The organism is Amycolatopsis dendrobii (assembly GCF_014145675.1).
Classification (GTDB): Bacteria; Actinomycetota; Actinomycetes; order Mycobacteriales; family Pseudonocardiaceae; genus Amycolatopsis; species Amycolatopsis dendrobii.
The window spans coordinates 285,087-508,224 of sequence record NZ_JACGZW010000003.1; the positions used below are offsets into that span (position 1 = coordinate 285,087).

The window sequence follows — 223,138 nt, forward strand, 5'->3', positions numbered from 1 at the left end:
CGCCGCGTTCCTCCTTCCACCAGGAGACCGTCGCCTTGTCCGGGATCCGCCGTTCGACCTCGCGGCCGAGCGCGATCACCGCGTGCCGCACCGCGATGAAGTCCCATTCCGGGCGGATCCGCACGAGGACGTGCACGCCGCGGCCGCCGGAGGTCTTCGGGTAGCCGGCGAGCCCGGCGTCGGCGAGCACCTCGCGGACGACGCCGGCGACCTCGACCGCGTCGGCGAATCCGGCGCGCTCCGGCGGGTCGACGTCGATCCGCAGTTCGTCCGGATGGTCCAGGTCCGGGCGGCGGACCGGCCACGGGTGGAAGTCGAAGGTGCCGAGGTTGGCCGCCCAGGCGAACACCGCGGGTTCGGTCGGGCAGACCTCGTCGGCGGTGCGGCCGGACGGGAAGGTGATCCGCGCGGTCTCGAGCCAGTCCGGCGCGCCCTTGGGCACGCGCTTGGCGTAGAACCATTCGCCGGTGACGCCGTCGACGTAGCGTTTCAGCGTGGTCGGCCGCTCGCCGATCGCGCGCAGCAACGGGTCGGCCACGGCGAGGTAGTACTCGACCACCTGCCGCTTGGTGATGCCGCGTTCGGGGAAATAGACCTTGTCCGGGCTCGACACCCGGACGGTGCGCTCCCCCACCTGGTACTCGACCGGATCGCCGTTTTTGGCCATGCGGCCACCGTAGCCGCGAGTGCCGTACCGTGGCGGGGTGTCCGGGAGAACCAAGCTGATCGCCGCCCTGGTCGTGCTAGCTCTTCTCGGCGCCGCCGCGCTGTGGCTGCCGATCCCGGGACCGGCGCAGTTGCGTGCCTGGGCCGCGGCGACCGGATCGATGACTCCGCTGGTGCTCCTCGTGGCGTACTCGTTGCTCACCGTCGCGCCGATCCCGCGCACAGTGTTCAACCTGGCCGCCGGTTTGCTCGTCGGCAGCGTCGCGGGGGTGGTCATCGCCTTGGCGGCCACCACGATCGCCGCCGGACTGGCGTACGGGCTGGCCCGGCTGCTCGGCCGCGACTTGATCCTGCGGCACCTGCACCGCGCGCCGGTGCGGGCCGTCAACGACCGGCTCTCCGACGGTGGCGTGCTCGCCATCACCTCGCTGCGGTTGATCCCGGTCGTCCCGTTTTCGGCGATGAACTACCTGTGCGGCGTTTCGTCCGTGAAACTCGTTCCGTACCTTGCCGGAACGGCGCTCGGGAGCGTCCCCGGAACTATCGCGGTGGTCGTTTTCGCGGACGCGCTGACCGGCGACACGCCGCCCGCTTTGCTGGCTTGCTACGCGGTCTTCGCCGCGCTCGGCGCGGCAGGATTGGTGCGGGTGCTGCGGAAGCGCGTCCCAGCCGCCGAGCCGGAGGCGCCTGTGCCGTCGGCACCGGCTGGCTGACGGCGGGCAGGTACTTCCGACCGCTACACTCGTTCGGGTGCGCGAGGGGTATCCGCGCTGCGCACGACCACGATCACGGGACTTTCGTCAGGAGCGGGCGTCATCGACACCGGGCAGCTGATCGCGGGGCACTACCGCCTCGTCGAGCACATTGGTAGCGGTGCCATGGGCGTGGTGTGGCGTGCCGTGGACGTGCGCCTGGAGCGGTCGGTGGCGATCAAGCAGATCCTGCCGCAGCCGGGCGTCTCCGAGGCCGAACGCGACAACATGCGCCAGCGCGCGATGCGCGAGGCGAAGAACGCGGCCCGGTTCCAGCACCCCAACGCGATCGTCGTGTTCGACGTCGCCGAGCACGGCGGCGACCCGTGCCTGGTGATGGAGTACCTCAACGGCCCGAGCCTGTCCGCGGTGCTCTCCGAACAGGGCACCCTGCCAGTCGGCCAGGTCGCGCGGATCGGCGAGCAGGTCGCCGCGGCGCTCGTGGCCGCGCACCGCGCCGGGATCGTGCACCGGGACGTCAAGCCAGGCAACATCCTCATCGACGAAACCGGTACCGCGAAGATCACCGACTTCGGCATCTCCCGTGCGGCCGGCGACATGACACTCACCCAGACCGGCCTCATCGGCGGCACCCCGGCGTACCTCGCCCCCGAACTGGCCCGCGGTGCCGACCCGGTGCCCAGCTCGGACGTCTTCGCCCTCGGCGCGACGCTATACCAGGCGATCGAGGGACAGACCCCGTACGGCAACACCACGAACCAGCTCGCCCTGCTCTACGCGGCGGCGAACGGCCAGGTCAACCCGCCGACGCAGGCCGGTCCGGCGACCGCGTTGCTGATGAGCCTGCTGCGCAGCGAAGCTTCCGAGCGGCCGAGCATGGCCGAGGCGCGGGAGCGGCTGGCCGCGTTGGCGACTGGGGAGCCGGCTGCGCCGCAGCAGTTGCTTTCGGGGAATCGCGGTCCGGGGAGCAACGGGTCTCGTCCGCCGTGGGCGCGTACGGCTGCTCCGGCGGCGGCTGCTGCTGCGGCGCCGAAGGCTCCGTCGAACCCGCCTCGGACGCCGACTGCGGCATTCATGCCGATGGGCGCGCCTTCGCGTCCTGCTCCCCCGGCGAACACGCCGCCGCGTCCGCAGCCCGCGGTGCGGCCGACGCCTACTGCCGCAGCGCCGAATTATTCCGGTGCTGGGTCGGGGGATCGGGTTTCGCCTGCTGCGGCGCGGAAGAAGAAGATGGCGTTCCTCGCTGGCGGGGCCGTGGCGGTTGTCGCGGTGGCGTTGGTGGTGTTTTTGGTTTTGAGCAGCAGCCGGGACAAGGGCGGGCCTTCGTCGAACGCGCAGACGCCGGGCGGCCAGTCGGCTGCGAGCCAGACCGCTCCGCCCAGCAGTGCGCCCAGTAGCTCCGCCAGCCCTGCGGGTCTCGGCAAAACCCCGTCGGAAGGCAAGATCACCGACTACGGTGCGGCCGGCCACTTTCTCACCGACAGCTATTATCCGGACCCCGGCCAAGGCTGGAACTTGCTGACGCCCGCGGCGCAAGCAGTGTACGGCTCTCAAGAGGCTTACGCGGCCTATTGGGCGGACGACAGCCACAAGGTTCAGGGGTACCGGAGCGCTCGCGCTCTGGGCTCCCCCAACCCCGACGGCTCGCTGGATCTGACGATGGAACTCAACGGCGTTCGCCGTCCCTACCACATCGTGATCCTTGGCGGGCAGATGCGCATCGACAGCAACACAAAGGTTGATGCTCCGGCCTCGGGCACCTAGCGAGTTCCTTCGCGCAGTGACACTCGCCGCAGAGGTGGGTCCGGCAGGCCGAATAGCCTACCGTTGAGGCATGGCCGAGAACGGAGCTCTGCCGCCGGGCTGGAATCCTCGGTTCCACGAGGATCTGGTCGGGCTGGATCCGTACGACCCGGAGGCCCGTGCGTTCGCCGCCCATCTCGACCGGATGGAGCGCACCGGGCCGACTTTCACCGTCGAGGCGTGCCTGGACCAGGTCGCCGACTTCGCCGATTCCAGCACCCGCACCGGCGGGCTCCGCTACTGGGTGTCCGCGCTGGTCGTGGTGCTGATCGTGCTCGGGCTGCTGGTCACCGCCTGGGACATCGCGCTGCACACGGTCGCTTTTCTCTCCAGGTAACGTGGGAAGGGTGAAAGGTATGAAACCCGTCGTCGGCACCACTCCGCGCGTGGTGAAGTCCGACCAGGAATGGCGGGAGCAGCTTGCCCCCGAGGAGTACGCGGTGCTCCGGCAAGCCGGCACCGAACGGCCGTTCACCGGCGAGTACACCGACACCAAGACCACCGGCGTGTACGAGTGCCGGGCTTGCGGCGCGGAGCTGTTCCGCAGCGACACGAAGTTCGAAAGCCACTGCGGCTGGCCGTCGTTCTACGACCCGGCGGACTCCGACGCGGTGCTGCTGCGCGAGGACCGCACCATGGGCATGCGGCGCATCGAGGTGCTGTGCGCCTCGTGCCACAGCCACCTCGGGCACGTGTTCGAGGGCGAGGGCTACGCGACCCCGACCGACCAGCGGTACTGCATCAACTCGATTTCCCTGAAGCTCGTCGAGGACGCCGGCGACTGACGCCGAGGTCCGCTGAAACCGCCCTTCCCGTCTCCGGGGAGGGCGGTTTTTCGTCCGGCGGCAACCCCGCGCAGGCGGGTAACGTGGTTTGTTCATCCGGAGGGGGACCGTGATGGACTGGACGATCGAACGCGCGATGCCGGCCGCGCTGATCCTGGTGCTGGCGCTGGCCTGCTGGTGGCTCGGACGGCGGACCGCCGCCCGGCTGAACCGGGGCAGGCATCCTGAGACCCGGCTGACGTCCGCGGCGCAGGTCGCGTTGCTGACCAACGGACCGATCCGCGTCGCCGAAACGACGGTCGCCTCGATGCTGGAACGGGAACAGTTGCGCGCGGACTCCGTGGGGCGGCTGTACCGCACGCCGACCGCACCGTCGGACGCGCTGAGCAGGGAAGCTGCCGAGCTGACCGGCACGGGAGTCGGGGTCGCGACGGTGCTGCGCGGGCTCGTCGAGGGCGACACGGTCCGCGAGCTGATCGACGACCTCACCAAACGCGGTTTGCTGGTTGACGGCCAGGCGCTGCGGAGAGCATGGAAGTGGACCGCGATCGAGGAAGCGGTGCTGGCGGCAGCCGGCGTGGCGGCGTTCGTCGGCGGGCTGAACGGCTATGTGCTGATTTCGGTTCTGCTGCCCGCGTGGTTCGCGTTCGCCGCGCTGTCCCGTCGCCGGGCGGCCCGGCGGATCCGGCCGACCGACGCCGGCCGCACCGCAGCCGAAGCGGCGTGGCCGGACCAGAGCCTGATCAGCGGCCTGACCGGGAGCGTCGCGGTCGGCGGGCTGTCGAATCATCCGGATCGCGAACTGCGGATCGCTCTGCTCCGCGGGCTCCCGGCGACCAGGCGGACGGGGGTGGCCATCGCGGGAGCGGCGGGCGGGTTCGCCGGACCGGCGGGGTACTGGGCCGCCGGGACGGGCTGCGGATCTGGCTGCGGAGGCGGAGCGGGCTGCGGCTCCGGATGCGGCGGGTCGGGGTGTGGATCCGGTTGCGGAGGCGGTTGCGGCGGCGGATGCGGCGGCGGGAACAGCTGAGCCGGGAACGAACCGGACATCACGTGCGTCAGTTCTGCCGACAGCCTCCGGCGACCGGCCGGTTAGGGTTCCGGCAACGCTGATACGAGGGGGAAGCCGTGGACGAACCGTGGGGCATTTCCGGCCCGCAATTCCTGCTGATCTTCGGTCTGGCGCTGGCCGTCGTCCTGCTGGTGCAGATCAGCTGGCCGTCGATCGCGCGGTCCCGGCGACGGAGCGCGCCCGCGACCGTCGAGGCGCCGCTGCAGCCGGACGTCTACCAGCTCGCGTACCTGGCCGGCGGCTCGGACCGCACGGTGGACACCGCGATCGCGACGCTGCTGGAACAGGAGCTGCTGCGGGTGAGCAGCAAGGGCAAGCTGAGCGCGATCGGCAAGCGACCGGCTCGCAAGAGGCTGGAACGCGCGGTGCACGACGCCGCACAGGGCGGAACGGCGACTGTCGCCATGGTGCGCAAGTCGCCGATGGTCCAGCCGGAGGTGGAGAAGATCCGCCAGGACCTCGAACGACGCGGACTGCTCGTCGCCGGCGACGGGCTGGACGGCTTTCGCGCCGGCATCGTGGCCGGGTACGCCGCGTTGCTGCTGATCGGCATCGTCCGCGCGGTCAACGGCGCGCAGCTCGACCGGCCGATCGGCGGGCTGATCGGGCTGCTCGTCGTGGCCGGGACCCTGACGCTGATCGCTTACGGGGTCCGCAAGGGCTCGCAGACCTCGCGCCCGACCGACGCGGGCCACGCGATCGTGGTGCGTGCCCGCGAAGACGCGAAAGCTGCCGAGGAACGGCCTGAGGAGTTCGCTGCGACGAACCGAAGCGGCAACGGAACGTTGCTCGTCGGTGCGGCGGCAGTGGTCGCGCTCGGCGGTATCGCGCTGTACCCGGACGAGGAAATGAGCACGGCTTTGATCAGCGGCGGCAGCAGCTGGACCGGGGGTGGCGGGTCGAGCGGCGGGTCGTCCTGCAGCAGCGGTGGTTCCTCGTGCAGCAGCGGGTCTTCGTGCGGCGGAGGCAGCAGTTGCGGCGGTGGAGGCGGCTGCGGCGGGTAGCCGCGGCGAGGCGCACGGCCCGCCCGCGGGCCGAGGAGGGAGACGTCGTGCACGAGCCGTGGGGGATCTCAGGCCCGCAGTTCCTGGCGATCTACGGATCTGCGCTGGCCTTGACGCTGGTGGTGCAACTGGGCTGGCCGCTGCTGCGCAAGGCGCCTGCGGACGTGCACCGTCCGCTCGACGTCTATCAGCTCGCTTACCTCGCGGGCGGTCACCACCGCACCGTCGATACGGCGATCGCGGCGCTGCTGGAGCGTGGGCTGCTGCGGGTCGACAGCCGGGGCCAGCTCACCGCCGTCTCCAGAACGCCGACCGAACCGGTTGAGCAGGCTGTCCACGCGGCCGTGCGCAATCGGACCCAGACAGCCGCGACGCTGCGCGCTAAGGAGACATGTTCCGTACCGGTACGGAACATCAGGAACGAACTGCGCGAGCGCGGCCTGGTCACCTTCGCCTCCGCCGGCTTCGCTACGGGAGTTGTTCTGGTCTACGCCGCCCTGTTCGTGGTCGGTCTGGTGCGCTCGGCGAACGGCTCCGCGCTGCATCGGCCGACTGCGGGGTTGAACGTGCTGCTGGCGGTCACGGCGATTCTTACGGTCCTGGCGGTGACCAGCCGAAAGCGGCCGAAGGCCCGTCTGACCAAGGCCGGCCGCGGGATGGTCGTCGCGGTGCGGACGGATCCGGCGGCACAGCGGGCACAGTCCGGTGCGCTGCTGGTCGGCGCTGCTTCGCTGGTCGCGCTGGGCGGGTTCGCACAGTACCCGGACCATGCGACAAGCTTGGCGTTGAGGAGCGGCGCGGGAACGTCGTCCGGCGGCGGCTCGTCGTGCGGTGGTGGCGGTGGATGCGGAGGCGGAGGTGGATGCGGTGGCTGACCGGCTGGGAATCGGCATCGGCTGGCGACCGGAACTCGACCTGTCGATCGCGCGGCTGCCGGGTGTCGACTGGGTCGAGGTGGTCGCGGAGAACCTGCACGCCCCGCACCTGCCGGAAAGCCTGCTGGCGCTGAAGGATCGCGGGATGCCGGTGCTGCCGCACGCGGTGTCGCTGTCGCTGGGCGGGGCCGAGCCGCTGGACACCGCGCGCGTGGAGCATCTGGCCGAACTGGCGCGGGCCCTCGACGCGCCGCTGGCCAGCGACCACGTGTGCTTCGTCCGCGCGGGCGGGCTCGACTCCGGGCACCTGATGCCGCTGCCGCGCTCGCGCGAGGCGCTGGACGTGCTGGTGGACAACGTCCGGCTCGCACAGTCCATTGTGGACGTACCGTTGGCGCTGGAGAACATCGCCGCGCTGCTGGAATGGCCGGAAAACGAGCTGAGCGAGGAACAATTCCTCACCGAGCTGACCGAACGGACCGGCTGTCTGCTGATCGTCGACGTCGCGAACCTGTACGCCAACGCGCGCAACGTGGGCACCGATCCGGCGGCGTTCCTGGACGGGATTCCGTGGGAACGGCTCGCGTACGTGCACATGGCGGGCGGTGTCGAACGCGACGGGGTTTATCACGACACGCACGCGCATCCGGTGCTGCCGGAGGTGCTGGAGTTGCTCGCCGAACTGCGCCGGCGCACGGATCCGCCGGGCGTTCTCTTGGAGCGCGACGACGACTACCCCACCGATTCCGAACTCGCTGCCGAACTGGTCGCACTGCGGACCGCGGTGACGCTGTGAGCCGGGAAGAACTGGCAGCTCGGCAAGCTGCGCTGCTGGACAGCCTGTTGACCGGGGCCGAGGCACCGTCCGGCTTCGATGCCTCGCGGTTGCGCATCGAGGCGGACGTCCTGCTCGCCAAGCGACGGCGACTGGTCGCATACCTGCGGCCGGACCTGCCTGAGGCGCTGGGCCCGCGGTATCGGCCGCTTTTCGACACGTACGCGGCGGAGCGGCCCAAGACGACTTCGATCCGGGCGCGCGAGTATGCCGACGCCTTCGCGGAGTGGCTCATCGCCCGCGGTGACCTGCCTAAACCTCGGCGCAGGTGGTTTCGGCGCTGAGCCCGTCCGGTTTTTGTCGGTGGTGCTGACTACGCTGACGACATGTCTGGTTACGGCGGTGTTATCCGATCTCTGCCGAGCCGGGAGGGAGGAAACCTGTCGTGAACGGATTCTGGGCCGCGTTGAGCCCGATGCTGCTCGTCTACGTGGCCACCGCCGCGGGTTTGGCGAGCATTTTGGCCACCGGCAAGGACAAGCTGGCCACCCAGGCGTCCGCGCCGGAGCCGGCCGCCGTGCCGCGCGATGTCTACGACGTCGCATACCTGGCTGGCGGGCGTCCTCGGCTGGTCGAGGCTGCGATCGCGACGCTGCTCGCGCGCGGCCAGCTGCGAGTCGGGTCGCTGGGCGAGATCGTCGCCGCGGGCCCGCCACCTGCGTCGCCGCCGCTTGAGCAGGCTGTGCACCAGGCGGCCGGACGCGGTCGCCTCGCATCGTGGGTCGCGCGTTCGTCGGTGCTCAAGCCGGTGATCCGGACGCTCGAAACCGATCTCGTGCAACGGCGGCTGGTCAGCCGGCGCAGGCCATTGACCGGTCTCGGGTACACGTTGACGGCGGTCGCCCTGGTCGTGCTGGCGGCCGGGGTGGGACGGCTGGTCTACGACGTGGGCGAGTCTCATCTGAACGCCATGGTGCTGCTTGTCTTCGGCGAGGTCGTATTGACGCTGTGGCTCTGTCTCGTCGGCAGTCAGCGGATCACCAAGACGTTCGCCGAGCGGAAGGTCAGTTCGCTGCCGCCGACGACTGCGGGTGCGACGGTCCTCGCGCGGGCCCAACAGCAGGCTGGCGCGGGTGGTAGTGCGGGACCTGCCGAGCTGGTCGCGTTGGGCGGTCTGGCGGCTTATCCGGACAAGCGGGTGACGGGAGGGCTTATGCCGATTTAGCCGCGAGCTGGCGCTGCTCACGGGACTGTGGCGGCATCCGCGCGAGGTCCGATGCGGCGCACCCGTACTGGCAGTGCCCACGCGAAACCGACACGGCACCCGCGAGACCGACCGCGCTCGCCTCAACGGCGAGTCCGCCTCGAGACCGACGCGGCGCTCCTCAGCTGACCGCATCCACCGGACGGGCGCAGCGGCAGCCACGCAACCGGCGCGGCCACCGACGAAGCTGACGACGCTGAGACCGGCAGCACCTACGAGACCGGCTGAGGCACGACCGGCGACCACACTGCCGTGTCCGCGCCGGGCCGGTGCGACGGGTGGTCCCAGTGCGGCGGCGCGCCCGGCAGTTCTCCGGCCATCCGCACCCGGGTCATCCGGCCGAAGTCGCTGTCGACCGTCTCCAGTACGTCCGCGTAGTCCGCTTCGGACGGTTTCGGGTCCTTGCGGCCCAAGGAATCGAGCCACCGTCCGGTGCCGGCCAGGGACAAGCGGGCGTGCCAGGTGCCACCGTCGGTGGCGGTGCGGCGGATGGCCGTCATGATGGCGGCGGCGGTCAGCCAGCCGGTGGCGTGGTCGAGGGCTTGCGCGGGCAGCGGTGCCGGAGCGTCGGTGGCGTACTCCTCGGCGATGCCCGACGACATCTGCACGAGGCTGTCGAAGCCGCGGCGACGGGCCCACGGGCCGGTCCAGCCGTACGCGGACACGTCGGCGGTCACGAGGCCGGGGCGCAGTTCGGCGAGCTCGTCCGGGCCGAAGCCGATTCGGGCGAGTGCGCCGGGGCGGAAGGTCTGGAGGAGGACGTCCGCGCGGGCGATGAGCTTCTTCAGCTTCGCGCGGCCGCCTTCGGTGTCGAGCGCGACGAACGCGGAACGCTTGCCCTGGCCGGTGTCCATGGTCAGGACCGGGATCCGCGGCAGGTGCGCGGCGCCGACGTGCAGCACGTTCGCGCCGTGTGCGGCCAGCACGCGGCCTGCGACGGGTCCGGCGAGCACGTGCGTCAGTTCCAGCACGCGGACGCCGCCCATCGGGCGGTCCGAGTCGAACAGGGTGCGCTTCGGCGCGTCCCCGATGCGGTTCAGCTCGACCAGCGGCAGTTCCGCGACAGCCTGGCCCTGCGGGTGCGCCAGCCAGTCCTCGCGCGAGCGCATCAACGCCGCCGCGCCGCCCGCGGTCACCACGGCGGATTCGACCTCTGCCGTGGTCTTCCCGGCCACGGCCTTGGTCACCGCTTCGCGGGTCGCCGGGACGCCGAGCGCCCAGCAGACCGCTGCCTCGTGCCGTGAGGTGTTGCAGTGCAGCTTGATCCAGCCGTCGGCGGCGCGGTAGTCGCCCGCGATGCGGCCCCACGGGCTCGGTCCGGGCTCGCCGTCGATGCGCAGCAGGTGCTCGCTGCGGAACGCGGCGGCGGCGTGGCGGGTGTCGACCGACACCGTGCCCGGGTCGATGCCGCGCAGCCGCAGCAATTCACCGGCGGACAAGGTGGCCGCGGCGATGCTCGCGCTTGCCATGGCGGGGACCCGGAAGTGCCCGGGCAGCACGGATTCGTCGCCGGTCAAGGACACGGCGGGCAGCGGTTCCCCGGCGAGCGACTGCCAGGCTCCGGCGAGTACGTCCTGCACCGGCGGTTACGGCAGAGCCGCGACGAGCTCGGCGGGCGGCACCTTCGTTCCGGTGTAGAACGGGATCTCGACGCGCACGTGGCGACGCGCCTCGGTGTTGCGCAAGTGGCGCATCAGGTCGACGATCCGGTGCAGTTCGTCGGCCTCGAAGGCGAGGATCCACTCGTAGTCGCCGAGCGCGAACGACGCGACGGTGTTGGCGCGCACGTCCGGGTAGTCCCGCGCCTCCTTGCCGTGGTCCGCCAGCATCTTGCGGCGTTCCTCGTCGGGCAGCAAGTACCAGTCGTAGGACCGGACGAACGGGTACACGCAGATGTACTTCCGCGCCTCCTCGCCGGCCAGGAACGCGGGCACGTGGCTCTTGTTGAACTCGGCGGGCCGGTGCAGCGCGGTCTGGCTCCAGACCGGCGTGGACGCGCGGCCGAGCGGCGTGCGCCGGAACCCGGTGTAGGCGGCCTGGACCTGCTCGATCTCCTCGGCGTGCCACCAGATCATGTAGTCCGCGTCAGCCCTGAGGCCCGACACGTCGTAGACGCCCCGGACGACGACGCCCTTGGCCTCGAGCCCGTCGAGGTACTCGGCCGTCTCGCGGCCCGCGGCGCCGCGGTCCTCCCCCAACTTCCCCGGTTCGATCCGGAAGACCGACCACGTGGTGTAGCGGATCGTGTCGTTGAGTTCGTGGTAATTCAGCCGCGCCATGACTCCATCCTGGCACTTCCGGTCCGGCGATCGCCATGGGGCTCCGTCACACGAAGAGCTGCTCCGCGATCCGGCGGGCAGCGGCATCGGCCGTGGCCACGCACGCCGGCAGGCCGACGCCGTGCAGCGTGGCGCCCGCCACGGCAAGGCCCGGGACATCCGCCACTGCCGTCTCGATCCGCGTCACCCGCTCCAGGTGCCCGGTGCCGTACTGCGGGAGGCCGCCGCCCCAGCGGGTCACCAGCGTGTCAATCGGCTTCGCGGTGACGCCGGCGAGGCGAGCCAGGTCCGCGCGGACCGCCTCGACCAGGGAATCGTCGTCGCCGTTCAACGCGCCGGGCTCGCCGAACCGGCCCACCGAACCGCGCACCAGCACCGGTCCGGCGTCGCCGAGGTGAGCCCACTTGTTCGACGAAAACGTGAACGCCTTGGCCGCGTACGGCACGCCTTCCGCGTCCCGCTCCCCCGCGCCGATGAGGATTCCGGACGCGTCAGGCAGCTCCGTGCCGGGCGGGAACGCGAACGCGACGACCGCCATCGACGCCAGTTCGACCTCGCCGAACGCGGTCGAAGCCGCCGGGGCTACGCCGTCGAGCAGTTTCCGGGCGGCCGGTGCGGGCACTGCGAGCAGCACCGCGTCCGCGTCCACCGGGCTGTCGGCAGGCGCGTGCGCTGGCGCGGCAGCACCGAATTCGAGACGCCAGCCGGACGGCGTCCGCGTCAGCGCGCGGACCGTTGACGAAGTGCGCAGCTCAGCGCCGGAAAGCTCCAGCAACCGGTCGAGCAAGCCCCGCAAGCCGCCGGTGAGACTGCCGAAAACCGGTGCGGTGCCCGGCGTTTGCGTTTTCGGCAGCAGCGACGACGCGGCCTCGGTGAGCGAACCCGCTCCGCCCTCGATCGCGTTGGCCAGGCCGGGCATCGTCGCGCGGAGGCCGAGACCGTCGGCACCGCCCGCGTAAACGCCGCCCAGCAACGGGTCGACCAGCCGGTCCACCAGTTCGTCGCCGAAGCGCGTGCGCAGCAGCGGCCCGAGCGGCACATCGCCTTCGCCCAGGTCGACCGGGCCGAGCGAACGTTCTTTCTCGACCGCGCTGCGGCCGTCTTCGGACAGCACGCCCGCGACCGAGTCCGCGGACGCCGGGACTCCCATCACGGTGCCGGGCGGCAGGCTCTGCACCGAACCGCCGGCGTGGATTTTGGCGCGCGCCTTCGTCGGATGCACCAGGCGATCGGCGAGGCCGACCTCCTCCACCAGCGAAACCACCTCGGGCCGCCGGGCGAGGAACGCTTCGGCCCCGACGTCGTAGCTGACTCCGCCGACCTCCGCCGTGCGCAGCTTCCCGCCGATCGAGGCCGTGCTCTCGAAGACGGTGATCGTGACCCGGTCGCCGAGCAGCCGGCGCACCCGGTACGCCGCGGCCAGCCCGGAGATCCCGCCGCCGACGACCGCGACGTGTTTCACAGCGAGTGCACCAGGTCGACGACCCGCTTCAGCACCTCCGGGTCGACGCCCGGCAGCACGCCGTGGCCGAGGTTGAAGACGTGCCCGCGAGCGGCGCGGCCCTCTTCGACGATCCGGCGCACCTCGGCCTCCAGGACCGGCCACGACGCGTACAGCAACGCCGGGTCGAGGTTGCCCTGCACCGACACGTTGCCGCCGAGCCGGTGGACCGCGACGTCGAGCGGGATCCGCCAGTCGACGCCGACCACGTCCGCGCCCGCCTCGCGCATCGCGCCGAGCAGCTCGCCGGTGCCGACGCCGAAATGGATCCGCGGCACGCCGTACTCCCCGGCCACGGCCAGCACCCGGGTCGAATGCGGCAGCACGAACTCGCGGTAGTCGCGCTCGGACAGCGCACCGGCCCACGAGTCGAACAACTGCACCGCGTCGACGCCCGCCTCGAGCTGGGCGCGCAGGAACGTGGCGGCGATGTCGGCGAGGCGCGCGGCGAGGTCGTGCCAGACCTCGGGCTGCGAGTGCATCAAGGCCTTGGTGTGCTCGTGGTTGCGGCTCGGGCCGCCCTCGATCAGGTAGCTGGCCAGCGTGAACGGCGCGCCGGCGAACCCGATCAGCGGGGTTTCGCCGAGCCGCTCCACCAGCAGCCGGACGCCCTCGGCGACCTTCCCGACCTGCTCCGGTTCGAGCTTCGGCAGAGCGCGCACGGCGTCCGCGTCGCGCACCGGCGAGGCCACGACCGGGCCGGTGCCGGGGACGATGTCGATGTCGACGCCCGCCGCCTTGAGCGGGACCACGATGTCGCTGAACAGGATCGCCGCGTCGACGCCCAGCCTGCGGACCGGCTGCATCGTGATCTCGGCGAGCATCTCCGGGTCGAAGCACGCGTCGAGCATCGGCACGCCCTCGCGCAGCGCGCGGTACTCCGGCAGCGAGCGGCCTGCCTGGCGCATGAACCACACGGGAACGTGCGCGGGCCGCTCCCCGCGCGCGGCGGCGAGGAAAGCCGAGCCGGGCAGAGCGCGACGGGGCGAAACGGACGGGGCGCCGACGGGCGCGGACGAAACCTGAGGCACGAACCCCATGGTCCCACGCGGGCCCGGCAGTCCCGGGCCGCCCCGTGCCCAACGAGCCACAACCCGGTTTTCGCGGCAGCGGCATTCCCACGGCCCGCTTCGGATTCGGTGCCCTCCACCGGATCGCAGTGCCGCATTCGTTGCGTGTCGCGTCGGCCGCGGCGTTCGTTGCCTCCGGCGCACCCGGCACGGCGTTGGCTCGCCGAGTCCCGTCATGCACCCGAAGCGGCGTCGGGCGCACAGGACGGAAGAAGAAGAAGGCGAGGCGTGACTGGACGGACGGCGGGGCAGAACTGCGGCGGTCATCGAGGCGAGAGCAAGGCGGAGTGGGCAACGAGACAGCGGGGCAAAGCGGAGTGTGCAGTGAGGCCGGCTGGGCAAGACCGGGCGGACAGCGGGGCTGCGGCGCGACGACGGAGTGGACAGCGACCCGGCACGACAAGGCGGCAGGCGAGGCGCGACGGTTCTCCCCGGGCTCGCCACTCAGAGGCCTAGAGCGGCTGCCCAGGGCCACGCCGCCATCGCCTCGCGCAGCGCGCCCGAACGCACGGAGTCTCGTGAGTGTTTATGCCGGTTAGAACCGGCATAAACACTCACGAAGGGAGCGGAGCCGAGTGCCCCGCGGAGCAAGCGTGCGGCGCAGTGGAGCGCGTGGGGCATTGGCCAGCCGAGCCGTCCCGCGGGTCGCGGGTGGGTCTCGCTCGGCGCGCCTGCGTCCGCAACCGGGTGTTGCCGCCCTACAGTCGGAGCGTGACCGCGATGACGCCAGTGCCCGAGCTCTTCCGCGAAGCCGTCGCGGCGCTGCAAGCCGTCCGGCCGCGCCCGGAGATCCGGCTGGAGACGATGCGTGCGCCGCAGCGGCTCGCGCCGTGGTCCTATGCGTTGAGCTGCGAGGTCTCCGGCCCCGCGGACGTGCTCGCGTCCGGCAGGCTGGTGCTGCTGCACGACCCGGACGGCCAGGAGGGCTGGGACGGCGTGCTGCGGCTGGTCATGTACGTCCGCGCCGAACTCGACCGCGAGCTGGCCACGGATCCGTTCCTTCCCGCGGTCGGCTGGTCGTGGCTCACCGACGCGCTGGAGGCCTCCGGGGCGTCGTGGAAGGCGCTCGGCGGCACCGTCACCGAGACGTCCTCGGCCCGGTTCGGCGACATCTCCGGTCCCGCCCGCACGGACGACCTCGAACTGCGGGCGTCCTGGACCCCGACCGACGCCGCGCTCGGGCCGCACGGGCTGGCGTTCTGCCAGGTGATGGCGAGCGTCGTGGGGCTGCCTCCGGTGGGCGTCACGCTGTTCGAGCAGCGGCAGAGCTCCTGATTTCCTAAGTTCACCCGGTCGGGCAGCGTCTTCGCGGCGCTTGCACGCGCACGAACGCGCCTTCCCGGGCGGATCCGGGCCCTCGCGGCGCTCCGCGGGGATCTTCGGCGGGGCGTCCGGGCGTCCGCGGCCGACCGTCCATCGTGGACTGCAGGCGGCACTGCTCCGGATGCCGCACGTTCGTGGCCGGGCGTGATCACAGGCAGTGAACCCCCGGTAACCAGCTTCGACGCGGTCGCGGACCCCTTCCCGGCGCTTCCGGCGAGGCGCGGGCGAGCGGGCAGGATGCGCGGCAAAACGTGAAAGAAAATGATCTTGCCCCGGCCGGGGCGCATTTCCGGGCCCGGACCGTCGGGACGGCAGCCCGGCTCCGCAAGCACCCGCAGGTGCACGGGCCATCTGCACGCCCGTTTCGTTGCCGGTAACTCAGGTGCATCGCAGCCCGGTCGCCAGTCGTTAACAAGACTCCGATCGTTAGTCCGATCGTGTTACAACGACCTCGCTGAGTGACGAACTGTTTCGGATAGATACCCATTCGATCCCCCCGCAACGGCGTCCGGACGGCTACAGTGCCTGGGACGACACCACTTTCGGTCTAAAGCTGGCGCGGCTGAACGGCCGAAGGTCCCGGTGCCGGTCGGGGGGCACGACCGACTCCAGGGAGGTAGTGACGTGGCTACCGTCGGCTTATCTCAGGCCGTCCGATCCACGCCAGCCGGCGCCTTGCCGGCGAGCATGGTTCCGCACCCGCGGGAAGAGCTTTTTTCCGTGTTGGTGGTCGATGACCACCCGCTGTTGAGGGAGGCAATCGCAGCACGACTCGCACAAATGGGTGCGGGCACCGTCCACGAAGCCGCCACGGTGGCCGAGGCGAGGGCGCGAGCACAGGCCACCGGCCCGTGCGACCTGGCGATCCTCGATCTCGGACTGCCGGACGGCAGCGGCATCGAGCTGGTTACGGAACTCCGTAGCCACGGCTGGCCGCGCGTGGTGGTCCTGGCATCCTCCGACGACCCGTACGCGGTGCGCTCCGCGTTCCAGGCCGGAGCTCAGGCGTACCTGCTGAAGTCGGCGTCGCCGGTGGTGGTCACCGACGGCGTGCGCCGGGTTCTCGAAGGCGGCGTTTACGCCGACCCGAGCGTGGCCCCGGTCCTGGCGACCGGCACGCGAGTGGCGGGCACCGACAACACCCCGCGCGAGCTGTCGGCTCGCGAGGTGGAGGTGCTCCAGCTCGTCGCGGACGGGCAGTCGAACAAGGAGATCGGGGAGGAGCTTTCCCTCTCCGCGCTCACCGTCAAATCCCACCTGTCCCGCATCGGGCGCAAGCTCGGCACGGGCGACCGGGCGCAGATGGTCGCGCTGGCGATGCGAGCCGGCGTGATCCGCTGACGACGACGAACCACGTCCCTGCGGGGCGGGCGGACCAGGCGCGGTCCACCCGTCCCGTAGGGTCGTCGGACATGGGAACTGCACAGGCGGACGGAGCGCGGACCGGAGACGAGACCACCGAGAACTCCGGGGCCTCCCGAACGCCGGTGCTGCTCAGGGAACCGGCGGAAGGCACCCCTCCGGTCGTGGCCGATCCCGACGCGCTCGCCGAGGCGTGCGCGCGGCTCGCCGCGGGCACGGGTGCCGTCGCCGTCGACACCGAGCGGGCTTCGGGCTACCGCTACTGGCCGAAGGCCTATCTCGTCCAGCTGCGCCGCGAAGGCTCCGGCACGGTGCTGATCGATCCGATCGCGCTCGCCGACGACCTCGCCCCGCTGCGGGACGTCCTCAACGACACCGAATGGGTGCTGCACGCCGCGTCCCAGGATCTGCCGTGCCTGGCGGAACTGGACCTGCGGCCGCGATCGCTGTTCGACACCGAACTGGCCGGGCGGCTGGCCGGGTACGAACGCGTCGCGCTGGGCACGCTGGTAGAGCTGCTGCTCGGGTACACGCTCGAGAAGGGGCACAGCGCCGCGGACTGGTCGAAGCGTCCGCTGCCGATCGACTGGCTCAACTACGCCGCGCTCGACGTCGAACTGCTCAACGAACTGCGCGCGAAACTCGAGACCGAACTGGCCGCTCAGGGCAAGCTGGAGTGGGCGCAGCAGGAGTTCGAGGCGGTGCGCACCGCTCCCCCGCCCGCGCCGCGGGCCGAACCGTGGCGCCGGACGTCCGGGGTGCACAAGATCCGCAGCCCGCGCGGCCTCGCCGCGGTGCGGGAGATGTGGCAGGCCCGCGACGAACTGGCCCGCAAACGCGACCGCGCGCCGAGCCGGATCCTGCCTGACAGCGCGATCGTCAACGCGGTGACGTCGGACCCGAAGACAGTCGAGGAGTTGCAGGCGCTGCCGGTGTTCAGCGGACGCGTGCAGCGCAAATACACGGCCAGCTGGCTGCGGCACCTCCAGGCGGCCAAGGCGTTGCCGGCGAGCGAGCTGCCGAGCCCGAGCCAGCCGTCCGACGGTCCGCCGCCGGTGAACCGCTGGGCCGACAAGGACCCCGACGCCGCCGCCCGGCTCGCCGCCGCGCGTGCCGCTTTGGCCGCGATCGCGGAGGACCGCAAGCTGCCGGTGGAGAACCTCCTGCTGCCGGATTTGGTCCGGCGCACCTGCTGGCGTCCCCCGGCCGACCTCGCGGAGGACTCGGTCGCGGACGCGCTGCGGGCGGGCGGGGCGCGGCCGTGGCAGGTGGAGCTGACCGCGGCGGCGCTGAGCAAGGCGTTGCACAGCACGGCTTCCTGACCCGGGCCGGTGGTTCAGACCTCTAGCTGAGGTTGAGACCCCGTCACAAACGGCGGCGTGCCGGTCGGCGGTATCCGAGCGACCGCGCCACGCCGGTGGCTGTGGTGACCACCGCGGGCACCAGATGGGCCACCGAGGTCGTCTCCCGGCGGCCCACGACCGCGACCGCCGCGGTAACGCGGGAGGAAGCGTCTCGGATCGGGGCGGCGACGGCGACCGCGTCGTCGGCGAGCTGGCGGTCGGCGACGCAGTAGCCGGTGCGGGCGATGTCGGCGAGTTCGGCGCGCAGGGTCTCCGGGTCGGTCGTGGTGTGCGTTGTTTCCGCCGGGATCGGGCTGGTCAGCGCGGATTCGCGGGTATCCGCGGCGGCGTGCGCGAGCAGGACGCGGCCGGTGGCGGTGGTGGTCGCGGGAAGGCGGCTGCCGGTCGTGGTCAGGATGCCGACCGAGCGGTGTCCGGCCAGCCTGGCCAGGAACACGACGTCGGTTCCGTCCAGCACGGACAGGTGCACGTTTTCGCCGGTCGCGTCGAACAGGTCGCCGAGGTACGGCAGCGCGATTTCGCGGATCGACGCCCTGGCCAGCGACAGCGAGCCCAGCTCCCACAGTTTCAGGCCGAGGTGATAGCCGCCGTGTTCGTCGCGGGCCAGCGCTCCCCATTCGGCCAGTTCGCCGACCAGGCGGTGCGCCGTGCTCAACGGCAGGCGCGCGGACTGGGCGATTTCGGTCAGGGAAAGGACCGGCGTCCGCGGGCTGAAGCAGTCCAGCACCGACAGCAGCCGCGCCGCCGCGGTGGGTCTGGCTTCCATGTGGCGGAAGTCTGATTGAGGCCGGGCCGCGACGCAAGCGACACTGCGGGCGTGGGTCGGCCAAACGAGGAACGCACCGAGTCGGTTTTGATCACCGGGGCGGGATCGGGTCTCGGGCTGGGAGCGGGATTGACGCTCGCCGCGCGGGGACACCGGGTGTTCGCCACCGTCGAACGGGACGACCAGATCGAGCCGGTCCGGACGGCGTTCGCCGAACGCGGGCTCGCCGCGGAGGTCTCCCGGCTTGATCTGCTCGACCCGGCTGATCGCGAGGCAGCGGCGGCGCTCGACGCGTCGGTTCTGCTCAACAATGCCGGATTCGGCGCGGAAGGACCGCTTCTGCGTACGGATTCCGCAGTGGTCCGGAAGACGTTCGAGGTCAACGTCTTCGGCACGCTGGAGCTGACGCGGCTGGTCTCCGACCGGCTCGTCGCCGCCGGGCGGGGCGGACGGATCGTGTTCGTGACGTCGGTGGCCGGGCTGTTCGTCGCTCCCGGCGCGGGCCCGTACGGGGCGAGCAAGTCCGCCCTCGAAGCCATGGCACAGGCGGTGCGCCAGGAACTGCGGCCGCACGGCATCGAAGTCCGGGTCGTCGAGCCCGGGCCGTTTTCCACGGGGTTCAACGAAAAACTCGTCGAGAACGCACCTGCCTCGGACCACGACTTTTCGGATTTCCTCGCCATGCAGCGCGATCCGGAGCCGGCGATCGAGACCATCGCGCGGGTGGCGGTCGAATCCGGGCCGTACCGGACGATCGTGCCGGGCGAGTTCGGCCGGATCGTGCGCGAACAGCAAGATCGGCTGTGGGCCGAGACCGACCTCGTCGACCCGTGAGAAAGTGCGGTCGGCGCGAGAAGAACACCAGTACGAGACAGGAGCACATGACAGTGAAGATCGCGGTTCTCGGGGGCGGGCACGGTTCCTGGGCCACGGTGGCGGAACTCGCCGAGCACGGCCACGAAGTGCGCTGGTGGCGGCGGAACGCCGAGGCGCTGGAAGCGGTGCGCGCGACCGGAGCGGTGGGCGTCCGGGACTACCGGGGTTCCCGATCGGTGCCGGTGGGCGACGGCGCCGGGGAGATCAACCCGGTGACGGACCTCGCCGAGGCGGTGCGCGACGCGGCTCTGGTCGTGCTCCCGCTGCCGTCGACCACGCACGACGACCTGGCTCCCCGGCTCGCCCCGCTGCTGGCCGAGGGCCAGGTGGTGTTCCTGCCGCCGGGCACGTTCGGTTCGATGGTGTTCGCCAAGGCCGTCGCGGCGGCGGGCGGGAGCTCGGAGATCGCGTTCGCCGAAGCCGGGACGCTGCCGTATCTCGCCCGCCGGCACGGGGACGCGGAAGTGGTGATCAGCGGGTACGCGACCCGGCTGCCGACCGGGGTTTTCCCGCTGCGGCTGGCGGAAAGCGCGTTCAAGACGCTGCGCGAGGCGTACCCGAGCGTCGAGGACGCGGGCGACGGGCTCAGCGGTGCCCTGATGAACGCGGGTCCGATCATCCACCCGCCGCTGATCACGATGAACGCCGGTCCGCTGGAGCATTTCGCCGCCTGGGACATCCACAACGAGGGCACACAGCCGTCGATCCGGAGCGTCACCGACGCGCTGGACGCCGAGCGGGTCGCGCTGCGCGAAGCGTTCGGCTACGGCGCGCCGCACTTCCCGCTGGCCGACCACTACGCCACCGACGGCGAAGAATGGATGTACGGCCGCTCGGCGCACGAAAGGCTCACCGACAGCGGCGACTGGCGCGAGAAGATCGACCTCCACACGCATCGCTACATGGTGGAAGACACCCGGCTCGGGCTGTCGCTGCTGGTGTCCGCGGGCCGGTTCGCCGGGGTGCCGACGCCGGTCGCGGAAGGATTGCTGGCGTTGGGTTCCGCCATCACCGGCCGCGATTTCTACGCCGAGGGCCGGACCTTCGAGAACCTCGGCCTGGCGGATCTCGACCGCGCCGGGCTGACCAAGCTGCTGCAGGACGGAGTCCAGTCGTGATCGCCATCGTCGGCGCCGGGCGGATGGGCGAGGGCATCGCGCTGGCCTTCCTCGCGGCGGGACATCCGGTGCTGCTCGCGGACGTCAAGGACCGCACCGAGGAAGAACGCCAGCTCCGGCGCGACGAGGTGCGCAAGCGCCTCGCCGACCGGCTGCGCGCGATGTTCGGCCACGCGGACGCGCTGGAAAGCCTGACGCTGGGCGACCGTTCGGCGAAGGAGCTCGCGGACGCGACCGTGGTGTTCGAGGCCGTGCCGGAGGTCATGGACGTCAAGCGCGAGGTGTTCGGCTGGCTCGGCTCGCAGGTGCCGGAGTCGGCGGTGCTGGCCTCGACGACGTCGACCTTCCTGGTCACGCAGATCGCGGAGCTCGCCGACCGGCCGGAGCGGGTCGTCAACGCGCACTGGCTCAACCCGGCCGAGCTGATGCCGCTGGTCGAGGTCAGCCGGAGCGACGCCACCGACCCGGCCGCGGTCGACCGGCTCGTGGAACTGCTGCGCGAAATCGGCAAGGTGCCGGTGGTGTGCGGGCCTGCCGCCGGCTACATCGTGCCGCGGCTGCAGGCGCTGCTCATGAACGAGGCGGCGCGGATGGTCGAGGAAGGCGTGGCCGGACCCGCCGAGATCGACCTCGCGGTCCGCGCCGGGCTCGGGCCGCGGTTTTCGGTGCTGGGCCCGCTGGAATTCATCGACTGGGGCGGCGGCGACATCCTGTACTACGCCTCGCGCTACCTGACCGGCGAACTCGGCGAGCGGTTCCGGGCGCCCGCGATCGTCGAGGAGAACATGACCGGGCAGCGGCGCGGTCTCCAGGACGGGGCCGGGTTCTACCGCTTCGACACGGCCGGGGTCCCGGACTACCGGGCGGCGCGGATGCGGGAGTTCGAGGACATTTTCCGGTTGCGGGAACCGCATTTGCGAGACGGGACGCCGGTTCCGGAGCGTCCACAGGAGTGACTTTCGGTTGGCGGCCGCGGGTTCAGGCCCGCGGCCGTCAGCACTCCGCGAGCCATCCGGTTGCCTGGGCGACGCGTGGATGGGCTTCGCCGAGGACTGCTTTGAGCCCGGCTGCCACGGATTCCAGCTCTGCCGCCGCACCCGCTCGGTCGCCTCGCCGGGTGGCGGCCCGGGCCAGCGTCGCGCGGAGGCCGAGCACCATCGGATGTCCCGCCGGCCAGGCACCAGCGGCCAGCACCGCCCGCGCCGACTGCTCGGCTTCGGCCAGATTTCCGCTCTCCACGCAGGCTCGCGCGAGCACGCTGCGGATGGTCAGCGCGCCTCGGCCCCGCGCTTGGCCCAGAGCCTGGCGGAGCAGGTCGGCTGCCTCGGGCGCTTGCGCGGCCAACAGAAGAACGGCGGCCAAGGACTCCCCCTGCGCTGGCCGCTTCTCGAACAGCTCGCGCATCGGAGCGATCGCCGCCTCCGGATCTCCGATTTCGGCTCGCACCACCAAAAGGAGCCCGCGGAGCGCGTCTCGTTGCTCGTCGGTCTCGCAGAACGCGTCCTCGGCTGACAGCAGTTGTTCGGCCGTCTCGTAGCGGGCGAGCGCGCGCAGCATGATGACCTTCCGGCGTCGTCCGGCTCTCGTCAGGGCGTGCGCCGGGCCGAGTTCGGCGGCGCAGTAGTCGACGTGCGCGTCCAGCACCGCGAGCGCGTCCTCGTACTGCGCTGCCACGCCATAGGCTTCCGCGAGGAGCAGCCGGGTCTTGAACGTCCCTGGCTGGCGCGCGCCCCAGGTTTCCTCGAACGCCTCCGCGGTGCGTTCCAGCAGCGGGATCGCCTCCGCCGGACGGCCTTGCGACATCTGGCAATACGCCAGATTCGCCCACGCGGCAAGGGTGTTCGGCTCGCGGGGGCCGAATTCGTCCGTCAACGCGGGCACGAGATCCGTGTAGTGCCGCTCCCCCGCCGCCCAGGTCTCGTTCTTGAGCAGCAACTGACCCAGCAGGAGCCGCCGACGCAGGTTCGGCACGCTCTTCGGGTTACGCGCCTTCGCGAGGGCGGCCTGCAGTGCGGCGACCTCGTCGGCCGGTTCTCGCTTCGTGCGGAAGAGTCCCACCGGGACAGTCTGCCTGCCCCGGAGATTCAGTCCTTCTTCAGCCACCCGGCGACTTCGACGACATCGGGATGCTTCGGACCAAACGCCTCCGTCAACCCCGCCGCAACGGCAGTCAGCTCCCGATCCGCTTCCTCATCCCGGCCGCGTTCCCGGGCCGCCCGCGCCAATGTCGCCCGGGCACCGAGCTTCAGCGGGTGTCCGTCCGGCAGACCGTCGGCCGCCGCGATTTCTCCGGCCAGGGTCTCCGCCGCGTCGAGCTGGCCGCTTTCCAAGTACGCGCGGGCCAATTCCCCGGCCGGGCCCCACTGTTGCGCCGCCGGTTGCGCGGACAGCACGGCGCGGTACAGCTCCGCCGCTTCCGCGGGTTCCCCGGCGCGCAGCAGCACCGCGGCGAGCACCTCCATGAATTCCGGCGTGCGGTACTGCTCGGCGAGTTCCCTCACCTTGTGCCGGACGATCTTCGCGTCACCGGCTTCGGCGCGGATCAGCAAGCCGACCGCGCGGGCGCTATCGCGTTCGTAGTCGTCTCGCGGTTTACGGGACAGGCCGGAGTTCAACGAGCGAGCCTCGTCGTATCGGCCGAGTGTCCGCAGCACGCTCACCTTCCGGCGCGCGCCCGCGATGGTCAGCTCGTGGTACTCGCCGAACTTGGCCACGCACGCGTTCAGGTGCCTGCTGAGCACGTCCAGCGCCTCCTCGTACTCCCCGGAGAGCGAATACATCTCCGACAGCACCAGCTGTGCCTGCAGGGTGGCCGGGTCGTCGGGGCTGACGGCCTCGTAGATGTCCACTGTGGACTCCATCAGGTGCACCGCGTCCTCGATCTGGCCCAGCGCGGCCTTCGCGGTCGCCAGGTTCAGCCACGCGCCGAGCGTGCCAGGGTGCTGTTCGCCCTCGACCCGAACCTGGGCGTCGGCGAGTTCGGTGTAGTGCTCCGCCGCCGCGGGCCAGTCGCCGGTTTCCACCAGGAGGATGCCGATCCGGTGGCGCATCGCGAGGCTTTCCGGGGAATCCGAATCCGCGGCTTTCGCCAGTTTCTTGCGCAGCCGCGCCATTTCGGTCGCCGGGTTCGCCCGGAAAAGCGCCATTGCCGTCCCCCGTCCGGTTGGTGCGTTCCCGCCAGTGTGCCGCATGCCACAAGACCCCGGGAGTGTGCCGTCCCCCACTCGACCGGGCCACTGCACTGGTTACCCACCGGTAACAAGGGCTAGGGTGCGGGGCAGGAACACTCTCGACTTCAGGAGCATTCGTGGCCGCACCAGCAACGCCGCCGCTCGCGCCCACCGCGCGAGGGGTGCGCAATGTCGTCTTCGTCGAAGGGGTACGCACGCCCTTCGGCAAGGCGGGCGACAAGGGCATGTACGCCGGGACCCGGGCGGACGACCTCGTCGTCAACGCCATCCGCGAGCTGCTGCGGCGGCATCCGGAGCTGCCGCCCGAGCGCGTGGACGAGGTGGCGATCGCCGCGACGACGCAGATCGGCGACCAGGGCCTGACCATCGGCCGCACCGCCGCGCTGCTCGCCGGGCTGCCGAAGTCCGTGCCGGGCTTCGCGATCGACCGGATGTGCGCGGGCGCGATGACCGCGGTGACCACCACCGCGAGCGGCATCGGCTTCGGCGCGTACGACATCGCCATCGCCGGCGGCGTCGAGCACATGGGACGGCATCCGATGGGCGAGGGCGTCGACCCGAACCCGCGGATCGTCGCGGACAAGCTGGTCGACCCGACCGCGCTCGTAATGGGCCAGACCGCGGAGAACCTGCACGACCGGTTCCCGGAGATCACCAAGGAGCGCACGGACGCGTTCGCCGCGCGCAGCCAGGAGCGCTACGCCGAGGCCGTGAAGACCGGCAAGATCGGGCCGGAGCTGGTTCCGGTGGCGACCAAGTCGAAGGAACTCGGCTGGGGTCTCGCGACCGAGGACGAGCCGCCGCGCCCGGGCACGACCGTCGAGCAGCTGGCGAAGCTGAAGACGCCGTTCCGCCCGCACGGCCGGATCACCGCGGGCAACGCGGCCGGTCTGAACGACGGCGCGACCGCCGCGATCCTCGCCGACGAAGACACCGCGCGCGAGCTCGGCCTGCCGATCGGGATGCGGCTGGTCGGCTACTCGTTCGCGGGCGTCGAGCCGGAAGTGATGGGCATCGGCCCGGTGCCGGCCACCGAGAAGCTGTTCAAGCGCACCGGCCTGTCCATCGACGACATCGGGCTGTTCGAGATCAACGAGGCGTTCGCGGTGCAGGTGCTCGCCTTCCTCGACCACTTCGGCATCGCCGACGACGACCCGCGGGTCAACCAGTGGGGCGGCGCGATCGCGTGCGGCCACCCGCTGGCCTCGTCCGGCGTGCGGCTGATGACGCAGCTGGCGCGCCAGTTCGCCGAGCGCCCCGACGTGCGCTACGGCCTCACCACGATGTGCATCGGCATCGGCATGGGCGGCACCGTGATCTGGGAAAACCCGGCCTACAACGGCTTCGAGGGCTCTGAGGGGGCGAAGTAATGACTTTCACCGCTGAAGAGGCGAAGGCCGCGTTCCCGGACGAGGTCGTGACGAACGCGGTCACCAACCTGGTCAAGGTTCCCGGGCTGGACAAGCCGGTCGCACTGATCACTTTGGACAACGGCCACGACCACACCCGGCCGAACACCTTCGGCCCGCAGGGTCTCGTCGCGCTGAACGCCGCGCTGGACGAGGCGTTCGCCGCCGAGCCCGCCGCGATCGCGGTCACCGGCAAGCCGTTCATTTTCGCGGTCGGCGCGGACCTTTCCGGCGTCGAGGCGGTGTCGGACCCGAAGCTGGCGCGGGAGATCGCGCAGACCGGGCACGACGTGTTCCGCCGGCTCACCGAGTCGAAGATCCCGACGTTCGGGTTCGTCAATGGCGCGGTGATGGGCGGCGGGCTCGAACTCGCGCTGTCCTGCCACTACCGGACGCTGTCGGAGAACACCGCGGCCATCGCGTTCCCCGAGGTGTTCCTCGGGCTGTTCCCGGGCTGGGGCGGCACGCAGCTGCTGCCGAACCTGATCGGCCCGGACGCCGCCGTCACCGTGATCATCGAGAACGCGCTGGCGCAGAACAAGATGCTGAACGTGCGCAAGGCCGCCGAACTCGGCATCGTCGACGAGGTCTTCGGCTCCGCGGACTACCTGGAGCAGTCGCTGCTGTGGCTGGCGAAGGTGGTCAACGGCGAGATCACCCCGGCTCGCCGGGAAATCGACCGCGGTGCGGAGTGGGACGCGGCCATCGCGCGTGCCAAGTCTATTGTGGACGGTCGCACGCACGGTGCGTCGCCGGGCGCGACCAAGGCCGTCGAACTGCTGGAGCTGGCGCGGGAGAACGATCTCGACCGCGGTTACGCGGCGGAGACCGACGGGCTCGCCGAGTTGCTGATGTCGGACGTGCTGCGCGCCGGGCTGTACTCGTTCAACCTGGTCAACAAGCGGGCGAAGCGGCCGGCCGGCGCGCCGGACAAGTCGTTGGCGCGCAAGGTGAACAAGGTCGGCATCGTCGGCGCGGGCCTGATGGCCAGCCAGCTGGCGCTGCTGTTCGTGCGCAGGCTCAAGGTGCCGGTGGTGCTCACCGACGTCGACCAGGCGCGCATCGACAAGGGCGTGGGCTACGTCCACGAGGAGATCGACAAGCTGCTGGCCAAGAAGCGCGTGTCTCCGGACGGCGCGAACCGGCTTAAGGCACTCGTCACCGGCTCGCTCGACAAGGCCGCGTTCGCCGACGCGGACTTCGTGATCGAGGCCGTTTTCGAAGAGCTGGGCGTGAAGCAGCAGGTGTTCGCCGAGCTGGAGCAGCACGTCTCCCCCGAGGCGATCCTGGCCACGAACACCTCGTCGCTGTCGATCACCGCGATGGCGTCGAAGCTGCAGCACCCCGAGCGCGTGGTCGGCTTCCACTTCTTCAACCCGGTGGCCGTGCTGCCGCTTTTGGAGATCGTGCGCGGCGAGAAGACCGACGACGCGGCGCTGGCGACCGCGTTCTCGGTCGGCAAGCAGCTGAAGAAGTCGAGCGTGCTGGTGAAGGACGCGACGGCGTTCGTCGTGAACCGGCTGCTGCTGCGCTTCCTCGGCGAGGTGCTGGTGGCCGTGGACGAGGGCACGCCGTTCGACGTGGCCGACTCCGCGCTGGAGCCGCTCGGCCTGCCGATGTCGCCGCTGAACCTGATGCAGCTCGTCGGCCCGGCCATCGCGCTGCACGTCGGCGAGACGCTGCACGGCTCGTTCCCGGACCGCTTCACCGTGAGCGAGAACCTGGACAAGTTCGTGAAGGCGGGCAAGAAGGGCGTCTGGACCTGGGACGCGACCGGCACGCCGTCGGTCGACCCGGAGGTCGCCGAACTGTGGACGCAGGGCGACCAGCCGTCGACTGCCGAGCAGGTCCGCGACCGCGCGCTGAACGCGATCGCCGAAGAGGTCCGGATCATGCTCGACGAGGGCGTGGTCGCGGAGGCCCAGGACATCGATCTGTGCCTGATCCTCGGCGCCGGCTGGCCGTTCTGGCTCGGCGGGATCACGCCGTACCTGGACCGGGCGGGCGTCTCGGAGCGGGTCAACGGCAAGCCGTTCCTGTCCCAGGGCGTGGCTTCGGTTCCGGCGTAACGCCTTGGCGGAGCCGCCCTGGTCCGCAGGGCGGCTCCGCCGTGAACCCGGACACACCGAGCACTTCGTGACCTTCCGGGCACCAGCCGTTCACCGCTGCCCCATAGCGTCCTGCCGAATCGTTCGAGCAGGTCAGGAGCAGGATGAACAGCACGAACCCGGGCGGCGTCGGCCGTCGCGGATTCTTCAAGCGCGCGGGGCTGGCGGGCGCTGTCGCGGCCGGAGTCCCGGTGCTGGCCCCGGGCCAGGCCGACGCCGCGGGCCTCGATCTGGGGCTCGACCTCGGGATCGATCTCGACTGGCTGTTCGGCCGCCGCTACCAGTGGGTCGTCGGCGATCACCACACGCACAGCCAGTACTCGTACGACGCGATGTACACGATCGACCGGATCGCCTCCGGAGCGCGCGAACACGGCGCGAAGTGGATTGTCTTCACCGATCACGGGCACGCGACGCACGAGAAGTCGTCGGTGGAGCCGACCAGCCACGATGTGCTCGCCGCGCAGCGGAGGCATCCGGATCTGCTGCTGTGGCAAGGCATGGAGTGGAACGTGCCGGGCGCGGAGCACGCGACGCTGTTCTTCCAGGCCGGCCGCGACCAGGCCACCGTGCTGCGCGAGTTCGAGCGCGGTTTCGACTGGCGGCTGACCGGTTCCGAGTCCTCCAGCCCGGAGCACGAAGCGTTGGCGCTCAAGGGTTTGCGGTGGCTCGCCGAGCAGGAACGCAAGCGCCGGATCCACGCGCCGGTCGTGCTGATCAACCACCCGCTGCGCAACGGGCGCGTGTCGCCGCACGAACTGCGCAATTACCGCGACACCGCACCCGGAATCGTGATCGGCATGGAAGGCGCGCCCGGCGCGCAGGCCGACGGATTCCCCAAGCCGCAAGGCAATGGCGGCGCGCGCGGCGGCTACGCCAACAACCCCGGCGCGGACTCGTGGCCCGGTTTCCCGGCCGAGGCGTACCGCACGTTCGGCGGCTGGGACTGGACCACCGCGAAGGTCGGCGGGCTCTGGGATTCCCTGCTGGCCGAAGGTAAACCGTGGTGGATCACCACGAACTCCGATTCGCACTACAACCGCGGCGACCAGCTGGTGCGCCCGTCGGTGCCGGACGGCTGGTACGAGCAGACCGGCAAGTACCCGGACCCGGTCGACAGCGGGGTCCCGCAATTGTCCGCGCCGTACGCGGATTTCTACCCCGGCGAGTTCAGCCGCACCGTGGTCGGCGTGCGCCGGCCGGGCTTCGAGGGCGTGCTGGAGGGTCTGCGCGCGGGCCGGATTTGGCTGTCTCACGGCGGTTTGGTGCAGCAGCTGGAAGTCGGCGTGTTCGGCGGCGGCGACTGCGCGACCTTCGGCGGACGGCTGCGCGTGCGGCGTGGTTCGACGGTGACGGTCGTGGTGTCCGCGGTGACCGCGTACCGGCCGAACGGATCGGGTTCGGTGCCGCGCCTCGGTCGGCTGGACCTGATCTCCGGTCCGGTCACCGGCCCGGCGGCGGATCGCGACACGATGGCTGCGCCGGGTACGCGCGTGGTCGAGTCGTTCACGCCTTCGCGCGGCTACGCGGGACGGCGGGTGACGTTCAAGCACACGTTCCGCAACGTGCGGGAGCCGTTCTACGTCCGGGTGCGCGGGACGGACGGGAAGCGGCACGTCGCAGGCGGGATCGAGCCGGCGATGGACGTGATCGGGCAGGCTGATCCGTATGAGGACCTGTGGCTGTACGGGAATCCTACGTTTGTGGCCGTCCGGTAGGTCGTGAGTGGCAATCCCGGTTCTAACCGGGATTGCCACTCACGACAGCTCACGCTCCCTCCCCTCGCGAGTGCCCAGCAACGTCGTCCCGCCCCCGCCGCGAGCACAAGGCTGGTCGCGATCGCCGGGGCGAAGCCCGCCCACAGCGTCGAAGCGCCTTGGTAGCACAGGGAAGCCCCGGTGAACCGCACGCGCGCATCCCGCGCTGCGGCTGGAAATCGCCGAAGGCCCGTCCGACGAACTGCAGCAGCAACTGGCCGACGGCGACATCGACGCGTGCCTGCTGTATTCCGCCCATCTGCGCCGCGGGCTGGACCACGTACGCATCGCCCCGGTCCGGCTGCGCTTGATGCTGCCCGCGAACCACCGCCTCGCCGACCGCGACGAGATCGCCCTCGCGGAACTCAGCGACGAGCCGGCCATCCTGACTTCCCTGCGCCCCGCACGCGATCTGGCCGAAAACCTGATGCGGCACGCGGGCGTCGAACCGGTCGCCGGCTGGAGCATGGCCAACGTCGAGACCATCCGGGCCATGGTCGCGCGCGGGCTGGGCTATTCGGTGCTGGTGGGCAGGCCGCACGGCGACCGGACTTACGACGGGCTGCCGCTGATCTACCGGCGGATCGCGGACGAGCTGCCGGAGAACGCGGTGGTGCTCGCTTGCGTCCGGGGCGGGCAGACCACGGCGGCGCTGAAGGCACTCACGGATTTTTGCGTCCGCGAGTTCGGTGAGGCGGGGCGTCCGGTCCAATGAGGACTGTCGGCGGCCCGCGTCAGACGTCGATAACGGTGAGCAGCCGGTCGAGCCCGACGTAGTCCTTGGGATTCCTGGTGAGCAACGGGATCCGCTGCACTGCCGCCGTCGCCGCGATCTGCAAATCCATCCGGCGGGGACGCGGATCCCGGCCGAACCGGCGGACCAGCGCGGCGGCCGTGCCGTACATCTTGGCCTCGTTGACGGCGAACGGCAGCACCACGAACTGTTCGAGGGCGGTGTGGTAGCGCTCGACCCGTTCCCCGAGCCGGATGGGATCGTCGGTGGCGAGGCCGTAAGCCAGCTCCGCGATGGTCACCGAACTGACTGCGGGCACTGCGGACGCGTACGAGCCCAAGTCCAGCCGTTCGAGGTCGATGACCACAGAGGTGTCAAGCAGGACGCGAGCCGGGACGGTCACTGGTCTTCGCCTGGCTCACCCAGGCGGTCGGCGCCGAAGACAGCGTCATCGGCGTCCCGCTCGCGCCGCCATTCGGCGCTGTCCATCGGCGGCAGCCCGCGGAAAGCTTCCTGGATTTCGCCGAGCGTCCGGTTCCGCGGCGGTTCTTCCGGTGCTCGGTGCGGCACCAGGTCGGCGACAGGTTTTCCGTTGCGAGTCACGGTGAACATCTCGCCCGCCGCGACGCGGCGCATGATCTCCGCGTTGTCGTTGCGCAGTTCCCGCTGTCCGATACTGTGCCCCATGAAGACTAATGTAGCACCTTCCTTGAAAAGGTGCTACGGGGTCGCTACGCGGTGGGCAGCCGCACCGTCACCGCCAGCCCGCCGCCGACCACCGGCTCCGCCGACACCGTCCCGCCGTGCGCCTGCACCGCCGCCCGCACGATCGAAAGCCCCAGTCCCGCACCGGAACGCGCCGTCCGGGCCACCCCGGCGCGGCGGAACGGCTGGAACAGTTCCGGCACCGCCGCCGGGTCCAGCAGCCCGCCCGACGAACGCACCCGCAACGTCGACCAGTGCGCGCCCGGCTCCGTCGTCACCTCGATCCAGCCTCCGTCGACGTTGTGCCGCACCGCGTTTTCGACCAGGTTTCCCGCGATCCGTTCCAGCAGAGCGGGATCCCCGATCGCCGGGGACGGCTGCATCGCGAAATCCGCGCGCAGGCCGCGTTGTTCAGCCTCGCCGCGGACCGCGGACCAAGCCCGTTCCACGAGCACGGTCAGGTCGACCAGTTCCCGCGTCACGAGACCGGCTCCGTCGGTGCGCGCCAGCAGCAGCAACGAATTCACCAGCTGCCCTGCCCGGTTCGTCGCGTCCAGCACGACCCCGGCCATCCGGCGGAATTCGGCCTCGTCGGCGTGTTCGTCGGACAGCGTCACGTCCAATTCCGTGCGGATCACCGACAGCGGGGTGCGCAATTCATGGCTCGCGTTGGCCACGAAATGCCGCTGCGAGTCGAACGCGTCCTGCAGCCGGTCGAGCATGTCGTCGAACGTCTTGGCCAGCTCGGCCAGTTCGTCGCGCGAGCGGATCTCGCCGATGCGCTCCCCCATCGACTCGATCGACAGCCGTCGCGCGGTCCCGGTGATCTCGCGCAGCGGACGCAGCACGCGGGAGGTGAACGTCCAGGCCAGGATCGCCGCCGCGGCCACCACGAAGCAGAAGGCCAGCGAGCCGAAGATCAGCACCCGGGTGACCGCGTGGGTGCGCAGGTGCTGCGCGAGCGTGGACGCGTCCACGTCGATGCCGTCGACCCGCACGATGGTGCCCGGCGGCATGTGCGGCACGGCGTCGACCGCGTCGCCGACGAGCGTCCACGCCAGCCACAGCAGCAGCAACCCCGCCGCGGCGACCAGGACGGTCGCCAGGACGGTGACGCGCACCCGCAGGCTGCGGGCGCCGGGAAGCTTCACTCGGAACCGGCGACCGACACCCGGTAGCCCGAGCCGACCACGGTCTCGATGATGCCCGGTTCGCCGAGCTTCTTGCGCAAGGTCATCACGGTGACCCGGACCGTCGTGGTGAACGGGTCGGCGTTCTCGTCCCACACCCGTTCGAGCAGTTCCTCGCTGCTCACCACCGAACCCCCGGCGGACAGCAGCACCTCGAGCACGCCGAACTCCTTGCGGGTCAGCTCGACCGGCCCGCTCGCGCGCCGGACGGTGCGCTTCGCCGGATCCAGCTCGACGTCGCCCGCGGTGAGCAGCGGCGGCGCGGCGGGCGTCGCGCGGCGGCCCAGTGCCCGCACGCGCGCGACCAGCTCCGGGAAGGCGAACGGCTTGGCGAGATAGTCGTCCGCGCCCAGCGACAGCCCGTCCACCCGGTCGGACACCGAACTGCTCGCGGTCAGCATCAGCACGCGCGTCAGCTCGCCGGACGTCACGATCTCGCGGCACAGGTCGTCGCCGGACATCCCGGGCAGGTCGCGGTCGAGCAGCACCACGTCGTACCGCGTGACGGACGACTTCTCGTGCCCGTCGTCGCCCGTGAGCGCGATGTCGACGGCCATGCCCTCCCGCCGCAGCCCGCGGGCGATCGCGTCGGCCAACGGCTCTTCGTCTTCGACTACCAGAACTCGCACCAGACCACAATCCCATAGTTTCCTGAGAGCACCTGAGAAGCCTGAGTGGACACTCGCGTTCAGCCCCACCGCAACGCGAACCACAGTCGCATCCGCGTTTCCGGATCGGCCAGCTCCGTCCCCAGCGCCCGTTCCGCCTGCCCGATCCGGTGCCGCACGCTGTTGCGGTGCACGCCGAGTTCGGCGGCGGTCCGGTCCCAGCTGCCGTGGTGCGCCAGCCACGTCCGCAGGGTCGGCACCAGCTCGCGGCCGTGCGCGCGGTCCAGTTCCCGCAGCGGGGCCAGCAGGCGTTCGGCGAACGCGCCTGCCGCGGCGGGCGGGATCAGGTCGTCGAAGCCGAGCGGGTCGGCGCTGGCGGCCAGCGGACGAGCCAGTGCGCGGGCGCGGGCGAGCAGCAGTTCGGTTTCCGCGACGGCGGCGGGCAGGCCGGCGGCGGGGTGCGGCGGGCTGGCCACCGCGAGCCAGCCGTGTTCCAGGAGACCGTCCAGGTCGGTGGGCTCGCTTGCGATGGCGTAGAACCGGGGGCCGGGCAGGACCTGGACCAGCGGGGTGTCGAGCCGGGCGCGCAGCCAGTCCGGCCGCCGGGCCAGCGCGTCCGGACCCCGTCGGCGGGCGACTCCGGCGACGAGCCGGGCCTGGTCGCTGCCGACGACTCCGGCGAGCGCGTCCGCACCGGGGCCGCCGAGCAGCAACGCGGTCGCCGCGGCGCCGAGTTCCGCACTGTCCGATCCGGCGCGGCCGACGAGTCCCAGCAGCGCCGCGCCGACGGCCAGGATCGCCCGGTCCCCGCTGTCGAACCGTTGCGCGCGGCCGGCCACGACCAGGTGCGCGGCGGTCGCCTGCGGATAGACCGGTTGCGCGACAACGTGGGTGCCGTCCGGCAATTCGGTGGAGGCGATGCGGATTCCGGAGCGAGCGCGCAAGGTCGCGAGCAGTTCCTTCACCGGCGACGGCAACGGCTGCGGCGCGTCGTAGCCCGCGGCGAGTACGTCCCCGGCACCGACCATCGCGACCCATCCGCGCAAGCGTCCGGCGAGCGCGGCGACCAACTCCCCCAAGCCGCCGCCCGCGGCTCGCGTCAGCGCTTCGCGACCTTCCGCCAGTCGCCGTTCTTCGTGTCGTCCCGCTTCGGCGAGCGCGACGGCGACGGCGCGGTTGATCGCCAGGAACGGCGTCGCGGGTGGCACGACCAGCAGCGGCAGGCCGTGCTCCACGCAGGCGTCGCGCAGCGAGGACGGCAGGGTTTCCGAGACTGTCGGGGTGAGGCCGAAGCCGAGTGCGGTGACGCCCGCGTCGCGCAGTCCCCGGACGTACCGGTCGGCGTCCTTCGGCAGGTTCACGCCCGCGGTCAGCACGAGTTCGGCACCCACCAGGTACGGCGCGGGGTCGGCCAGTTCGCTCACGTGCGCCCACCGCACCGGCCGGTCCAGGGCGCCTGGACGCAACGTTTCGGGCACCACATCGAGCGCCAGCTCCGGGTTGCCCGCGACGGTGCGTAGTGGGACTGTCACCTCTGCGGGCAACAGCACGTCCTGCTGGGTCATTTCAACCAATCTTCGGCGAAGTCCTGGATACATCGTCCCATGCCGCCGCGGGGTCGCCCGACCCTACGGTGTCCCGCAAGAACCCACCCCGTTTCAAGGAGGACCCGTGGGCGGCGACTATGCGGTGATCGCGCTGTACATCGCGGGCATGATCGGGGTCGGCTGGATCGGCCTCCGGCTGGCCAAGACGAAATCCGACTACCTGGTCGCCGGACGGCGGCTCGGCTGGTTCATGTACTCCGGCACGATGTCGGCCGTCGTGCTCGGCGGCGCGTCGACCGTCGGCGGCGTGAAACTCGGCTACACCTACGGCATCTCCGGCGCGTGGCTGGTGATCACGATCGGCGTCGGCATCCTGGTGCTGCACGCGGTTTTCGCGCGGCGGCTGGTGAAACTGCGCGTCTACACCGTCGGCGAGATGCTCGACCTGCGCTACGGCGGCCGCGCCAGCGCGGTGTCCGGCGTGGTGATGTGGGGCTACACGCTGATGCTCACGGTCACCTCGACACTGGCGTTCGCGTCGATCTTCAAGGTGCTGTTCTCGATCCCGAGCTGGGCCGGGATCGCGATCGGCGGGTCGATCGTGGTGCTGTACTCGGTGCTCGGCGGCATGTGGTCGATCACGCTGACCGACATCGCGCAGTTCGTGATCAAAACGATCGGCATCCTGTTCGTGCTGCTCCCGGTCGCGCTCGTCTCGGCGGGCGGCTTCAGCGGGATGGCCGAGAAACTGGACGCGTCGTACTTCGAGTTCACCTCGATCGGCGGCGAGACGATCCTGACTTACTTCCTGATCTACACGTTCGGGTTGCTGATCGGGCAGGACATCTGGCAGCGCGTGTTCACCGCGCGCACCCCGCGCGTCGCGACCGGCGGCGGCGTCATCTCCGGCGTGTACTGCCTCGTCTACGGCATCGCGGGCGCGCTGATCGGTACGGCGGCGAAGGTGCTGTACCCGGACCTCGGCAGCGCGCAGGACGCCTTTGCCACCATCGCCGAACGGCTGCTGCCCACCGGCGTACGCGGTCTCGTGCTCGCTGCGGCGCTCTCGGCGCTGATGTCGACTTCGAGCGGCGCGCTCATCGCGTGCGCCACCACGACGACTTCGGACCTGTTCCGCAAGATCGGCCTTAAGAGTGGCGAGGTCTTGCGTAACCGAGTGACGACACTTGTGCTGGGCATCGTGGCCATCGGTATCGCAATGCTCGTGGACGACGTCGTCAACGCGCTCACCATCGCGTACGACATCCTCGTCGGCGGCCTGCTCGTCACGATCGTCGGCGCGTTGTTCTGGAAGCGTGGTACTCGCGAAGGCGCGTACGCGTCGATGGTGGCTGGCACGGTGTCCGTCATCGCCTTCATGATCATCGACGGGGTCGCGGCCAACAGTCCGATTTATTGGGGGCTCGGCGTCAGCCTGGTCGTGTACGTCGGTGTCAGTCTCGCGACACCGCGTACGCCGGACAGCATTCTTTCCGTGTGGACACAACGTCTTCATGGTTCCGAAGCCGCTGAAGATCTCAGCGCATCCGAAACCCGACAGGAGTTGACCCAGTGAGTGAACAGCGTCCGGTCGGCCCGCTCGACTCGTCGCAGATCCCGCGTTTCGCCGGCTTCGCGACCTTCGCGCGGCTGCCGCGGATCGACGAAGTGCCGAGCGCCGACGTAGCCGTGGTCGGCGTGCCGTTCGACTCCGGCGTGTCCTACCGTCCCGGCGCGCGGTTCGGTCCTTCGGCGCTTCGCGAGGCGAGCCGCCTGCTGCGGCCGTACCACCCAGGTCTGGACGTTTCGCCGTTCGCGGAGAAGCAGGTCGTCGACGCTGGCGACATAGCGGTCAACCCGTTCCACATCGGTGAAGCGATCGAAAAGCTGCAGCAGGAAGCCGAAACGCTCACTGCGGGCGAGACGAAGCTAGTGACTGTCGGCGGTGACCACACCATCGCGCTCCCGCTGCTGCGCGCGGCGGCGAAGAAGCACGGCCCCGTTGCGCTGCTTCACTTCGACGCTCACCTCGACACCTGGGACACCTACTTCGGCGAGCCGTACACGCACGGCACGCCGTTCCGTCGCGCAGTCGAAGAAGGCATCCTCGACACCAGCGCCGTGTCGCACGTGGGCACGCGCGGCCCGCTGTACGGCAAGCGCGACCTCGAAGAAGACCGTCGCCTTGGCTTCGGCATCGTCACCTCCGGCGACGTACTGCGCCGCGGCATCGACGAGACCGTGGACGCGCTTCGCCAGCGCATCGGCGACCGTCCGCTGTACGTGTCCGTGGACATCGACGTGCTCGACCCCGCGCACGCGCCCGGCACCGGCACGCCCGAGGCGGGCGGTATGACCAGCCGCGAACTGCTGGAGATCCTGCGCGGTCTGCGCGGGCTCAACCTGGTCGGCGCGGACGTCGTGGAATTGGCCCCGGCCTACGACCACGCCGAGATCACCGCCGTCGCCGCATCGCACGTCGCCTACGACCTGGTCAGCCTGCTGGCGCTGGGACGCAGCGCATGACCCGGATCGGCGGCGACGTTGTCGTAGAGACGCTGCGGGCGCTCGGCGCGGACACCGTGTTCGGCCTGCCCGGACAGCACGCGCTTGGCCTGTTCGAGGCTCTGCGCCGCGCTGAAGACCTGCGCGTGGTCAGCTCGCGAGTGGAGAACAATCTCGCCTTCGCCGCGGACGGCCACGCGCGCGCCCGGCTCGCCGCCGATCCGCACGGCCCGGTGCCGGTCACGCCGATGATCGTGTCGACCGGCCCCGGTGCGTTGCTCACGCTTGCGTCGCTGCAGGAATCGCGCGCGGCATCGGTGCCGGTGCTCGGCATCTCGAGCCAGGTCCCGGTCGCCGGGCTCGGCGGCGGACGCCATGGTTACCTGCACGAACTCACCGACCAGCAGGCCAGCTTCCGCGACATCGTGAAGTCGGTGCACGTGGTCCGGTCGATCAGTCAGATCCCGACCGCGCTGCGCGAGGCGTGGGAATCCGCCGCGACCGCGCCGTACGGGCCGGTGTGGGTGGAAATCCCGCAGGACGTGCTGCTCGCCCCGGCGAACCTGCCGCGGCTGACGTCGGTGACCGCGGCTCCGGCGCCGCTCGAACCGTTGCCGGAGCTGGTGGCCGAGGCCGCGAAACTCCTCGACGAAGCGAAGAATCCGGTGATCCTCGCCGGCGGCGGCGCGCTGCGTTCCGGAGCGCACGACGAACTGCGCCAGCTCGCCGAAACCCTGCGCGCGCCGGTGGTGTCGACGTTCGGCGGCAAGGGCGTTTTCGCCTGGGACCACGAGCTGTCCGCGCAATCGTGGATGGAAGACTGGCACACCACGGAATTCCTCTCCGCCGCCGACGTCCTGCTGGTGCTCGGCTCCGGGCTGGGCGAACTGTCCAGCAACTACCGCGAGTTCGCGCCGCGCGGCCAGGTCGTGCAGGTGGAAGCGGATCTCGGAAAACTGGAGTCGAACTACCCCGCGCTCGCGCTGCACGCCGACGTCCGGCACACCCTCCGCGCGTTGCTGGATCAGCTCACGCCGCGTACTGCGGACGGACGAGCCGAAGCGGCGGTGAAGGACCTGCTCGCGCGCGTTGAGTCCAGGTTGGACAGTCAGCCGCTCGCGCTTGAACGGAAGCTGCTCGAGGACATCCGCGCCGCGCTTCCCGAAGACACGCAGACCTTCTGGGACATGACGATCGCGGCCTACTGGGCGTGGTCGGTGTGGAATCCCGACGGAGCGCCGATCCACACCGCGCAGGGTGCGGGCGGCCTCGGCTACGGCCTTCCCGGCGCGCTCGGCGCTGCCGCGGCCGGTGTGCGATCGCTGGCCGTGTCCGGCGACGGCGGCGCGATGTACGGGCTGGCCGAACTGGCCACCGCCGTGCAGCACCAGCTCGACGTGACCTGGCTGGTCGTCGACGACGGCGGCTACGGCATCCTGCGCGAATACCTCACCGGCGCGTTCGGCCAGAGCACCGCGACCGAACTGCCGCGGCCGGATTTCGTCGCGCTGGCCGAATCGTTCGGCATCCCCGCCCGAAAGACCGCTGCGGACACTGTCCGCGCCGATCTCGCCGACGCGCTGCGCACCCCCGGCCCGTCGGTCGTCGTGCTTCCCGCACTGCTGAAGATGTTCGCCCCAACCCACTTGGAGCACTCATGACCTACGTCCGCAACTTCGTCGGCGGCGCTTTGGTCGACACGCCCGACACCGAGGCGACCCTCGAACTGACGAACCCGGCCACCGGCAAGGTTTTCGGCACCAGCGTCGTTTCCCGGCGGAACGAAATCGATCTCGCGATGGAGTCGGCGGCGCGCGCGTTCCAGTCGTGGCGGCGCAGCACTCCCGCGCAGCGCCAGGAAGCCCTGCTCAAGATCGCCGGCGCGCTGGAAGCCCGCGCGGAAGAGTTCGCCGCCGCCGAGGTCCGCGAGACCGGCAAGGTCCGTGCGGTCATGCTGGACGAGGAAATCCCGGAATGCGTGAGCACACTGCGGTTCTTCGCCGGTGCCGCGCGGCAGCTCGAAGGCACCGGCGCGGGCGAATACCTGGCCGGGCACACGTCGGTGATCCGCCGCGAGCCGATCGGCGTGTGCGCGCAGATCGCGCCGTGGAACTACCCGCTGATGATGGCCGTCTGGAAGATCGGCCCGGCGCTCGCCGCGGGCAACACCGTGGTGCTCAAGCCGGCGGAAACCACGCCGTCCACCGCGGTGCTGCTGGCCGAAATCGCGGCGGAATCCCTGCCGCCGGGCGTGTTCAACGTCGTGTGCGGCGACCGGGAAACCGGCCGTGCGCTGGTCCGGCACCCGCACACCGACCTGGTGTCCATCACCGGCTCGACGCGCGCCGGCATCGACGTGGCGACCGTCGCCGCGGCCGATCTCAAGCGCACCCACCTGGAACTGGGCGGCAACGCTCCCCTGCTGGTCTTCCCGGACACCGACCTCGCCGACACCGCCGAGCGGATCGCCGACGCCGCGTTCTACAACGCCGGACAGGACTGCACCGCGGGCAGCCGCGTGCTGGTGCACGAGAGCGTCCACGACGAGTTCGTTGCCGCACTGACGAAAACGGCCGCCACGCGTCGTCCGGACGTCGACTACGGCCCGCTCAACAGCCGCGCCCAGCTCGACCGCGTGCTCGGCCTGCTGGAGCGGCTGCCGTCGCACGCCCGCGTCGAAACCGGCGGCACCGCGACCGGACCGGGCTTCCAGCTCGCGCCGACCGTCGTGTCCGGCCTCCGGCAGGACGACGAACTGGTCCAGGAGGAAGTCTTCGCGCCGGTCATCACCGTCCAGTCGTTCGCCGACGAGACGGAAGCGCTGGAGCTGGCCAACGGCGTCCCCTACGGCCTGGCTTCTTCGGTCTGGACGAACGACGTCGCCCGCGTCGCCCGGGTGTCGCGCGACCTCGATTTCGGCTGCGTGTGGGTGAACACGCACGGCCCGCTGACCGCCGAGATGCCGCACGGCGGGTTCGGCCACTCCGGGCACGGCAAGGACCTCTCGGCGTACTCGTTCGCCGAGTACACCCGCGTCAAGCACGTGATGACGAGGTTCGAGTGATGAGCGGCAAAGTCACCGAGGTCGAACAGCACGGCATCGCGCCGATCCCGCCCGCCGAGCAGACGTCCCGGCCGCGCGACCTGTTCCGGCTCGCGTTCGGCGGGGCCAACACGTTCGCCACGATCATCTTGGGCACGCTGCCGATCGCGTACGGGCTGAGCTTCTGGGCCGCGCTCGCCGCGACCGTGGTGGGCGTGGTGCTCGGCGCGCTCGTGCTGTCCCCGATGGCCCTGTTCGGCCCGGTCACCCGGACCAACAACGCGGTTTCGTCCGGCGCGCACTTCGGCGTGGTCGGCCGGTGCGTCGGCTCGTTCCTGTCGCTGCTCACCGCGATCACCTTCTTCGCGATCTCGGTGTGGGTGAGCGGTGACGCGGTAGCCGGTGCGGCACAGCGGCTTTTCGGCATCGACGGCGGCCCCGTGCTGCGCGCGGTCGCGTACGGCGTGATCGCGATCGCCGTACTCGTCGTGTGCATCTACGGCTACCGCTTCATGCTGTTGGTCAACCGCGTCGCGGTAACCCTGGGCACGCTCATCATGCTGGTCGGGATCTTCGCCTACGGGGGCTCGTTCGACCCGTCCTTCACTGGCAGCGGCGACTTCGCGCTCGGCACGTTCTGGCCGACGTGGATTCTCGCCGTGCTGACGGTGATGGCGAACCCGATCTCGTTCGGCGCGTTCCTCGGCGACTGGTCGCGTTACATCCCCGCCACCCACTCGCGCCGCTCGCTGCTGGCCGCGCCGTTCCTCGCGCAACTGGCGACGCTGCTGCCGTTCGGCTTCGGCATCGCGACCGCGACCCTGGTCGCCGACCCGGCCGACTACGTCACCGGCCTGACCGCGATTTCCCCGCTCTGGTACGCGATCCCGCTGATCGCGGTCGCGCTGATCGGCGGATTGTCCACCGGCACCACCGCGCTGTACGGCACCGGCCTGGACTTCAGCTCGATCTTCCCGCGCCTGTCCCGCGTTCGGGCGACGCTGCTGATCGGGACGCTGAGCGTGCTGTTCATCTTCGTCGGCAATTTCGTGCTCGACATGGCGTCCAGCATCAACGCGTTCGCGACGCTGATCGTGTTGTGCACGTCGCCGTGGATGGTGATCATGATGATCGGCTACGTGCAGCGCCGCGGCTATTACGACCCGGCTGACCTGCAAGTGTTCAACGAGGGCCGCACCGGCGGACGGTACTGGTTCCACCGGGGCGTCAACTGGCGCGCGATGGCGGCCTGGATCCCGGCCACCGGACTGGGCCTGCTGTGCGCGAACACGCCGATGATCACCGGACCGCTGGCGGGCATCGCGGGCGGCGTGGACATCAGCCTGGTGGTGACGCTGTGCACGGCCGCGGTGGCGTATCCGGTGCTGGTGAAGGTGTTCCCGGAGCCTCGGGAGGTGTTCGGGCCTTCGCCGGCTGTCGCTGCGGAAGCGGTGGCTGCCGAAGCGTGAGCGGCGGGCGGCTCCACTGTGCGGACAGGATCGCGTCCGCCAACGCCGCGGCCGGACCGCGTGCCGTTCCCCGGCGGCTCAGCACGAACGTCACCGAGCCCGGATCGGGCATCCCCGCGATCGGGACCAGCCCGTCCGGGACAACGGATTCCGCGAACAGGCCGATGCCGAGCCCGGCTTCGAGCGCGACTCGCAGGCCGTTGAGCCGCTCGCTGACACAGCCGATCCGCCACTGCACACCGTTGCGGCGCAAGGCGTTCAACGCGCGTGCCCGGGTGACGCTCGGCTCCGGGTAACGCACTAGCGGCACTGGCTCGCCCGGGACCAGGTCCAGCCCGGGCGCGCCCACCCACACGAGCGGGTCGCGCCGCAAACCCTGTCCGGAATCGCGCTTGGCGAGCACCAGGTCGAGGTCTCCGTCGGCGAGCCGGGAATGCAGCACCTCGCTCAGCTCGACCGACAGTTCGAGGTCGATCCCCGGATGCGCGCCGCGAAACCGGCCGAGCACGTCCGCGGCGTGGCCGAGCAGGAAGTCCTCGCACACTCCGAACCGGACCCGCCCGCGCGGGCCCGGCCGGGAGAAATAGCGCAGTGCGCGGTCCTGCTGAGCAAGAATGCCGCGAGCGAAACCGGTCATCGTCTCGCCGTCGCCGGTGAGCCGCACGCTGTGCGTATCTCGTTCGAACAACACGCAACTGAGCGCCGTTTCGAGGCGGCGGACGTGCTGGCTCACCGTCGACTGCCCGAGCTCCAGCCTGCGGGCGGCTTCGGAGAACCCGCCCGCCTCGGCCACAGCGAGAAAAGTGCGCAGCAGCACCGGATCGATCACTGCCCCGGAGTACCACTCTCGGTATGCGACCGTGTACCAGGTGTGGCCACTGCCACTACCGCCGGCGCGTGATCACCACCGGCTTAAGATCCTTCGGCTCTCGCGCGGCAACGAGTTCAGCGTGCCGACGATGCCGATGTCGTCGTTCTGCTCCCCGGTGCTGGTGTTGAACATGACGAGCACGTCCAGGCCTTCGGCGCTGCTGGAATTCGCGAAATAGTGAAAGAACCCTTGCGGCGCGAAGACGAGTTCTCCTGCTCCCGCTCTGAAAACCGCATTCTGGTAGCTACCGTCCTCGGGTGTGCCGAGAATGCTCCAGTCCGCCTTGCCTGAAATGATATAGTTCAGCTCCTATGCGGACGGATGCCAATGCGGTTCGCGCACGCCACCGGGGTCGAGATGGACCAAATACACCGACCCTTGCTGACCAGCCAAGACCGGAAAGTTCTTCTCATGCGCCCCCCGTAAAGTCCCGCCGTCATGGACCGCGGGCGCGGATGCGGCGAGCGGGAAGACATACGTCGGGTTCACTGGTTTCCCAGTGCTCGCCCGCGCCGTTCCAGCCGCCCCGAGCGCAGTCGCCGCAGCGATTCCCGCACCCGCCCCGAGCGCACCGCGCCTGCTGATTTCCGACATTCTTTCCGCCTTTCCCGGAACTGAGCAATCCGCCGTCCCTGATTATTCCGGGAACGCGGAGAACGGAAAGGTCCCAGCGCGGATCACTGCTATCGCGCGCAGCGATGAGCAAACCTGGTACGCACGCGGACCTTCTGTGGGAAGATCCCGGAACCCCTTGTCCTGGAGGCGATTCGTGACGTTCGCAGTCGGCATCTTCGACCTGTTCAGCTTCGCCGTGCCCGGAGCGGTCCAACTGTCGCTGCTGGTCTACGTACTCGACCGCCTGGGCGTAGTACACGTCGCGGCACTGACGTCCGCACCGGGCGCGCTTCTGGTGGCCGGTGCCGTGGTGGCCAGTTATCTGCTCGGGCACCTCTTCCACCCGCTGGCCGCGCAGTTGGAGCGACTCCGTCCCCGCCGGGACGCGGAGGACGCGCGGCAGGAGTTCATCGCCGGGGTCCCGCAGGCGCGCGACCGCCCTTACGTCCAAGCCAACCCGGTGCTGCTCGTCGCCGCGGCTGAACTGCACGACAAGGACGCTGCGGGAGAAATCGTCCGGATGCGCGCGCAGTCGGTGATGCTGCGCAACATCGCCTTCGCCTTCACGCTGGCCGTCGTCGTGGCACTCGGCCAGACCGCGACCGGGCCGCATCGGGTGGTCGCCGCCGGGGCCGCCGCTCTCTCGTTGCTCGGCGCGGCCGGAGCGCTGGGCAGCAGCCGGAAGGTCTGGCACATGTCGCGGCTGAAGGCGCTGGAGATCTGCTACTGGATTCCGGACATCGACCAGACTTTCGCTGCCGAGGATCCAGCGGAGGGTTAGCGGCACCCGGGCGAGCGGCCTCGCCGAGACAGCGAAACGGCGGGTTCCCGCTCCGGGAACCCGCCGTCCAAGTGGTCAGGCGCGAGGTTTCTCCTGCCCGCCCCGATCATGGGCGCGGCCTCGCCCCGCAGCCGGATTCACTTCGGCACCCAGCCAACGGGAAGCCCGCTCCGCGACAGCCGAGACTCTTCCCGCGTCGCTCAAGCGCGCGGCTTCTCCCCCGCGGTCTCCTCCACATCGACACCCAGCCGGCCCGAAGCCCACTCCGTGATCCGCCGCGCCACGTCCTGGGCAGTCAGGCCGATCCGGTCCAGCACTTCGGCCCGGGTGCCGTGGTCGTGGAACGCCTGCGGCACCGCGAGGTCGCGCAGCGGGACGTCGCATTCGGCGTCGCGCAGCACCGCCGCCAGCGCTGAGCCGAAACCGCCGTGCCGTCCGCTGTCCTCGACCGTCACTACGAGTTTGTGCTGTTCCGCCAGCGCGACCAGCTCCGCGGGCACCGGAACCACCCAGCGCGGGTCCGCGACCGTCACGCCGATGCCCTGGTCCGCCAAGCGGTCCGCGGCCTCCAGCGCCAGCTGCGCGAACGGACCCACCGCGACCAGCAGCACGTCCGTCGAACCCGACGGGCGGCGCAGCAGGTCGACCGTGCCGATCCGCTCCACCGCGGGCACGTCCGGGCCGACGCTGCCCTTCGAGAACCGCAGCGCGGTCGGTCCGTCCTGCACCGCGACCGCCTCGCGCAGTTCCTCGCGCAGGGTGCCCGGGTCGCGCGGCGCGGCCACGCGCATGCCCGGCACCATGCCCAGCAGCGACAGGTCCCACATGCCGTGGTGGCTCGGGCCGTCGGGGCCGGTGATGCCCGCGCGGTCCAGCACGAACGTTACCGGCTGGCGGTGCAGCGCGACATCCATCAGCACCTGGTCGAACGCCCGGTTCAGGAACGTCGAGTACAGCGCGACGACCGGATGGCAGCCGCCCATCGCGAGCCCGGCCGCGGACGTCACCGCGTGCTGTTCGGCGATGCCGACGTCGAACCAGCGGTCCGGGAAGCGCTCGGAGAACTTTTCCAGCCCGGTCGAGCGCAGCATCGCGGCGGTGATCGCCACGACGTCCTGGCGCTCCTCTCCGATCTTCGCCAGCTCGTCGCCGAACACGCCGGTCCAGCTGGGGCCCTTCACCGGCGGCAGTCCGGTCTCCGGGTCGATCGGGTCGGTCTGGTGCATCTGGTCGGCCTGGTGGTTCACCGCGGGCGCGTAGCCGTGGCCCTTCTCGGTGACCACGTGCACGATCACTGAGCCGCCGAACGCCCGCGCGCTCTGGAACGCCTTCTCCAGCGCGACCAGGTCGTGGCCGTCGACCGGGCCGAGGTACTTCAAGCCGAGGTCGGAGAACATCACCTGCGGGCTCAGCGCGTCCTTGATGCCCGCCTTGGCCGCGTGCAGCGCGGCGTAGATCGGCTTGCCCACGACCGGGGTGCTGCGCAGCAGTTCGCGACCGCCGTCCAGGAGCCGCTCGTAGCCCGGCTGCAGCCGCAGCGACGCCAGGTGATCGGCCATGCCGCCGATGGTCGGCGAGTACGACCGGCCGTTGTCGTTGACCACGATCACGACCGGACGGTCCTTGCGCCCGGCGATGTTGTTGAGCGCCTCCCAGCACATGCCGCCGGTGAGCGCACCGTCGCCGACCACCGCGATCGCGTGCCTGCGCGGGCCCCCGGACAGCTCGAACGCCTTCGCCATGCCGTCCACATAGGACAGTGCGGTGGACGCGTGGCTGTTCTCGACCAGGTCGTGCTCGCTCTCGCCGCGGCACGGGTACCCGGTGGGGCCGCCCTGCTGGCGCAGCAGGTCGAAGTCGACGTGCCGCCCGGTGACGATCTTGTGCACGTACGCCTGGTGCCCGACGTCCCACACGATCGCGTCGCGCGGCGAATCGAACACCCGGTGCAGCGCCAGCGTCAGCTCGACGACGCCCAGGTTGGGACCGAGGTGCCCGCCGCTGCGGCGGACCTTGTCCACGAGGAAGTCCCTGATCTCGGCCGCCAGCTCCCCGAGGTCCTCGACGCTCATGCGCTTCAGGTCCGCCGGTCCGTGCACCGAGTCCAGCATGGTCACCGCTCCACCCCGTCCGTTTCTTCCTCCGCCGGTTCCGGCCAGTCTACGGACGGCCGCCACCTCGGTCCGGCCGCCCGCGTCCCGGATCACAGCTCCGGCGGAAACGCAACTCCACGAGCGGGGAAGATCACGAGGCCGGTCAGTCAAGTCGCGGTCACCCCGCGTGGCCGTGATAATCCCGGACGGACCCCGAGCTCGAGAGGACCCCATGGCGGACTTGTACATCGGCGGCGAATGGGTGGACGCGCGTGCGGGAGGGCGGCGCGAGATCCGCTGCCCCGCGGACGGCAGCCTGGTCGCCGAGGTCGCCGAAGCGACCGCGGAGGACACCGAGGCCGCCATCGCCGCGGCTCGCCGGGCGTTCGACACCGGACCCTGGCCCGCCACCCCGGCGGGCGAGCGCGGAAACCTGCTGCTGCGCGCGGCCGACCTGCTCGACCGCGACGCCGAGGAATTCGCCCGCGCCGAATCGCTCGACACCGGCAAACGCCTGGTGGAGAGCCGCTACGACATGAGCGACATCGCGGCTTGCCTGCGCTATTTCGGCAAGCTGGCGGGCAACGACGCGGGCCGGGTCGTGGACACCGGCAGCGCGGACTCGTTCAGCCGGATCGTGCACGAGCCGGTCGGCGTCTGCGGCCTCATCACCCCGTGGAACTACCCGCTGCTGCAGACGGCGTGGAAGATCGCCCCAGCCCTGGCTGCGGGCAATACGTTCGTGCTCAAGCCGAGCGAACTGACCCCGCACACCTCGATCCTGTTCATGCGGCTGCTCGCCGAGGCCGGACTGCCCGGCGGCGTCGCGAACCTCGTGCTCGGCGCGGGTCCGTCGGCCGGTGCGCCGCTGTCGGAGCACCCGGACGTCGACCTCGTGTCGTTCACCGGCGGGCTGGCCACCGGACGGGTGATCGCGGCGAACGCCGCGGCGACGGTGAAGAAGGTCGCGCTCGAACTCGGGGGCAAGAACCCGAACGTCGTGTTCGCCGACGCGGACTTCGAAACCGCTGTCGACTACGCGCTGACCGCGGTGTTCTTGCACTCCGGGCAGGTCTGCTCGGCCGGCGCGCGGCTCATCGTCCAGCGGGAATGGCACGACGAGTTCGTGGACGAACTGGTGCGGCGCGCGGAGCGGATCCGCCTCGGCGGGCCGTTCGACGAGAACGCCGAGACCGGGCCGCTCATCTCCGCCGCGCACCGCGAGAAGGTGGAGCGCTACGTCGCCACCGCCATCGAGGAGGGCGCGGTCCTGCGCACCGGCGGGAAGCGTCCGGACGACCCGGCGCTGCAGGACGGCTTCTACTACCTGCCGACGATCCTCGACAACGTTCAGCAGGGCAGCACCGCAGTCGTCGAGGAGTCCTTCGGCCCAGTCCTGACCGTGGAGACATTCACCGACGAGGACGACGCCGTCCGCATCGCCAACGACACCCACTACGGCCTGGCCGGCGGCGTGTTCACCCAGGACGCCGCCCGCGCCCAGCGCGTGGCGAACCGGCTCCGGCACGGGACGGTGTGGATCAACGACTACCACCCGTACCTCCCGCAGGCCGAATGGGGCGGCTACAAGCAGTCCGGTTTCGGCCGCGAGCTCGGCCCGACCGGACTGGCCGAATACACCGAGGTCAAGCACATCCACCAGAACCTGAAGCCCGGCCCCCAGCACTGGTTCTCCGGCTGATCCCCTCTCCCCACCGAAAGGAATTCGTGCCCTTGAGCGACACCGGCGATCGCGAACTCGGCGAATTCGGCTACACCAACCAGCTCAAGAGAACGCTCGGCAGTTTCCACACCTTCGCTGCCGGGATCAGCTACATCTCGGTGCTGACCGGGGTGTTCCAGCTCTCCTACCTCGGCCTTTCCGAGGGCGGCCCGGCCTACTGGTGGTCCTGGCCCGCGGTGTTCATCGGGCAGCTGATGGTGGCGCTCTGCTTCGCCGAACTGGCCGCGCAGTACCCGGTCGCCGGGTCGGTCTACAACTGGGCGAAGAAGCTCAGCAACCCGCACATCGCGTGGATGGCCGGCTGGATGATGCTGCTGGCCTCGATCGTCTCGATCTCCGCGACCGCGCTCGCCTACCAGCGGACGCTGCCGCAGATCACGTCGTTCTTCCAGTTCATCGGCGACGGCACGGGCACCAGCGACGCGGCCAACGGCGTGCTGCTGGCCAGCGTGCTGATCGTGTTCACCACGCTGGTGAACGCTTTCGGCGTGAAGCTGATGGCGCGGATCAACAGCGCGGGCGTGTTCGTGGAGCTGCTGTTCGCGGTGCTGCTGGTGGTGTTCCTCGCCTTCCATTTCGTACGCGGCCCGTCGGTGGTGACCGAGACGAACGGCACCGAGGCCGGGCATTCGTCGGGTTACCTCGGCGCGTTCCTGATCGCCGGGATCGCCTCGTCGTACGTCATGTACGGCTTCGACACCGCCGCGTCGCTCGGCGAGGAATCGCTGAACCCGCACCGCAACGCGCCGAAGGCGATTCTGCGCGCGCTGGTCGCCTCCTTCGTGCTGGGCGGGCTGATCATCCTGTTCGCGCTCATGGCGGTCGGCAACATCAACGCGCCGGAACTCGGCACGGTCGGCCTGCAGTACGTGCTCACCGACGCGCTCGGCCCGGCGATCGGACGAGTGTTCCTGTTCGTCGTATTCATCGCGATCACCGTGTGCGTGCTGGCCGTGCACACCGCAGCGATCCGGATCGCGTTCGCGATGGCCCGGGACAACGCGCTGCCCGGCGGCCGGAAGCTGGCGCGGGTCAACAAGACCACCGGCACCCCGGTGCTGCCCGCGATCGTGATCGGCGTGCTCGCGATCGCGCTGCTGGTGCTGAACATCAACTCCACGCAGATCTTCTCGGCCGTGACCAGCCTCGCGATCATCCTGATCTACCTGTCCTACCTCCTCGTGACTGTGCCCATGCTGATCCGCCGGCTGCGCGGGCGCTGGCCGCGCGAGGGCACCCCGGCCGGCCGGTTCTCCCTCGGCCGCTGGGGTCTCCCGGTGAACGTGCTCGCGGTGCTGTGGGGCGGTGCGATGACGATCAACCTGGCCTGGCCCCGCAACGAGATCTACAACGCTTCCCCGCCCTTCCACTGGTATCTGAAGTGGATTTCGGTGCTGTTCGTCGGCGTCTTCGCGGCCGGCGGCTTCGCCTATTACTGGTTCGTGCAACGGCACAAGGTCGGGGTGCTGGCGGACCACGCCGCCGCCCCCGCGCCCGACGAGGAGGTTTCCCGGTGAGCGCAAGCGAGTTCGACTACGTGGTGGTCGGCGGCGGAACGGCCGGATCGGTGGTGGCCGCCCGGCTGTCCGAGGACCCGGACGTGACCGTCTGCCTCCTCGAGGCCGGACCGTCCGACACGGACGTGCCGGAGGTGCTGGAGCTGACCCGCTGGATGGGCCTGCTGGAGTCCGGATACGACTGGGACTACCTGGTGGAACCGCAGGAGGCGGGCAACTCCTACCTGCGCCAGGCCCGCGCGAAGGTGCTCGGCGGCTGCTCGTCGCACAACTCGTGCATCGCGTTCTGGGCCCCGGCCGAGGACCTCGACGAATGGTCCTCGATGGGCCTGCCGGGCTGGTCGGCCGCGGACGTTTTCCCGCTGTACCAACGGTTGGAGACCAACGACGGCCCCGGCGACCACCACGGCCGCTCCGGCCCGGTCACCATCCGGTCGGTCCCGCCGCACGACCCCGCGGGCGCGGCGCTGCTGTCCGCGTGCGCCCAGGCGGGCATCCCGACGACGGAGTTCAACTCCGGCAAGACCGTCACCCACGGCGCGAACTGGTTCCAGATCAACGCCCGCGAGGACGGCACCCGGTCTTCGGCGTCGGTGTCGTACTTGCACCCGATCATGGGCAAGCGGCCGAACCTGGAGATCCGCACCGGAGCCCGCGCGAAACGGCTGCTGTTCGACGGCCTCCGCTGCACCGGCGTCGAGGTGCTGGACGCGGACCTCATCCACCACAGCACGATCACCGCGCGCCGCGAGGTCGTGGTCAGCTCCGGCGCGATCGACACGCCGAAACTGCTGATGCTGTCCGGCATCGGGCCCGCCGAGCACCTGCGCGAGGTCGGCGTCGAGGTGCTCGTGGACTCGCCGGGCGTCGGCTCGAACCTCGAGGACCACCCCGAGGGCCTGGTGATGTGGGACGCCCTGCAGCCGATGGTCACCGAATCCACGCAGTGGTGGGAAATCGGCATCTTCACCATGACCGAGGAGGGCCTGGACCGCCCGGACCTGATGTTCCACTACGGTTCGGTGCCCTTCGACATGAACACCGTCCGGCACGGCTACCCGACGACGGAGAACGGCTTCTGCCTCACGCCCAACGTGACGCGCAGCCGATCGCGGGGCACCGTGCGGTTGCGCACGCGCGACTTCCGCGACAAGCCCCGCGTCGACCCGCGGTACTTCACCGACGAGTACGACATGCGCGTGATGACCTACGGCGTGAAACTCGCCCGCGAGATCGCCGCCCAGCCCGCGCTCGACGAATGGGCGGGCGTGGAACTCGCGCCGGGCCGCGACTGCAAGACCGACGACGAGATCGCCGACTACCTGCGCAAAACGCACAACACCGTGTACCACCCGGCCTGCACGGCCCGGATGGGCGCGGACGGCGACCCCGAGGCGGTGCTGGACGAGCGGCTGCGCGTCCGCGGCGTCGCGGGCCTGCGGGTGGCCGACGCTTCGGTGATGCCGTTCCTCGTCACGGTGAACCCGTGCATCACGACGATGGCGATCGGCGAGAAGTGCGCGGACATGCTCAAGGAAGACCGGGGCTGACCTCGCGGCGGGTGGTTGTGTCCTGGTGGGGCACAACCACCCGCTAATCGGCCTTGTACCAACCGATGCCGGTTCGATCGCGTGCTGCGCCGGCGAGATGGGCAGACTGGGCACATGTCTGGTCTGACCGCCGAACTCGTGGTTGATGGTCGCGCACCGCAGACCCCTGCCCTTGCCCCGAACGGGCAACTGCTCTGCTACGTCCTCGCTCCCCTCAGCCGGACCGGTGACCACCTCGACACCGAACTCTGGCTCGTCGGCACCGACGGCACCGCCGCGTCCCGCCAGGCAACCTCCGACACCGCAACGGAATCCCGCCCTCGATGGTCCGAGGACTCGGGCACGCTGTTTTTCCTCTCCGACCGAGCCGACCGCGGCACCTCGCAGGTGCACCGGCTCGTCCTCGCTGACGGCGCGGCGGGCGCGGTGACCGACTGGCGCTCCGGCATCGTCGACTACCTGCCGCTCGCTGACCCCAACCTGGTCGCTCTGCTCGCCTGGGACGAACCCACCGAACACGACGCGAGCCGCGCCCGGGACCGTGACGACGCGATTGTCGTCGGCGAGCGGGAACCGCGTGCCCGGTTGCGTCTGCTCGACCTGCGCACCGGCCTGGTCACCACTCCAGAGGTGTTCGGCGACCGGCACGTCGTGGAATTGCGGCAACGGCCCGGCGGCGGTCCGCTCGCCGTGCTCACCCAGGCCAGCAGCGACAACGACTACGCCAGCCGCGTTCGCACTCCGGTGCTCCTCTTGCACGGCGCCGAGGACACCAACGTTCCGCTCGGCCAATCCGTGTGCTTCCACCGGGCGCTGCGCCATTTCGGCGTCGAGCACGAGTTCGTGATCTACCCGAGGGAGGGGCACTCGATCCGGGAACGCCATCACCAACTCGACGTCCTGTTCCGGGCCCGTGGGTGGTTCGACCGCTGGCTCCGGTTCTGACCGTGGACGCGAGAGATGGTGCTGACAACCGGTTCCCGACCGAGCGCCGGTCCGCCGTCTCGCCAGCAGCACACCCGCCAGTGACAGAATTCCGCGCACCATCATGTCCGCCCCTCGCTCCGTCCTCCGACCCGCTGCCGGAGAACCGCGCACCTTCCGCGATGCACATCCGGTCAGTCGCCGCGGAGCGCGCTGAGGTTCTCGCGTGACCGAATCGTGACCGTCAACGAGAAGGCTCCCATCCGGCCGAAGCAGCAGAATCCGTTGCGGCACAAGCAATCGGAAGCAGCGATACCGACGTAGACTTTCTTCCGTGGCAGGCAATCGGGTGCTCGCGTGGGCCGGAGCGATCGCCGCGGTGGGCGGTGGCGTCGGGCTTGCCCTGCCGACCGCGCATTATCTTCCGTCGCATCTGCCGCTGGGCGGCACGGAACCCGATCTGGATCTCGGCCTTCGGCTGGCCTGTGCCGGAGCCTTGGCGCTCGCCTTCGCGCTGGCGATCCTGACTCTCCGCCGACGCCAAGCCGAGCCGCTGGCCTTCACCGCCCTGACCGGCATCGCGGTAGCGGGAATCCTCCTGCGCTACCTCGTGATCACGCTCCCCGGCGCGAACCGGCTCGCCCCCTCCGCCGACGTTCAGCCCGCGGCAGGAGCATGGGTGCTGCTGACCGCGGGCCTCGTCTTGGCCGCGACGGGACTGATCGCGGCGGCAAATGCCCAACGGGGGCGATAAGAGTCACTGGAGCAGCGCGACGCACTCCACGTGATGCGTCATCGGGAACGCGTCGAAAGCCCGCAGATCCGTCAGCGAATACCCGTGCTCCGAGAAGAACTGCACGTCCCGCGCCAACGCCGCCGGGTCGCAAGCCACGTAGACGATCCGGTCCGGCTCACCGGCCGCGATCGCGTTGACGACTGCTCGGCCGGCTCCCTTGCGCGGCGGGTCGAGGACCACGACGTCGACCGGCGCCGGGGCGTCTTCGATGAGGTGTTCCACGCGTCCGGAACGCCAGCTGACCTGCGGCAGGTCGGCGAGGTTGCGCTCGCCGTCGGAGACCGCGCGCCGGCCGGATTCGATGGCCAGCACCTGGCCGTCCGGGCCGACCTGATCGGCGAGCACCGAGGCGAACAGGCCGACCCCGGCGTACAGGTCCCAGGCGACCCCGCCGCGCGGTGCGTCCGCCCATTCCCGCACGAGTTCCGCCAGCGTGTCCGCCGCGCGCGGGTGGACCTGCCAGAAGCCGTGCGCGTCGAGCCGCCAGTCGCGTCCGGCGGCGTGCTGGATCGCCATGCCGCCGGACAGTTGCTTGCCTTGCGTACGCCCGCGCACGGTGGCGAGTTCGCGCAGGTGGAGGTGGTTCTCGCCGTCGCTGGCGACTTCCAGTTCGGTACCCGGCCGCCAGCGCTTGCTCAGCGCGGTGCCGAGCGAGCCGGGCACCGCGATCGGGCAGTCGTCGATCGGGATGACGCGGTGGCTGTGGTGCGCCCGCAAGCCCGCCCGGCCGTCGCGTCCGGCGACGAGCCGCACCCGGCTGCGCCAGCCGAGCGGGCCGCCTTCGAGCGGTTCGACAACCACGTCACGGGTGATCCCGGCGAGCCGTTGCAGCTGTTCGGCCACCACCGCGGCCTTCAGTTCCCGCTGGTAGGCCGGTTCGGCGTGCTGCCAGTCGCAGCCTCCGCAACCGCCAGGGGCGGCGAGCGGGCACGGCGGCGTCACGCGGTGCTCCGACCCGCTGAGCACCTCGATCGCGTCGGCGCGGCAGAACGAGCCGCCCTTGTCCTCGGTCACTTCGGCCCGCACGCGTTCGCCGGGCAGCGCGTGCCGCACGAACAGCACTCGTCCGTCCACACGCGACACACAATGTCCGCCGTGCGCGACTGGGCCGACTTCCAGTTCCAGGATCCGGCCTAGCCAGCTCTCGGTCATTCTGATGATTCCTTAGTCGCAGGAGCGGGCTTCGGGGCGTCCGCGGGACGAGGGGTCGTGGGCGTGAAACCGCGGCGGACGTCGCCGGCGGACGGGCGGGCCTTGCGCAGCCGCGCGACCGCCTTCTGCGACGACTCCAGCTGCCACGGCACGCTCGCCACGACCACACCCGGCTGGAACAGCAGCCTTCCCTTGAGCCGCAACGCACTCTGGTTGTGCAGCACCTGCTCCCACCAGTGCCCCACGACGTACTCCGGAATGAACACGGTGACGACGTCTCGCGGATTGGCGCCGCGGACCCGCTTCACGTAGTCCAGCACCGGCTTCGTGATTTCCCGGTACGGCGATTCGACGACCTTCAGCGGCACCTTGAACTTGTGCGCTTCCCATTCGTGCGTGAGCGCGCGGGTGTCGGCGTCGTCCACGTTGACCGTGACCGCCTCGAGCACGTCCGGGCGCATCGCCTTCGCGTAGGCCAGCGCGCGCAGCGTCGGCCGGTGCAGTTTGGACACCAGCACGATCGCGTGGTTGCGCGAGGGCAGCACGGTCGGCGCGTCGCCCATGTCCTTGAGCTCCTCGGCCACCCGGTCGTAGTGCTTCCGGATCGCGGTCATCAACGCGAAAATCGCCACCATCGCGGCGATCGCGATCCACGCGCCGAGCAGGAACTTGGTGATCAGCACGATCACCAGCACGGTGCCGGTCATGGTGAGGCCGATCGCGTTCACCGTCTGCGAACGGCGCATCCGCCGCCGCGCCGCCGCGTCGGTTTCCTTGTCCAGCAACCGGTTCCAGTGCCGGATCATGCCCGCCTGGCTCACCGTGAACGACACGAACACGCCCACGATGTACAGCTGGATCAGCCGGGTGACCTCGGCGTCGAACGCGATGATCAGCACCAGCGCGAAAACCGCGAGGAACAGGATGCCGTTGGAGAAGGCCAGCCGGTCGCCGCGCGTGTGCAGCTGCCGCGGCAGGTAGCGGTCCTGGGCGAGAATCGAGCCGAGCACCGGGAAGCCGTTGAAGGCGGTGTTCGCGGCCAGCAGCAGGATGATGCCGGTGGAGAACGAGATGTAGTAGAACGCGGGCGGGAAGCTCTCGAACACCGCGTGCGCGATCTGCGCGACGATCGTCTTCTGCTCGTAGCCCGCGGGCGCGCCGGCCAGCTGCCGCGCCGGGTCCTCGGCGAAGTTCACCTTCGTCACGATCGCGAGCGTGATGATGCCGACCAGCATCGTCACCGCCAGCACGCCCATCAGCAGCAGCGTGGTCGCCGCGTTCTTCGACTTCGGCTTGCGGAACGCGGGCACGCCGTTGCTGATCGCCTCGACCCCGGTCAGCGCGGCGGCGCCGGACGAGAACGACCGCAGGATCAGGAACACGAACGCGATGCCCGCCCAGTTGCCTTCCTCGTGCAGCGTGAAGCCCGCGCTCTCGGCGCGCATCTCGGTGCCGGTGACGGCCTGGAACAGCCCCCAGACGACCATGATCAGGATGCCCGCGATGAAGCCGTACGTGGGAATGGCGAACGCTTTGCCGGATTCGCGCACTCCGCGCAGGTTCAGCGCGGTCAGCACGGCCACGATCACGACCGAGGCGAGCACTTTGTGGTTGGCCACCCACGGAATCGCCGAACCGATGTTCGCGACACCGGACGAAGTGGACACCGCGACGGTCAGCACGTAGTCGACCAGCAGCGCGCTCGCCACCGTCAGGCCGAACTTCCCGCCGAGGTTGGTCGTCGCGACCTCGTAGTCGCCGCCGCCGCTCGGGTACGCGTGGACGTTCTGCCGGTAGGACGCCACGACGACGAGCATGACCAGCGCGACCGCGACCCCGATCCACGGCGCGAAGGCGTACGCGGACAGGCCCGCGACGCTCAGCGTCAGGAAGATCTCCTCCGGCGCGTAGGCCACGCTGGACAGCGCGTCGGAGGCGAAAATGGGCAGCGCGATGCGCTTGGGCAACAAGGTGTGGGCGAGACGGTCACTTCGGAACGGACGTCCTAGGACCAGCCGCTTCAGCACGGTCGGGAACTTCGACACCACGAGAGCCTAACTGGCAGGGGCAAGGTAGGTTCGGCGCTGGTGTCCGAGGGTACCCACCGACGGGTCATCCGCACCCTGCGAGGAGGCTAAGCGTGCACGTGGTGATCATGGGATGCGGCCGCGTCGGCGCGTCTCTGGCCGCGGCGCTGGAGCGGCTCGGCCACGACGTGGCCGTCATCGACAAGAACCAGCAGGCGTTCCGCAGGCTGGGCAGCGACTTCCACGGCCAGCAGGTCGTCGGGGCGGGTTTCGACCGCCGGGTGCTCGTCGAGGCCGGGATCGAGCGCGCGGGCGCTTTCGCGGCCGTGTCGAGCGGCGACAATTCCAACATCATCTCCGCGCGGGTCGCGCGCGAGAACTTCGGCGTCGAGCACGTGGTCGCGCGCATCTACGACCACAAGCGCGCCGCGGTGTACGAACGGCTGGGCATCCCGACCGTCGCGACCGTGCCGTGGACGACCGACCGGTTCCTGCGCACCCTGCTGCCCGACGGCGTCGCCTCCGCGTGGCGCGATCCGTCCGGCAACGTCGCGCTGCTGCAACTGCCGCTGCACGAGGGCTGGGTCGGCCGCAGCGTGCGCGAGCTGCAGGAGACCACCGGCGCGCGGGTGGCGTTCATGATGCGGTTCGGCACCGCGGTGCTGCCGGACGCGAAGACCGTCGTGCAGGCCGACGACGACGTGTGGGTGGCGGCGCGTTCGGGCACCGTCGGAGACGTGACGAGCCTGGCCGCTCGCGCCCCCGAGGAGGAGAACTGATGCGGGTCGCGATCGCGGGCGCGGGAGCCGTCGGGCAGTCCATCGCCGCCGAGCTCATCGACGGCAACCACCAGGTGATGCTGATCGAGCGCGACGCCGACCAGTTCGAGCCGGAATCCGTTCCGCAGGCCGACTGGGTGCTGGGCGACGCGTGCGAGGTGTCGATCCTCGAGGAGTCCGGCATCGAACGCTGCGACGTCGTGATCGCGGCGAGCGGCGACGACAAGGCGAACCTCGTGGTGTCGCTGCTGGCGAAGACGGAGTTCGCCGTGCGGCGCGTGGTGGCGCGGGTGAACAACCCGGCCAACGAATGGCTGTTCACCGACGCGTGGGGCGTCGACGTGGCCGTGTCGACCCCGCGGATGCTCGCCGCGATGGTCGAGGAAGCGGTGAGCGTCGGCGATCTGGTGCGGCTCATGACATTCCGGCAGGGGCAGGCGAACCTGGTGGAACTCACCCTGCCGGAGGAGACGCCGCTCGCGGGCAAGCCGGTGAGCGAACTGGCGCTGCCGCGCGACGCGGCGCTGGTGACGATCCTGCGCGGCGACCGGGTGATCGTGCCGCAGCCGGAGGACCCGCTGGAGGCGGGCGACGAACTGCTGTTCGTCGCGACCTCGGACGTCGAACCGGAGATCCGGACGGCGCTGGGCTACTGAGACACGCAAAAGGGGCGGGCTCGTCGCGGGCCCGCCCCTTTTTCGTGCGTCGGATCAGGTCTCGGGAGTCGGCGCCTGCGCGTACTTCTCCCGCAGGCGCGCCTCCACCTGCGCGTCGGTCTCCGGCTCGGGTTCTTCCTCGGCGAGCGCCTTCAGCCGCTTGTCGGAGCGGCGCACCGCCCAGACGACCACCAGCAGCCCGATCGCGTACAGCGGGTAGCCCATCGCGATCTTGGCGAACGCGAGCCAGCCGGTCTGGTTTCCGTCGTAGAGCCAGCGCTGCACCACGAACCGGGCGGCGAAGATGACGGCCATCGCGAGCGTCGCGACGTCGTAGCCGTAGCGGGACGGCTTGTCCTTGCGCCAGGCGGTGCCGTTGCCGTTGAGCGCGTTCCACACGACGCCCGCCAGCGGCCAGCGCACCACCACCGAGATCACGAACACGGCGCAGTAGGCGAGGCTCGCCCAGATGCCGAAGAGGAAGAACCCCTTCGCGGACCCAGTGCGGAACGCGATGAACGCCGCGATCGCGACGCCGAAGAACCCCGAGATGGCCGGCTGCAGCGGCTCCTTGCGCACGACGCGCAGGACGGTGATCGCCACCGCGCTGCCGATCGAGCCCCAGATCGCCGCGGTGAGCCCGAAGAACGCGTTCAGCAGGACGAAGACGATGACCGGCACCGAGGAATAGAACAGGCCGGAAACCCCGCCCATCTGCTCCATCAGCGTCGGCTGCCGCTCTTCGTCGCCCCCGTTTCCGGGCGCGTCCTTCTCGTCGCGGGGAGCAGCGGGTTCAGTCACGAGCGTTGATCACCCTACCGGGCTCTGGAGTTCGTAATACGGGTTGTAGAGCACCTTCTGCCCGTCCCGTTCGGCCATCCGGCCGCGAACCTTGACGGTACGGCCGGGCTCGATGCCGGGAATCCGGCGCCTGCCCAGCCAGATTAGCGTCACGCCCTGCGTGCCGTCGAACAGCTCCGCCTGCAGCGAGGCGGGCCCGTCGGTCGGCGACAGCTCGACGCTGCGCAGCCTGCCGAGCACCGTCACCTCTTCGCCGGACCGGCAGTCACAGGCGCGCTGCGCGCCTTCGGCACCCGACCTCTCGGACATCTCGTCGGCGTCGAGGTCCTCGACGTCGCTGGTCAGCTTGCGAACCAACCGGCTGAAGTAGCCGCCGTCCTTGGCGGACATGGTGTGCTCCTGTGCTCCGGGGCCCCCGACTTCGTTCGGCCCGTGCGTGTTCCAGCGTAGCTGCGGTCCCAGTCAGGGAAACGGGTTTGGGGCAAGATCGCAACGTGACGTCCGCAATCCGTCTCCCGGCCGCCGTCCTGCTGCCCGGCACCGGCTCCGACGAGGTCTTCGTGCGCTCGGTGTTCGGGGGGCCGCTCGCCGCGCTGGGGGTGCCGTTGATCACGCCCGCACCGGTTGCCGGAGCGAGCCTCGCCGAGGAGTTTTTGGCCGGACTGGACCGTCTCGCTGACCGGTACGGGACTTTGCTGGTGGGCGGGATTTCGTTCGGGGCGCATCTCGCCGCGGAGTGGGCGGTGGCGAATCCGGGGCGTTGCGAGGGGCTGCTGGCGGCGCTCCCGGCTTGGAACGGGGAATCCGGGTCAGCACCCGCGGCGGCGGCTGCGACGGTCACGGCGGATCTGGTGGCTGATGCGGGGGTGGAGGGGGCGCTGGCTTCCGCGGCGGCGGGAAGTCCGGGGTGGCTCGGGGAAGAGCTGGGGCGGGCTTGGCGGCGGCAGGGGGACGGGCTGGAGGCCGGGTTGCGGGCGGCGGCGGGGAGGCCAGCGCCGGCATTGGCGGAATTGCGGGGGGTAAAGGTTCCGGCCGGAGTGGGCGGATGCGCGGATGATCCCGTTCATCCCGCTTCGGTCGCCCGGGAGTGGGCTCGGACGCTGCCCAGGGGGAGGTACGGGGAGACGTCGCTCGATGCGGTCGGGCGGGATCGGGAGGCGTTGGGGAGGGCGACTGTTCTGGCGTTTTTGCGGGCGTTGTGAGGACGCGTCGAGAAGGCCCTCGCGGAATAGTGTCCGCGAGGGCCTTCTGGAGAGCGAAAACGGTCAGCCTTGCTGTTCCGCGATGTGCTGGGCGACTGCGTCGGGGAGCGTGATGGGGAGCGGGGTGCGCACCGGCATCGGGGAGTTGCCCCGGTCCACGACGGTGCGGCGCACGATCGCTCGCAGGACTTCGGGAGCCTGCGAGGCAGTGGACTGCGGGCCGGCGATCACGCCGCGCAGCATCCAGCGCGGGCCGTCCACTCCGACGAAGCGCAGGGCTACGTCGCCGACGATCGCGGACAGTTCCATGCCCCATTCGCCGCGGCCCACGTTGACCTTCGCGCCGTCCGCGCGGAGCTGGTCGGCGAGCTCGTTGCTCACCTCGCGCCACAGGCCGCCGGATTTCGGGGCCGCGTAGGCGCTGACGGTGATTTGCCCGACTTCGGTCACGACGTGCACCGCGCGCACGCCGCCTTCCTCCGGGTCCATTTCGACCTGCACCTGCGAACCGTCGGGCACCGGCACGCGCACCGAGCCCAGGTCGATGCGCGGGATGCCGTCTTCTTCGGCTTCGGCGGCATCGAACGGGCCGTCGGTTGTCTCCGACAGCTGGTCCTCGGGTTCGAGCGCGTCGTCGGCGCCGTCAGCTTCGGCGTTTTCGCCGCGCTGGGAAGCGACGCCTCCGGTCTCGTCGTCGCTCGACCGGCGCTTGCGTCCGAAAATCCCCACTATCGTTCCGTTCCTTCCCCGGTGCCCGCGCCGGTGTCTCCGGCGCCGGGTGCCAGTGTGGCGTGCCCGCCGGTCGAGCCGTAACCTCCCGCGCCGCGTTCGGTCGTCTCGAGTTCGGCGACCTCGACGAACTCCGCGTGCTCCACCCGCTGGACCACCAGCTGCGCGATCCGGTCGCCGCGCGCCAGCACGATCTTCTCGCGCGGGTCGTGGTTGACGAGGCAGACTTTGATCTCGCCGCGATAGCCCGAGTCGATCGTGCCGGGAGTGTTGACCACCGACAATCCGACGCGCGCCGCGAGCCCCGAGCGAGGATGCACGAACCCGGCGTACCCGGCGGGCAGCGCGATCGCGACCCCGGTGCCGACGACCCCGCGCTCGCCGGGTCCGAGCACGATATCCGAGGTGGTGACGAGATCGGCCCCGGCGTCGCCGGGCCGGGCATAGGCGGGCGGCGGGACTTCGGGGTCGAGCCGCTGAAGGAGGACCTGAACGCTGGACACGGGCGGCGAGACTACCCTTGATGCGTGGCTGACCGCGTGAACACCGCCGCGACGGGCGTCGTCGCACATTCCGAACGGCTCTACCTGCCGTGGTGGGGCTGGCCCCTGCCGATGGCCGGGGCGATCCTGCTGGGCGTCGAGGTCCACCTGGGCTACCCGTCCATCCCGATGTGGATCCCGCTGGCGATCGCCGTGCCGGTCATGGCGGCGCTGCTGCTCTCGATGGGCCGGGCGAAAGTCAAGATCACCGCGGGCGACGACCCCGAACTCTGGCTAGGCGACGCCCACCTGCCGCTGCGCTACGTAGGCGACATCACCGTCGTGGAAAAAGACGCCAAACGCCACGCCCTGGGCCGCGACGGCGACCCGGCAGCCTTCGTCCTGCACCGAGGCTGGGTAGGCCCCGCGGTCCGCATCACCCTGACCGACCCAGCAGACCCCACCCCGTACTGGCTCTTCAGCACCCGCAAACCAAGCCGGGTAGTCGAACTGCTCCGCGGCGCCTGACCCGCCCGCCCGCTGAAGCCCGTGAGGGGCTCCTTCACGGACTTGGATTCCCTCAAGGAGCCCTTCCCGGACCACCGCCCGCCCACCGGATGCGCCCCAATGCCACATTGGGTGCGTCCCACGCACCGAACGCCACATTGGGTGCGTCTGACGCACCCAATGCCACATTGGGGCGCTAGCCCCACTCGCCAAACCGCAGCCGGTGCACCCAACGAGCGAGGCACCCACACCGCCCCCGCACCCCGATACGAAGCCGCCCTGCGGTTCGGGGGTGCTTGTCAAGGCATCTTTCCCGCCTTGACAAGCACCCCCGAACCGTCAGCACCATGAAAATTCGGGGTGCCCCACGCAACCCAAGACCGGGCCGATGTCGCCGCCAGGCGACGAGCCGAACCACCCCAAACACGAGTAAGGGGGCCGACCACCAAGGCCGACCCCCGTCGCTTACCCAGTCTTCCCAAGACCGCGAAAACGCTGTCCCCGTGAATCTCCCCTAGATCTCCCCGAGAAAATCCCCAGGTCAGGCGCAGTCGCGGCAGATCAGCCGGCCGCCGTTGTCCTCGGCGAGCCTGCTCCGGTGGTGCACCAGGAAGCACACCGAGCAGGTGAACTCGTCCGCCTGCTTCGGCACGACCTTCACGGTCATGTCTTCCCCGGAGAGCCCGGAAAGGTCCGCGCCGGGAAGTTCGAAGTTCTCCGCGGTCGCGTCCTCGTCGACGTCGACGACGCCGGACTGGTTCTCGTTCCGCCGGGCCTTCAGCTCCTCCAACGAGTCTTCGGCCAGCTCGTCGGCTTCGCTGCGGCGCGGAGCGTCGTAGTCGGTAGCCATGGTGTCCCTCACCCCTGCGATTCAGCGTGTCGTCCTGCACCGGTTCCGGAGGCGCCCGATACCGGTCGTGCCGCTGGTCAACGTTCCAGCGCCCCTGTTTGTGCCCGGCCCGCGAGTGACCCAGGTCTCAACCTGGTTGACCTCGTTCTGCGGCCGGAGCCCGGGAAGGGTAGCTCACCGCCGGGCGCGCCTCGCACCGAGTCGGACATTGCCGTCCCAGCGTCACCCGGGAGGGGGAACGCGCAGGTGAGACGCCTGTCCTCCGTTCGGGTTGCCCCGCCGTCGCAAACATCACCTCGCGGCCGAGTCCGCTTGCCCGCGCGGAGCCGTCCGTGGTGCGATCGCCACGGAGGGGCATTACGCGGAATGGGTGAAGGTGACCCGCGACACCGCGCGCCGCGAACAGCGCCTAGGCTCACCGGCTACCACGCCGGTGCGTACGCTGGCGGTTACCGCGAGGCGCGGCGGGGCGACCGCGGCCGGTTCTGCGAGGGGAAGGGACGGGGCAGGTGGCGTCGGGGAACGGGTCGGGGAACCGTGGTGCGCGGCCTTATCGCAAGCACCGTCCGCTGCCCGCGTTGATAGTGATCGGCGTGCTCGCGCTCGGCGCGGTGTTCGTCTGGGTCAACGCCGTGGTCGGCCGCGGCGACATCGACGAGGCGGTGCGCTGCACCCCGGAGCCCAAGGCGCCGCCGGGAATCACCTACACGTCGGTCCCGCACAACGGTCTGGACGACCGCTCGCCGATGCCCCCGGACAAGGTCGCGCTGAAGGTGCTCAACGCCAGCAGCACGCGCGGGCAGGGCAGCATCGCGACCAACGCGCTGCGCGACCTCGGCTTCACCGCGATCGGCGATCCCGGCAACGACCCGGCGTACCCGAAAGGCGACGCGCGTTGCCGCGGCCAGATCCGGTACGGCGACAACGGCGCCGCCGCGGCCCGCACCGTCAGCCTGGTGATCCCCTGCGCGGAGCTGGTCCACGACACCCGCAAGGACGCCAGCGTCGACCTGGCCACCGGGAAGCTTTTCACCGACGTCCAGCCGCGCCCCGAGGCGGTCAAGATCCTCAAGCAGCTCACCGCCTGGTCGCAGGCGCACCAGGGCGGCGGCAGCAGCGAGCAGTCCGCCAGCCCCGGCGCGCCGGTGATCGACCAGACGCTCCTGGCCTCGGCGCGCTCCGTCACCTGCTGACTCCCTCGTGAGTGCTGATCACGGTTAGAACCGTGATCAGCACTCACGACCAGTTCACACCTCTGCCGCGCCGCCCGCGGCCAACGCCGCGCGCAGCTCAGCCGCGATGCCCGGCGACACCGCGAACGTCGCGTCCTCCCCCAGGTCCGCCGCTTCGCCCGGCAGCAGCACGGTCGCGCCCGCTTCCTGCGCGATCAGCGCTCCGGCCGCCCAGTCCCAGCGGTGCAAGCCGTGCTCGAAGAATCCGTCCAGCCACCCGGCCGCGACAGCGCACAGGTCCAGCGAGGCCGCGCCCCGGCGGCGGATGTCGCGCACCTGCCCGACCAGATCCGCGGTCAGCTTGCCCTGCCGGACCCGGCGGTCCTGCGCGTAGGAGAACCCCATCCCGACGAGCGCCAGGTCCAGCCGGTCCGCCGCGGACACCGACAGCCGGTCGCCGTCGAGCCACGCACCGCCGCCGCGGACGGCCGTCCAGCGCCGGCCGCTCACCGGCTCCACGACCGCTCCCGCGACCGAAACCCCGTCGATCTGCGCCGCGATCGACACCGCGAAGGTCGGCAGGCCGTAGAGGAAGTTGACGGTCCCGTCGATCGGATCGACCACCCAGGTGACCCCGCCGGCAGCGTCGCCGACCGCGCCGCCGCCTTCCTCGCCCAGCACCGGTTCCCCGGGCCGGATCCGCTCCAGCCGGGCGCGGACCAGTTCCTCCGACTCCCGGTCCACCGCGGTCACCACGTCGGTCTCCGCCGACTTCGTGTCCACGGCGACCTCGCCGCCGGACCGCATCCGCACCCACGCCGTCCGGACCAGGTGCGCGGCCTCGACCGCGACCTGTTCGGCGGTGTTTTTCAGGTCGTTCAGCATCGCCTCGTCAACTCCCACGCCCGCCATGTCACCACATCCGGTTAAAGTCTCCGCAGCAGACTTCTGAATCGTGCGAGAAGGGACCACGTCAGTGACGGCGACCCGAGGTTTCGGAATCGACATCGGCGGCAGCGGGATCAAAGGCGCGCTGGTCGATTTGGAACAGGGACAGCTCATCGGGGACCGGCACCGGATCGAAACGCCGCAGCCGTCGACGCCGGACGCGGTGGCGGACGTCGTCGCCGAAATCGTCCGGGCGGCGGAGTGGGACGGCCCGGTCGGCGTGACGCTTCCGGCGGTGGTCAAGAGGGGCACCGCGCACACCGCGGCCAACATCGACCACAAGTGGATCGGCACCGACGCCGAGGCGCTCTTCGCGAAGCGGCTCGGCAAGAGCGTCGGCGAGGTCACGATGCTCAACGACGCCGACGCCGCGGGCCTCGCCGAGATCCGCTTCGGCGACGCGGCCGCGCGCACCGGCGTGACCGCGCTACTCACCTTCGGCACCGGCATCGGCAGCGCGCTGTTCCACGACGGCAAGCTCGTGCCCAACACCGAATTCGGCCATCTGGAGGTCGACGGCCACGACGCGGAGAAACGCGCCGCCGCTTCGGTGAAGGACAACGAGGGCCTGTCGTATCCGCAGTGGGCCAAGCGGGTGCACCGGTACCTCTCGGTGCTGGAGAACCTGATCTGGCCGGACCTGTTCATCGTCGGCGGCGGCGTCAGCAAGAAGGCCGAGAAGTGGGTGCCGCTGCTGGACATCCGCACGCCGGTGGCCGTCGCGTCGCTGCAGAACAACGCGGGCATCGTCGGGGCCGCCGCGGCCGCCGCGGAGGGCGCCGGGCACTGAGCGAGGAGTCCGCGCCGGGTCTCGGAGCGGTCACCGCGAGGCGCCGGGAAGGGGGCCGGAGGGTGATCGCTTCGCGACGCAGTGGGCCGACGTCGTTACAATGGAACACGGCGCAGGAGCTGCGGAGGTAAAACCGCAGGCCGAGGCGTGTTCCCCGAATGTGAGGCAGCTGAGGTGGCGACATCTCGGCTCGTCATGATCGACCGCTGCGAAAGGGCGTAAGTGGCAGCCGCAAGAACCGCAACCCGAGGCGGGACGAAGACAGCGACCGAAGCCGGCGAGCCGGCCGACGAGGCAGCCACCGGAGCGGCGAAGTCCCCGGCGCGCAAGACCGCCGCGAAGCCGGCGGGCGCGAAGAAGACTCCGGCCAAGAAGGCTCCGGCGAAGAAGGCCGCCGCGAAGGGTCCGAAGACCGACGACGGCGATCCCGACGGCCCGGTCGACCTCGACGAGGCCGAACTCGACAGCCCGGATCTGTCCGATCTCGAAGAGGTCGAGGTCGACGTCGTCGACGAGACGGTCAACGACGAGACCGACGACGACGATGACGACGACTCCGAGGACGAGGCCGAAGCGACCGAGGGGGCCGCGGGAGCCGCGACGTCCACCGCCGCCCGCCGCCGCGCGAGTGCCGCCGAGAAGGGCGGCAAGTCCTCGGACAACCCGGACTTCGTGTGGGACGAGGAGGAGTCCGAGGCGCTGCGCCAGGCGCGCAAGGACGCCGAGCTCACCGCGTCGGCCGACTCGGTCCGCGCCTACCTCAAGCAGATCGGCAAGGTCGCGCTGCTGAACGCCGAGGAGGAGGTGGAGCTCGCCAAGCGGATCGAGGCCGGGCTCTACGCCGCCGAGCGCGTGCGCACCGCCGAGGAGGAGGGCGAGAAGCTCGTCACCCAGATGCGCCGCGACCTCAAGTGGATCGTGCGCGACGGCGAGCGGGCCAAGAACCACCTGCTGGAGGCGAACCTCCGGCTCGTCGTGTCGCTGGCCAAGCGCTACACCGGCCGCGGCATGGCGTTCCTGGACCTGATCCAGGAGGGCAACCTCGGCCTGATCCGCGCGGTGGAGAAGTTCGACTACACCAAGGGCTACAAGTTCTCCACGTACGCCACGTGGTGGATCCGCCAGGCGATCACCCGCGCGATGGCCGACCAGGCGCGCACCATCCGCATCCCGGTGCACATGGTCGAGGTCATCAACAAGCTCGGCCGCATACAGCGCGAACTCCTCCAGGACCTCGGCCGCGAGCCGACGCCCGAGGAGCTCGCCAAGGAAATGGACATCTCGCCGGAGAAGGTCCTGGAGATCCAGCAGTACGCGCGCGAGCCGATCTCGCTGGACCAGACCATCGGCGACGAGGGCGATTCGCAGCTCGGCGACTTCATCGAAGACTCCGAAGCGGTCGTCGCGGTCGACGCGGTGTCGTTCACGCTGCTGCAGGACCAGCTCCAGTCGGTGCTGCAGACGCTGTCCGAGCGCGAGGCGGGCGTGGTCCGGCTGCGCTTCGGCCTCACCGACGGCCAGCCGCGCACCCTCGACGAGATCGGCCAGGTCTACGGGGTCACGCGCGAGCGGATCCGGCAGATCGAGTCGAAGACGATGTCGAAGCTGCGCCACCCGTCGCGCTCGCAGGTGCTGCGCGACTACCTGGACTGAGCTTCTCCGGTTCCGGCGAGAAACCCCGCCCCGCACTACGCGGCGGCGGGGTTTCTGCGTTTACCGACAACGCCGCGCGGCATCGCCCCGGCATTTCCGCGAAATCCTTCCTTCGCTGACCACAGTGGACCCAGGACAAGTCCCGAAAACCCGGAGACACCGGGTCCCGATGCGAATTACGCTGCGGCGCAAGAGTAATCCGCGCGTGAATCCCGGCGAGTGAACGTGCACCCGAACGTGCACCGCCGGAGCCGCGGGCTTTGCACGCGTGTCCGTTTCCTGTTCACAACCGTTCACCCGGAACCCCGGAACCGTTCCGGAATACTCATCGCCGGTGCACAGTCGCGCACCCACCGCGACACTGGGACCCGGGCAAGAGGCTAAAGTTGGTTGTTCTCCGCAGATGCGCGGAAATCGTGATTGTTTGGTTGCCTGAAAACGAAGATCGCAACGAGTGATCGCCATTAAGCTGCGCCCACAACGAGCGTCAGTATTGGAAGGCAGCACCGCCCAGTGTTTTCGACGAAAACTCAATCGCGAGCGAGCCAGGGATGCCCGGCGGCGCGGAGCGGATCCTCCGGCCCCGGTGAAGCGAGGCAACTGTGATCGGGTTCCTCCTCCGCAGACTCGTCAACTACATCGCCCTGTGCCTCGTCGCGACCTTCGCGGCGTTCTCCTTGGCGTCGCTGTCGTTCAGCCCGCTGGACGCGCTCAAGCTGCGCAATCCGCCGGCTCCGCAGGCGACCATCGACGCCAAGGCCGCCGAACTGCACCTGGACCAGGCGATCCCGCACCGGTTCTTCACCTGGCTGGGCGGCGTGTTCCAGGGCGACTTCGGCCGCACGGTCGCCGATCAGGCGATCACCGACGAACTGTTCCGCCGCGCGGGCGTGAGCCTGCGGCTGTTCCTGCTCGGGATCACGATCGGCATCATCATCGGCGTGCTGGTCGGCGTGATCAGCGCGATCCGCCAGTACAAGATCAGCGACTACATCGCCACCACGTTCTCCTTCGTGGTGCTGTCGACGCCGGTGTTCGTGATCGCCACCATCCTCAAGGCGGGCGCGCAGTCGGTCAACGACAACCTGCTCGACGGCTACCAGTTCTTCATCGTGCAGGGCGAGGGCGGCGCGGTCGACGGCGGTTTCGGCGACGTCCTGCTCGACCGGCTGCAGCACATCATCGTGCCGACCCTGGCGATCGTGCTGACCCAGGTCGCCTACTACAGCCGCTACCAGCGTTCGGCGATGCTCGACGTGCTCGGCTCGGACTTCCTGCGCACCGCGCAGGCCAAGGGCCTCACCCGCAGGCGCGCGCTGTTCAAGCACGGCCTGCGCACCGCGCTGATCCCGATGGCGACGCTGTTCGCGTTCGGCTTCGGCCTGCTCATCACCGGCGGCGTCTTCACCGAGAAGATCTTCGGCTGGTACGGCATGGGCGACTGGCTGGTGACCGGCATCCAGAAGCAGGACACCAACATCGTCACCACCGTGACCCTGTTCATCGCGATCTGCGTGCTGCTCGCCGGCTGGCTCGCGGACGTGCTCTACGCCGCGCTCGACCCGAGGGTGAGGATCTGATGGCCGCCCCATTGAACGAGGCCGACCTCGCCGACTCGGCTGTCGCCGCCACCGAAACGGAAACCGAGCAGCAGACCGGGAAGTCCTCCAGTCGCGGCAGGCTCGTCGCCCGCCGGTTCTTCCGCAACAAACTCGCGCTGGTCGGGCTCGTCGTCATCCTGCTGTTCTACGTGCTGGCGTTCACCTACAGCTGGTATTCGCCGTGGGGCTACGACGAACTCGACCCGGCCGCGACGCTGATGCCGCCGGACGGCACGCACTGGTTCGGCACCAACCAGATCGGCGGCGACATGTTCGCGCAGACCATGCGCGGACTGCAGAAGTCGCTCACCATCGGCCTGCTGGCCGCGCTGTTCTCCACCGGCGTGGCCTCGATCGTCGGCTCCGCGGCGGGCTACTTCGGCGGCTGGACCGACCGGGTGTCCATGTGGGTCGTCGACCTGCTGCTGATCCTGCCGCCGTTCCTGATCATCTCGATCCTGTCGCCCGCTTTCCGCGGCAAGACCTGGCTGATCCTGGTCGGCCTGATCGCGCTGTTCCAGTGGATGATCACCGCGCGCATCGTCCGCGGCATGACGCTGACGCTGCGCGAGCGCGAGTTCGTGAAGGCCGCCAAGTTCATGGGCCAGTCCCCGTGGCGGATCATCTTCAAGCACATCGTGCCGAACATGGCTTCGCTGCTGATCATCGACGCGACGATCAACGTCGGCGTCGCGATCATCATGGAGACGTCGCTGTCGTTCTTCGGCTTCGGAGTGCAGGCGCCGGACGTTTCGCTGGGCACGCTGATCTCGGCGGGCTCCGACGCGGTCCGCACGTTCCCGTGGCTGTTCTACATCCCGGCCGGCTTCCTGGTGTTCACCGTGCTCGCGGTGAACTTCGTCGGCGACGGCCTGCGCGACGCGCTCGACCCGTCGTCCAGCCGTTCGCGGCGCAAGGAACGCAAGCGGATCGAAGAAAAGACCAAGTCGAGCGCCTCGACGCAACCTGTGGGAGCAGAAGCATGAGCGCCGCACTCGAATTGAGCGCGGAAACGGGCAAGCCCACCGGCACCGTGCTCGAGGTCTCCGACCTCGAAGTGTCCTTCCCGTCCGAGTCCGGCCGCGTGCACGCGGTGCGCGGCCTGAACTACCAGGTCGCGGCCGGCGAGGTGCTCGGCATCGTCGGCGAGTCCGGTTCGGGCAAGTCGGTGTCGTCGCTCGCGGTGATGGGGCTGCTGCCCCCGCAGGCGCGGGTGTCGGGCTCGATCCGGTTCCAGGACAGCGAATTGATCGGCAAGTCCGACGTCGAGCTGTCGAAGATCCGCGGCAAGAAGATCTCGATGGTCTTCCAGGACCCGCTGTCCGCGCTGACCCCGGTGTACACCGTCGGGGCGCAGATCGCCGAAGCGCTGCTGGTGCACGGCAAGGGCACGATCACCAAGCAGCAGGCGAACAACCGCGCGGTCGAGCTGCTCGACCTGGTCGGCATCCCGAACGCGGCGGCGCGGGCGAAGGCGTTCCCGCACGAGTTCTCCGGCGGCATGCGCCAGCGCGCGGTGATCGCCATCGCGATCGCCAACGACCCGGACCTGATCATCGCCGACGAGCCGACCACCGCGCTCGACGTGACGGTGCAGGCGCAGGTGCTGGAGGTGCTCAAGACCGCGCAGGAGGTCACCGGCGCCGGCATCGTGATCATCACGCACGACCTCGGCGTGGTCGCCGGGTTCGCCGACCGGCTGATGGTGATGTACGCCGGGCGCGCGGTCGAACAGGGTCCGGTCGAGACGATCTACGCCCAGCCGCGGATGCCGTACACGCTGGGCCTGCTCGGTTCGATCCCCCGCGTCGACGCGCGGGAGAAGCAGCCGCTGGTGCCGATCGAGGGCCAGCCGCCGTCGCTGGTGAACCTGCCGCAGGGCTGCCCGTTCGCGCCGCGCTGCCCGCTGGCGATCGACGCATGCCGCACGGCCGAGCCGGAACTGTTCACGATCACGCCGGGCAACCCGAACGCGCCGGTCGACACGACGCACCGGGCCGCCTGCATCCGCACCGAAGAACTCGCCCGTCCCGAAGCGGACGCCGCCGAGGTCTACGGCGCGGAGGTGATCGAGGAGGCCGCGGTCGCGTCCCTGCCGCGCACCCAGCGCTCGACCGTGCTGGACGTGCAGGACCTGCAGAAGCACTACGCGGTCAGCAAGGGCACCGTCTTCAAGCGCAAGGTCGGCGTCGTGCGCGCGGTCGACGGGATCACCTTCGACATCGTCGAGGGCGAAACCCTCGGCCTGGTCGGCGAATCCGGCTGCGGCAAGTCGACCACGCTGATGGAGATCCTCGAACTGGCGGCCCCGTCGCACGGTTCGGTCGCGGTGCTCGGCAAGGACGTGGCGAAGCTCGCGGGCAAGGACCGCAAGTCGATCCGCCGCGACCTCCAGGTGGTCTTCCAGGACCCGATGGCCGCGCTCGACCCCCGGCTGCCGATCGGCGACATCATCGCCGAGCCGATGGTGACGCACGGGTTCTCGAAGGAGCGCATCGACCAGCGGGTGCCGGAACTGCTCGGGCTGGTCGGGCTGCGCCCCGAGCACGCCGACCGGTACCCGGCGGAGTTCTCCGGCGGGCAGCGCCAGCGCATCGGCATCGCGCGGGCGCTCGCGCTGGAGCCGAAGCTGATCGTGCTCGACGAGCCGGTGTCCGCGCTCGACGTGTCGATCCAGGCCGGCGTGATCAACCTGCTGGACGAACTGAAGGCCAAGCTGGGCCTGTCGTACCTGTTCGTGGCGCACGACCTGTCGGTGGTCCGGCACATCGCCGACCGCGTGGCCGTGATGTACCTCGGCAAGATCGTGGAGATCGGCGACGTCCGCACGGTGTTCGAGGCGCCGCAGCACCCGTACACGCAGGCGCTGCTGTCCGCGATCCCGATCCCGGACCCGGCCAAGGAACGCGAGCGCGGCCGGATCATCCTCACCGGCGACCTGCCCAGCCCGGCGAATCCGCCGTCGGGCTGCCGGTTCCGCACCCGGTGTTTCGTCTTCTCCCAACTGTCCGAAGAGGACAAGCGCAAGTGCGTCGACGTCGAGCCCCCGCGCGAATCCCGCGCCGAGGACCACGACGTCGCGTGCCACTATGCCAGAACCCGCGAAGTTGTGTAGCCACAATCCGTTGGCACACCAGAAGAAGGAAGGTAAACACATGCGACGGAGAATGGCCGCAATCGTGGCCCCCGTTGCCGCTCTGGGGCTCCTGCTCGCCGCTTGCGGCGGAGGCAGCGGCGGCGGCGACAAGGGTTTGCAGGACGCAGGCACCACGGGCGTCAAGACGTCGGACATCAACGAGCAGCCGATGGACAAGCTGAAGGACGGCGGCGACTTCAAGTGGCCGGTCGACCAGCTGCCGGACAACTGGAACTACTACCAGGTCGACGGCACCGTCCTGGACGGCGCGAACATGTTCGGCGCGATCCTGCCCTACCCGTTCCCGCAGAACGCGGACGCGACGGTCGGTCTGGACAAGAACTACCTGACCTCGGCCGAGATCGTCAGCCAGGACCCGCAGGTCATCGAGTACAAGATCAACCCGAAGGCCAAGTGGAGCAACGGGCGCCAGTTCTCCTGGGAGGACTTCGCCGCGATGGCGAAGGTCCTGAACGGCAAGGACACCGCCTACCAGGTCTCCAGCACCACCGGCTACGAGGACATCGCCAAGGTCGAGAAGGGCACTGACGACCTCGACGTCAAGGTCACCTTCGCGAAGAAGTTCGCGGAGTGGAAGTCGCTGTTCTCGCCGCTGTACCCGAAGGAGGCGATGGCCGACGCCAACACCTTCAACAAGGGCTGGGCGCAGAAGGCGCTGATCACCGCGGGTCCGTTCAAGATCAAGAACGTCGACTACACCGCCAAGACCGCGGTGTTCGAGCGCGACCCGAACTGGTGGGGCGACAAGCCGAAGCTGGACACCGTGACCTACAAGGTCGTGGACCGTCCCGCGCTGGCGGACGCGTTCGCCAACGGGCAGATCGACTTCTACAACCTGAACAACGACATCAACGCTTTCAAGCGGGCGCAGGCGGACCCGAACGCGGTCGTGCGCCAGTCGACCTACCCCGACTACACGCACATGACGCTGAACGGCGCGCCGTCCTCGATCCTTTCGGACAAGGACCTGCGGCTGGCGGTCATGCGCGGCGTCGACACGGTGACCATCTCGAAGTCGATCCTCGGCCAGATGCAGAAGGACACCACGCCGATCGGCAACCACCTGTACCTCAAGGGTTCGAAGACCTATGAGGACAACAGCGGCCCGTACAAGTTCGACCAGAACGCGGCCAAGGCCGAACTGGACAAGCTGGGCTGGAAGCAGTCCGGCGACCTGCGCGCCAAGGACGGCAAGCAGCTGAAGCTGCGCCTGGTCATCCCGTCGGGGACCCCGATCAGCCAGCAGACCGGCCAGATCCTGCAGTCGCAGCTGAAGGCGATCGGCGTGGGCATCGACATCGTCGCGGTCCCGTCGGCCGAGTTCTTCAAGAACTACGTGAACGTCGGCAACTTCGACCTCACGCTGTTCCGCTGGATCTCGAACTCGTTCCCGATCGGCGGCAGCAAGGGCATCTACTACCTCGACCCGAAGAACATCAACCAGAACTACGGGCACATCGGCAGCGACAAGCTGAACCAGCTGCTGGACACCGCCGCGCAGGAACTGGACGACACGAAGCGGGCCGCGGACATCAACGCCGCGGACAAGGAGATCTGGGCGCTGGGCCACCAGCTTCCGATCTTCCAGTCGACCGGAGCCTTCGCCGTCCGCAAGACGCTCGGCAACTTCGGTTCGCCTGGCTACGCGAACAACCCGTACGACTACACCAAGATCGGGTTCGTGAAGTAATCCTCCCCCAGCGGGAAACGAAGGAGCGGCGCGGACTCCCCGCGCCGCTCCTTCCTTTTTGGACAGTTAAGGTGATCCTTGTGCGGAAGTTCCTGCGATTGCGGCCGGTGCGGCACATCCTGGCGACGAGTGCGGTGGTGTTCGTCGCGTGCGCCGCGGTGTTCGTGGTGCAACTGCTGGAGTTCAACAGCACCCGGCCGCGGCTGCAGGGGCTGACCGTGAACGCGACTGGCATCGTCTCCCGGGTCGACGACGCCACCGTCACGGTGCGGTTCCCGGTGCCGAACCAGCCGGAAGCGAGCGCGGCGGTCGAACTGGACACCACTCCCCCGCCGCTGGGCACGAAGGTGCCGGTGCGCTACGACCCGTCAGCCCCTTCGCGCGCGGTCACGACCGGCGCTTCGGCTTTGGTGACCGCCGATCGCGCCTCGACGTACGCGACGGTCACGGTGGTCGCAGTGCTCGCGATGCTTGCGGTGAACGGATTCCTGTTCTTCACGCGCTTCGTGCAGCCGTCCCGGCGCAAGGCGGTCGCTTCGGTGCCGATGCGCCGGGTGAAGGTGCAACGCGGCTTGCTGACGCGGTCGTGGCTGGAGACCGACACCGCGACGCCGCGGTGGATCCCGGTGTACTTCTCGCCGACGTTGATCGGCTTGCCGTCGCCCTCGCGGGTCGAGGTGCTGGGTGACCTGCGCACAGACCGTCACGTCGCCGTGCGCCTCGACGGCGAGGTGCTGTACCCGGCGGGCGCGGTGCGCACTGGCGAACCTCGCGGCCGCCGGCTGGACAACCCTTCCGAGCCGGACGAGGAACGCGCGCTCGCCGCGGCCACGCCGGTACGGCTTGCTCGGCAGTTCCGCGCTGACCTGCCGGTGCTGGCGGTTGCCCCGGTCGTGGGGGCGTTCTGGGCGCTGGTCGACGGCAGCGGATTCGCGGGCTGGCTGACGGTCAGCGTGCTGATCGCCGCGTTCGGCTTCTGGTGGGCCGCTCTGCGCGGCTCCGACCCCTCACTCTGACCAGCCCCGCCCCGGCTCGCGAGGACTTCCGCGCTCAGGACTCCAGTTCGGCCAGGATCGAGGCCAGATCGGCGTACGTCTCCTCTACCTGCCGCTCCTTGAGCCGCTGCCGTTCCAGCCGCACCGCGCCGAGGTGCCGGGCCTCGTAGTACAACGCGCGCCGACGCGCCGACGGGGACTCGTCGGGCCGTCCGTAGGTCTCCCAGAACCAATCCCGTCTCGAACCCGTTTTCACCGAGGCCATGCGGATCGTCCAGTCCGCCGCCGGGTCGCCCCACCAGCTTCGGTCGTGGTCGAATACTCCGACGATCTCGAGTTCCGGCGTCAGCATGACGTTCACATGCCACAGATCCCCGTGCGTCAGGCGCGGTTCGGTGATCTCGTCGAGCAGCGCGGCGTCGCGCTTCACCCAAGCGGCCATCGCGCGCAAGTCAGACCCGTCGAGGCCGAAGCCTTCGACGTCTGCCGCATTGTCCTCGAAATACGCGATGAGCGCTTCGCTCCAGGTCGCGAAATGCGGACCGGCCACGACGCCGAAACCGGGGCCGCGCACGTCGTGGATCGCGCGGGTGATTTCTCCGAGCTGGCGGAAGTACGGCGCCCGTTCCTCCGGCGTATGCGCGGAAAGGATGTCCGGGCCGGGCGCTCCGGGGAGAACCGCCTGCAGGACGTAATCCCGGCCGATGACCTGGTGCGTGAAGTCGGCGGCGATCGTGCGCGGCATCAGCGGCGCGATCGGGGCGAAGTACGGCGCGGCAAGGTATTCGTTGCGCATGAACTGGTGCTCGATCCGGTTTTGCCGCGCCGGTTCCGGGGCGACGCGCAGGATCGCCGGGCCGTCGGCCAGCTCCACCCGGTAGGTGTTGTTGTAGCCGCCCCAGCCGATTTCGACGGCGGACCGCACACTGCTGCCGAGCGCGCGGCGGCACAGCGATTCGATCTGCTCGGCGGTGAGGGGTTGCTGGAACGCGTCCGAGGGCCGGTCCTGAGGCTGGAAGTCCACCCGGGCATCCTGCCACCCCGTTCAGGACAGCACGAATCCTTTACGGCTCAGCGAATCCTCGATCCGCAGCCGTTCGAGATCCCGGTCGGCTCCCTCGCGCAAGCCGTCGAGCCGGTGTTCGACGTCGAGCTCGCGGCAGGCGGTGACGAGCAGTGCGTCGTACGCCTGCCGGGTGCCGATCCGACGCGCGGCGGGCGTACCAGCGGGAAGCCGCGCGAGCGTCCGGCGTACCCGGCGCAGGTCGGCGGCCACCTGCTCTACCGGCGGTTCGGACGGCACTGGAGCGGCGCGTCGCCGACGAAGCCAGCGGCAGAGCGCGGGAAGGCGGAGGGCAGCCCAGAACAACGCCGAGGGCGCCACGCTGACCACGGCGAACAGCAGAACCGGACCGGCCGCCACCCCGCCGAGTTTAGCCGCGCCGGCGGTTGCGCGCCCGGTTCGCGAACAGCACCGCGACACCCGCCCCGAGCAGGACGATGCTGGCGATCACGTGCAGCCGCGGCGGCAGCACGTGCAACTGGACGAACCAGCTCGGGTGCTCCGCCCCGGCGAGCCGGTTGATCAGCCCGCCCGCGCCCTGCACCACCAGGAGAATGCCGAGCAGCTCGATCACGACCGCGCCCTTCCTTTCCGCGAGGAAGACCCGATCTGGTGCCACAACGGCCCGACGAGGAACCAGATGCCGACGACCTTGGCCAGCAGCGACATCCAGCCCCACAACGGCTCGGTCCGGCTCGCGTCGCCGATGAAAAGGATCGCGAGCAACAGCAGTGCGGTGCTGATCGCACAGGCCAGCACGCACTTGCCCCATTCGAGCCATTCCTTGCGCACTTTCGCACGACCGGACAATTTCTCCGGCGGCGGTCCGCCGGCGAAGCGGTGCGCGAACCGGATGTCGGCCCACTCCACCATCGACGGTCCGAACACCACCGAGAAGCCCAGGTACACCGCGGCCAGCCCGTGCGTCAGGTTCGGCTTCGCGCCGTTGGTCAGGTCGATCACCGTGATCACCAGCAGCACCAGGTCGACCACGGGCACCAGCGCGAGCAGCACGGTGCTGGCCTTCTGCTTGCGCAGCGCGTACCGGGTCAGCAGCCCGGCCGCGATGAAGACCCAGAACCCGATCTCGCACGCCACGATGGCGGCGGTCATCGGGCTGTTCAGAATCTCGTCCATGGCCTCACTGTCGCGGGCGCGGACGTCCGCGCGCGTCAGCGGTCGGCACGATCGGGGGGTCATCATTTCGTAGGACGACCGGGCCGCCGCGGTGTGCTGTCATGGTCGGGTGCGCTTGCGAGACCTGCGCTCGGCCCTCCCCCGGCCGCGCGAACTGCCGCTGTGGCAGCAGAACGGCCTCGTCGCGCTCGCGGTGTTCGCCGGCGGCGCGATGCTGTACCTCATCGACGTCCACCGGCTGCAGGGCAACAGCGACCCGTACCCGATCTGGGTCCGGTTCGCCGAGCTCGGCGCGATGTGCCTCGCCCTGTTCCTGCGCCGGACAGTGCCGTGGGGGCTGCTGATCGCGACCGGCATCGTCGGGTTTGACGTCGTGGTGGACCTGTCGTTGCCGATCGCCGTCGCGTACACGGATTTCCTCTACACCGCGGTGCTGCACGGCTCCCGCCGCACCGCCCGGGTGCTGGTCGGATTGACCGCCGCCGCCACGCTCGCGGTGCTGTTCGTCTTCGTGGCCATCGCGGGCTGGCGAGCGGCTGCGTTCGGGGTGTTCGGCATGCTGTCGTTCCTTCTGGTCCCAGTGTGGTGGGGCGCGAATGTGCGCCAGCAGAGCGACATCGCGGCGACCGAACGGGCCAACGCCGAGCAGCTCGCGACGATCGCTGCGCTGGACCGAAAGGCGGCCGTAGCGGCCGAGCGCGCGCGGATGGCTCGCGACCTGCACGACGTCGTCGCCGGGCATTTGTCGGCTATCGCCATCCAGTCGGAGGCGGCGCTGTCCATGGCAGACGATCCGAAGACCGCGCAGACCGTGCTCGTCGCGGTTCGGGAGAACAGCGTGCACGCGCTGGAAGAAATGCGCGCGATGATCGGCCTGCTGCGTTCGGAGTCCACCGACGACGAGGTGACCGCTCCGGCGAGGCTGGCCGAACTGTCCAGGCTGGTGGAATCTGCCCGAGCGGCGGGCATGACGGTGACCGTGGATTCCACTGTGAACGAAGAACTCGCGCTGCCGACGGCCGTCGACCTCACCGCGTACCGGATCGCGCAGGAAGCGCTCACCAACGCGGTCAAACACGCGCCGGGCAGCCAGACGACAGTGCGGCTGCGAGTGGCCGACGGCACGCTGACCGTCGAAATCGGCAACGAACTGCTCGGCGCGCCTTCCCCGTCCGGCAGCGGCGGGCACGGTTTGCTGAGCATGCGCGAGCGCGCCCACGCTGTCGGCGGCACCCTGCGAGCGGGTCCGTCCGGACCGCGCTGGCTCGTCCACGCCGAACTTCCCCTCGCCGGAGAGCCCTCATGACCATCCGTGTCCTCGTCGCCGACGACCACGGCGCCATCCGCGCCGGGCTCGCGCTCATCCTCGGCAACGCCGAGGGCATCGAGGTGGTCGGCGAAGCCGCCGACGGCGAGGTCGCGCTGCGCCAGGCCCGCGCGCTGCGGCCGGACGTCGTCCTGATGGACGTCCGGATGCCCGGCACCGACGGGATCACCGCCACCCGCAGGCTGATCGCCGAAGGGCTCGCCGAGGTCCTCGTCCTCACCACCTTCGACCTCGACGAATACGTGCACGCCGCACTGCGCGCCGGGGCCGCCGGGTTCCTGCTGAAGTCGGTGGAGGCGCCGCGGCTGATCGAGGCCGTCCGGCTGGTCGCGGCGGGCGAGGGCGTGCTCGCCCCGCAGGTCACGAAGCGGCTGATCGCCGCCTTCGCCAGCACCCCGGCCGGCCCGTCGCCCGCGCCGAGCGGGCTCGCGGACCTCACCGAACGCGAACGCGAGGTGCTGGGCTGTCTCGGCGCCGGGCTTTCGAACGCCGAAATCGGCTCCCGGCTGTACATCGGCGAGGCGACGGTGAAAACGCACGTTTCCCGGGTGCTCGCCAAGCTCGGCCTGCGGTCCCGGGTGCAGGCCGCGATCCTCGCGCAAGACCACGGTATTGAGCCACCCGGTTAGCCGATCTGCGCATCCGGGCGCGACCTTCTAACGTTCCCCCATGGGTGAGCGGAGAACTCTCGACGTCGACGAAGTCCTCAAGCGACAGGAATCCGGCGAGCTGAAGCGGCGGCTCAGGGGGCGCGACCTGATCGGGTTCGGCGTCGGCATCATCATCGGCACCGGGATCTTCACCCTCGCCGGGGTCGAGGCGAAGACGCACGCCGGCCCGTCGGTGACGCTCTCGTTCGTGATCGGCGCGGTGGTCGCCGGCCTCGCCGCGCTCTGCTACGCCGAACTGGCCTCCAGCGTGCCGACCGCGGGCAGCGCCTACACCTACGCCTTCGCCACCCTCGGCGAGGTCTTCGCCTGGATCATCGGCTGGGACCTGCTGCTGGAGTTCGCGCTCGGCGCGGCCGTGGTGTCGCGCAGCTGGTCCGGCTACCTCGCGAACCTGCTCGGGCTGTCGCCGGACTGGTTCGGCGAGTCCGCGACGGTCAACGTCGGCGCGGTGCTGATCATCGCGGTGCTGACGGTCGTGGCCGTCGTCGGCATCAAGGAGTCCGCGTGGCTCACGAACGTGCTGGTGCTCGTCAAGGTCGCGGTCTGCGTGCTCATCCTCGCCGTCGGCGTGTTCTTCGTGAAGGGTTCGAACCTCACCCCGTTCATCCCGCCCGCGCAGCCGCCGTCGAGCAGCGCGAACGCGTTGCACCAGCCGGTGGTCCAGGCCGCGCTCGGGCTCGAGCAGTCGGTGTACGGCATCGCCGGCATGGTCACCGCCGCGGCGGTCGTGTTCTTCGCCTACACCGGCTTCGAAGCGCTCGCCAACCTCGGCGAAGAGACCATCAACCCGCGCAAGGACCTCCGCGTCGGCATCCTCGGCGCGCTGGCGGTCTGCGCGGTGCTCTACATCGGGGTCTCGATCGTGCTCACCGGCATGGTCCACTACACCGACATCGACTCCGGCGCGCCGCTCGCGGACGCGTTCGACCGGGTCGGCCAGCACTGGGTCGGCGCGCTGATCTCGCTGGGCGCGGTCACCGGGCTGACGTCGGTGATGATGGTCGAACTGGTCACGATCGGCCGGATCGGCTTCGCGATGGGCCGCGACGGCCTGCTGCCCAAGGCAATCGGCACGGCGCACCCGCGCTGGGGCACGCCGCACCGGATGACCATCGGCGGGGCCGCGCTGATCGCCGTGCTGGCGGCGTTCGTGCCGATCTCGGCGCTGGCCGACATGGTCAGCATCGGCGCGCTGTCGGCGATGATCATCGTCGCGGTCGCGGTGCCGGTGCTGCGCAAACGCCGTCCGGACCTGAAGCGCCCGTTCACCGTGCCGTTCTCGCCGGTGGTGCCGATCGTCGCCGCGGTAGCGTGCTTCTACCTGATGCTGAACCTCGACGTGATGACCTGGATCCGGTTCGCCGCGTGGCTCGTGCTCGGCCTGCTGATCTACTTCTTCTACGGCCGCAAGCACTCCCGCTTCGCGAAGTAGGTTCAGGCCACTGCCAGGTGCACGCGGCGGTGCCGCGGATTCTCGACCTCGTCGAGCAGCGCCACGGCGAAATCGGCGTACGAGATCTTGCGGGCGAGGTCGCCGTGCCCGCCGATTTCGTAGCGGCCGGTGCGCTCGCCTTCGTGGTCGAAGTCGCCGACTGGGCTGACGTACACCCAGTCCAGCCCGGCGCCCTCGATGCGCAACACCTCGAGCCCCGCCGCGTGCGCCAGGCAGAACGGCCGGAACTCGGCCGGAATAGAGTCCAGCACCGAGGTTCCGTCGGCGGCGGGCAGCAGCGCGGACAGCCCGACCGCGACGAGCCTGGCCTGCGACAAACCGGTGACGAGAGCGTGTGCGGCGTCGGTGAAGAACGCGTGCGGGTCGGTGCCCTCGCCGTAGACCGCGGCCGCGTTGATGACCGCGTCCTGCCCAGCGACGAGGGCAGCGACGTCGGCCGCGTCGGTGACATCGCCAGCGACGACATCTGCCAGGTCGGGATAGCGCGCGGGATCGCGGACCACCGCGGTGACTTCGTGCCCGCGCCGCCGTGCCTCCGCGACCGCCTGCCGTCCGGCCCGGCCGCCCGCCCCGAAAACAACGATCTTGCTCATCGTGGGAATACCTCCTGGAGTGTCGATGCTCTGGAAGGTAGCCAGGGGGCCGGTTCCCTCCGGGATACTTGAGAGGAGACCGTGATGACCGTTCGCCGGCCCTTGCCTCCGGACCTGTTCGAGGAGCTGTGCCCGTCCGCGCTGGTGCCGTTCCGGTTCGGGGACAAATGGTCCGCGTTGGTGATCCGCTGCCTGGAGGACGGGCCGCGGCGGTTCTCCGAGTTGCGCGTGCCGCTGCGTCGCGTTACGCCGAAGGTGCTGACCCAGACGTTGCGCGGCCTCGAACGCTCCGGTCTGGTGTCCCGCACCGCGCACGCCGATCCCGCGTCAGGCGTGGAGTACGCGCTGACGCCGCTTGGCCAAAGCCTGCTGGAACCGATGCGGGCGGTGTACGGCTGGGTTGCCGAGCATTGGGAGGAACTGCTGGACGCGCAGGAGCGGTACGACGGTTAGCCGTTGCGGCACAGGCGGTTTGCCAGTTCTCCTGGCAGCGGATACACCCGTTCCGCGGGCAGCAGCCGTTGTGCTTGCGCGGTGCGCCCGTCCTTGACCAGAGCCGCGGCCTTGCGGACCTGCGGCGTGCGGTCCTCGATGCCGACGATCCATTCGTCGGCGAAGGCCCGGATCAGTTCGCGGCCGACGCCGACCTGGATGCTGTAGTGATTCAGCGCCGCTCCGCGCCACGACCGTTCCGGATCCCATTGGACGTGCACCGCGGCCTCGGCCACCGCTGCCGGATCCGAAGTCGTGAGCGCCGCCCGGGACAGCGCCTCCTCCCACCCGGCCCGGGTGATCCGCACCGCGAGAACACGTTCCTGACCGGGCTTGCGCGCCCAGTTGCTGCGATGCATGAGCCACCGGAACGACGGCTTGATCCACGTCATCCGGTGAAACGAAAACGGCGCGACGAACCGGCCCGCCCGCAATGCCGCGTCGGCGATGGCCGTCCGGTAGGCCTGGTAGACCACGATCGTGTCCGTGTCGAAGTCCGCGCGGATCTCGTAAGGGGCCGTCATGACGCGAAGGCTGCCATCCGCCCGGCCGGTCTCGCGAACTGTTTTCCCGGCCTACTGCGTGCGCAGCCCGGCATAGGAAACCGCCTGCGCCAGCACCTCCGCGTGCCGGGCGTCCGCCACCAGCAGCACCGATTCCAGCGCCGCCGCGATCCATTCCACCGGCTGGTCGTGCACGCCTTCGTCGCCCAGTTCGCGGTAAGTGTCCACAACGGACAGCAGCGTCCCTTCCGCACCCAGCCGTACTCCGGCGATCAGCACGTGATGCGGTGCGGGCGGCCGCCATCGGTTTGTCCACAGTGGAGGGATGCCGGTGTCGAGATAGTCCAGCAACGCGCGTTCCGGCGTGTCCGGCGAGCCCAGCTCCGCCGGGTCGACCCGCGCCAGCACCGCCACGCGCGGCAGTTCCCACAAGCCCAGCAGCAGATCCGAAACCGTCGAAGCGCTCCACTCCCCCAGCGCCGGAACCACCGCCAGCTTCTCCTCCGACAACGTCCGGACAGCTGAGGCCAAACCCTCCAGCGAAGTGCCCGCAGCAGTTTCGTCGAACGGTACCGGAAGCCGGAAGTCGTTGCGGGACAGCGCACCCGCCGGACGGCTGGTCGACGTGCGCACGGTCCCCGCCGCGATCGCGACCTCGTCCTGGTCCGGTACCGCGATGTCCGCCGCGCGCAGCGTCACGAGTCCGGTGAAGGCCGCCGCCAAACCGTCCTTCTGCGGGAGTTCCGCTCGGGCTTCGGCGACCAGGCGCGCGCCGCCGGGAAGCCAGTGGACGTCGGAAAGCCCCGTGTTCAGTACCGCCACAGATGCGCCGCCACGATCTCCTCGGGCGCCCGCTCGGCGGCCCACGCCGCGTCCGAGGCGCGCACCGCGCGGAACGCGCCGAGCAGCTCGTCCCCCAGCGCCCCGGACACGCGCGGATTCGCCAGCAGCGCGGTGTCCTGTTCGGACGGACTCGCCGGCAGCGGCAGCACGCCCGCGGTGTTCCGTTCCCCTTCGCTCCAGCCGCCCGGGTCCTCCGCGATCGGCTCCGGCAGCACCGCCGAATCCTCGATCCCGGCCATTCCCGCGGCGAGCACGACGGCCAGCGCGAGATACGGGTTGGCCGACGCGTCCGACGTCTTCAGCTCGACATTCGCGTGCTCCGCCCCGAGCAGCGCCGTGCCCGGGACGTACCGCAGCGGCGCCTCGCGGTTCTCCACGCCCCAGAACGCATACGCGCCAGCGAAAAACCCCGGCCGCAACCGCATCGTCGAAGGCACGCTCGGTGCGGTGATCGCCGTCAGCGCGGGCAGATCCCGCAGCAGCCCGCCGAGGTACGCCGCGCCTTCGCCGCCCGGCACGCCGTCGCCTGCCAAGAGGTTGCGGCCCTTGCGGCGGACCGAAGTGTGCAAGTGCCAGCCGTTTCCCGCGGCTCCGAGGCCGATCATCGGCGCGAAACTCGCCACCAGCCCGTGTGCGTGCGCGGCCGCGTGGATGGTCTGGCGCGCCAGCAGCTGATCGTCCGCCGCGGATACCGGGTCCGTCGCCGCGAGCGACAATTCCAGCTGTGCCACGCCGTATTCCGCGTGCAGCTGGCCGATCTGCAAGCCGTTCGCGGCGAAATCGTGCAGCAGCGCGGCGATGAAGTCGTCCAGGCCGATCAGCGCGTGCGGACTGTAGGCGGGGCCGCGGTGTCCCGGCGCGGACACGACGTCCTCGCTGCCTGCTGGTGCGACGGCAAACTCCAGCTCGTACCCGGCCCGGAATTCGAGACCACGCTGCGCCGCCTCGGCGACCTGCCGCTCCAGCACGGAACGCTGGCAGTACGGCCACGGCGAACCGTCCGCGGCGAGCTGCCGCACCGGCGCCCAGGCGAGCGCGGGCTGCCCGGCGAGCCGGCGGAGGCGTTCCACGACCGGCACGAGCCGGATGTCGCCGGAGGGCGTGCCGAGACCGGAATGGGCGTAGGTGATGGCGTCGTGGCTGTCGAAGACCGCGAACAGCGAGGTCGCGCCGACGCCGCGGACCGCCGCGTCCGCCAGCCCGCCGACCGGGACCACGCGCGAACGCGGGATGCCGTTGTTGTCCGCCCAGGCCAGGTGGACGCCACCGACCCCCGCCGCGGCCAGGTCCTTCGCCGCCGCCGACGCCGCCTTGGTCATGGCAACCTCCTCGGGCTCGGGATCAGTATCGCGGGCCGGGGCCGCCCGGGCCATCCGCGAGTGTTCACCCGGGCGGCTCAGTGACCGGCCCGGCGTCGTCCCGGCTGCGCAACGCCACCCCGGCGACGACGGCGAGCGTCCCGATCGCTTCGGCGACGCTCGGCACCTGCGCGAGCACGAGGAACCCGACGACCCCCGCCGTCACCGGCAGCAATGCCAGCAGCACCGCGAACCGAGCCTGCCCGAGGCGGCGCAGGACCACTTGGTCGAGCGCGTACGGCACAACGGTCGACAGCACGCCGACGCCGATCCCGAGCAGCAGCATGCGTGGCGAACCCCACACTTCGCCGGTGCCCAGCGCGAGCGGCGACAGCACGACCGTCGCCACCACGAACCCGACCGCCAGCGAATCCAGCCCGTCCCCGCCGATCGCGACCCGCTTGCCGAGCACGATGTACCCCGCCCACGCAGCCGCCGCGGCCAGCGCGAACACGACGCCGAGCGGACTGCCCGCGATCCGTACGTCCGCGATCGCGACCACCCCGAGCGCGACCAGGACCAGCGCGATCAAATCGCGCCGGGTCCGTGACCCAATCGCCGCCACGACCACCGGACCGGCGAACTCCAGCGCGACCACCGTGCCCAGCGGCAGCCGCGCGATGGCCTCGTAAAAGACCACGTTCATCCCGGCGGTGACGACCCCGAAAGCGCCCGCGAGCAGCAGCCTTTTCCCTCGCCAGGCGGCTTTCGGCGGCCGCCGCCACAGCACCAGCACGACGGCCGCCCCGAGACAGCGCAGCCACGCGACCCCAGACGGCGTGGCGTGCCCGAAGAGGTCGACCGCGATGGCCGCACCGGCATACATCGAAATTCCGCTGAGAACGAACAAGACCGGTGCCGGAATCGCGTTCACGCGTTTCCAGGAGAGTGCAATGCCCACTCCCGCATGGTGCCTGACCACGGAAAACGCCCCGCGCCGGGTGGTCTGGTCCTACGGGGTGGGACGCCGCTGCGGCAACCGGGCTAATTCGGCGTGACGCACCTCCCACCGGCGCGGGAACACTTGCGGGCCGCCAAACGTCTGCAAGAGTGGAAGCACGAACACCGCGGAGCCGGAAGCGATCCCCGCCGAAGGCATCGAGACCGAAGTGGGCGTAGCTGGATCGAGGCACCGGGCGACCGGTGCCGGGACGGAGGGAGACCCCCATGACAACACCGACGCTCACCCGCCCCGAATTGACCGCAGCCGACCGATGCGACCGGTGCGGAGCAGCAGCTCAGGTACGCGCTGTCCTCAGCTCCGGAGGCGAGCTGCTCTTCTGCGGGCACCACGCCCGCGAGCACGAGGCCAAGCTCAAGGAACTGGCCGCGGAGATCCAGAAGTAAGTTCGCTCACCGACAGATTCGCTCCCCGGAGGCGGCAGGCGCAGGCGCGCTTGCCGCCTCCGGTGTTTTCCGGGGTGACGCCCGGTTTCGGCTGGCGGTTTTGTGCCGCCCCGGCACCTTCCAGTTCTTGCCCTCTTGCCGTACAGGACTGGCCCCGTGGGTGTGCTCGGACTCGCGCTGGCCTCCGACACCGTCAGCCCACGACCTCCGCCACGCTCCGCCGTCCGAGCGAACAAGCCGCTTTCCCCGAAAGCTCTCAACGCGCACCAGCGCATCCAACGATCGAGGCACCCAGCCCCTCCCCCGCACCCCGATACGAAGCCGAACCGTCAGCACAATGGGCTAACGGGGTGCCCCACGCAACCGCCAGGCGACGAGCCGAAGACGAAACGCCCAGCTCACACCGTGTCCAACACCACCTCGAAAGCCACCTCAGCCGCCCCCAGCAGCTTCACGTCCGCGCCCAGCGCCGAACTCACGATCCGGGTCCCCCCGGCAGCCCGGGAAACCAGGCTCCGCCCCCGGACCTCCTCGGCGACCGCTCGCATCACCGACTCCGGCAGCACCGTCAGCAAATCCCCCAGCACCACCAGCTCCGGCCCGAGCAGGTTGACCACGTTGACCAACCCCAGCGTGAGCCACTCCGCGTACTCCGCCAGCCGGGAAGCGGCCGCGTCGGCATCCAGCCCCAGTTCGCGCAGCTCGACGAGAATCACTCCGCGAGGCGTGTCCTCCGGCAATCCCAAAGCCCGGCACAGCGCCGCCTCGCCGATCTCGGTCTCCCAGCATCCGCGGCTGCCGCAGTAGCAAGCCCGCCCGCCAGGCCGGATCGCCATGTGGCCGATCTCGCCGACATACCCGGCGCCGCCGCGCAGCGAAGAACCCTGCGAAATCACCCCGCCGCCGACGCCGACGTCCGCGGACACGTACACCGAATCCGAAGATCCCCGGGCCGCCCCGCGCAGATGCTCGGCAACGGCCCCTAGCTCGGCGTCGTTGGCTACCAGCACCGGAATCCGCAGGACCGCCGACAAGCGGTCCCCGAGCGCCACATCGGTCCACCGCAGGTTGGGCGCCTCGTGCACCAAGCCGTCGGCCCGCCGCACCACCCCGGGCACCGACACGCCGGCCGCCACCGGCTCCACGCCGAGGTCGCCGGCCAGCACCCGCGTCGACTCGATCACGTGGGTGATCACCTCGTCCGCGGTCCGCGTCCGGGCATGCAGGTTCCAGCTGTTGCGCCCGAGTATCTGCCCGCCGAGCCCGACCAGCGCGATCGCGACGTGTTCGACTTGCAGGTCGACCGCGAGGACGACGGCGGCGTGCGGCTGCGGCAGGACCAGGAGCGAGGGGCGGCCCGCCCCTCGCCCTGGCCTCGGCACTTTTTCCTCGACCACGCCTGCCTCGGCGAGGCCGTCGACGAGGGTCTTGATGGTGCTCCGGTTGAGCCCCAGCTCGGTGGCCAGCGCCGCCCGCGTACTGGGCCCGCCGACGTGCAGCAGGCGCAACAGGGTCGTGCGGTTGTGCCGGCGCACCTCGTCCGGGCGGGCGACGGGCGGGCTGCTCACCGGGTCATCTTCCCATCAGCCCTCAGCGGGCCGATGCCTCAGCCCGCCGTCGCGACAACGCGTCCACCGAAGCGGCCAGCAGCAGCACCAGGCCGGTGATGATGTTGACCACCGCGGCCTTCTGCTGAAGCAGGCCCAGACCGTTGTTCACGATCGCCAGCACCGCGCCGCCGATCACCGCGTCCATGATCCGGCCCTTGCCGCCGAACAGCGAGGTGCCGCCGATGACCGCCGCGCCGACCGCGAACAGCAGCGTGTTCAAGCCGCCGGACTGGCCGCTGACCGAACCGACCTTCGACGAGTACACGATCGCGCCGATCGCCGCGAACGACGAGCTGATGACGAACACGCTGGTGCGCAGCTTCGGCACGTTGATGCCGGCCCGGCGCGCGGCTTCCTTGTTGCCGCCCACCGCGTACAGGTGCCTGCCGTACTTGGTGCGGTTGAGCACGTAGGTGCCCGCCACCAGCAGGACCAGGACGATCGGCACCACGTACGGCACGCCCGCGATCACGACGAGGTCGTTGGACGCCCGGTTGATGGTGAGCAGGTAAGTCGCGACCGCGGCGACGACCGCGATGGCGCCGACCTTCGCCAGCACGATCGGCGTCGGCTGCACGACGAGCCCGCGCTTCAGCCGCGAGAAGTGCTGTCCGAGCGCGAGCACCGCGTAGCCGCCCGCCGCGACGACGAACAGGATCCAGCTGCCCGCCACCGAAAGGTTGCCGTTGGCGACCGCGTTGAGCGTGTCGCTCGTGCTGATCGGCAGCGTGCCGCCCTCGCCGACGAACTGCAGGATCACGCCCTGCCACACGATGAACAGCGCCAGCGTGACGACGAAGGACGGCATCCCGATCTTCGACACGAGAAAACCGGTGATGCAGCCGATCGCGGTGCCGGTGCAGACCGCGATGAGCATTTCGACCCACGCGTTGACCGGCGCGCCGACCAGGATCACCACGATGCCGACCAGCGAAACCGCCGCCCCGGCCCAGATCTTCTGCAGCAGCGCCAGCACCACCGCGAGCACGAGCACCGCGATGAACGTGATGAAGACGCCGGTTCCCATGGAGCCCAGCAGGTTTCCGTTGTGGACGTAATGCAGCGCCATCAGCGACGCGCAGACGCCGGACGCGGTGCCCGCGGACAGGTCGATCTCGCCCAGCAGCAGCACGAAAACGATGCCCATCGCGATGATGGTCTGGCCCGCGCCCTGCTCCAGCAGGTTGGCGATGTTCTGCAGGGTGAAGAAGTCGCCCGACAGCGCGCTGAACAGGACGGCGAGCACGATCACGCCGAGCACGGCGGGGATCGAGCCGAGCTGCCCGTCCTTCATCCGCGCGAAGTAGTCCTTGATCGCTTCGCCGGTGGACAGCGAGGTGGTGTCGATGCCGAAGTCGGCGATCGCCCCGGAGGGCGCGTCCGGAGTCTGCGGCTTCTCGGAAGTTTCGGTCATGGCGGGTTCTTTCTCGCTCACAGCGCGACAGCTTCGGGACGGGCCAGGCCGAGATCGCCCGATCGGCCCGCGGTGATGAGTTCGACGACCTGGCTGTGCGTGACGTCGCTGGTCTGGACATCCGCGACCAGCCGGCCGAGGTAGAGCACCGCGATCCGGTCCGCGACCTCGAACACGTCGGCCATGTTGTGGCTGATCAGCACCACGCCGAGGCCCTGTTCGGCCAGCCTGCGCACCAGGTCGAGGACCTGCTTGGTCTGCGCGACGCCGAGCGCGGCGGTCGGCTCGTCGAGGATGACGACTTTGCTGTTCCACAGCACCGATTTCGCGATCGCGACGGTCTGGCGCTGCCCGCCGGACAGCGAGGAAACCGGCGTGCGGACGGATTTCACCGTGCGCACGCCCAGCGACGCCAGCGTTTCGCGCGCGGCCTTCTCCATGCTGGCCTCGTCGAGCAGCCAGCTGCTGCCGCGTTCGCGGCCGAGGAACATGTTCTGCACGATGTCGAGGTTGTCGGCGAGCGCGAGGTCCTGGTACACGACCTCGATGCCGAGCCCGGCGGCGTCCTTCGGGCCGCGGATGTGCGCGTCCGCGCCGTTGAACCGCACCGCTCCGGTGTCGTACGGGTGAATGCCCGCGATGCATTTGACCAAAGTGGACTTGCCGGCCCCGTTGTCGCCGACGAGCGCGGTCACTTCGCCCGCCCGCACGGCGAAGTCCACGTCGTGCAGGACGTGGACCGGGCCGAAGCTCTTGTTCAGGCCGGTGATGTCGAGAATGGGCTCGCTCATGGGAATCGCTTGTCTCTCGCGTGGGTGCCGGGCCGGAACGCGTGTCGGGGGAACGCGTCCCGGCCCGGCTGCTCTTGGCGGGGAGTTACTGCGGCGTCAGGAGATGCCGTTTTCGGTGCACTTGGCGGCGAGGTCGCCGGTGCAGATGTCGGACGCCTTGACGTAGCCCTGCTGGACGACGGTCTTGATGTCCTTGATCGTGATCAGCTGCGGCTGCAGCAGCACCGACTTCAGGTCGCGGTTGTTCTTCGGGTCGTGCAGCTTGCCAGTGGCGATCGCGTCCGCGGCGGCCTTGTCGTTCTTGGCCAGCGCGGCGGCCAGCTTCGCGGTGTTCTCGGCCTCTTCCTTGATCGGCTTGAAGATCGTCAGCGTCTGGTCGCCGCGCAGGATCGCCTGCAGCCCGGCCGCGGTCGCGTCCTGGCCGGTGACCGGGACCTTGCCGTTGAGGCCGTTCTTCTTCAGCACGGTGATCACCGCGCCCGCCAGCTCGTCGTTCGCCGCGACGACGCCGTCGACCTTGCCGCCGACCCGGGTGAAGATCTGTTCGAACGTCGTGCCGCCGACCTGGGCGTCCCAGTTGTCGATGGGCTGCTTCTGCACGAGGTTCAGCGCCTTGGAGGCGTACAGCGGCTTGAGGACCTTGTCGTGGCCGTTGGCGAACAGGGTCGCGTTGTTGTCCGTCGGCGCGCCCTCGATCTGGACGACGTTGGCTCCCGGCTTGCTCTTCAGCGCGTCCGCGAGGCCCTGTGCCTGGATCTCGCCGACCTTCTCGTTGTCGAACGAGACGTAGTAGTCGGCCGAACCGCCGAGGCTCGGGCGGTCGTAGTCGATGACCGGGATGCCCGCGTTCTTGGCCTTGGCCTCGATCGCCGCGCCGACCGCGGGGTCGGACGGGGCGATGATCAGCACCTTGACGCCGGAGCTGATGAAGCCGTCGGCGAGGGTGGAGAACTTCTGGTTGTCGCCCTGGGCGTTCTGGATGTCGGCGCTGAAGCCCTGCGCGGAGAGCGCGGCCTGCAGCATCGGCTTGTCGAAGGCTTCCCAGCGGGCCGAGGTGGCGGTCTCCGGCAGGATCACGCCGACCTTGCCGTTGGCGCCGCCGCCGGCCGGGGCGGAGGCGGAGCTCTTGCTGTCCCCCGAGTTGCCGGAGCCCGCGCTGTTGGCGCCGCACGCCGAGAGCGCCAGGCCGGCGCTCACCGTCGCGGCGAGGAGGGTAAGGGTTCTGGTGCGCATCCTCGTTCCTTCTCCGATCATGCTCGCGGGGTGATCGGGAGGGGTCCCCGTGCACCGTCGCAGATATGTTGTGGCCGACAACATATGCCGCGGAGCGGCTCTGCGGAAGATGGCGGGATCGAGTAACCGACACCAAATGGACACAGTTCGGCAACACGGCCCTCATCTGGCGGCTCGGCTGACGGAGTGACCTCGGCCACGCACCGAGCGTAACGAGAACTTGTCCGGTCTTGTCCGGTCGGAGGCGTGACGGTGCCCGTTCAGGCGCCCGGATCGAACCGGACGAACCGTTCTACCAGGAGAAGGGGCGCACGACCGCGTCGTGCGCCCCGGTGCTCGGCTGGAAGGACTACCAGGAGCGCAGCGTGACGATCCGCTCTTCGAGCTGCTCCACCGTCGCCATCGCGGTGGGCGGGCCGCCGCACTGGCGGCGCAGTTCGTTGTGGATCGCGCCGTGGGGTTTCTTCGTGCGGTGGTGGTACACGCCGACCAGCGCGTTGAGCTCCTTGCGCAGCGCGCCGAGCCGTTCGCTCACCGACTGCGACCGGACCGGCGGCGCGGCCGGTTCCTCGGTCTTCGGCTTGCGCCGCTTCTCGTCGGAGATCTGCTCTTCCTGCCGCTTGCGCAGCAGCGCGCGGACCTGGTCCGGCTCCAGCAGGCCGGGAAGGCCGAGGTACTCCTGCTCCTCGTCGGAACCGGAGAAGACCGCGGTGCCGAACGAGTTGCCGTCGTAGATGACCTGGTCGAGTTCGGCCGAGGCGTGCAGCGAGGTGAACGCCTTCTCCTCCTCGCCCGGTTCGTCCTCGGTGCGGTTGGCCTGGGCGAGCAGTTCGTCGTCCCAGCCTTCCTTCTCCCGGTGCGGTTTGCCGAGCACGTGGTCGCGCTGCGCTTCCAGCTCGCTGGCCAGCTCCAGCAGCACCGGCACGCTCGGCAGGAAGATGCTCGCCGTCTCGCCCTTTTTCCGGGCCCGCACGTAGCGGCCGATGGCCTGTGCGAAGAACAGCGGGGTGGACGCGCTGGTGGCGTACACGCCGACGGCCAGCCGCGGCACGTCGACGCCTTCGGACACCATCCGGACCGCGACGATCCAGCGTTCCTTGGTCTCGGAGAACTCCTTGATCCGCCCGGACGCCTTCGGGTCGTCCGACAGCACCAGCGTCGGCGTCTCGCCGCAGATCCGCTCCAGGATCTTGGCGTAGGCACGCGCGGTTTCCTGGTCGGTGGCGATCACCAGGCCGCCCGCGTCCGGGATGCCTTGCCGCACCTGGCTGAGCCGCGTGTCGGCGGCTTGCAGCACCGCCGGGATCCACTCGCCCGCCGGGTCGAGCGCCGTGCGCCAGGCGCGCGCGTTCTGCTCCGCGGTGAGCGGTTCGCCCAGCCGCGCGGTGAACTCCTCGCCCGCGCTGGTGCGCCACGACGCCTCGCCGGAGTAGGCGAGGAAGACGACCGGCCGGACCACGCCGTCGGCGAGCGCGTCGGAGTAGCCGTAGGAGTGGTCGGCCTTGCTGCGCTGGAAGCCGCCCGCGTCCGGTTCGTAGGTGACGAACGGGATCGGCGAGTCGTCGCTGCGGAACGGGGTCCCGGTGAGCGCGAGCCTGCGCACCGCGGGCGTGAACGCCTCGCTGGTCGCGTCGCCCCAGGACTTCGCGTCGCCCGCGTGGTGGATCTCGTCGAGGATCACCAGGGTCTTGCGGTTCTCCGTGCGCACCCGGTGCAGCGTGGGATGCGCGGCGACCTGCGCGTAGGTGACCGCGACGCCGCGGTAGTCCGACGACGTGACGCCGGTGGTGTTGCGGAAGTTCGAGTCGATCGGGATGCCCGCCGCCGCGGCCGAGGCCGCCCACTGGTGCTTCAGGTGCTCGGTCGGGGTGACGATCGTGACCGCCTCGACGGTGCGGTCCGAAAGCAGTTCGGCGGCGATCCGGAGGCCGAACACCGTCTTGCCCGCGCCCGGCGTCGCGACCGCGAGGAAGTCCTTCGGCCTGCTCGACAGGTACTTCGTGAGCGCTCGGCGCTGCCAGGCGCGCAGCGGACGCGCGGTGCTGTCCTTCTCCGCGGGCGGCGCCCCGAGGACCGGCTGGGTCGTCTCGGACAAAACTCGGTTCACCCCCTCCTCGGACCGCTCGGCGCGGCCGTGACGTGCGAAAACCCCCACTGTGGCACCGGCTTCGCCGCCGGGCGCCGCGATGAGGGCACGTCGGCCAGCTTACCTTCCGAGTCCCCGGGCGCCCGCCACCGCCACGGGTGGTGTCCTCCGACACGCCCCCTCTCGGCGGGGGTGACGAGCCAAAACCGCGCGCATGGACCATGCTGGGACACACCATGGGCGAGGTGACACCGGACGCCGGCGCGGCAGAGCCGAACGGCGAGGCAGTGCCGAAGAAGAGCGTGCCGGAGAAGACCGTGCGCAGGGGGCCGTGGCGGCTCCTCACCCGCACGCTCGCGAAAGCGTGGGACGGCAACATCTTCTCCGAGGCCGCCGAGGCGGCGTTCTGGCAGACGCTGTCGCTCCCGCCGCTGCTGCTCGGGCTGCTGGGCAGCGTCGGCTTCATCGGCGAGTGGTTCGGCCAGAACGTGGTCACCGCGGTGCACGACCGGATCATCACCTTCAGCCACACCATCTTCAGCGCCAACGCGGTGCAGGAGATCATCGAACCGACGGTGAACAGCATCCTCACCGTCGGCAAGGGCGAGATCGTGTCCGTGGGCTTCGTGATCTCGCTGTGGGCGGGTTCGTCGGCGATGTCGTCGTTCGTCGACGCGATCACCGTCGCGCACGACCAGTACGGCGTCCGCAACGAGGTGTGGCAGCGGATTTTCGCGCTGCTGCTGTACCTGTGCGCGCTGATCGGGCTCGTGATCGGGCTGCCGCTGCTGGCGATCGGGCCGGACCTGCTGCCGGAGTTCTTCCCGGTCGACTGGCGGCCGACAGTCTCGTCCTGGGTCGGCACGCTCTACTACCCGGTGCTGGGCGTGATGATCGCGCTCGCGCTGACGACGCTGTACAAGCTCGCGCTGCCGCGCCGGCTGCCCTGGCACCGCGGGCTGCCGGGCGCGATGCTGGCCGGCGTGGTCTTCCTGGTGTCGAGCATCGGGCTGCGGATCTACCTGAACTGGATCACCAAGACCGGCTACACCTACGGCGCGCTGGCCGCGCCGATCGCGTTCCTGCTGCTGATGTTCTTCATCGGCCTCGCGGTGGTCGGCGGCGCGTATTTCAACAGCGCGATCCAGGAGCTGTGGCCCGCGAAGGCGACCCGGCGGCAGCGGCGCAAGTGGCGGCGGCTGGAGATGGAACGCGCGAACGAGCGGATGCGGGCCGAGGAGGGCCGCCGGCTGTGGGACCGCACGACGATGCCGTTGCGGCGGCCGAAACGGCACCCCGGAAACGAAACCGACGACTCCGAGACTGGCCACGACGAGCCGGACCGCACCGAATCGGAGACCGTGCAACTCGCCAGACCCGAGCGCGCCACCGGTTCGGAGCCGTCCGCCGAATCTCGTCCGCGCCGTCCGCGGCAGGGCTGACTCAACCCTGGCGGAACCGCCACGTCTTGCTGTCGAAGGCGATGCAGACGCTCGGCGACATCACGACCACCCGCAGCGTGCCGCCGTCGCGCTCGTCGTAGTCGATGCCCTCGACCTCGAAGTTGCCGCCGCAGCCGCTTTCCAGCGGGAGCTGGCCGAGCGACGTGACGTGCCCGGTGACGTCGGAACCGGAGACCGAACCGGAGAGATCGACCTGCAGCAGGGGTTTGGTGGTGCCGAAGAGGCTGCCGTCCGGGTCGTCCGAGGAGCACATCAGCCGGGTCGCGGAGACGAAATCGCAGCCCTGGACGTCGCGCACCGGGTGGTCGAGCCGGATCGCCGAGGCGTACGGCAGGTTCTGGCCGGGATCGGTGGCCGCGGCGCCGGGCATCGGGTAGACGAGCAGACGGTCCATCGTGCCCCATTCGCCGGACACGAGCCAGCGCGCGTCGGGCGACACCGCGGCGAACGAATTGTTGTTGGCCTCCCACGATTCCAGCGCGTGCTGGTAGTCGGCGCGGGAGCCGTCCGGGGCCTCGACGCGGAAGAGCTTCGCGCCGCGGTCGTCGCGCTGGTAGGGCTCGACGTACCAGCCCTTCGCCGACCCCGGGTCGCCGATGTGGTTCCAGCCCTTCGCCGCGAGACCCGGGTCGACCGTGCCGATGCCGGTGTAGCGGATGCTGGTTCCGGACGAGCGCTCGACGGTGGCGAGGCCCTGGCTCTCGTCGAGCGGACGGGCGCGGTCGGAGCCGACGGTGGTCCATCCGGTCACCGCGTCCGCGGCGCCCGCCGCGACTGCGCTGACGGCGGACAGCAGGACGACGAGGGAAAGCACGATCCCGGTTGCGCGCATGCGGGGACACTCCTGCGGGGAGGCGACTGGCCGGATTGCAGGTCTACCAGTTCCTCCCCGGGTGCACAGCCACCGAGTGAAGGATTTTCACCTTTGTTCCCGCGCACCGGGACGCGGGGGAAACCTCAGTCGTCGCCGCCCGGACGGAGGCCCTCGTAGATCTTCTTGCACTTGGGGCAGACCGGGGACCCCGGCTTGGGCGATTTCGTGACCGGGAAGACCTCGCCGCAGAGCGCCACGACGTGCGTGCCCATGACCGCGCTCTCGGCGATCTTGTTCTTGCGCACGTAGTGGAACATCTTCGGCGAGTCGTCGTCGGTCGACTCGGTGCTGTCGGTCTCCGGCTTGGTCAGCGTTTCGGTGCTCACCCCACCATCATGCCTCAGCGCCGCGCCCGCGGTAATGCCCGGCTAGGCTCGCCTGACCTGCCAAGGGACCCCTCAGGAGCCCGGATGCCGCACGAGTCCGCACCCCGCTGGCACAACGCGCTGACCCGCCTCGGCGGCGACCACCACGTCGGCCGCGACGCCTGGGCCGACCTCGAAACGCGTTACACCGAACCGCACCGCCGCTACCACGACCTCGCCCACGCCACCACCGTCGCGCACGACGCGGAGCAGCTAGCGGCCGACCTGCCCTTCCACGAACGCGCTGTCGTCGTACTCGCCGCGTGGGCACACGACGTGGTCTACGACGCCGTACCCGGCGAAGACGAACAACGCAGCGCGGAGTGGCTTCGCCGCTGGCTCACGCGCGCAGGGATTGCCGATGCGCACATTGACCAGGCCGAAGCCCTCGTCCTCGCCACCGCCTCCCACGAAGCACCCGAAGACGACTTCGCCGCAGCAGCCCTCCTCGACGCCGACCTAGCCATCCTCGGCGCACCTCCCGACACGTACGCCGCGTACGTGGACAACGTGCGTCAGGAGTACGCGCGCTACCCCGACGACGCCTGGGCGACCGGCCGCGCCGCAGTACTGGAAAGCCTCCTCACGCGGCCCGCGCTGTACCTCACCGAAAGCGCCCGCTCACGCTGGGAAGCCGCAGCGCGGCAGAATTTGCGGGCTGAGCTGACCCGATGCCGCAGCGTGCGCGGCGATCACAGATGATGTCCGTTCGTGACCACCCAGACCACTCCCCTGTTCGTCCACGAGGAAGTCGCCTCGGCGTTGCGTGACGGTCACCCCGTCGTCGCGCTCGAGAGCACGATCCTTTCGCACGGCCTCCCGTACGGACGGAACCTCGACGTCGGCCGCCGCATCGAGCAAACCGTGCGAGACGGCGGCGCTGTGCCGGCCACTATCGCCGTGCTCGACGGGCGGCCGGTCATCGGCCTCTCTCCCGCCGAACTGGAGCGCGTCTGCGCCCCCGACGCCGGCTTGGACAAGCTGTCCCTGCGCGACCTGGGCCCCGCGGTCGGCCTCGGCCGCTCCGGCGCCACCACCGTCGCGGGCACCTCGGCGCTCGCCGCGGCAGCCGGGATCGGCGTCTTCGCCACCGGCGGCCTCGGCGGCGTGCACCTGGGCGCGGCACAGAGCTGGGACGTCTCGGCAGACCTCGGAGTCCTGGCCAAGGTGCCGACCGTGGTCGTGTGCTCCGGCGTGAAGTCCGTCCTGGACATCCCCGCCACTCTGGAAGTGCTGGAAACGAACTCGGTGCCCGTCCTCGGCTACCGCACCGACGACTTCCCCGCGTTCTATCTCCGCTCGTCCGGCCACCCCGTCGGCTGGCGGGTGGACGACCCGAAGCAAGCCGCCGCGGTCGTCTCCGCCCACCGCCGCTACGCGAACTCCGGCGTCCTGCTGACAAACCCGATCCCCGAAGAGTCCGAAATGGACCGTGCCCTGCACGACCGGCTGTTGCGGGAAGGCCTGGCAAAACTGGCCGACGCCGACGTCCACGGCGCGGACGTGACTCCGGTGCTGCTGGAGCACTTCCACACCGCCAGCGAAGGCGTCAGCATCGACGCGAACGAGGCTTTGGTGCTGTCCAACGCCAAACTCGCCACCGAAGTAGCGGTGGCCCTGTCGTGACCGGAATCGTAGTAGTCGGCGACGCGGGCTTAGATGTCGTCGCCCGGCACGACCAACCTCTCCCCCACGGCGGCGACGCCCGAGCCGCGATCCGCTTCACCGGCGGCGGCGCCGGAGCGAACACCGCGCTGTGGCTGCGCTCGCTAGGCGCGGAAACCACCCTGATCGCCCGCATCGGCGACGACTCGGGCGGCCGCCTGATCCGCGCCGAACTGGAAGCCGCGGGCGTCCGCTGCGCCTTCGCGACCGATCCCGAAGCCCCCACTTGCTGCGTAGTCGTCCTCGTTGACGGCGAAGGCCAACGCAGCATGCTCGCCGACCGAGGCGCGAACAAACGCTTCGCCCCCGAAGACGTCACCCCCGAGGCCCTGGCCGGCTCCACCCACCTGCACCTGTCCGGCTATGTCTTGCTGGACCCGTCCTCGCGCCCCGCAGGCCTGGCCGCCCTGGACGCTGCCAAGAAAGCGGGTCTGACCACCTCCGTGGACCCCCAAGCAGCCGCCCACATCCACGACCCAGCGGCCTTCCTGGACGACGTACGCGGCACCGACCTGCTCATGCCGAACACCGAAGAGCTGGTCGCCCTGACCGGCTCCGCAGACCCGTCCTCCGCGACCGAACTGCTGACCACCGTCGGCGCAGTAGTAGTGACCGCCGGGCTGGACGGCGCGAGCTGGATCGACGCAACCGGCGTCTCCTCAGTCCCCGCAGTAGAAACGACCTGCGTCGACTCCACCGGCGCAGGCGACGCCTTCGACGCGGGCGTCCTCACCACCTGGCTAGCCGGAAAGTCCACAGTGGACGTCCTGCGCACCGGCACCGAACTAGGCGCACGAGCAGTAAGCCGCATCGGCCCCCAACCCTGAGACACCGGACGTGAGGGACTCCCTCACGTCCTCAAACCGCAGCCGGTACACCCAACGATCGAGGCACCCAGCCCTCCCCCCGCACCCCGATACGAAGCCTCACTGCGGTTCGGGGGTGCTTGTCAAGGCATCTTACTCGTGCAGCACTCGACTAGCCGGAAGTAGATCAAGCATTACCGCAGGTCAGAGGTCCGTAAACGGATCTTGAACGACTCGCGGAGATCGACGCTCGGGGACGTTGTTCCCACGTCGGCTTGATCCACATCCGGCCGTCGAGCTAGCGTCCCCAGCCGGGACGCCGCGCGTGCGCACACGAGAAGGCAGCCCGCACGATGACGACCGCTACCGCGACGAAGAAGAAAACCGCTTCCGCCACGCCCCGGCTCGCCAAGGCTGAAAAGCTCCCCTCTGGCCGCTGGCGCGCCTACGTCTGGGACTCGCATCGCCAAGCGAAGGTCTGGGCGACCAACCCGGACGACGGCACCGAGGTTTTCCAAGAGCAGTGGATGGCAGAGGCCGCTCAGATCACTCTCTACCGCCGCATGGATGCCGTATACGAGGAACTCGGCGACCCCCAGGACCGGAAGGGGTTCCTCCATCCGTTCCCCGAGGTCGCCCGGGAGTGGCTTGTTCACCGGGAGAAGCAGCCCGGCAAGCGCGGCTCGAAAGAACGCGGCGGCACCTACCAGTCCCGCAATGCCCGCAAGAGCGCGGTGAACGTCCTGTCCAAGGCGTTCGCGAAGTACGACATCCGGCAGGTCAATCAGGAGAAGTTCTTGGAGTACCTCGATCAGGAGGAGGAGCGAGGCATGTCGTCCTCCACGATCGAGGGCCGCGTGGTGTACATGCGGCAGATCCAGAGATTTGCCCAGGTGAGGGGTTACATCGAAGACGACTGCACCGACGGAATCGCGGTCGCGGTCGAGCGGCGGCGGGAGCCCCGCATCCTCACCGACCAGGAGCTTTGCCTCCTGAGCAACTACGTGCCGTACTGGTTCTTCCCGGCCGTCCTGCTCGCCTACGACTGCGGCCTCCGGGCCGCCGAGGTCGCGGGCCTCCGCTGGAAGCGCATCGACCTCGACGCGAAGATTCCGCAGGTCACCGTCCGGGACGTCATGGAGCCCGACAAGACGTTGCGGTCCTACCCCAAGGGAAAGATCACTCAGACGGTCTCCCTCACGCCTCGGTGCGTCGAGGCGTTCCGCGTCCTCCAGCAGTGGCGGCCGGACGACACCCCGGACGATTTCGTCTTCCGGAACCTCAACGGCACCCTCCTGTCGCCCATCGACCCGGGCGAAATCATGCGCGAGGTCTGGGACCTCGTCGGGCTGGCCGGCGAGCGGGCGAAATTCCACGATCTCCGGCACGCGTGCGCGACGAACCTCGCCGAGGCCGATGCTCCGCTGGAGGTGATCATGCGGCGGATGCGGCACAAGTCGCCCGCGGTGACCATGAAGTACATCCGCAAGTCGCTGGAGCGGGAAGCGGAGTGGGCCGCCCGGGTACAGGAGGCGGCCAACGCCGAGATCATCGACCTGTACAACGAGCGGGCGCGGAGGCGGCAACCGGCGGCGGAGGCTGCGGCACCGACCGCCCTCGCCGATGGCTCCGTGATCGTGTCCGCGGCGCAGTGGAACGCGATGGTCGCCATGCTCCAGACCGTGACCGGCTCGGCCGCCATGCCGGAGCTTGCTGCCGCGAGCTAGACGCGATGAGAGGCCGGTACGGGGTCCGGGTACCGGCCTCTCGTGGAGCGTGTCATTGCCTGGCTCCGGGCAGTCGCGGACCTGCCCAGAGGGTTAGCTGCGGCCCCCCGCCGCCCATCAGCCAGTCCCAGTGGCGGGCCAGCTGTTCGTGACCGTTTCCAGGTCTGCCGCGTCGAGCGTCTTCCCGGGCTCGAACAAGCCGCTGGGGCCGAACATCTCGTTCAGCACCTCGGCTTTGGCCGAGTCGAGCACGACGCCCGGCTTGAGCAGCACCACGAGGGCACCGTCTGCGGTGCAGTCCTCCGTCACGTACAGCCACGCCCGTTGGTCCGAGCCTCCTATCTCCAGGTGGTACGCCACATCAGGTCACTCCCTCTTCGCCCGCCAGCGTGCGGCCGGCTCCACGGGGAGCCGCTCAGCGCGTGCGACGTCGCGCCGGGCGGCTTCCTAAATGGACACTCGCCACCAATATCACACAAATGAAAATACTTCGCGGTCTCAGCGCCGCGAACCGAAGTGAGCGATTCGCAACGCCGCGTGTTCCATCTCCCTGATCTGCGCGGGCGTCATGGAGGCGATGAGGCTGAGCACGCGGTACATGTTCTCGTCGCACGCGTCCGGATGTAGATCTGCCATAAACGCGAAGTGCACGGCGGCGCGCGGGAGGCCCAGCGCCGTGGCGATGCCCGCGATCACTTCCCCCTTGGGGATCGAACGCCATGCCGGATTCGCACGGAACACCCGGTGAATGAGGTCGGGAGTGACCCCTTTTTCCTTCGCGACCCCAGCCAGGAAGCCGTGCGGCCAGGGACCGGGGAATCTGGCGAAGAAGAGCCCGCGCACGTGGTCGAGCCCGTTCCCGGCACCGGGCTCAGGGGGCGACGGCTCCGCATCGGGCGCGGGCTTCGTCGATGTGCTGTCCATGGTGGTCGCCCTCCCACTCGGACAGCCGGGGTCGTTACCATCCCCGACTGCGCTTCGGGTACCGCTACACGGGTACACCAAGCTATTCCTCTTCGCAGCGCGCCGCCCGGCCCCCTCCAGCATCGCTCCGTACTGGCCCGTGCAGATACGTCTCGATCGAGTGTATCCGCCGATCACTGAGCGCACCCTGTGCGTCGCAGTTTGACCAGCATTCGTCGTCCTATATCGCACTTTCGGAATCTTTTTCGGAAACACTTGAGCTTCGGCGTGTCGCGGGGGCAAGGTCGGTCGTGCACCACCCGAAGCGCAAGTTGCGACGGAACTCCCGCCACAGCGCACGCGCGGTCCACATCGACCGTCCACTTGCGACCTAACGCAATCCTTCAAACGCAAATGCAGAGGAGGCCACGTGTTGGCAACCGCCGACGACACCGGCGTCCCCGACGTGAACGACGCGAAGATCGAGGCGCGAAGCGCGGAGATTTTCGAGGACTTGATGACCGTCCCCGAGACGGCGGCAGTGCTGAAGGTCAACCGGGCCACCGTTTTCCGGCTGATGAAGGTCGGCGACCTTCCCCGGGTGCGGTTCCTCAAGCGCACTTACGTGCCCGTGCCCGAGCTGATCAAGCTCCGCGACGCCGAGATCGAAAGGGCGCGCAAGGAGGCCGCAGCGCTGGCGCGCAAGAAGACGCCCCGTCCCCGTCGGGCGAGTTAGTCCGCACGGCCGGACGACGTCCCCCGTCGCCCGGCCGCACTAGATCACCACAAGGAATCGTTGTGATGAACCAGATCCAGTGTTTCATTCGACCGAAACGCCACCGCAGGCTCCCCGGGGAAGCGCTCAACCGATGCGTGGAATACCTGTGGGCGCAGGAACATCCGGGCGCAGACCCGTGGCCGATCAAAGATCTCGGCCTGAGGAACTACACACCGCGCCATGCCCGGCAGCCCCAGCGCAAACGGGTGTACCTGTGACCGCTGGGGGCCGGATCAGTCAGGCGGCACGCCGCAGACTGCGCGCCGCGGGCAAGATCCGAACGAAATTCGCAGACGCCAGCTACACCGAGATCGGGCAGTACGCACTCGTCATGGCCGGAGCGGCATTCCTGCTGTTGCTCGTCAACATGGTCGCACTCGCCATGCTGCTGATTCGGTAGGAGGGGACGAAATGACGGCCACAATGACATTTCCCGCCATCGATCTGACCGGCGTCACCGCACGGCCATTGGTCGAGACCCTCAAGAAGGACCCGGAAACCCCGACGTTCAACGCGATTCTCCGCCGAAAACGCCGCGCTGTTTCCCAGCTCCGCAACATGCGGTGGCCGGGCGAGACCATGGAGCCCGATCTCTCCGCGGACGAAGAGCCAGCACCGCCCGAGCCGGCAGGGGAACCTGACTCCGCGCCGACTCCGGACGGGGCGAACGAGAGCGCGCCGGAACCGCCCGGCCAGGAGTAAAGCCCGTGATCCGCACCCATTCGTGCCCCGGCGGGTGTGGGACTCAAGTGCCACGGCACCGATTCGCGTGCCGTGCCTGCTGGTATCGGCTGCCCGCGGCCTACCGGGACGCAATTCGGCGCAATCACCGACGCAAGACCACGGCTCACGCCGCTGCGATGCACGACGCCCACGCTTGGTACGAGGACAACCCGTTGCCATGCAACGAACAACGCTAGAAGGGACACCACCCATGCCCATCACGGAATTCAGCGCCCCGCCCCGGCTCGCCGTGGGCAGCCATCCGGCAAGCCGTCTCTACCTGTGTGCGATGAACGTCATCTCGTGGGAGCACGGCGACCGCCCGATCTCGGACACTCCGCGGTGCAGTCCGCTCCCGCTGGCCCGCACGGTGCAGATGGTCAATGACCACTTCTGCACGCACACCAGCGAGGAAACCGATCCTGGCACCGGCGAACACGTCCGAGTCCTGTGTCCGCGATGCTCGGTGAGGGTGCTGCGGCTGGCCCACCGAACCGTCGGCGCACCCCAGCTCGACCTGCGCCAGGGATGGTCCTGGACCGTCGAACTGCTGAAGCATGCCCTGTCCGACGGCATCGACCCGGACCACGTCCGGACCATCCGCGACGCAATCGCAATCGCCTCGGCACACGCCGAGGGGCACCCGCCGCCGATGCCGTTCGCGGCCCCGGTCAGCTCCGCAGCAGCGCCCATGACCAGCCTGGCCGCGACCATCGTGCACAACGTGCGAGCCGCCGCGCGCCCGCCATTCATGCCGCAGAAGCCGCCCGCTGCCATGTGGAACGGACTGGCGATCAAGAAGTTCGAGCCGGGCGCAACGCTGGACGATTTCGCAGCGGCTGCGGAATTCCTGTATGCCGCGCACCACAAGCCGGCGCTCCCCACCGGGGCCGTCCCGGAGAGCGCGGGTGCGTCCTTCGTCGCCGGACACGCCGGCCTGGCGGCCCCGCGGCAGATGCTCGGCCGGGCGCACGAGGCCATCGAATTGTGGAATCGCATCGCCGCCCCGGAAGCCGCTCGGCCGACAGAGCGCGTGGCGGCATGACGCTTCAGGCCGAGCGAGCCGCCGCCTACCGGCAGCTGTTCCTCGACTTCCCCGGCCTTCCTGACCCGATCAGCGCAGAGATCCGCCCCGGCGACGGGATCGGCATCCGCCTGCATCACGCCCGGCTGGAGGAAGTGGTGAGCATCGCGGAAAGGTTCGGGACGCAGGTGGAGTTCCTGGAGCGCACCGCGTTCGTCCGAGTGTCCACTGTGTACATCGCTTGCGGAGAACCGATGATCGCCTGGACGCAGCTCAACATCGTGGAGGCGCACCACCTCCTCCGCGACTGGGGCATCGACATCGAATTCGTCCCGGGCAATAGCCTCCGCCCGGCTGTCGCAGTCCCGGCCGCGCACGCAGCCGCCATGGTGAAAGTCGGCTCCTAGACCGGAGGCGGGGCGCGGACACCCCGACACCCCGCGTCCCGCCTCCACCTTCACGCGAACACCCGGAAGGAGGCCGATGGCCACGATCACACTGTCCGGCACCTTGCCGGGTGCCAGTCACAACGGACTCGGCGCTCTCACCGACGCCATCCTGAACGGAAACCCGGACGGCCACATGATCGTGGCGGCCGTGTCGCTGAGCAAAACCGTCAGCCACTCCGGCGGGCGGATCACGCTGACCGTCGCCATCGACGACATCGAAGCCTGCCTGCTCGGCACACCCGGATGGGACGTCGCGCGCGGGCTCCTCGACCAGCGAAGAGAAGACCGGACCGGAGAGACGGCTCTCCCGTTCGAGAAGACAGAGTGAAACTCTATCCCGCTCACGGAATCCCGTGCGGAATATGCGGATTCCCCGCTCAGGCATGGGCGCTGGGCGTCAATGCCAACTCGGCCAATTGCCGGTGCATACCGGTCCATCACAACCCGCAGGCAGGGATAACCAACGCAGCTACAGGAATCAACCCGAGCGCTCGCGGTCAAGTACGCCGTCCTGAAGGCGCTCAAAGCACGCATCAACGACCTGGAAACGGAGATCCGCGAGGAATTCCTGACCTTCCTCGACACCGGGGACAGCAAAGCGGCGACCTTGGACGACGGCACGCGCCTGGGCAAGGTCACCAAGGTCCGCGGCCGGACAAACCCTTGCGTCCAGAACGGAGCTGAGTTCCTGGCGTGGGTGGAGAAGAACCACCCCAGCGAGATTCTCCGCGACGTCCGCCCGGCGTTCCAGCACAAGATCCTGGAATCCGCCAAGCGACACGGTGAAGCCGTCGACCCCGCAACCGGCGAGATCGTTCCCGGGATCGGGTTCACCGAGGGAAACCCCTACATCTCTTTCCGTCCCGAACGAGGCTCGACCGTGATCATCGCCGAGCGCTGGCACGAGATCGCCGGCCCGTCCCTCCTGGACGGTGCCGAATGAACAACCCCGTCACGACAGAGCAAACCTCCACGGTCGTTCGAGCACTCGCCGACGTCATGGCCCAGGTCCGTTCCGTCTCCAAGGGAGACTGGAACGACCAGCAACGCTTCAACTTCCGCGGCATCGACGCAGTCATGAACGCGGTCGGTCCCGCGCTGCGCGATTGCGGGGTCGCGATCGTCCCCTTCGGCGTCGAAGTGCGCTATCGGGACATCACGTCCGCGCACGGCAAGCCCATGCGGGAGTGCACGGTCCTGGTGACCTACCGCGTCTACGGACCCGGCGGGGACCACCTCGACATCCAAGCCCCCGGCGAGTCCCTCGACGTCGGAGACAAAGGCACCGCCAAAGCCATGTCCGTGGCCATGCGGACCGCGCTCATCCAGGCCCTGTGCCTGCCGACGAGCGAACGGGACCCCGACCACGACAGCTACGAACGCGGCGAGGCGAAGTCGGGAACGGTCCTCGACCAGATCCGCGCCTACGCCACCGAGCAGGGCTTCGACCTGCACGCCGTCATGACCGACTTCCAGACCCGCATGGGCGAGGAAATCCAGGCCGCATCGGACCACCACCTGCGGATCTACCTCGACGATCTCAAGAAGTTCGGACTCTCGCACGAGCCGGAGAGGGACCCGGCATGACCGTGCTCACCCAGACGCAGGAGGCCGTCCTGCATTTCATTCGGGCGCACGTCAAGAACATCGGCTACCCGCCCACCGTTCGCGAGATCGCTGACGGGGTGCGTCTGCGGTCGGTGTCGTCCGTGCACCACCACCTCCGGACGTTGGAAGACCTCGGGTTCATCCGCCGGGACCACGGCCGTCCCCGGGGGCTGGTGATCCTCTCGGCGGAGGAGCCGTGACGGAACCGTTGGGACACCTCGGGACCGTCTCCCGTGCCTACCAGATCAAGGCCGGCGAGTTCGAGTCCGTTGCGATCGCGGCGGCGAAAGCCGAGGCGGCACACAAGGTCGCCCGAGCAAAAGCGATTCTCCGCGCACAGGCGGACGGCGAACGCGTCTCCCACGCCACCGCCGAAACCACAGCCGAGGCAGACGACGAAGTGGCAGCGCTCTACCTCGAACGCCTTGTCACCGCGGCGAAAGCGGACGCCCACAAAGAACAGCTCAAACAACTGCGCGAGCAGAACGCCAACGGCCGAACCATGGTCACCAGCGCCCGGGAGATCGACCGGATGCACGCCGAAGGCCGCGCAGAACTCTAGGCGAGAAAAGGAACAAGCATGCCTGACCCTCGGAACTGGCGTCTCGGTACGCCGTACCGCATCCACGGCTACGCCGAATCGCCCGGCTCCTTCGACGACGAGCCGATCTTCACTGCGATGAACCGCGTCATCGCCGAACAGATCATCGAAGACCACCGAGGAGCCCTTGCCGCGCGCCGCGAAGCCGAAGCGCTCGCCGAAAAGCTCAGGCGCGCCGACAAGGACAACGCATACCTCAGGAGCCAGCTCGACGCGGCGAAGGCCGACACCGCGAAGCTTCGAGCGGAAGCCCTCAGCGCCGTGGGCACGGCGCGCCGTGCCCACGCCGTCCTGGACGACTTGCTGAGGGGGCACGTGCGGCGACTGGCCGACAGCACGGACAGCGAGTCCGCCTGCGAATGAAGCCGGGCCTCGCGCGCAAGAAGCTCCTGAACCGCTCAGGGGGCCGGTGCGAAGTGTGCGGGCTGCGTCCCGCCCGCGAGGCGCAGCACCGCAAGAACCGTTCCCAGGGCGGCACGTGGGATCTGTCCAATCTCCTGCACGTCTGCGGCCACGGCAACCGCGACGGCTGTCACGGGCTCATTCACCAGAACCCGGAAACGGCCTATGCCAACGGCTGGAGCGTCCGCCAGCCCCGCAATCCCGCGGAGATGCCGGCGTGGCTGACCACCGAGCACGGCCGCATCTACGTGTGGCTCCACGACGACGGCACCGCTAGCCCGGTCGCGCTGCCGGAACTGGTCTACGGGGCGCTGAAAGCGGAGCGCATCTACGAAAGGGGCGCAGTATGACGGCCACGGTGCCGGGTTCCCTGCCGGACCACGTGAAGATCCACCCGGCGGCGGAGATCTTCCCCATGATGGCCGCGGACCGGCTCGCCGAACTTGTCCAGGACATCAAGGAAAACGGGCTTCTCGAATCGCTGACGACCGATCAGGACGGCGCGCTGATCGACGGTCGCAACAGATACCTCGCATGCGCGGAAGCGGGCGTGGAACCCCGCTATGCCACCTACAAGGGTGACCCGTGGCGCTACGTGATCTCGGCGAACCTCCACCGGCGGCACCTCACCGACACCCAGCGCGCCATGGTCGCGGGCAGGCTCGCATCCCGTCTACCGGGCCGTCCCTCGGAAAAGGCGTCATATGACGCAATTACCGAGACGAGCCCGACCCGGCGGGACGCGGCCGACCTGCTCCAGGTCTCCCCGGTCGCCGTCCAACGCGCCCGCCGGGTCCAGGCCAAAGGCAGCGAAGCCCTCAACCGGATGACCGAGGAGGGCCGGGTTCCGCTGTACACGGCGGTGCGCGTCGCCGACCTCGACGCGGACGAACAGGAAACGTTCGTGAAGCGGATCGACCGGGGCATCGCGCCGAGCCAAGCCGTCCCGACCAAGACGCCGCCGGTCGAGACATCCGCGCCGTCCGAGACGCCCGCCAAGCGCCGCCCCCGGCCGAAAGACGCTCGCGTCATCGCGGCGGACGCGCTCGACCGCATCGCCGTCGACATGGCCGGATTCGACGTCGCCCTCAAACAGGTCGAGGCGGTCGACCCGCATTCCACCGTCGAGGAGCGCGCCGCCTGGGTGCGCTCCATGACGAAAGGAATCCAGGCCCTCACCCGGGTTCGCAAGCTCATCAAGGAAACCCTCGACAGCTGAAAGGACATGCAGCCATGCCCACGCCGAAACCCGAACCCAACCAGCCCGTGCTGAAGCAGCTGCGCGCCGATCACCTCGGCGTCGACCCGCAGGTTCAGCGCAGCCTCGACCCGAACCGGGTCCGCAAGATCGCCGACAAGCTCAAGCGCGATGCGCTCGGCACGATCATCGTGTCCCTCCGCGACGACGGCACCTATCACATCGTGGACGGGCAGCACCGCGCCGCAGCCATGAAGCAGTGCGGCCTCGGCGATGAAATGATGGACTGCAAGGTGTTCTCCGGGCTCTCGCTCAGCGAAGAGGCGGAGCTTTTCCGGCTGTACAACGACACCCGGCAGATGCGACCCGTGATCAAATTCCGGGTCCGCGTCATCGAAGGCGACGAGACCGCGGTTCTCCTGCACTCCATTCTGGACGACTACGGCTGGAAGGTGACAGGTGCGTCCGGCAACGGATTCTTCCTCGCCGTGAACGCTCTGGAGAAGATCTACGACGGCGCCGGGCGGTGGGACGGCGGCCAGGCCGCAGCCTGCGACACCTTGATCAACGTCCTCACCACCGCCTGGGGCCACAACAAAGACGGCGTCCGCGCCGAACTGGTCGAGGGCATCGGGCTCGTGATCCTCCAGTACGGCGAGACTCTCGACTTCCGCAAGCTCTGCGTCGAACTCGGACGGCACGACGGCGGACCGGTCGGGGTCATCGGCGATGCACGCCAACTGAAGAAGCTGCGCTCCTGCCGCGTCGGCGACGCCATGGCCGAAGTCGTCGTCAGCATGGTCAACAAGGGCCGCAAGACCCGGAAAATCCCGGACTGGCGGCTCGTGGCCGCCTGACCCGCCGCCTCCGCACCACCTCTGCTCAGCCGCGACGCGGAAAGGAATGGCATCTCCATGTCGTGGGTGCGCCTGGACGACCAGTTCCCGATCCACAGGAAGGTGGACAGCTTGTCGGACCCAGCGTTCCGACTGCACGTGTCAGCGATCTGCTGGTGCGCACGCAACCTCACCGACGGTTGGGTGCCCGAAGCAGACCTCGACGCGGCAGCACCGCGAACGATGAAGCGTCCCGGCCGGTTCGTCGCCGAACTCGTGAGACGGGGTGTGTGGTCCACAGCCGCCGACGGATGGACGATCCACGACTACCTCGACTACCAGCCCAGCAAGGCCCGGGTCGAGGAAGACCGCAAGAAGAACGCGGAGCGGCAACGACGGTTCGCGTACCGCAAGAAGACGCGCGACCAGCAGAAGGGCCAAGCCCCTAACGCCGTTAGTAACGCGTTATCAACGCCGTTAGAGGACAAACCTAACGCCGTTGCTGACGGCGTTACTAACGCTACCCCGTCCCGTCCCGCCCCGAAGGGAGATAACTCCCTTCGGTCGTCATCTCCCTCTCCGCGCGGAGACCCGGACTTCGAGGCGTTCTACGCCGCGTACCCGAAACGCGTCGCCCGCAAAGCGGCCGAAGCCGCCTGGGCGAAGGCGATGAAGGACGGCGCGGACGCGGCCATGGTCATCGCCGGAGCGAAGCGGTACGCGGGCGAGCGGCACGACGAAAACCCGCGCTACACGAAGAACCCCGCGACCTGGCTCAACCAGGGCTGCTGGCTGGACGAGCCGCAAGTCCGGCAGCGGGAGCGAACCGTGACCGAGAACGACGAACGCATCGCGCAGTTCCTGCGAGGCTCGCCTGTCGCTAGAGGGCCGGAGCCGCCCCGCAGGGAATTGCCGCCAGGAGAAGCGCCATGACCCCGCACCCACCGACCGAGAGCGAGATACGCCAACTGCTGGCCATCGCCATGGCCTACGACCACCGCAAGCCGGGCGACGCCCAGGTGATGGCGTGGCACGAGGCGAGCCGCCGGGCGCTCTGGACGTTCGACGAGGCGCGCGAAGCGATCCTGAATCATTTCGCCACCTCGACCGCATACCTGATGCCCGGCCACGTCACGAGCCGCATCCGGGAGGCGCGCAGCCAGCCGCCGCCCCGCGCCGCGCTGCCCTCCCCACCGGCCAATCCGGCGAGCCCGGAGCGCATTCGCGTGATCGTCCGCGACCTCGCCGCCCGCCTGGGCTGGGTCGCCCGGCGACCGTCCCCACAGGAACAAGCGGCGCTGGCGTACGCGTGCCCGTACTGCCACGCCGCCGTCGGCCGCCGGTGCACGCGCCAGCTCGCGCGCGGGCACCGCCGCGGCCAGTACGTGGAGATCCGCGATCTCCATCCCTCGCGGGTCGAACTGGCCCGCGCCGACCAGGAAGGACAGCAATGACGAAAATTAAGGACGCCACCGACATCGTGAAGCTCCTCAACGCGGTGCTGATGGGGGTCAGCATCGGATTGACCGTCGCCAAGAGCATCCGCGAGACCTTCCGGGAGATGGCCGACGACCCGGACTTCCGCGCCAAGGTCGCCGCCGCCCGCGCCGCAAAGGCCAACTAAGTGGCGGGCGAAACGGAAATCACCGTCGTGGGAAACCTGACCGCGGAGCCGGAACTGAGGTTCACGCCCTCCGGCTCCGCCGTCGCGAACTTCACCATCGCCTCCACCCCGCGCACCCTCGACCGCCAGTCCGGCACGTGGAAGGACGGCGAGCCGCTGTTCCTGCGCTGCTCGTTGTGGAACCAGCAGGCCGAGAACCTGGCCGAGAGCCTCGTCCGGGGCTCGCGCGTCGTGGCGCGCGGCACGCTCCGCCAACGGTCGTACGAGAAGGACGGGGACAAGCGCACGGTCGTGGAGATGACCGTCAACGAGATCGGACCGTCGTTGCGCTACGCCACGGTGAAAGTGCAGAAAGCCGCGCGCTCGGGCGCGCAGGACGACGCCTGGACGACCCCAGCCGGCGATCCACCGTTCTAAATAGGACAGTCGATGACAAAGACAACTCCCGGCGGCGCGGAAGCCCGCGCGCTCGCCGACATCGAGCGGCACACCGAGGCAATTGCGGAACACCTGCGCAGCCTGAACGGCGGTCTGGTCGCCGCGACCCGCGCGCTCGTCAGCATCGGCGACGCGCTCAGGGACAGCAACGTCGCCCGCGACAGGTGGGCGCGCGCCGTCGTGCACGTGCTGGAAGACGCGAAAGGGGCGGGCGGTGCGGACACGAACAGCGGCTGAGATCGGCAGGTCCAACCGCAACCGCGGAGCCCAGGCCGAACGCGACCTCGCCAAATTCCTGCGCGCCTGGTGGCCGCGTGCCGAACGCGCCGTCGTCACCGGGTGGAAGACCAGTGACCGGGCCTCGGAGGACTGCGGCGACATCCGCGGCACGCCGGGGCTGGTGTGGCAGTGCAAGGCCGTCGCCGACATGAGCGACGCGGGCATCGAAGCGGCCCTTGTGGACACCGAGACGCAGGCGGTGGCGGCCGGAGCCGACTACGGCATCCTCGTGCACCGCCGCCCCGGCAAATCGGACCCGGCCCGATGGTGGGCGTACCTGCCCATCGGCGACCTCGGCCAGCTCGCCACCCGCGACCTCGGCAGCCCGCTGCGCCGCAGCTCGGTCGTCATCCCCGTCCGGCTCCAACTCCAGCACCTGGTGCCGCTGCTCCTCCGCGCCGGATACGGCACCCCCACATACGCGGAATCGGCGTGAGGGGATGCGCCTTGCCGATCGGCTTCGCCGCAGCCATGATCGGGTTGTTCCTCTGGACACTCGACCCTCAGGTGATGTGGATGGTGCTCGGATTCACCGTGACCATTCTGTGCTGGGTGCGATCGAATGCGACTGACGACGATGCGAACTAGCCGAAAATAGCAGAGGCCCCCGTGGTAGCCGGGGGCCTCTCGACAGGAACGCAGCCATAGACGTCCGTCCGGTGCCGACGTTACGCGACAACCGGGGAAGGGCGAAATGGAGCATCGATGCTACCGCGGCGAATTCTGCGCCGACCACGAAAAAGTCGATGGCCGCAGGGTCGGGAAGCACATCAATCCGGCCAGCGGACTGTGCGACACCTGCGCCCGTCAGGTTGAGCGCGCCATCGCCGAACTCCCCGCCGACTACGCCGCGCTCAACCTCATCCTGGGGAAGGGGTCGACCGTCGGCGGGGAGCCCGTGCGCATGACGCGGGAACTGCCGATCCCCCTGCGCCCGCACGTCGAAGCACTTCAGCGGGACATGGTCACGGAGACCGGGTTGTGGGCGGGCAGCGTCGCCGCCGTCCTCAACCACGAATGGCGGCTCGCCGGCCGCGTCCGGCCCGGCTGGTATCTGGACCGCTCCTGCAAACTCCTCGCCGGAGCGCAGTCCGTGTTTCTCGCGTTGCGCGACGAAAAGCACGTGCGCTGGGAGTACGGCCGCCGCGTCCTCGTGACCCGGGACGGGTTGGACGGCGCGCTGGAAATGCTCCGGCTCCGGCACAAGGCGCGCCTCTACTTGGGACAGACGCGGCTCGTGCACAAGCTCCCCGTGCCGTGCCCCCGGTGCGAGGCCATGGCGCTCGAACGGGAGGACGGGTCCGAGCTGATCGAGTGCAGCGAATGCGCTCGCCGTTACACGTGGTCGGAGTATGAAACCCTCTGCCTCGCCCTCGTCGATCGCAAGACGGTGACTGCCGTATGACCACCAACCGACATCGCACGTGGCCGTGGCCAGCGGATACGACGCTCGACCGCGCCCGCCGCGTCGCCCAGATCTACCGCCAGGCGCTACGCGCGGCAGATACCGAGGAGTGCCGCCGCGTGGATGCCCAGATGTCCGTAGCCGGCCAGGCGTGGGTTCTTCCCGCCGCGAGCACCCACGATCCGATGGACCTGGTCACCGTCGAAAAGGCGGCCGAGGAGATGCGTGTTGCCCGGCGGACCATCTACTCGTGGCGTGAGAAGGGCCTTCCAGTCATCGAAACGCCGGACGGCCCGCGGTATCGCGTCGCCGACCTGCGCGAGTACGTGACCGCTCAGCGCCGACGCAGGGCACGGAACGGCCACGTGTAACTCAGCGCACTGGGTCACCTCAGCCCTATGCGTGACAACCCGTGCTCCTCCCGGCCCCATGCCGCCACCTGGTAGAAACCTGACAGCGGTGCGCCGGTGTCAGGTTCTCATAGCCCAGATGAAGGTCTGGTGCTCCGGTTCGCTGGTACGTGCGAGTGAAAGATCAACAGCTGGCAGACAAGTCTCAGCCTGGTACTTGCGCGATGCAGTCGCATCTGGTTAGCCTCTGACACGTATGAGCGGCTCTGTGGCCGTTAATGCAACACTCAGGGGAGGGTGTAAATTATGAGGGGATTTTGCAGTATAACTTTTACGGATTACTCTAATCCAAATTTTCGGATCGAATAATAGGCGATCCCTCTCATTTTGCAGCCCCTTCTTGCAAGTTCTTATTTTTTACATACGGGCATCTTTGAACCTTTGCCCAATTGGCAGAACTTGCTTCATGCCGACCATGGGAAAACTGGTCAAAAATAACATTCAGGGAGATTGCGATGCGTTCCAGCAATGGAAAACTGATGCGGCGGGCCGGCGTGGTTCTGGCTGCGTCGATTACGACGTCATTGCTCGCAGTTGGCGTAGCTAGCGCAGACACGCAACCAGTGAGTTGCACAAACCACAACACACAGGCGGTGCTCTCAACACCTGACGGATATCTTTGCTTCGATGGAACTGGGCGCTCGTGGACCGGACGAATTGCTCGCGTGCTTGCGGTCTCCTCAGGCAACTATACCGTTGTTCTCTCTTACGACAACGGTGGTGGAGACCCGTTCACCCTCGGCCCGCACCAGCAGAGCAATCAAGTCGCCAACGCGCCCATCGTTGACGTGCAGCTTTTCTAGAGATTTGCGGATGCGCAGATAATCTACTCGCCCATGTCCGACGCCAGAAGGCAGCACAATGAAATGACCACGATATTTCGCAGGGCGCTGTCTTTCTGACGCATTACGCGACTCAATCAAACCAGTCAAGGTGATCAATTAAATTGAGAGCAATTCAGGGTATATTTCGCGCAGCGATAGGATCGGTCCTCCTGATAGGAGGGCTAACTGCGATGGGTGGCTCCGCCGACGCTTCCAGTGCGAGAGCAGCAGGCCCACTCGATCAATCTGGTTGCAATTACAATGTGTGCATCGGGGTCAACGGGAATGGAAACCACGTCCTTGTTGCACAAGTACGACCAGTGGACGACTACCATAACCCAATTACTCACGTAGCGATCGATCTCCGATACCCCGACGGTCGGGCTATTAGGCACGTCTTCGAGGGCCATTCAGCAGAAGATTACTTCGGAGTCGACCTTCCCGGCGCCTCCCAGCTTTGCGGGCAAATGTACAATAATGGTGTGGACATCGGCGGATATCCCTGCGTTTCGTTCCCGCTGTAGCTCAACAACGACACCCAAAAAGCCCGTTGAAGATGGGGCTCCACGGATTGCGCGCACCGTGGAGCCCCGTCGGCTGTCGAACGGAATTCGAGCAGGCGCACAGGTGCGGCCGATCTTCAGGAAGATCGCCGTCACCCGATCCGCGGAAGCGCAAGGCCGCCAGGCTTGAACGGCCGTTGCTAGTGATAGCGCATACACAGCCAGGCGGGACGTCGCGCGGCAGAGTGAAGTGGTTACCCAGAGTTGCAGATGCTTACGCCTCGCTCGACAGTTTCTCGTAGAGCCAAAGTTCCGCTGCATCGATCAGACTGGCCTCACATCGACCAGGCGTTAAACTCTGTCGTCCTCACTCTCGGCAGATAGGAGCTGAGCATGGCCGACGAAGACTCTGGCCGGTTCCGCGTGGTCGTCGAACTGGATGGAGACCAGATCTCGGTGACGCTTCATGCGAGCAAGGCATGGAAAGAACGCTTCCAAGTGGCATCTCCGGAGTCGCGCCGAAATTTTGCCGAAGGAGCCCGTGACGCAGCTTACAAAGCTCTGACAGATACCTTGCACGGTCTGTCGTTCAGCGGGGACACCTCCAAGGTCAGGACGATTCGTTCCTAATGCCTAAGACTCCGGCCGCCGACTGTAACCCAAATGACGCCTAACCGGCGGAACGCCTTGTCCACTGAGGCCGCCGCACCGAGCGCGAGCCACGTCGGGCCGCGCCACGTCCAGCGCAGGTCGCGCGGCAGCCGCCAGATGCGCTTGGAGATCTCTACGGGCTCGCCAACTGCGGGCTTGGCGGCGCGCGCGAAGGCGAGCGTGATCTTCGTGATTGCCCTCGACGAATAGGACGCAAGCGTCCATCGCGGTCAGCGCACGCGACAGCGCTGAAAGATAGTCCTGCCCGCTCTCTCCCGAGTCGATTCCGAAGTCGTCCACATCAACAATGACGCGCGGCATCTCGTCGGGCAACAGCTCCAGCAGGCGACTGGCCCACGCCCACGCTCCAGCGGGTGTTCCTGTGCCGGTCGCCGCGAACACGTTACGTTTCGCGGCCATGTCAGCCAGGTTCATGGCGTGTTCCGTTTCGGTGTGAGGGGTGGCACCCGGTCGCCCCCTACGGGACCGGGTGCCACCCGGGGCAGCCGGGTGCGGCGCGTCACCCGGCGGGTTTCTCCGCCCGCCATCGAGCCAGGAGGCTCTCGCCCGCCGACGTCAGCGTCATGCGGTAAAGCCGCTCGCGTTCGGGCAGGACAGTGCGTTCCGACGTCCACAGCGGCGCGACTTCCGGCAACGTCAGCCAGGTGTCGGCGGCGACGCCGACGCCTGCGGGCATCCACCGGCGACGGCCGTTCACCTCCGAGAGAACCGTGAAGTACTCCCGTCGCGCGATCGCCTCCAGCCATCTCAGGCGGGCTTTGGTCATGTGAAGCGGGTCCTGGACACGGCCAGGCATGGACGGCCTCCGATAGCAAATGAATTGCGTCGCATTGCGACGAAGAATGACGGAAACCGCTTCCGTGGCACAGGAAATCGGGAGCCGGGCAATGCGCGGGCGTGTGCACGATGGTACGGTTTCGCCCAGACGCCCCCTGCGCAAAATCGCGCAGGGCACTCCCTGTTCAGTCTCCCCCGAGGTGTTGCGCCGACGCCCCCGCGCCGGTCGGCGAAAAGCCTCTTTCTGCTCAGCCCACCGCCGAGAGTTCGCGGGACCGCCCGGCCCCGGACAGCGTGGCTTTCACCCGGTCAAGCTCGTGCCGCAGCAAGAATTCACGAGCTTCTGCGCGCGTCACCCGGAACCCTCGAACGTTGTAGTCGGGGTTGTCGTAGCGCACCTCCGGGTCAAGTTCCTCGAACTTCATCAGTCTCGGGCTCACGTAGAACAATTGGCGCACGTAGTATCCGCACCCGTTGTGGCAATGGAACTTCACGCAGTGGGTAGCCCGAGCATGGCCCCTGAGCTGCTCCAGGAAACCGCCGGTTCGTAGCTTTCGGCGGCGCACTGAAGGCTTGTCGACGTCATGACCCCAGCCCCGGCAGAAAAGCCACTCGAACGGGATGCTGGCCAAGTACTCGTCCTTGTCGGTCGCCGAGTTAGTCATGATTCTCCGTTCCTGTGCTGAGAAAGCGGGCGCGGCGTCGACATGAGACAGACGATCGCCGTCCTGGGGATTGAACTGATTTCGGTCGAGAGGTGCCGTACGGAGCCCGACGAGGGCACCGAGGCCGACCACGGAGCGGCGGGAGATCAGTTCGCCCGCCGCGTCCCACGTGGTCAGTGCTGCCGGGCGAAGAGCCCGGCGGAGTCACCGGCCGGACAGCTCCACCGTGCCGACCGACCCTCGCGGAACGGGTGCGGAAATCCGCCCGACCGCGACTATGTACCGCTCTTTCTCCGGCACACCGGAGACGACGAACCGCCCGACGCATCCGCCTGGCGTCGTGGTGACGTACATGCTCGCCGACCCGCCGAGCCCCGTCCCGTCCTCATCGGACACCGCCGGTGCCGGACGGTTCGCCAGCTCCGCGCACGAGGCCCAGACATGGCCGGACATCGTCACCGTGTCCGGCCGCAGCAACGCGCCTCCCAGACACCACCCGAGCACGGCCAGTGCCGCGAGGTACAGCACGGCCCTCTTCACGGCTCGCCTACACCTCGATGCCGCGGTCCCGGAGGAGTTTCCCCGGGTCGGCTCCGGACAGCTCGGCCAGCTGCTCCACCAGCACTTCGACAACGCGCTCCAACTGGGTGACGCGCTGCTTCAGCAGGCCGCCGTCCGCGGGCCTCGCTGACACGGGCGGCAGCGAGAAGGCCGGCGTTTCCTTCGGCGTGCGCGGCGAGGAAACGGCGAGCGGCGAGGTGGTCTTCGCGTACATCTTCGTCGCCGTCCGCTGCGCCGTCGGCTTCCTCGGCTTCGGCTTCGACTTGGGACCGGATGCGGCATTTTCCCAGTACTCCGGGTCGACGTCTTCCGCGTAGTACTGGTCGACGAGGCTGCCTTGCGGCAGCTCCAGGGCTGTTTCCAGCTCCGGAATCCGAGCCGGAGGCTTCGACGCCTCCGGCAGCCAGTACACCGTGTTCCGCGCAGTGCCGATGCTGACCTCCCAGCTGTCGGCCAGCTTCTTGTAGGTGAGCCCCATCTGCCCCATGCGCTCGCGCAGTTTCCGGCCCATGAACTGGATCCGCTCCGCGCTCGGGTATTCGGTCTCCACGACTGAGGCCGTCATGAACTCTCCATTTCTTTCGGAATATTGTTGCTGTGCGACAAGGCGCAGGCGGCGTCATCGCCCCGCGCCCCCGTCGCGCCGACCCCCCGCGCCAGTCGCGGAAAGTCGCCCGGTGTTGAAACTCGACTCGCAACGCGACGTTAGAACTTGATCTCGGAAATTTCTACCGAAATCGGCTGCGCCATTCCGGTGATTCCATCGGTTACCCTGCGTGATTTACCCAGCCCTGTAGCGGTCTCCCGAGCGGGCTACCCCATCTGGAGGTTGACAGCTCACTCCTCCTGCTTGGCGTCGGTCTGCGCGGAAATTATGCGGCTGACCTGCACGGCGGTCCGGTCGAACATCTTTCCGAGTTGCGTGTGGTTGTACTTCTCGGCAAGATGCGCGATCTTTTCGTCCCTCAAACGGCGTATCGCCGACCGCTGGTCTTCCGCCAGGGCCAATGCGTATTTCAGCTGCTCGACCTGCTTGTCGGCCGCAGCCAGCAGGGCGACCAGCGGATCGTGCTCGATCTCGACGACGAGCGGACCCCGATCTTCGGGGTTGATCGAGGTCACCAGCGGCGGCCCTGCCGCGATTGCCTGGGAGCACTGGCGCATGAGGACTCGTGCCGAGTTCCGCAGCCCGCGCGAGGACTCGCCCGCATCCGACGGGTTCATGATCCGATCGGCCGCGTCGCGCAGCGTCTCCAATTCGTCGGACGTGAGCGCGGCCGCGAGCACCGACCCGTCACTCTGCCGCTTGAGCGAGTGCAGGTGCCGGTACAGCGTCACCGCAGGCTCCTCGCCCTCCCGGTACGGCTCCAGCGCCGCGGCACCCTCTTCGCTCTCCATGAGCCAGTCCAGGATGCCCTGGTTGATGCGTACTGCCTTGCTTGCCAACCGTCTTTCTCCTTCTCTCGCCCGTCGCGGACGGGTGTGCCAGGGCTGGGGAGTTCCCTCAGCCGGCTGGGTGGTGGCTTCTGGGCCGCCCGGCCGCCGTCACTGGACATCCCAGTGCGCGAGATGCTCGCGAACCTGCTCCAGCTTCTCGCCGTTGCCGCCGACCGCGCTCACGAGCTGCTCCAGCAGCAGAGCCTGACGGCGGCTCTCCCGGAGCATCCGAACCCTCCATCTGACCTCGCTGGCGCAGTCCTCGACTTCGCGCAAGGTGAGTTCGGGGTAGTGCTTGTCGGGATGTTTGATCTCCATGGTTCTCCTTACGGTGGTCGGCTCCGGTGCCGACCAAACGTTACGGCTTTCGCCGATGCCACCGCTTGGTGTCGGCCATGTAGCCACGCACCCGGCCGACTCCCGATGAGTCGGCCGCGAGCGAGGTCACACAGTCCCGTCAGCGAAGCGGGCGGCAAAGTCTTCCGCGTGCCACGCTTCCCGCATGGGCGGAAGGGCTTCCGCGACGCTCGACAGGAGCGCCTGGTCGAGCAGCTCCCGCGCACGGTCCTCGTTGCCCTTGGTGAGCTTCAGGAGGATCTCCACCACTGCCTGAGTCACGGCCGCGGCGCGGTCGGCGTCCAGACGCAGCGTGGAAACGAGAGGTTCAGCGGCTTCGACAGCGTGCCGCCGCTCGGCCGTGACTGTGCGCCGTGCATAGGCAGTCGCCGAACCGGGAGCGGCGAGATAGTCCAGAACCGGCAACCCCATCCGCCACGCGGCGTCAGCCATGTCGACCGGTGGCGGTTCGGTGCGGCCTTGCTCGGCCCATCCCTCGTAAAGGTCGAACTCCCAGAAGAACGGGACGTCGTCGACGTCGCGCCCGACCACTTGAACCCCGATCGTCCGGTGGTCGGCGCGAAACACGCGAGTGGCACCGCGCGGGCGCGCGAGGTACTCGGGCGAGTCCGGGTTGCAGGTGCGCAGGAGCTTGGACATCTGTTCATCGGTGTATTCGTTCCAGACCTGTCCCGTGTCGGGGTCGCGTCTGATCCACTTTCCAGGCATGAGCGGGTTCCTCCTTTGTGTTGGCTCGTGTAGCCACGCCTCGCGGCCGACTTAGCAGGTTCGGCAGCGAGCGAAGACGCGCGAGCGTCCGGGCGCTTGAGCAGCGGTGTGCTAGCCGACGAACTCCGCGTTGCCCGCAGGATCGACGGCGATCAGCCCGGCTTTGAGCAGCCGCTCGTATCCGGCTGCCGCGGTCGGGTTCGCAAGCAGCCAAGCCCGGGTGCGTTGGCCGCGCGGGTAGTGGTGGCCGAGGTACTCCCAGCGACCGGCTGTGTGCCTGAGATTCCCGGACGCCTTGAGGTTCATCAGCAACAGGAAGTCCCGTGCGCGGTTCGCTTCGTCGGTCATGCGGTTTCCACGACCACGGTCACTGCGGTGTCGGCGGGGCCGGTCACTGAGGCGGTGCCGTCCCGGTGCAGTGTGACCACGATGGGCCGGTCGCTGTCGAGGATCTCCTCCGCGCACTTCGAGTGAAGCGCGTACGGCGCTTCCTCCACGGTTTCGCTGGGATAGCGGGCGATGACCGCGACGCTGTTCCTGGGGAACACCCCCTCGCAGTGCCAGCAGTCGAAGACCTCATAGTCGTGCGGATTGCCGGTCGTCACGACGAGCAGCGGACCGATTTCCATCTTCGGCTCGACCGTCGTCGGCGGCGGCGAGGGCGCGGACGCCGTGCGACGCACGATGTCGCCTGCGGAGCGTTGCCATGCGCGCGGAAGCGGCGCACCGGTCGAGAGTGCTGCGTCCAGGGCCTCGATCGACTCGCGGAGCCCCGAGAGTAAACGTTTTGGCGCACCGTCAGCCTCGGCGAGCAGGCCGCGCAGGCGGGTCAGCAATTCGTCGGTGGTGTGCCGAAGCTGTTCCATCATTCTTCCTTTCGACAAGGGCGTTCGATGAACGCCTCGGTGTACTCAGTTCCGCTCACCGCGGCCGATATCGGGGTGTAACAGCCCCAGCAGACGTTCGCGACCAAGCCTGTGGTGAACTCCAGTCGCAACGTGGCGGGCTCCATGCATGGGATGCCTGCGTCGTTCGTGGTCTCGCACAGCGGATTGGCCGGGTCTTCCACGTACAGATATTCGGGATCGTCTTCTAAGCGACGGTCGTTGGTGAACGACCGCAGCCACGCCTGCACGGTGACGCCGGGGCGGTCGTCCACCCATTTCCGAGTTCCGGCCCTGGTGCTGTCCCAGAAGTAGGCTGCGGAGAAACTCCGGTAACCGGTAACCACAACTCCCCAGGGTGCTCGCACGATGGGGTCGGTGAAGTCGATGTGCTTCTCCACGCACCGCGGATGGAAGGCCACCACCGTGAACGGGTCAGTTTCACGTGCGGCGTAGACGATCTCCGTCCCCGGCCGGAACGTGCCGTGCTCGGCTCGGGCGTGCGGCTTCCATTGCCAATCGGCGCACCAGCACATCAGCCCGCGCGCTCCCACAGCCTCAACGACCGCGACGACCTTCAGGCCGTCGCCGATGTCATCCCCGACGGACCACGTGGGATCTTCAACCGAAGCCGCGTCAGTCATCTGTCTTGCTCTCCGGTGTCCGGAGTTTCAACCGGACAGTCACGGTGCCAGTCTGACCAACGTCGCTCCCTGGACCTGTCACGCTGGCTGTACCGTCCGGATGGACGGTGACTACCAACGGAACACAGCGCTTGCGGTATTGCTCGGCGCAGCGTTCGTGGAACCCGCGAAGGTCCGCCGGGTCGTCGTCTGGTCCGCCGTAACGGACGACCGGGCCAGTTTGTCCGTCAAGGAATGCCTTTCCGCATTCCCAGCAGTGATAGACGTCGTGGTCTTCCAAGTCGCCGAACGCCACAACGATGCTGTCGCCCAAGGTGTCGCCGGGCACCAGACTCGCGATGTCCGGACCGAGCGGCGGACAGATGACAGGGCACACAGTCTCAGTGATCATTGAGATTCCCTACTTCCTTTCTTCTGGTTGACCGTGCGGTCACGGCGTGCGCGCGTCCGAATCGGGACGCGCGCCACCGATGTCACGCACGGGCTAGTCGGTAGCCCCGGGGCTCCACTCCCAGACGGGGACATCAACGACGTAGTATTTAGCGCTGTCAGCTCGGGCCAGCCAGCCTCCGCGGAACCGCCAGACGGTCAGTTGGGTCCGGTCTCCGGTCGGTCGCAGGGTGCTGAGATCCGTTGCGATGGTCGCGGGGCCGCCCGAGCACGACACCACGGTTTCCGTTCGGTGGGTGCTCGCGTTGAACGTGATCGATGCGTGGCCGTCGTCGGGGTACTTGCCGACCATTCCGCCGATGACGGCGATGTCGCCGACCGACACCATGTTGCCCGCCCATGGCCACGGTGCCGCGAGCCGGACAGCGTCGCCCGGCATGGGCCGGTCCTTCTTCTCGGCGTAGACCGGTTCGAGTCTTACGCGAACCTGGTTTTGCGCGAGGTCTGCTGTCGTGATCTCGAACGCGTCGCCGTTGTCGCCGGTGAGCTTGAGCGGCCACTCCGAATAGAGCGTGTACAGCTTCTCAGCGACGGTGGCGTGGGTGTCGACACCGTCTCGGGTGACGATGACTCGGTCGCCCTTGTCGAACGAAACCATCAGGGAACGTGCCCGGAACTCGTTGCGGTCCATCGTATTCCTCTCTCGTTTGGCCGTGCGGTCACGGCGCGCACACGTCCGAAACAGGACGTGTGCCGCCGATGTCACGCGCGGGCTAGAAATCCCCGGTGATCTCCCTGCGGTGCTGCTCGCGGGCGTCGTCCAGCCACTCCTCACCGAAGCCGCACATATCCGCGAGGTGCATCAGGTCCACCACAACGGAGATTGCTGCTTGCTCTCCGCTGATGACGTCCGAGCCGTTGTGCTCGAACAGGAGCAGCCTCACCGCACGCCCGGCGCGGATTCTGTTGTCTCGCAACATGCCCTCTGGCTCGGGGTCGTTGGTGATCCGGCCGTCGCCGATGAGTTCTTCCGGATCGAGCCCAAGCCAGGTTTGGTCTCCTCCGGACTGCTGAAGACGTCCGGGCTCTCGTTGTGTGTCCATGCTTTTTCCTTCGTGTTGGCCGTGTTGCCATGGCGTCTGGCCGTCCGATGTGGACGGCCAGCGCCAAGCGCGGCACGGACGGGCGTTACCGCGGGGGGCTCAGCTCGTACCAGAGGTTTCCGTGCACCTGGATGACGTACTTGTCTTCGGCCTCCTGGGTGAGGCGCGCGAAGCTGTACTCCGCGAGCGCTCCCCACGCCACGGCGGGCGCGCACTCCTTCGCCACGAAGCCGTTGCCCAGGCTGTACACGTGGCATGTCGTTGCGCGTTGCGCGATATCTGCAATCTTGCGTTTGTGGTTCCTCGGGATGGTCGGCACCGTTCCTCGTTCCTCTCGTCAGTAGCCGAGCGCGGCAAACACACTTCTCAACAGGTATTTCCCATCTCTCTAAAGCGTCCAGTCCCGTCGCCGGGTATCGCGCACGGCTAGAGCGTCTTCCAGGTGCCCTCCTCGTCCTTGTACTGGATGGTCACCGCGCCACAGTCCGGCAGGGACAAGTCATGGAGCGGACCGAATTCGGCGTCGACGTCCACGTCCGGCACCCCGGTGCCAAGGAAGTCCGGCATCTCCGTCACCGGCACGTCAAGCCAGTCGAGGTATCGCCCTGAATGGCACACCCGGTTGTCGTCAGCGTGACCCTCGAAGTCGACGTCATAGAGCGTGCGCCACTCCCGTCCCTGGCCCGACCTCAGCAGCTCCAAGAGTTTCGCGGGCGCATTGGACGGCCCAGCTGCGCCATTACGGCTGTATTCGGTGTCTTCCAGAAGCGGTGCCGTATCGGGGTTCTCCGCGTCCAGGTCCTGGCGGTACGTGTGGTCGACGATCCAGGCGTATCCGGCGGTCATGTTCGATCCCTTCGTGTTGAGTTAGACCGTGTGGCCACGCCCGCATCCGTCCACCGTCGGACGGATGCGAACGCGGGCACGCGGTCAGCGCGCGAAGCGTTCGAGCACCTTTGACCAGTCGACGGCGTCATACCCGAGCTTGCGGAGGTCCCGCGCGAGGCTCTGAGTCCAGTAACCCGCCCACGGTGCCGGGCTATCGAACGTCTTTCGCGCAAACTCTTGTAATGCCTCGGGGCCGCGTGCGGCTGCGGCGAATGCGGCCGATGGGTGTTCGCCCCACAGGCACCCCGTGATGGCGTCAGTGACGTTCAGCTCCGCGAGGCGTGCCGCTTCGCGCGCCTCCCAGTCGTGGCACAGCGTGAACGACCACGCTTCAGCTTCCGTCGCGAACGAGCCCAAGGAACCGCCGTCGAACGCGGCGGCAAAGGACCCGTCGGCATCCGGAGTGACCGTGTACGCCTCGTTTGGCGTCACCCGGTCGTCATTCATCGTCGGGCGCATCGGTCTCGGCGACAGGTAGTCGCATGCTCCCGACCTGCTCACCGAGTACTCGTGTTCACCGTCTTTCGCATAGGACACGCGCACTTTGCGGTAGCCGTAGCGATCCTCCTTGCCGATGGCCACGACTGTGCCGTTGCACAGCGCCGGACCCGCGACCATGCCGCACACGGCCTGCTGAATCGTGTACGAGAATGCGTTAGCCACTGCTGTACGTCCTTCCGATTCTATGGTTTCTCCGTTGACCGTGCGGTCACCGCGCGAGAACGTCCGTTGCGGACGTTCTCCACGGGGAAGGCACGGGGCTACCAGGTGCCGGTGTCGTAGCAAACGGCGTGCAACGGCATGTCCTGGTATTCGCAATAGCCGCCGTGATCGCTTGCGCAATTTGAGTAGCACCCGTTGGCACGCATGATTTCTTCCGTGATCCACTCGGGCTGCGGTTCCCGATGCGGGTTGCTGTCCTGGAGGTTCGCCGGACACGTCCACACGGGACCGTCCGGCTCGGCGGAGTACAGGACCATTTTGTGGCAGCTGGGGCAGTGACCGGCGAAGTCTCCGGGTTCGATGTCGATGCCGAATTCCGCAGGACAAGTCGTCATGAGCGCGCTAGACAAGGTTCGCCCCGTCCGGGTCGGAGACATACGTGTCAACGTCCCGCCACAGAATGGTGACCCGTGTGACGTCCGCGGGGAGGACGTCCGTCCACCGGCTAGACGACTCCGCGCGGTACAGGGTCGCCACGTAATCTCCGGCTTCCGTGAAGATGTCCACCCGATCGGCATCCGGTTCGCCGTATGCGGGAGAACCACCGTCAACGTCGGCCCACCACTGCATAACCACCACGGTCGCCTCCGGCAGGTGTTCGCCGTGATCACGTGTGAACACTTCGGCGTAGTCGGCGTGAAGGATGTCGCCTTCACAGTCGCGGTAGACCGGGTGCCCGCAAGTGCGGCACTTGCCGATCACCTCATGATTGCCGGTGCACGTCGGGCACGGGGGCCAATTCCTGTCCTTCAAAGCTCTCTCCTCTCTCGTTTGACCGTGCGGTCACGGCCGCCACCGTCCGCAGTGGACGGTGACTACCGATGGCGTACGGGCGTCAAGCGTTATCCGGACTTGCCCATGACGGTTGGTGTTCCTCCGCCAAACCGTCGAACTCCCAAGTCCCACGGACGTAGTACTTCCCGCCCTTGAGGTAGCGGTGTTTTCGCGGCGTCACTGCATTGGGTCTCGCGGAGAATTCCTTGCCGCGCTTGTATCCCGGCCGGTCAGCGGATGCGGTCACCAACACCTCACCGGCGGGCGTGTAGCCCGTGACCTTGCCCGGTACCCAACCGTTCAGGAAGACATCCACGTAGACCGGCGTACCGACCTCCGCGACGGTGTGCATGCTCGACCAATTCGGCTTGCCCATAGCGTTTCCCCTTCTCTCGTCTGACCTAGCGGTCACGGCGAACGCGCAAATCCGCTGCGCGCCACCGAAACTGCTAGGGGTGAATCAGTCGGAGAATCTCCCGGATGTCCTCCGCCACCCATGCGTGGGTGTGGGGCATTCCGACTGTGTAGTCCTGCCCGCGCGTCACCTCGACGCCGTCGGCGTCGGACAGGAAGTAGCGCCAGGTGCCCGTGTACTTCCGGCCGACCGTTCCGCCGCCCAGCTTCTCAACCTGAACCGTGGACCCGTCCGAAGCTGTGTAGGTGAACTCCGGTTCAAAGTCCCGCAAGTCTGTGTAACTCATCGGTTTCCGCCCCTTCTCTCGTCCGGCCTAGCGGCCGTGGCGCACGCGCGGGAAACCCGCGCGCCACCAAAGCGGCTAGGTCAGTAGCGCGAACGCGACGGCTGGGCGGCGTAGTAGTCGTACCAAAAGAGGCCACGACCACGGTCGTACCAAGCTTCGCTTTTGTAATGCCCGTAACGGTTTTCCAGCTCGTTAAGCGGCACGTCCGCGTGATGTTCCACGATGTACGCGGCTATGGCGGCGGCCTGGAACCATGCCAATCCCAGCCGGTAGCCCAGATCGCGCAACGCCTTGAACTTTTCCGCCCCGTAGACATTGGCAGGCTGGTACGTCCGGCCGTTCATCATGGTTTCCGCGATCGGAACGTCAGCGGTGATTGTTGTGCGCGTCATGATCGTTCCCCTTCTCTCAATCCACAACGGACACGGCGAGAGCACGGGAAAACCCGTGCTCCACCGTCTCGATTGCGGATACGGCGCACTAGCCCCTACACCTGACGATTCAGCGGACGGCCCGCGAGACGGACGCGCACACAACCGGTGCGCGCTCGGGTCAACGTCTCGCCAGAATGGCCGATGATCTAGCAGTGAATCGGGTACGTAGGACGTTCGCGCCGGGTGCCTGCCGGGCGTGCTCTGTCACAGCACGCCCCGACACCAGCGGGACAGTTTGCCCCGTGAGGGACGGATGTCCAGCCGTTCCGCCGTCGCGTTCCCTGCTCAGGTGCGTGCCTCTTAACGCACGCGTATGCGAGTCCAGCTGACTTCCCCCAGCTGCCCGGTTCCCTAAGCGTCGCCACCGCACGGGCATAGAGAAGGTGGTCCCGTGCGGCCGATATCTTCCGGCGGAGCTATTTACGCATGATCTGCGGACTCACCGCGCCATGCTTTGCCGTGCCCGCTACCGGGTCACGTCGGCTATCGAGTCAGGCCATACACCCTCACGGGTTGGTACCTCTTCGGTTCCGTGGATCAGCCCTCTTAGCAACAGCGCTCACTGATTTTCACGCGCGCTGGGGAACGGAATTCCAACGGTGGTCCGTTGGCTCAAGCTCTCCCGCCTTCGCACTACTTGTCATGCGCCGTCGCTCGATAACCGCTCTGTACTTATCCGCCGCCGGGAGGTTCGGACTCACCGGCCACGGGGTTGTGGCGTCCGGTGCTTCGGCGGGGGTCTGGGGATTGCCGGGGGCTGACTTCCGTCAGCCGGTCCGGGGCTCCCGGTCGGCCCGGGGTGAAGCGCCGTACGCCTACATCGTCGCCATAACGATCCAACGCGTTTCACAAACACGTTGGGTCGTTATCTACCCGTTACCATTGCATCAGGAAAGTGCAGGTCAGCGGCTTTGGCTTGGGAAGGATCGGACCGTAACGCGCGGCTGCCCGCCGACTGGGCAAGCCGCATCGTGCCCCACGTGATGCGCACGCACGACCGTCGCTGCCACGTCTGCGGGGGCACCGGCGCGGATGCCGTCGACCACATACGACCGGGCGACGACCACTCGCTAGCGAACCTGGCGCCCATCCACCAGGACACGCCCCCCTACTGCCACCGCAGCAAGTCCAGCCGGGAAGGCGTCGAGGCACGCGCGGCCCGACGGCAGGCACGGCTACGCCCGGCCGAACCGCACCCCCTCGACCACCGGAAGGGATAGAGCGCCATGCGCGTCACCTACACGCACCGCCTAGGGCAGAACAGCAAGGGCACCACGCGCGAACTCACCGACACAGAAGCCGCATGGCTCATCGAACGCGGACACGCACGGCCCGCCGACACGGCCACGGACACACCAGCCGCCGACACGGCACCCGACGACACCCCCGCCCCGGACGCGGCCACCCTCGCCGAACTCAAGGCGCGCGCCGAAGCATGCGGCCTGCCCACCTACGGCACCAAAGCCCAGCTAGCCGACCGCATCGCCGAACACCAGGGCGCGTGACCGACCACAACCGTCCACACCCGACAGAAAGATCCCCGGTCAATCACCAACAGATCTCACTGTCCACACACCACAGTGCACAAAGGACACACCCTCTGACCAGTGCAAACAGGTGGGGGACCCCTCCCCGCCAGCGCAAACGCGGACCGGTCGGCAATGCATCTGACCGGCTTCCTGGGTTTTCGACCAACATAGGGAACCCTAAGAACAGCTGGCCGACGCTGTGCCCGCCCGGAAACGGGATCAGATGACGCTGTTTTCCGCGCCGCGGCCGGCTGCCGTGATCGAGGTACGATGCCCTCGTGGTAGGCGATCGAGAGCAGTCAGCGCACGAGGGGCTGGACGGCCCTGCCCTGCGGGATGCGCTGTTCGCGGAGAAGGATGTGCAGCCGATCGGGTCGGTGGACGGCTGGGCACGCGAGGGCGTCTTCGAGTCCGACGAGGAGCTGCGCGAGTTCCGGGACTGGGTAGCCGCAGAGCGGAAGGCGAACCTGGCCTAGCTCACTGGTCGACCTCGACTTCGGGAACACCAGCTCGTCGGCCGGGTTGTCCGCGGCCCAGTCGTAGAGGTGCTTGGCGTCGTTCATGCACAGGTCCAGCCAGCGAGGGACGTCCCCGTCGGCGGTCACCAGGAACGCCGCGGCTGCCGGAGACCCGCAGAGCAGGCACGGGTGGACCTTGTCCTCGCGGCGATGCTGGATCAGCTGGCCGGCATCTCCGGCAGGTGCTTCCGGCAGGACAGAGGCATCCGTTCCGAGGTGGCAGAGGAAGGCGTCGATGTCCATAGCCTCATCCTCCCGAAGCCGTCAACCGTCTAGTTGATCCTTTCCGGGGCCGATACGCTTGGCTGACCAGAGCGTCACCACGTTCCCACCCGACAGGACGACGTGCATGTCTTCCCTTCCCCTGCCCGGCGCTAAAGAAGCCGAGCTGATGGCCAAGGTTGGCACCGGTGTTGTGCAGGGCATCCGGAAAGCGAGCCAACTCCCGCCTTGGCCGGACGCGCGCGATGCGCTCCTCGATCTGCATGCCATCCTGCGCGAATGGTGCGACGCCGCCGAGGAAGCACGCAGTTACGCTCAAAGTCTCGCGCGTGCACGAGAGGCCCGGAACTCCGGGGACCCGATGCTGGCGGTTCACGAAAGAGTCGGGAACCTCGCCGAGGCACGTCTTGGAGCAGTTGGCTTCGCTGAAGTTGTGTTTCGTGACACTACGGCCGTCCTCAGAGGTCCCGTTTCCGCCTGGCTGAAGCTGCGTCGTTCTCGCAAGCGGCGCGCCGAACGACGGGGACTACGCATGCTCATGAGCGTGTACTGCCCATCGTTGCTCGACCAGTTCGAGCAGGCCGTAGCCGCGCGATACCAATGGATTCGCGAGCATCGAAAGAACTTCGACCGCTGGTTTGACGACTCTCGCAGCGATGTCGAGGTCAATCAAATACTGAGCGAAATGGACGCAACCAGGACAGCGCTGCTCGAAGCAGCAAACCAGCTCCGCGAGTTCATCACCGCCAACTACCCGCTGCCCGGCGCGACCACAGCACACTGAGTCCGGGAGTTTCCGGTCTGTCCCGCCAGCCATCTGCCGAGCGCTGACCTTCCCGCGGCGGAGAAATACAAGGCCGAAACGATCAATCGATCCTGTAGAAGTCAGTCAAAGCCATGACGACGCGCAACTCTGCCAACATTTTGCGAACGGCGAGCGTCCTCGTATCGGTGGGACCTAACGTCCTCACATAATCGGTTACCAAGTGCTCGAATTCGCTGGCCGTCTGAACCAAGTCCTCTTTCGCGTGGTGGTGCGGGCCAGCCAGGTTGGCTCGAAGTGCTAAGTCAACTACGTCGACGGCCGTACCTTCGGTCGAAGCCCTCTCACCAATCAAACGTGCATATTCCGCCATCGCATTGCTGTCGGCCATTGCGAGGGCTCGGGCAAACTTAAACTCACCGGTCGCTCCTGATGGCGGTTTCCGCGTGCCCTCCGGCTCCGGCTTGACTTTCTGCTCTCGACCTGCCTCGGCGGCTGAGGCGGACGGGTCGCTGTCGGCATCGTCATCAGGAAGCTCAAGGACGTCACCTGCGGTCATACTCGCAATCCTCACTACGACGACAGGGGACCGTCGGCCGAGGTTTTTGTCCGTTACGAGACGCAGTTGAGCTGCGGCGATCTCTTCCTCAGTGACGCGGTGCAGTCGGCTCATGGCCGCTCGCCTCCTTCCGCATCGCGAACCAGTCTATCGAGCGCATCGTGGGTGAACACGTCGAGCAACTGGTTGTCGTCGTGCGTGGCCAACTCGGAGCGCGCAAGCTTGGTCATCAGCTTGAGACCGGCTACTCGCTTCCGGGACGAGTCGTCCAGTGCGAGGTCGGCCGCCCAGGTGAACCGCCGCCACCACTCCTCGCGACGTGCCGCATCTTCGCGTTGCTTCGTCGCCCGATCGTTCGCACGGACACCCATCCGCGCTCCCACGAAGGCACCCGTGACGGTGAGCAGCCCGAGGGCAATGGTCACCACCAGCTGCGACCCTGACATCGCCCTCCCTCAACCCTGGGTGTGCAGGGCGACGAGCCTACCGAGCCGCGAAGCGGCGCTCTGCGCGCCGCGCCTGTGCTGTCCAGGCGCTCTCGCCGGCAGGCGGCGGCGAACCGCAGGACCGCGTCGAATTCGTCAACCCGGGTTGACTCTCCCGCCGGTGGGCGAAGGTGACTTTTCGCAGGTCAGCACGTTGACCTCTCAGCAGCGAACACCAGCTCGACCACCGCGCACCCTCCCGATAGCCCGGTGGGGTCCGCGGCGTTCCGAGCCGCCTCCGGTTCAGGCGTCGTTCGGGTCGACGTACAACTCGACCGTGACCTTGTGCTTCCCCTGGGCCGGGTCCAGTTCCACGCCTGCGCGAGCGCGAGGACCAGGGAAGAGCCCTTCCGCGCGGAGCGCATCCTTCACGCGATTGAGCAGCCGGTTAGCCGCGGCCTCGTCGTCGCCGGCCGACTGCCGTGGAGGCAGCTCCGGAATCTCGTCGTCCTCAATACGGATGAGCCGCCAACCATCGTCCAGGTCCCGCGTCTTCTCCTCCGCGTGAGTCGTGCACAGCTTGCGCCGCTTGTCTTTCGACCCGTCCTCGTACACGCAGTCGTACCAGTAGACGAGGCCGCCGCATTTTCCCGCGTGGCTGAAGGCCCAGTCGCATATCAAGTCCATTCGTCCAGCGTAGTCGCGATTTGTCGCGACCAGTGACCATCAGCGGCCGATTCGACCGTTCGGAACACGCCTGAGATCCGAGGAGGTTCGCGCCATGGCCGCACCCGACCATCACCCCGGCGACGGCGAGCACCTCAAGGAGTACTGGGCCTACGGCAAGGGTGCCGCCAAGATCCGCTGGAACACCCCCGGCGACTTCAACCGGTGCGTACACCACCTGGGCAAGTACGTGGCCGACCCGCAGGGAATGTGCAACGTCCTGCACCGCATGGCCACCGGCGCTCCGCCGGGCCACGCCCCCGGCGACAAGGCGTGAAGACCTCCACGAGCTCATCTCCGCGCAGCGGCACCCGTTGCGCAGCAACGAAAGGCACCGCAATGGGCCAGCGAGGACCGGTCGGCAAGCGCACCGACGAAATCATGGGCCACAAGACGAAAGCCGAACTCGCCGAACGCGAACAGGTCGCCGTCCCTGCCGAACAGGTCCCCGTCCCCGATGCGGACCCGACCTGGCATCCGATCGCCCGCGAGTGGTTCGAGAGCCTCGGCGAATCCGGCCAGAGCCAATTCTTCGAGCCGTCCGACTGGGCCACCGCGCGATACGTCGCCGAAGCGATGCACCAGCACCTCCAGCGCGGTGCCTCGATGGGAGCCCAGATGTTTGCCGCGGTCATGTCGGCCGCGTCCGAGTTGCTTTCCACCGAGGGATCTCGCCGCCGGCTCCGACTCGAACTCCAGCGGGCTCAGCCCACGCAGCAGGACAACGCCGGAGTCACCGCCATCAACGAATACAAGCGAAGGATCACCGGATGACCAACATCCCCACCGTGAACCGGTTCGTCCTGTACACCCTCACTGCCCTGGACGCGGATACCGTCAACCGTCGCCGCGCCGACGCCGAGAAGCAGCGCATCGAGATCGGCGATTACCACGATGGCGTCGTTGTCCACGTCGGAAACACCGCGGAGGCCGGCCAGACGTTCCCGATGCTCATCGTCCGTGTGTGGGGCGACGCCGAAGACTCCGCGGTCAACGGACAGGTGTTCCTCGACGGGAACGACACCCTGTGGAAGACGTCAGTGCAAGCCGGCGAGGGCGCAGGCGCGTGGGTATGGCCGGTGCGCCGATGATCACGGCGAAGATCGCATGCACGCAGAAGCTCGACAACGGCGGCGAAGGAGAGGACCGGGCGACCGCGGTCACGTTCACGCTCACCGAGGACAACGAGAACACCGGAGTCGTCTCCGCCGTGGTCACCATGACCGTCACGGGCGAGGCGGGAGATCAGCTGGCCTACCGCCCGTACACCCTTCAGATCGTCGAGAGCGAATGATCGCCGCGCAGCTGACCTGCTCCCAGAAGCTGGACGACAGGGGCGAGGGTCAAGACCGGTTCGTCACCCTCGTGTTCACGACCGAGTACATCCTCGGCTACCACGACGATCTCGCCACCGAGATACCCGCCGCTTCCCTCTCCATCACGGTCAAGGGCTCGGCCGCAGACCTGTTCGAGATAGGCCAGCCCTACGACGTGAACATCACCGAGGAGGAAGAATGACGACGCGGTTCGTCCTGGAACGGACCGACGACGTCACCGGCATCACCGGGACCGGGATCGTTGCGGACGGAGTGGTCTGGCCGGGAGGCAAGGTCACGATCGTTTGGCGAGGCCCGCATTCCAGCATCGTGATCTGGCCGGACCTGGAGACCGCACTCGCCGTCCACGGCCACGACGGTGCGACGAAGGCCGTATTCATCGATTGATCCTCCGCTCAGGAAAGAGAGGAGGTGATGCCCGATGACCACCCTTGAAACCCCCACGTACACACCCGTCCGGATCGGACCGACCTGGCAGCGCGACAAGACCGGCCGGTTCGTCCTCCCCGAACGGACGCTCGGCTGGCAGATCCTCGGCTGGACTGCCGATTGGCTCCAGCATGGCGACGGCCGCCCTTGGCGCTACACCAACGAACAAGCCCGGCTCACGCTCTGGTGGTACGCGATCGACCACAACGGACGGTTCGTCTACCGCGATGGCGTCGTCCAACGACTCAAGGGCTGGGGCAGACCGGCAAGGACCCTCTCTTGGCGACCTGGTCGGCGGTCGAATTCGTTGGGCCGTGCAGGTTTTCGCATTTTGACGAAGATGGTGACCCGGTTGCGAAGCAGCATCCCGAGGCGTGGGTCCAAATCGCCGCGGTCAGCAAGGACCAGACGCGCAACACGATGACTTTGTTCCCGCAGATTTTCACCAAGCGGGCGCTTCAGCGGTACCGGATCGATCTCGGCAAGGAGATCATCTACGCCGACCACGGCCGCGCGCGCATCGAAGCGGTCACCTCCTCGCCCCGCGCTCTCGAAGGCGGCCGGCCGACGAGCGTCGTCAAGAACGAGACGCACCACTGGCTTCTCAGCAACGAGGGCCACGAGATGGACAGCGTCATCGACCGGAACGCGACGAAGAGCAATGACGGCAGCACGCGGCCGATCGCGATCACCAACGCGTACGAGCCGTCCGAAGACAGCGTGGCCCAACGGGCTCGGGAAGCGTACGAGGAAGCGCAAGTTCTCGGGATTCCGCACGGGATCATGTACGACTCGCTGGAAGCGCCGCCCGAAGCGCCGCTTTCGATCGAGGCAGCCCCAGCCGTCATCGAAGCCGTGCGAGGGGATTCGCACTGGCTCTCAACGGATCGCATCGTCGCGGCCATCGCCGACCGCCGTAACCCGCCGAGTCGCTCGCGGCGCTTCTGGTACAACCAGATCGTCGCCGCGGAAGACGCGTGGATCGATCTGAAGGACTTCGATCTCTGCCAGGCTGGGGACGAGGTTCTGCCGCTTGCGCCCGGTGATGAAGTCGTTCTCTTCGCCGACATGTCCAAATCGGACGATGCCACCGGGATCGTCGCGTGTCGCCTGTCCGATGGGCTGGTCGGGGTGGTCGGGATGTGGCAGCGCCCGCCCGGCAGCCGCGGTGACGGGTGGCTCGCGCCGCGCGAATCCGTGGACCAGGCCGTGGCCGCTGCGTTCGAGACCTACCGCATTGTCGCGTTCTTCGGCGACCCCAGCCACACCCTGGACGACGAGACCCAGGAACGCTACTGGGACGCCATGTTCGACGAATGGCACCGGCGGTACGGCGCTCAGCTCGAACTGTGGGCCGAAGGCGGCCAGCGGCAGGGACACGCCGTGATGTGGGACATGACCAGTCCACAACGGACCGCCCAGTTCACCGCCGCCGCCGAACGCTGCGCCCTGGAGATCGGCGAACACACCCTTCTCCACGAGGGAGACGGCCGCCTGCGTGCGCACGCCCGCAACGCGAAGCGCTACCCGAACCGCTACGGCGTCTCCTTGTGGAAGGGGCACCGCGAGTCCAAGAAGAAGATCGACCTCGCCGTCTGCATGGTCGGTGCCCGCATGGTGCGCCGCCTGGTGCTCAACAATCCCAGCCGCCGCAGGAAGCGGTCAGGGCGCGTCTGGTGACGACGCGTTCTCCGCTTCGGATCGCGGCTCGTCCGGGCAGTCATCCGAGTTCGCTAGGTCGCGCTCGACCTCGTTGTGCCGCTGCTCCAGCTTTCGGAGTGTGCGGAAGTACGACCAGGGCCGGTAGGGACTCAATGTCAGCACGGTGTAGGTCGAAACGAACTCCTCGATCAGCGCGCTCCATAGTTGCTCAATCCGCGGACCCATCCCCAGCTTTTCCGGTCGCGGTTCTTTCATGGTCTCCATCTTGTGGAGCCCGCTGGACTCGTACATCTCCGCGAGGACCGTCAGCACCTGCACCTTCCCGGGGCTGCCGAGCACGTACTTGCTCGCGAGCTTGCGCTGTCGCTTGGTGAGCAGGTACTCGAACTTGAGAAGGCTCGGGTACAGCTCGGAAATGTCGTCGCGGGTGCTTTCCAGCGCTGCCTTTCCCAGGTGGAACCCGATCCCTGTCTGCGCCAGCATCGCTATCCGGCTGGCCTCGTTCGTCAGGGCGAACAGCTTCGCCATCAGCTTCCGGCGTTCTCGGTTCCCTTCGACAATCCGATCCTTGCGGGCTTCCAACTGCGGTTTCGCCAGGTACTCGATGACCATCGTTACGAATGCCGCAGTGATCGCGCTGACCAGCGCTGTTTGGGCTTGAACCACCGCGTGATCTTACTGCCGACCCGCCGCGAGCACCGGCCTTTTGCATCCACCGCCGAGTTCCTGAAGGGGGCGCGATGCTGAGCCGAACGACCGTCGTGGAACTCGTCAAGGACCAGATGTTTCCCGGCTGGCTCGACGAGCGCGAGCGGCTCGACCGGATCGACCGCTGGTACCGGTGGACCCAGGACGACATCAAGCTGCCCCGGCGGGCCACGCCCGAGCTGCGTGCGCTCGCCGAGATGAGCAAGATTCCGTGGCTCGGTCTTGTTGTGACCTCGGTCAGCCAGTGCATGTACGTGGACGGCTACCGGTCCCCGCTCGATGCGTCCCGTCCGGACGGCGAGGTCTCTCCGGCGTGGAAGACGTGGCACTCCAACGGTTTCGACCAGCGCCAGGTTGCCGTGCACCGCGCCGCGCTGGCCTACGGGTACTCCTACGTCCGCGTTCTGCCCGGCGAGGACCACGAGGGCAAGCGTTCGGTGATGCGCGGTGTCTCGCCGCGGAAATGCTATGCGCTGTACCAGGACCCGGCGGACGACGACTGGCCGATGTACGTCATCCAGGTGGCGAAGGCCGACAAGGGCGGCTACCTGATCTCCCTCTTTGACGAGGAAGACGTCCATTACGTCAGCATGGACAGCTCCACGTCCAAGCCGGAATGGGTCTCCGCGGAAACCCACGGAGCGGGAGTGACTCCGTTCGTCCGCTATTCCAACATGCTCGACCTCGAAGGCCGGTCCGCCGGCGAGGTGGAGCCGTTCATCCCGGCAGCGGCCCGCGTCAACAAGACCAGCTTCGACCGGTTGGTGACGCAGCACTTCAGTTCGTGGAAGGTTCGCACTGTCTCGGGCATGGCGCAGCCGGACACCGAAGAGGAAGCCAACCGCAAGAAGCTCCAGTTGCGGCAGGAAGACCTCCTCGTCGCCGAAGACCCGGACACCCGGTTCGGGACGCTGGACGAGTCGCCGCTGACGGGCTTCATCGATTCGTGGCGGTCCGATGTGGAGGCTCTCGCCGCGGTCACGCAGACTCCGACGCACACGCTCACCGGGCAGCTGGTCAACCTCTCCGCCGAGGCGCTGGCCGCGGCTCGCGCCGGGCTGACGCAGAAAGTCGCGGAGCGGCAGAAGAGCTTCGGGCGCAGCCACGGGCAGACCCTCCGTCTCTCCGCCCTCCTTGAAGGCCATGAGGACGAAGCCCATGACGTGCTCGCCCGCGTCACCTGGCAGGACATGGAAGTCCGCTCCATCGCCCAGGCAGTGGACGCTTGGGGCAAGGCGGCCACGATGCTCCAGGTCCCCGTGCAGGCCCTGTGGCAGCGGCTGCCCGGCGTCGAGAAATCCGACGTGGACGAATGGGAGCGCATGGCCGAACAGGCTGACCCGGTCGCGCGCATGACGAAAACACTGGCAGACCAGGCGAATCCGGTTGAGTGAGCCATGGCGGAGACCGTTGCCGGCGTTCGGCTGACCCAGCGCTACCGCAGGAAGCAGCTCGCCCTGCGGGCGGAGTTTCTTCAGCAGCTGCACGAGGCATGGCCGCTGCTCGACCCGTTGCGCCTCGACGCCACGGCGCGGGCCTGGCTGAATCTCATGACCGATCTCGTCCTGGCGTACCGGGCCAAGTCCGTGGCGCTCTCGCTGGACTACTACGACAAGTTCCGCAAGGCGGAGACGGACCACGGCAGCTTCCACGCCAGCTACCTGCGCGACGTCGTGATCCCCAATCTGGAGCAGATTCGCGCGTCGCTCATCGCCACCGGCCCGGCGAAAATCAAGCACGACACGATGGCAGGCGAGCACGACCTCGACGCCATCGCGCGTAACGCGATGGTGGAGGTGGCCGGCGCGGGCACGCGGCTGGTCGTCGGCGGAGGCAGGGACGCCATCGACGAGGCCGTGCACGCCGACAAGCAAGCCGTCGGGTTCGCGCGCGTCCTCGGCCCGAAACCCTGCTACTGGTGCGCGATGCTCGCCTCGCGCGGACCCGTCTACCGCTCCGCCGAAGTCGCGATCCGCACTACCACGCGCAGCAAGCGCGGCCCCGGCGAGAAATACCACGACCACTGCATGTGCCAGGTCGAGCCGTTGTTCCGGCATCTGCCCAAGGACGAGTGGCCAGAACCCATGCGCGACCTCAACGCGCTGTGGGCGAAGGCCAAAGAAGACACCAGCGGCCGGAAGACGATCAACGTCTTCCGTTCCCTGTTTGAAGCCCGGGGATCGGGCGAGATCCCCGCACAGCGCACGCCGCGCTGACCCCCATCCACCCCGGCCGCCCGTCGCAACGACGCGCGGCCAGCCCGCAATGGGAGGACGTCCCGAATGGACGACGACAACGGCACCGCCAACCCCGACGAGCAGCCGGACGAGCAGACCGACAGCAACCGGGACGGCAAGCCGGAGCACGCCGAGCAGGAGCCCGACAAGGACGGTGACGCCGAGAAGCTCGGCGACGCCGGAAAGCGAGCCTTGGACGCGATGAAGCGGGAGCGCAACGCGGCCCGCAAGGACCGGCAGCAGCTGCTCGACAAGCTCAAGGAATACGAAGACCGCGATAAGTCCGAGTCCCAGCGCCTCCAGGAGGCTGCTGACGAGGCCAAGACGCGCGCCGCACGGGCCGAGTCGAACGCCGCGAAGTTGCAGATGGCTCTCGACCGCGCCCCCGAGGGCGCGAGCCTCGCGCACATCAAGGCCGTGGCCAAGCGGATCTCCGGCGAGACCGAAGAAGAGCTTGAGGCCGACTGCGACGAACTGTTCGGGCTGTTCGCCCCGCACCAGGAATCCATCAAGAAAGAACCGCCAGGGAAGCCGCGGGAACGGCTGTCCGGAGGCGGCGATCCCGACGACGAGCCGGAGGAAATGGACCCGCGCAAGCTCGCGGACTCCATCGGCCGCCATTGATCTCGAATCGCACGATCGCAACGCACGGAGAGCCGCGCGGGCCGCTGGCGGTCCATGACCCGAGGAGGTCAACGTGGCTAACACGTTTCTCAAGGCGAACAAGATCGCCGCGGCAGCGCTCGGACTCTTGCAGCGGGAGATTGTTCTCCCGGCGCTGGTCTGGCGCGACGCAGCCGGCGATTTCGCCCAGGCCGCCGGGGACACTATTTCGATCCGTGTCCCGGCGCGCACTACCGCCCGGTCGCGCACTCTGCGCGGCGCTCGCCCGACCACGAGCGAGGGTGCGGGCATCATCACCATGGACGAGCTGACCGAGACCAAGATCGATGTCACGCTCGACGAGGATCTGTACTCGGCGATTCCGATCACCGATGAGGAACTGACGCTCGACATCACGAACTTCGGGCAGCAGATCCTCGCGCCTCAGGTGCGTGCGGTCGCCGAAGGCTTGGAAAACAAGCTCGCGGCGGAAATGACCGGCGCGACCTACGCGACCACGCTCACCCTCGACACCGCCGACCCGTACAAGACGCTCGTGGACGCCCGGGTCGCGCTCAACAAGAGCAACGTTCCCATGAGCGAACGCACGTGCGTCGTCGGCGCGGACCTGGAAGGCATTTTCCTGAAGTCCGAGCATCTTTCGATGGCGGACAAGTCCGGTTCGGACAGCGCGCTGCGTGACGCCGTGATCGGCCGCGTCGCGGGCTTCGGCAACATCTACGTCAGCAACGCGCTGCCGCCGAACGTCGGTTTTTGTTTCCACCGAACGGCTTACGTTCTGTCAATGCGGGCTCCGGCGATCCCGGACGGAGCGAGCTACGGACGGAGCCAGGCGTACCAGGGTCTCGCAATGCGGTGGCTGAGGGACTATGACTTCAGGAACGTTCAGGACCGGTCCCTTGTGGACACTTACGCGGGGACGAACATCGTCGCCGACGGCCCGGACGGTCCCGACGCCGACAGCGACCCGGACTTCGTGCGCGCAATCAAGATCACCGCGGCGTAAAGGGGGCGGTCATGCTCCCCGCGCTGGCTCCGATCGAGGATCTCGAAGCCCGTCTCGGGCTGGACCCGGACGCACTTATCGGGTCGGAGAAGTCCCGGGCACAGGCTGCGCTGGACGATGCCTCAGCCCTGGTTCGCGAGGAGACTCGGCAAGACTGGGTGGACCCCGTCACGGGCGAGGTCACCGCTCCGGCTCCGCTCGTCCGCGTCGTCCTCGGCGCGGCTCTGCGGACCTACCGCAATCCGGACGCCGAGATCTCCCAAACGCTCGGCCCGTTCGCACGCACGCTCAAGGCTGCGGAGGTCGGGGTGTATCTCACTCCACCCGAGCTGGCGATCGTTCGCAGGTATCGCAAGGAAGCCAGCGGACTGTGGACGCAGGGAACCACTCGGGGCGAGCACTGGGACAGCACGCTCTACGCCGAAGACCAGTTCGGTTGCGAGCTGTTCCCGATCGGGACGGTGGACAAGCCATGGCTGTGAACCGGCACATGGCCAGCGTGAAGCGATACCGGCTCGACCGCTACGGCGACCGGCAACTTGTCGACGCGTTCCGTATCGGCGAGTGCATCATCGCGCCCCGGAGCAGCTCCGAGGGCAACGACCGGTCCACGACCGTCACCGCCGATGCGCAGCTGTTCGTGCCGGCCGTCGCCGTAATCGAACCGTCCGACGAAATCGAGGTCGCCGGCACCGTCTACCAGGTAGACGGCGAGCCCGTACGGTGGGAGTCGCCCTGGGGCGGCTGGTCTCCGCACCTGGCGGTGTCGCTGCGCCGGATCACGGGGTGAGCGCATGGCCAGATACGAACCGGACAGCGCGGGCTTCACGCGGCTGGCCACCAGTCGCCGCGTCTCCCGGCACATGACCGGAGTCGTGGGCCGCTACTGGGCCGACGAACTCCGTGCCCTCGCGCCGACGCTGTTCCATCGCAACACGGGCGAATACATCGACTCCATCACCGTCGAACCCACAGTGGTCGAGATCAACGGCCTGCCGCGCGCAGCCGTGATCATCGCTGCCAACACCCGCTACGCGGCAATCCTGGAGATCGGGTCGAAGGACATCGACGTGCCGCCTCGTCCGCTGACCAAGCTCCTCGACCGGATCGAGGACGCCGACCCCGGGCAGGCCCGGAAACACCGGGGGTGAGCCGTGGAACTGCTCGGCCCGTTCCCCGATGCCGAAGATTTCGCCCTGGCGCTGCTGGAGTCCGCGGGACCGACAGCGCTCGCCACACCCGAGGTGATCGCACCGCCCCTCGTCGTCATCCGCCGCACCGGCGGGTCCGATGACGCGATCACCGACATCCCGCGCATCCAGGTCGACTGCTACGGAGCCACCCGCCGCCAAGCGGCGGATCTGGCCGAGCAGTGCAGGCAGCTCGTGATTGCCTCACCCGCAACGGGTTTCGACCACGTCAGCATCGATCAGTCCTGGACCGAGTCGGCACCAGTCTTCGTGCCCTACGGCGACCCGGCAAGCCAGCGCGTCACGGCGACCTACCGCCTCGCGCTGCGCCGCGCGCGCTGAATCCGGTCCGCCAGTTCTCAGCCCCTGCTCGGGGCTGCTCTCAGCCCAATCGCGAAGGGGGCTACCTATGTCTATTGCGACTATTGCCAGCCGACAGCAGAAGCTCATCCGCAAGGCGCAGGACGCGGCCATTTTCGCCGCTCCCGAATCGGCCGCGGCTGTCGAAGCCATCACCAACGGCGCGTCCGGCGACCTGGTCGCCCTTCCACCTGCGTGGCGTTCTCTCGGCCACCACACCGAATCCGACGGCATCAACTGGACCCGCGACGTCAATTCCGACGACGTCCGTTCGCACGGTTCCAGCGAGCCGACGCGCCGTGACATCAGCTCTGACGTCACCGGACTCGTCGTCCTGGCGCAAGAAACCAAGGCGTTGAGCCTGGAGATGTTCCACAACGTCGACCTCAGCGGGGTCACGCCGGATGCGACGACGAAGGAAATCGCGTTCAACCGGTCGCGGACTCCCTCCACCCGGTACTGGCGGCTGCTCGCCGTCGCGTCGGACGGGCAGGGCGCGGACACCATCTATTTCGCCAGGTTCTGCCCCCGAGCGTCCATTACGGACTTCGCCGAGCAGCCGTGGACCAAGGGCGACGAGTTGCGCTACCCGCTGACCTTTACCGCCTACGTGGACGACGACCTCGGCTACGCCATGCGGGAGATGTGGGGCGGCCCCGGAATCGCTCCGCTGCTCGCGGACATGGGCTTCGCGACCACGCCGCCCACGCCCTGACAGAGACCCGGTCGGGGCGTCGGCTTCACGGGTGGTGTCCCCGACGCCCCGACCGCCCTGCCCGCAACGACTTCTCAGGAGAAACCCATGAAGACCTTTGCTGAGCGCCTCGTCTCTCCCGACGGCCGCGAATTCACCGCCCGCTCGCCCGCGGAATACAACGCGCTGCGCTACGGCCAGGGCTACCGGCCCGCCGACGAACCCGCCCCCGACGCACCGGCGAAGCCCACCGCCAAGACCGCGAAATCCGTGCCCGCGCCGCCGGAGAGCGCGCAGGACAAGACGCCCTGACGACCGTACCGACCGACGACACCGCCCAAGGAACACCCATGAAGAAACTCCAAGGCTGGGACGCCTACGTCGCGGACGCCAAGACCGGCGACGAGGACCGTTCGATCGAGCTGCCCCTCACCCCCGACGAGTCGTACGTCATCCAGTACCCCACGCGTCGACAGGGCCGAAAGATCCGCGCCGCACAGGATTCGGGCGACATGGACGCGCTTCTCGTCGCACTGCTCGGAGACGAAGCCGGACGCCGGGTCGCCGAGCTGTCCGAGGACGAACCGGCTTACGTGCTGGACCTCTTCCTCATCGACGTGATGCGCAAGTTCGGGTTCATCGACGAGGACGAGACCGAGGACGACGACGAAACCCAGGTGACAGAGGGAAAATCCCCGGACCCGGCGGTGAGCACGCCGGAGCATTCGCCGCCGCGAGCGAAGTCCGACGCCGCATAGAGCTTCTCGACAATTTCGGCGAGGAGATCGAGTACGACCTGTTCGAGCGCGGGTGGGACCTGCTCGACTTCTTCCGCGGCCGGAAGCCGTGGAGGCAGCTGGACCGCTTGATCGCCCGACTCCCGCGGCACTCTCACTACAAGGCAGCGATCGACGACGACGAGCAGTTCGCCGCAATCGCCGCCGCGCTGCCGAAACCCGACGACGCGCCGCAGGCGCGCGTGCCGCTCACCGGTTACTCCGACGTCGTTGCGCGCCTGGACAACGTGTTCGACGCGGTGAGCGCCGTGAACGAAACCCTCATCGCCGTCCACACCACTCAGCGCAGCGGTATGCACCGCCCGAACCGGGCACCGCGGCCCGAAACAGCAATCCAGCGAATCGAAGCGCGCCAGCGTGTTTCGCGCCTCGACGACATCGTGGATCGGATGACCGGGGGGAGGTGACCCCCGTGGCGAAGGGTGCCGGTTACGAGATCGGCCGCGCGTTCATCGACGTGGTCCCGTCGTTCGACAACACACAGCGGCGCGTCAACGCGTTCGTGTCCCGGATGCGGCCGATCGACATACCCGCGCGCATCGACGCGAAGGACTTCAGTTCCGACCTGCGCCGCGCGGCCGAACGCGCCGCGAAGGACACACAGGTCGACCTCGGCAAGCCCAAGTTCGATCTGTCCGATGTCGGCAAGCAGCTGGCCGGCGTCGGCAAGGGCCAGAAGGTCGAACTGTCCGCCGACTTGGACACCAAGCTCGCCGATGCGAAGGCGCGCGAGCTGGCCGCCAAGCGCATTTCGCTGCTGGCGCAGGTGGATCTCGACTTGGAGAAGGCGCGCGCCCAGCTCGCCGAGTTCGAGAGCCGCACACCCGACATGGGCGTGGACGTCGACCTCCAGACCGCCAGCGCAGAGGCGCGCATCACGGCGCTGGAGGCCAAGCGCCGACGAGTGGAGATCCAGGCCGACGCCGACACGGCGGCGGCGCAAACCAAGCTGTCGGCCCTCGACGGCACGGTGTCGCGGCTCGACGGCCGCAAGGCCGAAATCAACGTCGAGTCGTCCGAGGCGTCCCGCGCGATCGGCATCATGGCCCTGCTCACCGCGGGCGTCGCCGCGGTCGGCTACGCAGCCCCGGCCGCCGCCGCCGCGATCGCCGCCATTCCCGCCGCGATTTCGGGCGCAGGACAGGGCATCGGCGCGCTCGTGGCCGGTTTCAGCGGCATCGGAACCGCGCTCAAGGCATACCAGGCCGCCGACGACGAGGCAGCCAGCAAAGCGACCAGCAACGCGAAAACGCGTGTCTCGGCGCTCAACGCGGTCGCCTCGGCACAAAGCGGGCTCGCGTCCGCGCAAAGCGGCCTCGCGTCGGCCCGCAGTTCGCTGGCGTCGGCAGAAGCCTCCGCCGACCACGCGGCGGTCACCGGCGCGGAACAGGTCACCGCCGCGCGGGAAGCAGCTGCGCGGGCACAAGAATCCCTCGCGCGGGCACAGGAATCGTCGCTGCGTCGCGTGCAGGACGCGGAACGCTCGCTGGCGACCGCGCAGGCCAGCGCCCGCGACGCGCAGGACGCGCTCAACCAGGCTCGTGAAGACGCCAAGCAGCGCATCGAAGACCTCAAGCTGTCGCTCAAAGGCGCTGCGTTAGACGAGGAGTCCGCCGCGCTCGCCCTGGAGCGGGCGCAGGCCAAGCTCCAGGCACTGAAGAACGCGGGCCTTGGGCCGTCCTCTTTGGACTATCGCGAAGCGGACCTCGCCGCCCGCCAGGCAGCCCAGACCCTCGACGAGGTACGGCAGCGCTACGCCGATCTTCAGAAGCAGTCCCAGCACGCCGCACAGACCGGCGTCGAGGGCGACAAGGCGGTCATTGCCGCCCACAAGCAAGCCGAGCAGGCCACCGCCCGCGCGCAGGACGCGGAGCGGTCCCTGACACAGGCGAGGTCCGACGGGGCGCGTGAAGTCCAGCAGGCGCAGGCGCAGGCCGCGAGTGCTGCCAAAGCCGTTTCGCAGGCGCAAGAGCATGCCGCCTGGGCCAACGAGGCAGCGACGAAGGCGGTGGCCGACGCTCAGCGCGGGCTCGCCGACGCGCAGCGAGGTGTCGCCGACGCGCAGCGGAATCTCGCCGCGGCGGCACAGAAAACCGGCCAGGACGGCTCGTCGGCGATGGACAAGTTCGCGCTGGCGATGTCCAAGCTGAGCCCGGCCGGCCGCTCGTTCGTCTCCTTCCTCCAGCAGGAGGCCAAGCCCGCGTTCCAGGACATGGGCGACGCGGTGCAGACGGCCCTCCTGCCGAAGCTGACCGTCGCGTTCCGCAACCTCCTGGAGCTGACGCCGGAACTGACCGCCGGACTCACCGACACCGCCAACGTCATCGGAGACCTCGCGCTGCGCGGGTCCCGGATGATGACGTCCGGGCCGTGGCGCAAGGACTTCGCCACGATCATGAAGGACAACAACCAGGTCATGTACGACCTGGGCGGCGCTGGACTGTCCATTGCGGACTCGTTCCGGTCCATTCTGGTCGCAGGCGGCCCGGTCATGCGGAATTTCGCGCAGATCGCCGCCAACGGTGCCGAGGCATTCAACGAGTTCATCCAGGGCAAACGCAGCACAGGCGAGCTGACTCGGTTCATGTCGGACGCCGGGGACAAGCTGAAGGACGTCCTGCGGTTCCTGTTCGACGTGGGCAAGGCCGTCTTCGACCTCGCCACGGCGCTTTCGCCGCTCGGGGGCGTGCTCGTCAAGATCGTGGATTCGTTCGCGAAGCTGATCAGCTCATTCAGCGACGCGCATCCGCTGCTCACCAACATCTTTACGGGTGCCGGCCTGGCCGCAACGGCGCTGCTGTTGCTGGGGCGCTCGATCAATGGCCTCATCGGCGCGTACACCTCAGGCAAGCTGGGACTCCGACGGTTCACGACCGGGCTGAAGGAGGCGGCCGAGGGGACGAGCCGGTGGTCCGGCGTCGCCGAGGCCGCCGTGAACCCGATGGGCAAGCTGCGCACGGCAGCCCAGAGCCTGACGGACGCCTACCGCGAGGGCGACCGGGCCACCCGCCAGTGGCTGACCACCCAGGCCAGCGCGAAGACCGCGCCGACCGGCGGCGGAAACGCGGGCGCAGACCTCGTCGCGAAAGCCCGCCAGGTCGACCAGATGCGCAGCCGCCTGGCCGACTTCGCCACCGGTGCGCAGACCATGGCCTCCCGGGTCGGCGCGGCGGCGTCGTCGGCGGCCGACTCGATCCTGAACCGCATCGGCCCGGCGTCGCTCGCGCTGGTGGAGCGCATGGACGACGTCGGCGCGGCTGTCTCGCGCACGACCTCCGCTCTCGGCATCCGGCTCGTGAACGGCATCGAAGCCGCGCGCAACCCCGCCGAGCTGCTCGACCGGACCATGGCCCGGGTCGCGACCGGCGTGGAGAACGCCGGGGCAAAGCTGCGCAGCGCGTTCAACCCGCCAGCGCGCGAAACGGCGGCCGTGCTCGACCAGGGCACCGGTGCCGCTGCACGCATGGCCGACGCCGTCCGGACACGGCTCTCCGCAGGCGTGACGATCGCCGGGAACGCGGTCCGCGGCCTCGGCCCGGCCGTACGGGACGGGCTGACTAACGCCGTTAGCGTCGTGTCCGGTGCAGCCACCGGCATCGGGACGCGCATCCGCGAGGGACTGTCCAACGCGGTCACCAGCGCCAGCGAATCCGTGCGGGGCGGGATGTCCCGTGCGGCGGATGCGTTCGAGGGCGGGCTGAACAGGCTCGCCGGGGCAGCGGGCGGCACCGCGCGCGCCATCGGAACGGGACTCAAGGGCGCGGTGTCCGGCCTGGTCGGCGTGCTCGGCGGTCCGTGGGGAATCGCGATCACCGGCGCGTCGCTGCTGCTGAGCGCCTGGGTCGACAAGCAGCAGGAAGCCGCCCGGAAGGTCCAGGACTACCAGCGCGACGTCGACTCGCTGACCGAGGCGTACAAGCAGTCCAACGGCGTGATCGACCAGAACATCATCAATACCAACAACAAAGCCCTCGCGGACAAAGCCGGGGCCTACAACGCCCGCGCCGCGGGATCGAGTTTCGAGATCTACGCGGCGGCGGCGAACGGCAGCAACGTGGCGCTCGGCAAGGTCGCGGAAGCCTCCGACGCCGCACTCCGGTCGATCGCCCGCGGGGCCGGGCTGACCGGCGAACAGGCGGACAAACTCGCCGGGCTCGGGCGGGAAGCCCTCAACACCGGCAAGGACTACGGCACGCTGGAACGCGACGTCTTCAACTCGACGCTGACGTTCGACGACTACGGCAACACGATCTCCGGCCTCAACAAGGAGCAAACGGCGCAGGTCCGCGCGATTATTGACGGCGTCGGCGCGGTCGGCGAGCAGATCAAGGCCAACCGCGACGCCCGCAACGCCTACCTGCTGCTCGAATCCGCGGCCAGCAAAGTCACGACGCAGACCGTAAAGCAGTGGGAGGCGCAGCAGAAACTCCGCGACACCACAAAGGAATTGGCGGAGGCCAGCCTGTCGTTGCGCGATGCGCAGGCTGATCTGGAGCAGAGTCAGAAGGCTATCGCTCAGGCGCAAGACGACTACAACGCGGCGGTCAAGGACCACAGCGCCGACAGCAAAGAGGCGCGGGACGCGGCCGACCAGCTGACAAACGCCCGCCGGTCCGAAGAGCACTCGATTCTGTCCCTTTTGGACGCTGCCCAGCGCGAAGCCGAGGCGCGCAACCACTCTCTTCCCGAGCTTGAGCGCGAAGCGAAATCCACCGAGGCACGGAACAAGGCCCTGCTCGACTTGGTGAAGACCTACAAAGGACCGCTGCCCGATGCGGTCAAGGACTCCGTCAAGGGCATGGATTTGGCGGGCGCGTCCGCGGCCGGATTCACCGCCAAAATCAACGATCTCGGGCAGGCGATCGTCGAGCTGCCCGACGGCACCACCATCAAGATCGACGCCGACGACCGCCCGGCCCGGCAGAAGATCGAGACAACCCTGATCTACGCCAACGGGCAGCACGCCACAGCGACGCTGTTCGCCGACACCGACCCGGCCACCGGCCAGACGATTTTCTGGCAGCGCAACGCAGACGGCACCGTCGGGCGCGCGCAGCTCGACGCCGCCATCGACCCCGCCACGGGCAAGGTCACCATCTGGAAGGTCAACGCCGACGGCACCAAGGCCAAGACCACGCTCGACGCCTACGCCGACCCGGCCACCGGTGCGGTCGACATCTGGAAGGACAAGGCCGACCACACCAAGGGCAAGGTCACCCTCGAAGCGAACACCAAGCCCGCCGAAGACGCCCTGAACACCTACAAGCGGTGGATGGAAGGGTTCCTCAGCGACATCGGCGTCTTCACGCCGAAAACGTCCGCCACGGACCCGCGCGCACCCGGCGCTCCGCCGCTTCCGTTCCACAACGCCAGCGGCAGCCTGCTGGAGTTCTACGCGTCAGGCGGATTCCGGCAGCTGCAAGGGATGTCGGCGCGGGTCGCGTCGATCGTCCCGCCGAACTCCTGGCGTGTCGTCGGCGACCGGCCCGAAGGCGACGAGGCGTTCATCCCCGTCAACGACTCGCCGCGGTCGGTCGCGATCCTGCGCGAAACCGCGCGGAGGATGGGATTCCTGCTCGCCCCGCTGGCGCAGATGGCCCTCGGCGGCGTGCTGGGGTTCGCCAGCGGAGCCGTGACCACCCCCGCCGCGTCCGCAGGCGCGAGGCCGGCGAGCCCGGACACGGCGTCGGCACTGCCGATGTCGGCGGACCAGCTCGACGCGCTCACGGCCGCGATGGAGGCCGCCACCGACGAAGCCGCCGTTCTCTCCGCCGGCCTTGCCGCGCTCCAGACGGCGGTGATGACGTTCACCGCGTCGGCGCTGGTTCCGCTGGTGGGGCAGATCAACGGTGCCGTGAACCCGGCCTTGACCGCGCTGATGGCACTGCATCCGCCGGTGCGGGCAGCGTTCACGACCACGGCCGCCACGGTCGCCAGCTCGACCGCGAGCATGACCACCGCCACCGGCACCGCGGTGGGGCAGATGGGCGGCTACCTCGCCGCCCTGCGGACCGGTCTCGCGCAGACCGGGCAAGCGTTCGCCGACACCGCCGGATGGGTCCGGACGTCCTGGTCGGCCATCCGCGGCTACACCCGCGGACCGGTCGTCGACACGATCGCCGGCCCGGTGAACGCAGGCTTGATCGCGAGCTGGAACTACCTGGACGCGTCGTTCGGCCTGAACCATCACCTCCAGCCGATCCCGATCGGCTTCGCCGAAGGCGGACAGGTGCGCGGACCGGGCACCGGCACGTCGGACTCGATCCTGACTCGACTGTCCAACGGGGAGTACGTCATCCCCGCCGCGTTGACGCGGCGCATCTTCCCGTTCCTGGAGGCGCTGCGAGCGGGGCAGGCCGAAGCGCTCCAGGCGGCCGGGTATGCCCAGGGCGGCATCGTCGCCGACACGGGCTCGGCTCTCAACGCCCAGATCGCGAAGGCGCAGGCATTCGCCGCGGCGCAGCGCGGGAAGCCCTACGTGTGGGGTGCCTCCGGTCCCATGGGCTACGACTGCTCCGGCCTGGCGTCGGCGATCACGAACGTCCTGCTCGACGCCCCGACGCCGTACAAGCGTTTGGGCGTTGCGGCGTCGGAGCCGTGGCCCGGGTTCGTGCGCGGCCTCAGCTCCGCCTGGGCACTCGGGGCCAGCCCCGTGCACACCGCCGGAACACTCGGCGGGGTCAACGCCGAGTCGACGGGAAACCACGTCCGGTTCGGCGGAGACGCCCACGGCGCGGACGACCCGCAGTTCCGCGTCCAGTCGTCACTTCCCGTCGTCGGCGGGACATTCGTCTCCGGCGGGGGTGCGAACTGGGACCCGGCCGCCCTCGTCGCGAGCGCGTTCGCCGAGACCGCGGGGATGATCCAAGCCCTGCGCGGCCGGTACCCCGGCAACATCGCCGCAAGCACCGGCGCGGGCGAAGCGGCCTACGGAAGCGACCGCATCCAGAAGATCGCCGTGGAGAAGATCTCGGCGAACACCGTGGGCGGCGGCCCGGCCGTGGCCGCGGCGCAGAACTTCGCGCGCAGCGCGCTGCCGCGATTCGGGTGGGGTCCGGAGCAGATGGCCCCGCTGATCGCCCTGTGGCAAGGGGAATCAGGCTGGAACTACCTGGCCCGCAACCCGTCCTCGGGCGCGTACGGCATCCCGCAGGCCCTCCCGCCGGAGAAAATGAGCAGCGTCGCGCCGGACTGGCGCACTAACGCCGCCACCCAGATCCTGTGGGGCCTGGGCTACATCCGGGATCGGCCCGACTACGGCAGCCCCGCAGCCGCCTATGCGAAATGGCGATCTCGCAGTCCGCACTGGTACGACGACGGCGGATGGCTCCCGCCCGGCTACTCCACCGTGGCCAACCACACCGGGAAACCCGAAGCCGTTCTCACCCAGGACCAGTGGAACGCCCTCACCTCCATGGCAGGACTTCAGCGCGGCGGAGGCGGGCGTTCGGTCACCGTCAACGCCCGCACCGACGCCAGCCCCGAGCACATCGCCCACGTGGTCGACCGCCACCTGTCCATCGGCTCAAGGCTCTAGGGAGGCGGCATGCTCGGCGGGCAAGTCTGGACCCTGGAGAACATCCGCTTCCACCACGCCTACGACGTGCGCGACGCCGACGGCGTGCAATGGATTCTGACGAAAGAGGAAGGGTTCTGGGGCACGCCAGGAACCAACGCCACCCTCTCACCGCGGCTGAACAAACACGGCCAGTTCCGCAGTCCCGGCTGGAAAAAAGAGCGCACCGTCACCCTCACCGGCCGGTGCTATCACCCCGATTACGAAGTCCTGCGGCGGGCCGAAGCCAACGTGCTCGGCCTGCTGTCGGACCCCCGCGCACCAGGCACGCTCACGTGCTACAGCGAAATCGGGGTGCTGAGCCTGGACGTGTTCCTCGACGACGCGATCCTCTGCACCCCGCTGGACATCGTGTCCGAACCCGGAATCGAGTTCTCAATCCAGCTGGTGGCACCCGATCCGAGGAAATACTCGCCGGAGACCCAGGTTCAGACCGTCGGTCTCCCGCAGGACACCGGAGACGGCCTCGACTTCAGCCAGGTCGTCAGTCCCGAGGTCGACAGCGGACTTTACTTCGGACTGGGCAGCAGCACCACAGGCTTGACGTTCGGCACATTCAACGGCGTCGGCTTCATGACCTTGAGCAACCCTGGCACCGCCCCGGCGACGCCGGTCTTCACGCTCTACGGACCGCTGACGAGTCCCGTGCTGACCACGTCGACCGGATATTCGCTGCGCTACAACGGGACCCTCGGCGCGAACGACTACGTCACGATCGATCCCGCCGTCCCGGCGGTCGTCCTCAACGGACAGACCTCCCGGCGGGAGCTGCTGTACCCGGCCAACTTCGAGGCGTTCAACGTCCCTCCGGCCGTCGCCGGGCAGCCCGGCACGCTCAGCGTCGGCCTCGCCCACTCCGGTGCCTCGACGGCAGGCGGGTACGCCACCGCGGCCTACCGCGCCTATTGGTTCTGAGCCAGAAAACCCTTATGAACAAAGGAGAATAGCCCATGGGCGTCTACTCCAACGAGCCCGACCCTCCCCAGTACTTCCAAGTGGTCGACACCCACGACTGCGTCCAGTACACCGACCCCGCCCAGGCGCAGTGGTTCATGGACCGCATCAATTTCGCCTACGGCGGCGACACTGACGCACGCCTGGACGGCGATGTCGTCAGGTGGTTCGGCTACTACCGGCTGAACCTGACCGACTGGCTCTACAACGGCGTCGTGCCGATGACTGACGAGGTGCTGCGCGCCAGCCAGTTCCGGCCGGTCACCCAGATTTTCCCCACGGCAGGAGCGTAATCCATGGTCTCCCAGGGAGCTGTGGCTCAGAGCGCTGTTGACCCCTGGGCCGTGCAGTCCCGTGTCGGACTGACAGACGCACGGCTGGCGCTGTCCAGCGTTCTCATGCCGCGACCGAACCTCAGCTACATCGACTACCGCTCCGGCGTCATGGCGTCCGGCGACAGCGGCAGCACAACCGGCACCCCGACGCACATGGCGATGCGCGTCGCACCCGTCGCGAATGCCCTGTCGGTGACCGTCGAGATGGGCAACGCCGTCATCAACACCCCGGGGCAGGGCGCGTACATGTGCGCGCTGGATAGTCAGAAGACTCTCGCGCTCGCGGCGGCCAGCTCCACGCAGAACCGGGTGGACCTCGTCGTCGCGCGCGTGTACGACGACCTGAACACCTCCATCTCCAGCCCGTCAGGGACGCGGAAGTTCTGCGTCGAGGTGTGGCAGGGGGACTACTCGTCCGGCGCGCCGACGACGCCGACCCCGACGCCGACGAACGGGTGGACGCCGCTCGCCGCCATCACGGTCAACAAGGGAGCCACGTCCCTCACCGCGGCGAACATCCAGGACTTGCGCGGACCGGGACTGGTTGCGCGCGGCGGGATGCGCGCGCTGTACGGGGCGGACGCAAAGACCGGCAGTCCAGCCTTCACCGAAGCCGGGTCATACCCCGGCGAACAGCGATGGGTGCACGCACCCGGCTTCCAGCATCAGGTGTATTACGGTTCGCAGACAGGCTGGCGCGGGGTGTCCAACTGCATCTTCTACTACGGTGCCGCACCGCCGGGCGAATACTCGTTCGTCGGCGGTTTCGGGGTCGCACGGGAGATCTGCCGCGTCACTGTCGCCGACCCCGGAATGCCGTATTTCATCTATCCGAGCGGCAAGGCGGCCATCACGCTGTCCGCCAACAGTGCTGCGGACCTGCGCATCACCACCGGTTCCCTGAACGGCCCCGTCGTCTTCTGGAGTCGATTTCACACCTACGGCACGAGCGTGGACAAGCTGTGCGTGCCGAACGTCGCCCCGACGTATTTCGGACCGCTGACCGGATCGACGGACATCGTGCTGTCGTGCGGAATGCGCGACAGCAACAACCAGTACAGCGGGTTCGGATTCCGCGGCAACGACGCGGGCGCGAACATCGTCACGTCGATTGTCTTCCCGGCGACCGCCCAGCCTCCGGCGGTGTAGATGGCGACCTGGCGCGTCCTCATCGCCGACACGGTCACCGGCACGATCCTCTCCGACGTGACCCCGCGCGATCTGCCGAGCTTTTCCCGGAAGGTGACCGACAAGGGTTCGTGGACCGTCAACGTCATGCCGGAGGACCGCGCGAACTCCGCTGTGGACCTTCACGCCTGTGTGGACGCGGGCCGGTACACGTGGATCGTCGCGTGCGACGACTACATCTGCCAGGCCGGGCCGACGTTCACCTACCAGTACGACGAGAACACCCGCAACCTCTCCGTCTCCGGAGCGGGGATTCAGAGCCTGTTCGACCGCCGGGTCCTGCGCAACCCGGCGGGACCGGCGAACAACATCGTGCACGTCAACAACGATCTCGTGCTGAACGGCTACACGCTCCGCGGAATCGCCCGCGAAATCGTGGCCGCCAACCTCGCGCAAGTCGGCTACGGCCTGCCGATCGACGTCCCCGCCGCCGAAGCCGGCACCAGCACCCGGACCTACTACGGCTACGACCTGGCCACGGTCTGGGACAGGCTCAACGAGCTGTCCAAAGTAGACAAAGGGCCGGAGCTCGACTTCCGCCCCTACATCACGCCGTCGGGCAACCAGATCCGCTGGGAGCTGCTCATCGGCAGCCCCAAACTCGGAAACCAGACCTCCACCAGCGTGTGGGACTACGGAGGCGCTCTCGGGCAGATCGACGTCGACACCAACGGCGCGGCCTCGCCGTGCGTCAAGGCGTGGGTGCGAGGCAGCGGCACCGAAAGGACCATGCTCGCGGGCTACGCGAGCAACGACACCCTCATCTCCCTGGGCTACCCGCCGACCGACTACGTGGACAACGACCACACCTCCGTCGTCCTGAAGCCCACATTGGACGCGTACGCCATCGCCGATCTCGCGCAGTTCAGCGCCCCCAGCGAGACGTGGAAATGCAACGTCCGCGTGGACGGCCTGAGCAGCCGAGGAGTCCTTGTTTCGCCGAAGCTCGGCGGCTGGTCGCCGGGCGATGCACCGATCTTCGGCGTCAGCGGCCACCCGTGGATCAAGGACGGTCAGTACCGCCGTCGCATCCTCGGATTCAGCAACGACACCGAAAGCACGGTGTCGCTCGAACTACAGGAAACTCTGGCGGTGAACTGATGACCCAACCGCCGGGAACCGGCTCGCTCGTCGACCAGCTCAACGACCTGCGCCGCCAAGTCGCCGAACTGGCGCGCAAGGCACCCTCGATGCCCGCGTGCCGCGCCGCGTTGACCCTCAGCACGGTGAAGATCGGGTCAGGCGACACGTTCGCCCAGGCGAACTGGGGAGCCGCCGAGGACCCGTTCGGCTGGTTCACACCGGCCGCGGGCGGCAACTTCAGCTACATCACGGTGGGGCTCAGCGGCTACTACCAGCTGACCTACCGCAGCACGACCACCGGACTCGCCTCCGGTGCTGTCGCGGGCAGCAAGGTGACGCTCAACGCCGGTAACGTAGCGAACTCGGTGGCCTCGGATCTCGTCGTCAGCTCCGGGCAGGCAGAGGGGTGCGTGCAGAGCGCTTTCCGGGCGCGGATTCCGCTGTCGGCCGGCGACCGGATCTTCTGGAGCAACTACTGCTCCACGACCACCGGTTCCCTGGTGGCCTCCAGCTTCGGCATCCCCACTGAGTGCACGGTCCAGTTCATCTCGTCGCGATGATGACGCTCGCCGCGGACGGCGGCACCCTCGACAACGTCACGACGTGGGTCAACTTCGGCGTGCTCGGCCTGGTGTTCCTCGCGGTCATGACCGGCTGGATCTGGGCGAAGCCCAGCGTCGACCGGCTCATCGAAGAGCGCGACCGCGCCATCAAAGAACGCGAGAAGTCCGACGCCCAGCGCGACGCGATGGCCCAAGTCCTGCAAGAGCGGCTCCTGCCGGTCGTCGGCGACTTCATTTCCACGACGCGGGCGCTCATGCCTGTCCTGCAACAGCTCCAGGCGCTTCAGCAGATGATCCCGATCCTTCAGGAGCTGATCCGATCCAGCGAGGTATCGAGTGACCCCAAGGAAAAACGGCGACGCGGCAAACGCTCCTCGTGAATACCGGCCCGAGGAAGTAGAGGCCCTCACCGAGAAGGCCGCCGAGCTGCTCGACGAACTCCACCAGGTCATGACCGAGATGTCCGACCGCTTGCGAAGCCTCGGAGCCGAGACCCGATGAGGTGGGGGAAAAGCGTGCCCGACAAGAACACGGCCCCGGAACGGGCCGCCTCTCACGACGCCGAAGTAGCCCGGCTCACCGCACGGGCGGATCTGGTGATCGAGGAACTGGACGCGGTCGTGACGGAACTGTCCACCATGCTCAAAAGCGCCTACGGGATCAAGGATGACTGACCCACGCAACCCCGCCATCGCAGCCGCGGAACGGCTTCAAGAGTCCGTTGTGGACCTGAAGGAGGAGATCCGCGGCCTGCGCAGCTACGGCGAACGCAACCGCCACCTCATCGTCGGCCTCGCGGTCTCCCTCGTGCTGGACGTGCTCCTGACCATCGGCGTCATCATCGCCGCGGTCACCGCGAACCACGCCGGAGACCTGGCCGCGGCGAACAGGCAGAACCAGCTCGACACCTGCACCTCCACCAACCAAACCCGGCAGGCCAGCCGGAATCTCTGGAACTACGTCCTGGACCAAGCCGCCAAGGACGCAGAAGGCCAGACCCCGGAACGACGACGGCAGATCGCCGAATTCCGCACCTACATGCAAAGCGCCTACGCCGACCGCGACTGCTCGAAGATCGGGAGGTGAGCCGATGCCCCTGATCATCGACCTCTACCAGAAGTACAACCCCGTCGGCAGCTGGAGCGCATTGCGCGGAGCCGTGGACGGTGCCTACATCAAGTACTCCGACGGAAACGGCCCCGCCCAGGTCACCGCCGACGCCTACGTCTCCGGCTGCAACGGGGCGGGAATCCCCTACGGGGGCTACCACTTCGCCGAGGCCGGCGACCCCGTCCGCCAGGCCGACGTGCTCATCGACATGTACCGCCGCTACGGCGGCCAGCTCGCTCCCGCACTCGACCTGGAAACCGGCGGCATCCCGGTCGCCCAGCGGCCGGCATTCGCCCGCGCGTTCCTCGAACGCGTGCACACCGTCTACCCGCGCGTCGTGCTCTACGCATCCACGTCCTGGCTGGCCGGCCTCAACCCCGACCGCTGGCCCTACGACTGGGACGTCACCTGGGCCGCCGACTACGGCCCGAACAACGGACGACGCAATGCCATCCGCCACTACGGCGGCCGGGTCGACCTGCACCAGTTCACCAGCACAGGCCGCGCCGCCGGAACCGTCGGCGCGGTCGACCTCAGCTACACCGCCGACCTCGCGGCCCTCTTCCTGCCCACCGCCGCGGAAACGGAGAACGACGACATGCCCGCCATCCCTTACACGTTCGACGGCACCGGCCGCGACGGCGCCGGCCAGCTCAAGGAACGTTGCCATGTGTTCACCATCCCCGTCGGCTCGGTCAGCGCGGTCGTCGGCCGGGCGTGGCTGTCGTTCAAATGCGGTATAGGCCCGGCTGAGCGTGTCCGGCTCATGGCCATTGCTGGCGGGCCGAAAGCCTCGTACACCGTCGACAAGACCTGGACCAACGTCGCCAGCGACGCGACCCGCGTCTACATCGAAGCCCCGAGCGGCAGCGACCAGTTCACCGCCTTCGTCAAGAGCGAGTTCCCCTACAGCCTCGGCCTGGAAACGGCGGCCAAGCGATGAACTACGCCAAAGCCGCCGTCGCCGTCCTCGCCGCCGGGGCCTCCGCCGCCCTCGCCGCGCTCACCGGCGACCAGACCATCTCGACCCTGGAATGGGTCAACATCCTGATCGCGATCGCCACCGCCGCGTCCGTGTTCACCGCGCCGAACGTCCCCGGCGCATCCGTCACCAAAGCGGCTCTCGCCGCGATCATGACCGGGCTCACTGCCTGTGCGAACCTCGTCGGCGCGAACAGCTCCACCAGCTGGTGGCAGCTGTTCTCCGCGTTCCTCGGGGCCGCCCTCGTGTACGCGGTCCGCAACACGCCCCACCGCGGCCTCACTGCCGCCTGAACCCTCGAACCGGAGCAGCCGGAGATCCCTCCCGGCTGCCCGCGCAGAAGCCCCCGCCGCTCCCCGGTGCCGTTCACCCGGGTAGAGCAGCGGGGGCTTCGCTGCGTGTACAGGCTGGGCACACGGCCTGCCTGAGTGACCGTGCTAACATCGGCTTCGCCCGGCTGGGCACGCTCCCCGCGCAAGCGGGGGTGGCTCAGTGCAGTCGCCACCTGCGGTTTTGCTCCCGTGTAACAGCGAGGCAGCCCGGTGCGACTGACAGGGTGCAGTATTCCCCGCGTGAGCGGGGGTGTCCCGCTGCGGTACTGCTCGGTGACGGATTCCCCGCGCAAGCGGGGGTGGCCCGGCCTGGTACTGAGTGGCGACGCATTCCCCGCGTGAGCGGGGGTGATCCGTTGCAACGTGTACAGCTAGCAGCGGATTAGCAGTACTCCCCGCGTCAGCGGGGGTGGCCCGCTCCGATACGGGGTCGTGACGTATTCCCCGCGCAAGCGGGGGTGATCCGTTGCAGTGCATACAGCTGGCAGCGGATTTGCAGTACTCCCCGCGTCAGCGGGGGTGGATCGTTCCGATACGGAGCGAGAGCGAGCAGTATTCCCCACACCAGTGGGGCACGAGGCCCCGGCACTTCGGTGCCGGGGCCTCATTTTTGTGCGCTTGCGGCCTGCTGGACCGCTCGTGACGCCTTTAGCCGTTGTCACGAGGTTTCGTCCGGCGGAGACCCACCGCTGGATTCCTCCGCCGGACCGATCTCCGGGGCTCGCAGCGGTCGGGCCATCTCGAAGAATCGCGCCAGCAACGCCTGGTCCCAGTTGAAGAACCTCCGGACCGCGTGAAACCGGTGCACGCACTCAGTCCACTTCTCGTGGTAGTCCAGAGTGAGAACGACGTCCGGTGAGCGGCCTGCCTCGCGGGCTACGTACTCGTCGTAGGACAGCGTCCCGAGCCGGGCGCAGCGGGCGAAGTCGTAGACAGCCTCGTCCCAGCGGAAGGCCCCGCCCTCGCGGACTTCGAGGTGCAGCCACATCAGGTGATCCGGGAAGCCGACCTCGTGGGTTCGCTCCAGAATCATCGCCCAGGTCTCGCGGACGCACGGGAGATTCAGCCTCGTGCGCACGACGAGCTGGCTGCGCAACTCGATTGAGTTGTCCGTCAGGAACCGAGCCGCCGAAGGCTCCAGGGCGATGGAGGATTGTCCTGTCAACATTCAGCTCCGAACATCCGGGACGGCTTGGAGCCGCGCACCAGCGGCTCCAAGCCGGACTATCTATCAGGAATTTTCCGCGATGGTGTCTTCGATCCAGTTCCGGTAGGAGCTGATGTCAGTGAAAGCGGTGTTCGACTGCCCGGGAACGGGACTTCCGCCGCGAGAGTCGATCCCGACGACCCGCATGCGCCCTCGCTTGTCGATGGTGACGGCGGGGCCGCCCGCGTCGCCGTAGGCGGGCCCCTTGGCGTTCGGGTGACCCGTGCAGAACTCGCCGTGCGAGATCCCCGCATCGGCGCACTGCTGCTTCGGAACGACGGGCAAGTCCAGCTGATGCAGCAGCTTCGGGAGCTTGGACCGGTCCGGCTTCGAGAGTGGCTCGGTTGCTCCCCATCCGTACGTCCTCAGCACGTCGCCCGGTCGCGGAGACCACCACGCCAGACGCGCTGCTGGCACGTCGAGGTCGTTGTCGACCTGGAGCAGGGCGAGATCGCCGGTCGGGGTGTTGGGGTTCCATTGAGGATTGACGAAGATCCGTTCGACGCGGCCGGTGGCGCCGCCCTGCGTGCGGTCGAGGCCCACCCTGACGTGAAACTTCTTGTGCTTGGCCGGGATCTCGTCGGGAATTCCGAGGTCCGTGACGCACTGCGCCGCGGTGAGGAGCCAGCGGTCATCGACTACCACGGATCCGCACGTCTGCGCGTCGCGCAAGCCTTCAGGGGCGGCGTCGAACATCAGCGCGCCGACGGACTTGACCGACGCTGGCGCGAGCTGGCCCCCGATGAGCTGGGCGGAGGAGTCGGCCGCCGAAGCAGTCGAGGTCATCGACGCGGTCGCCACGAGGGCGAGGGCACCGGTAGCTGCGAGCTTTCTGGAACGCATTTTTCCCTTTCTGGTTGTGTACACGAACCGCAACCGGCCGGGAGCGACCGGGCGGGGATCAAGGGCGCGTCGGACCGGTCGGGCCGCCGTGGACGGCGCGGTTGCGCCTCGCCAGTCGCATATTCAGGCTGAGCCCGGCCGGGCGGCGCGCGACACCGATGCGCCTCATCCAGGTCATGACCGTGGGTCGGCATACGCCGACTTTCTGGCCGCTCTCCTTCGCCGTGAACCCTCGCGCATACCATTCGATCGCTTCCCACGCGGCGAACGGGTGCGGACGCTTCGGAACGAATAGTCCACGCATGCAGTTATTCGGCCTTTTAGTCCAGTCCGGATCGGGCGGAAGGCCGGCCGCCAGTGAGCGCCTGGCGACCACGCTTCCGATCGTCTCCATTTTCCGAAGAGTGTTCGATGTCGTCATGTTGCCCCACCGGGGATCGAACCCGGACCGACAGGATTGTGTCCCTCGCGCTTCCAGTTACACCATGGGGCATCACCCGGGACGCAATCCCCATTGTCCCGAGCTTTCGCCATGCGACTATGTTTCCCGCTAGGCCCAACGGCAGGCCATCATGACGGGACATCGGCTTGAGAAAGGCGAGAACCTAACCCTGTTGTCGCATGGCTACAAATCTATGGAATCCGACATCTGTCGGAATTCATGAATCAGCACAGAGTTGCACTGCTTCTAGAGTTTGGGCAGGAGGGTTTCGGCTTCGGCTCGCAGGTAGTCGTCGAGCAAGTCCCAGTCGCTGCCTGAGCCCATGATCGACAGGTAGCGGCAGATCGCCGACAGCAATGCGAGACGGCCGCTTCGCGTCTGAAGTTCCGGCATGTCGCGGATGCGGCGGGCTGTCGGCGGGTGGAGGAGGCTGTTGCAGTAGAGGGTGGCCAGGTCGTACCCGGCGAACGCGGGTCGCCAGCTCTCCCAGTCGAGGATGCACAGCTGTGGCTTGCGCAGGTTGCCCCAGTGCAGATCGGCGTGTGCCGTGGTCCATTCCACGTCGGTGAAGACTTCCGGGGACAGGGTGATGCCGAAGTGCTCGCGCACACCGCGGATGGTGTAGTTCACCGCACCGAGTTCGTTGTGCCATTCCAGCGGGTGCTCGGCCAGTGCCGCGAGTGACTGGCGCAGCTCGTCCCACCAGGTTTCGGGCAGCAGGGGATCGTCTCGGAGTACGCCGTCCGGGGCCACCGTCGTGCCCGGGGCGAGGGTCATCACCTCGCCCCGGAGACGACGGTCCCGCAGGTACTCGCCGCTGTTTCGCCAGTCGCGGCACCTGAGCACCGTAGGTTTCGCGACGCCGAGAATCGAGTTGGCCGCCAGGTTGCCGTCCCACCTGCACGCGGGTTCGTAGTCCGGGTCCTCGACCACGACCCGCAGCCAGACGTCGGCGTCGCTCTCGTCGTGGGCGACCGCGCCGGCCGAGCGCATGTCGAAGGTGTTCACCGGCTGGCCGATCAGACTGACGTCGAACGTCATCGCCGCGACGTCGAGCTGCTTGCCGAGCCAGACCCGGCGCTCCTCGACGGCCTTCTCGATCTCCTCAGCGTCCGTGCTCACTTCTTGAAGAACTCCGTTCCCGTTCCCGTGCTCTTGTGGAAGGTGCCGCCCCTGCGGCCCCATTCCGTGGCATCCACGGCTTCGGTCGTGGTGTGGCCAGCCACGAGCGCTGCCCAGTCAGTGTCGCGCTCCTCGACGACGAGCGCCATTTCTTCCAGAACGGTCATCCGTTGCCTTTCCCTCGCAATAGTTCGGCAAGCGCCAGGACCGGCGCTTGAACGGAGTTCCGGCAGTGGTCGGTCTCCGTCGCTGTGAAGGTGCCGTGCTCGAAGAACCGGTCGCCCGCGTGCAAGCCTTGGCAGAAGGCGAAGAACTCACACGTCTGCTTGCAGTTCTCCAGCCCGGTCTCGAACTCCTGGACGTAGAGGAGATCCGCCGAGCGGGCGATGATCGTCGGGAGGTCGTCGGACAGCACGTTGCCCGCGATGAAGTCGCTGTAGAGGGTGCTGCGGACGCCGAGCAGTTCCGGCGACAGCAGCACCACGTCGCCGTTCCAGCCGATTGTCGGGGTGGGGTCGTGCCGGGCGTCCTCGGCGCGCTGCTCGCGGCTCAGGCCGAAGTAGCCGATCAGCCTGTCGACCTCGCGCACGGTCATGTCCGGGTTCTCCCGGTGCCACTCGAACGCGTCATGCCAGAACCGCCGGGCGTGATCGATCGAGGGAGTCTGACCGTCGGAGTTCGCACCCTCCTTGGCCTCGACATTGAACCCGACCCACGGAGCGCCGAGGTCCCGCAGGAAGTCCAGGACGCGGCCCGCCTGCGCAGTGCCGTCCCGGCCGACCACGGACAGCACGGTGAACGGGATGCTGCGCCGTTTCAGGACATCGATGGACGCGATCGTGCGGCCGAGCATCGCGTGACCGCCGCGGTCGACGCGATGGCGGTTGAGCGCTCCGGGGCCGTCGATGCTCACCCCGACACCGATCTCGTAGAGCTGAAACACGTCGCACCACGCATCGGTGATCGGCCTGCCCCCGCCGGTCTGCACCTGATGCCGCACGCGGCCGGCCTTGCGCAGCGGCTCGAACGGCGTCAACAGCTCCACGAAGCGCTCGACCCCGACCGCCAGCGGTTCGCCGCCGTGCCACACCACTTCCACCGGACCCCACGACGAGCCGATGGAGTCGGCGATCGCAGCGGCCACCAGCGGTGTCATCTCCTGCTTCAGGTGCCGTTCCGACAGGTAGCAGTAGGTGCAGTCCATCGGGCACAACGTCGTGGGCTGCACGACGATGGTGCCGGGCTGGTCATGAAGCCAGTAGCTCATGGTGTGCCTGCCTTCCGCGTGGTCGTCCTGACTGGTGACGCCTGGCTGAGACCTCGGTCGTCCGGGTCGCGACCCGGCCATTGCCGAGCCATCGGCACCTCGGCGCGGTGCCGGGGAAAGTTCTCGTCCGGCCGACCCGACGGGCCGCTGACCCGCCTGAATTCGGCGGTTTCGTGCTCGCGCGCGTCGCGGTGCATCGAGCGTGCTTCCGCGCGCAGCCGCTGGGTCTCGTCGCGCAGCCGCTGGGTCTCGTCGCGCAGTACGCGATTCCGCTTGACCGCGCGGCGTCCGATGAACCATGACCCGCCAAGGGACAACGCGGTCGAGATGATGGGCAGAAGCAAGATCGCCGCCGACGCGGCGAGGGCATGGAAGTCAACGTCGTTCGTCATGTCGCCCTACGCACGGTGTTTCGCGCCGGGCGCATCGTAGAGCCGATATTGGGCGTACCAGCGTGCCGCGTCAGTAAGACTCGGCTGCCGACTCTTGAGTATCCAACGCCCCAGCAGCGCAACGGCGAACGCGTCCAGCGAAGTCGCGCTGGCCTCCGCCCACGCCGGCACTGCCGACACGATGCTCTCGGCTTCTTCCGGCGCGTATCCCGCCTCCACGAGCCGCACGGCGACAATCGCGGCGTCGACCCATGCGGGAGAGCGAGCCGCCCACGTCCAGCCCACGATCCGGGGAAACCCGTTGCGGTCAACCAGAATGTTCAACTCTGACATGTCCCCGTGCGCGATGCCGGTTCCAGCGGACAACACGTCGCAGACGTAAAGCTCCATGTCGACGGATTGCGCAACATTCTCACGATCCCACGCCGTCAGCTTGTGCACATGATTCGTGGACAGGGTTCGCCACGACGACTCTTTCGCCCAGCGAGCACCCAGCGATTCAAAGAGCGAGCTGCCCTTCACCTCAGGCACGGCCAGATCGGCGAGCAGTTTCACCACCGTGCGCACGTCGCCCGAACCGGGCCGGAGACGCGCACACCGCCCGGGAACATACTCATACCCGGTGATCGCCCAGTTCATGTTCTGCCTGAACCACAGCAAGCGCGGGGCCGTATCGGGGAGCAATTTGTTCAGCCGCTGCTCCTCGGCCCGCGCCATAGTCTGGCTGTGCTCGTCCTGGCTGACCGCCTTCACGAAGACAGCTCCGTGCTTGGTGTGCACAACACCGGAGAAGTCCGCGGTTCCAGGACAGTCGTGCACCTGCTCGACTTTCGCGCCGAGCTGCCGCTCTACGCCATCATGAACTTCCCATGAGAGGTCGTCCCACCGTTTTCTGCCCACGCGCCAATCCCTCCCCACTGCGATGTGCATTGGCTTCCGGGTGAATGCGCTCGTTGAGGTCATCGACCGCCGCCTGCGCCCGGCGGCACCCACAACGTCTGACCATGACCGATGGCCAACCGCGGCGCGTGGGGAAGCAACGGATGCGGCAGGCTCTGGAGCGCGTCGACCACCTCAGCCAGGCCCCCGGTGTACTCCCAGACCCGCCAGTCGCCAGGATCGTTCCGCATTCCGACAACGTCGCCAATGCCGCTGACGATGATGAGGTCCCTCGTGTTCTCGCACCACCGGTAGAATCCCTTCACCACCGGCACCCCGCCGGTTCGCGTCCTCGGCAGGAACGACCATCCGGCGTTGTCCAGCTCCGCCAGCCTCCGAAGCTCCGGGAAAGCCTCCAAAGCCGAGTAATCCCTCATCCATCCCCTCCAGTGAGCTGCCGAACCGTCGCGCCGAACTTCAGGAAGATCCGGAGCTGAAAATCAGGGCCTGCCCCAGCCCCCGGGAGGAGCCAACCGCCGCGCCGGGCTGGGGCAGGCATGGCGGTGCGGCGAGCGACGGGCGGGAAGCTCTAGCCGCACCAAAGTCACGGGGAAAAGAACCGCACTTGCTGCGCAGCTTCATTCCGCGGCTTGATGCCCGCATACGACCGGCAGTCGCCGACCGGGGGCACCGGCGAAAGGGCTCCGTTGGCGTGCTCGACCCTGGGTATCACCGTCGTGTCCGCCATGGCTCGCTCCGATGCTTCCTTTTCAGCCAGCCGCTGGAACTCGGCCAACCGCGCTTGCTCGATCTCGGCCAGAACCTCGTGGTCCAGCCGAGACTGGAGATCACCCACTGTCAGTTTTCCGCGCGGAGGAGGGATCGGCCGCCTCGCACGCCGCAGCCAGGCCATCGCCACGACAAAGACCAGGAGCAGACAGCACGTGATGACGACCGCTGGATGGCCTGGCCGAACCGCTTCACTCAGCGTTGTTCCTGCTCCCATGCGATCCACTCCTTGCCCGATCAAACTTTCGTTCAGCTGGCAGAAGCTTCTGCGACCGGAGCGAGATCACCAATCTGCATCGGCAATACAGCTCCAGAAAATATGGATGGGATCAATATTCGCAGGTCAGAGCGTCTGCACTTTGCGATAAGCTGCTCGTCACGTCGAGCGATCGGGGGTTGTTGTGCCAAAGCCAGCACAGCGCGTCTGCCAGCGCTGTCGGAGCCCGCTTGCGTCTGACAACCCTGAGCGAATGTGCAGTCCGTGCGGCAGAGACTCTTTTCGGGACGAGGCGATCACACAGGTCCCGACGCCTCCCGCTGGTCTCTGGGACGAACCCGCTGTGCGCGCAGCCCTCGCCGACAGGCACTTCGGACGGCTCCTGCGTGCGTATCGGCTCCTGCATGAGCCGCCGATACGGCAAATCACCCTGGCTGGGCTTCTCGGCGTGACACAAGGACATCTGAGCTACATGGAACGGGCGTCGCACCGCGTCGCGGACCTTGACAAATTGGAACGCTGGGCGCGGACGATCCAGGTGCCGCCTCGACTCCTTTGGTTCACCCTTCCAGAGCAATGCTCGGATCCATATGACGTTGCCAGCGACGGACCTAAGCTCCCTCCTGTCGAGGCAACTACGGGAGAAGACGTGCGCAGAAGGCAATTCATCAGGTCGGCGGGCGCAGGCGCTGCGACCATAGGACTCACCCTGCTGACCGGCGGAACAGCCGTCGCGGCCGATCGGGTCGGGATGGTGAAGGTCGACGACGTTCGCAAGATGACCCGTGCGTTCCGCGAGACCGACAACGAGTTCGGCGGCGGTGCCACCCGCAGTGGGTTGGACAACTACCTCACCAACACAGTCGAGCCGATGCTTCGGGACACCAGGATGACCGACGCCGTCAAAAAGCCGCTGTTCCGCGCCGGCGTCGAGCTTCGGCAACTCGCCGGATGGGTGGCATACGACGTCGGCCACGCGAGCGACGGTCGCAAGCACCTGCGCGAAGCACTCAACATGTCACAAGAGATCGAGGACGACGCGCTTGTAGGTGAGATGTTCGCGGCCATGAGCCATCATGCGGCGTTTCGCGGAAACAGCGAGGGAGCGGTCGATCTTGCTCTCGCGGCACAGCAAGCGGCACGTCGGAGCGGCATCCCCGCTCTTGAAGCCGAAGCAGCCGTGATGGAGGCACATGGGCGAGCTCTAGAGCGAGAGCAACGACCATGTCTCGACGCGTTGAACCGAGCTGAGCGCGCGTTTGCCCGGGTAGACACAGGGAGGACGCCGACGTGGCTGGCTTACTTCGACAGCTCTTACCTGGCTGCTAAGTTCGCCCACACCTTCCGCGACATCGGAATGCCAGCAGAGGCGGAACGGTTCGCGCGCAGGTCTCTCAGGATGACCGAGGGGTATGGCCGCGGGCGGCTGTTCAACACCGCGCTTCTGGCGTCCACGTTGGCCGACCAGCAGAAAGTCGAAGAAGCGTGCGCAGAAGCGCGCAACGCGGTTCGACTGGCGACCAACGTGCGATCGGTGCGCGCCGCGTCCTACCTCGCAGATGTCGGACGGCGACTTTCGCCGCACTCCCAGAACGCTCAGGTGCAGGCGCTCTACAAACAGTTGGATGACATCGGAGTAGCGACTCCCCGGTTTTAGCCGACTAGCCGGGCGGGAACGCGATCACGTGCAGAAGACCGACCTGCGATGAAGCGCCGAGGATCTCGCCCTTGGCAATTCGCTCCCGCACGGACGACAACGGCACCCACGCCACTCGCTCGGCCTCGTTAATGTCGACGTCTCCGCCGACATACTCCGCACCGCGCGACAGGAATAGCAGGTTCTCGTTGTCGGCGATCCCGACGTTCGGCTGAAGCGAAGCCAACGGCTCGCTAGTGCGCGGTCGCCATCCCGTCTCCTCTTCGACCTCGCGTGCTGCCGTAGCCGACGGGACCTCGTCCGGATTGACGTATCCGCCCGGAAGCTCCCAGACCCAACGATCGAAGATCCAGCGATGCCGCCACATCATCAACACGGACGTGCCGGGATCGTCGAGAACCACCATCATCGCGGCCTTCGGCATCCGCATGACGTACTGCTCGAAGGTCACGCCGTCAGGCAGTTCGACCGAGGCGACGCTAAGCCGCAAGCGTCGCGTGTCGTCGACCACGCGTTCGCCATGGATCGTCCACTTGGTGGTCTCGGCAGGCTGGTCCGGGTCCATGACTTGAACCTACACGGGACGAACCTCGTTGACGCCGCGGCCAAGCCAGCGCGACCTTAGAGGGGAGCGAGCAGCCGTGGTCTTGCCGAACACCGGCCAACCCGAGGCCCGTCCGGAATCAACTGCCGCGGTGACGCCGGACGGTGATTCAGCCCCCTGCGCACCCTCCGGCCTGGGTATTTCGTGCAACACTAGAACACATGTTCGACAGGTTCAGGGAAGACGAGGACGCCCGGTCAGCTCTGCGGGAGGTGGGGCTGCCGAGGCCGGTATGGGTCCGCGTGGCTGAGTTCGTGCCCGCTCCGCTGAACTGGGGACGCACGGCGTCGCCGTGGATGCGGGCTGGCGGACTGAACGCTGGCGCGATCGTCCGGGCTGAGCAGGTTGCCTGGGTGGCTGTCTCGACGGGGTGTTGGATGCCGGAGGTCTCGATGACCTTGCACTCGGCAAACGGGCGTCTGCACCGCGAATACCCGCGCATTCCCGTCCCTGCCGACGCAGTGATCGTCGCCGGTGACGAGGAGACGATGACGCACGCCCTGTTCGACAAAACGTTGCAGCGGCGGGCACTCGCGCACTACCGCAGCAAGTAGCCATGCGGCGTGCCCTGGCCGCAGGCTTACCCCGGACGCGACGAAGGCCCCCAGCGCTTCCAGTGTGCCGGGGGCCTTCGTCGTTCTCAGCTTCCACCAACCGCGGAGGATGCAAGCCTCTACGTGGAGCGGGTGCACTCTCGTGCGCTGTGATCCTCGGGGCTCCGGAGAGCCTCCGCCGCCCTCTCTCGGGGGCCTCCGCGCTCTCGCGAGGAGGCCCCAACGGTAGCGCCAGCGTGGGAAAGGCCATGGGAAGAGATCTGCGAAAGTTGCGACTTCGGCTCCCTGATGTGCGACCGATCGCGACCTATTGACACTGGAAACGACCAGGTGAGAGCCTACTTTGGTCAAAACACCAGGTCAGCACGCAGGCCGCACGTTTAAGGCATCTTTCCCGCCTTGACAAGCACCCCCGAACCGTCAGCACACTCAAGCTTCGGGGTGCCCCACGCAACCACCCCACGGCAAGGTCGCCGCCAGGCGACGAGCCGACCAGACGGGCCCTACCCGTCGATCACCCGATGTTTCCGTCCTTCAATCTGCCGAGCATCCCGCGCGTACCGATTGACCTTCTCCGACTTCTTAGGCGGCCGGTCATTGGCGATCAGCACCGCGATCCAAGGCAACGGCACGGAAATCACCAAGAACAAAATCGCCAGCCACCACGTGTGATAAGTCAGCCCGGCCAAAATGAGGCAGGGAATCCGGCACACCATCATGATGACGTACTTCCGCTTCCGCGCCGCCAGCTGATCGTCCAGCGACGGCTCGGCCTCGGTGATCAACACAGGCTCGGGGCGGGGATCGGCTCCGTGGGGTGCGTTCACAGCACCACCTCCGCGTTCCATCGTCTCACTCACCGCCCTTCCGCGACACCCGGACGGGCAAACCGGGACAGCGCGGCGACGACCAGCGTCTCGACCCCGGTCCGCAAGGTCGGATGCAGCACCGGCGCGAACTTGGACGAGTGATTCGAGGGCACGTCCGTCTCGAACCGCCCCTCCGTCATCGCGGTAATCACCTGCTGCGCGTCGAACCCGCCGACCAGCCAGAACACCGACGGGACCCCGGCCGCGCGCCCGAACTCGCTGAAATCCTCGCTGCCGGTGACCAATGGCGCGGGCATCGTCGCCTCCGCCCCGAAGTGCCCGCGAAACACCTCAGTCAACTCGTCCGACACGGCAGCGTCGTTCGCCGTGACCGGATAGGACGCGACGACCTCCACCGTAGGCGGCTGAGGCGCCCCCGCAGCCGCGGCTTCGCCGTTCACGATCCGTTCGATCGCCTTGCGCAGCCGCAGCAACACAGCGTCGTCGAAGGCCCGGGTATTGACCTCCAGCACTGCATGGTCAGCGATCACATTCGCCGCGGTCCCGACGTGCATCGAGCCGACAGTCACCACAGCAGGCTCGGTCGCGGCGATCTCCCGCGACACGATCGTCTGCAGCTTGAGCACCACAGACGCCGCCAGCACCGCCGGGTCGACCGTGGTTTCCGGCCGCGACCCGTGCCCGCCACGACCGTGCAGGGTGATCCGCAAGGTGTCGGTCGCCGCCATGATCACGCCGGGACGCGTCAGCACCCACCCGGCCGGACCAGGCACGATGTGCTGCCCGAAGACCACGTCGGGGCGGCCGACCCGGTCGAAGAGACCGTCGCGGACCATTCCCGCGGCACCGTCACCGGCCTCTTCCCCGGGCTGGAAGAGCGCGAGCAACGTGCCGGACCACTGCTCCCGCGAAGCCGCGAGAAGGTGCGCGGCCCCGGAGAGCCACGTCGCGTGCATGTCATGCCCGCAGGCGTGCATCAGCGGCACGTCGCGCCCCTCGGAGTCGACGCCGCGCGCGGTGCTCGCGTACGAGAGCCCTGTCTGCTCCTCGACTGGCAACGCGTCGATGTCCGCACGAAGCAGCACAGTTGGTCCTTCGCCGTTACGCAGGACCCCGACGACGCCGGTGCGACCGATGCCGGTGTGCACCTCGAAGCCGTCTTCAGTCAGCCTTCGGGCCAACTCGGCTGCCGTGCGGGTTTCGGTGAACGCCAGCTCGGGATGACGGTGCAGATCGACGTACAGCGCTTCAAGCTCCGGCAGTGCCGCTTCAAGCGGAGCCAGGACACGCTCGGTGGTCTCGGTGGTCACGATGCTCATCGTGGCAGGCTTACCCACCGTGAGCACGAACACGCCTCTCCCTGACCTTTCCGACGACGTCTGCGCGCGGCTGCGCGAAGCGTTCCGACGCACCGGCTACGACGCTGACGGCGTCGTCGACGCGCTCGGCGGTGCCGCGCACACGGCGCTCGGCCGCGGCGAGCCCGAACCCGCCCGCCGCGCAAGCCTCGACGCGGGCGATCTCGGCGTCTTCATCCGGCTGTTCCTGCTCGGTCTCGCCGAGCCGGAGAAGACTGTCTCGTCGGCGTTCGCGCCGCTCAGCGCGGACGACGCGGTGACCGCGGGCATCCTGCGGACCGTCGGGGACGAGTTCCGCGCCGCGCTCGACATCCGCCCGCACGGCGACGAGGACGGTTCGTGGTGGGTCGTCTCCGACCTCGACGCCGACATGCTCGGCCACGTCGTGCCCGAGGACCACGTGCTCGGCGTCGGGCACGCGTCGCTGAGCCTGATCCGCGCGACCAGCCGCCGCCCGGTCGGCACCCTGCTCGACCTCGGCACCGGCAACGGCGTCCAGGCGCTGCACGCGACCCGGCACGCGCAGCGGGTCACCGCGACCGATGTGTCGGCTCGCGCGCTCGCGCTGGCCGCGGGCACGTTCCGGCTGAACGAATTGGAGGTCGAACTGCTGCGCGGCGAATGGTTCGCGCCGGTCGCACGCCGCCGCTTCGACCAGATCGTGTGCAATCCGCCATTCGTGGTCGGTCCGCCGCGCGTCGACTACACCTACCGCGACTCCGGCTTGGCCGGCGACGACGCGAGCGCGCTCGTCGTCCGTCAGCTGCCGAGCTTCCTCAACGACGGCGGCACGGGCCAGCTCCTCGCGTCGTGGCTGCACCGTCGCGGCGAAGACTGGGGCGACCGCGTCGCGCGCTGGCTGCCGCCGGAGACCGACGCCTGGTTCGTACAGCGCGACGTCGCCGACCCCGGGCTGTACGTCGGCACCTGGCTTCGCGACGAAGGCATCGACCCGCGCTCGCCCGAAGGCCGCGCGAAGGCTGCCGCGTGGCTCGACTGGTTCACCGAAAACGACGTACAGGGCATCGGATTCGGCTTCGTGACACTGCGGCGCGCGAACGGTCAGACGCCGACTGTTGTTTGCGAAGACTTGCGACAGGCTTACGACGACCCGCTGGGCCCCGAAGCAGCGAACTGGCTCGACCGCGTCGAGTGGCTGCGTACGCACGGCGACAATGTGTTGGACGTAGCGTTTCGGGTACCCGACACAGTGCTGCTCGAACGCGTCGACTCTCCTGGCGATGAAGGCTGGGAAACAACCGTGCGGCGGTTGCATCGCACCGACGGACCCGGTTGGCAGCACGAGGTCGACGAACTCACTACGCGTCTTCTCGCGGGTTGCCGCGGTGCGCTGCCGCTGTCGGATTTGCTGGACCTGTTGTCCGCCGCGCAGGGCCTCGATTCGGCCGAACTGGCCGCAGCCGCTTTGCCGATCGTCCGCGAACTCGTGCGGCACGGCATGCTCGTGCCCGGTTCGCCGCGGTGAGGGCGGTGGCGGCGCGGGTCACCCGCGCGAGCGTGACCGTCGCGGGGGAGATTGCCGGGGAGATCAAGGAACCCGGACTGCTCGTATTGCTGGGCGTGCACCGTGACGACGATCTCGCGAAGGCCGCGACGATGGCCCGCAAACTGCACGAACTCCGGTTGCTGCGCGACGAGGAATCGTGTGCGACGACCGGGGCGCCGCTGCTCGTGGTGTCGCAGTTCACGCTCTACGGCGACACCCGCAAGGGCCGCCGCCCGTCGTGGACCGCCGCCGCCCGGCCGGAAATCGCCGAACCCCTGGTGGACGCCGTGGTCGCGGAACTGCGCGGCCGCGGCGCGACCGTCTCGACCGGACGGTTCGGCGCGCAGATGGCCGTGGAAAGCGTGAACGACGGCCCGTTCACCGTTCTGGTTGAGGTCTAGACCACAGTGGAGAAGGCCGCGTAACATCGAAGGCACGCAGCGCGATTCGCGCATATTTCCCGGAGCGCAGCGGTTCTCAGCAAAACCTCAGTTTTGGTGGAGCAACCGCGGGGCGGGTACGCCCGTCCTCATTTCAGCGAGCCGGGAACGTTTCAGCTTCCCGGGGCGTTGAGACCAGTGTCCAGCCAAGCCGGCTGGGCCCGCGGACACGGGATTCCACAGGCCCCGTCCCGCAGGCGCCGGCGAGACACGTTCAGCCCGTGACCGGGGAGGCAGAATGTCAGTCCAGACTCTCGAACGCGAAGCGCGCGGGATTCGCGAGCGCCGGATTCCAGCACAGCAGACCGAGGAGCGTCCGAGCGTGGGGGCGCTCACCGACGCCGACCTCGACGCCCAGAGCCCCGCCGCCGACCTGGTGCGCGTGTACCTGAACGGCATCGGCAAGACCGCGCTGCTCACCGCGGCCGACGAGGTGGAGCTGGCGAAGCGGATCGAAGCCGGGGTCTTCGCCCAGCACATGCTCGACACCGCCGAGGACCTCACGCAGCAGCGCCGCAAGGAGCTGCGCGCGCTGGTGCGCGACGGCCACACCGCGAAGAACCACCTGCTGGAGGCCAACCTCCGCCTCGTGGTGTCGCTCGCGAAGCGCTACACCGGGCGGGGCATGCCGCTGCTCGACCTGATCCAGGAGGGGAACCTGGGCCTGATCCGCGCGGTGGAGAAGTTCGACTACTCCAAGGGGTTCAAGTTCTCCACGTACGCCACGTGGTGGATCCGCCAGGCCATCACCCGCGGCATGGCGGACCAGGGCCGCACGATCCGGCTGCCGGTCCACCTGGTCGAACAGGTGAACAAGCTGGCCCGGATCCGCCGCGACCTGCACCAGCAGCTGGGCCGCGACGCGACGCACGAGGAACTGAGCGCCGAATCGGGCATTCCGGTGCACAAGATCTCGGACCTGCTCGACCAGTCGCGCGACCCGGTGAGCCTCGACATGCCGGTGGGCACCGAGGAGGACGCCCCGCTGGGCGACTTCATCGAGGACTCGGAGGCGACCGACGCCGAGAGCGCCGTCATCTCCGGCCTGCTGCAGGACGACCTCCGCCGGGTCCTGGCCACGCTGGACGACCGCGAACAGCACGTGATCCGGCTGCGCTACGGCCTCGACGACGGCCAGCCGCGCACGCTCGACCAGATCGGCAAGCACTTCGGCCTGTCCCGCGAACGCGTGCGGCAGATCGAACGCGAGGTCATGGCGAAACTGCGCCAGGGCGAGCGGGCCGACCGGCTTCGGGCGTACGCCAGCTGAGTTTCTTCCCTCTTCCGGAGCCGGGGTTCGGGGCCCGGGTTCCGGGGAGGGCGGAAAAGCCGGTCCAGCGGGGCTGATTCGGGCTGGCGCGGCGGGCTGACCGGGCGTGGGGTCCGGTGAGCCGGCCGCGGCAGGCACGCGGACGGGCGGGCCGGGGTTTTCCGCGGGGACCGGGTGGGGCTCGGTCAGGCGGGGCGGAGACCCTCGGCCAGAAGATTGTTTCGGTGGGCAGCGGTTCGGGCCGCTGATTGCGCAGGACCCTCGGTTCGGTTTCCGGACCGGGGGTTTTGTCGTGTCCGGACCAGGGTTTGGGCCGTTTGCCGCCCGGATGACGGCGGGGTCGCGCGGCTTTCCGGCGGTTCACGCCACTGGTTGTGCAGCACCCTCAGTTCGGCCCTCCGGCCCGAGGTCCTGTCGCGTCCCGCCCCGATCTCCGCCGTCAGCCGTCCCGACGACCGCGGAGTCGTTCGACTTGCGAGGGGCGGCGGTTCGCACCGCCGGTTCCGCAGAACCTTCGTTTCGGCTTTCCGGCCGTGGTTTCTGTCGTGCCTGACCCCGGTTTCCCCTCTCGCCCGCCCTGAAGAGCGCGGCATCATTCGACCGGTCCGACCAGGGGTTTCACCCGTGTCCCGCCTCCGATCTCCCCCACTCACCGCCCCGATCACGGCCGCACTGATTTGCCGACAAATCGCCTCAGCAACACCACCAGCCTCACCAGCCACTTGAGCACCACCAGCCACTTCAGCCCCTTCTGGGCGCACAACCCTCCTTCCATGCCCCGTTTCCTCCCCTTGATCCCGTTTCTACCGACACCCACCGCAATCCCGTCACCACTCCGCGCACCCGATCGTGGAATTCGCGTCTCGTTCGCGTTTGGCGGTTCTGGGCAGTGGGTAGCAAGCGTTCGCGACCCCCGCTGTGCGGCGTCCGGTCAACGCGCCGGCGGGGGTCCCGTTAGTCACGCGGGGCGGATGTGTGCGCATCCGGTCCGCTTTCCCCGGGAGGTCGGGTCCGTCGGGGTGGGCCCGGCCTCCCGACCATGCCCGCGCGAAAAGCCGCGGAGTGCGCTATCCCACAGCGTCCCCGCGCCCGTGCGACCGGGCGGAACCCGCTGAGTACCGTGAGCCAATCCCGATCAGGGCAAAGGAGCCTCGCTGTGCCGCCCACCACGTTCCAGCACACCGAAGTCCTGCCGCTCGGCAAGGACACCACCACCGAGTACCGGCTGGTCACCGCCGACGGCGTCGAGACCGTCGAAGCCGCCGGGCGGAAGTTTCTGAAGGTCGATCCGGAAGCGCTGACGACGCTCGCGCGCACGGCGATCACCGACATCCAGCATCTGTTGCGTACGTCACATCTGCAGCAGCTGCGCGCGATCGTCGACGACCCCGAGGCCAGCGGCAACGACCGGTTCGTCGCGATGGACCTGCTCCGCAACGCGGCCATTTCGGCCGGCGGCGTGCTGCCGATGTGCCAGGACACCGGCACCGCGATCGTCATCGGCAAGCGCACCGAGGGCGTGCTGTCCGGCGGCGACGACGAGCGCGCGCTGTCGCAGGGCATTTTCGACGCCTACCAGCAGCTGAACCTGCGCTACTCGCAGATGGCCCCGATCAACTTCTGGGAAGAGCGCAACACCGGCACGAACCTGCCCGCGCAGGTCGAGCTCTACCACAAGGACTCGGACGCGACGGATCCGTCGTACGAGTTCCTGTTCATGGCCAAGGGCGGCGGCAGCGCGAACAAAACGTTCCTGTACCAGGAAACGAAGGCAGTCCTGAACCCGAAGCGGCTCGCCCGGTTCCTGGACGAGAAGCTGCGCAGCCTGGGCACCGCCGCGTGCCCGCCGTACCACCTGGCGATCGTGGTCGGCGGCATGTCGGCCGAGTTCAACCTCAAGGTCGCGAAGCTGGCCTCCGCGCGCTACCTGGACAACCTGCCCGCCGAGGGTTCCGAGCTGGGCCACGCGTTCCGCGACCGCGACCTCGAGCAGCAGGTGCTGGAGATGACGCGCCAGTTCGGCATCGGCGCGCAGTTCGGCGGCAAGTACTTCTGCCACGACGTCCGGGTGATCCGCCTGCCGCGGCACGGCGCGAGCTGCCCGGTCGGCGTCGCGGTGTCCTGCTCGGCCGACCGCCAGGCGAAGGCGAAGATCACGAGCGAGGGCGTGTTCATCGAGCAGCTCGAACGCGACCCGGCCCGCTTCCTGCCGGACGTCACCGAGGACGACCTGTCCGACGAGGTCGTGTCGGTCGACTTGAACCAGCCGATGGACCAGATCCGCGCCCAGCTGGCGCAACTGCCGGTGAAGACGCGCCTGTCGCTGACCGGCCCGCTGGTCGTGGCGCGCGACATCGCCCACGCCAAGATCGCCGAACGTCTCGACGCGGGCGAGGAGATGCCGCAGTACCTGCGCGATCACCCGGTCTACTACGCGGGCCCGGCGAAGACCCCCGACGGCTACGCGTCCGGCTCGTTCGGCCCGACGACCGCGGGCCGGATGGACTCGTACGTCGCCCAGTTCCAGGCAGCGGGCGGCTCGCTGGTCATGCTGGCGAAGGGCAACCGCTCGAAGCAGGTCACCGCCGCGTGCAAGGAACACGGCGGCTTCTACCTCGGCTCGATCGGCGGCCCGGCCGCCCGGCTGGCGAAGGACTGCATCAAGAAGGTCGACGTGCTCGAGTACGCCGAACTCGGCATGGAAGCGGTCTGGAAAATCGAGGTCGAAGAGTTCCCCGCGTTCATCGTCATCGACGACAAGGGCAACGACTTCTTCTCCGAAACCAGCGAACCGGTCCTGCAGATCAGCTTCCGCTGACGGAAACCGGCGCCGAGGTCATCCGGGAAACATCCCGCCCAACCGGGCGAGAGTCTTCTCGATGGCCTCGGCGTTGCGCTGGGGAAAGCCGAGCAACCGGATCGCCAGCGGCGACCGCGCAGTAGACCAGTCAAAAGTCTCGGTGACTTCAGTGCGTCCGTCCCCAGTCGGCTCAAGCAGCCAACGCCACCGGTGCCCTGCGAAGTGCCGCCAAGCGATCAGCCGATTCTCCTCGAACTCGACCACGGTGTTCTGAATCCGGTACGGCGCCCCCATCCGCATTTCCATGCCGAACTGCGCCCCCAGCGACAACCGCGCCGGCGCAGACCCACGGCTGCCTCGAACCGTGCCCGACCCGTCAATGAGCGGATGCTGCGCCGGATCGGCCAGCAACGCGAAAATCCGTTCCGGCGCAGCAGCAACGAGAGCACTGCGCGAAACCTGGCGAGTTCCCATCACCCAAGCCTAGGGCCGCACCAGCCCCACGGCCATCGACACAACCCCGAACAGACCAAAACGTCCACTGTGGACTGCTCAGCCCCCGAAGTACGTGAAGGGCCCCTTCACATACTCAGATTCCCTCAGGGTTCCCCTCACGACCCACCCACCAGCCCCCGGCACGCCCCAATGTGGCATTGGGTGCGTCCCACGCACCGAACGCCACATTGGGTGCATCTGACGCACCCAATGCCACATTGGGGCGCTAGCCCCACTCACCAAACCGCAGCCGACGCACCCAACCAGCGAGGCACCCAGCCCCTCCCCCGCACCCCGATACGAAGCCGCCCTGCGGTTCGGGGGTGCTTGTCAAGGCATCTTTCCCGCCTTGACAAGCACCCCCGAACCGTCAGCACAATCACCCTTCGGGGTGCCCCACGCAACCCAAGACGGCCGATGTCGCCCCCAGGCGACGAGCCGAACAACCCCCCGACGAAGCCGTCCGACCCATCACCCGAGCGACCTCACCGAGGCGGAGACTGTTTCAACACCACAGTCCGCTCCCCCAACGCCGCCTCCAACGGCACCGAAATCACCGGATGCCGCAGATCCATAGTGCACATCTGCCCGGTCTGCGCCTTGGTCTCGCTCAAATCGACCACCACCCGCTGAGCGCTCTGCTCAACAGCCGACCCGAGCGCATGCCCGCATCCCCCTTCCTCAGCCCGCACCACGAGCACCTTCCCCCCGCTGTCCGTATAAACCTCCTTGGGAAACGTCTTGGGCAACGCAGCCCCGTCGACCCGGTTGTCCGGAACCCGAACCGCCCCCGCGGGAGGGTTGAACTGGGGCTTGCCCGATGGCGGCACCGAGGTCGAAGCGCTGCCGCTCGCCGGCGCAGTCTCGGTCCCGGACGCTGGTGCGTTCGCCATGCTCGTCGGACTGCCGCACGCGGCCGCCATCGTGAGCACCAGTGCCGCGCCCGCCAGTCGTGTCGTTCCGATCAGCTTCGTCGAGTACCTCATGCCCCCTAGACGGAGCGGCCGCCCGGCCGGGTTGCACCCGATCTTCACGGACCGGGCTTCAACACCAATTCCCGTCCGCCCAGCGGGGCAGCGAGCCGTACCGGCAACGAAATCTCCCGCACGTGCATGGGACACATCTGCCCGTGCGGCGCCTTGGCAAGAGTCACCAGCACGACAACCTGAGCAGCCGTCTGCTCACCCGCCTTCGCGCTGAGCTTGTCGCATCCGCCCTCTTCAGCCTGGATCACCACGACCGAGCCACCCTCCGCGAGCGTGACGTCGTGCGGATACCCGGCCGGAAGCGCCGAAGCATTGACCTGCCCAGCAGCAGGCGCCGTGTCCCCAGGCGGCACACCCTGCGTCGGACGGCTCTTCGGCGGCCCAGACACCGGCGGCGGCGCAACCGACGTCGAGGACGGCGACGGCGGCGGCGAGGACACCGACACCGAACTGGACGGCGGCCCCGAGGAAACCGGCGCAGCCACGGTTCCGTTGCCCCCGCACGCCGCGACCGTCAGCAGCAGCGCGCTCGCTCCCACGATTTTCCCTGTAGTCCGCATGCATCGCGGACGGAACAGAGGCCGCGACGGTTGCATCCGAGCGGGAAAACTATTTCACCGGGCCGAAGCCCGCCCCCGCACCAACCCCAGCAGCACCACCCCGGCCAGCGTCACCACCAGCAACAGCACCGTGCTCGCCGACGCGAGAAACACCTGTCCCCGGTCAGTGAGGGAGAAAATGGTCGCCGGGAGCGTCCGCCAGTCCGGCGGGTACAGCATCATCGTCGCGCCCAATTCCCCCATCGACATCGCCAGCGCCAAACCGGCCGAAGCCGACATCGCGGGCACCAGCACCGGCAACCGGACGCGCAGCAACACCCGCAACGGACGCGCGCCGAGACTCGCCGCGGCCTGCGCGAGCAGCGGATCAACGCGTTGCAGCGCCGCTGAAACCGTGCTGTAGGCGAAGGGCAGCAGAATCATCAAGTGTCCGGCCAGGACGATCCAGCGCGTGCCGTTGAACGCCACCGGCGGACGGCTGAACGCCACCAGCAAGGCCAGGCCCAGCACCACCGACGGCACCGCGATCGGCAGGTGGAACAGCGAATCCGCGATCCGGCGCAGCCGCGGCGGCGCGTGGTCGACGGCGAGCGCGGCCCAGGTTCCGAGCAGCACCGACACCAGCGACGTGATCACCCCGGTCTGCACGCTCACCGACAAGCTCGCGAACGTCTCGCCAGACAGCGCCTCGGTGTAATGCGCCCCGGTGAGCCCGCTGGGCAGCACGCCGGTCCAGCTCCCGGCGAACGACGCCAGCACGCTCATCACCAGCGGCGCGGCCACCACCCCGAGGAAAACCACGCCGAACACCAGCCACACCAGCAACCGGCTACGCCGCGTCCACAACAGCACGACGTCCCCCTTTCCCGACCGCTCGCCGGTAAACCGTGTAGAGCACCAGCGACAGCACCACATTCACCACCGCGACCACGGAGGCGGCCGGGAAGTCGAACGTGACGATTCCCTTGCCGTACACCAGCATCGGCAGGGTCGAGACGCCCTTGGCGCCGAGGAACAGCACGATGCCGAACTCGTTCATCGTCAACAGCAGCACCAGACACGCGCCGGACGCGAGCGACGGCAACGCTTCCGGCAGCACAACGCGCCACAGCACTCGGCCGGGCCGCGCGCCGAGACTCGCCGCCACGTCCAACTGCGCCGACGGAACTTGGCTGAACGCGGCAAGCGCGGGCCGCATCACGAACGGCGTGTAGAAGGTGATCTCAGCCAGCAGCACACCCCACGGCGAGTACAGAAACCCAGCGGTGCCGAAGACTCCCGCGCCGCCGTAAAGGAAGGTGAAGGCCAGCGCGATCAGGAACGAAGGGAATGCCAGCACCGTGTCCACGAGCCGGGCCAGCAGTGTCGCCCCGGGAAACGGGACGAATGCGACAACCAGCGCGAGAAACCCGCCGAGCAGGACACAACCCACGGTGGAACCCAAGGCCAGCGACACCGTCTGCCACACCGCGCGGCCGAATTCCGGCGACGACAGCACTTGCGTCCACACCGAAAGCCCGAAACTACCGTCCTGCGCGGTGAGGGACTGCAGGATCACCAGCACCAGCGGATAGCCGAAAAACCCGGCGACCACGATCGCGGGCGGGAGCAGCCAGCCGATCCGGTACCGGCGGGGCCGGGTATTGCGGCGGGCCGGAGCGACCGCAGCGGCGCCGAGGGCGAGGCCGGTCATCCGCCCACCCCCACCAGCGGGCAGCCGTCCGGAATGGACACCCCGACCCGGTCGCCGACCGCGGGCAGCACCGGACTGTCCGGCACCTCGGCGCGGATGTCGCAGACCTCGTCGGTGAGCCGCAGGTCGAGCCGGTAACCGGAACCGCGCCACTGCACACCGCGCACCAGCGCTGGGAAAGTGTCCGGTCCGGGTTCGCCGACCGAGATCCGGTGCGGCCGCACGCCGAGCGCCACCGGCCGCTCCGGTTGGAGCGTGCCGGACGGTTCGGCGGACAGTTCCCGCCCAGCCAGCCGGACTGTCGCGACCGAGCCGTCCGCTCGCACCAATTCGACCGGGATCAGGTTCGCCGCGCCGAGGAAGCTCGCGGTGAACTCCGTGGCCGGACGGCGGTAGAGCTGTTCACACGGGCCGAGTTCGACCAACCGCGAGTCGCGCAGCACCGCGATCCGGTCGGCGAGCGCGAGAGCTTCGCTCTGGTCGTGAGTGACGTAGATCAGCGTCGTATCCGGCAATTCGGCCCGCAGCCGCAGCAGTTCCGCGACCATGTCCTCGCGCAATGCGGCGTCCAATGCGGACAGTGGTTCGTCGAGCAGCAGCACGTTGGGCCGGATCGCGAGCGCCCGCGCCAACGCCACCCGCTGCTGCTGCCCACCGGACAGCTCACGCGGATAGCGGCGCGCGTACTCGCTCATCCCGACCAGTTCCAGCACCTCGCCGACGCGCTTCGGCACGTCCGCCCGGCGCGTCTTCCGCGCCTTCAGTCCAAACGCGACGTTGTCGGCGACCCGCTGGTGCGGGAACAGCGCGTAACTCTGCACCACCACGCCGAGACCACGCCGGTGCGGCGGCAGGTCGGTGACGTCCTGGCCGTCGAGCAGCACCCGTCCGGCGCTCGGCCGGAGGAATCCGGCGAGCGCCTTGAGCGCGGTCGACTTGCCGGAGCCGGACGGTCCCAGCAGTGCGAGCGTTTCGCCGCGGGCGACCGAGAGGTCCAGCGGGGCAAGCGCTTGCGTCGCTCCGAAGTGGACGGATACGCCGCGGAACTCCACTGCCGGAGTCACTGTCCGGTGGCCTTCCGGTACGCGGCGAGGTCGGCGTCGAGGCGGCCGAGGACTGAGTTCCAGTCCGGGGTCCAGATGTCCACTCCGGACATCGCGGCGGTGATCTTCTCCGCCTTCGGGCCCTGCGGTTTGACGTCGGAACGGGCCGGGATGCCGTACGCGTCGCTGGCTTTCGCCTGGGTTTCCGGCGAGAACAGGAAGTCGAGCAGCTTGCGCGCGTTGTCCGCGTGTGGCGCGTTGTTGACCAGGCCGGCGAAGTACGGCAGGGCGAAGGTGGACCGCTTGCCCTGCGCGTCGGCGGGGAAGAACACCGAGAACCCGCCGCTCTTGTCGATCTCGGCGAGGTTCATCTGCAGGTCTCCGTTGGCGACGAGCACCTCGCCCTTCGCGACCTTCGGCTGCAGCTTGCCGGTGGACGACGACGGCCCGACGTTGTTCGCTTGCAAGCGGCCGAGGTAGTCGAGCGCGCCCTGGTCGCCGAACACGTGCTGGGCCTGCAGCAGCACCGCGGTGCCGTCGCCCGCCTCGCCCGGCGTCGAGTACTGGAGCTTGCCCTTGTACTTCGGGTCGAGCAGGTCGTTCCAGCTCTTCGGAGCCGGGTTCGCCTGCTGCGGGTTGTAGATGAAGCTGAGGTAGTTGTTCATCAGCGCGTAGTAGCGGCCCTGCGGCTCCTTCTGCGCGGCCGGGACCTGGTCGACGCCCTTCGGGGCGGACGCGGCGAGCAGGCCCTCCTTCGCCGCCTGCTGGACGAACGGCGGGAGCGTCACGAGGACGTCGGCCTGGGTGTTGGCTTTTTCCTTGCCCACGCGCGAAACGACCTCGGCGGACCCGGCGGTGACGGCCTGGACGGTGATCCCGGTCTGCTGCTTGAACTCGGCGAACCGGGCGTTGTACCAATCCTCCAGGCCATCCGCGGTGTACACGGTGACGGTCTGATCGCCGGACGCGCCGCCCGCTGTGCCGCCGCACGCGGACAGGAGGCCGGCGAGGGCAGCGACGAGAGCGACGACGGTCGCTTTCCGGATTCTCATGACTGGGTGGCTCCTTCAAGGACAGCGGGGAGGGCGGAGACGGAGTCGAGAACGTGGGTCGCGCCTGCCGCTTCCAGGTCGGCGCGGTTGCTGGCGCCGGTGAGCACTCCGGCGACGATTCCGGCACCAGCGGCGAGGCCGGTGCGGACATCAGTGGGAGTGTCGCCGACCACCGCGATATTGCGGACGTCGGCGACCTTGAGCTTCAGTGCGACAGCGAGGATCAAGTCGGGATACGGACGGCCGCGCACGCCGTCGCCGGGCGCGAGCGCGAGGTCGGCAAGGTCGTGCCAGCCGAGCGCGTCCAGCAGCGCGCGCTGAGTCGTGGGCGCGAAACCGGTGGTCAGCGCGACGCGAACCCCCTTCTCGCGCAGGCCGCGGATGGTTTCCTCGGCACCGGGGATCGGCTTGCATTCCCCGGCCGCGACCAGCCGTCCGTACGAACCCTCGAATTCGGCGTTCGCGCGCTGGGCGAGGTCTTCGTCGCCGAGCAGCGCGCGGAACACGGTGATCTTCGACTGGCCCATGGTTTCCCGGACGTAGTCGAACATTCCGCCGTACCGTTCGTCCTCTTCGGACACTCCGGCGGCGGCGATCGCCGCGGTGAAGGCGCGTTCGACCAGTCCGTCGTCCGCGACGGTGGTTCCGGCCATGTCGAGCACGACGAGTTCGGTGGTCACCAGCCCAGCTCCTTTGCGGTGTCTTCGGCGATTGCGGGCGAGCAGGTCATCCCCCGGCCGCCGGGACCGGTGACGAGGAAAGCGTTGTCGGACAAGCGTTCCCGGTGGACCACCGCGGCCTGGTCGGTTGCCTGCGCGTAGACGCCGGCCCAGCGGCGGCGGATCTTCGGCAGCGGCCGGCCGAGCAGCGCGCCCGCCACTTCGGCAAGGTGTTCGTACGAGTCTTCGGTGACGTCGAAGGTGAACGGCTGCGCGTACTCGTGCGTGTCGCCGATGGTGAGCGAGCCGTCGCGACGCTGCACCATCAGCAACTGCATCGCGTTCTGCGCGGCGACCTCGCCCTGCGGCTGGCCTTCGTTCATCGCGTCGAGCGCCGCACCGCGGTAGGCCGGGTAGTACCGGAAACTGTCGCCGTCCGCGACGCTGGTGGGCAACGGTTCGTCGAGCGGTTCGGTCTGCGCCATCTGCAGCCGGACTCGCCGCACCGGGATCTCGCCCGCGATCTCGCGGACCAACCCGCCGAGCCACGCGCCGGTGCAGAACACGACGACGTCGCCTTCGTGCCGCTCGCCGTGATCGTCCACGACGCCGTTTTCCGTCAGGTTCCGCACCTCGCGGCCCGGCAGCCAGCGGTAACGCCCGCTCGCCTTGAGTGCTTCACGGAGCGCGGGCTGCGCCGTCCGCGGTTCGACGGCCGCGTCGCGCTCGCACCACAACGCGCCGGAGAAATTGCCGCGCAGAGCCGGGTTCAGCGCCCGGGTTTCCTTCGCGTCGAGGAGTTTGAAGCCGCGCTCCGCCGCCTCCGGCCCGGCGACGACCTCCTCCGCGACGGCCAGTTCGGCGTCGGTGCGGACGACCGTCAGCGAGCCGTTGGGCCGGAAACCCAGCGCGGGCACGCGTTCGCCGATCCGCTCCCACAGCTCCCGGGCGCGCACCGCCGTCTCCAGCTCCGGACCGGCGGCCCGACCGCCGACCCAGACCAGCCCGAAGTTGCGGACGGACGCGCCGCGCGCCTCCGGCTCGCGTTCGAGCTGGAGGACTTCGTGGCCGCGTTCCACGGCCTGCCAGGCGTGCTGGGTGCCGAGCACGCCGCCGCCAACGATGAGGATTCGCACGGCCGCAACAGTCGCCGCCCGCGCTCAACGGAGCCTGTCGGCACGGGGAACGCCAGGTGAAGCAGCCTCGAATATTGGACCGGATGAGTTATCGTTCTGTTATCTTCACAGGCGGCCCGCCGCGACGAACACGCACACCGCCAGGATCACGACGTTCGCCGCGACATTGCGGTACTCCGCCGGGCGGTGCTCGGTGACGGCCAGCCGCCAGTGCCCCGCCATCGCGCCGACCATCACCACCGCCAGGCCGATCGCCGCCCACCCGGTGAGAGCCGGGGCGATCCCGGTCAGCCTCGGCAGGATCAGCCCGGCCACCGCGACGAGTTCGCAGATCGCGGCGAAGCGCACGACCGGCATCGGATACGCGGCCACGCCGGTTTGCCCGGTCTCGATCAGCCGTCGCCGCGACATCGTCGACTTCAGCACGCCGGACAAAGCGAAAAGCAAAGCCAGAGCCGCCTGAGCGGTCCACAGTGCGATCTCCATGGTTCGTTCCCTCCGTTCGCTGCGGAGGGAACGAACTGGCGGCACCGGGTGTGACAGCTACTCGACACGGCTCAGTCGCGTCACGAAACTCAGCCGGTCCCCGCGGTAAAGCGACCGGACCCGCTCGAACGGCTCGCCGTCCGGACCCCACGACACCCGGTGCATCAGCAGCATCGGCAGCGCCGGGTTCGTACCGATGAGCAGCGCCTCGCGAGGTGTCGCGAGGACGGTCTCCACGCGTTCCTCGGCCCCGTCGAAGACGACGCCCAGTTCGTCGCGCAGGTACGCGTACAGCGACTGCTCCGGGTCGAAATCCTCCGGCAGCGTGGGGAACTTGTCGGCGCGGAGGAAGGTCGATTCGAGGCCGACGCGTTCGTCGTCGGCGAGCAGGACGCGTTCCAGGTGGATCACCTCGGCAGCCGGTTCGATCCGCAGGTCGGCGGCCAACCCAGTACCCGCGGCGCGGCGTTCGAGCGTGATCAGCGTGCGGCCGGGACGGATCCCTTGGCGGCGCAGGCCTTCGGTGTAGCTGACGAGCGCGAGCGGCTGGACCAGCTTCGGCGCGGCGACGTACGTGCCGCTCCCCTGCCGTCGCGAGAGCCTGCCTTCGAGGACCAACTCGCCGACCGCTTGCCGGACTGTCGCGCGGGACACCTCGAACCGTTCGCACAGTTCGCGTTCTGTGGGCAGCGCGCTCCCTTCGCCCAATTCGGCGATGACGGCCAGCAGTTCGACCTTCACCGCGTAGTAGCGCGGCACGCGGCCGTGATCCGGGATGCCGTCGCGAACCGGTCCGTCGGCGGACAGGCGGGACAGCGGCGAAGACGTGGGCACGAGACCCGAGCCTATGCCAGACGCGCGGCACGTGGTTCGCTGTCTCGCGAACTGACCCCACGGGAGGACCCCGCAATGCCTTTGGCCCGCCGGTTAGGCCTCGCCGACGCTGTATTCATCGGACTCGGTTCGATGATCGGCGCCGGCGTTTTCGCCGCGTTCGCTCCCGCTGCGCGTGCTGCGGGTTCGGGATTGCTGCCCGCGCTCGCCGTGGCCGCGCTAGTCGCGTACTGCAACGCGACTTCCTCCGCCCGGCTTGCCGCGCTGTATCCGGAATCCGGTGGCACTTATGTGTACGGACGCGCTCGCCTGGGTGAATTTTGGGGATACATAGCGGGTTGGGGTTTCGTCGCCGGGAAAACGGCGAGCTGCGCGGCCATGACGCTGACCGTCGTCGCTTACGCCGCGCCCGGGCTCGGCCAGCCTTGGCGGAGCCTGCTCGCGGTGGGCGTGATCGGTGTGGTCACCGGCGTGAATTATCTCGGCGTGCACCGGTCCGCTTTGGCGACCCGGGTGATCGTTTGCATCACCCTCGTGGTGCTCACCCTGGTCGCGGTTTTCGGATTTTCCGGCGCGCACGTTTCCCCGTGGACGCCATTTCACGGCGGCGGCGTGCTCGAAGCCGCCGGGCTGCTGTTTTTCGCCTTCGCCGGTTATGCCCGGCTGGCCACTCTTGGCGAGGAAGTCCGCGACCCGGCACGCACGATTCCGCGAGCCATTCCGCTCGCTTTGGGACTGACGCTCGTGGTGTACGCCGTGGTGGCGGCGGTGCTGCTGGTGACGTTGGGACCAGACGGGATCGGCGCGAGTTCCGACCCGCTCGCTTCGGCCGTGCCGTGGCTGTCGCCAGTGATTCGGGTCGGCGCCGTGGTGGCCGCGCTGGGTTCGTTGCTGGCTTTGGTGCTGGGCGTTTCGCGGACGACGCTCGCGATGGCGCGGGACGGGCATCTGCCGCGGTTCTTGGCCGCGGTGCATCCTCGGTTTTCGGTTCCGCACCGGGCTGAGCTGACGGTGGGCGTGGTGGTCGCGGTACTGGCGACGACGACGGATTTGCGTGGTGTGATTGGGTTTTCGTCCTTCGCGGTGCTTGCCTATTACGCCGTGGCGAACGCTTCCGCGTTGACGTTGCGCCGGGACGAGGGGGCCGCGCCGAAGGCGGTCGCGGCTGGCGGGTTGGCGGGATGCGCGGTGCTGGCCTTCAGTTTGCCGGCCGCCTCGGTGATCAGCGGGTGTTTGGTGCTGGGGCTGGGCGCGGTGGCGTACTTGGTGCGCCGTCGAGGGGTTGTGCGCTGAGTTTTTGCTTTCCGGCAGGGGATCGCGCACTGCTCGCCGTGGGCGGTGCGCGAAAGTCCCCCTCGCTCCGTCTCCGCCCGTCTACTCCGATTTTCACAGACCCCCAGGTCAAGGCTGCTTTTTATCGTCGTTCCCGAGGCCGGAATCTGCCGGATCCGGTGAAGAATCCGAAAGATCCGAAGAAAGTTGGTTGTCCACTTACCGCCGCTCTGGTGTAGTCGATTCGTCACCACACGACACCTCCCCGCCCCGAGAGCGGAAGCTCCACTGTGGACACCGGAAGGACAATCCCCTTGGCCGACAAGCGAAACTTCAGCATGCTCACGCGAGTCCTGGCCGGCGCGGCAGCACTCGCGGCCGCCGCCGGACTGGCGACGCCCGCCGCGGCGTCGACGCCGCCGTCGCCGGGCGCGGAGCCTCAGGTCGTCGGCGGGACGCGCGCCGACCAAGGAGAATTCCCGTGGATGGTCCGGCTTTCGATGGGCTGCGGCGGCGCGCTGTACACGGACCAGATCGTGCTGACCGCCGCGCACTGCGTCGACCGCACCGGAGCGGACTCGTCGATCACCGCGACGCTCGGCGTGGTCGATCTGCAGAGCTCGAGCGCGAAGAAGGTGCGTTCGACCTACGTCTACCGGTCCCCGACGTACGACTCCACCGGCGGCGACTGGGCGCTGATCAAGCTGGCGAGCCCGGTGAGCGGCATCCCGACGCTGCCGATCGCGAAGAACGCCGACAACAACTCCGGCACGTTCACCATCGCAGGCTGGGGCGCGGCCCAGGAAGGCGGCGCACAGCAGCGCTACCTGCTGAAGGCCGAGGTCCCCTTCGTGGACGACTCGACGTGCCAGTCCCAGGGCGGCGACTACGCCGACCTGAAGCCGGACGCGGAACTGTGCGCGGGCAAACTCGACACCGGCGGCGTCGACACCTGCCAGGGCGACTCGGGCGGCCCGATGTTCCGCCGCGACGGCGCGGGCGAATGGATCCAGGTCGGCATCGTCAGCTGGGGCGACGGCTGCGCGAGGGCCCACGCGCCCGGCGTGTACACCGAGGTGAGCACGTTCGCCTCCGACATCGCCGCTGCGGCCGGGAAGATCTGACCCCGCTGTGACGAGCCGGGTGCGGGACTCCGCTGGGGTTCCGCACCTGGCTTGTGCAGTGTCTTCCCGGGGCGGCACGGCTGACTACGCCTGCACTCGGGTGCGGGAGGGTGTGGCTCGCGAACCTCCGGCTGGGATGAAGGCGGCGCTGCCACGTCGCCGGGTTCCGCTCGCCTAACGCGCCAGAGTGCGGCAAAACTCGGGCTCCGCACCACGCGGAGTCGCGAGACGGGCAACCAAGCTGCGCGCCCCTCCGCACCCGGCGAACAGCGCGGTCTCCACTGCCTGAAACCGCGGGCCAATCCGCAGCAAGTCGCGCGGCCTCCCGAACGAGCGGCGCAGATCTCCCTCACGGAAACCGCAGGCCAGCCACCCAAGCCCGGCATTCCGCCTCCACCCCGCCGGGGCACGGCAGCGATGCGAGCCCCCGCCCTCGGAAACCGCCGGGCAGGCATCTGACCCGCACCAAGCGCTCTCGCGCCCGCTCGGGATCCCGCCACCGGAATCCGCGAACCCTAGCCCGCCGGAAGCCCGACCCCGCGCTCCTCCAGCGCCCCCCGCAACTCGGCGAGCACCGCGATGACCCCCGCGGCCCGGTCCTCCCCCACCACCGAGCCGATGAGCACGTCGAGCTGGTTTCGGAACGTCTTCTCCATCGCCTCGGTCAGCTCCCGCCCGGCGGGGGTCAGCTCGACGAGCGACGACCGCCGGTCCTCCGGGTTCGGCACCCGGCGCACCCAGCCGCGTGCTTCGAGCCGGTCGACGCCCTTGCTGGTCGCTCCGATCCCGACGGCGAAGTTCACCGCGAGGTCCGCCACCCGCGACTGCGGATGCCGTCCCAGGTACTGCAGGAACTCGAACTGCGCCGCGCCGATGCCGTGTTCGGCCTTGAGGCCCTCGGCCAGCGCGTTGTAGATCCGGGTCTCGCAGCGCACGAGATGGTCGAAGAGCTGCTCGTTCGCCGAAGTACCTTCCATGGCATATAGTCTAGCATTAGATGCCACGGCATATACTTCCAAGGAATTTTGAGGAGAAGCGGATGAGCAGGGAACAGCGCCGCGCCATCGACGAGAAGCTGCGGAACGCACCGGAGCAGCCCGAAGCGTCTTCGATCGACCAGATGCGGGCCGGGTTCGCCAGGCTCATGAGCCAGTACCCCGTGCCGACCGAGCATCGGGAAACTCCGGCCACGCTCGCCGGGAGACCGGCGGTCCTCGTCGAACCGCCGACAACACCGCTGCCGGGCACGATCCTGTACTTCCACGGCGGGTCGTTCTCGCTGGGTTCGCCGCACACCGCGATGGCGTTGACCGCGAATCTGGTCCTGCGGACCGGAATCCGCGCTCTCTCGCTGGATTACCGGCTCGCGCCCGAGCATCCGTTCCCGGCCGGGATCGAAGACGGCCTCGCCGCCTACCGCAGTCTCCTGGAAGACAACGGCCCGTCCTCGATCGTCTTCGCGGGCGACTCCGCGGGCGGCGGCCTGTCCGTAACCACAACCCTCGCCGCGCGCGACGCGGGACTGCCGATGCCCGCCGGGATCGTCGCGTTCTCGCCGGGGCTCGACCACACCTGTTCCGGCGCGTCCATGGTGGCAAAGGAAGCCGCGGACCCCTTCTTCACCAGGGAAGGCATGAGCAAGACCGGCGAGCTGTACCGGGCGGACGCGGACCCCGCCCAGCCGCTCCTCGCCCCGGCGGTCCACGCCGACCTGACCGGCTTCCCGCCGATCCTGCTGCAGGTCGGCACGAACGAGGTCCTGCTGGACGATTCGGTCCGGCTGGCCGAACGCGCCCGCGAGGCGGACGTCGACGTGATCCTCGACATCACCGCCGACGTCCCGCACGTCTTCCAGACCTTCACCGACACCCTCGACGAAGCAGGGCAAGCCCTCGACCGGGCGGCCCTCTTCATCAAGCAGCGCCTCGCCTGAAGCTCAGCGGAGCTTGTCCAGCCGGGAAACCGTCTCGTCGAACCCCTGCACCAGATCCGCCATCACCTCGGCCACCGGGCGGACCCGGTCCATCCTGCCGACGATCTGGCCCACCGGCATCGACACCACCGACGGGTCCGCGGCGGCGTGGATCCGGTTGTGCGCGTGGGAAACCAGCAGGTTCTGCAGCGGCATCGGCAGCGGTTCCGGCGCACCCGGCGCCGCCCATGCCTCCGTCCAGCGGGTCTTCAGCAGGCGGGCGGGCTTGCCCGTGTAGATCCGCGTCCGGACGGTGTCCGCCGAGGTCGCCGCGACCAGCGCGTTCTGCATTGCCTCCGATTCGGGCATCGTCTGGAGGTACTCCCGCGTCGCGAGCCAGTACGAGCCCATCCACGCGCCCGACGCGCCCAAGGCCAGTGCGGCGGCGACCTGGCGGCCGGAGCCGATTCCTCCGGCCGCCAGGACCGGGGCGCGGTCGCCGACCGCGTCGACGATTTCCGGGACCAGCACCATGGTCGCGATCTCGCCGGTGTGGCCGCCTGCCTCATGCCCTTGCGCGACAACGAGGTCCACGCCGTTGTCGACGTGCCGAGCCGCGTGCGAGCCCTTTCCGGCCAGGGCTGCCACCGGGACGCCCGCGTCGTGGGCGCGGGTGATCACGTCGACCGGGGGCGAGCCCAGTGCGTTGGCGATCAGGCTGATCCGGTGGTTCAGCGCGACGTCCACATGGGACCGGGCGACCGAGTGCAGCCAGCCCAGCACCCCGGCGCGTTCGTCGGTGTCGTCGGGCAGCGGCGGGACCGCGAGGTCCTTCAGCACTTTATCGACAAATTCCCGGTGTCCCGGCGGGATCAGTTCGTTCAGGTCGGTCTGGGTGCCTTCGGACGGGATCTTCGCCGGCATCACGATGTCGACGCCGTAAGGCTTTCCGTCGGTGTTTTCGTCCATCCAGGACAGCACCGCGTCGAGTTCGGCGGCGTCGTTGAACCGGACGCAGCCCAGCACGCCCATGCCGCCCGCGCGGCTGATCGCGGCCGCGACGTGCTCCGACGGGGTGAATCCGAAGATCGGCACCTCGATGCCGAACCGGTCGCACAACGATGTGCGCATGCGCCCTCCTAGGCGGGTTCGTGTTCGGCGGCGTACCGCTGGGCCCACGGATAATCCGGCTTCCCGCTCGGCGAACGGCCGATTTCCTCGGCCAGCCACACCGTTCGCGGCACCTTGTATCCGGCGACCTCGGTCCGCACGTGTGCTTCCAGCGCGGCCAGATCCGGCCGCACGCCGGGACGCGGCTGGACGACGGCGGCGACGCGCTGGCCGAGCCGGTCGTCCGGGATGCCGATGACCAGTGCGTCGAAAACGTCCGGATGCGATTTCAGCGCACCCTCGACTTCTTCCGGATAGACCTTTTCGCCTCCGGTGTTCACGCACTGCGATCCCCGGCCCAGCAACGTCACCGTGCCGTCTTCCTCGTAGCGCGCGTAGTCGCCGGGCACGACGTAACGGACGCCGTCCACTTCGGTGAAAATGGTGCGGGTTTTCTCCGGGTCGCCGTAATAGCCGAGCGGGACGTGGCCGCGGCGGCCGATCAGCCCGACCGCGCCGGGTTTCGGTTCGACCACTTCGCCTTCGTCGTCCAGCAGAATGGCGTCCTTGCCGAAGTTCACCCGAGGACCCGCGGAATGGTCGGAATCCTTGCCCACCATGCCGATTCCGGTGAAGCCGCTCTCCGACGAACCGATCGCGTCGGTGATCACGACGTTCGGCAGCATCTCCAGGAATTCCTGCTTCACCGAATGCGAGAACAGCGCCGCGTGACTCGACACCGCGACCAGCGACGAGGCGTCGTAATCGCCGGAGCGGTAGGCGTCCACGAGCGGCCGCGCCATCGCGTCGCCGACGATCGTCAGCACCTGCACCTTGTGTTCCTGCACCGCGCGCCACACGTCGTGCGCGTCGAACTGCGGCACGAACACCACCGGGCTGCCGGTGAACAACGCGCCGAACGCGGCCCACTGCGCGGCCCCGTGGATCAACGGAGCGGCCGGCAACCGTACGAGCGAACCGGATTTGCCTTGTTCGCTGAGCGTCCATTCGTCCGGCACGTACTCGCCGGTGACGAAGTTGATGCCGCCGCCGAGCGCACGCCAGATGTCCTCGTGCCGCCACAGCACGCCCTTGGGGTAACCGGTGGTGCCGCCGGTGTAGAGGATGTACAGATCGTCGGCGCTGCGCTCGCCGAAGTCGCGTTCGTCCGACTCGCCCTCGAGCGCCGACTCGTACTCGACGCCCGTCTCGTACGGCGTGCCCGAACCGTCGTCGACGACTACAACGTGTTTCAGTTTTGGCGTTTCCGGCAGCACCGCCGCCACCCGGTCGGAGTAGCGCCGCTCGTGCACCAGCGCCACCAGGTCGGCGTTGGTGAACAGATAGCGGAGTTCTCCGTGGACGTAGCGGTAGTTCACGTTCACCGCGATCGCGCGCAGTTTGTACGCGGCGAACATGGTTTCCAGCGCCTCGATGGAGTTCCGGGAATAGACACCGATGTGGGAGCCGGGTCCCACGCCGTGCGCGGCCAGGTGGTGCGCCAGCCGGTTCGCGCGTTTCTCCAGCTGCGCGAAGGTGACCTGGCGTCCGCCGCACACGACCGCGACGCGTTCCGGCACGGCGTCGACGGCGTGCTCGAGTAGATCCGCGATGTTGAGTGCCACTCACCCAAAGTAGAACATGTTATCGTTATGGGCAATGACCCCGGCCAGCTGAGAAGGAGGCCCCGGTGGCCGAACCCCACGCACTCGTCAGCCTCGAAGGCCGCACGCTCGTGGTGACGATGAACCGCCCGGAAGCCCGCAACGCCCTCACCGGCGAAATGCTGGCGATCATGGTCGAGGCCTGGGACCGGGTGGATTCCGACGACGAGGTGCGCAGTTGCGTCCTGACCGGAGCCGACGGCGCGTTCTGCGCGGGCGCGGACCTGAAATCCATGTCCCGCAACGCCCCCGACAAGTCGTTTTCGAACGGTTCCTTCGATCCGAGCCGCATCGAGGGCCTGCTGAAGGGCCGCCGGCTCACCAAACCGCTCATCGCGGCCGTCGAAGGACCGGCCATCGCGGGCGGCACGGAAATCCTGCAAGGCACGGACATCCGGGTGGCCGCGGAGAGCGCGAAATTCGGCGTCTCGGAACCCCGCTGGGGCCTGTTCCCGATGGGCGGTTCGGCCGTGCGCCTGCCCAGGCAGATCCCGTACACCGTCGCCGCGGACCTCCTCCTCACCGGCAGGCACATCACCGCCGCAGAGGCACGCGAAGTCGGCCTGGTGGGCCACGTCGTCCCCGACGGTCAAGCGCTGTCTCGCGCGCTGGAACTCGCTGAACTGATCAACGACAACGGCCCGCTCGCGATACGCGCGATCCTCAAGACCATCCGCGACACCGAGGGCATGCACGAGGAGGAAGCCTTCAAACTGGACGCCAAGTACGGCATCGAAGTCTTCGCCTCCGCGGACGCGAAAGAAGGCCCCAAAGCCTTCGCCGAAAAACGCAAACCCGACTTCCAGGGCCGCTGACATACGTGCGGGGAACCCTGAGGGAATCTGATTCCCTCAGGGTTCCCCGCACGTACCTTCAGGAGACGTATTGGGCGCGCAGCTTGCGTTTGTAGAGCTTCCCGTTGGGGTCGCGGGGCAGTTCGGGCAGGTAGTCCACCGACTTGGGCAGCTTGAACCGGGCCAGCCGCGTTTCCGCGTAGGCGAGCAGTTCCGAGGTCAGTTCCGGCGATCCCTCGACCCCGTCCGCGGGCTGCACGACCGCCTTGATCTCCTCGCCCCAGTCCTCGTGCGGAATCCCGAACACCGCGACGTCCGCGACCTTCGGATGCATCACCAGCTCGCCCTCGATCTCCGCCGGGTAAATGTTCACCCCGCCGGAAATGATCATGTCGGCCTTGCGGTCGTGCAGGAACAAATAGCCGTCCTCGTCGAGATGCCCGACGTCACCGAGGGTGAACAAATCCCCGACCCGGGCCTTCTCCGTCTTGGCCTTGTCGCGGTGGTACTCGAACTTGGAGTCGCCCATTTTCATGTACACCGCGCCGGTCTCGCCCGTCGGCACCTCGTTCCCGTCGTCGTCGAGAATCCGGATTGTCGACCCCGGCCACGGCAATCCCACCGACCCCGGCTTGCGCAGCCAGTCTTCGCCGGAAATCACCGTCCCGCCGCCCTCTGTCGCCGCGTAGTACTCGGTGACCACAGGTCCCCACCACTCGAGCATCTGCCGCTTCACTTCGAGCGGACAAGGCGCGGCCCCGTGAATCATCACGCGCAGCGAGCTCAGGTCGTACTTCCCGCGCACGTCGTCCGGCAGGGCCAGCAACCGGCGGAACTGCGTCGGCACCATGTGGCTGTGCGTGACCCGGTGCCGCTCGATCAACCGCAGCATTTCCTCGGCGTCCCAACGATCCATCAGCACCGCGGCATGTCCCAGCTGCAGCGAAATAGCCACGAAGTTGAGCACCGCCGTGTGATACAGCGGCGATCCGCACAGATGCACGTGATCGTCGAACGGCTGCAGCCCGAACACTCCGAAGAACCACGTGGACGCCGCGGGCACCTGATCCGGGTCCGCCCCGGTCAGCGGCCGCTTGACGCCCTTGGGCCGCCCTGTCGTGCCCGAGGTGTACAGCATCGGCGAGCCGGCCGTCCTGTTGTCCGGCCGCCCATCGCCCAGCCCCGCGCCCAGCTCCTCGACACGACGGAAGCCAGACACAGATCCGACAGAGAACCGCGCCGAAGCAGGCAACTCAGCCTCGTCGGCCGCAGCCACCGCCACATCGGCGAACCGCTCGTGCGCCAGAAACGCCTTGGCTCCGCTGTCGGCGAGGATGTACGCGACTTCCGGTCCGACGAGATGCCAGTTCACCACCACCACGTACAGCCCGGTCTGGATCGCCGCGAAGTACGCCGCGACCAGTTCGTCGCCGTTCGGCAGCAGCAGCACCACCGAATCGCCGACGCCGAGGCCGAGCTCGCGCAGCCCCGAGGCGTACCGGTTGGCTTTCGCCGTCAGGTCGCCGTAGGAAATTTCCCGCCCGTCCGGATCCACCAGCGCCACCCGGGCGGGCTCGGCCGCGGCGATGGTCCACAGTCCCAGGTCCATAGCTCCCAAATCTAGAACGCGTTCCACATAGACACAACAGGTTCCTTGCCTCGGATTCGAGAACGTGTTTCACTCGAAGCCGTGACGGTTTCGGATGCTCCTCTGTCGGCGCCGCTCAACGTCGGCTTCGACTACACCCGTTCGACCGGGCCGGTGCTCGGCCGCTTCGTGAACGCGCTGCGCGAACGCCGGATCGAAGGCGTGCGCGGCAGCGACGGGCGCGTGCACGTGCCCCCGGTCGAGTACGACCCGGCCACCGCCGACCCCTTGACGGAATTCGTCCCGGTCGCCGCGGAAGGCGTTGTCGTTTCCTGGTCCTGGTGCGCGGATCCGCTCGACGGCCAGCCGCTGTCGCGTCCGTTCGCCTGGGTGCTGGTGAAACTCGACGGCGCGGACACCAGTCTGCTGCACGCCCTCGACGCCGACTCGCCGGACAATGTCCACATCGGACAGCGCGTGCGCGTGCGGTGGGCGGAGGAAACGGTCGGCCACATCCGCGACATCGCGTACTTCCTGCCCGCGGACGCCCCGGACACCACGCCCACCGAAGCTCCTCCGCCGGTGGCGGAACGCGAGGACGGCGCGCCGGTCAGCGTGATCATCACGCCGGTGCACCTGAAGTACCAGCATTCCGCGTCGCCGGAGGAAAGCCGGTACCTGCGCGGGCTCGCCGAAGGGCGGATGCTCGGCCAGCGCTGCCCCGAATGCGGCAAGGTCTACATCCCGCCGCGCGGTGCCTGCCCGGTCGACGGCGTGCCGACCACCGACGAGGTGGAATTGCCCGACACCGGCATCGTCACGACGTTCTGCATCGTCAACGTGCCGTTCCTCGGCCAGCGCATCAAACCGCCGTACGTCGCGGCGTACATCCTGCTCGACGGGGCCGACATCGCCTTCCTGCACCTCGTGCTCGGCTGTGCCGCCGAGGAGGTCCGGATGGGCATGCGCGTGCGCGCCAACTGGCGGCCGCGCGAGGAATGGTGGACGTCGCTGGAGAACATCAGCCACTTCGAGCCCACCGGCGAACCGGACGCCGCGTACGAGACCTTCGCCCATCACCTGTGAGGAACCATGCCTGAAGTAGCCGTAGCCGGTTTCGCGCAGGCGCCCAACGTCCGCAAGACCGAGGGCACCACCAACGGCGTGGAAATGCTTGTGCCGATCCTCGCCGAGGCGTTCGCCGCGACCGGACTGTCCAAACAAGACATCGGATTCTGGTGCTCAGGATCGTCGGATTACCTTGCCGGGCGGGCATTTTCGTTCATCGCCGCGGTGGACGCGCTGGGCGCGTTCCCGCCGATCCACGAGTCCCATGTGGAAATGGACGCCGCCTGGGCGCTGTATGAGGCGTGGCTGAAGATCCGCACCGGCGAGGTCGACACCGCGCTCGTGTACGGATTCGGCAAAGCCAGCGCCGGACAGCTCCGCCGGGTCATGGCGATGCAGCTGGACCCGTACCTCGTCACTCCGCTGTGGCCGGACTCGCTGGCGATCGCCGGCCTGCAAGCCCGGCTGGGCCTCGAAGGCGGGCTGTGGTCCGAAAAGGACCTTGCCGAAGTCGCCGCCCGATCGCGTGCGGACGCGGCGGACAATCCAGCCGCACAGCTCTCCGGAACCGTGGACGTCGCCGAACTGCTGGACACACCGTATGTCGCCGATCCCCTTCGCGCGCACGACATCGCGCCGGTGACGGACGGCGCGTCGGTGATCATCCTGGCCTCGGAGGAACGGGCCCGCGACCTCGTGGAGCGGCCCGCGATCATCTCCGGGCTGGAGCACCGCATCGACTCCCCCGTTCTCGGCGCGCGCGACCTCACGCGTTCCCCGTCGACCGCCATCGCCGCGGAACGGCTGGATCTCGACGGTGTCGAATTGGCCGAACTGCACGCGCCGTTCACGCATCAGGAACTCATCCTGCGCCGTGAACTCGGCCTCGACGACGGCGTGCGGATCAGCCCGTCCGGCGGCGCGCTCACCGGGAATCCCATGTTCTCTGCCGGGCTCGCGCGGATCGGCGAGGCCGCCGCGCGCATCCATCGCGGCGAGGCGGCCAAGACGCTCGCGCACGCGACCAGCGGACCTGCCCTGCAGCAGAACCTCCTCGCCGTGCTGGAGGCACGATGACCAAGCAGCTCGCCGCGGTGCTCGGGACCGGGCAGACGCACCACCGCGCGAAGCGCACCGACGTGTCGATGGCCGGTCTGCTCCGCGAAGCGATCGACCGCGCGATGGCGGACGCCCAGGTCGGCTGGGACGACATCGAGGCGGTCGTGATCGGCAAGGCGCCGGACCTGTTCGAGGGCGTCATGATGCCCGAACTGTTCCTCGCGGACGCGTTGGGCGCGAACGGGAAACCGTTGATTCGCGTGCACACCGCGGGTTCGGTCGGCGGATCGACGGCGCTGGTCGCCGCTTCGCTGGTCCAGTCCGGCGTGCACCGGCGCGTGCTGACGGTGGCGTTCGAGAAACAGTCCGAATCCAACGCGATGTGGGGCCTGTCGATCCTGCCGCCGTTCCAGATGCCGGTCGGCGCCGGAGCCGGTGGCTACTTCGCGCCGCACGTGCGGTCCTACATCCGCCGTTCCGGCGCTCCGGAACACATCGGCGCGATCGTGGCCGCGAAGGATCGGCGCAATGGCGCGTTGAATCCGTTCGCGCACTTGCAGCAGTCCGACATCACGGTCGAGTCGGTGCAGGCGTCGCAGATGCTGTGGGACCCGATCCGGTACGACGAAACGTGTCCGTCCTCCGACGGCGCCTGCGCGATGGTGCTCGGCGACGAAGCCGCCGGGGACGCCGTGCCGGGCGGTGCGGCCTGGATCCACGCGACGGCGATGCGGACCGAGCCCACGACGTTCGCCGGACGCGACCAGGTCAGCCCGCAAGCCGGGCGCGACGCAGCGGCCGCGTTGTGGCGCGACGCGGGCATCAAGGATCCGCTGTCCGAAGTGGACGTCGCGGAGATCTACGTGCCGTTCTCCTGGTTCGAGCCGATGTGGCTGGAAAACCTCGGCTTCGCCGCCGAAGGCGAGGGCTGGAAGATCACCGAAGCCGGGGACACCGCGATCGGCGGACGACTGCCGGTGAATCCGTCGGGCGGCGTGCTGTCGTCGAATCCCATTGGCGCATCCGGGATGTTGCGGTTCTCCGAATCGGCGAAGCAGGTGATGGGCCGTGCCGGTGATTACCAAGTGGACGGTGCTCGTGTCGCGTTAGGACACGCGTACGGCGGCGGCTCGCAGTACTTCAGCATGTGGGTCGTCGGCTCGGAGAAGCCTTAGTCCTTTCGCCGCCCCCGCAAGGCGAACAACGTCCCCAATGCCCCGACCATCGCGCCCAGCAGAGCCGCCTTCCCGTTGTTCTGCTTGGGCGCGATGATCGGCCGCAGCTGCGTCGCCGCCGGAGGCTGGATCGGTTTGCGCGGAGCGTCGCGGGCGGTGGCGGTCCAGGCGGTGATGTACACGAGCATCCGCGCGATCAGGGAGATGAAGAACAGCAGACCGATCACCGAACCGAACGCCACGCCGGACGGCGATTTGCTGATCAAGTTCAGGTAGAACCCGCCGGCCAGTTTGAGCAGTTCGAACCCCACCGCCGCGGCGACCGCGCCGCGCATCGCGCTGCGCCAGCCGACGCGCTCCCGCGGCAACCGGGTGAGCACCCACAGGAACACCATCCAGTCGGCGAGCAGCGCGAGCGGCACCGAGACGAACGACAGCAGGTTGTGTCCCCAGCTCGTGTCCTCGACACCGACCAGCCCCAGCAGCGAACGGCCTACCGCGGTGCCGGACACCGAGATCCCGAACGACACCAGCAGCGCCGCGGCCAGGCCGAGCAACGCCAGGACGTCCATCAGGATCGTGCGCAGCAGCGGCCCCTCGGACCGGTTCTGGCCGTACATCGCGGTGAGCGCGTCCCGCAGCGCGTTCATCCAGTTCCAGCCGGAGTACAGCCCGACGACCAGACCGGCGACCCCGACGCCGGTGCGCTGCTCGACGAACCCGGTCAGGATCGACGACACCTGGGCGCCGATCGGGCCGGGCAGCGATCCGGAGATGCCGCGCACCAGCGCGTCGAGCAGATGCGGCTGCGTCGCGAGCACGAAGCCGGCCGCCGACGAGGACAGCATCAAAATCGGCACCAGCGACAGCAGGCTGAAGTAGGTGATCGACGCGACGTAGTGGTAGCCGCCGTAGTCGATGTACCGGTTGGTGGCGCGCGCGATGTGGTCCAGCCATCGGTACCGGGCACGCGCGCGGGCCCACTTGCTCGGCCCGGGGGTCTTGCGGGAACGCTTCACCGTCACTGTTTACCCAGCGGACGCGCTGTTTGTCGCAAAAGACACGCATTCAGGCCAGTACGACCGGGGCGTGCCCGTCGTCACGCGGCAGCGGCTCGTCGGTCGTGGCGAAGACGGTCGCGCCGAGGAAGTCGAGTTCGCAGCCCAGCGTCGCGAGGAACGGGGTGTCGGCGGCGTCGCGTCCGGTCGCGATGCGGAGCATGGTCTGGCGCGGGGCCAGCCGGGTGGCGTCGAAGACGTACCAGCGGCCGTCGATGCCCGCTTCGAAAACCGCGTGGAAGTCCATCGGCTGCAAACCCGGCGCGTACACCGACGTGTAGCGCGCGGGTACGTCGACGAGCCGGCACAGCGCGACGCATACGTGCGCGAAGTCGCGACAGACGCCTTCGCCCGCGAGGAGAGTGTCGATGGCGTCGTGGGTAGGGCCGCCGGAACCGACGACGTACGCGAGCCTGCCGTGCACGTGGTCGACGATCGCCTGTACTCGCGCCCGCGCGCCGGTCAGGTCCCCGATGCCCGGCGGCAGCAGACCGCCCATCCGGTCCGACGGGCAGTACCGGCTGGGCCGCGTGTACCGCGCGATGTCGGCGAGCGTGACGGGTTCGGCGTTGCCGCGGTGCAGCACTCGTTCGCCGTGGTAGGCAACGCGATGCTCGCCCTCGGCGAGGTCGTACACCTCCGCGCGGGTGCCGTGCTCGAACTCGGCGGTGCGCGCGGAACCGGCGTCGGACACGGTGAGTTCGCCGGCGTCCGCGCGCACGGCGGCGACCGAGATCGCGGCGAGGCCGGGTTTCGTCACCCGGACGCCGAATTCCGCGTCTACCGTCGTGCGCACGGGGCCATCATGCCGGTGCGCCGCGCTCCTTGCCGATCAGGTCGCTTGCCCGGGCGTTTCGCCTGTTCAGGCGTAGCGGACCTGGTAGTGCTTGATCCCGTTGAGCCAGCTGGACCGCAGCCGCTCGGGCGCGGAGACCTCGGCGATGCCCGGCATCGCTTCGGCGATCGCGTTGAAGATCAGGTCGATCTCCAGCCGGGCCAGGTTCGCGCCGATGCAGTAGTGCGAACCGGTGCCGCCGAAGCCGACGTGCTGGTTGTCCTCGCGCAGGATGTCGAACTTGCCGGGCTCGTCGAAGACCTCGGGGTCGAAGTTGGCCGAGCTGTAGAACATCCCGACACGGTCGCCCTTGCGGATCTGCGCGCCGCCCAGTTCGGTGTCGCGGGTCGCGGTGCGCTGGAACGCGACGACCGGCGTCGCCCAGCGGACGATCTCGTCCGGCGCGGTCTTCGGGCGCTGCTCCTTGAAGACGTCCCACTGGTCCGGGTGGTCCAGGAACGCCTTCATGCCGTGCGTGATGGCGTTGCGGGTGGTCTCGTTGCCCGCGACGGCCAGCAGGATCACGAAGAAGCCGAACTCGTCGGAGCCGAGCGATTCGCCGTCGACGTCGGCCTGGACGAGCTTCGTGACGATGTCGTCCATCGGGCAGCGGCGGCGGTCCTCGGCCATGTTCCAGGCGTAGCCGACGAGTTCCGCGGACGCGGCGATCGGCTCGAGGTCGTATTCCGGGTCGTCGTAGGCGACCATCTGGTTGGACCAGTCGAAGAGCTTGAGCCGGTCCTCCTGCGGCACGCCGATCAGCTCGGCGATCGCCTGCAGCGGCAGCTCGCACGCGACGTCGGTGACGAAGTCGCCGGAGCCCTTCTTCTTGGCCTCGTGCACGATCCGCTCGGCGCGGTCGCGCAAGGTGTCCTCGAGCTTCGCGATCGAGCGCGGGGTGAACCCCTTCGACACGATGCGGCGGAGCTTGGTGTGCTGCGGCGCGTCCATGTTCAGCAGGACGAGCCGGTTGGCGTCGAGGCCCTCGGCGGTCATCTGGTCGTCGAACCGGATGATCGCGGTCTTTTCCCTCGACGAGTAGAGCTCGCTGTCGCGCGAGACCGCCTTGACGTCGGCATGTCGCGTGACGACCCAATAGCCGTCGTCGCCGAATCCGGCGGTGTTGTGCGGCTGCGGGTTCCACCAGACGGGCGCCGTGCGGCGGAGTTCGGCGAACTCCTCCAGGGGCAGCCGGCTGGCGTAGAGGTCCGGATCGGTGAAGTCGAAACCGGCGGGCAAAAGCGGAGCTGCCACGGCTTGGCCTCCTGCGCGGGATCGGCGGTGATACCCAACTGCAACGCGTTCTATGACCCCAGTAGAGCATACGGCGTTAACCAACGGAACCCGCTTGAGTGAAACCTGTTTACTTTACCGTTCCAGAACCAATTGCCGCAGGTGAGTGCTCGCTCATCTTCTGGTGATCGACTTCCGCGCTGCCGTGCGGCCGCTTGTCATTAACAGGAACGTGTTCTAGTTTTGCTGTGCTGAAGCAGGGAAAGGGGACACTCGTGGGCGAACCGGTGATCGTGGCCGCGGCACGCACGCCGATCGGCAAGCGCGGCGGCTGGCTGTCCGGCCTGCACGCGGCCGAACTGCTGGGCGCGGCGGTGCGCGGAGTGGTCGAACGGGCGGACATCGATCCGGCCGAGGTGGAGCAGGTGATCGGCGGAGCCGTCACGCAGGCGGGCGAGCAGTGCGGCAACCTGACCCGCACCGCCTGGCTGCACGCGGGCCTGCCGGAATCGACCGGCGCCACGACGATCGACGCGCAATGCGGTTCGGCGCAGCAGGCCGCGCATCTGATCGCGGGCTTGATCGCCGCGGACGCGATCAGGGTGGGCGTGGCGTGCGGCGCGGAGGCGATGAGCCGCGTTCCCCTTGGCGCCAACCGCGGCGAGGGCGTCGGCTCCCCCAAACCGGACGCGTGGTCGGTCGACATGCCGGACCAATACGGTGCGGCAGAACGGATCGCGATCCGGCGAGGCATCACGCGCGAGGACGTCGACGCTTTCGGGGTGCGGTCGCAGACCAACGCCGCCGCCGCGTGGGCGGCCGGGCATTTCTCGCGGGAGATCGTGCCGGTCACGACGGAAGCCGGTGTGGTGGAACGGGATCAGGGCCTGCGGGAGACCACGATGGAGGGTCTGGCGCGGTTGAAGCCCGTGGTGCCGGACGGAATCCACACGGCGGGTTCGTCGTCCCAGATCTCCGACGGCGCCGCGGCGGTGCTGATCATGGACGCCTCGCTGGCCCGCTCGCTCGGCCTGCGCCCGCGTGCGCGGATCCGGCGGCAGGCCTTGGTCGGCGCGGAGCCGTACTACCACCTCGACGGTCCCGTCCAGGCCACGACGCGGGTTCTCGAAGCGGCCGGGATGAAAATCGGCGACGTGGACCTGTTCGAGGTGAACGAGGCCTTCGCGTCGGTCGTGCTTTCGTGGCAGCGCATGCACAATCCGGACGAGACGCGAGTGAACGTCAACGGCGGCGCGATCGCGCTGGGACACCCGGTGGGGAGCACCGGCGCGCGGCTGCTGACGACCGCACTGCACGAACTCGAGCGCCGCGACGCGACGACGGCGCTGGTTTCGATGTGTGCTGGCGGGGCGATGGCCACGGCGACGATTCTGGAGCGGATCTGAGCGGACTGGCCGGGGCAGGGCTGGGTCGGCCCCGGTGCGGGACTGAATCGGCCCAGGACAGCTGGGTCGGGCCGGTGCCGAGCTGGGTCGGGCCGGTGCCGAGCTGGGTCGGGCCGGTGCCGGGCTGAGTCGGGCCGGTGCCGGGCTGAGTCGGGCCGGTGCCGGGCTGAGTCGGGCCGGTGCCGGGCTGAGTCGGGCCGGTGCCGGGCTGAGTCGGGCCGGGCCAGGCTGAGTCGGGCCGGGCCAGGCTGAGTCGGGCCGGGCCAGGCTGAGTCGGGCCGGATTTCTTGCCGGACTGGCGCCGGTTCCGCTGTGGCAAGGGAACTCTCGCGGGCCGACGGGTTCGAGGCCGCGGCTGGTGCGAGCCCAGTCTTTCCGCCTTCGCACGGATCGCGGTGTCGCGATGTCGGCTAAGGCCGGTCGTCCGTCCAGAAGCAGAACGGATGCCCAGCCGGATCCAGCAACACGCGCACCAGCTGTTGCGGCTGAAACTCCGCGACCCGAGCCCCTCCCGCGACCGCCTTCGCGACCGCAGCTTCCAATGCCGCGCGCCCGTCGACCTCGAAGTCGAGGTGCAGCTGCATCTGCTGCTCCCCCGGCCCGGCAGGCCACGCCGGAGGGACGTACTGCGTCTCCAGTTGGAACGACAGCCCCGCCCCGCCCTCGGACGGCCGCAAGGTGACCCACTCCGGCTCGTCAGCGCCGATCGGCCACCCGAGCAACTCCCGGTAGAACTCGGCCAGCGCCCGGGGATCCGGTGCGTCGAGCACGGTGGAGGTGAGTTTCATCGGGCCAGGTTAGGGCTCGGCGCGCTGTTCGCTCCACGCTTCTCCGCCTCGCCACGCTTCACCGCCTCGCCACAATTATCGCTCGCCGCCGCTGCCCACGCTGCCGCCGTCCCGACGCTCCCTCCTGTTTCCCTCGCTCCCCCTGTTTCCCGCGCTCCCCCCTGTTTCCGGCGCGCACTCTGTCCCGGCGCGCACAGTTGACGGCCCGCTCGATCAGGACCGTCCAGGTGCTTCACCCCAGCCAAAGCCCGTTTGCTGGCCGCCTGACTCTCCTATCGGCTGCCACTCCCCTCACCAGACCCGCCGCGCGGATCGCCCGCTGGTCGGCCCGTCACCCCAGTTGCAGCTCCGTCCGCACCGCGGGACCGTTGTCCGGCCTCGCGAACCGCACCCAGCTGCCCGGGTGCCACGATTCGATCCACAGCGTGTTGTCCTCCACCCACGTCACCACGGCCTCCCGCAGATCCAGCCGGAACAGATGGCTTTCCTGTCCCTCCTGGATGCGCGCGACCTCCGCCGGATCGGTGATCTCCACCGCGTGCCCGGCGATTTTCGCGTCGCCGCCTTCCTCGATGCCGGGGTAGGCGTGCAGGGCGAAGCGGTCGTCACGCTGAAGATCGCGGGCCTTCACGGCGTCGAGCATCGACCCGATGTACGCCTCGCCGTCGCGGAAGTCGATCTCCGAACCGCTCACGCGTGGCGAACCGTCGCTGCGCAGGGTGGCCAAGACGTGCGAATCCGAGGCGGCGAAGCGGGCCCGTACGCGCGAGGCCAGGGTCGGGGCGGCGGCACTGAACTCATCCCAACTCGTCATTTCCGGAGTCTCCCACCCGCCACCGACAAAAACCGGCGTCCCGGAAGCCATCGGGTGCCCCGGGTTGTGCTTGACTCTCGGCATGATCGCGGAAGACGCCGAGACTGCCGAGCATCGCTGTCCGGTCGAGGGCGGCGAGCTGGCCGTCCGCACGACCGGCGAGGGACCGCGGCTGCTGCTGGTCCCCGGCGGGACCGGTGCGGCGGACTCGTTCCGGGCGCTGGTCAAGCTTTTGCGCACGGACTACACCGTGATCACCTACGACCGCCGCGGCCATTTCTCCAGCACGGACACCACGACCGGGCCCGTTCCGGTGGCACTGCAGGCGGACGACGCGCTCGCGGTTCTCGACCACGTCGGCGGGAGCGGGCCGGTTTCGATGTTCGGCACCAGTGCCGGCGCGTTGATCGGGCTGGATCTCGTCGCGCGGTATCCGGATCGGGTCGCCGCGTTCGTCGCGCACGAACCGCCCGCGATCCAGTTGATGCCGGACGCCGAGGGGATTCTCGAGGCCGCCGCGGCGCAGGTCCGGTTGGCCCGTTCGGGTGATCTGATGGGCGCGGTCACGCGGTTCGCGGACGGGATCGCCGGTGCCGCGCTGCCCGACCTGCCGCGTCTGCGGCTGCCGAACGAGGGCGACTGGCTCCGGTTGTTCGACCGCGAGCTGACCGAGTTCTTCGACTACCTGCCGGATTTGCGCGCGCTGCGCCGGACGAACACCGAGATCGTGCCGGTCGCCGGGGAAGCCAGCCGCGGCTGGTACCACTACCAGCCCGCCAAGATCCTCGCGCTCGAACTGGGCCTGCCGTTCACCGAGACGCCGGGTGCGCACCTGGCGCCGCAACGGAATCCGGCCAAGTTCGCGGCCGCGTTGAAGGATCTCCTCGCCAACGTCTGAAAGCCGTGCGGGGAACTCTGAAGGAATCAGAGTCCTTGAGGGTTCCCCCTTACCGGCCGTCCGCGCCCGAAGCGGCAACCGGGCGACGTCGGGGGAACTCCCGCACCAACCCCGGCAGGATCGCCAGCAGCAGCACCCACAAGAACCGCGCCGGAGGCAGTCCCCCGCCGGCGAAGCCCAGTGCGGCCGGAATCCCCACTCCGGCGAGCACGGCGACGAAATCCCACGGTTTCCACTTCCCGGAAGCCACCCGCGCCACCACGCCCACCACCGTGAACGCCGCGACACAACCGCACAGCAGCCATCGCGTCCCCGCGGCGACGTGTCCGTGCGCGACCGACTCCACGGCATCCCCGAATCCGGCCGCCAGCGCTGCCAGCAAACCGGCCACCAGGCAGTGCACCGGCAGCAGCACCCGCGGGCCCCAAGCGGTGTGGGACAGGTAGGGAATCCCGCCGAACCCCTGGAACAACGCCGCTCCCCACAAAGCCGCGAGCAGCGCCAGAACCCCGAGCACGGTCGTGATCAGCGGCCACTCCCAGTCCGGGATCTCCGTCATCGCGTCGGTGACCGTCAGGACGCCCTCGCCCAGCACGATGATCGTGAAAAGCCCCAGCCGCTCGCCGAAGTGCGCGACGTCCAAGTGCGCGAAAGCCAGCCCTGGCATCGGCCGCTTGGACTGGGTGGCCCGTTCCGCGACCTTGGCCGCGACCTGCTCTCCCGACATGGTCAGCCCGGCGATCAGGTCGATCCCCAGCCCGAGTGCCCACAGCGCGTACTTCCACGGCGCGTCGACCCAGAACGAAACGAACCACGGCACCACGCCCATCCCGGCGTGCACCACCGGCCATTCGACGATGATCCGCGTGTTTTCCCTGCCTTCCCAGACCCGGCTGGCGAGCGCGCGCACCGCCACGTAAGAGATGGCGAAACCCTGTGCGTGCTCGCCGATGTCGTGCACCGAACCGGCCATGAAAACCAGTCCGGCCATCGCGAGCAGCACGGGCATCGTGCGGGCCGCTTCGCCGGTGACGTTGCCGTACACGGTGAAGCACATCCACGCGGTCCAGAACGCGAGGAAGCACACGACGTAGAGGCCGGCGTCGCTCCAGGAAGTCGTTCCGCGCACGAGGTGCGAAAGCTGGGCGACGCCGGCGACCGCGACCAGGTCGAAGAAAAGCTCGAGCCAGGAAGCGTGGCGTTCCTCGGTTTTCATGATCACGGCGGCCAGTATGCCGTGCCCGGGAAAGCCCCGCCCTAAACCGCGCGCGCCCCGTCCTGCCACACTTCCCGAACATTCCCCGCCAGCGCCGGGAAATCGTAAATATCGCCCGAAACGACCACGAGGTCCGCGCGATACCCCGGTGCCAGGCGACCGAGTTCGGCGTCCTTGCCCAGCAGTTGAGCGGCCGACGACGTGGCGGCGACCAGCACGTCCGCAGGGCTCATCCCGGCCGAGCGCATCAGTTCCAGCTCTTCGAGGTTCGTCCCGTGCGGGCCGACGCCGCTGTCGGTGCCCATCGCGATCCGGACTCCGGCGTCGACGGCCCGGCGCACCGACTCGAGATGCACTTCCGCGACCTCTTTCGCCTTCTGCACCACCGCATCCGGCAGCGCGGCGCCCGCGGCCGCCGCGCGGATGACGTTCACCGGAGCCACCAGTGTCGGGACGAGCCAGGCGCCGCGCGCGAGCATCAGCTCGATCGCCTCGTCGTCGAGGTAGATGCCGTGTTCGATCGACCGGATCCCGGCGCGGACGGCGTTCTTGACCCCTTCCGCGCCCTGTGCGTGGGCCATCACCGCTCGCCCCTGCATGGTCGCTTCGGCGACCAGGACGTCCAGTTCCTCCGGCGTGAACTGCGAATGCCGCGGATCGTCCCGAGGAGACAGCACGCCGCCGGTGGTACAGACCTTCAGCACGTCGGCCCCGGCGCGCAGCAGCGTCCGGGCGACTCGGCGCATCTCGTCGGGGCCGTCGGCCAGCGCGCTCGGGCGGCCGGGGTGCGGGAGCGACAGCGGGACGCAATGCCCGGACGGCATCCACCCGTCGCCGTGCCCGCCCGTCGGGCTGATCAGGCCGATCGCGATTTCCAGACGGGGACCGGGAATCAGGCCGTCCGCGACCGCCTGCTTGATGCCGAGATCGGCCCCGGCGGCGTCGCGCACCGTGGTGATGCCGAGCTTCAGCGTCGTCCACAGGTTCCGGGCCGCCTCGTAGAACTGGTACGAGAACGGCTTCTGGACCCGCTGCAGCAACCCCAGGTCGGACACCGTGACGTGCACGTGGCAGTCGAACATCCCGGGCAGCAGCATCGCCCCGGCGCAGTCCACCGCGCGGTCGCCGTCGAGGCCCGTGCCGACATCGACGATCCGGCCGTCCTCGACCGCGACGTCCGCGGGCGCGGGCGCGCTGCCCGTCCCGTCGAACACCGTGCCGCCGGCGAAAAGGGTCCGTGTCATACCGGTTCTCCTGTCTGCACAACGTCTCCGGACCGGGTCACGGCCCGTTCGACAGCTGCCGCGATCGCGAGCACGACCACGTTGACCGCGAGCCCGACCAGCCCGACGTTCACGGTGCCGACGAGCTTGGTGTCCACGAAGGTCAGCCAGATCACCACGACCTCGCCCGCCAGCAGCCCGGCGAACACCGGGGCCTTGCCGACCGGGACCTTCTTCAGGAAGCCCAGCAGGTTCGCCGGGGCCAGCTGCACCGACCCGGAGTAGGTGAGCAGCAGCAGGTTCGCCAGCAGGTCCGGCCGGAAGATGCCGAGCACGAGGGCGAGCGCGCTGGCCAGCACGACCGTCCCGTGGTTGATCCAGAACTGCTTGCGCTCGCTGCGCACCCGGGTGATGTTCCTTGCCACCAACGAGGAAATGCCGATCAGGATGCCCGCCGCGGGCACCATCGCGGTGGCTGTCGCGGCGACGACCACGAGCCCGGTGACCCAGCCCGGCAGCGCCTCCTTGCTCAACGACAGCAGCACGCCGTTCGGGTCGCTTCCCTTGGGCACCACCAGGATCGCCGCGAATCCGATGATCATCGGCAGCAGCAGGCACAGCTCGTAGACCGGCATCCAGGTGTAGTTGCGGCGCAGCACCTTCGGGTCGCGCGCGGACATCAGCGCGGGCCACGTGTGCGGCAGCGTCATCAGCCCGACGCCGATCGCGCTGACCAGCATGCTCGTGATGAACCACGTGTGGTCGTTGGCCCCGGCGTGCACGAACAGCTTCTCCGGATGCAGCTGGTCGATCTTGTGGAACACCCCGGACACGCCGCCCGCGAAGTGCGCGGGCACCGCGATGATCAGCACCACCAGGACGACGAGCATGATCGCGTCCTTGAAGTACGACGTCGCCGCGACGCCGCGCAGCCCGGCCCACAGCACGAACGCGACCACCAGCACGCTGCCCGCGATCATGCTGAGCGTGCCGGACGCGTGGTCGCCGGTCACGAGCCGGACGATCAGCCCGAGCCCGGTGATCTGCAGTTGCAGGTACGGCAGCACGAACACGACGCCGAGGATCGCCGACACCGTGCCCAGCGCGCGGCTCGAGTACCGATCCTCGAGGAAGTCGCCCTGGGTCAGATAGCCGCGTTCCTTGCCCATCCGCCAGATCCGCTTGGCGAGGAAGAACAGGACCACGTAGGCGATCGGCACGTACGGCAGCGCGTACATCGCGGCCACGCCGCCGGAGAACGCCAGCCCGGCCATGCCGAGGAAGGTGAAGGTCGTGAAGACCTCGCCCGCCTGCAGAAACCACATGGTCAGCGCGCCGAACTTGCGGCCGCCGACGGTCCATTCCGCGAGGTCCGCGGCGGGACGGCGGCGGCCCACGAAGCCGAGCACGCCGATGAGCACGATGCCGGCGAGGGTGAAGGCGAGGATCATCGTCAATCCTCCTCGCCGCTGCGGGACAGGAGCCGTTCCGACAGCAGCAGCGCCGGAGTGAACATGAGACACCAGAAAGCGCCCCACACCATCATCTTCGGCAAGCCCAGCCACAGGCCCGACGAGTTGACGAAGGGGAGGAACGGCATGAGGACGAGAGCGACTACGGGGACGATCGGGGGGAGGTAGTAGCTGCGCATGGGCACACGCTGCCAGAAGGGGCGGCTCTCGGCAGGTTGGTTTCATACCGGTTTCGCAGCCCTCGCCGCGGTCAGGTTTACAGCGGGATGGCGTGTTCGGTCGCGTAGTGGTGGATCAGCGATTCGACGGTGCGGCGGAAGGTGTCCTGGCGGCTTTCGCTCAGGGTCGCCGCCAGTTGGCCCAGTTCGGTGTCGATCGCGTCGCGCACCTGGTGCACCACAGCTCGCCCCGCCGAGGTGACCGTGACGTGGACGGCGCGGCGGTTGCCGGGGACTGCGATGCGCTGGACCAAGCCTCGGCGTTCGGCCCGGTCCACCAGCCCGGTGACGCTGGACTTCTCCAGTTCGAGGATTCCGGCCAGTTGCCGCATGCCGATCTCGCGGTCGTCCAGTACGGCGAGCATGCGCAGCTGGGTGACCGACAGTCCTTGTTCCCCGGCCAGCCGGCCCAGTACGGCTTGCACGATGAACGACAGCTGGACGAGGGCGTCGGTGAGGTTCAGCTCCGGCGGCGGGGCGTCTGCGGGCGGGGAAACGGTCACGGGGACCAGGTTAGCTTGACTTAGTTCGTGACACCAACTATTTTAGTTCGTGTCACCAACAGTCCGCTAGACGAACCAAACGGGAGAAACGCGCCCATGGCAGACAGGAAACGCATCGCCGTCGTCGTGGGAAGCACCCGCCCTTCCCGGATTTGCGGGGATGTCGCGGCCTGGACGCGGGCCCGGCTGCAGGAGGGCAGCGGACTCGGCTACGGACTGGTCGACCTCGCGGAGATCGCGTTGCCGTTCCTCGACGAGCCCGTCAAGGCCGCGGCGCAGCAGTACGCGCACGAGCACACCCGGGCCTGGAGCGAGCTGGTGCAGAGCTATCACGGGTTCTTTTTCGTTTTCCCGCAATACAATTGGGGCTATCCGGGGGTGCTCAAGAACGCGCTGGACTATCTCTGCCGGGAGTGGCGCGACCGGCCCGCCAGCCTGCTCTCCTACGGCACCCGCGGCGGAGGGAAGGCCGCCGAGCAGTTCGTCACCGTCCTGCACGGGCTGCACATGCGAGTGCTCGGCACGCACGTCGAAGCCGTCATCACCGACGCGGACGTGGACGACAACGGGCAGTTGCGCGACATCGAAGGCACGCTGCGTCCGAACCGCACGCTGCTGCGCAAGATCGACGAAGAGATGACCGAGGCCGTGAGCCGTCAATGACTGGAGGAATGATCATGACCGAACCATCTCGCCGGGTAGGTTTCATCGGACTCGGGAGGATGGGCGCCGCTATCGCCGGTCGCCTGCTTGACGCGGGATACGACGTCACCGTGTGGAGCCGCAGCGCGGGCAAAGCGGACGATCTGGCCGCGCGAGGCGCGAACGTGGGCGAAACTCCCGAGGACGCGATCGCCGCCGGGACCGTCTTTTCCATGCTGAGCGACGAGAACGCGGTGCGGCAGGTGTTCACCGCCAAGCGGCTCCGCTCCGCTCCGGAGGGCTTCGTCCACGTCAACCACGCGACCATCAGCCCGGAAGCGGCCCGCGAGTTCGCTGCGCAGGGCGGACGGTATCTGAGCGCACCCGTGGTCGGCCGTCCGGAAGCCGTGGTGACGGGGAAGCTGACCGTGCTGGTGTCCGGCGACGCGGAGGCCCGTGCCGAAGCCTCGCCGATGCTCGCCGCGATCGGACGGCAGGTCTGGGAGTTCGGCGACGCCGTGGACGCCGCGCCGACGGCGAAGATTTCGGTGAACTATCTGATCATTCACGCGTTGCAGGCGCTGTCCGAGTCGATCACCGTGCTGGAGCACGCCGGACTGGACACCGGGCGGTTCGTCGACATGATCAACGATTCCGTCTTCCCCGGCGCCGTTTACCGCGGCTACGGGGACGCTATCGCTAACAGCGCCTACGCGCCGCCGGGGTTCACCGCCGCGCTGGGGCTGAAGGACCTGAAGCTCGCGCTGGACACCGCCGGCGAACTGGGCGTCGACCTGCCCGCCGGGCCGGTTCTGCAGGACGTGTTCGCCACCGCGGTCGAGCAGGTCGGCGCGGACCTCGACTGGGCGAGCATCGCGGAGGTGACCCGGCGGCGGTCCGGCGGCGAACCGCGCTGAGGAACGGCGCTTCGCGCAGCAGCGGCGGAAGGGGCGGCGGACCGCCGAACGATGGAAATTTCCTTGGCACCCGGAGTAACCCTGCCACCCCTGGAGGCCGTGCCGGAGCGCTCGCCCGGCGACTCGTCACGCGCTTGAGCAGCACCGCTTCCGGAATGCACACGAGCGGGGTGGGGACAACCCCAGCACGAGCCGTCGGGTCTGCTGGTTTCCCGCCGGGGCGCCGCGCCGCAATACTCGCCCGGGTGACCACCGAAAAGCTCGTCCTCCCCTCGCCCCCACGGCCGGGAAGCGACTTCGCCCGGCTTTGCCGCCGGATCGCCGACGCCGGTCTGCTCGACCGCCGCCCCGGCTACTACACCGCTCGAATCGCGCTCGTGACCGTGCTGTTCGCGGGAGGCTGGGTCGCGTTCGCGCTGCTCGGCGACTCGTGGTGGCAGCTGGCCGTGGCCGCGTTCCAGGCGTTCATGTTCGGGCAGATCGCCCTGCTTTCGCACGATCTGGCGCACCGGCAGGTGTTCCGGACGCGCCGTCCCGCGGAGATCGCCGGGCGTCTCGCCGGGAACCTCGGCATCGGGATGAGCTACGGGTGGTGGATGGACAAGCACACCCGGCACCACGCGAATCCGAACCACGAGGAACTGGACCCGGACGTCGACCCGGACGTGCTCGTCTGGTCTCAGCGGCAGGCTCGGGAGGCGCGCGGCGTGCCCCGGTTCATCGGCCGGCACCAGGCGTTCTTGTTCTTCCCGCTGCTCACCCTCGAAGGCCTCAACCTGCACTGGTCCGGCATCCGCGCCGTCACGCGCCCCGGCCTGCGCCGTCGCGGGCTCGAAGCGGGGCTGCTGTTCACCCACCTCGCGGTCTACCTCGCCGCGCTGTTCATCGTCCTCCCGCCGGGGCTCGCGCTGCTGTTCTTCGCGGTCCACCAGGGGCTGTGGGGCGTCTACATGGGTTCGATCTTCGCGCCGAACCACAAGGGCATGCCGACGCTGACCGGCAAAACGGACCTGGACTTCCTGCGCAAGCAGGTGCTCACTTCCCGGAACGTCGCGGGCGGACCGGTGATCGACGTCCTGCTCGGCGGCCTCAACCACCAGATCGAGCACCATTTGTTCCCGAGCATGCCGTCGGTGCACCTGCGCCGCGCCCAGCCGGTGGTGGAGGCGTACTGCGCCGAGATCGGCATCCCGTACCTGCGCACCGGGCTGGTGTCCTCGTACCGGCAGACGCTGCGGCACCTGCACGAAGCTGGGGCTCCTCTCAGGAACGCTTCGTAGACTCGGTGGCATGAGCTTCCAAGCATTGACTCCGGCGGCGTTCGGCGCGAAGGCCGCCGGAGCTCGTGCTGAGCGGATGCGCCGGTCTCCGCAGTACGCCGGCGGCGTCTTCCACAACGCCGCCGCCACTCGTGCGACGCCCTCCTCCCCCGGCGGGCTCGTGCGCGAGTTCCTGTTCGGCGAGGACCGCGCCCTCCGCCGACCGGGCGGCGCGATCCCGCTGATCTCCTCGCCCGCCGCCTCCTCCGCCGACGGTCTTTTCCTTACCTGGTACGGACATGCGTCGACGCTGGTGGAGATCGACGGCGCCCGCGTGCTGTGCGATCCGGTATGGGGCGACCGGGTTTCGCCCGCCGCGTTCGCCGGGCCGCGGCGGTTGCACGCTCCCCCGGTTTCGCTGCGGGAGCTGGGCGAACTGGACGCGATCGTGATCTCCCACGACCACTATGACCACCTGGACCTGCCCACCGTCCAGGCATTGATCTCGCTGACCGACGCGCCGTTTCTCGTCCCGCTCGGCGTCGGCGCGCACCTCGAACGGTGGCACGTCCCGGCCGCGCGGATCATCGAACTCGACTGGCACGAGGACGCCCTCGTGGCCGGGATCCGGTTCGTCGCCACGCCGGCGCAGCATTTTTCCGGCCGCGGCCTCGCGAACGACAGCACGCTGTGGGCGTCGTGGGTGATCGCCGGTCCGGCGCATCGCGTCTACTACAGCGGCGACACCGGATATTTCGCCGGTTTCGCCGAGATCGGCGCGAAGTACGGCCCGTTCGACGCGACGCTGATCCAGGTCGGCGCGTACGCCCCGCACTGGCCGGACATCCACATGACACCGGAGGAAGGCGTCGCCGCCCATCTGGACGTGCGCGGCGGGCTGCTGATCCCGGTGCACTGGGCGACGTTCACGCTGGCCATGCACACCTGGTCGGATCCAGCGGACCGGGTGTGGCGGGAGGCGAAGGCCAGCGACCTCCCGCTCGCGATCCCGAAGCCGGGTCAGCGCGTCGACGCGTCCGCCCCGCCGCCGGTGGACGGATGGTGGCAGACCCTCGGCTGACCCGCTAAGCCGGGACGGACGAAGCCGCGAACTCGACCCGGTGCCGGTGCACGTCGCCGAACATCTTCTCCGGGCTCATCGCCGTCTTCATCATCACGGGCATCAGCAAGTCGCGCATGATCCGCGCGACCGGCCCCGCCGCCTTGTCGTTGTTGATCTTCGCCGCTCGCGCGATGATCCGTTCGACCCGTTCCCGCCGGGCCGCCTCGTACTGGGCGAAAGCCGTTGCCACGTCAGGAGCGTCCCGCAGCGCGCGGGCCAGTTCGAGCGAACTCTCGACCGCCTGCGACGCTCCCTGCCCGGAACTCGGCGACGTCGGATGCGCGGCGTCTCCGACCAGGACGACCCGGCCGCGATGCCACGTCCGCACCGTCGGGATGTCCTCCAGGATTCCTGGCCGGCCAACGTCTTCCGGCTTCAGCAGGGCGATGATGTCCCGCGCCGGGACGTCGTCCGCGTGCCGTTCGCGCAGCACCGAGAGCCAGTGTTGCGGCGGCGCGGTTTTCGCCTCGGCCGGGTCGGCGGCGGGGACGTTGCTGAACCAGAGAATCTCGTCCGCGTCGATGAAGTAGCCGAAGAACGCCCGCTTGCCGAAGGCGAAGTGCTGGCAGTTCCCGGTGACCGGCAGGCCGGGGTTGCGGATCCAGCCGCCGAGGCCGAGCAGTCCGGTGTAGCGCGGAGCGGCAGCCGCTGGGTCCAAAGCGGACCGGACTGCCGACCGGATGCCGTCCGCTCCGATCAGCACGTCGCCTGCCGCGGAAGAACCGTCCGCGAAGTGCGCGATCGCCTGGTCCGCTTTGTTCTCGACGGACTTCAGCCGTTTGCCGAATTCGGCGGTGATCCCCCGGCTCAATGCTTCGTCCATCAGCGCGCGGTACAGCCGGTCCCGGCGCAGCAGCAGGCTCGGCGGCAGGTCCGGCAGTCCGTCGAATCTGCCGACCACGCGGCCTTTGTGGTTCTGCATCACCATCCCGGGCACTTCGATGCCGACCGCGGCCACCGCGTCGTCGGCGCCGATCTGCCGCAAAGCGTTGCGGCCGTTGGGAGACAGCGTCAGCGCGCTGCCGACTCCGTCCGCCGCCTTCGGATAAGCCTCGTAGACAGTGGCTTCGATTCCCGCGCGCTGCAACGCCATCGCGGTGGCCGCACCGGCGATGCCGCCGCCGATCACTGATACGTTCATGTTCTCCCCTTGAAATAGGTTTCCCACGCCTGCCGGTAGTCCTCCCCGGCGACCGACTCGGCGAGCCGTTCGACGAAGCCGCGCTCCGCCTCGACCTTCGTCAGCCGGTAGTCCTCCTCGACCAGGAACCACCAGGCGAGCCCCTGCTCCCGCCCCGCGTCGATCGTCGCGCGGATGTCGTCCGCGATCGCGGCGAGCGCGACGAGCCGCTGCTGGAGCAGCTCGAGCAGTTCGTCCACGGGCAGCACGACGAACAGCGACAACGCCGCCCCGAACAGCGGATACTCGGTGGCCGGCTCGGCGACGAGCTCGCGCATCCAGTCGAACAGCTCGAGCCGCCCGGTAGGCGTGATGGCGTAGACCGTCCGCTCCGGACGCGCCGAATCGCGCAGCGTCTCCTGCGCCGCGATGAACCCGGCCTTCTCCAGCTGCCCGACCACCATGTACAGCGAGCTGCGGGTGTACTTGAAATCCCGCTCCTTGCCGTACTCCACGAGCCGCCGCGCCATCTCGTACGGATGCATCGGCTCCTCGAGCAAGCCCGCCAGCACGGCCAGCCCGAGCGGATTCCCCACCACGCGTCGCTTCACCACAGCTCCTTAGTCAGGATCGACTATACGCAGAAGAGTAGTCGATGTCGACTATGAATGCGTGGGGTAGGAAGGACCTATGAAGCTCAAGCTCGATCTTCACGACATCTACAACCGCGGCGGGGAGATCGACCGGGCACTGCGCGCGGTCATCGACGAGGCGGTCGCGAAGAAGGCGCCGCTCGTGGAGATCATCCCGGGCAAGGGGTCAGGGCAGCTGAAGAAGCACGTGCTGCGGTTCCTGGAGCGCAAGGACGTGAAGGCGCTCTACCACCGCGTCGAGAAGGACAAAGACAACTTCGGGCGGGTGTTCGTGCACTTCCGCTGGAAATAAACCTCGTGAGCGGCGATCACGGTTAGAACCGTGATCGCCGCTCACGAGGGAGTCAGAGCCAGTCGTCCGGACGGGGCCAGGGCATCAGCGCGGTGAGCGCGTCCGGCACCGGTTCGGTGACCGTGTACTGGCCGCGGTGGAACAGCAGCGGGCGGGCGTCGGACGTCTCGCCCAGTGCGGTCACGCGGCCGACCACCACGTAGTGGTCCCCGGCCGGGTGGACTGCCTGCACCTCGCAGTCCACCCAGGTCAGCGCCCCGTCCAGCAGCGGCGCGCCCGACGGCGCGGGCCGCCAGGTCACGCCGGAGAACTTGTCGCCGCCTCGCCGGCCGAACTCGGCGCAGAGCGCCTGCTGGTCTTCGGCGAGCACGTTCACCGCGAACGTGCCCGCCGCGGCCAGCGCGGGCCAGGTGCGCGACGTCCGGGCGACGCAGAACAGCACCAGCGGCGGGTCCAGCGACAACGCGGCGAAGGACTGGCAGGCGAAACCCACCGGTCCGGTCGGCGCGACCGCCGAGGAATCCTCGACGTAGCCGGTCACCACGGTCACCCCGGTGCAGAAGTGGCCCAGCACCTCGCGAAACCGGTCCGGCACGGCGCCGGAGACGGCGGCTGTCATTGCGCGCCCACGGAGAAGTCGTGGCCCCACAACGAAACCGCGGTGCTCTCGCGAGCGATCCAGTCCTCGTCCTCGACCTGACGGCCCTCGCAGCCGAACTCGACGTCGAAGCCGCCCGGGGTCTTCATGTAGAACGACAGCATCAGGTCGTTCACGTGCCTGCCCAGCGTCGCCGACATCGGGACGTTCTTGCGCTTCGCGCGGTCCAGGCACAACCCGACGTCGTCGGTCTCCTCGACCTCCACCATCAGGTGCACGATCCCGCTCGGCGTCGGCATCGGCAGGAACGCCAGGCTGTGGTGGCGCGGATTGCAGCCGAAGAACCGCAGCCACGCCGGGTCGCCGTCGGCGGGGCGGCCGACCATCTGCGGCGGGAGGCGCATCGAGTCGCGGAGCCGGAAGCCCAGCACGTCCCGGTAGAACCGCAGCGCGGCCTCGTCGTCGTGGGTCGACAAAACCACGTGGCCGAGGCCCTGCTCGCCGGTCACGAACCGATGGCCGTACGGGCTCACCACCCGCCGGTGCTGCAACGCGACCCCGTGGAACACCTCCAGGGTGTTGCCGGACGGATCGGCGAAGCTGATCATCTCCGCCACCCGGCGGTCAGCCAGCTCCTCGGGCGTGCCTTCCTTGTACGGCACCGAAGCCGCGTCGAGCCGGGCGCGGACGTCGTCCAGTTCCGCGGCGTCGGCCGCTTCCCAGCCCGCTACCGCCAGGCGGTCCTTTTCCCCCGGCACGATCACCAATCGCGCCGGGAAATCGTCCATGCGCAGGTAGAGCGCGTTCGGATCGGAACCCGAACCCTCCACCATGCCGAGCACCTTCAGCCCGTAGACGCGCCAGGCGTCCATGTCCGTGGCTTCGATGCGCAGATATCCCAGCGAACGGATAGCCATCACGAACTCCCGAGGAAGTCGAGGGCGAGTCGGTTGAACTCGTCGAACTTCTCCAGCTGCGCCCAGTGCCCGCAGCCGCCGAACACGTGCAGTTGCGCGCGCGGGATCGTCTTCAACGCCAGCAGCGCGCCGTCGAGCGGGTTGACCCGGTCCTCCCGGCCCCACACGAGCAAGACCCGTTGCCGCAGGCGGTAAGCCTCGCGCCACAACATGCCTTCCTCGAAGGAGTCCGGCAGGCTGAACGACTTGCCCATCGCCCGCATCGCGGCGAGCGACTCCGGCGAACGCGCGATCTCGAACCGTTCGTCGATCAGCTCGTCGGTCACCAGAGCCTGATCGTGCACCATGATCCGGAGGAACGCTTCCATCCGCTCCCGCGTCGGATCCCCGGCGAACTTGGACAGCAGCCGCACGCCTTCGGTCGGGTCCGGGGCGAACAGGTTGACGCTCAACCCGCCCGCGCCCATCAGCACCAGCCGTCCCGCGCGGCCCGGATGGTTCAGCGCGAGCCGCACCGCCGCACCCGCGCCGAGCGAATTGCCGACGAGGTGCGCCTTTTCGATGCCGAGCCGGTCCATCAGGCCGACGACCGCGTCCGAGCTGTGCCGGAAGTACTGCGGGTGGTCCGTCGGCTTGTCGGACCGGCCGAACCCCGGCTGGTCGATCGCCAGTGTCCGGTAAGACTTTCCGAACACCGGCAGGTTCCGGCCGAAGTTGCTCCACGCCGAGGCGCCCGGGCCGCCGCCGTGCAGCAGCAGCACCGTCTCGGCGTTCTCCGCGCCGGATTCGTGGTAGTGCAGGCGAATGCCGCCCGCAGTGTCTGCATAGGAACCTTCGGGAGCCATCAGACCATCGCATTCTCGACGGGCAAACCGAACTCGCCGGTGCCGAACATGACGTACGCGCGCTCGGCGTCGTTCGCCGCGTGCACCCGGCCCGCGTGCGCGTCTCGCCAGAAGCGCTGGATCGGCGTGCCCCGCTGCAACGCGCGGCCGCCGGAGTTCTCGAAAAGCCGGTCGATCGCGGAGATCGCCCGCTCGGTGCCGCGCACCTGGTCCCGGCGCACCCGCAGCCGCGTGCTGAACGGCAGCTTCTCGCCCTTGCAGGCCAGCTGGTACAGCTCGTCGATGTTGTGCGTCAGCTGCAGCCAGGCCGCGTCGATCTCGCTGCCCGCCTCGGCGATCCGCACCTTCGAGAACGGGTCCTCTTTGGACTGTTCGCCCGCGTACGCCGCCCGCACCCGCTTGCCCTGGTGCTCGACGTGCGCGTCGTACGCGCCCTGGGCCATCCCGATGATCGGCGCGGTGATGGTGCTCGGGTGCACGGAACCGTACGGCAGCCGGTACAGCGGGCCCGGGTTGACTTCCTGGCCCGGGGTCTTGCACTTCGACGTCGCCATGAAGCTCAGCGCGCGGTGCTTCGGCACGAACACGTCCTCGACGACGATGTCGTTGGACCCGGTGCCGCGCAGCCCGACCGTGTCCCAGACGTCCACAATGGAGTAGTCCGAGATCGGCACGAGATACGTGCAGAAGTCCACCGGCTTGCCGTCGGCGAACGCGGGCCCGCCCAGCAGCACCCACGTGCAGTGGTCGCTTCCGGACGAGAAGCTCCACCGCCCGGACAGCCGGTAGCCGCCCTCGACCACGGTCGCCTTGCCCATCGGCGCGTACGAAGAAGAAATCCGCACGTCGTGGTCTTCGCCCCACACGTCCGCCTGGGCTTGCGCGTCGAACAACGCGACGTGCCACGGGTGCACGCCGAGAATCGACGCGACCCATCCGGTGGACCCGCAGGCGCTCGCGATGAGCTTGACCGCGGTGTAGAAGGTGACCGGGTCGGCTTCCAAGCCGCCGTACGGTTTCGGTTGCAGCAGGCGGAAAAATCCGGTCTCCTGCAGCGCTTTCACGGATTCGGCGGGGATCCGACGGGCATCCTCGGTCTCCTGTGCGCGTTCCCGCAGCACGGGAAGCAGGTCGCGCACCCCCGCGATCACGGCAGCCAGCTCGCTCATCGGCCGTCCTCTCTCGCTCGACACGCTCAAGACTAGAACACGTTCTCGTTTTTGTCGACGCGGTCCACCCCGCGAGCGCCGTGCAACCCTGCCCGGCGGCCGGAAAACACGCAGTCAGCCAGCGAAAGCCCGCTCACATACGACCTGGAACAGATTCCCACCGCGGTGCGCCCGGCGGCGTAAAGACCGCGCACGCCAGCCACCGCACCGGTGTCCTCGTCGACCACCAAGCCGCCCAGCGTCAGCATCGGGCACGGATAGCCGAGGTTGGGTTTCACCGACACGTCGATCAGCGAGTACGGCGGCGTGTCCAAGGGCCGCGCGAAGTCCTCCGGTTTGCCCGCCGGATCCGGACCGCGCTGATACTCGGCATAGGTCGCCGTCAGCCCGGCCGGGTCGATCCCGGCCCGCGCGGCCACTTCCTCGATCGTCCCGGCGGTCACCCGGCCCTTGCCGAGCAGATAGCGCAGTTGCAGCGTCGCGAACCATTGGCCTTGTTTTCGCCCGTCGCGCCGGGCTTCGGCGACGATCGGCTCGTCGACCAGCAGCCAGCCGCGGCCGCCGTGCTCGGCGATCATGCGCTCGCCGATCGCCGCGCCGTAACGGGATTCGTCGATGATCCGGCGGCCGTCCGCGCCCACCAGCAGGCCGCCGAGAAACGCCGACGGCGGCGTCAGGAACCGCCACGCCGACACCCGGTCCAGCTCCGCCGTGCGCCCGCCGGCCTCGACGCCCATCCGGATGCCGGACCCGTCGTCGGCCGAGGTCCCGAGATCGAGGCCGCCGCGGTACGCGGGCGCGTGCTCGCGCACCATCGCCCGGTTCACGATGAACCCGCCCGCCGACAGCACGACGCCCCGGCGCGCGCTGATCCGCAGCTCACGCGCGTGCTTGCGCTCGATCCGCTCCACCCGCTGGTGCAGCGACCGGCGCATCGCGGGCACGTAGATGCCCGGCTTCGCCGCCCAATCCGCGAGCCGCGCATGCCGCGCCCGCACCCACGAAGGCGCGTCCCGCAAAGTGTGCGTGAGCACCCCGGTGACCGTGCCCGAGTCGTCGGTGACCAGGTTCATCGCCTGCGTCTGCGGCAGCACCTTCACGCCGCGCCCGCGAGCCGCCGCCAGCAACTGCTTCATCAGCAGCTTCCCGGACGTGCCCGGCCCCTTGACCCGGTGTCCGCGCGGCGCGGGTTTCGCCACGTCGCGGAAGCCGCCGGACAGTTCGCTGCCGGAGTAGTACAGATAGTGCTTGTTGCTGGGATACGACGTCTTGTAGTCGCACATGCTGCCTTCGAAAGGCACACCTTGGCGCTCCAGCCACGCGACCATGTCGACGCTTTCCTCGCAGAACCGCCGCAACGTCCGCTCCGACACGACGTCGCCGGTTTCCATCCGCAGGTACGCGTACATCGCGTCCACGCTGTCCTCGACGCCGGCGGCGCGTTGCTGCGGCGTCCCTCCCCCGGCGTAGACCACGCCGCCGCTCACGCGACTGGCCCCGCCGCCGGAGAACCGGTCGACGAGCAGCACCTCAGCGCCCGCGTCGGCCGCTTCGATGGCCGCGCACACGCCGGCCGCGCCGGCTCCGATGATCACGACGTCCGCCCCGAGCTCGTCCATAGTCCGCCACCCTAGAACTGGAACACGTTCTCGTCTATGGTGACGGAAGTGGCCCCGAGCAGGCCAGCTTTAGCCGATAACACGTTACATGTGAGGTGGCATGTCGGACGAGTACGACGTGGTGGTGGCCGGCAGCGGCGCCGCCGGGATGACCGCCGCGCTCGCCGCCGCCCGTCGCGGGCTTTCCGTGGTGGTGCTGGAAAAGGCAGCCCGCTTCGGCGGTTCGACCGCCCGCTCCGGCGGCGGCGTCTGGCTGCCCGGCAACCACGCGCTGCGGGCCGCGGGCATCGAAGAACCACCCGAACGCGCGAGGCAGTACCTGGAATCGATCGTCGGCGACGTCGTCCCGGAGCACCTGCGCACGACCTTCCTCGACCACGGCCCCGAGGTGCTGGAGTTCGTCACCCGGAACACGCCGCTGGAGTTCAAGTGGGTGCCGGGCTACAGCGACTACCACCCCGAGGCGCCCGGCGGACGTCCCGGCGGCCGGTCGGTGGAGCCGAAGCCGCTCGACGGCAAACTGCTCGGCAGCGACCTGGCCGACCTCGAGCCGCCATACAGCGCGCCCCCGCTCGGCGTGCCGATCACCCAGTCGGACTATCGCTGGCTGAGCCTGATCGCCCGGCATCCGCGCGGCTTCGCCCGGATGCTGTCGCTCGGGATGAAATGGCTGGTCGGACGCGTCCGCGGACAACAACTGCTGTCCATGGGGCAAGCGCTTGCGGCCGGGCTGCGGAAGGGGCTGCGAGACGCGGGCGTCGAGGTGCTGCTCGACACGCCGCTGGTCGACCTGCGGGTGGAAAACGACGTCGTCACCGGCATCGTGGCCCGCCGCGACGGGGTCGAAACACTGTTCCGCGCGCGCCGCGGCGTGGTGCTCGCCTGCGGCGGTTTCGAGCACAACGAAGAGATGCGCACCAAGTACCAGCGCGCGCCGATCGGCACCGAATGGACCGTCGGAGCGGAGGCGAACACCGGCGACGGCATCAACGCCGGGCTCAAGCTCGGCGCGGCGACCGACCTGATGGACGACGCCTGGTGGGGCCCGTCGTTCCCGCTCACCGGCGGCCCGTGGTTCGCGCTCGCCGAGCGCTCGCGGCCAGGCTGCCTGATGGTCGACGCCGCGGGCACGCGGTTTGTGAACGAATCCGCGCCGTACGTCGAGGCTGTGCACGCGATGTACGGCGACGGCGACGGCCCCGGCAAGCACGTCCCCGCGTGGCTGGTGTTCGACCAGCGCTACCGCGACCGCTACCTGTTCACCGGCCTCGGCCCGCGGCAGCCGCTGCCCGGGCGCTGGTACAAGGCCGGGATCGTGGCGAAGTCCGCGACGCTGGCCGGGCTCGCCGAGAAGATCGACGTGCCCGCCGACGCGCTGGAGCAGACCGTCACGCGGTTCAACGGCTTCGCGCGCAAGGGCGTCGACGACGACTTCCAGCGCGGGCTCAGCGCCTACGACCACTACTACGGCGACCCGCGCAACCGCCCCAACCCGAGCCTCGGCGAACTCGCCAAGGCCCCGTACTACGCGGTCCGCGTGGTGCCCGGCGACCTGGGCACCAAGGGCGGGCTGCGGATTGACGAGAACGCCCGCGTCCTGCGCGAGGACGGCACGGTCGTGTCCGGCCTCTACGCGGCGGGCAACACCAGCGCGCCGGTGATGGGCCGGACCTACGCCGGGCCGGGCGCGACCATCGGCCCGGCGATGGTGTTCGGCTACCTTGCGGCACAGGCGCTGGCGAACGAAGATCAGACCGGCACGGGAGGCAGGCAGTGACGCCGAAGACCGATGGATCCGAGATCCGCACGATCGACGCGGGGGCGCCCCCTGCGCGGTATGCCCGCGGGTGGCACTGCCTCGGGCTCGCCGACAGCTTCCGCGACGGCAAACCGCACGCGGTGCAGGCGTTCGGCACGAAGCTCGTCGTGTTCGCGGACACCGCGGGCAAGCTGAACGTGCTCGACGGGTACTGCCGGCACATGGGCGGCGACCTCACCCAGGGTTCGGTGAAGGGCGACGAGATCGCGTGCCCGTTCCACGACTGGCGCTGGGACGGCAACGGCAAGTGCAAGTCGATCCCGTACGCCAAACGGGTCCCGCTGCGGGCGCGCACCCGGGCGTGGCAGGTGCTGGAGGAGAACAAGCAGCTGTTCGTCTGGCACGACCCGGAGGGCAATCCGCCGCCGGAGAACGTCGTGATCCCGCGCGTCGAGGGCGCGTTCAGCGACGAGTGGAGCAACTGGACCTGGGACTCGATCCTCATCGAGAACGCCAACTGCCGCGAGATCATCGACAACGTGGTGGACATGGCGCACTTCTTTTACATCCACTACGCCTTCCCCACGTATTTCAAGAACGTGTTCGAGGGCCACATCGCCACCCAGTACCTCAACACCAAGGGCCGCCCGGACATGGGCATGGCGTCCAATTACGGCGGCGAGGAGAACCTGCTGCGCTCGGAGGCGTCGTACTTCGGCCCCTCCTACATGATCAACTGGCTGGTGAACTCCTTCCAGGGCTTCGAAATCGAGAACGTGCTGATCAACTGCCACTATCCGGTTTCGCCGACCTCGTTCGTGCTGCAATGGGGCATCATGGTCAAGAAGATGCCGGGCATTTCCGACGAGCACGCGGACAAGATCGCCGCGAAGCTGGCCAAGGGCATCGGCGTCGGGTTCCTCCAGGACGTGGAGATCTGGAAGAACAAGACCAAGATCGACAATCCGCTGCTGTGCGAGGAGGACGGCCCGGTCTACCAGCTGCGCCGCTGGTACGACCAGTTCTACGTGGACGCCGCGGACGTCACCGAGGACATGACGCGCCGGTTCGAGTTCGAAGTGGACACCACGAAAGCGAACGAGGTGTGGGCGGCCGAGGTGCAGGAAAACCTGGCCCGGCAGCGGGCGGAGGCCGAGGCGGCGGCTCAGTCGGAGGAGGCTGGGGTGTGACGGCCGAAGCGACCGAATTCCTCACCTCCGGACTGCGGCCACACGAATGCCGCAGCTGCGGAACCTGTGTGCTGGTCAAGAAAAACAGCCTGAAGCACACCAGCATCCAGTGGACCGCCGACGCCGCGACCAGCTGTCCGGTGTTCGCCGCGCACGCCGCTTCCGGCGGCAACACCGCGTTGCTGGACACTTGCGGGAAACTCGCGGACAGCATCGACAGCGCGGTCCGCGACGGCAATTTCGGGCAGGTGCGCAATGACTGACGTCGTCACGCTCACCGTCGCCGAGGTGATCGAGGAAACCGCGGACGCCCGGTCCATTGTGTTCACTGTCCCGGACGAACATCTGGAGCGGTTCGCCTACTCCCCCGGGCAATTCCTCACGCTGCGGATTCCCAGCGACCAAACGGGTTCCGTCGCGCGGTGCTATTCGATTTCGAGCGCGCCGCACGAGGGCCGGGTGCAAGTCACGGTCAAGCGGACGGCCGACGGATACGGCTCGAATTGGGTCTGCGACGAACTTCGCGCTGGTGCGACGATCGACGTGCTCCGGCCGACGGGCGTATTCTGTCCGTCCTCCTTGGACGCGGATTTCCTGTTGTTCGCCGCGGGCAGCGGAATCACGCCGGTGATGTCGATTCTCAAGTCCGCGCTGGAAAAGGGCGACGGACAGGTGGTGCTGGTCTACGCCAACCGCGACGAGCAATCGGTGATCTTCGCCGCCGAATTGCGCGAACTGGCCGAGCGGTTCGGCGACCGGCTCACCGTCGTGCATTGGCTGGAAAGCTTGCAGGGCTTGCCGGCCGTCACCGCATTGCGGGCGCTGGCCAAGCCTTACGCCGGGCATGAGGCGTTCCTCTGCGGACCGGCGCCGTTCATGGCCGCCGCGCAGGACGCGTTGCGCGACCTGGGTGCGCCGCGGGAACGCGTGCACGTGGAGAAGTTCCACTCGCTCACCGGGAATCCCTTCGCGGACGAACCGGAGCCAGAGGAAGACACCGGCGGCGAGACCACCGCGCTCACCGTCGACCTCGACGGCGAGACCCGGCAACTGGCCTGGCCGCGGCAGCGGAAACTGCTCGACCACCTGCTCGCCGAGGGCCTCGACGCGCCGTACTCCTGCCGCGAGGGCCAGTGCAGCGCGTGCGCGTGCCGCATCACCTCCGGCGAGGTGAAAATGCTGAACAACGAGGTGCTGGACGCCGAGGACATCGCCGACGGGATCGTGCTGGCCTGCCAATCGGTACCGTTGACCGACGAGGTGTCCGTCAGCTACGAGTGAGTGGAGAGCCCGTGCCCATCGACCCCGCGGTCGCGATCGGCGCCGATCTCGGCGAGGTCAGCTTCGCTTGGACGGCCTCCGACGTGCTGCTGTACCACCTGGCCGTCGGCGCGGGCGCGGATCCGCTGGACGAACGCGAACTGCGCTACGCCTACGAGCGCGACCTGCGCGTGCTGCCGACCTTCGCCACCGTCGCGGCGAATCTGCGCACCTTCGAGCCGCCGGTGCTGAAGTTCCCCGGCGTCGACGTCGACCTGGCGAAAGTGCTGATCGGCAAGCAGGAAATCGAACTGCACCGGCCGGTCGAGCCCGAGGGCAAGGCCGTCGCGCGCACCCGGATCGCCGACGTCTTCGACAAGGGCAAGGCCGCGGTGCTGGTGCAGGAGACCGAGGTCGCCGACGAGTCCGGCACTCCACTGTGGACAGCCCGGACCAGCATTTTCGCCCGCGGCGAGGGCGGCTTCGGCGGTGAACGCGGCCCGTCGGGCAAGGTCGAGGTCCCTGCCCGCGAACCGGACGCCGTGCTCGACGTGGCGACACTGCCCCAGCAGGCGCTTTTGTACCGGCTGTGCGGCGACCGCAACCCGCTGCACGCCGACCCGGCGTTCGCCAAGGCCGCCGGATTCGACCGGCCGGTCCTGCACGGGCTGTGCACGTTCGGCATGGTCGGGAAAGCCGTGGTCGACGCGTTCCTCGACGGCGATCCCGGCCGCGTCTCGGCATTCGGGACGAGATTCGCCGGCGTCGTGTTCCCCGGCGAAAACCTGCGCGTGCGCGTGTGGCGCGAAGACGGCCGTCTGCTGGTCACGACCACCGCGCCGGAGCGTGCCGACGCGCCTGTGCTGGCCGACACAGTGCTGACGCCCCGCTGAGCATCGGGACCGTTATACGGTTGTCCCATGGCGGACGAGCGAGACGGCACCTTCTTCGTGGTGCGCGGGCCAGTCGAGCCGGGCGACAAGCGCGGCCGCGAGCTGGGATTCCCCACCGCGAACATCGCGCTGCGCGACCAGCGCGGCGAACTCGGCGACGGGGTGTGGGCCGGCTGGGCGGAACGCGCGGACGGCACGCGCGTGGCCGCCGCCGTGTCCGTCGGCCGCCGCCCGACCTACTACGGAGCCGACGGCTACCGGCTGGTCGAGGCCTTCCTGCTCGACTTCGAGGGCGACCTGTACGGCGAACGCCTCACCGTCTGGCTCGGCAAGCACCTGCGGAACCAGGAGGCTTACGGTTCCGCGCAGGAGCTGATCGACGCGCTGGGGCGCGACGTCGCCGCGGCTCGCGAGTGGGTCGCCGCGCATCCCGCGGACACGCTGCCGACGCTGGCCGAACTCCCGCCGGACGGCGAAGTCCAGCGAATCGGCTGAGTCAGACCGCCGCGAGCAGCATGACGCCCATGCCCGCGCCCATCGCGGCGCGGCACAGCGTGCGCGACGCGTGCCCAGGCACCGCCGTGCCGCGCGACTGCATCGCCACCACGCCCGAGCGGACCGCGTCCACCGCGAAGTAAGCCGCCGCGCCTATCGCGACCACCGGCCACGCGAGCCTGGCGTCCATTGTGGACATCGTGAGCCACGGCCCGTGCACCATGCCCCCGTGCGGCATCGCGGTGACCATGTAGAGCATCGCCGCCGCCGACAGCGCGTGGTGTGCGCAGCTGTGCCCCTCGGCCCGGCCGCGCCAGGCGGAGAAAGCGAACCAGCCCGCGGTCAGCACCAGCACCGCCTGCCAGCCCGCGGCCGGGATCGGGCCGCCGACCGGGGACAGCATCGCGACCATCGCGACCACCAGCAGCAGTTCGGCGAGGTCGCCGTTGCGCACCCGGTGGCCGAGGCTGACGTAATCGAGCTTCACCAGCCGCAGCACGCACGGCAGCGCCAGCAAGGCGAACAGCACGGTGAACAGCCACGCCAGCGGGACAGTCACCTCGGCACACTCCTCCGGACACGCTGCGTCACACGGGCCTTACTACCGTGACACGCGCGGGGTGAGGACACCAGCCAGCAATGAGGTGATGCGCGTTGACCCACAAGGGCTATGCGCACACCGACAAGCGCAGGTCAGACCGCTATCGACCGAGCCTCGGGAGTGGCCGTCGTGAGTGTTCGTGCCGGTTCTAACCGGCATAGACACTCACGAGGCCTGAGTCAACACCAGCCCACTCGTCGGCACTCCCGTCCCTGCCGTCACGACCGCAGTACCAGCGCCAGCGACCTGGTTAGCCGCCGTGCCGCGCAACTGGCGGACCGCTTCCGCGATGCCGTTCATGCCGTGGATGTACGCCTCGCCGAGCTGGCCGCCGTGCGGGTTGAGCGGCAGCTTCCCGCCGAGGGTCAGCGTGTCGCCCGCGACGAAGTCCTTCGCCTCGCCGCGACCGCAGAAGCCCAGCTCTTCCAGCTGCATCAGCACGTACGGGGTGAAGTGGTCGTACAGCACCGCGACGTCCACATCGGACGGCCCGATCCCGGATTGCGCCCACAGCTGCCGCCCGACCACGCCCATTTCCGGCAGCGCGGCGAGGTCGTCGCGGTAGTAGCTGGTCATCACGTACTGGTCCGGCCCGCTCCCCTGCGCCGCCGCCGAAACCACCACCGGTTCCTGCCGCAGGTCGCGCGCGCGTTCGAGACTGGTGATCACGAGTGCGACGCCGCCGTCGCTTTCCTGGCAGCAATCGAGCAGGTGCAACGGTTCCGCGACCCAGCGCGAAGCCTGGTGCTCCTCCAGCGTGATCGGCCTGCCGTGGAACCAGGCGTTCGGGTTCGTCGCCGCGTGCGCCCGGTCGATGA

The 223,138-nt window shown here is 68.7% G+C and carries 246 protein-coding genes, 1 tRNA gene and 3 pseudogenes (2 of these 250 only partly in view); 135 read left to right on the top strand and 115 right to left on the bottom strand.

Annotated features, from left to right (window positions below; genetic code table 11):
- Positions 1-667: the 5' portion of a DNA polymerase domain-containing protein gene (locus H4281_RS09495; protein ID WP_182890502.1), read on the bottom strand. Its footprint begins 356 nt before the window's first position; only the first 667 of its 1,023 coding nucleotides appear in the window; the start codon lies at positions 665-667; its stop codon lies beyond the left edge, outside the window.
- Between the two features lie 37 nt (positions 668-704).
- Between H4281_RS09495 and H4281_RS09500 the strand changes: the two genes are divergently transcribed.
- The 10 genes from H4281_RS09500 to H4281_RS09545 all read left to right on the top strand — a co-directional run bounded on the left by H4281_RS09500 (position 705) and on the right by H4281_RS09545 (position 8,918).
- On the top strand, positions 705-1,379 hold the full coding sequence (locus H4281_RS09500) for a TVP38/TMEM64 family protein (RefSeq protein WP_182890503.1): 675 nt from the start codon (positions 705-707) through the stop codon (positions 1,377-1,379).
- A gap of 117 nt (positions 1,380-1,496) precedes the next feature.
- The gene (locus H4281_RS09505; protein WP_220507057.1) at positions 1,497-3,143 is read left to right on the top strand and encodes a serine/threonine-protein kinase; all 1,647 of its coding nucleotides are present in this window, start codon (positions 1,497-1,499) and stop codon (positions 3,141-3,143) included.
- 70 nt (positions 3,144-3,213) lie between these two features.
- On the top strand, positions 3,214-3,519 hold the full coding sequence (locus H4281_RS09510; protein WP_116206679.1) for a hypothetical protein: 306 nt from the start codon (positions 3,214-3,216) through the stop codon (positions 3,517-3,519).
- A 19-nt stretch (positions 3,520-3,538) separates the two neighbouring features.
- Positions 3,539-3,967 carry a peptide-methionine (R)-S-oxide reductase MsrB gene (msrB, locus tag H4281_RS09515; RefSeq protein WP_182890504.1) on the top strand — a complete coding sequence of 143 codons (429 nt, stop codon included), beginning with the start codon at positions 3,539-3,541 and terminating at the stop codon, positions 3,965-3,967.
- Between the two features lie 112 nt (positions 3,968-4,079).
- Positions 4,080-4,997 (top strand): TIGR04222 domain-containing membrane protein, encoded by a 918-nt coding sequence (locus H4281_RS09520; RefSeq protein ID WP_182890505.1) that lies wholly within the window; start codon positions 4,080-4,082, stop codon positions 4,995-4,997.
- Positions 4,998-5,095: 98 nt separating this feature from the next.
- The gene (locus H4281_RS09525) at positions 5,096-6,043 is read left to right on the top strand and encodes a TIGR04222 domain-containing membrane protein (RefSeq protein WP_182890506.1); all 948 of its coding nucleotides are present in this window, start codon (positions 5,096-5,098) and stop codon (positions 6,041-6,043) included.
- 47 nt (positions 6,044-6,090) lie between these two features.
- Positions 6,091-6,918 carry a TIGR04222 domain-containing membrane protein gene (locus H4281_RS09530; protein ID WP_182890507.1) on the top strand — a complete coding sequence of 276 codons (828 nt, stop codon included), beginning with the start codon at positions 6,091-6,093 and terminating at the stop codon, positions 6,916-6,918.
- Entirely contained in the window at positions 6,911-7,714 is an 804-nt protein-coding gene (locus H4281_RS09535) for an MbnB/TglH/ChrH family RiPP precursor modification enzyme (protein ID WP_182890508.1), read from the top strand. Before H4281_RS09530 ends, H4281_RS09535 begins: the two co-directional genes overlap by 8 nt.
- Positions 7,711-8,037: an SCO6045 C-terminal-like domain-containing protein gene (locus H4281_RS09540; RefSeq protein WP_182890509.1), complete on the top strand. Its 327-nt coding sequence runs from the start codon at positions 7,711-7,713 to the stop codon at positions 8,035-8,037. Before H4281_RS09535 ends, H4281_RS09540 begins: the two co-directional genes overlap by 4 nt.
- Before the next feature lie 101 nt (positions 8,038-8,138).
- Positions 8,139-8,918, top strand: coding sequence for a TIGR04222 domain-containing membrane protein (locus tag H4281_RS09545; RefSeq protein WP_182890510.1), 780 nt, complete (start codon positions 8,139-8,141; stop codon positions 8,916-8,918).
- Between the two features lie 251 nt (positions 8,919-9,169).
- On the opposite strand, the gene H4281_RS09550 is transcribed toward H4281_RS09545, so the two are convergent.
- Genes H4281_RS09550 through hemE form a run of 4 tightly spaced genes read right to left on the bottom strand, consistent with a single transcriptional unit; the run spans position 9,170 to position 13,777 of the window.
- The gene (locus H4281_RS09550; RefSeq protein ID WP_182890511.1) at positions 9,170-10,537 is read right to left on the bottom strand and encodes a CoA transferase; all 1,368 of its coding nucleotides are present in this window, start codon (positions 10,535-10,537) and stop codon (positions 9,170-9,172) included.
- A gap of 6 nt (positions 10,538-10,543) precedes the next feature.
- A complete protein-coding gene (gene hemQ / locus H4281_RS09555) occupies positions 10,544-11,236 on the bottom strand; it encodes a hydrogen peroxide-dependent heme synthase (protein ID WP_182890512.1) in 693 nt (230 codons plus the stop codon).
- A 46-nt stretch (positions 11,237-11,282) separates the two neighbouring features.
- The gene (hemG, locus tag H4281_RS09560; RefSeq protein ID WP_182890513.1) at positions 11,283-12,698 is read right to left on the bottom strand and encodes a protoporphyrinogen oxidase; all 1,416 of its coding nucleotides are present in this window, start codon (positions 12,696-12,698) and stop codon (positions 11,283-11,285) included.
- Positions 12,695-13,777 (bottom strand): uroporphyrinogen decarboxylase, encoded by a 1,083-nt coding sequence (gene hemE, locus H4281_RS09565; RefSeq protein ID WP_182890514.1) that lies wholly within the window; start codon positions 13,775-13,777, stop codon positions 12,695-12,697. Before hemE ends, hemG begins: the two co-directional genes overlap by 4 nt.
- Positions 13,778-14,518: 741 nt before the next feature.
- Here hemE and H4281_RS09570 point away from each other — a divergent pair.
- The 3 genes from H4281_RS09570 to H4281_RS09580 all read left to right on the top strand — a co-directional run bounded on the left by H4281_RS09570 (position 14,519) and on the right by H4281_RS09580 (position 17,814).
- On the top strand, positions 14,519-15,082 hold the full coding sequence (locus H4281_RS09570; protein ID WP_182890515.1) for a DUF3000 domain-containing protein: 564 nt from the start codon (positions 14,519-14,521) through the stop codon (positions 15,080-15,082).
- A 672-nt stretch (positions 15,083-15,754) separates the two neighbouring features.
- Positions 15,755-16,471, top strand: a complete 717-nt coding sequence (locus H4281_RS09575) for a response regulator transcription factor (protein WP_033291604.1) — start codon at positions 15,755-15,757, stop codon at positions 16,469-16,471.
- 71 nt (positions 16,472-16,542) lie between these two features.
- The gene (locus tag H4281_RS09580; RefSeq protein ID WP_182890516.1) at positions 16,543-17,814 is read left to right on the top strand and encodes a ribonuclease D; all 1,272 of its coding nucleotides are present in this window, start codon (positions 16,543-16,545) and stop codon (positions 17,812-17,814) included.
- A 43-nt stretch (positions 17,815-17,857) separates the two neighbouring features.
- Here H4281_RS09580 and H4281_RS09585 read toward each other — a convergent pair whose 3' ends face one another.
- Complete coding sequence (locus H4281_RS09585) at positions 17,858-18,622, bottom strand: IclR family transcriptional regulator (protein WP_182890517.1); 765 nt, start codon at positions 18,620-18,622, stop codon at positions 17,858-17,860.
- A gap of 51 nt (positions 18,623-18,673) precedes the next feature.
- Here H4281_RS09585 and H4281_RS09590 point away from each other — a divergent pair, with 51 nt between their 5' ends.
- Genes H4281_RS09590 through H4281_RS46555 form a run of 3 tightly spaced genes read left to right on the top strand, consistent with a single transcriptional unit; the run spans position 18,674 to position 21,572 of the window.
- Positions 18,674-19,456, top strand: coding sequence for an SDR family NAD(P)-dependent oxidoreductase (locus tag H4281_RS09590; protein WP_182890518.1), 783 nt, complete (start codon positions 18,674-18,676; stop codon positions 19,454-19,456).
- A gap of 47 nt (positions 19,457-19,503) precedes the next feature.
- Positions 19,504-20,616: an NAD/NADP-dependent octopine/nopaline dehydrogenase family protein gene (locus H4281_RS09595; RefSeq protein WP_220506953.1), complete on the top strand. Its 1,113-nt coding sequence runs from the start codon at positions 19,504-19,506 to the stop codon at positions 20,614-20,616.
- Complete coding sequence (locus tag H4281_RS46555) at positions 20,613-21,572, top strand: 3-hydroxyacyl-CoA dehydrogenase NAD-binding domain-containing protein (RefSeq protein ID WP_182890519.1); 960 nt, start codon at positions 20,613-20,615, stop codon at positions 21,570-21,572. The genes H4281_RS09595 and H4281_RS46555 overlap by 4 nt, the downstream gene beginning before the upstream one ends.
- 37 nt (positions 21,573-21,609) lie before the next feature.
- Here H4281_RS46555 and H4281_RS09605 read toward each other — a convergent pair whose 3' ends face one another.
- The gene (locus H4281_RS09605; protein WP_182890520.1) at positions 21,610-22,674 is read right to left on the bottom strand and encodes a tetratricopeptide repeat protein; all 1,065 of its coding nucleotides are present in this window, start codon (positions 22,672-22,674) and stop codon (positions 21,610-21,612) included.
- 26 nt (positions 22,675-22,700) lie between these two features.
- Positions 22,701-23,762 (bottom strand): tetratricopeptide repeat protein, encoded by a 1,062-nt coding sequence (locus H4281_RS09610; protein ID WP_182890521.1) that lies wholly within the window; start codon positions 23,760-23,762, stop codon positions 22,701-22,703.
- Between the two features lie 206 nt (positions 23,763-23,968).
- Between H4281_RS09610 and H4281_RS09615 the strand changes: the two genes are divergently transcribed.
- The 4 genes and pseudogenes from H4281_RS09615 to H4281_RS09630 all read left to right on the top strand — a co-directional run.
- On the top strand, positions 23,969-25,177 hold the full coding sequence (locus H4281_RS09615; protein ID WP_182890902.1) for a thiolase family protein: 1,209 nt from the start codon (positions 23,969-23,971) through the stop codon (positions 25,175-25,177).
- The gene (locus H4281_RS09620; RefSeq protein ID WP_182890522.1) at positions 25,177-27,285 is read left to right on the top strand and encodes a 3-hydroxyacyl-CoA dehydrogenase NAD-binding domain-containing protein; all 2,109 of its coding nucleotides are present in this window, start codon (positions 25,177-25,179) and stop codon (positions 27,283-27,285) included. The genes H4281_RS09615 and H4281_RS09620 overlap by 1 nt, the downstream gene beginning before the upstream one ends.
- Positions 27,286-27,428: 143 nt before the next feature.
- Positions 27,429-29,042 (top strand): PHP domain-containing protein, encoded by a 1,614-nt coding sequence (locus H4281_RS09625; protein ID WP_182890523.1) that lies wholly within the window; start codon positions 27,429-27,431, stop codon positions 29,040-29,042.
- A gap of 202 nt (positions 29,043-29,244) precedes the next feature.
- Positions 29,245-29,796, top strand: a pseudogene (locus H4281_RS09630) (LysR substrate-binding domain-containing protein); the annotation flags it as partial.
- Between the two features lie 19 nt (positions 29,797-29,815).
- Here H4281_RS09630 and H4281_RS09635 read toward each other — a convergent pair.
- The 5 genes from H4281_RS09635 to H4281_RS09655 are packed head-to-tail and all read right to left on the bottom strand — an operon-like array spanning position 29,816 to position 33,882.
- Positions 29,816-30,217: a type II toxin-antitoxin system VapC family toxin gene (locus H4281_RS09635; protein WP_182890524.1), complete on the bottom strand. Its 402-nt coding sequence runs from the start codon at positions 30,215-30,217 to the stop codon at positions 29,816-29,818.
- Positions 30,214-30,501, bottom strand: a complete 288-nt coding sequence (locus H4281_RS09640) for a type II toxin-antitoxin system Phd/YefM family antitoxin (RefSeq protein WP_182890525.1) — start codon at positions 30,499-30,501, stop codon at positions 30,214-30,216. The genes H4281_RS09635 and H4281_RS09640 overlap by 4 nt, the downstream gene beginning before the upstream one ends.
- Before the next feature lie 44 nt (positions 30,502-30,545).
- On the bottom strand, positions 30,546-31,670 hold the full coding sequence (locus H4281_RS09645) for a sensor histidine kinase (protein ID WP_182890526.1): 1,125 nt from the start codon (positions 31,668-31,670) through the stop codon (positions 30,546-30,548).
- Positions 31,667-32,338 (bottom strand): response regulator transcription factor, encoded by a 672-nt coding sequence (locus tag H4281_RS09650; protein WP_009075614.1) that lies wholly within the window; start codon positions 32,336-32,338, stop codon positions 31,667-31,669. Before H4281_RS09650 ends, H4281_RS09645 begins: the two co-directional genes overlap by 4 nt.
- 59 nt (positions 32,339-32,397) lie before the next feature.
- Positions 32,398-33,882 (bottom strand): PucR family transcriptional regulator, encoded by a 1,485-nt coding sequence (locus H4281_RS09655; protein WP_182890527.1) that lies wholly within the window; start codon positions 33,880-33,882, stop codon positions 32,398-32,400.
- 106 nt (positions 33,883-33,988) lie between these two features.
- On the opposite strand from H4281_RS09655, the gene H4281_RS09660 reads away from it, so the two are divergent.
- The 5 genes from H4281_RS09660 to H4281_RS09680 are packed head-to-tail and all read left to right on the top strand — an operon-like array spanning position 33,989 to position 40,881.
- A complete protein-coding gene (locus H4281_RS09660; protein ID WP_182890528.1) occupies positions 33,989-35,440 on the top strand; it encodes a sodium:solute symporter family protein in 1,452 nt (483 codons plus the stop codon).
- Entirely contained in the window at positions 35,437-36,390 is a 954-nt protein-coding gene (gene speB / locus H4281_RS09665; RefSeq protein ID WP_182890529.1) for an agmatinase, read from the top strand. The genes H4281_RS09660 and speB overlap by 4 nt, the downstream gene beginning before the upstream one ends.
- A complete protein-coding gene (locus H4281_RS09670) occupies positions 36,387-38,030 on the top strand; it encodes a thiamine pyrophosphate-binding protein (RefSeq protein ID WP_182890530.1) in 1,644 nt (547 codons plus the stop codon). Before speB ends, H4281_RS09670 begins: the two co-directional genes overlap by 4 nt.
- Positions 38,027-39,433 carry an aminobutyraldehyde dehydrogenase gene (locus H4281_RS09675; RefSeq protein ID WP_182890531.1) on the top strand — a complete coding sequence of 469 codons (1,407 nt, stop codon included), beginning with the start codon at positions 38,027-38,029 and terminating at the stop codon, positions 39,431-39,433. The genes H4281_RS09670 and H4281_RS09675 overlap by 4 nt, the downstream gene beginning before the upstream one ends.
- Positions 39,433-40,881 carry a purine-cytosine permease family protein gene (locus tag H4281_RS09680; protein ID WP_182890532.1) on the top strand — a complete coding sequence of 483 codons (1,449 nt, stop codon included), beginning with the start codon at positions 39,433-39,435 and terminating at the stop codon, positions 40,879-40,881. Before H4281_RS09675 ends, H4281_RS09680 begins: the two co-directional genes overlap by 1 nt.
- Before the next feature lie 52 nt (positions 40,882-40,933).
- Here the strand turns inward: H4281_RS09680 and H4281_RS09685 are convergent.
- Both H4281_RS09685 and H4281_RS09690 read right to left on the bottom strand, forming a co-directional pair.
- Positions 40,934-41,710 (bottom strand): annotated as a pseudogene (locus H4281_RS09685) (LysR family transcriptional regulator); the annotation flags it as partial.
- 72 nt (positions 41,711-41,782) lie between these two features.
- Positions 41,783-42,346: pseudogene (locus H4281_RS09690) on the bottom strand (cupin domain-containing protein).
- A 175-nt stretch (positions 42,347-42,521) separates the two neighbouring features.
- Between H4281_RS09690 and H4281_RS09695 the strand changes: the two are divergent.
- Entirely contained in the window at positions 42,522-43,148 is a 627-nt protein-coding gene (locus H4281_RS09695) for a hypothetical protein (protein WP_182890533.1), read from the top strand.
- A gap of 200 nt (positions 43,149-43,348) precedes the next feature.
- On the opposite strand, the gene dxs is transcribed toward H4281_RS09695, so the two are convergent.
- A complete protein-coding gene (gene dxs, locus H4281_RS09700) occupies positions 43,349-45,265 on the bottom strand; it encodes a 1-deoxy-D-xylulose-5-phosphate synthase (protein WP_182890534.1) in 1,917 nt (638 codons plus the stop codon).
- 208 nt (positions 45,266-45,473) lie between these two features.
- Between dxs and H4281_RS09705 the strand changes: the two genes are divergently transcribed.
- The 5 genes from H4281_RS09705 to H4281_RS09725 all read left to right on the top strand — a co-directional run bounded on the left by H4281_RS09705 (position 45,474) and on the right by H4281_RS09725 (position 51,730).
- Positions 45,474-46,943, top strand: coding sequence for an aldehyde dehydrogenase family protein (locus H4281_RS09705; RefSeq protein WP_182890535.1), 1,470 nt, complete (start codon positions 45,474-45,476; stop codon positions 46,941-46,943).
- Positions 46,944-46,975: 32 nt separating this feature from the next.
- Complete coding sequence (locus H4281_RS09710) at positions 46,976-48,502, top strand: APC family permease (protein WP_220506955.1); 1,527 nt, start codon at positions 46,976-46,978, stop codon at positions 48,500-48,502.
- Positions 48,499-50,052 (top strand): GMC family oxidoreductase, encoded by a 1,554-nt coding sequence (locus H4281_RS09715; protein ID WP_182890537.1) that lies wholly within the window; start codon positions 48,499-48,501, stop codon positions 50,050-50,052. The genes H4281_RS09710 and H4281_RS09715 overlap by 4 nt, the downstream gene beginning before the upstream one ends.
- A 114-nt stretch (positions 50,053-50,166) precedes the next feature.
- On the top strand, positions 50,167-50,997 hold the full coding sequence (locus H4281_RS09720; protein ID WP_182890538.1) for a S9 family peptidase: 831 nt from the start codon (positions 50,167-50,169) through the stop codon (positions 50,995-50,997).
- A gap of 313 nt (positions 50,998-51,310) precedes the next feature.
- Positions 51,311-51,730 (top strand): hypothetical protein, encoded by a 420-nt coding sequence (locus tag H4281_RS09725; protein ID WP_182890539.1) that lies wholly within the window; start codon positions 51,311-51,313, stop codon positions 51,728-51,730.
- A 3-nt stretch (positions 51,731-51,733) separates the two neighbouring features.
- Here H4281_RS09725 and H4281_RS09730 read toward each other — a convergent pair whose 3' ends face one another.
- Both H4281_RS09730 and H4281_RS09735 read right to left on the bottom strand, forming a co-directional pair.
- Positions 51,734-52,924: a class I SAM-dependent RNA methyltransferase gene (locus H4281_RS09730; RefSeq protein ID WP_182890540.1), complete on the bottom strand. Its 1,191-nt coding sequence runs from the start codon at positions 52,922-52,924 to the stop codon at positions 51,734-51,736.
- Entirely contained in the window at positions 52,921-54,969 is a 2,049-nt protein-coding gene (locus H4281_RS09735; RefSeq protein WP_182890541.1) for an APC family permease, read from the bottom strand. Before H4281_RS09735 ends, H4281_RS09730 begins: the two co-directional genes overlap by 4 nt.
- Before the next feature lie 95 nt (positions 54,970-55,064).
- On the opposite strand from H4281_RS09735, the gene H4281_RS09740 reads away from it, so the two are divergent.
- Positions 55,065-55,730 carry a potassium channel family protein gene (locus H4281_RS09740; RefSeq protein ID WP_067579456.1) on the top strand — a complete coding sequence of 222 codons (666 nt, stop codon included), beginning with the start codon at positions 55,065-55,067 and terminating at the stop codon, positions 55,728-55,730.
- Positions 55,730-56,386 (top strand): potassium channel family protein, encoded by a 657-nt coding sequence (locus H4281_RS09745; protein ID WP_009075577.1) that lies wholly within the window; start codon positions 55,730-55,732, stop codon positions 56,384-56,386. The genes H4281_RS09740 and H4281_RS09745 overlap by 1 nt, the downstream gene beginning before the upstream one ends.
- Before the next feature lie 54 nt (positions 56,387-56,440).
- On the opposite strand, the gene H4281_RS09750 is transcribed toward H4281_RS09745, so the two are convergent.
- Together H4281_RS09750 and H4281_RS09755 are read right to left on the bottom strand one after the other, a co-directional pair.
- Positions 56,441-57,109, bottom strand: a complete 669-nt coding sequence (locus H4281_RS09750; RefSeq protein WP_182890904.1) for a DUF3159 domain-containing protein — start codon at positions 57,107-57,109, stop codon at positions 56,441-56,443.
- Between the two features lie 87 nt (positions 57,110-57,196).
- A complete protein-coding gene (locus H4281_RS09755; protein ID WP_009075573.1) occupies positions 57,197-57,577 on the bottom strand; it encodes an OB-fold nucleic acid binding domain-containing protein in 381 nt (126 codons plus the stop codon).
- Positions 57,578-57,681: 104 nt separating this feature from the next.
- Here H4281_RS09755 and H4281_RS09760 point away from each other — a divergent pair, with 104 nt between their 5' ends.
- A complete protein-coding gene (locus tag H4281_RS09760) occupies positions 57,682-58,389 on the top strand; it encodes an alpha/beta fold hydrolase (protein ID WP_182890542.1) in 708 nt (235 codons plus the stop codon).
- 63 nt (positions 58,390-58,452) lie between these two features.
- Here H4281_RS09760 and H4281_RS09765 read toward each other — a convergent pair whose 3' ends face one another.
- Together H4281_RS09765 and dut are read right to left on the bottom strand one after the other, a co-directional pair.
- Positions 58,453-59,118, bottom strand: coding sequence for a DUF3710 domain-containing protein (locus H4281_RS09765; protein WP_182890543.1), 666 nt, complete (start codon positions 59,116-59,118; stop codon positions 58,453-58,455).
- Entirely contained in the window at positions 59,118-59,621 is a 504-nt protein-coding gene (gene dut / locus H4281_RS09770) for a dUTP diphosphatase (RefSeq protein ID WP_043838363.1), read from the bottom strand. The genes H4281_RS09765 and dut overlap by 1 nt, the downstream gene beginning before the upstream one ends.
- A gap of 24 nt (positions 59,622-59,645) precedes the next feature.
- Here dut and H4281_RS09775 point away from each other — a divergent pair, with 24 nt between their 5' ends.
- A complete protein-coding gene (locus H4281_RS09775) occupies positions 59,646-60,128 on the top strand; it encodes a DUF3093 domain-containing protein (RefSeq protein ID WP_182890544.1) in 483 nt (160 codons plus the stop codon).
- Positions 60,129-60,648: 520 nt separating this feature from the next.
- Here the strand turns inward: H4281_RS09775 and H4281_RS09780 are convergent.
- Entirely contained in the window at positions 60,649-60,957 is a 309-nt protein-coding gene (locus H4281_RS09780) for a DUF4193 domain-containing protein (protein ID WP_013224476.1), read from the bottom strand.
- Between the two features lie 509 nt (positions 60,958-61,466).
- On the opposite strand from H4281_RS09780, the gene cei reads away from it, so the two are divergent.
- Positions 61,467-62,150: an envelope integrity protein Cei gene (cei, locus tag H4281_RS09785; RefSeq protein WP_182890545.1), complete on the top strand. Its 684-nt coding sequence runs from the start codon at positions 61,467-61,469 to the stop codon at positions 62,148-62,150.
- 54 nt (positions 62,151-62,204) lie between these two features.
- Here the strand turns inward: cei and H4281_RS09790 are convergent, their stop codons facing one another.
- A complete protein-coding gene (locus tag H4281_RS09790; RefSeq protein ID WP_182890546.1) occupies positions 62,205-63,041 on the bottom strand; it encodes an inositol monophosphatase family protein in 837 nt (278 codons plus the stop codon).
- Positions 63,042-63,105: 64 nt separating this feature from the next.
- Here H4281_RS09790 and ppgK point away from each other — a divergent pair, with 64 nt between their 5' ends.
- From ppgK to H4281_RS09825, 7 genes are all read left to right on the top strand, one after another.
- Positions 63,106-63,867, top strand: a complete 762-nt coding sequence (gene ppgK / locus H4281_RS09795) for a polyphosphate--glucose phosphotransferase (protein ID WP_182890547.1) — start codon at positions 63,106-63,108, stop codon at positions 63,865-63,867.
- A 222-nt stretch (positions 63,868-64,089) separates the two neighbouring features.
- Complete coding sequence (locus tag H4281_RS09800) at positions 64,090-65,520, top strand: RNA polymerase sigma factor (RefSeq protein WP_182890548.1); 1,431 nt, start codon at positions 64,090-64,092, stop codon at positions 65,518-65,520.
- 602 nt (positions 65,521-66,122) lie between these two features.
- Complete coding sequence (locus H4281_RS09805) at positions 66,123-67,100, top strand: ABC transporter permease (protein WP_067579476.1); 978 nt, start codon at positions 66,123-66,125, stop codon at positions 67,098-67,100.
- A complete protein-coding gene (locus H4281_RS09810) occupies positions 67,100-68,107 on the top strand; it encodes an ABC transporter permease (protein ID WP_182890549.1) in 1,008 nt (335 codons plus the stop codon). The genes H4281_RS09805 and H4281_RS09810 overlap by 1 nt, the downstream gene beginning before the upstream one ends.
- A complete protein-coding gene (locus tag H4281_RS09815) occupies positions 68,104-70,236 on the top strand; it encodes an ABC transporter ATP-binding protein (protein ID WP_182890550.1) in 2,133 nt (710 codons plus the stop codon). Before H4281_RS09810 ends, H4281_RS09815 begins: the two co-directional genes overlap by 4 nt.
- A 40-nt stretch (positions 70,237-70,276) precedes the next feature.
- Positions 70,277-71,968 (top strand): ABC transporter family substrate-binding protein, encoded by a 1,692-nt coding sequence (locus H4281_RS09820; RefSeq protein WP_182890551.1) that lies wholly within the window; start codon positions 70,277-70,279, stop codon positions 71,966-71,968.
- 80 nt (positions 71,969-72,048) lie between these two features.
- Entirely contained in the window at positions 72,049-72,984 is a 936-nt protein-coding gene (locus H4281_RS09825; protein ID WP_237598747.1) for a DUF3592 domain-containing protein, read from the top strand.
- A gap of 34 nt (positions 72,985-73,018) precedes the next feature.
- On the opposite strand, the gene H4281_RS09830 is transcribed toward H4281_RS09825, so the two are convergent.
- The 4 genes from H4281_RS09830 to H4281_RS09845 are packed head-to-tail and all read right to left on the bottom strand — an operon-like array spanning position 73,019 to position 75,163.
- Positions 73,019-73,987: a phosphotransferase family protein gene (locus tag H4281_RS09830; protein ID WP_182890553.1), complete on the bottom strand. Its 969-nt coding sequence runs from the start codon at positions 73,985-73,987 to the stop codon at positions 73,019-73,021.
- Between the two features lie 21 nt (positions 73,988-74,008).
- Entirely contained in the window at positions 74,009-74,386 is a 378-nt protein-coding gene (locus H4281_RS09835) for a hypothetical protein (protein ID WP_182890554.1), read from the bottom strand.
- Positions 74,387-74,396: 10 nt separating this feature from the next.
- A complete protein-coding gene (locus H4281_RS09840) occupies positions 74,397-74,600 on the bottom strand; it encodes a hypothetical protein (RefSeq protein ID WP_182890555.1) in 204 nt (67 codons plus the stop codon).
- Positions 74,597-75,163, bottom strand: a complete 567-nt coding sequence (locus H4281_RS09845) for a hypothetical protein (protein WP_182890556.1) — start codon at positions 75,161-75,163, stop codon at positions 74,597-74,599. Before H4281_RS09845 ends, H4281_RS09840 begins: the two co-directional genes overlap by 4 nt.
- A 124-nt stretch (positions 75,164-75,287) precedes the next feature.
- On the opposite strand from H4281_RS09845, the gene H4281_RS09850 reads away from it, so the two are divergent.
- The 3 genes from H4281_RS09850 to H4281_RS09860 are packed head-to-tail and all read left to right on the top strand — an operon-like array spanning position 75,288 to position 78,593.
- A complete protein-coding gene (locus H4281_RS09850) occupies positions 75,288-76,469 on the top strand; it encodes a sensor histidine kinase (protein WP_376771853.1) in 1,182 nt (393 codons plus the stop codon).
- The gene (locus H4281_RS09855; protein ID WP_182890558.1) at positions 76,466-77,119 is read left to right on the top strand and encodes a response regulator; all 654 of its coding nucleotides are present in this window, start codon (positions 76,466-76,468) and stop codon (positions 77,117-77,119) included. Before H4281_RS09850 ends, H4281_RS09855 begins: the two co-directional genes overlap by 4 nt.
- Before the next feature lie 40 nt (positions 77,120-77,159).
- The gene (locus tag H4281_RS09860) at positions 77,160-78,593 is read left to right on the top strand and encodes an APC family permease (protein ID WP_182890559.1); all 1,434 of its coding nucleotides are present in this window, start codon (positions 77,160-77,162) and stop codon (positions 78,591-78,593) included.
- Between the two features lie 2 nt (positions 78,594-78,595).
- Here H4281_RS09860 and H4281_RS09865 read toward each other — a convergent pair whose 3' ends face one another.
- Complete coding sequence (locus H4281_RS09865; protein ID WP_312872093.1) at positions 78,596-79,273, bottom strand: NAD(P)-dependent oxidoreductase; 678 nt, start codon at positions 79,271-79,273, stop codon at positions 78,596-78,598.
- Positions 79,274-79,291: 18 nt separating this feature from the next.
- On the opposite strand from H4281_RS09865, the gene H4281_RS09870 reads away from it, so the two are divergent.
- Positions 79,292-79,660 carry a winged helix-turn-helix transcriptional regulator gene (locus tag H4281_RS09870; RefSeq protein WP_182890561.1) on the top strand — a complete coding sequence of 123 codons (369 nt, stop codon included), beginning with the start codon at positions 79,292-79,294 and terminating at the stop codon, positions 79,658-79,660.
- On the opposite strand, the gene H4281_RS09875 is transcribed toward H4281_RS09870, so the two are convergent.
- The 4 genes from H4281_RS09875 to H4281_RS09890 form a co-directional block, all read right to left on the bottom strand.
- Positions 79,657-80,223 carry a DUF4291 domain-containing protein gene (locus tag H4281_RS09875; RefSeq protein ID WP_182890562.1) on the bottom strand — a complete coding sequence of 189 codons (567 nt, stop codon included), beginning with the start codon at positions 80,221-80,223 and terminating at the stop codon, positions 79,657-79,659. The two genes, H4281_RS09870 and H4281_RS09875, sit on opposite strands and share 4 nt — an antisense overlap.
- A 51-nt stretch (positions 80,224-80,274) precedes the next feature.
- Positions 80,275-81,024, bottom strand: coding sequence for a DUF6885 family protein (locus tag H4281_RS09880; RefSeq protein WP_182890563.1), 750 nt, complete (start codon positions 81,022-81,024; stop codon positions 80,275-80,277).
- Positions 81,012-82,364, bottom strand: coding sequence for a type I glutamate--ammonia ligase (locus tag H4281_RS09885; RefSeq protein ID WP_182890564.1), 1,353 nt, complete (start codon positions 82,362-82,364; stop codon positions 81,012-81,014). The genes H4281_RS09880 and H4281_RS09885 overlap by 13 nt, the downstream gene beginning before the upstream one ends.
- A 64-nt stretch (positions 82,365-82,428) precedes the next feature.
- A complete protein-coding gene (locus tag H4281_RS09890; RefSeq protein WP_182890905.1) occupies positions 82,429-83,229 on the bottom strand; it encodes an EamA family transporter in 801 nt (266 codons plus the stop codon).
- 341 nt (positions 83,230-83,570) lie between these two features.
- Here H4281_RS09890 and H4281_RS09895 point away from each other — a divergent pair, with 341 nt between their 5' ends.
- The gene (locus H4281_RS09895; RefSeq protein WP_037358805.1) at positions 83,571-83,750 is read left to right on the top strand and encodes a DUF7455 domain-containing protein; all 180 of its coding nucleotides are present in this window, start codon (positions 83,571-83,573) and stop codon (positions 83,748-83,750) included.
- Positions 83,751-84,148: 398 nt separating this feature from the next.
- On the opposite strand, the gene H4281_RS09900 is transcribed toward H4281_RS09895, so the two are convergent.
- From H4281_RS09900 to H4281_RS09920, 5 genes are all read right to left on the bottom strand, one after another.
- Positions 84,149-85,318: an ROK family transcriptional regulator gene (locus H4281_RS09900; protein ID WP_182890565.1), complete on the bottom strand. Its 1,170-nt coding sequence runs from the start codon at positions 85,316-85,318 to the stop codon at positions 84,149-84,151.
- A 22-nt stretch (positions 85,319-85,340) separates the two neighbouring features.
- Positions 85,341-86,774 (bottom strand): sugar ABC transporter permease, encoded by a 1,434-nt coding sequence (locus tag H4281_RS09905; protein WP_182890566.1) that lies wholly within the window; start codon positions 86,772-86,774, stop codon positions 85,341-85,343.
- Positions 86,775-86,791: 17 nt separating this feature from the next.
- Positions 86,792-87,565: an ATP-binding cassette domain-containing protein gene (locus H4281_RS09910; protein ID WP_182890567.1), complete on the bottom strand. Its 774-nt coding sequence runs from the start codon at positions 87,563-87,565 to the stop codon at positions 86,792-86,794.
- Positions 87,566-87,661: 96 nt separating this feature from the next.
- Positions 87,662-88,798: a sugar ABC transporter substrate-binding protein gene (locus H4281_RS09915; RefSeq protein WP_043829303.1), complete on the bottom strand. Its 1,137-nt coding sequence runs from the start codon at positions 88,796-88,798 to the stop codon at positions 87,662-87,664.
- Positions 88,799-89,147: 349 nt separating this feature from the next.
- On the bottom strand, positions 89,148-90,893 hold the full coding sequence (locus H4281_RS09920; RefSeq protein WP_182890906.1) for a DEAD/DEAH box helicase: 1,746 nt from the start codon (positions 90,891-90,893) through the stop codon (positions 89,148-89,150).
- A 227-nt stretch (positions 90,894-91,120) separates the two neighbouring features.
- Here H4281_RS09920 and H4281_RS09925 point away from each other — a divergent pair, with 227 nt between their 5' ends.
- Positions 91,121-92,326 (top strand): YihY/virulence factor BrkB family protein, encoded by a 1,206-nt coding sequence (locus H4281_RS09925; protein WP_237598741.1) that lies wholly within the window; start codon positions 91,121-91,123, stop codon positions 92,324-92,326.
- A gap of 1 nt (position 92,327) precedes the next feature.
- Here the strand turns inward: H4281_RS09925 and H4281_RS09930 are convergent, their stop codons facing one another.
- Both H4281_RS09930 and H4281_RS09935 read right to left on the bottom strand, forming a co-directional pair.
- Positions 92,328-93,179, bottom strand: coding sequence for a hypothetical protein (locus H4281_RS09930; RefSeq protein WP_182890568.1), 852 nt, complete (start codon positions 93,177-93,179; stop codon positions 92,328-92,330).
- Positions 93,180-93,304: 125 nt separating this feature from the next.
- Positions 93,305-93,547, bottom strand: a complete 243-nt coding sequence (locus tag H4281_RS09935; RefSeq protein WP_020657970.1) for a DUF3039 domain-containing protein — start codon at positions 93,545-93,547, stop codon at positions 93,305-93,307.
- Between the two features lie 84 nt (positions 93,548-93,631).
- On the opposite strand from H4281_RS09935, the gene H4281_RS09940 reads away from it, so the two are divergent.
- The 4 genes from H4281_RS09940 to H4281_RS09955 all read left to right on the top strand — a co-directional run bounded on the left by H4281_RS09940 (position 93,632) and on the right by H4281_RS09955 (position 97,784).
- On the top strand, positions 93,632-94,288 hold the full coding sequence (locus H4281_RS09940) for an HD domain-containing protein (protein ID WP_182890569.1): 657 nt from the start codon (positions 93,632-93,634) through the stop codon (positions 94,286-94,288).
- A 9-nt stretch (positions 94,289-94,297) separates the two neighbouring features.
- Complete coding sequence (locus H4281_RS09945; protein ID WP_182890570.1) at positions 94,298-95,212, top strand: pseudouridine-5'-phosphate glycosidase; 915 nt, start codon at positions 94,298-94,300, stop codon at positions 95,210-95,212.
- The gene (locus H4281_RS09950) at positions 95,209-96,078 is read left to right on the top strand and encodes a carbohydrate kinase family protein (RefSeq protein ID WP_182890571.1); all 870 of its coding nucleotides are present in this window, start codon (positions 95,209-95,211) and stop codon (positions 96,076-96,078) included. Before H4281_RS09945 ends, H4281_RS09950 begins: the two co-directional genes overlap by 4 nt.
- Positions 96,079-96,410: 332 nt before the next feature.
- A complete protein-coding gene (locus H4281_RS09955; RefSeq protein WP_182890572.1) occupies positions 96,411-97,784 on the top strand; it encodes a tyrosine-type recombinase/integrase in 1,374 nt (457 codons plus the stop codon).
- A 117-nt stretch (positions 97,785-97,901) separates the two neighbouring features.
- On the opposite strand, the gene H4281_RS09960 is transcribed toward H4281_RS09955, so the two are convergent.
- Together H4281_RS09960 and H4281_RS09965 are read right to left on the bottom strand one after the other, a co-directional pair.
- The gene (locus tag H4281_RS09960; RefSeq protein ID WP_182890573.1) at positions 97,902-98,144 is read right to left on the bottom strand and encodes a hypothetical protein; all 243 of its coding nucleotides are present in this window, start codon (positions 98,142-98,144) and stop codon (positions 97,902-97,904) included.
- Positions 98,145-98,282: 138 nt separating this feature from the next.
- Positions 98,283-98,708 (bottom strand): hypothetical protein, encoded by a 426-nt coding sequence (locus H4281_RS09965; protein WP_182890574.1) that lies wholly within the window; start codon positions 98,706-98,708, stop codon positions 98,283-98,285.
- Positions 98,709-99,117: 409 nt separating this feature from the next.
- Between H4281_RS09965 and H4281_RS09970 the strand changes: the two genes are divergently transcribed.
- The 23 genes from H4281_RS09970 (at position 99,118) to H4281_RS10080 (ending at position 110,423) form a co-directional block, all read left to right on the top strand.
- Positions 99,118-99,423 carry a helix-turn-helix domain-containing protein gene (locus H4281_RS09970; protein WP_182890575.1) on the top strand — a complete coding sequence of 102 codons (306 nt, stop codon included), beginning with the start codon at positions 99,118-99,120 and terminating at the stop codon, positions 99,421-99,423.
- Positions 99,424-99,488: 65 nt separating this feature from the next.
- Positions 99,489-99,683, top strand: coding sequence for a hypothetical protein (locus tag H4281_RS09975; RefSeq protein WP_182890576.1), 195 nt, complete (start codon positions 99,489-99,491; stop codon positions 99,681-99,683).
- Complete coding sequence (locus H4281_RS09980) at positions 99,680-99,865, top strand: hypothetical protein (RefSeq protein ID WP_182890577.1); 186 nt, start codon at positions 99,680-99,682, stop codon at positions 99,863-99,865. Before H4281_RS09975 ends, H4281_RS09980 begins: the two co-directional genes overlap by 4 nt.
- Before the next feature lie 11 nt (positions 99,866-99,876).
- Complete coding sequence (locus tag H4281_RS09985; protein WP_182890578.1) at positions 99,877-100,167, top strand: hypothetical protein; 291 nt, start codon at positions 99,877-99,879, stop codon at positions 100,165-100,167.
- Between the two features lie 232 nt (positions 100,168-100,399).
- Entirely contained in the window at positions 100,400-101,233 is an 834-nt protein-coding gene (locus H4281_RS09990) for a hypothetical protein (protein ID WP_182890579.1), read from the top strand.
- Positions 101,230-101,619, top strand: coding sequence for a hypothetical protein (locus H4281_RS09995; protein WP_182890580.1), 390 nt, complete (start codon positions 101,230-101,232; stop codon positions 101,617-101,619). The genes H4281_RS09990 and H4281_RS09995 overlap by 4 nt, the downstream gene beginning before the upstream one ends.
- A 76-nt stretch (positions 101,620-101,695) precedes the next feature.
- Entirely contained in the window at positions 101,696-101,989 is a 294-nt protein-coding gene (locus H4281_RS10000; RefSeq protein WP_182890581.1) for a hypothetical protein, read from the top strand.
- Positions 101,990-102,268: 279 nt separating this feature from the next.
- Positions 102,269-102,604 (top strand): hypothetical protein, encoded by a 336-nt coding sequence (locus tag H4281_RS10005; RefSeq protein WP_182890582.1) that lies wholly within the window; start codon positions 102,269-102,271, stop codon positions 102,602-102,604.
- Positions 102,601-103,248: an ERF family protein gene (locus H4281_RS10010; protein ID WP_182890583.1), complete on the top strand. Its 648-nt coding sequence runs from the start codon at positions 102,601-102,603 to the stop codon at positions 103,246-103,248. The genes H4281_RS10005 and H4281_RS10010 overlap by 4 nt, the downstream gene beginning before the upstream one ends.
- Positions 103,245-103,469 carry a LexA family protein gene (locus tag H4281_RS10015; RefSeq protein WP_182890584.1) on the top strand — a complete coding sequence of 75 codons (225 nt, stop codon included), beginning with the start codon at positions 103,245-103,247 and terminating at the stop codon, positions 103,467-103,469. Before H4281_RS10010 ends, H4281_RS10015 begins: the two co-directional genes overlap by 4 nt.
- Positions 103,466-103,831, top strand: coding sequence for a hypothetical protein (locus H4281_RS10020; RefSeq protein ID WP_182890585.1), 366 nt, complete (start codon positions 103,466-103,468; stop codon positions 103,829-103,831). The genes H4281_RS10015 and H4281_RS10020 overlap by 4 nt, the downstream gene beginning before the upstream one ends.
- 18 nt (positions 103,832-103,849) lie before the next feature.
- Entirely contained in the window at positions 103,850-104,233 is a 384-nt protein-coding gene (locus tag H4281_RS10025; RefSeq protein ID WP_182890586.1) for a hypothetical protein, read from the top strand.
- Positions 104,230-104,622 carry an HNH endonuclease gene (locus H4281_RS10030; RefSeq protein WP_182890587.1) on the top strand — a complete coding sequence of 131 codons (393 nt, stop codon included), beginning with the start codon at positions 104,230-104,232 and terminating at the stop codon, positions 104,620-104,622. Before H4281_RS10025 ends, H4281_RS10030 begins: the two co-directional genes overlap by 4 nt.
- On the top strand, positions 104,619-105,491 hold the full coding sequence (locus H4281_RS10035) for a ParB N-terminal domain-containing protein (protein ID WP_182890588.1): 873 nt from the start codon (positions 104,619-104,621) through the stop codon (positions 105,489-105,491). The genes H4281_RS10030 and H4281_RS10035 overlap by 4 nt, the downstream gene beginning before the upstream one ends.
- A 14-nt stretch (positions 105,492-105,505) precedes the next feature.
- Positions 105,506-106,327, top strand: coding sequence for a DUF6551 family protein (locus H4281_RS10040; RefSeq protein ID WP_182890589.1), 822 nt, complete (start codon positions 105,506-105,508; stop codon positions 106,325-106,327).
- Positions 106,328-106,510: 183 nt separating this feature from the next.
- Complete coding sequence (locus tag H4281_RS10045; protein ID WP_182890590.1) at positions 106,511-107,239, top strand: LvrA C-terminal domain-related protein; 729 nt, start codon at positions 106,511-106,513, stop codon at positions 107,237-107,239.
- A complete protein-coding gene (locus tag H4281_RS10050) occupies positions 107,236-107,760 on the top strand; it encodes a zinc finger domain-containing protein (protein WP_182890591.1) in 525 nt (174 codons plus the stop codon). Before H4281_RS10045 ends, H4281_RS10050 begins: the two co-directional genes overlap by 4 nt.
- Positions 107,757-107,930, top strand: coding sequence for a hypothetical protein (locus H4281_RS10055; protein ID WP_182890592.1), 174 nt, complete (start codon positions 107,757-107,759; stop codon positions 107,928-107,930). The genes H4281_RS10050 and H4281_RS10055 overlap by 4 nt, the downstream gene beginning before the upstream one ends.
- Positions 107,931-108,347: a single-stranded DNA-binding protein gene (locus H4281_RS10060; protein WP_182890593.1), complete on the top strand. Its 417-nt coding sequence runs from the start codon at positions 107,931-107,933 to the stop codon at positions 108,345-108,347.
- 12 nt (positions 108,348-108,359) lie between these two features.
- Positions 108,360-108,605 (top strand): hypothetical protein, encoded by a 246-nt coding sequence (locus tag H4281_RS10065; RefSeq protein WP_182890594.1) that lies wholly within the window; start codon positions 108,360-108,362, stop codon positions 108,603-108,605.
- Positions 108,583-109,083, top strand: coding sequence for a hypothetical protein (locus tag H4281_RS10070; protein WP_182890595.1), 501 nt, complete (start codon positions 108,583-108,585; stop codon positions 109,081-109,083). Before H4281_RS10065 ends, H4281_RS10070 begins: the two co-directional genes overlap by 23 nt.
- A gap of 258 nt (positions 109,084-109,341) precedes the next feature.
- A complete protein-coding gene (locus tag H4281_RS10075) occupies positions 109,342-110,052 on the top strand; it encodes a hypothetical protein (RefSeq protein ID WP_182890596.1) in 711 nt (236 codons plus the stop codon).
- Positions 110,049-110,423 (top strand): helix-turn-helix domain-containing protein, encoded by a 375-nt coding sequence (locus tag H4281_RS10080; RefSeq protein ID WP_182890597.1) that lies wholly within the window; start codon positions 110,049-110,051, stop codon positions 110,421-110,423. The genes H4281_RS10075 and H4281_RS10080 overlap by 4 nt, the downstream gene beginning before the upstream one ends.
- 719 nt (positions 110,424-111,142) lie before the next feature.
- On the opposite strand, the gene H4281_RS10085 is transcribed toward H4281_RS10080, so the two are convergent.
- The gene (locus tag H4281_RS10085) at positions 111,143-111,403 is read right to left on the bottom strand and encodes a hypothetical protein (protein WP_182890598.1); all 261 of its coding nucleotides are present in this window, start codon (positions 111,401-111,403) and stop codon (positions 111,143-111,145) included.
- Positions 111,404-112,182: 779 nt separating this feature from the next.
- Here H4281_RS10085 and H4281_RS10090 point away from each other — a divergent pair.
- Positions 112,183-112,419 (top strand): hypothetical protein, encoded by a 237-nt coding sequence (locus H4281_RS10090; RefSeq protein WP_182890599.1) that lies wholly within the window; start codon positions 112,183-112,185, stop codon positions 112,417-112,419.
- A gap of 541 nt (positions 112,420-112,960) precedes the next feature.
- On the opposite strand, the gene H4281_RS10095 is transcribed toward H4281_RS10090, so the two are convergent.
- The 20 genes from H4281_RS10095 to H4281_RS10190 form a co-directional block, all read right to left on the bottom strand.
- Positions 112,961-113,227 (bottom strand): hypothetical protein, encoded by a 267-nt coding sequence (locus H4281_RS10095; protein ID WP_182890600.1) that lies wholly within the window; start codon positions 113,225-113,227, stop codon positions 112,961-112,963.
- 259 nt (positions 113,228-113,486) lie between these two features.
- Complete coding sequence (locus H4281_RS10100; RefSeq protein WP_182890601.1) at positions 113,487-113,903, bottom strand: hypothetical protein; 417 nt, start codon at positions 113,901-113,903, stop codon at positions 113,487-113,489.
- 204 nt (positions 113,904-114,107) lie between these two features.
- On the bottom strand, positions 114,108-114,443 hold the full coding sequence (locus tag H4281_RS10105) for a hypothetical protein (protein ID WP_182890602.1): 336 nt from the start codon (positions 114,441-114,443) through the stop codon (positions 114,108-114,110).
- 7 nt (positions 114,444-114,450) lie between these two features.
- The gene (locus H4281_RS10110; RefSeq protein WP_182890603.1) at positions 114,451-115,029 is read right to left on the bottom strand and encodes a hypothetical protein; all 579 of its coding nucleotides are present in this window, start codon (positions 115,027-115,029) and stop codon (positions 114,451-114,453) included.
- 272 nt (positions 115,030-115,301) lie between these two features.
- Positions 115,302-115,910, bottom strand: coding sequence for a hypothetical protein (locus H4281_RS10115; protein ID WP_182890604.1), 609 nt, complete (start codon positions 115,908-115,910; stop codon positions 115,302-115,304).
- A 99-nt stretch (positions 115,911-116,009) separates the two neighbouring features.
- Entirely contained in the window at positions 116,010-116,219 is a 210-nt protein-coding gene (locus tag H4281_RS10120) for a hypothetical protein (RefSeq protein ID WP_182890605.1), read from the bottom strand.
- 126 nt (positions 116,220-116,345) lie between these two features.
- Positions 116,346-116,897, bottom strand: a complete 552-nt coding sequence (locus H4281_RS10125; RefSeq protein ID WP_182890606.1) for a hypothetical protein — start codon at positions 116,895-116,897, stop codon at positions 116,346-116,348.
- 180 nt (positions 116,898-117,077) lie between these two features.
- The gene (locus H4281_RS10130) at positions 117,078-117,314 is read right to left on the bottom strand and encodes a hypothetical protein (protein ID WP_182890607.1); all 237 of its coding nucleotides are present in this window, start codon (positions 117,312-117,314) and stop codon (positions 117,078-117,080) included.
- Positions 117,311-117,832, bottom strand: coding sequence for a hypothetical protein (locus tag H4281_RS10135; protein ID WP_182890608.1), 522 nt, complete (start codon positions 117,830-117,832; stop codon positions 117,311-117,313). The genes H4281_RS10130 and H4281_RS10135 overlap by 4 nt, the downstream gene beginning before the upstream one ends.
- Positions 117,832-118,494, bottom strand: a complete 663-nt coding sequence (locus tag H4281_RS10140) for a hypothetical protein (RefSeq protein ID WP_182890609.1) — start codon at positions 118,492-118,494, stop codon at positions 117,832-117,834. Before H4281_RS10140 ends, H4281_RS10135 begins: the two co-directional genes overlap by 1 nt.
- Positions 118,487-118,885, bottom strand: coding sequence for a hypothetical protein (locus H4281_RS10145; protein WP_182890610.1), 399 nt, complete (start codon positions 118,883-118,885; stop codon positions 118,487-118,489). Before H4281_RS10145 ends, H4281_RS10140 begins: the two co-directional genes overlap by 8 nt.
- Before the next feature lie 93 nt (positions 118,886-118,978).
- Positions 118,979-119,575, bottom strand: coding sequence for a hypothetical protein (locus H4281_RS10150; RefSeq protein WP_182890611.1), 597 nt, complete (start codon positions 119,573-119,575; stop codon positions 118,979-118,981).
- An 82-nt stretch (positions 119,576-119,657) separates the two neighbouring features.
- The gene (locus H4281_RS10155) at positions 119,658-119,987 is read right to left on the bottom strand and encodes a hypothetical protein (protein ID WP_182890612.1); all 330 of its coding nucleotides are present in this window, start codon (positions 119,985-119,987) and stop codon (positions 119,658-119,660) included.
- 85 nt (positions 119,988-120,072) lie between these two features.
- The gene (locus H4281_RS10160; protein WP_182890613.1) at positions 120,073-120,237 is read right to left on the bottom strand and encodes a hypothetical protein; all 165 of its coding nucleotides are present in this window, start codon (positions 120,235-120,237) and stop codon (positions 120,073-120,075) included.
- 176 nt (positions 120,238-120,413) lie between these two features.
- Positions 120,414-120,833, bottom strand: coding sequence for a hypothetical protein (locus tag H4281_RS10165; RefSeq protein WP_182890614.1), 420 nt, complete (start codon positions 120,831-120,833; stop codon positions 120,414-120,416).
- Positions 120,834-120,917: 84 nt separating this feature from the next.
- A complete protein-coding gene (locus tag H4281_RS10170; RefSeq protein WP_182890615.1) occupies positions 120,918-121,538 on the bottom strand; it encodes a hypothetical protein in 621 nt (206 codons plus the stop codon).
- Between the two features lie 402 nt (positions 121,539-121,940).
- Positions 121,941-122,300 carry a hypothetical protein gene (locus H4281_RS10175; RefSeq protein ID WP_182890616.1) on the bottom strand — a complete coding sequence of 120 codons (360 nt, stop codon included), beginning with the start codon at positions 122,298-122,300 and terminating at the stop codon, positions 121,941-121,943.
- Positions 122,301-122,433: 133 nt separating this feature from the next.
- Entirely contained in the window at positions 122,434-122,748 is a 315-nt protein-coding gene (locus tag H4281_RS10180) for a hypothetical protein (protein WP_182890617.1), read from the bottom strand.
- 73 nt (positions 122,749-122,821) lie between these two features.
- On the bottom strand, positions 122,822-123,073 hold the full coding sequence (locus H4281_RS10185; protein ID WP_182890618.1) for a hypothetical protein: 252 nt from the start codon (positions 123,071-123,073) through the stop codon (positions 122,822-122,824).
- Between the two features lie 80 nt (positions 123,074-123,153).
- Positions 123,154-123,465: a hypothetical protein gene (locus H4281_RS10190; RefSeq protein WP_182890619.1), complete on the bottom strand. Its 312-nt coding sequence runs from the start codon at positions 123,463-123,465 to the stop codon at positions 123,154-123,156.
- Between the two features lie 1,268 nt (positions 123,466-124,733).
- Between H4281_RS10190 and H4281_RS10195 the strand changes: the two genes are divergently transcribed.
- Positions 124,734-125,012 carry an SAP domain-containing protein gene (locus H4281_RS10195; protein ID WP_182890620.1) on the top strand — a complete coding sequence of 93 codons (279 nt, stop codon included), beginning with the start codon at positions 124,734-124,736 and terminating at the stop codon, positions 125,010-125,012.
- A gap of 323 nt (positions 125,013-125,335) precedes the next feature.
- Here H4281_RS10195 and H4281_RS10200 read toward each other — a convergent pair whose 3' ends face one another.
- The gene (locus H4281_RS10200) at positions 125,336-125,797 is read right to left on the bottom strand and encodes a hypothetical protein (RefSeq protein ID WP_182890621.1); all 462 of its coding nucleotides are present in this window, start codon (positions 125,795-125,797) and stop codon (positions 125,336-125,338) included.
- A gap of 106 nt (positions 125,798-125,903) precedes the next feature.
- Here H4281_RS10200 and H4281_RS10205 point away from each other — a divergent pair, with 106 nt between their 5' ends.
- Entirely contained in the window at positions 125,904-126,560 is a 657-nt protein-coding gene (locus tag H4281_RS10205) for a hypothetical protein (protein ID WP_182890622.1), read from the top strand.
- Positions 126,561-126,642: 82 nt separating this feature from the next.
- On the opposite strand, the gene H4281_RS10210 is transcribed toward H4281_RS10205, so the two are convergent.
- The 3 genes from H4281_RS10210 to H4281_RS10220 all read right to left on the bottom strand — a co-directional run bounded on the left by H4281_RS10210 (position 126,643) and on the right by H4281_RS10220 (position 128,210).
- Positions 126,643-127,212, bottom strand: coding sequence for a hypothetical protein (locus tag H4281_RS10210; RefSeq protein WP_182890623.1), 570 nt, complete (start codon positions 127,210-127,212; stop codon positions 126,643-126,645).
- Positions 127,209-127,544: a hypothetical protein gene (locus H4281_RS10215; RefSeq protein ID WP_182890624.1), complete on the bottom strand. Its 336-nt coding sequence runs from the start codon at positions 127,542-127,544 to the stop codon at positions 127,209-127,211. The genes H4281_RS10210 and H4281_RS10215 overlap by 4 nt, the downstream gene beginning before the upstream one ends.
- A 282-nt stretch (positions 127,545-127,826) precedes the next feature.
- Complete coding sequence (locus tag H4281_RS10220) at positions 127,827-128,210, bottom strand: hypothetical protein (protein ID WP_182890625.1); 384 nt, start codon at positions 128,208-128,210, stop codon at positions 127,827-127,829.
- A gap of 94 nt (positions 128,211-128,304) precedes the next feature.
- On the opposite strand from H4281_RS10220, the gene H4281_RS10225 reads away from it, so the two are divergent.
- From H4281_RS10225 to H4281_RS10255, 7 genes are all read left to right on the top strand, one after another.
- Positions 128,305-128,526 carry a hypothetical protein gene (locus H4281_RS10225; protein ID WP_182890626.1) on the top strand — a complete coding sequence of 74 codons (222 nt, stop codon included), beginning with the start codon at positions 128,305-128,307 and terminating at the stop codon, positions 128,524-128,526.
- Positions 128,527-128,588: 62 nt separating this feature from the next.
- Positions 128,589-129,023 carry a phage terminase small subunit gene (locus tag H4281_RS10230; protein WP_182890627.1) on the top strand — a complete coding sequence of 145 codons (435 nt, stop codon included), beginning with the start codon at positions 128,589-128,591 and terminating at the stop codon, positions 129,021-129,023.
- On the top strand, positions 129,020-129,340 hold the full coding sequence (locus H4281_RS10235) for a hypothetical protein (protein WP_182890628.1): 321 nt from the start codon (positions 129,020-129,022) through the stop codon (positions 129,338-129,340). The genes H4281_RS10230 and H4281_RS10235 overlap by 4 nt, the downstream gene beginning before the upstream one ends.
- Positions 129,337-129,543, top strand: a complete 207-nt coding sequence (locus tag H4281_RS10240) for a hypothetical protein (RefSeq protein ID WP_182890629.1) — start codon at positions 129,337-129,339, stop codon at positions 129,541-129,543. The genes H4281_RS10235 and H4281_RS10240 overlap by 4 nt, the downstream gene beginning before the upstream one ends.
- Positions 129,540-129,767: a hypothetical protein gene (locus H4281_RS10245; RefSeq protein WP_182890630.1), complete on the top strand. Its 228-nt coding sequence runs from the start codon at positions 129,540-129,542 to the stop codon at positions 129,765-129,767. Before H4281_RS10240 ends, H4281_RS10245 begins: the two co-directional genes overlap by 4 nt.
- Positions 129,764-129,973, top strand: a complete 210-nt coding sequence (locus tag H4281_RS10250) for a hypothetical protein (RefSeq protein ID WP_182890631.1) — start codon at positions 129,764-129,766, stop codon at positions 129,971-129,973. Before H4281_RS10245 ends, H4281_RS10250 begins: the two co-directional genes overlap by 4 nt.
- Before the next feature lie 321 nt (positions 129,974-130,294).
- Complete coding sequence (locus H4281_RS10255; RefSeq protein WP_220506959.1) at positions 130,295-131,695, top strand: hypothetical protein; 1,401 nt, start codon at positions 130,295-130,297, stop codon at positions 131,693-131,695.
- On the opposite strand, the gene H4281_RS10260 is transcribed toward H4281_RS10255, so the two are convergent.
- Positions 131,678-132,343 carry a hypothetical protein gene (locus H4281_RS10260; protein ID WP_182890632.1) on the bottom strand — a complete coding sequence of 222 codons (666 nt, stop codon included), beginning with the start codon at positions 132,341-132,343 and terminating at the stop codon, positions 131,678-131,680. The genes H4281_RS10255 and H4281_RS10260 overlap by 18 nt on opposite strands.
- A 74-nt stretch (positions 132,344-132,417) precedes the next feature.
- Here H4281_RS10260 and H4281_RS10265 point away from each other — a divergent pair, with 74 nt between their 5' ends.
- From H4281_RS10265 to H4281_RS10375, 23 genes are all read left to right on the top strand, one after another.
- Positions 132,418-133,779, top strand: a complete 1,362-nt coding sequence (locus H4281_RS10265) for a phage portal protein (protein ID WP_182890633.1) — start codon at positions 132,418-132,420, stop codon at positions 133,777-133,779.
- 3 nt (positions 133,780-133,782) lie between these two features.
- On the top strand, positions 133,783-134,601 hold the full coding sequence (locus H4281_RS10270) for a VG15 protein (protein WP_182890634.1): 819 nt from the start codon (positions 133,783-133,785) through the stop codon (positions 134,599-134,601).
- 66 nt (positions 134,602-134,667) lie between these two features.
- Positions 134,668-135,246: a hypothetical protein gene (locus tag H4281_RS10275; RefSeq protein ID WP_182890635.1), complete on the top strand. Its 579-nt coding sequence runs from the start codon at positions 134,668-134,670 to the stop codon at positions 135,244-135,246.
- Between the two features lie 73 nt (positions 135,247-135,319).
- Positions 135,320-136,252, top strand: coding sequence for a phage major capsid protein (locus tag H4281_RS10280; RefSeq protein WP_182890636.1), 933 nt, complete (start codon positions 135,320-135,322; stop codon positions 136,250-136,252).
- A gap of 11 nt (positions 136,253-136,263) precedes the next feature.
- Positions 136,264-136,734: a hypothetical protein gene (locus H4281_RS10285; RefSeq protein ID WP_182890637.1), complete on the top strand. Its 471-nt coding sequence runs from the start codon at positions 136,264-136,266 to the stop codon at positions 136,732-136,734.
- A complete protein-coding gene (locus H4281_RS10290) occupies positions 136,725-137,042 on the top strand; it encodes a hypothetical protein (RefSeq protein ID WP_182890638.1) in 318 nt (105 codons plus the stop codon). Before H4281_RS10285 ends, H4281_RS10290 begins: the two co-directional genes overlap by 10 nt.
- A gap of 4 nt (positions 137,043-137,046) precedes the next feature.
- Entirely contained in the window at positions 137,047-137,403 is a 357-nt protein-coding gene (locus H4281_RS10295; protein WP_182890639.1) for an HK97 gp10 family phage protein, read from the top strand.
- A 3-nt stretch (positions 137,404-137,406) separates the two neighbouring features.
- On the top strand, positions 137,407-137,784 hold the full coding sequence (locus tag H4281_RS10300; protein WP_182890640.1) for a hypothetical protein: 378 nt from the start codon (positions 137,407-137,409) through the stop codon (positions 137,782-137,784).
- 67 nt (positions 137,785-137,851) lie between these two features.
- Positions 137,852-138,517 (top strand): phage tail tube protein, encoded by a 666-nt coding sequence (locus H4281_RS10305; RefSeq protein ID WP_182890641.1) that lies wholly within the window; start codon positions 137,852-137,854, stop codon positions 138,515-138,517.
- 87 nt (positions 138,518-138,604) lie between these two features.
- Complete coding sequence (locus tag H4281_RS10310) at positions 138,605-138,808, top strand: hypothetical protein (RefSeq protein ID WP_182890642.1); 204 nt, start codon at positions 138,605-138,607, stop codon at positions 138,806-138,808.
- A gap of 38 nt (positions 138,809-138,846) precedes the next feature.
- Positions 138,847-139,254, top strand: a complete 408-nt coding sequence (locus tag H4281_RS10315; RefSeq protein ID WP_182890643.1) for a hypothetical protein — start codon at positions 138,847-138,849, stop codon at positions 139,252-139,254.
- A 107-nt stretch (positions 139,255-139,361) separates the two neighbouring features.
- On the top strand, positions 139,362-139,700 hold the full coding sequence (locus tag H4281_RS10320) for a hypothetical protein (RefSeq protein WP_182890644.1): 339 nt from the start codon (positions 139,362-139,364) through the stop codon (positions 139,698-139,700).
- Positions 139,701-139,705: 5 nt separating this feature from the next.
- Positions 139,706-146,830 carry an aggregation-promoting factor C-terminal-like domain-containing protein gene (locus H4281_RS10325; protein WP_182890645.1) on the top strand — a complete coding sequence of 2,375 codons (7,125 nt, stop codon included), beginning with the start codon at positions 139,706-139,708 and terminating at the stop codon, positions 146,828-146,830.
- 9 nt (positions 146,831-146,839) lie between these two features.
- Positions 146,840-147,784 (top strand): phage tail family protein, encoded by a 945-nt coding sequence (locus H4281_RS10330; protein WP_182890646.1) that lies wholly within the window; start codon positions 146,840-146,842, stop codon positions 147,782-147,784.
- Between the two features lie 35 nt (positions 147,785-147,819).
- Positions 147,820-148,116: a hypothetical protein gene (locus H4281_RS10335; protein ID WP_182890647.1), complete on the top strand. Its 297-nt coding sequence runs from the start codon at positions 147,820-147,822 to the stop codon at positions 148,114-148,116.
- Between the two features lie 105 nt (positions 148,117-148,221).
- Positions 148,222-149,307, top strand: a complete 1,086-nt coding sequence (locus H4281_RS10340; protein WP_182890648.1) for a hypothetical protein — start codon at positions 148,222-148,224, stop codon at positions 149,305-149,307.
- Entirely contained in the window at positions 149,308-150,447 is a 1,140-nt protein-coding gene (locus H4281_RS10345; protein ID WP_182890649.1) for a hypothetical protein, read from the top strand.
- Positions 150,447-150,989 carry a hypothetical protein gene (locus H4281_RS10350; protein ID WP_182890650.1) on the top strand — a complete coding sequence of 181 codons (543 nt, stop codon included), beginning with the start codon at positions 150,447-150,449 and terminating at the stop codon, positions 150,987-150,989. The genes H4281_RS10345 and H4281_RS10350 overlap by 1 nt, the downstream gene beginning before the upstream one ends.
- The gene (locus H4281_RS10355) at positions 150,986-151,372 is read left to right on the top strand and encodes a hypothetical protein (RefSeq protein ID WP_182890651.1); all 387 of its coding nucleotides are present in this window, start codon (positions 150,986-150,988) and stop codon (positions 151,370-151,372) included. Before H4281_RS10350 ends, H4281_RS10355 begins: the two co-directional genes overlap by 4 nt.
- 135 nt (positions 151,373-151,507) lie before the next feature.
- Complete coding sequence (locus H4281_RS10360) at positions 151,508-151,666, top strand: hypothetical protein (RefSeq protein ID WP_182890652.1); 159 nt, start codon at positions 151,508-151,510, stop codon at positions 151,664-151,666.
- On the top strand, positions 151,659-152,078 hold the full coding sequence (locus H4281_RS10365; protein WP_182890653.1) for a hypothetical protein: 420 nt from the start codon (positions 151,659-151,661) through the stop codon (positions 152,076-152,078). Before H4281_RS10360 ends, H4281_RS10365 begins: the two co-directional genes overlap by 8 nt.
- A gap of 4 nt (positions 152,079-152,082) precedes the next feature.
- Entirely contained in the window at positions 152,083-153,045 is a 963-nt protein-coding gene (locus tag H4281_RS10370) for a glycoside hydrolase family 25 protein (protein WP_182890654.1), read from the top strand.
- Positions 153,042-153,377 (top strand): hypothetical protein, encoded by a 336-nt coding sequence (locus H4281_RS10375; RefSeq protein WP_182890655.1) that lies wholly within the window; start codon positions 153,042-153,044, stop codon positions 153,375-153,377. The genes H4281_RS10370 and H4281_RS10375 overlap by 4 nt, the downstream gene beginning before the upstream one ends.
- 697 nt (positions 153,378-154,074) lie before the next feature.
- Here the strand turns inward: H4281_RS10375 and H4281_RS10380 are convergent.
- The 10 genes from H4281_RS10380 to H4281_RS10425 form a co-directional block, all read right to left on the bottom strand.
- On the bottom strand, positions 154,075-154,584 hold the full coding sequence (locus H4281_RS10380; RefSeq protein ID WP_182890656.1) for a hypothetical protein: 510 nt from the start codon (positions 154,582-154,584) through the stop codon (positions 154,075-154,077).
- Between the two features lie 63 nt (positions 154,585-154,647).
- On the bottom strand, positions 154,648-155,424 hold the full coding sequence (locus tag H4281_RS10385; protein ID WP_182890657.1) for a S1 family peptidase: 777 nt from the start codon (positions 155,422-155,424) through the stop codon (positions 154,648-154,650).
- Between the two features lie 464 nt (positions 155,425-155,888).
- A tRNA-Cys gene (locus tag H4281_RS10390) sits at positions 155,889-155,959 on the bottom strand.
- A gap of 195 nt (positions 155,960-156,154) precedes the next feature.
- Positions 156,155-157,030: an aminoglycoside phosphotransferase gene (locus H4281_RS10395; RefSeq protein WP_182890658.1), complete on the bottom strand. Its 876-nt coding sequence runs from the start codon at positions 157,028-157,030 to the stop codon at positions 156,155-156,157.
- Positions 157,027-157,197, bottom strand: a complete 171-nt coding sequence (amcA, locus tag H4281_RS10400) for a multiple cyclophane-containing RiPP AmcA (protein WP_182890659.1) — start codon at positions 157,195-157,197, stop codon at positions 157,027-157,029. The genes H4281_RS10395 and amcA overlap by 4 nt, the downstream gene beginning before the upstream one ends.
- A complete protein-coding gene (amcB, locus tag H4281_RS10405) occupies positions 157,194-158,297 on the bottom strand; it encodes a cyclophane-forming radical SAM peptide maturase AmcB (protein WP_182890660.1) in 1,104 nt (367 codons plus the stop codon). Before amcB ends, amcA begins: the two co-directional genes overlap by 4 nt.
- Positions 158,294-158,689: a hypothetical protein gene (locus H4281_RS10410; protein WP_182890661.1), complete on the bottom strand. Its 396-nt coding sequence runs from the start codon at positions 158,687-158,689 to the stop codon at positions 158,294-158,296. The genes amcB and H4281_RS10410 overlap by 4 nt, the downstream gene beginning before the upstream one ends.
- A 6-nt stretch (positions 158,690-158,695) precedes the next feature.
- Positions 158,696-159,589, bottom strand: coding sequence for a hypothetical protein (locus tag H4281_RS10415; protein ID WP_182890662.1), 894 nt, complete (start codon positions 159,587-159,589; stop codon positions 158,696-158,698).
- 59 nt (positions 159,590-159,648) lie between these two features.
- Positions 159,649-160,005, bottom strand: coding sequence for a hypothetical protein (locus H4281_RS10420; RefSeq protein ID WP_182890663.1), 357 nt, complete (start codon positions 160,003-160,005; stop codon positions 159,649-159,651).
- Positions 160,006-160,172: 167 nt separating this feature from the next.
- The gene (locus H4281_RS10425) at positions 160,173-160,424 is read right to left on the bottom strand and encodes a hypothetical protein (protein ID WP_182890664.1); all 252 of its coding nucleotides are present in this window, start codon (positions 160,422-160,424) and stop codon (positions 160,173-160,175) included.
- A gap of 493 nt (positions 160,425-160,917) precedes the next feature.
- Here H4281_RS10425 and H4281_RS10430 point away from each other — a divergent pair, with 493 nt between their 5' ends.
- The gene (locus H4281_RS10430; RefSeq protein ID WP_312872086.1) at positions 160,918-162,231 is read left to right on the top strand and encodes a helix-turn-helix domain-containing protein; all 1,314 of its coding nucleotides are present in this window, start codon (positions 160,918-160,920) and stop codon (positions 162,229-162,231) included.
- Positions 162,232-162,235: 4 nt separating this feature from the next.
- On the opposite strand, the gene H4281_RS10435 is transcribed toward H4281_RS10430, so the two are convergent.
- Positions 162,236-162,796, bottom strand: coding sequence for an NUDIX domain-containing protein (locus tag H4281_RS10435; RefSeq protein WP_182890665.1), 561 nt, complete (start codon positions 162,794-162,796; stop codon positions 162,236-162,238).
- 200 nt (positions 162,797-162,996) lie between these two features.
- On the opposite strand from H4281_RS10435, the gene H4281_RS10440 reads away from it, so the two are divergent.
- The gene (locus tag H4281_RS10440) at positions 162,997-163,389 is read left to right on the top strand and encodes a hypothetical protein (RefSeq protein WP_182890666.1); all 393 of its coding nucleotides are present in this window, start codon (positions 162,997-162,999) and stop codon (positions 163,387-163,389) included.
- A 503-nt stretch (positions 163,390-163,892) separates the two neighbouring features.
- Here the strand turns inward: H4281_RS10440 and H4281_RS10445 are convergent.
- Together H4281_RS10445 and H4281_RS10450 are read right to left on the bottom strand one after the other, a co-directional pair.
- Entirely contained in the window at positions 163,893-164,237 is a 345-nt protein-coding gene (locus tag H4281_RS10445; RefSeq protein WP_182890909.1) for a DUF3099 domain-containing protein, read from the bottom strand.
- A gap of 8 nt (positions 164,238-164,245) precedes the next feature.
- Positions 164,246-165,538: an amidohydrolase gene (locus tag H4281_RS10450; protein ID WP_182890667.1), complete on the bottom strand. Its 1,293-nt coding sequence runs from the start codon at positions 165,536-165,538 to the stop codon at positions 164,246-164,248.
- Here H4281_RS10450 and H4281_RS10455 point away from each other — a divergent pair.
- From H4281_RS10455 to H4281_RS10470, 4 genes are all read left to right on the top strand, one after another.
- Complete coding sequence (locus H4281_RS10455; RefSeq protein WP_182890910.1) at positions 165,531-167,063, top strand: DUF7782 domain-containing protein; 1,533 nt, start codon at positions 165,531-165,533, stop codon at positions 167,061-167,063. The genes H4281_RS10450 and H4281_RS10455 overlap by 8 nt on opposite strands.
- On the top strand, positions 167,060-167,485 hold the full coding sequence (dtd, locus tag H4281_RS10460; protein WP_182890668.1) for a D-aminoacyl-tRNA deacylase: 426 nt from the start codon (positions 167,060-167,062) through the stop codon (positions 167,483-167,485). The genes H4281_RS10455 and dtd overlap by 4 nt, the downstream gene beginning before the upstream one ends.
- A 277-nt stretch (positions 167,486-167,762) precedes the next feature.
- Positions 167,763-168,794 (top strand): sigma-70 family RNA polymerase sigma factor, encoded by a 1,032-nt coding sequence (locus tag H4281_RS10465; protein WP_220506960.1) that lies wholly within the window; start codon positions 167,763-167,765, stop codon positions 168,792-168,794.
- Between the two features lie 1,156 nt (positions 168,795-169,950).
- Positions 169,951-171,612 carry a fumarate hydratase gene (locus H4281_RS10470; RefSeq protein WP_116206878.1) on the top strand — a complete coding sequence of 554 codons (1,662 nt, stop codon included), beginning with the start codon at positions 169,951-169,953 and terminating at the stop codon, positions 171,610-171,612.
- A gap of 18 nt (positions 171,613-171,630) precedes the next feature.
- Here the strand turns inward: H4281_RS10470 and H4281_RS10475 are convergent, their stop codons facing one another.
- The 11 genes from H4281_RS10475 to H4281_RS10525 all read right to left on the bottom strand — a co-directional run bounded on the left by H4281_RS10475 (position 171,631) and on the right by H4281_RS10525 (position 180,538).
- Positions 171,631-172,068, bottom strand: a complete 438-nt coding sequence (locus H4281_RS10475; protein ID WP_182890669.1) for an SRPBCC family protein — start codon at positions 172,066-172,068, stop codon at positions 171,631-171,633.
- A 506-nt stretch (positions 172,069-172,574) separates the two neighbouring features.
- A complete protein-coding gene (locus H4281_RS10480; protein ID WP_220506961.1) occupies positions 172,575-173,075 on the bottom strand; it encodes a hypothetical protein in 501 nt (166 codons plus the stop codon).
- A gap of 44 nt (positions 173,076-173,119) precedes the next feature.
- The gene (locus tag H4281_RS10485) at positions 173,120-173,614 is read right to left on the bottom strand and encodes a hypothetical protein (RefSeq protein WP_312872087.1); all 495 of its coding nucleotides are present in this window, start codon (positions 173,612-173,614) and stop codon (positions 173,120-173,122) included.
- A 75-nt stretch (positions 173,615-173,689) separates the two neighbouring features.
- Positions 173,690-174,487, bottom strand: a complete 798-nt coding sequence (locus H4281_RS10490; protein ID WP_182890672.1) for an ABC transporter permease — start codon at positions 174,485-174,487, stop codon at positions 173,690-173,692.
- Positions 174,465-175,328, bottom strand: a complete 864-nt coding sequence (locus H4281_RS10495; RefSeq protein WP_182890673.1) for a 2-aminoethylphosphonate ABC transporter permease subunit — start codon at positions 175,326-175,328, stop codon at positions 174,465-174,467. Before H4281_RS10495 ends, H4281_RS10490 begins: the two co-directional genes overlap by 23 nt.
- On the bottom strand, positions 175,325-176,392 hold the full coding sequence (locus tag H4281_RS10500) for an ABC transporter ATP-binding protein (protein WP_182890674.1): 1,068 nt from the start codon (positions 176,390-176,392) through the stop codon (positions 175,325-175,327). The genes H4281_RS10495 and H4281_RS10500 overlap by 4 nt, the downstream gene beginning before the upstream one ends.
- Positions 176,389-177,423: a 2-aminoethylphosphonate ABC transporter substrate-binding protein gene (locus H4281_RS10505; protein WP_182890675.1), complete on the bottom strand. Its 1,035-nt coding sequence runs from the start codon at positions 177,421-177,423 to the stop codon at positions 176,389-176,391. The genes H4281_RS10500 and H4281_RS10505 overlap by 4 nt, the downstream gene beginning before the upstream one ends.
- Entirely contained in the window at positions 177,420-178,106 is a 687-nt protein-coding gene (locus H4281_RS10510; RefSeq protein ID WP_182890912.1) for a phosphonatase-like hydrolase, read from the bottom strand. The genes H4281_RS10505 and H4281_RS10510 overlap by 4 nt, the downstream gene beginning before the upstream one ends.
- Positions 178,100-179,218 carry a TIGR03364 family FAD-dependent oxidoreductase gene (locus H4281_RS10515; protein ID WP_182890676.1) on the bottom strand — a complete coding sequence of 373 codons (1,119 nt, stop codon included), beginning with the start codon at positions 179,216-179,218 and terminating at the stop codon, positions 178,100-178,102. The genes H4281_RS10510 and H4281_RS10515 overlap by 7 nt, the downstream gene beginning before the upstream one ends.
- A 105-nt stretch (positions 179,219-179,323) precedes the next feature.
- Positions 179,324-179,704: a DoxX family protein gene (locus tag H4281_RS10520; protein ID WP_182890677.1), complete on the bottom strand. Its 381-nt coding sequence runs from the start codon at positions 179,702-179,704 to the stop codon at positions 179,324-179,326.
- A 57-nt stretch (positions 179,705-179,761) separates the two neighbouring features.
- Positions 179,762-180,538 carry a GntR family transcriptional regulator gene (locus H4281_RS10525; RefSeq protein ID WP_182890678.1) on the bottom strand — a complete coding sequence of 259 codons (777 nt, stop codon included), beginning with the start codon at positions 180,536-180,538 and terminating at the stop codon, positions 179,762-179,764.
- A 75-nt stretch (positions 180,539-180,613) separates the two neighbouring features.
- On the opposite strand from H4281_RS10525, the gene H4281_RS10530 reads away from it, so the two are divergent.
- Together H4281_RS10530 and H4281_RS10535 are read left to right on the top strand one after the other, a co-directional pair.
- Positions 180,614-181,831 (top strand): APC family permease, encoded by a 1,218-nt coding sequence (locus H4281_RS10530; protein WP_182890679.1) that lies wholly within the window; start codon positions 180,614-180,616, stop codon positions 181,829-181,831.
- Between the two features lie 293 nt (positions 181,832-182,124).
- Entirely contained in the window at positions 182,125-182,934 is an 810-nt protein-coding gene (locus H4281_RS10535; RefSeq protein WP_237598727.1) for a S1 family peptidase, read from the top strand.
- A gap of 515 nt (positions 182,935-183,449) precedes the next feature.
- Here H4281_RS10535 and H4281_RS10540 read toward each other — a convergent pair.
- On the bottom strand, positions 183,450-183,911 hold the full coding sequence (locus tag H4281_RS10540) for a MarR family winged helix-turn-helix transcriptional regulator (protein ID WP_182890680.1): 462 nt from the start codon (positions 183,909-183,911) through the stop codon (positions 183,450-183,452).
- A 62-nt stretch (positions 183,912-183,973) separates the two neighbouring features.
- On the opposite strand from H4281_RS10540, the gene H4281_RS10545 reads away from it, so the two are divergent.
- Entirely contained in the window at positions 183,974-184,867 is an 894-nt protein-coding gene (locus tag H4281_RS10545; protein ID WP_182890681.1) for an alpha/beta hydrolase, read from the top strand.
- Between the two features lie 3 nt (positions 184,868-184,870).
- On the opposite strand, the gene H4281_RS10550 is transcribed toward H4281_RS10545, so the two are convergent.
- The gene (locus H4281_RS10550; protein ID WP_182890682.1) at positions 184,871-185,977 is read right to left on the bottom strand and encodes an NAD(P)H-dependent flavin oxidoreductase; all 1,107 of its coding nucleotides are present in this window, start codon (positions 185,975-185,977) and stop codon (positions 184,871-184,873) included.
- A gap of 8 nt (positions 185,978-185,985) precedes the next feature.
- Positions 185,986-187,581 (bottom strand): acyl-CoA synthetase, encoded by a 1,596-nt coding sequence (locus H4281_RS10555; protein ID WP_182890683.1) that lies wholly within the window; start codon positions 187,579-187,581, stop codon positions 185,986-185,988.
- Between the two features lie 65 nt (positions 187,582-187,646).
- Between H4281_RS10555 and H4281_RS10560 the strand changes: the two genes are divergently transcribed.
- Positions 187,647-188,435 (top strand): crotonase/enoyl-CoA hydratase family protein, encoded by a 789-nt coding sequence (locus H4281_RS10560; RefSeq protein ID WP_182890684.1) that lies wholly within the window; start codon positions 187,647-187,649, stop codon positions 188,433-188,435.
- Between the two features lie 58 nt (positions 188,436-188,493).
- Here the strand turns inward: H4281_RS10560 and H4281_RS10565 are convergent, their stop codons facing one another.
- Positions 188,494-190,023: an acyl-CoA synthetase gene (locus H4281_RS10565; protein ID WP_182890685.1), complete on the bottom strand. Its 1,530-nt coding sequence runs from the start codon at positions 190,021-190,023 to the stop codon at positions 188,494-188,496.
- An 81-nt stretch (positions 190,024-190,104) separates the two neighbouring features.
- Between H4281_RS10565 and H4281_RS10570 the strand changes: the two genes are divergently transcribed.
- The 3 genes from H4281_RS10570 to H4281_RS10580 are packed head-to-tail and all read left to right on the top strand — an operon-like array spanning position 190,105 to position 193,304.
- On the top strand, positions 190,105-191,088 hold the full coding sequence (locus H4281_RS10570; RefSeq protein WP_182890686.1) for a Zn-ribbon domain-containing OB-fold protein: 984 nt from the start codon (positions 190,105-190,107) through the stop codon (positions 191,086-191,088).
- 6 nt (positions 191,089-191,094) lie between these two features.
- Positions 191,095-192,147: a thiolase family protein gene (locus H4281_RS10575; protein ID WP_182890687.1), complete on the top strand. Its 1,053-nt coding sequence runs from the start codon at positions 191,095-191,097 to the stop codon at positions 192,145-192,147.
- Positions 192,144-193,304 (top strand): thiolase family protein, encoded by a 1,161-nt coding sequence (locus H4281_RS10580; RefSeq protein WP_182890688.1) that lies wholly within the window; start codon positions 192,144-192,146, stop codon positions 193,302-193,304. Before H4281_RS10575 ends, H4281_RS10580 begins: the two co-directional genes overlap by 4 nt.
- Here H4281_RS10580 and H4281_RS10585 read toward each other — a convergent pair.
- From H4281_RS10585 to H4281_RS10595, 3 genes are all read right to left on the bottom strand, one after another.
- Positions 193,301-194,329 carry a YhjD/YihY/BrkB family envelope integrity protein gene (locus tag H4281_RS10585; protein ID WP_182890689.1) on the bottom strand — a complete coding sequence of 343 codons (1,029 nt, stop codon included), beginning with the start codon at positions 194,327-194,329 and terminating at the stop codon, positions 193,301-193,303. The two genes, H4281_RS10580 and H4281_RS10585, sit on opposite strands and share 4 nt — an antisense overlap.
- A 43-nt stretch (positions 194,330-194,372) precedes the next feature.
- Positions 194,373-195,158 (bottom strand): transglutaminase-like domain-containing protein, encoded by a 786-nt coding sequence (locus H4281_RS10590; protein WP_182890690.1) that lies wholly within the window; start codon positions 195,156-195,158, stop codon positions 194,373-194,375.
- Between the two features lie 66 nt (positions 195,159-195,224).
- The gene (locus H4281_RS10595) at positions 195,225-196,451 is read right to left on the bottom strand and encodes a cytochrome P450 (RefSeq protein ID WP_182890691.1); all 1,227 of its coding nucleotides are present in this window, start codon (positions 196,449-196,451) and stop codon (positions 195,225-195,227) included.
- 254 nt (positions 196,452-196,705) lie between these two features.
- On the opposite strand from H4281_RS10595, the gene H4281_RS10600 reads away from it, so the two are divergent.
- Positions 196,706-197,836, top strand: a complete 1,131-nt coding sequence (locus H4281_RS10600; RefSeq protein WP_182890692.1) for a steroid 3-ketoacyl-CoA thiolase — start codon at positions 196,706-196,708, stop codon at positions 197,834-197,836.
- 410 nt (positions 197,837-198,246) lie between these two features.
- Here the strand turns inward: H4281_RS10600 and H4281_RS10605 are convergent, their stop codons facing one another.
- Positions 198,247-198,624 (bottom strand): VOC family protein, encoded by a 378-nt coding sequence (locus H4281_RS10605; RefSeq protein ID WP_182890693.1) that lies wholly within the window; start codon positions 198,622-198,624, stop codon positions 198,247-198,249.
- Positions 198,625-198,955: 331 nt separating this feature from the next.
- Entirely contained in the window at positions 198,956-199,438 is a 483-nt protein-coding gene (locus H4281_RS10610) for a pyridoxamine 5'-phosphate oxidase family protein (RefSeq protein WP_182890694.1), read from the bottom strand.
- Positions 199,439-199,520: 82 nt separating this feature from the next.
- On the opposite strand from H4281_RS10610, the gene H4281_RS10615 reads away from it, so the two are divergent.
- Positions 199,521-200,336, top strand: coding sequence for an alpha/beta fold hydrolase (locus H4281_RS10615; protein ID WP_182890695.1), 816 nt, complete (start codon positions 199,521-199,523; stop codon positions 200,334-200,336).
- 49 nt (positions 200,337-200,385) lie between these two features.
- Here H4281_RS10615 and H4281_RS10620 read toward each other — a convergent pair whose 3' ends face one another.
- From H4281_RS10620 to H4281_RS10640, 5 genes are all read right to left on the bottom strand, one after another.
- On the bottom strand, positions 200,386-201,552 hold the full coding sequence (locus H4281_RS10620; protein ID WP_220507094.1) for a low temperature requirement protein A: 1,167 nt from the start codon (positions 201,550-201,552) through the stop codon (positions 200,386-200,388).
- A 41-nt stretch (positions 201,553-201,593) separates the two neighbouring features.
- A complete protein-coding gene (locus H4281_RS10625) occupies positions 201,594-202,796 on the bottom strand; it encodes a metal-dependent hydrolase family protein (protein WP_182890697.1) in 1,203 nt (400 codons plus the stop codon).
- A complete protein-coding gene (locus tag H4281_RS10630) occupies positions 202,793-204,226 on the bottom strand; it encodes a sodium:solute symporter family protein (RefSeq protein ID WP_182890698.1) in 1,434 nt (477 codons plus the stop codon). The genes H4281_RS10625 and H4281_RS10630 overlap by 4 nt, the downstream gene beginning before the upstream one ends.
- A gap of 2 nt (positions 204,227-204,228) precedes the next feature.
- Positions 204,229-204,426 carry a hypothetical protein gene (locus tag H4281_RS10635; RefSeq protein ID WP_037713222.1) on the bottom strand — a complete coding sequence of 66 codons (198 nt, stop codon included), beginning with the start codon at positions 204,424-204,426 and terminating at the stop codon, positions 204,229-204,231.
- Between the two features lie 77 nt (positions 204,427-204,503).
- Positions 204,504-204,968, bottom strand: coding sequence for a MarR family winged helix-turn-helix transcriptional regulator (locus tag H4281_RS10640; protein WP_182890699.1), 465 nt, complete (start codon positions 204,966-204,968; stop codon positions 204,504-204,506).
- A gap of 96 nt (positions 204,969-205,064) precedes the next feature.
- On the opposite strand from H4281_RS10640, the gene H4281_RS10645 reads away from it, so the two are divergent.
- The 4 genes from H4281_RS10645 to H4281_RS10660 all read left to right on the top strand — a co-directional run bounded on the left by H4281_RS10645 (position 205,065) and on the right by H4281_RS10660 (position 208,867).
- Positions 205,065-205,631 (top strand): NADPH-dependent FMN reductase, encoded by a 567-nt coding sequence (locus H4281_RS10645; RefSeq protein WP_182890700.1) that lies wholly within the window; start codon positions 205,065-205,067, stop codon positions 205,629-205,631.
- Between the two features lie 14 nt (positions 205,632-205,645).
- The gene (locus H4281_RS10650; RefSeq protein ID WP_182890701.1) at positions 205,646-206,527 is read left to right on the top strand and encodes an NAD(P)-dependent oxidoreductase; all 882 of its coding nucleotides are present in this window, start codon (positions 205,646-205,648) and stop codon (positions 206,525-206,527) included.
- Between the two features lie 245 nt (positions 206,528-206,772).
- The gene (locus H4281_RS10655) at positions 206,773-207,807 is read left to right on the top strand and encodes a fatty acid desaturase family protein (RefSeq protein WP_182890702.1); all 1,035 of its coding nucleotides are present in this window, start codon (positions 206,773-206,775) and stop codon (positions 207,805-207,807) included.
- 10 nt (positions 207,808-207,817) lie between these two features.
- A complete protein-coding gene (locus H4281_RS10660; RefSeq protein ID WP_182890703.1) occupies positions 207,818-208,867 on the top strand; it encodes an MBL fold metallo-hydrolase in 1,050 nt (349 codons plus the stop codon).
- A gap of 4 nt (positions 208,868-208,871) precedes the next feature.
- Here the strand turns inward: H4281_RS10660 and H4281_RS10665 are convergent, their stop codons facing one another.
- The gene (locus H4281_RS10665; protein WP_182890704.1) at positions 208,872-210,050 is read right to left on the bottom strand and encodes an FAD-dependent oxidoreductase; all 1,179 of its coding nucleotides are present in this window, start codon (positions 210,048-210,050) and stop codon (positions 208,872-208,874) included.
- The gene (locus tag H4281_RS10670) at positions 210,047-210,640 is read right to left on the bottom strand and encodes a PadR family transcriptional regulator (RefSeq protein ID WP_312872088.1); all 594 of its coding nucleotides are present in this window, start codon (positions 210,638-210,640) and stop codon (positions 210,047-210,049) included. Before H4281_RS10670 ends, H4281_RS10665 begins: the two co-directional genes overlap by 4 nt.
- Positions 210,641-210,719: 79 nt before the next feature.
- Here H4281_RS10670 and H4281_RS10675 point away from each other — a divergent pair, with 79 nt between their 5' ends.
- Positions 210,720-210,974, top strand: coding sequence for a Smr/MutS family protein (locus H4281_RS10675; protein WP_009075408.1), 255 nt, complete (start codon positions 210,720-210,722; stop codon positions 210,972-210,974).
- Positions 210,975-211,026: 52 nt separating this feature from the next.
- Here the strand turns inward: H4281_RS10675 and hsaB are convergent, their stop codons facing one another.
- The 5 genes from hsaB to H4281_RS10700 are packed head-to-tail and all read right to left on the bottom strand — an operon-like array spanning position 211,027 to position 216,122.
- Positions 211,027-211,593 (bottom strand): 3-hydroxy-9,10-secoandrosta-1,3,5(10)-triene-9,17-dione monooxygenase reductase subunit, encoded by a 567-nt coding sequence (hsaB, locus tag H4281_RS10680; RefSeq protein ID WP_182890706.1) that lies wholly within the window; start codon positions 211,591-211,593, stop codon positions 211,027-211,029.
- A complete protein-coding gene (gene hsaC, locus H4281_RS10685) occupies positions 211,590-212,489 on the bottom strand; it encodes an iron-dependent extradiol dioxygenase HsaC (protein WP_182890707.1) in 900 nt (299 codons plus the stop codon). Before hsaC ends, hsaB begins: the two co-directional genes overlap by 4 nt.
- A complete protein-coding gene (gene hsaD / locus H4281_RS10690) occupies positions 212,489-213,334 on the bottom strand; it encodes a 4,5:9,10-diseco-3-hydroxy-5,9,17-trioxoandrosta-1(10),2-diene-4-oate hydrolase (RefSeq protein ID WP_182890708.1) in 846 nt (281 codons plus the stop codon). The genes hsaC and hsaD overlap by 1 nt, the downstream gene beginning before the upstream one ends.
- Positions 213,334-214,503: a 3-hydroxy-9,10-secoandrosta-1,3,5(10)-triene-9,17-dione monooxygenase oxygenase subunit gene (gene hsaA / locus H4281_RS10695; RefSeq protein ID WP_043829213.1), complete on the bottom strand. Its 1,170-nt coding sequence runs from the start codon at positions 214,501-214,503 to the stop codon at positions 213,334-213,336. Before hsaA ends, hsaD begins: the two co-directional genes overlap by 1 nt.
- A gap of 32 nt (positions 214,504-214,535) precedes the next feature.
- Positions 214,536-216,122: an FAD-binding protein gene (locus tag H4281_RS10700; protein ID WP_182890709.1), complete on the bottom strand. Its 1,587-nt coding sequence runs from the start codon at positions 216,120-216,122 to the stop codon at positions 214,536-214,538.
- Between the two features lie 100 nt (positions 216,123-216,222).
- Here H4281_RS10700 and kstD point away from each other — a divergent pair, with 100 nt between their 5' ends.
- From kstD to H4281_RS10730, 6 genes are read left to right on the top strand one after another with little or no spacing between them, the layout of a single operon-like run.
- Positions 216,223-217,899, top strand: a complete 1,677-nt coding sequence (gene kstD / locus H4281_RS10705; protein WP_182890710.1) for a 3-oxosteroid 1-dehydrogenase — start codon at positions 216,223-216,225, stop codon at positions 217,897-217,899.
- Positions 217,896-219,071, top strand: coding sequence for a 3-ketosteroid-9-alpha-monooxygenase, oxygenase component (locus H4281_RS10710; protein WP_182890711.1), 1,176 nt, complete (start codon positions 217,896-217,898; stop codon positions 219,069-219,071). Before kstD ends, H4281_RS10710 begins: the two co-directional genes overlap by 4 nt.
- On the top strand, positions 219,068-219,334 hold the full coding sequence (locus tag H4281_RS10715; protein ID WP_182890712.1) for a hypothetical protein: 267 nt from the start codon (positions 219,068-219,070) through the stop codon (positions 219,332-219,334). The genes H4281_RS10710 and H4281_RS10715 overlap by 4 nt, the downstream gene beginning before the upstream one ends.
- Positions 219,327-220,352, top strand: coding sequence for a ferredoxin--NADP reductase (locus tag H4281_RS10720; RefSeq protein ID WP_182890713.1), 1,026 nt, complete (start codon positions 219,327-219,329; stop codon positions 220,350-220,352). Before H4281_RS10715 ends, H4281_RS10720 begins: the two co-directional genes overlap by 8 nt.
- A gap of 11 nt (positions 220,353-220,363) precedes the next feature.
- Entirely contained in the window at positions 220,364-221,224 is an 861-nt protein-coding gene (gene chsH3 / locus H4281_RS10725) for an enoyl-CoA hydratase ChsH3 (protein ID WP_182890714.1), read from the top strand.
- Between the two features lie 27 nt (positions 221,225-221,251).
- Positions 221,252-221,719 carry a riboflavin kinase gene (locus tag H4281_RS10730; RefSeq protein WP_182890715.1) on the top strand — a complete coding sequence of 156 codons (468 nt, stop codon included), beginning with the start codon at positions 221,252-221,254 and terminating at the stop codon, positions 221,717-221,719.
- 1 nt (position 221,720) lies between these two features.
- Here the strand turns inward: H4281_RS10730 and H4281_RS10735 are convergent, their stop codons facing one another.
- A complete protein-coding gene (locus H4281_RS10735; protein WP_182890716.1) occupies positions 221,721-222,278 on the bottom strand; it encodes a DUF5134 domain-containing protein in 558 nt (185 codons plus the stop codon).
- A 207-nt stretch (positions 222,279-222,485) separates the two neighbouring features.
- A protein-coding gene (locus H4281_RS10740) for a lipid-transfer protein (RefSeq protein WP_182890717.1) crosses the window boundary here: on the bottom strand, positions 222,486-223,138 show its 3' portion. The gene runs 520 nt beyond the window's last position; the window shows 653 of its 1,173 coding nt (coding positions 521-1,173); its start codon lies off the right edge, out of view; the stop codon is at positions 222,486-222,488.

What these genes read in the sequence shown, in the direction of transcription:
- H4281_RS10130 (WP_182890607.1), bottom strand. Translation starts at nt 117,314, where the DNA reads ATGACCGACGAAGCGAACCGCGCACGGGACTTCCTGTTGCTGATGAAC.
- msrB (WP_182890504.1), top strand. Translation starts at nt 3,539, where the DNA reads ATGAAACCCGTCGTCGGCACCACTCCGCGCGTGGTGAAGTCCGACCAG.
- H4281_RS09780 (WP_013224476.1), bottom strand. Translation starts at nt 60,957, where the DNA reads ATGGCTACCGACTACGACGCTCCGCGCCGCAGCGAAGCCGACGAGCTG.
- H4281_RS10445 (WP_182890909.1), bottom strand. Translation starts at nt 164,237, where the DNA reads ATGGAACGCGGAGGTGGTGCTGTGAACGCACCCCACGGAGCCGATCCC.
- H4281_RS10580 (WP_182890688.1), top strand. Translation starts at nt 192,144, where the DNA reads ATGACCAAGCAGCTCGCCGCGGTGCTCGGGACCGGGCAGACGCACCAC.
- H4281_RS10010 (WP_182890583.1), top strand. Translation starts at nt 102,601, where the DNA reads ATGAACAACCCCGTCACGACAGAGCAAACCTCCACGGTCGTTCGAGCA.
- H4281_RS09610 (WP_182890521.1), bottom strand. Translation starts at nt 23,762, where the DNA reads ATGGCGCTTTTCCGGGCGAACCCGGCGACCGAAATGGCGCGGCTGCGC.
- H4281_RS09995 (WP_182890580.1), top strand. Translation starts at nt 101,230, where the DNA reads ATGACGCTTCAGGCCGAGCGAGCCGCCGCCTACCGGCAGCTGTTCCTC.
- H4281_RS10035 (WP_182890588.1), top strand. Translation starts at nt 104,619, where the DNA reads ATGACGGCCACGGTGCCGGGTTCCCTGCCGGACCACGTGAAGATCCAC.
- H4281_RS10465 (WP_220506960.1), top strand. Translation starts at nt 167,763, where the DNA reads ATGTCAGTCCAGACTCTCGAACGCGAAGCGCGCGGGATTCGCGAGCGC.
- H4281_RS10730 (WP_182890715.1), top strand. Translation starts at nt 221,252, where the DNA reads ATGGCGGACGAGCGAGACGGCACCTTCTTCGTGGTGCGCGGGCCAGTC.
- H4281_RS10285 (WP_182890637.1), top strand. Translation starts at nt 136,264, where the DNA reads ATGCTCCCCGCGCTGGCTCCGATCGAGGATCTCGAAGCCCGTCTCGGG.
- H4281_RS09640 (WP_182890525.1), bottom strand. Translation starts at nt 30,501, where the DNA reads ATGGGGCACAGTATCGGACAGCGGGAACTGCGCAACGACAACGCGGAG.
- H4281_RS10355 (WP_182890651.1), top strand. Translation starts at nt 150,986, where the DNA reads ATGATGACGCTCGCCGCGGACGGCGGCACCCTCGACAACGTCACGACG.
- H4281_RS10565 (WP_182890685.1), bottom strand. Translation starts at nt 190,023, where the DNA reads ATGGACCTGGGACTGTGGACCATCGCCGCGGCCGAGCCCGCCCGGGTG.
- H4281_RS10720 (WP_182890713.1), top strand. Translation starts at nt 219,327, where the DNA reads ATGACTGACGTCGTCACGCTCACCGTCGCCGAGGTGATCGAGGAAACC.
- H4281_RS10250 (WP_182890631.1), top strand. Translation starts at nt 129,764, where the DNA reads ATGACGACGCGGTTCGTCCTGGAACGGACCGACGACGTCACCGGCATC.
- H4281_RS10030 (WP_182890587.1), top strand. Translation starts at nt 104,230, where the DNA reads ATGAAGCCGGGCCTCGCGCGCAAGAAGCTCCTGAACCGCTCAGGGGGC.
- H4281_RS10195 (WP_182890620.1), top strand. Translation starts at nt 124,734, where the DNA reads ATGCGCGTCACCTACACGCACCGCCTAGGGCAGAACAGCAAGGGCACC.
- H4281_RS09975 (WP_182890576.1), top strand. Translation starts at nt 99,489, where the DNA reads ATGAACCAGATCCAGTGTTTCATTCGACCGAAACGCCACCGCAGGCTC.
- H4281_RS09745 (WP_009075577.1), top strand. Translation starts at nt 55,730, where the DNA reads ATGCGGGTCGCGATCGCGGGCGCGGGAGCCGTCGGGCAGTCCATCGCC.
- H4281_RS10420 (WP_182890663.1), bottom strand. Translation starts at nt 160,005, where the DNA reads ATGAGGGATTACTCGGCTTTGGAGGCTTTCCCGGAGCTTCGGAGGCTG.
- H4281_RS10275 (WP_182890635.1), top strand. Translation starts at nt 134,668, where the DNA reads ATGGACGACGACAACGGCACCGCCAACCCCGACGAGCAGCCGGACGAG.
- H4281_RS09905 (WP_182890566.1), bottom strand. Translation starts at nt 86,774, where the DNA reads ATGACCGAAACTTCCGAGAAGCCGCAGACTCCGGACGCGCCCTCCGGG.
- H4281_RS09820 (WP_182890551.1), top strand. Translation starts at nt 70,277, where the DNA reads ATGCGACGGAGAATGGCCGCAATCGTGGCCCCCGTTGCCGCTCTGGGG.
- H4281_RS10135 (WP_182890608.1), bottom strand. Translation starts at nt 117,832, where the DNA reads ATGGAACAGCTTCGGCACACCACCGACGAATTGCTGACCCGCCTGCGC.
- H4281_RS10335 (WP_182890647.1), top strand. Translation starts at nt 147,820, where the DNA reads ATGGGCGTCTACTCCAACGAGCCCGACCCTCCCCAGTACTTCCAAGTG.
- H4281_RS10610 (WP_182890694.1), bottom strand. Translation starts at nt 199,438, where the DNA reads ATGACGAGTTGGGATGAGTTCAGTGCCGCCGCCCCGACCCTGGCCTCG.
- H4281_RS10635 (WP_037713222.1), bottom strand. Translation starts at nt 204,426, where the DNA reads ATGCGCAGCTACTACCTCCCCCCGATCGTCCCCGTAGTCGCTCTCGTC.
- hsaA (WP_043829213.1), bottom strand. Translation starts at nt 214,503, where the DNA reads ATGAGCGAGCTGGCTGCCGTGATCGCGGGGGTGCGCGACCTGCTTCCC.
- H4281_RS09925 (WP_237598741.1), top strand. Translation starts at nt 91,121, where the DNA reads ATGGGCGAGGTGACACCGGACGCCGGCGCGGCAGAGCCGAACGGCGAG.
- H4281_RS09870 (WP_182890561.1), top strand. Translation starts at nt 79,292, where the DNA reads ATGACCGTTCGCCGGCCCTTGCCTCCGGACCTGTTCGAGGAGCTGTGC.
- H4281_RS10440 (WP_182890666.1), top strand. Translation starts at nt 162,997, where the DNA reads ATGTTCGACAGGTTCAGGGAAGACGAGGACGCCCGGTCAGCTCTGCGG.
- H4281_RS09815 (WP_182890550.1), top strand. Translation starts at nt 68,104, where the DNA reads ATGAGCGCCGCACTCGAATTGAGCGCGGAAACGGGCAAGCCCACCGGC.
- H4281_RS10550 (WP_182890682.1), bottom strand. Translation starts at nt 185,977, where the DNA reads ATGCGCACATCGTTGTGCGACCGGTTCGGCATCGAGGTGCCGATCTTC.
- H4281_RS09680 (WP_182890532.1), top strand. Translation starts at nt 39,433, where the DNA reads ATGAGCGGCAAAGTCACCGAGGTCGAACAGCACGGCATCGCGCCGATC.
- H4281_RS10125 (WP_182890606.1), bottom strand. Translation starts at nt 116,897, where the DNA reads ATGTCCAAGCTCCTGCGCACCTGCAACCCGGACTCGCCCGAGTACCTC.
- H4281_RS10205 (WP_182890622.1), top strand. Translation starts at nt 125,904, where the DNA reads ATGTCTTCCCTTCCCCTGCCCGGCGCTAAAGAAGCCGAGCTGATGGCC.
- H4281_RS10305 (WP_182890641.1), top strand. Translation starts at nt 137,852, where the DNA reads ATGTCTATTGCGACTATTGCCAGCCGACAGCAGAAGCTCATCCGCAAG.
- H4281_RS10575 (WP_182890687.1), top strand. Translation starts at nt 191,095, where the DNA reads ATGCCTGAAGTAGCCGTAGCCGGTTTCGCGCAGGCGCCCAACGTCCGC.
- H4281_RS10025 (WP_182890586.1), top strand. Translation starts at nt 103,850, where the DNA reads ATGCCTGACCCTCGGAACTGGCGTCTCGGTACGCCGTACCGCATCCAC.
- H4281_RS10200 (WP_182890621.1), bottom strand. Translation starts at nt 125,797, where the DNA reads ATGGACATCGACGCCTTCCTCTGCCACCTCGGAACGGATGCCTCTGTC.
- H4281_RS09810 (WP_182890549.1), top strand. Translation starts at nt 67,100, where the DNA reads ATGGCCGCCCCATTGAACGAGGCCGACCTCGCCGACTCGGCTGTCGCC.
- H4281_RS10220 (WP_182890625.1), bottom strand. Translation starts at nt 128,210, where the DNA reads ATGGACTTGATATGCGACTGGGCCTTCAGCCACGCGGGAAAATGCGGC.
- H4281_RS09520 (WP_182890505.1), top strand. Translation starts at nt 4,080, where the DNA reads ATGGACTGGACGATCGAACGCGCGATGCCGGCCGCGCTGATCCTGGTG.
- H4281_RS09940 (WP_182890569.1), top strand. Translation starts at nt 93,632, where the DNA reads ATGCCGCACGAGTCCGCACCCCGCTGGCACAACGCGCTGACCCGCCTC.
- H4281_RS10675 (WP_009075408.1), top strand. Translation starts at nt 210,720, where the DNA reads ATGAAGCTCAAGCTCGATCTTCACGACATCTACAACCGCGGCGGGGAG.
- H4281_RS10165 (WP_182890614.1), bottom strand. Translation starts at nt 120,833, where the DNA reads ATGACCGCCGGATACGCCTGGATCGTCGACCACACGTACCGCCAGGAC.
- H4281_RS09915 (WP_043829303.1), bottom strand. Translation starts at nt 88,798, where the DNA reads ATGCGCACCAGAACCCTTACCCTCCTCGCCGCGACGGTGAGCGCCGGC.
- kstD (WP_182890710.1), top strand. Translation starts at nt 216,223, where the DNA reads ATGTCGGACGAGTACGACGTGGTGGTGGCCGGCAGCGGCGCCGCCGGG.
- H4281_RS09620 (WP_182890522.1), top strand. Translation starts at nt 25,177, where the DNA reads ATGACTTTCACCGCTGAAGAGGCGAAGGCCGCGTTCCCGGACGAGGTC.
- hsaD (WP_182890708.1), bottom strand. Translation starts at nt 213,334, where the DNA reads ATGGCTCCCGAAGGTTCCTATGCAGACACTGCGGGCGGCATTCGCCTG.
- amcB (WP_182890660.1), bottom strand. Translation starts at nt 158,297, where the DNA reads ATGAGCTACTGGCTTCATGACCAGCCCGGCACCATCGTCGTGCAGCCC.
- H4281_RS09985 (WP_182890578.1), top strand. Translation starts at nt 99,877, where the DNA reads ATGACGGCCACAATGACATTTCCCGCCATCGATCTGACCGGCGTCACC.
- H4281_RS10375 (WP_182890655.1), top strand. Translation starts at nt 153,042, where the DNA reads ATGAACTACGCCAAAGCCGCCGTCGCCGTCCTCGCCGCCGGGGCCTCC.
- H4281_RS09655 (WP_182890527.1), bottom strand. Translation starts at nt 33,882, where the DNA reads ATGACCCAGCAGGACGTGCTGTTGCCCGCAGAGGTGACAGTCCCACTA.
- H4281_RS09730 (WP_182890540.1), bottom strand. Translation starts at nt 52,924, where the DNA reads ATGACCGAGAGCTGGCTAGGCCGGATCCTGGAACTGGAAGTCGGCCCA.
- H4281_RS10665 (WP_182890704.1), bottom strand. Translation starts at nt 210,050, where the DNA reads ATGAACGTATCAGTGATCGGCGGCGGCATCGCCGGTGCGGCCACCGCG.
- H4281_RS10090 (WP_182890599.1), top strand. Translation starts at nt 112,183, where the DNA reads ATGGCCGACGAAGACTCTGGCCGGTTCCGCGTGGTCGTCGAACTGGAT.
- H4281_RS10155 (WP_182890612.1), bottom strand. Translation starts at nt 119,987, where the DNA reads ATGGACACACAACGAGAGCCCGGACGTCTTCAGCAGTCCGGAGGAGAC.
- H4281_RS10345 (WP_182890649.1), top strand. Translation starts at nt 149,308, where the DNA reads ATGGCGACCTGGCGCGTCCTCATCGCCGACACGGTCACCGGCACGATC.
- H4281_RS10110 (WP_182890603.1), bottom strand. Translation starts at nt 115,029, where the DNA reads ATGACGGCCTCAGTCGTGGAGACCGAATACCCGAGCGCGGAGCGGATC.
- H4281_RS10480 (WP_220506961.1), bottom strand. Translation starts at nt 173,075, where the DNA reads ATGAGGTACTCGACGAAGCTGATCGGAACGACACGACTGGCGGGCGCG.
- H4281_RS09930 (WP_182890568.1), bottom strand. Translation starts at nt 93,179, where the DNA reads ATGCGCGCAACCGGGATCGTGCTTTCCCTCGTCGTCCTGCTGTCCGCC.
- H4281_RS10150 (WP_182890611.1), bottom strand. Translation starts at nt 119,575, where the DNA reads ATGGACCGCAACGAGTTCCGGGCACGTTCCCTGATGGTTTCGTTCGAC.
- H4281_RS10450 (WP_182890667.1), bottom strand. Translation starts at nt 165,538, where the DNA reads ATGAGCATCGTGACCACCGAGACCACCGAGCGTGTCCTGGCTCCGCTT.
- H4281_RS10330 (WP_182890646.1), top strand. Translation starts at nt 146,840, where the DNA reads ATGCTCGGCGGGCAAGTCTGGACCCTGGAGAACATCCGCTTCCACCAC.
- H4281_RS09910 (WP_182890567.1), bottom strand. Translation starts at nt 87,565, where the DNA reads ATGAGCGAGCCCATTCTCGACATCACCGGCCTGAACAAGAGCTTCGGC.
- H4281_RS10040 (WP_182890589.1), top strand. Translation starts at nt 105,506, where the DNA reads ATGCCCACGCCGAAACCCGAACCCAACCAGCCCGTGCTGAAGCAGCTG.
- H4281_RS09895 (WP_037358805.1), top strand. Translation starts at nt 83,571, where the DNA reads ATGACAACACCGACGCTCACCCGCCCCGAATTGACCGCAGCCGACCGA.
- H4281_RS10185 (WP_182890618.1), bottom strand. Translation starts at nt 123,073, where the DNA reads ATGAGTTACACAGACTTGCGGGACTTTGAACCGGAGTTCACCTACACA.
- H4281_RS10625 (WP_182890697.1), bottom strand. Translation starts at nt 202,796, where the DNA reads ATGACACGGACCCTTTTCGCCGGCGGCACGGTGTTCGACGGGACGGGC.
- H4281_RS10015 (WP_182890584.1), top strand. Translation starts at nt 103,245, where the DNA reads ATGACCGTGCTCACCCAGACGCAGGAGGCCGTCCTGCATTTCATTCGG.
- H4281_RS10350 (WP_182890650.1), top strand. Translation starts at nt 150,447, where the DNA reads ATGACCCAACCGCCGGGAACCGGCTCGCTCGTCGACCAGCTCAACGAC.
- H4281_RS09790 (WP_182890546.1), bottom strand. Translation starts at nt 63,041, where the DNA reads ATGGCGGGCGTGGGAGTTGACGAGGCGATGCTGAACGACCTGAAAAAC.
- H4281_RS10065 (WP_182890594.1), top strand. Translation starts at nt 108,360, where the DNA reads ATGACAAAGACAACTCCCGGCGGCGCGGAAGCCCGCGCGCTCGCCGAC.
- H4281_RS10120 (WP_182890605.1), bottom strand. Translation starts at nt 116,219, where the DNA reads ATGGAGATCAAACATCCCGACAAGCACTACCCCGAACTCACCTTGCGC.
- H4281_RS09875 (WP_182890562.1), bottom strand. Translation starts at nt 80,223, where the DNA reads ATGACGGCCCCTTACGAGATCCGCGCGGACTTCGACACGGACACGATC.
- H4281_RS10000 (WP_182890581.1), top strand. Translation starts at nt 101,696, where the DNA reads ATGGCCACGATCACACTGTCCGGCACCTTGCCGGGTGCCAGTCACAAC.
- H4281_RS10270 (WP_182890634.1), top strand. Translation starts at nt 133,783, where the DNA reads ATGGCGGAGACCGTTGCCGGCGTTCGGCTGACCCAGCGCTACCGCAGG.
- hemE (WP_182890514.1), bottom strand. Translation starts at nt 13,777, where the DNA reads ATGGGGTTCGTGCCTCAGGTTTCGTCCGCGCCCGTCGGCGCCCCGTCC.
- H4281_RS09750 (WP_182890904.1), bottom strand. Translation starts at nt 57,109, where the DNA reads ATGGAGCAGATGGGCGGGGTTTCCGGCCTGTTCTATTCCTCGGTGCCG.
- H4281_RS10215 (WP_182890624.1), bottom strand. Translation starts at nt 127,544, where the DNA reads ATGTCAGGGTCGCAGCTGGTGGTGACCATTGCCCTCGGGCTGCTCACC.
- H4281_RS10180 (WP_182890617.1), bottom strand. Translation starts at nt 122,748, where the DNA reads ATGGGCAAGCCGAATTGGTCGAGCATGCACACCGTCGCGGAGGTCGGT.
- H4281_RS10075 (WP_182890596.1), top strand. Translation starts at nt 109,342, where the DNA reads ATGGAGCATCGATGCTACCGCGGCGAATTCTGCGCCGACCACGAAAAA.
- H4281_RS10380 (WP_182890656.1), bottom strand. Translation starts at nt 154,584, where the DNA reads ATGTTGACAGGACAATCCTCCATCGCCCTGGAGCCTTCGGCGGCTCGG.
- H4281_RS10365 (WP_182890653.1), top strand. Translation starts at nt 151,659, where the DNA reads ATGACTGACCCACGCAACCCCGCCATCGCAGCCGCGGAACGGCTTCAA.
- H4281_RS10520 (WP_182890677.1), bottom strand. Translation starts at nt 179,704, where the DNA reads ATGGAGATCGCACTGTGGACCGCTCAGGCGGCTCTGGCTTTGCTTTTC.
- H4281_RS10225 (WP_182890626.1), top strand. Translation starts at nt 128,305, where the DNA reads ATGGCCGCACCCGACCATCACCCCGGCGACGGCGAGCACCTCAAGGAG.
- hemQ (WP_182890512.1), bottom strand. Translation starts at nt 11,236, where the DNA reads ATGGCGCGGCTGAATTACCACGAACTCAACGACACGATCCGCTACACC.
- H4281_RS09890 (WP_182890905.1), bottom strand. Translation starts at nt 83,229, where the DNA reads ATGTATGCCGGTGCGGCCATCGCGGTCGACCTCTTCGGGCACGCCACG.
- H4281_RS09585 (WP_182890517.1), bottom strand. Translation starts at nt 18,622, where the DNA reads ATGGAAGCCAGACCCACCGCGGCGGCGCGGCTGCTGTCGGTGCTGGAC.
- H4281_RS09860 (WP_182890559.1), top strand. Translation starts at nt 77,160, where the DNA reads ATGGGTGAGCGGAGAACTCTCGACGTCGACGAAGTCCTCAAGCGACAG.
- H4281_RS10645 (WP_182890700.1), top strand. Translation starts at nt 205,065, where the DNA reads ATGGCAGACAGGAAACGCATCGCCGTCGTCGTGGGAAGCACCCGCCCT.
- H4281_RS10435 (WP_182890665.1), bottom strand. Translation starts at nt 162,796, where the DNA reads ATGGACCCGGACCAGCCTGCCGAGACCACCAAGTGGACGATCCATGGC.
- H4281_RS10140 (WP_182890609.1), bottom strand. Translation starts at nt 118,494, where the DNA reads ATGACTGACGCGGCTTCGGTTGAAGATCCCACGTGGTCCGTCGGGGAT.
- H4281_RS09855 (WP_182890558.1), top strand. Translation starts at nt 76,466, where the DNA reads ATGACCATCCGTGTCCTCGTCGCCGACGACCACGGCGCCATCCGCGCC.
- H4281_RS10080 (WP_182890597.1), top strand. Translation starts at nt 110,049, where the DNA reads ATGACCACCAACCGACATCGCACGTGGCCGTGGCCAGCGGATACGACG.
- H4281_RS10650 (WP_182890701.1), top strand. Translation starts at nt 205,646, where the DNA reads ATGACCGAACCATCTCGCCGGGTAGGTTTCATCGGACTCGGGAGGATG.
- H4281_RS10545 (WP_182890681.1), top strand. Translation starts at nt 183,974, where the DNA reads ATGAGCAGGGAACAGCGCCGCGCCATCGACGAGAAGCTGCGGAACGCA.
- H4281_RS10540 (WP_182890680.1), bottom strand. Translation starts at nt 183,911, where the DNA reads ATGGAAGGTACTTCGGCGAACGAGCAGCTCTTCGACCATCTCGTGCGC.
- H4281_RS10495 (WP_182890673.1), bottom strand. Translation starts at nt 175,328, where the DNA reads ATGACCGGCCTCGCCCTCGGCGCCGCTGCGGTCGCTCCGGCCCGCCGC.
- H4281_RS10295 (WP_182890639.1), top strand. Translation starts at nt 137,047, where the DNA reads ATGGCCAGATACGAACCGGACAGCGCGGGCTTCACGCGGCTGGCCACC.
- H4281_RS10620 (WP_220507094.1), bottom strand. Translation starts at nt 201,552, where the DNA reads ATGAAAACCGAGGAACGCCACGCTTCCTGGCTCGAGCTTTTCTTCGAC.
- H4281_RS10310 (WP_182890642.1), top strand. Translation starts at nt 138,605, where the DNA reads ATGAAGACCTTTGCTGAGCGCCTCGTCTCTCCCGACGGCCGCGAATTC.
- H4281_RS09990 (WP_182890579.1), top strand. Translation starts at nt 100,400, where the DNA reads ATGCCCATCACGGAATTCAGCGCCCCGCCCCGGCTCGCCGTGGGCAGC.
- H4281_RS10615 (WP_182890695.1), top strand. Translation starts at nt 199,521, where the DNA reads ATGATCGCGGAAGACGCCGAGACTGCCGAGCATCGCTGTCCGGTCGAG.
- H4281_RS09720 (WP_182890538.1), top strand. Translation starts at nt 50,167, where the DNA reads ATGTCTGGTCTGACCGCCGAACTCGTGGTTGATGGTCGCGCACCGCAG.
- H4281_RS10660 (WP_182890703.1), top strand. Translation starts at nt 207,818, where the DNA reads ATGAGCTTCCAAGCATTGACTCCGGCGGCGTTCGGCGCGAAGGCCGCC.
- H4281_RS10245 (WP_182890630.1), top strand. Translation starts at nt 129,540, where the DNA reads ATGATCGCCGCGCAGCTGACCTGCTCCCAGAAGCTGGACGACAGGGGC.
- H4281_RS10190 (WP_182890619.1), bottom strand. Translation starts at nt 123,465, where the DNA reads ATGACGCGCACAACAATCACCGCTGACGTTCCGATCGCGGAAACCATG.
- H4281_RS09675 (WP_182890531.1), top strand. Translation starts at nt 38,027, where the DNA reads ATGACCTACGTCCGCAACTTCGTCGGCGGCGCTTTGGTCGACACGCCC.
- H4281_RS10050 (WP_182890591.1), top strand. Translation starts at nt 107,236, where the DNA reads ATGACCCCGCACCCACCGACCGAGAGCGAGATACGCCAACTGCTGGCC.
- H4281_RS10605 (WP_182890693.1), bottom strand. Translation starts at nt 198,624, where the DNA reads ATGAAACTCACCTCCACCGTGCTCGACGCACCGGATCCCCGGGCGCTG.
- H4281_RS10240 (WP_182890629.1), top strand. Translation starts at nt 129,337, where the DNA reads ATGATCACGGCGAAGATCGCATGCACGCAGAAGCTCGACAACGGCGGC.
- H4281_RS09595 (WP_220506953.1), top strand. Translation starts at nt 19,504, where the DNA reads ATGACAGTGAAGATCGCGGTTCTCGGGGGCGGGCACGGTTCCTGGGCC.
- H4281_RS10340 (WP_182890648.1), top strand. Translation starts at nt 148,222, where the DNA reads ATGCCGCGACCGAACCTCAGCTACATCGACTACCGCTCCGGCGTCATG.
- H4281_RS10095 (WP_182890600.1), bottom strand. Translation starts at nt 113,227, where the DNA reads ATGACCAAAGCCCGCCTGAGATGGCTGGAGGCGATCGCGCGACGGGAG.
- H4281_RS10290 (WP_182890638.1), top strand. Translation starts at nt 136,725, where the DNA reads ATGGCTGTGAACCGGCACATGGCCAGCGTGAAGCGATACCGGCTCGAC.
- H4281_RS10475 (WP_182890669.1), bottom strand. Translation starts at nt 172,068, where the DNA reads ATGGGAACTCGCCAGGTTTCGCGCAGTGCTCTCGTTGCTGCTGCGCCG.
- H4281_RS09755 (WP_009075573.1), bottom strand. Translation starts at nt 57,577, where the DNA reads ATGTCCGCCAAGGACGGCGGCTACTTCAGCCGGTTGGTTCGCAAGCTG.
- H4281_RS09580 (WP_182890516.1), top strand. Translation starts at nt 16,543, where the DNA reads ATGGGAACTGCACAGGCGGACGGAGCGCGGACCGGAGACGAGACCACC.
- H4281_RS09625 (WP_182890523.1), top strand. Translation starts at nt 27,429, where the DNA reads ATGAACAGCACGAACCCGGGCGGCGTCGGCCGTCGCGGATTCTTCAAG.
- H4281_RS09510 (WP_116206679.1), top strand. Translation starts at nt 3,214, where the DNA reads ATGGCCGAGAACGGAGCTCTGCCGCCGGGCTGGAATCCTCGGTTCCAC.
- H4281_RS09705 (WP_182890535.1), top strand. Translation starts at nt 45,474, where the DNA reads ATGGCGGACTTGTACATCGGCGGCGAATGGGTGGACGCGCGTGCGGGA.
- H4281_RS10100 (WP_182890601.1), bottom strand. Translation starts at nt 113,903, where the DNA reads ATGACTAACTCGGCGACCGACAAGGACGAGTACTTGGCCAGCATCCCG.
- H4281_RS10145 (WP_182890610.1), bottom strand. Translation starts at nt 118,885, where the DNA reads ATGATCACTGAGACTGTGTGCCCTGTCATCTGTCCGCCGCTCGGTCCG.
- H4281_RS10505 (WP_182890675.1), bottom strand. Translation starts at nt 177,423, where the DNA reads ATGAGAATCCGGAAAGCGACCGTCGTCGCTCTCGTCGCTGCCCTCGCC.
- H4281_RS10055 (WP_182890592.1), top strand. Translation starts at nt 107,757, where the DNA reads ATGACGAAAATTAAGGACGCCACCGACATCGTGAAGCTCCTCAACGCG.
- hsaB (WP_182890706.1), bottom strand. Translation starts at nt 211,593, where the DNA reads ATGACAGCCGCCGTCTCCGGCGCCGTGCCGGACCGGTTTCGCGAGGTG.
- H4281_RS09885 (WP_182890564.1), bottom strand. Translation starts at nt 82,364, where the DNA reads ATGACCAAGGCGGCGTCGGCGGCGGCGAAGGACCTGGCCGCGGCGGGG.
- H4281_RS10370 (WP_182890654.1), top strand. Translation starts at nt 152,083, where the DNA reads ATGCCCCTGATCATCGACCTCTACCAGAAGTACAACCCCGTCGGCAGC.
- H4281_RS10630 (WP_182890698.1), bottom strand. Translation starts at nt 204,226, where the DNA reads ATGATCCTCGCCTTCACCCTCGCCGGCATCGTGCTCATCGGCGTGCTC.
- H4281_RS10230 (WP_182890627.1), top strand. Translation starts at nt 128,589, where the DNA reads ATGGGCCAGCGAGGACCGGTCGGCAAGCGCACCGACGAAATCATGGGC.
- H4281_RS10265 (WP_182890633.1), top strand. Translation starts at nt 132,418, where the DNA reads ATGCTGAGCCGAACGACCGTCGTGGAACTCGTCAAGGACCAGATGTTT.
- H4281_RS10235 (WP_182890628.1), top strand. Translation starts at nt 129,020, where the DNA reads ATGACCAACATCCCCACCGTGAACCGGTTCGTCCTGTACACCCTCACT.
- amcA (WP_182890659.1), bottom strand. Translation starts at nt 157,197, where the DNA reads ATGACCGTTCTGGAAGAAATGGCGCTCGTCGTCGAGGAGCGCGACACT.
- H4281_RS09670 (WP_182890530.1), top strand. Translation starts at nt 36,387, where the DNA reads ATGACCCGGATCGGCGGCGACGTTGTCGTAGAGACGCTGCGGGCGCTC.
- H4281_RS10315 (WP_182890643.1), top strand. Translation starts at nt 138,847, where the DNA reads ATGAAGAAACTCCAAGGCTGGGACGCCTACGTCGCGGACGCCAAGACC.
- hsaC (WP_182890707.1), bottom strand. Translation starts at nt 212,489, where the DNA reads ATGGCTATCCGTTCGCTGGGATATCTGCGCATCGAAGCCACGGACATG.
- H4281_RS10700 (WP_182890709.1), bottom strand. Translation starts at nt 216,122, where the DNA reads ATGGACGAGCTCGGGGCGGACGTCGTGATCATCGGAGCCGGCGCGGCC.
- H4281_RS09955 (WP_182890572.1), top strand. Translation starts at nt 96,411, where the DNA reads ATGACGACCGCTACCGCGACGAAGAAGAAAACCGCTTCCGCCACGCCC.
- H4281_RS10210 (WP_182890623.1), bottom strand. Translation starts at nt 127,212, where the DNA reads ATGAGCCGACTGCACCGCGTCACTGAGGAAGAGATCGCCGCAGCTCAA.
- H4281_RS09845 (WP_182890556.1), bottom strand. Translation starts at nt 75,163, where the DNA reads ATGGACGAGATTCTGAACAGCCCGATGACCGCCGCCATCGTGGCGTGC.
- H4281_RS10455 (WP_182890910.1), top strand. Translation starts at nt 165,531, where the DNA reads ATGCTCATCGTGGCAGGCTTACCCACCGTGAGCACGAACACGCCTCTC.
- H4281_RS10530 (WP_182890679.1), top strand. Translation starts at nt 180,614, where the DNA reads ATGCCTTTGGCCCGCCGGTTAGGCCTCGCCGACGCTGTATTCATCGGA.
- H4281_RS09965 (WP_182890574.1), bottom strand. Translation starts at nt 98,708, where the DNA reads ATGGACAGCACATCGACGAAGCCCGCGCCCGATGCGGAGCCGTCGCCC.
- H4281_RS10410 (WP_182890661.1), bottom strand. Translation starts at nt 158,689, where the DNA reads ATGACGAACGACGTTGACTTCCATGCCCTCGCCGCGTCGGCGGCGATC.